The organism is Acidobacteriota bacterium (genome assembly GCA_012517875.1).
Lineage (GTDB): Bacteria > Acidobacteriota > JAAYUB01 > JAAYUB01 > JAAYUB01 > JAAYUB01.
In genome coordinates this window covers 1-200,952 of sequence record JAAYUB010000017.1, presented here as the reverse complement: position 1 = coordinate 200,952, position 200,952 = coordinate 1, and the positions used below count along the sequence as shown (strand labels likewise).

General features: G+C 64.7%; 168 protein-coding genes and 1 pseudogene. 74 read left to right on the top strand and 95 right to left on the bottom strand.

Annotated elements, in window-relative coordinates:
* Nucleotides 1–88: 88 nt before the first annotated feature.
* On the bottom strand, nt 89–1,243 hold the full coding sequence (locus GX414_02485; GenBank protein NLI45957.1) for a hypothetical protein: 1,155 nt from the start codon (nt 1,241–1,243) through the stop codon (nt 89–91).
* Between the two features lie 744 nt (nt 1,244–1,987).
* On the opposite strand from GX414_02485, the gene GX414_02480 reads away from it, so the two are divergent.
* Nucleotides 1,988–2,518: a hypothetical protein gene (locus GX414_02480; GenBank protein NLI45956.1), complete on the top strand. Its 531-nt coding sequence runs from the start codon at nt 1,988–1,990 to the stop codon at nt 2,516–2,518.
* Between the two features lie 421 nt (nt 2,519–2,939).
* Here the strand turns inward: GX414_02480 and GX414_02475 are convergent, their stop codons facing one another.
* A complete protein-coding gene (locus tag GX414_02475; GenBank protein NLI45955.1) occupies nt 2,940–4,244 on the bottom strand; it encodes an amidohydrolase in 1,305 nt (434 codons plus the stop codon).
* 152 nt (nt 4,245–4,396) lie between these two features.
* Between GX414_02475 and GX414_02470 the strand changes: the two genes are divergently transcribed.
* The 3 genes from GX414_02470 (at nt 4,397) to GX414_02460 (ending at nt 7,994) form a co-directional block, all read left to right on the top strand.
* Entirely contained in the window at nt 4,397–5,035 is a 639-nt protein-coding gene (locus GX414_02470; protein ID NLI45954.1) for a dual specificity protein phosphatase family protein, read from the top strand.
* Between the two features lie 100 nt (nt 5,036–5,135).
* Nucleotides 5,136–6,608, top strand: coding sequence for a peptidase M64 (locus GX414_02465; GenBank protein NLI45953.1), 1,473 nt, complete (start codon nt 5,136–5,138; stop codon nt 6,606–6,608).
* Between the two features lie 129 nt (nt 6,609–6,737).
* The gene (locus tag GX414_02460) at nt 6,738–7,994 is read left to right on the top strand and encodes an ATP-binding protein (protein NLI45952.1); all 1,257 of its coding nucleotides are present in this window, start codon (nt 6,738–6,740) and stop codon (nt 7,992–7,994) included.
* Between the two features lie 97 nt (nt 7,995–8,091).
* On the opposite strand, the gene GX414_02455 is transcribed toward GX414_02460, so the two are convergent.
* The 6 genes from GX414_02455 to GX414_02430 all read right to left on the bottom strand — a co-directional run bounded on the left by GX414_02455 (nt 8,092) and on the right by GX414_02430 (nt 15,516).
* Nucleotides 8,092–8,811 carry a PAS domain S-box protein gene (locus tag GX414_02455; GenBank protein NLI45951.1) on the bottom strand — a complete coding sequence of 240 codons (720 nt, stop codon included), beginning with the start codon at nt 8,809–8,811 and terminating at the stop codon, nt 8,092–8,094.
* Between the two features lie 183 nt (nt 8,812–8,994).
* Nucleotides 8,995–9,903 (bottom strand): GGDEF domain-containing protein, encoded by a 909-nt coding sequence (locus tag GX414_02450; protein ID NLI45950.1) that lies wholly within the window; start codon nt 9,901–9,903, stop codon nt 8,995–8,997.
* 71 nt (nt 9,904–9,974) lie between these two features.
* Nucleotides 9,975–11,999: a S9 family peptidase gene (locus tag GX414_02445; protein ID NLI45949.1), complete on the bottom strand. Its 2,025-nt coding sequence runs from the start codon at nt 11,997–11,999 to the stop codon at nt 9,975–9,977.
* A 56-nt stretch (nt 12,000–12,055) separates the two neighbouring features.
* Entirely contained in the window at nt 12,056–13,531 is a 1,476-nt protein-coding gene (gene pap / locus GX414_02440) for a polyphosphate:AMP phosphotransferase (GenBank protein NLI45948.1), read from the bottom strand.
* A 99-nt stretch (nt 13,532–13,630) separates the two neighbouring features.
* Entirely contained in the window at nt 13,631–14,485 is an 855-nt protein-coding gene (locus tag GX414_02435; protein NLI45947.1) for a fumarylacetoacetate hydrolase family protein, read from the bottom strand.
* A gap of 101 nt (nt 14,486–14,586) precedes the next feature.
* A complete protein-coding gene (locus tag GX414_02430) occupies nt 14,587–15,516 on the bottom strand; it encodes a DMT family transporter (GenBank protein NLI45946.1) in 930 nt (309 codons plus the stop codon).
* A gap of 119 nt (nt 15,517–15,635) precedes the next feature.
* On the opposite strand from GX414_02430, the gene GX414_02425 reads away from it, so the two are divergent.
* Nucleotides 15,636–17,819, top strand: a complete 2,184-nt coding sequence (locus tag GX414_02425) for a TonB-dependent receptor (protein ID NLI45945.1) — start codon at nt 15,636–15,638, stop codon at nt 17,817–17,819.
* Between the two features lie 51 nt (nt 17,820–17,870).
* On the opposite strand, the gene GX414_02420 is transcribed toward GX414_02425, so the two are convergent.
* Nucleotides 17,871–18,986: a serine/threonine-protein phosphatase gene (locus GX414_02420; protein NLI45944.1), complete on the bottom strand. Its 1,116-nt coding sequence runs from the start codon at nt 18,984–18,986 to the stop codon at nt 17,871–17,873.
* A gap of 178 nt (nt 18,987–19,164) precedes the next feature.
* On the opposite strand from GX414_02420, the gene GX414_02415 reads away from it, so the two are divergent.
* Nucleotides 19,165–21,624: a protein kinase gene (locus tag GX414_02415; GenBank protein NLI45943.1), complete on the top strand. Its 2,460-nt coding sequence runs from the start codon at nt 19,165–19,167 to the stop codon at nt 21,622–21,624.
* 91 nt (nt 21,625–21,715) lie between these two features.
* Nucleotides 21,716–21,946: a M15 family metallopeptidase gene (locus tag GX414_02410; GenBank protein NLI45942.1), complete on the top strand. Its 231-nt coding sequence runs from the start codon at nt 21,716–21,718 to the stop codon at nt 21,944–21,946.
* Nucleotides 21,947–22,103: 157 nt separating this feature from the next.
* Here GX414_02410 and GX414_02405 read toward each other — a convergent pair whose 3' ends face one another.
* The 4 genes from GX414_02405 to GX414_02390 all read right to left on the bottom strand — a co-directional run bounded on the left by GX414_02405 (nt 22,104) and on the right by GX414_02390 (nt 25,296).
* Nucleotides 22,104–22,241 carry a hypothetical protein gene (locus GX414_02405; GenBank protein NLI45941.1) on the bottom strand — a complete coding sequence of 46 codons (138 nt, stop codon included), beginning with the start codon at nt 22,239–22,241 and terminating at the stop codon, nt 22,104–22,106.
* A complete protein-coding gene (locus GX414_02400; GenBank protein ID NLI45940.1) occupies nt 22,238–22,534 on the bottom strand; it encodes a hypothetical protein in 297 nt (98 codons plus the stop codon). The genes GX414_02405 and GX414_02400 overlap by 4 nt, the downstream gene beginning before the upstream one ends.
* An 11-nt stretch (nt 22,535–22,545) precedes the next feature.
* Nucleotides 22,546–24,111 carry a Na+:solute symporter gene (locus GX414_02395; GenBank protein ID NLI45939.1) on the bottom strand — a complete coding sequence of 522 codons (1,566 nt, stop codon included), beginning with the start codon at nt 24,109–24,111 and terminating at the stop codon, nt 22,546–22,548.
* 159 nt (nt 24,112–24,270) lie between these two features.
* Complete coding sequence (locus tag GX414_02390) at nt 24,271–25,296, bottom strand: aspartate--ammonia ligase (GenBank protein NLI45938.1); 1,026 nt, start codon at nt 25,294–25,296, stop codon at nt 24,271–24,273.
* Nucleotides 25,297–25,439: 143 nt separating this feature from the next.
* Here GX414_02390 and GX414_02385 point away from each other — a divergent pair, with 143 nt between their 5' ends.
* A complete protein-coding gene (locus GX414_02385) occupies nt 25,440–25,913 on the top strand; it encodes an AsnC family transcriptional regulator (protein ID NLI45937.1) in 474 nt (157 codons plus the stop codon).
* A gap of 16 nt (nt 25,914–25,929) precedes the next feature.
* Here the strand turns inward: GX414_02385 and GX414_02380 are convergent, their stop codons facing one another.
* A complete protein-coding gene (locus tag GX414_02380; protein ID NLI45936.1) occupies nt 25,930–29,253 on the bottom strand; it encodes an alpha-mannosidase in 3,324 nt (1,107 codons plus the stop codon).
* Nucleotides 29,254–29,470: 217 nt separating this feature from the next.
* Here GX414_02380 and GX414_02375 point away from each other — a divergent pair, with 217 nt between their 5' ends.
* From GX414_02375 to GX414_02345, 7 genes are all read left to right on the top strand, one after another.
* On the top strand, nt 29,471–30,415 hold the full coding sequence (locus GX414_02375; protein ID NLI45935.1) for a DUF1684 domain-containing protein: 945 nt from the start codon (nt 29,471–29,473) through the stop codon (nt 30,413–30,415).
* A 340-nt stretch (nt 30,416–30,755) separates the two neighbouring features.
* Complete coding sequence (locus GX414_02370) at nt 30,756–31,280, top strand: hypothetical protein (protein ID NLI45934.1); 525 nt, start codon at nt 30,756–30,758, stop codon at nt 31,278–31,280.
* Between the two features lie 23 nt (nt 31,281–31,303).
* Complete coding sequence (locus GX414_02365; protein NLI45933.1) at nt 31,304–32,227, top strand: hypothetical protein; 924 nt, start codon at nt 31,304–31,306, stop codon at nt 32,225–32,227.
* A 172-nt stretch (nt 32,228–32,399) separates the two neighbouring features.
* Nucleotides 32,400–35,762, top strand: a complete 3,363-nt coding sequence (locus GX414_02360) for a CHAT domain-containing protein (GenBank protein NLI45932.1) — start codon at nt 32,400–32,402, stop codon at nt 35,760–35,762.
* Complete coding sequence (locus tag GX414_02355) at nt 35,753–36,622, top strand: sigma-70 family RNA polymerase sigma factor (protein NLI45931.1); 870 nt, start codon at nt 35,753–35,755, stop codon at nt 36,620–36,622. The genes GX414_02360 and GX414_02355 overlap by 10 nt, the downstream gene beginning before the upstream one ends.
* Nucleotides 36,623–36,689: 67 nt before the next feature.
* Nucleotides 36,690–37,730: a zf-HC2 domain-containing protein gene (locus tag GX414_02350; GenBank protein ID NLI45930.1), complete on the top strand. Its 1,041-nt coding sequence runs from the start codon at nt 36,690–36,692 to the stop codon at nt 37,728–37,730.
* Between the two features lie 2 nt (nt 37,731–37,732).
* Nucleotides 37,733–39,532, top strand: coding sequence for a tetratricopeptide repeat protein (locus tag GX414_02345; GenBank protein ID NLI45929.1), 1,800 nt, complete (start codon nt 37,733–37,735; stop codon nt 39,530–39,532).
* 28 nt (nt 39,533–39,560) lie between these two features.
* Here the strand turns inward: GX414_02345 and GX414_02340 are convergent, their stop codons facing one another.
* Nucleotides 39,561–40,541 carry an alpha/beta fold hydrolase gene (locus GX414_02340; GenBank protein ID NLI45928.1) on the bottom strand — a complete coding sequence of 327 codons (981 nt, stop codon included), beginning with the start codon at nt 40,539–40,541 and terminating at the stop codon, nt 39,561–39,563.
* A 130-nt stretch (nt 40,542–40,671) separates the two neighbouring features.
* Here GX414_02340 and GX414_02335 point away from each other — a divergent pair, with 130 nt between their 5' ends.
* Nucleotides 40,672–42,255, top strand: a complete 1,584-nt coding sequence (locus GX414_02335) for a glycosyltransferase family 39 protein (protein NLI45927.1) — start codon at nt 40,672–40,674, stop codon at nt 42,253–42,255.
* Nucleotides 42,256–42,317: 62 nt separating this feature from the next.
* Nucleotides 42,318–43,745 carry a DUF1565 domain-containing protein gene (locus GX414_02330; GenBank protein ID NLI45926.1) on the top strand — a complete coding sequence of 476 codons (1,428 nt, stop codon included), beginning with the start codon at nt 42,318–42,320 and terminating at the stop codon, nt 43,743–43,745.
* A gap of 49 nt (nt 43,746–43,794) precedes the next feature.
* Here GX414_02330 and cydB read toward each other — a convergent pair whose 3' ends face one another.
* The 4 genes from cydB to GX414_02310 all read right to left on the bottom strand — a co-directional run bounded on the left by cydB (nt 43,795) and on the right by GX414_02310 (nt 48,166).
* Nucleotides 43,795–44,823, bottom strand: coding sequence for a cytochrome d ubiquinol oxidase subunit II (gene cydB / locus GX414_02325; GenBank protein ID NLI45925.1), 1,029 nt, complete (start codon nt 44,821–44,823; stop codon nt 43,795–43,797).
* Complete coding sequence (locus GX414_02320; protein NLI45924.1) at nt 44,820–46,169, bottom strand: cytochrome ubiquinol oxidase subunit I; 1,350 nt, start codon at nt 46,167–46,169, stop codon at nt 44,820–44,822. The genes cydB and GX414_02320 overlap by 4 nt, the downstream gene beginning before the upstream one ends.
* A gap of 122 nt (nt 46,170–46,291) precedes the next feature.
* Entirely contained in the window at nt 46,292–47,044 is a 753-nt protein-coding gene (locus tag GX414_02315) for a YdcF family protein (protein NLI45923.1), read from the bottom strand.
* Nucleotides 47,045–47,815: 771 nt separating this feature from the next.
* Nucleotides 47,816–48,166 (bottom strand): hypothetical protein, encoded by a 351-nt coding sequence (locus GX414_02310; protein NLI45922.1) that lies wholly within the window; start codon nt 48,164–48,166, stop codon nt 47,816–47,818.
* A gap of 259 nt (nt 48,167–48,425) precedes the next feature.
* On the opposite strand from GX414_02310, the gene truA reads away from it, so the two are divergent.
* The 5 genes from truA (at nt 48,426) to GX414_02285 (ending at nt 53,943) form a co-directional block, all read left to right on the top strand.
* Entirely contained in the window at nt 48,426–49,310 is an 885-nt protein-coding gene (truA, locus tag GX414_02305; GenBank protein NLI45921.1) for a tRNA pseudouridine(38-40) synthase TruA, read from the top strand.
* Nucleotides 49,311–49,344: 34 nt separating this feature from the next.
* On the top strand, nt 49,345–50,532 hold the full coding sequence (locus tag GX414_02300) for an esterase family protein (protein ID NLI45920.1): 1,188 nt from the start codon (nt 49,345–49,347) through the stop codon (nt 50,530–50,532).
* A 68-nt stretch (nt 50,533–50,600) separates the two neighbouring features.
* Nucleotides 50,601–52,943 carry an EAL domain-containing protein gene (locus GX414_02295; GenBank protein ID NLI45919.1) on the top strand — a complete coding sequence of 781 codons (2,343 nt, stop codon included), beginning with the start codon at nt 50,601–50,603 and terminating at the stop codon, nt 52,941–52,943.
* An 80-nt stretch (nt 52,944–53,023) separates the two neighbouring features.
* Entirely contained in the window at nt 53,024–53,509 is a 486-nt protein-coding gene (locus GX414_02290) for a peptidylprolyl isomerase (GenBank protein ID NLI45918.1), read from the top strand.
* 116 nt (nt 53,510–53,625) lie between these two features.
* Nucleotides 53,626–53,943, top strand: a complete 318-nt coding sequence (locus GX414_02285; GenBank protein ID NLI45917.1) for a PilZ domain-containing protein — start codon at nt 53,626–53,628, stop codon at nt 53,941–53,943.
* A 116-nt stretch (nt 53,944–54,059) separates the two neighbouring features.
* Here GX414_02285 and GX414_02280 read toward each other — a convergent pair whose 3' ends face one another.
* The 16 genes from GX414_02280 to GX414_02205 form a co-directional block, all read right to left on the bottom strand.
* A complete protein-coding gene (locus tag GX414_02280) occupies nt 54,060–55,967 on the bottom strand; it encodes a hypothetical protein (protein NLI45916.1) in 1,908 nt (635 codons plus the stop codon).
* Entirely contained in the window at nt 55,967–56,356 is a 390-nt protein-coding gene (locus tag GX414_02275) for a BlaI/MecI/CopY family transcriptional regulator (GenBank protein NLI45915.1), read from the bottom strand. Before GX414_02275 ends, GX414_02280 begins: the two co-directional genes overlap by 1 nt.
* A 194-nt stretch (nt 56,357–56,550) precedes the next feature.
* Nucleotides 56,551–58,191 carry an efflux RND transporter permease subunit gene (locus tag GX414_02270; GenBank protein NLI45914.1) on the bottom strand — a complete coding sequence of 547 codons (1,641 nt, stop codon included), beginning with the start codon at nt 58,189–58,191 and terminating at the stop codon, nt 56,551–56,553.
* 33 nt (nt 58,192–58,224) lie between these two features.
* Nucleotides 58,225–59,637, bottom strand: a complete 1,413-nt coding sequence (locus GX414_02265) for an efflux RND transporter permease subunit (GenBank protein ID NLI45913.1) — start codon at nt 59,635–59,637, stop codon at nt 58,225–58,227.
* Nucleotides 59,638–59,646: 9 nt separating this feature from the next.
* Complete coding sequence (locus GX414_02260; protein NLI45912.1) at nt 59,647–63,006, bottom strand: efflux RND transporter permease subunit; 3,360 nt, start codon at nt 63,004–63,006, stop codon at nt 59,647–59,649.
* A gap of 134 nt (nt 63,007–63,140) precedes the next feature.
* A complete protein-coding gene (locus GX414_02255) occupies nt 63,141–64,403 on the bottom strand; it encodes an efflux RND transporter periplasmic adaptor subunit (protein NLI45911.1) in 1,263 nt (420 codons plus the stop codon).
* A 201-nt stretch (nt 64,404–64,604) separates the two neighbouring features.
* Nucleotides 64,605–66,119, bottom strand: a complete 1,515-nt coding sequence (locus tag GX414_02250) for a DUF1846 domain-containing protein (protein ID NLI45910.1) — start codon at nt 66,117–66,119, stop codon at nt 64,605–64,607.
* A 91-nt stretch (nt 66,120–66,210) separates the two neighbouring features.
* A complete protein-coding gene (locus GX414_02245) occupies nt 66,211–67,779 on the bottom strand; it encodes a hypothetical protein (GenBank protein NLI45909.1) in 1,569 nt (522 codons plus the stop codon).
* Nucleotides 67,780–67,848: 69 nt separating this feature from the next.
* On the bottom strand, nt 67,849–69,372 hold the full coding sequence (locus GX414_02240) for an aromatic amino acid lyase (protein NLI45908.1): 1,524 nt from the start codon (nt 69,370–69,372) through the stop codon (nt 67,849–67,851).
* 115 nt (nt 69,373–69,487) lie between these two features.
* Nucleotides 69,488–71,362 carry a TRAP transporter large permease subunit gene (locus tag GX414_02235; GenBank protein NLI45907.1) on the bottom strand — a complete coding sequence of 625 codons (1,875 nt, stop codon included), beginning with the start codon at nt 71,360–71,362 and terminating at the stop codon, nt 69,488–69,490.
* Nucleotides 71,359–72,411, bottom strand: a complete 1,053-nt coding sequence (gene dctP, locus GX414_02230) for a TRAP transporter substrate-binding protein DctP (protein ID NLI45906.1) — start codon at nt 72,409–72,411, stop codon at nt 71,359–71,361. Before dctP ends, GX414_02235 begins: the two co-directional genes overlap by 4 nt.
* Nucleotides 72,404–72,784, bottom strand: coding sequence for a hypothetical protein (locus tag GX414_02225; GenBank protein NLI45905.1), 381 nt, complete (start codon nt 72,782–72,784; stop codon nt 72,404–72,406). Before GX414_02225 ends, dctP begins: the two co-directional genes overlap by 8 nt.
* Nucleotides 72,785–72,790: 6 nt before the next feature.
* Nucleotides 72,791–73,411, bottom strand: a complete 621-nt coding sequence (locus GX414_02220) for a hypothetical protein (protein NLI45904.1) — start codon at nt 73,409–73,411, stop codon at nt 72,791–72,793.
* Nucleotides 73,412–73,530: 119 nt separating this feature from the next.
* Nucleotides 73,531–73,956 (bottom strand): aminoacyl-tRNA hydrolase, encoded by a 426-nt coding sequence (gene arfB / locus GX414_02215; GenBank protein ID NLI45903.1) that lies wholly within the window; start codon nt 73,954–73,956, stop codon nt 73,531–73,533.
* A gap of 50 nt (nt 73,957–74,006) precedes the next feature.
* Nucleotides 74,007–77,543, bottom strand: coding sequence for a trypsin-like serine protease (locus GX414_02210; GenBank protein NLI45902.1), 3,537 nt, complete (start codon nt 77,541–77,543; stop codon nt 74,007–74,009).
* 107 nt (nt 77,544–77,650) lie between these two features.
* A complete protein-coding gene (locus GX414_02205; GenBank protein ID NLI45901.1) occupies nt 77,651–79,489 on the bottom strand; it encodes a serine/threonine protein kinase in 1,839 nt (612 codons plus the stop codon).
* Between the two features lie 350 nt (nt 79,490–79,839).
* On the opposite strand from GX414_02205, the gene hcp reads away from it, so the two are divergent.
* The 6 genes from hcp to GX414_02175 all read left to right on the top strand — a co-directional run bounded on the left by hcp (nt 79,840) and on the right by GX414_02175 (nt 88,703).
* On the top strand, nt 79,840–81,498 hold the full coding sequence (hcp, locus tag GX414_02200) for a hydroxylamine reductase (GenBank protein ID NLI45900.1): 1,659 nt from the start codon (nt 79,840–79,842) through the stop codon (nt 81,496–81,498).
* 192 nt (nt 81,499–81,690) lie between these two features.
* Nucleotides 81,691–83,673 carry a Glu-tRNA(Gln) amidotransferase subunit GatE gene (gene gatE, locus GX414_02195; GenBank protein NLI45899.1) on the top strand — a complete coding sequence of 661 codons (1,983 nt, stop codon included), beginning with the start codon at nt 81,691–81,693 and terminating at the stop codon, nt 83,671–83,673.
* Nucleotides 83,663–85,051 (top strand): Glu-tRNA(Gln) amidotransferase subunit GatD, encoded by a 1,389-nt coding sequence (gene gatD, locus GX414_02190; protein ID NLI45898.1) that lies wholly within the window; start codon nt 83,663–83,665, stop codon nt 85,049–85,051. The genes gatE and gatD overlap by 11 nt, the downstream gene beginning before the upstream one ends.
* A gap of 148 nt (nt 85,052–85,199) precedes the next feature.
* The gene (locus GX414_02185; GenBank protein NLI45897.1) at nt 85,200–85,685 is read left to right on the top strand and encodes a superoxide dismutase; all 486 of its coding nucleotides are present in this window, start codon (nt 85,200–85,202) and stop codon (nt 85,683–85,685) included.
* A 358-nt stretch (nt 85,686–86,043) separates the two neighbouring features.
* Nucleotides 86,044–86,874: a prepilin peptidase gene (locus tag GX414_02180; protein NLI45896.1), complete on the top strand. Its 831-nt coding sequence runs from the start codon at nt 86,044–86,046 to the stop codon at nt 86,872–86,874.
* An 8-nt stretch (nt 86,875–86,882) separates the two neighbouring features.
* The gene (locus tag GX414_02175; protein ID NLI45895.1) at nt 86,883–88,703 is read left to right on the top strand and encodes a PAS domain-containing protein; all 1,821 of its coding nucleotides are present in this window, start codon (nt 86,883–86,885) and stop codon (nt 88,701–88,703) included.
* Between the two features lie 21 nt (nt 88,704–88,724).
* Here GX414_02175 and GX414_02170 read toward each other — a convergent pair whose 3' ends face one another.
* Both GX414_02170 and GX414_02165 read right to left on the bottom strand, forming a co-directional pair.
* Nucleotides 88,725–89,438 carry a hypothetical protein gene (locus GX414_02170; GenBank protein ID NLI45894.1) on the bottom strand — a complete coding sequence of 238 codons (714 nt, stop codon included), beginning with the start codon at nt 89,436–89,438 and terminating at the stop codon, nt 88,725–88,727.
* Between the two features lie 124 nt (nt 89,439–89,562).
* Nucleotides 89,563–92,022, bottom strand: a complete 2,460-nt coding sequence (locus tag GX414_02165) for an OmpA family protein (GenBank protein NLI45893.1) — start codon at nt 92,020–92,022, stop codon at nt 89,563–89,565.
* A gap of 174 nt (nt 92,023–92,196) precedes the next feature.
* Here GX414_02165 and GX414_02160 point away from each other — a divergent pair, with 174 nt between their 5' ends.
* Nucleotides 92,197–93,378 (top strand): aminopeptidase P family protein, encoded by a 1,182-nt coding sequence (locus GX414_02160; protein ID NLI45892.1) that lies wholly within the window; start codon nt 92,197–92,199, stop codon nt 93,376–93,378.
* Here the strand turns inward: GX414_02160 and GX414_02155 are convergent.
* A complete protein-coding gene (locus tag GX414_02155; protein ID NLI45891.1) occupies nt 93,368–94,114 on the bottom strand; it encodes an NAD-dependent protein deacylase in 747 nt (248 codons plus the stop codon). The genes GX414_02160 and GX414_02155 overlap by 11 nt on opposite strands.
* Nucleotides 94,115–94,261: 147 nt before the next feature.
* Here GX414_02155 and moaA point away from each other — a divergent pair, with 147 nt between their 5' ends.
* From moaA to GX414_02140, 3 genes are read left to right on the top strand one after another with little or no spacing between them, the layout of a single operon-like run.
* On the top strand, nt 94,262–95,266 hold the full coding sequence (gene moaA, locus GX414_02150) for a GTP 3',8-cyclase MoaA (GenBank protein NLI45890.1): 1,005 nt from the start codon (nt 94,262–94,264) through the stop codon (nt 95,264–95,266).
* A 36-nt stretch (nt 95,267–95,302) separates the two neighbouring features.
* Complete coding sequence (locus tag GX414_02145; GenBank protein NLI45889.1) at nt 95,303–96,001, top strand: ABC transporter permease; 699 nt, start codon at nt 95,303–95,305, stop codon at nt 95,999–96,001.
* Nucleotides 95,991–96,995, top strand: a complete 1,005-nt coding sequence (locus GX414_02140; GenBank protein NLI45888.1) for an ABC transporter ATP-binding protein — start codon at nt 95,991–95,993, stop codon at nt 96,993–96,995. Before GX414_02145 ends, GX414_02140 begins: the two co-directional genes overlap by 11 nt.
* A gap of 28 nt (nt 96,996–97,023) precedes the next feature.
* On the opposite strand, the gene GX414_02135 is transcribed toward GX414_02140, so the two are convergent.
* Entirely contained in the window at nt 97,024–98,478 is a 1,455-nt protein-coding gene (locus GX414_02135; protein NLI45887.1) for a transglycosylase SLT domain-containing protein, read from the bottom strand.
* Complete coding sequence (locus GX414_02130; protein NLI45886.1) at nt 98,478–99,479, bottom strand: hypothetical protein; 1,002 nt, start codon at nt 99,477–99,479, stop codon at nt 98,478–98,480. The genes GX414_02135 and GX414_02130 overlap by 1 nt, the downstream gene beginning before the upstream one ends.
* Before the next feature lie 127 nt (nt 99,480–99,606).
* On the opposite strand from GX414_02130, the gene GX414_02125 reads away from it, so the two are divergent.
* The 3 genes from GX414_02125 to GX414_02115 all read left to right on the top strand — a co-directional run bounded on the left by GX414_02125 (nt 99,607) and on the right by GX414_02115 (nt 103,464).
* Nucleotides 99,607–100,098, top strand: a complete 492-nt coding sequence (locus GX414_02125; protein NLI45885.1) for a BlaI/MecI/CopY family transcriptional regulator — start codon at nt 99,607–99,609, stop codon at nt 100,096–100,098.
* 69 nt (nt 100,099–100,167) lie between these two features.
* Nucleotides 100,168–101,205, top strand: a complete 1,038-nt coding sequence (locus GX414_02120; GenBank protein ID NLI45884.1) for an NDP-sugar synthase — start codon at nt 100,168–100,170, stop codon at nt 101,203–101,205.
* Nucleotides 101,206–101,247: 42 nt separating this feature from the next.
* A complete protein-coding gene (locus GX414_02115; GenBank protein NLI45883.1) occupies nt 101,248–103,464 on the top strand; it encodes a S9 family peptidase in 2,217 nt (738 codons plus the stop codon).
* Here the strand turns inward: GX414_02115 and GX414_02110 are convergent.
* Entirely contained in the window at nt 103,454–105,826 is a 2,373-nt protein-coding gene (locus GX414_02110; GenBank protein NLI45882.1) for a response regulator, read from the bottom strand. The genes GX414_02115 and GX414_02110 overlap by 11 nt on opposite strands.
* Before the next feature lie 6 nt (nt 105,827–105,832).
* Complete coding sequence (locus GX414_02105) at nt 105,833–107,401, bottom strand: ABC transporter substrate-binding protein (GenBank protein NLI45881.1); 1,569 nt, start codon at nt 107,399–107,401, stop codon at nt 105,833–105,835.
* Nucleotides 107,402–107,518: 117 nt separating this feature from the next.
* On the opposite strand from GX414_02105, the gene GX414_02100 reads away from it, so the two are divergent.
* Nucleotides 107,519–108,271, top strand: a complete 753-nt coding sequence (locus GX414_02100; protein ID NLI45880.1) for a HAMP domain-containing histidine kinase — start codon at nt 107,519–107,521, stop codon at nt 108,269–108,271.
* Here GX414_02100 and GX414_02095 read toward each other — a convergent pair.
* Nucleotides 108,219–108,569, bottom strand: a complete 351-nt coding sequence (locus GX414_02095; GenBank protein NLI45879.1) for a divalent-cation tolerance protein CutA — start codon at nt 108,567–108,569, stop codon at nt 108,219–108,221. The two genes, GX414_02100 and GX414_02095, sit on opposite strands and share 53 nt — an antisense overlap.
* Nucleotides 108,570–108,674: 105 nt before the next feature.
* On the opposite strand from GX414_02095, the gene GX414_02090 reads away from it, so the two are divergent.
* Together GX414_02090 and GX414_02085 are read left to right on the top strand one after the other, a co-directional pair.
* On the top strand, nt 108,675–108,986 hold the full coding sequence (locus GX414_02090) for a septum formation initiator family protein (GenBank protein ID NLI45878.1): 312 nt from the start codon (nt 108,675–108,677) through the stop codon (nt 108,984–108,986).
* On the top strand, nt 108,983–109,942 hold the full coding sequence (locus tag GX414_02085) for a hypothetical protein (protein NLI45877.1): 960 nt from the start codon (nt 108,983–108,985) through the stop codon (nt 109,940–109,942). Before GX414_02090 ends, GX414_02085 begins: the two co-directional genes overlap by 4 nt.
* On the opposite strand, the gene GX414_02080 is transcribed toward GX414_02085, so the two are convergent.
* Together GX414_02080 and GX414_02075 are read right to left on the bottom strand one after the other, a co-directional pair.
* Nucleotides 109,912–111,309 (bottom strand): sigma-54-dependent Fis family transcriptional regulator, encoded by a 1,398-nt coding sequence (locus GX414_02080; GenBank protein ID NLI45876.1) that lies wholly within the window; start codon nt 111,307–111,309, stop codon nt 109,912–109,914. The genes GX414_02085 and GX414_02080 overlap by 31 nt on opposite strands.
* Nucleotides 111,302–112,048, bottom strand: coding sequence for a HAMP domain-containing histidine kinase (locus GX414_02075; protein ID NLI45875.1), 747 nt, complete (start codon nt 112,046–112,048; stop codon nt 111,302–111,304). Before GX414_02075 ends, GX414_02080 begins: the two co-directional genes overlap by 8 nt.
* A 222-nt stretch (nt 112,049–112,270) precedes the next feature.
* Between GX414_02075 and dnaK the strand changes: the two genes are divergently transcribed.
* Nucleotides 112,271–114,223, top strand: a complete 1,953-nt coding sequence (dnaK, locus tag GX414_02070; protein ID NLI45874.1) for a molecular chaperone DnaK — start codon at nt 112,271–112,273, stop codon at nt 114,221–114,223.
* A 93-nt stretch (nt 114,224–114,316) separates the two neighbouring features.
* Here dnaK and buk read toward each other — a convergent pair whose 3' ends face one another.
* Genes buk through GX414_02055 form a run of 3 tightly spaced genes read right to left on the bottom strand, consistent with a single transcriptional unit; the run spans nt 114,317 to nt 118,786 of the window.
* A complete protein-coding gene (gene buk, locus GX414_02065; protein ID NLI45873.1) occupies nt 114,317–115,381 on the bottom strand; it encodes a butyrate kinase in 1,065 nt (354 codons plus the stop codon).
* Nucleotides 115,382–115,429: 48 nt separating this feature from the next.
* Nucleotides 115,430–116,326: a phosphate butyryltransferase gene (locus GX414_02060; GenBank protein NLI45872.1), complete on the bottom strand. Its 897-nt coding sequence runs from the start codon at nt 116,324–116,326 to the stop codon at nt 115,430–115,432.
* Between the two features lie 30 nt (nt 116,327–116,356).
* On the bottom strand, nt 116,357–118,786 hold the full coding sequence (locus GX414_02055) for an AAA family ATPase (protein ID NLI45871.1): 2,430 nt from the start codon (nt 118,784–118,786) through the stop codon (nt 116,357–116,359).
* 214 nt (nt 118,787–119,000) lie between these two features.
* Between GX414_02055 and GX414_02050 the strand changes: the two genes are divergently transcribed.
* Nucleotides 119,001–119,666 (top strand): polyphenol oxidase family protein, encoded by a 666-nt coding sequence (locus tag GX414_02050; protein ID NLI45870.1) that lies wholly within the window; start codon nt 119,001–119,003, stop codon nt 119,664–119,666.
* Here GX414_02050 and GX414_02045 read toward each other — a convergent pair.
* Nucleotides 119,650–120,591 carry a hypothetical protein gene (locus GX414_02045; GenBank protein NLI45869.1) on the bottom strand — a complete coding sequence of 314 codons (942 nt, stop codon included), beginning with the start codon at nt 120,589–120,591 and terminating at the stop codon, nt 119,650–119,652. The genes GX414_02050 and GX414_02045 overlap by 17 nt on opposite strands.
* A gap of 52 nt (nt 120,592–120,643) precedes the next feature.
* Here GX414_02045 and GX414_02040 point away from each other — a divergent pair, with 52 nt between their 5' ends.
* Entirely contained in the window at nt 120,644–121,831 is a 1,188-nt protein-coding gene (locus GX414_02040) for a hypothetical protein (protein ID NLI45868.1), read from the top strand.
* Nucleotides 121,832–121,862: 31 nt separating this feature from the next.
* Here the strand turns inward: GX414_02040 and GX414_02035 are convergent, their stop codons facing one another.
* The 4 genes from GX414_02035 to GX414_02020 form a co-directional block, all read right to left on the bottom strand.
* Entirely contained in the window at nt 121,863–122,531 is a 669-nt protein-coding gene (locus GX414_02035; protein ID NLI45867.1) for a nucleotide exchange factor GrpE, read from the bottom strand.
* Nucleotides 122,532–122,639: 108 nt separating this feature from the next.
* Nucleotides 122,640–124,265, bottom strand: coding sequence for a GWxTD domain-containing protein (locus GX414_02030; protein ID NLI45866.1), 1,626 nt, complete (start codon nt 124,263–124,265; stop codon nt 122,640–122,642).
* Between the two features lie 481 nt (nt 124,266–124,746).
* Nucleotides 124,747–128,037 (bottom strand): hypothetical protein, encoded by a 3,291-nt coding sequence (locus tag GX414_02025; GenBank protein NLI45865.1) that lies wholly within the window; start codon nt 128,035–128,037, stop codon nt 124,747–124,749.
* Between the two features lie 338 nt (nt 128,038–128,375).
* The gene (locus tag GX414_02020) at nt 128,376–129,347 is read right to left on the bottom strand and encodes a Stp1/IreP family PP2C-type Ser/Thr phosphatase (GenBank protein NLI45864.1); all 972 of its coding nucleotides are present in this window, start codon (nt 129,345–129,347) and stop codon (nt 128,376–128,378) included.
* 167 nt (nt 129,348–129,514) lie between these two features.
* On the opposite strand from GX414_02020, the gene GX414_02015 reads away from it, so the two are divergent.
* The gene (locus GX414_02015) at nt 129,515–130,063 is read left to right on the top strand and encodes a hypothetical protein (protein NLI45863.1); all 549 of its coding nucleotides are present in this window, start codon (nt 129,515–129,517) and stop codon (nt 130,061–130,063) included.
* A 109-nt stretch (nt 130,064–130,172) separates the two neighbouring features.
* Here the strand turns inward: GX414_02015 and GX414_02010 are convergent, their stop codons facing one another.
* The 15 genes from GX414_02010 to GX414_01940 are packed head-to-tail and all read right to left on the bottom strand — an operon-like array spanning nt 130,173 to nt 142,131.
* The gene (locus GX414_02010; protein NLI45862.1) at nt 130,173–130,487 is read right to left on the bottom strand and encodes an ATP synthase F0 subunit C; all 315 of its coding nucleotides are present in this window, start codon (nt 130,485–130,487) and stop codon (nt 130,173–130,175) included.
* A gap of 59 nt (nt 130,488–130,546) precedes the next feature.
* A complete protein-coding gene (gene atpB, locus GX414_02005; protein ID NLI45861.1) occupies nt 130,547–131,311 on the bottom strand; it encodes a F0F1 ATP synthase subunit A in 765 nt (254 codons plus the stop codon).
* A gap of 5 nt (nt 131,312–131,316) precedes the next feature.
* A complete protein-coding gene (locus GX414_02000) occupies nt 131,317–131,706 on the bottom strand; it encodes a hypothetical protein (GenBank protein ID NLI45860.1) in 390 nt (129 codons plus the stop codon).
* Nucleotides 131,687–131,908, bottom strand: coding sequence for a hypothetical protein (locus GX414_01995; GenBank protein ID NLI45859.1), 222 nt, complete (start codon nt 131,906–131,908; stop codon nt 131,687–131,689). The genes GX414_02000 and GX414_01995 overlap by 20 nt, the downstream gene beginning before the upstream one ends.
* Before the next feature lies 1 nt (nt 131,909).
* Complete coding sequence (locus GX414_01990; protein ID NLI45858.1) at nt 131,910–133,427, bottom strand: NADH-quinone oxidoreductase subunit N; 1,518 nt, start codon at nt 133,425–133,427, stop codon at nt 131,910–131,912.
* A 10-nt stretch (nt 133,428–133,437) separates the two neighbouring features.
* Nucleotides 133,438–135,048 (bottom strand): NADH-quinone oxidoreductase subunit M, encoded by a 1,611-nt coding sequence (locus GX414_01985; GenBank protein NLI45857.1) that lies wholly within the window; start codon nt 135,046–135,048, stop codon nt 133,438–133,440.
* Between the two features lie 16 nt (nt 135,049–135,064).
* A complete protein-coding gene (nuoL, locus tag GX414_01980) occupies nt 135,065–137,134 on the bottom strand; it encodes an NADH-quinone oxidoreductase subunit L (protein ID NLI45856.1) in 2,070 nt (689 codons plus the stop codon).
* Nucleotides 137,135–137,159: 25 nt separating this feature from the next.
* Nucleotides 137,160–137,462 (bottom strand): NADH-quinone oxidoreductase subunit NuoK, encoded by a 303-nt coding sequence (nuoK, locus tag GX414_01975; GenBank protein ID NLI45855.1) that lies wholly within the window; start codon nt 137,460–137,462, stop codon nt 137,160–137,162.
* Nucleotides 137,462–137,986 (bottom strand): NADH-quinone oxidoreductase subunit J, encoded by a 525-nt coding sequence (locus GX414_01970; GenBank protein NLI45854.1) that lies wholly within the window; start codon nt 137,984–137,986, stop codon nt 137,462–137,464. The genes nuoK and GX414_01970 overlap by 1 nt, the downstream gene beginning before the upstream one ends.
* A gap of 10 nt (nt 137,987–137,996) precedes the next feature.
* On the bottom strand, nt 137,997–138,455 hold the full coding sequence (locus GX414_01965; protein ID NLI45853.1) for an NADH-quinone oxidoreductase subunit I: 459 nt from the start codon (nt 138,453–138,455) through the stop codon (nt 137,997–137,999).
* Between the two features lie 17 nt (nt 138,456–138,472).
* Entirely contained in the window at nt 138,473–139,510 is a 1,038-nt protein-coding gene (gene nuoH / locus GX414_01960) for an NADH-quinone oxidoreductase subunit NuoH (GenBank protein NLI45852.1), read from the bottom strand.
* Between the two features lie 20 nt (nt 139,511–139,530).
* Nucleotides 139,531–140,628, bottom strand: coding sequence for an NADH-quinone oxidoreductase subunit D (locus GX414_01955; protein ID NLI45851.1), 1,098 nt, complete (start codon nt 140,626–140,628; stop codon nt 139,531–139,533).
* A 31-nt stretch (nt 140,629–140,659) separates the two neighbouring features.
* Nucleotides 140,660–141,262, bottom strand: a complete 603-nt coding sequence (locus GX414_01950; GenBank protein NLI45850.1) for an NADH-quinone oxidoreductase subunit C — start codon at nt 141,260–141,262, stop codon at nt 140,660–140,662.
* Between the two features lie 24 nt (nt 141,263–141,286).
* On the bottom strand, nt 141,287–141,757 hold the full coding sequence (locus tag GX414_01945) for an NADH-quinone oxidoreductase subunit B (GenBank protein ID NLI45849.1): 471 nt from the start codon (nt 141,755–141,757) through the stop codon (nt 141,287–141,289).
* A complete protein-coding gene (locus GX414_01940; GenBank protein ID NLI45848.1) occupies nt 141,748–142,131 on the bottom strand; it encodes an NADH-quinone oxidoreductase subunit A in 384 nt (127 codons plus the stop codon). Before GX414_01940 ends, GX414_01945 begins: the two co-directional genes overlap by 10 nt.
* A gap of 152 nt (nt 142,132–142,283) precedes the next feature.
* Here GX414_01940 and GX414_01935 point away from each other — a divergent pair, with 152 nt between their 5' ends.
* Nucleotides 142,284–143,774 (top strand): hypothetical protein, encoded by a 1,491-nt coding sequence (locus tag GX414_01935; GenBank protein NLI45847.1) that lies wholly within the window; start codon nt 142,284–142,286, stop codon nt 143,772–143,774.
* 6 nt (nt 143,775–143,780) lie between these two features.
* On the opposite strand, the gene GX414_01930 is transcribed toward GX414_01935, so the two are convergent.
* The 12 genes from GX414_01930 to panB form a co-directional block, all read right to left on the bottom strand.
* The gene (locus GX414_01930; protein NLI45846.1) at nt 143,781–144,890 is read right to left on the bottom strand and encodes an FHA domain-containing protein; all 1,110 of its coding nucleotides are present in this window, start codon (nt 144,888–144,890) and stop codon (nt 143,781–143,783) included.
* Nucleotides 144,891–144,904: 14 nt separating this feature from the next.
* Nucleotides 144,905–146,332 (bottom strand): tetratricopeptide repeat protein, encoded by a 1,428-nt coding sequence (locus GX414_01925; protein NLI45845.1) that lies wholly within the window; start codon nt 146,330–146,332, stop codon nt 144,905–144,907.
* Nucleotides 146,329–148,650, bottom strand: coding sequence for an FHA domain-containing protein (locus GX414_01920; GenBank protein ID NLI45844.1), 2,322 nt, complete (start codon nt 148,648–148,650; stop codon nt 146,329–146,331). The genes GX414_01925 and GX414_01920 overlap by 4 nt, the downstream gene beginning before the upstream one ends.
* A gap of 10 nt (nt 148,651–148,660) precedes the next feature.
* Nucleotides 148,661–149,314 carry a hypothetical protein gene (locus tag GX414_01915; protein NLI45843.1) on the bottom strand — a complete coding sequence of 218 codons (654 nt, stop codon included), beginning with the start codon at nt 149,312–149,314 and terminating at the stop codon, nt 148,661–148,663.
* 13 nt (nt 149,315–149,327) lie between these two features.
* Nucleotides 149,328–150,314, bottom strand: coding sequence for a hypothetical protein (locus GX414_01910; GenBank protein NLI45842.1), 987 nt, complete (start codon nt 150,312–150,314; stop codon nt 149,328–149,330).
* Nucleotides 150,315–150,326: 12 nt separating this feature from the next.
* Nucleotides 150,327–151,043: a sigma-70 family RNA polymerase sigma factor gene (locus GX414_01905; GenBank protein ID NLI45841.1), complete on the bottom strand. Its 717-nt coding sequence runs from the start codon at nt 151,041–151,043 to the stop codon at nt 150,327–150,329.
* Nucleotides 151,044–151,050: 7 nt separating this feature from the next.
* Nucleotides 151,051–151,455 carry a tetratricopeptide repeat protein gene (locus GX414_01900; protein NLI45840.1) on the bottom strand — a complete coding sequence of 135 codons (405 nt, stop codon included), beginning with the start codon at nt 151,453–151,455 and terminating at the stop codon, nt 151,051–151,053.
* 9 nt (nt 151,456–151,464) lie between these two features.
* Entirely contained in the window at nt 151,465–151,806 is a 342-nt protein-coding gene (locus GX414_01895; GenBank protein NLI45839.1) for a hypothetical protein, read from the bottom strand.
* Between the two features lie 29 nt (nt 151,807–151,835).
* A complete protein-coding gene (locus tag GX414_01890; protein NLI45838.1) occupies nt 151,836–152,588 on the bottom strand; it encodes a serine/threonine-protein phosphatase in 753 nt (250 codons plus the stop codon).
* Between the two features lie 207 nt (nt 152,589–152,795).
* Nucleotides 152,796–153,632: a DUF2520 domain-containing protein gene (locus GX414_01885; protein ID NLI45837.1), complete on the bottom strand. Its 837-nt coding sequence runs from the start codon at nt 153,630–153,632 to the stop codon at nt 152,796–152,798.
* Nucleotides 153,629–154,480 (bottom strand): pantoate--beta-alanine ligase, encoded by an 852-nt coding sequence (locus GX414_01880; GenBank protein NLI45836.1) that lies wholly within the window; start codon nt 154,478–154,480, stop codon nt 153,629–153,631. The genes GX414_01885 and GX414_01880 overlap by 4 nt, the downstream gene beginning before the upstream one ends.
* Nucleotides 154,455–155,318, bottom strand: a complete 864-nt coding sequence (panB, locus tag GX414_01875) for a 3-methyl-2-oxobutanoate hydroxymethyltransferase (GenBank protein ID NLI45835.1) — start codon at nt 155,316–155,318, stop codon at nt 154,455–154,457. Before panB ends, GX414_01880 begins: the two co-directional genes overlap by 26 nt.
* A 111-nt stretch (nt 155,319–155,429) precedes the next feature.
* On the opposite strand from panB, the gene GX414_01870 reads away from it, so the two are divergent.
* The gene (locus GX414_01870; protein ID NLI45834.1) at nt 155,430–155,963 is read left to right on the top strand and encodes a nitroreductase family protein; all 534 of its coding nucleotides are present in this window, start codon (nt 155,430–155,432) and stop codon (nt 155,961–155,963) included.
* Between the two features lie 14 nt (nt 155,964–155,977).
* On the opposite strand, the gene GX414_01865 is transcribed toward GX414_01870, so the two are convergent.
* Both GX414_01865 and GX414_01860 read right to left on the bottom strand, forming a co-directional pair.
* The gene (locus GX414_01865; GenBank protein ID NLI45833.1) at nt 155,978–156,724 is read right to left on the bottom strand and encodes a hypothetical protein; all 747 of its coding nucleotides are present in this window, start codon (nt 156,722–156,724) and stop codon (nt 155,978–155,980) included.
* Nucleotides 156,721–157,245 (bottom strand): sigma-70 family RNA polymerase sigma factor, encoded by a 525-nt coding sequence (locus tag GX414_01860; GenBank protein NLI45832.1) that lies wholly within the window; start codon nt 157,243–157,245, stop codon nt 156,721–156,723. The genes GX414_01865 and GX414_01860 overlap by 4 nt, the downstream gene beginning before the upstream one ends.
* A 229-nt stretch (nt 157,246–157,474) precedes the next feature.
* Here GX414_01860 and GX414_01855 point away from each other — a divergent pair, with 229 nt between their 5' ends.
* From GX414_01855 to cysC, 6 genes and pseudogenes are all read left to right on the top strand, one after another.
* Nucleotides 157,475–158,326, top strand: coding sequence for a class II aldolase/adducin family protein (locus GX414_01855; protein ID NLI45831.1), 852 nt, complete (start codon nt 157,475–157,477; stop codon nt 158,324–158,326).
* A 173-nt stretch (nt 158,327–158,499) separates the two neighbouring features.
* Nucleotides 158,500–159,595 (top strand): annotated as a pseudogene (gene sat / locus GX414_01850) (sulfate adenylyltransferase).
* On the top strand, nt 159,585–159,968 hold the full coding sequence (locus GX414_01845) for a hypothetical protein (GenBank protein ID NLI45830.1): 384 nt from the start codon (nt 159,585–159,587) through the stop codon (nt 159,966–159,968). Before sat ends, GX414_01845 begins: the two are co-directional and overlap by 11 nt.
* Complete coding sequence (locus tag GX414_01840; protein ID NLI45829.1) at nt 159,965–160,402, top strand: hypothetical protein; 438 nt, start codon at nt 159,965–159,967, stop codon at nt 160,400–160,402. The genes GX414_01845 and GX414_01840 overlap by 4 nt, the downstream gene beginning before the upstream one ends.
* The gene (locus GX414_01835; protein NLI45828.1) at nt 160,380–160,742 is read left to right on the top strand and encodes a hypothetical protein; all 363 of its coding nucleotides are present in this window, start codon (nt 160,380–160,382) and stop codon (nt 160,740–160,742) included. Before GX414_01840 ends, GX414_01835 begins: the two co-directional genes overlap by 23 nt.
* A 298-nt stretch (nt 160,743–161,040) precedes the next feature.
* Entirely contained in the window at nt 161,041–161,640 is a 600-nt protein-coding gene (cysC, locus tag GX414_01830) for an adenylyl-sulfate kinase (GenBank protein NLI45827.1), read from the top strand.
* Between the two features lie 189 nt (nt 161,641–161,829).
* Here the strand turns inward: cysC and GX414_01825 are convergent, their stop codons facing one another.
* A complete protein-coding gene (locus tag GX414_01825; GenBank protein ID NLI45826.1) occupies nt 161,830–162,186 on the bottom strand; it encodes a cupin domain-containing protein in 357 nt (118 codons plus the stop codon).
* 132 nt (nt 162,187–162,318) lie between these two features.
* Here GX414_01825 and GX414_01820 point away from each other — a divergent pair, with 132 nt between their 5' ends.
* From GX414_01820 to GX414_01780, 9 genes are all read left to right on the top strand, one after another.
* Nucleotides 162,319–163,569, top strand: a complete 1,251-nt coding sequence (locus GX414_01820) for a FecR domain-containing protein (protein NLI45825.1) — start codon at nt 162,319–162,321, stop codon at nt 163,567–163,569.
* A gap of 3 nt (nt 163,570–163,572) precedes the next feature.
* Nucleotides 163,573–164,976, top strand: coding sequence for a sensor domain-containing diguanylate cyclase (locus GX414_01815; GenBank protein NLI45824.1), 1,404 nt, complete (start codon nt 163,573–163,575; stop codon nt 164,974–164,976).
* A 6-nt stretch (nt 164,977–164,982) separates the two neighbouring features.
* A complete protein-coding gene (locus GX414_01810; GenBank protein ID NLI45823.1) occupies nt 164,983–166,005 on the top strand; it encodes a rod shape-determining protein in 1,023 nt (340 codons plus the stop codon).
* Nucleotides 166,006–166,043: 38 nt separating this feature from the next.
* Nucleotides 166,044–166,871, top strand: coding sequence for a rod shape-determining protein MreC (mreC, locus tag GX414_01805; GenBank protein ID NLI45822.1), 828 nt, complete (start codon nt 166,044–166,046; stop codon nt 166,869–166,871).
* A complete protein-coding gene (mreD, locus tag GX414_01800) occupies nt 166,868–167,362 on the top strand; it encodes a rod shape-determining protein MreD (GenBank protein NLI45821.1) in 495 nt (164 codons plus the stop codon). Before mreC ends, mreD begins: the two co-directional genes overlap by 4 nt.
* Nucleotides 167,362–167,586 (top strand): hypothetical protein, encoded by a 225-nt coding sequence (locus GX414_01795; protein ID NLI45820.1) that lies wholly within the window; start codon nt 167,362–167,364, stop codon nt 167,584–167,586. Before mreD ends, GX414_01795 begins: the two co-directional genes overlap by 1 nt.
* A gap of 33 nt (nt 167,587–167,619) precedes the next feature.
* Nucleotides 167,620–169,176, top strand: a complete 1,557-nt coding sequence (gene mrdA, locus GX414_01790; protein NLI45819.1) for a penicillin-binding protein 2 — start codon at nt 167,620–167,622, stop codon at nt 169,174–169,176.
* The gene (gene rodA / locus GX414_01785) at nt 169,166–170,251 is read left to right on the top strand and encodes a rod shape-determining protein RodA (GenBank protein ID NLI45818.1); all 1,086 of its coding nucleotides are present in this window, start codon (nt 169,166–169,168) and stop codon (nt 170,249–170,251) included. The genes mrdA and rodA overlap by 11 nt, the downstream gene beginning before the upstream one ends.
* A gap of 63 nt (nt 170,252–170,314) precedes the next feature.
* Nucleotides 170,315–173,041 (top strand): TIGR03960 family B12-binding radical SAM protein, encoded by a 2,727-nt coding sequence (locus GX414_01780; GenBank protein NLI45817.1) that lies wholly within the window; start codon nt 170,315–170,317, stop codon nt 173,039–173,041.
* Here GX414_01780 and GX414_01775 read toward each other — a convergent pair.
* Nucleotides 172,984–174,459, bottom strand: coding sequence for a type I 3-dehydroquinate dehydratase (locus GX414_01775; GenBank protein NLI45816.1), 1,476 nt, complete (start codon nt 174,457–174,459; stop codon nt 172,984–172,986). The genes GX414_01780 and GX414_01775 overlap by 58 nt on opposite strands.
* 198 nt (nt 174,460–174,657) lie before the next feature.
* Between GX414_01775 and GX414_01770 the strand changes: the two genes are divergently transcribed.
* The 3 genes from GX414_01770 (at nt 174,658) to nifS (ending at nt 177,260) form a co-directional block, all read left to right on the top strand.
* Complete coding sequence (locus tag GX414_01770; protein ID NLI45815.1) at nt 174,658–174,930, top strand: zinc ribbon domain-containing protein; 273 nt, start codon at nt 174,658–174,660, stop codon at nt 174,928–174,930.
* A gap of 288 nt (nt 174,931–175,218) precedes the next feature.
* The gene (gene nifU, locus GX414_01765; GenBank protein ID NLI45814.1) at nt 175,219–176,076 is read left to right on the top strand and encodes a Fe-S cluster assembly protein NifU; all 858 of its coding nucleotides are present in this window, start codon (nt 175,219–175,221) and stop codon (nt 176,074–176,076) included.
* The gene (nifS, locus tag GX414_01760) at nt 176,073–177,260 is read left to right on the top strand and encodes a cysteine desulfurase NifS (GenBank protein ID NLI45813.1); all 1,188 of its coding nucleotides are present in this window, start codon (nt 176,073–176,075) and stop codon (nt 177,258–177,260) included. The genes nifU and nifS overlap by 4 nt, the downstream gene beginning before the upstream one ends.
* 80 nt (nt 177,261–177,340) lie before the next feature.
* Here nifS and GX414_01755 read toward each other — a convergent pair whose 3' ends face one another.
* The 8 genes from GX414_01755 to mazG all read right to left on the bottom strand — a co-directional run bounded on the left by GX414_01755 (nt 177,341) and on the right by mazG (nt 184,955).
* Entirely contained in the window at nt 177,341–179,674 is a 2,334-nt protein-coding gene (locus tag GX414_01755) for a UvrD-helicase domain-containing protein (protein NLI45812.1), read from the bottom strand.
* A gap of 159 nt (nt 179,675–179,833) precedes the next feature.
* Nucleotides 179,834–180,553: a UMP kinase gene (locus GX414_01750; protein NLI45811.1), complete on the bottom strand. Its 720-nt coding sequence runs from the start codon at nt 180,551–180,553 to the stop codon at nt 179,834–179,836.
* A 23-nt stretch (nt 180,554–180,576) separates the two neighbouring features.
* A complete protein-coding gene (locus GX414_01745; GenBank protein ID NLI45810.1) occupies nt 180,577–181,488 on the bottom strand; it encodes a hypothetical protein in 912 nt (303 codons plus the stop codon).
* Between the two features lie 129 nt (nt 181,489–181,617).
* Nucleotides 181,618–182,064: a hypothetical protein gene (locus tag GX414_01740; protein NLI45809.1), complete on the bottom strand. Its 447-nt coding sequence runs from the start codon at nt 182,062–182,064 to the stop codon at nt 181,618–181,620.
* Nucleotides 182,061–182,687 carry a peptidylprolyl isomerase gene (locus GX414_01735; protein ID NLI45808.1) on the bottom strand — a complete coding sequence of 209 codons (627 nt, stop codon included), beginning with the start codon at nt 182,685–182,687 and terminating at the stop codon, nt 182,061–182,063. Before GX414_01735 ends, GX414_01740 begins: the two co-directional genes overlap by 4 nt.
* Before the next feature lie 511 nt (nt 182,688–183,198).
* Nucleotides 183,199–183,768 (bottom strand): SIS domain-containing protein, encoded by a 570-nt coding sequence (locus tag GX414_01730; GenBank protein NLI45807.1) that lies wholly within the window; start codon nt 183,766–183,768, stop codon nt 183,199–183,201.
* 135 nt (nt 183,769–183,903) lie between these two features.
* On the bottom strand, nt 183,904–184,161 hold the full coding sequence (locus GX414_01725; protein NLI45806.1) for a hypothetical protein: 258 nt from the start codon (nt 184,159–184,161) through the stop codon (nt 183,904–183,906).
* Nucleotides 184,158–184,955, bottom strand: a complete 798-nt coding sequence (gene mazG / locus GX414_01720; GenBank protein NLI45805.1) for a nucleoside triphosphate pyrophosphohydrolase — start codon at nt 184,953–184,955, stop codon at nt 184,158–184,160. The genes GX414_01725 and mazG overlap by 4 nt, the downstream gene beginning before the upstream one ends.
* Before the next feature lie 281 nt (nt 184,956–185,236).
* Here mazG and GX414_01715 point away from each other — a divergent pair, with 281 nt between their 5' ends.
* From GX414_01715 to rfbB, 4 genes are read left to right on the top strand one after another with little or no spacing between them, the layout of a single operon-like run.
* Nucleotides 185,237–185,968, top strand: a complete 732-nt coding sequence (locus GX414_01715) for an NTP transferase domain-containing protein (protein NLI45804.1) — start codon at nt 185,237–185,239, stop codon at nt 185,966–185,968.
* Complete coding sequence (locus tag GX414_01710) at nt 185,965–186,453, top strand: dTDP-4-dehydrorhamnose 3,5-epimerase (protein NLI45803.1); 489 nt, start codon at nt 185,965–185,967, stop codon at nt 186,451–186,453. The genes GX414_01715 and GX414_01710 overlap by 4 nt, the downstream gene beginning before the upstream one ends.
* The gene (gene rfbD / locus GX414_01705; protein NLI45802.1) at nt 186,450–187,316 is read left to right on the top strand and encodes a dTDP-4-dehydrorhamnose reductase; all 867 of its coding nucleotides are present in this window, start codon (nt 186,450–186,452) and stop codon (nt 187,314–187,316) included. Before GX414_01710 ends, rfbD begins: the two co-directional genes overlap by 4 nt.
* Nucleotides 187,303–188,400 carry a dTDP-glucose 4,6-dehydratase gene (rfbB, locus tag GX414_01700; GenBank protein NLI45801.1) on the top strand — a complete coding sequence of 366 codons (1,098 nt, stop codon included), beginning with the start codon at nt 187,303–187,305 and terminating at the stop codon, nt 188,398–188,400. Before rfbD ends, rfbB begins: the two co-directional genes overlap by 14 nt.
* A 60-nt stretch (nt 188,401–188,460) precedes the next feature.
* Here the strand turns inward: rfbB and GX414_01695 are convergent, their stop codons facing one another.
* Entirely contained in the window at nt 188,461–189,306 is an 846-nt protein-coding gene (locus GX414_01695; protein ID NLI45800.1) for a hypothetical protein, read from the bottom strand.
* Nucleotides 189,307–189,549: 243 nt separating this feature from the next.
* On the opposite strand from GX414_01695, the gene GX414_01690 reads away from it, so the two are divergent.
* From GX414_01690 to GX414_01680, 3 genes are read left to right on the top strand one after another with little or no spacing between them, the layout of a single operon-like run.
* Entirely contained in the window at nt 189,550–190,872 is a 1,323-nt protein-coding gene (locus GX414_01690) for an alginate export family protein (protein ID NLI45799.1), read from the top strand.
* 7 nt (nt 190,873–190,879) lie between these two features.
* Nucleotides 190,880–192,508, top strand: a complete 1,629-nt coding sequence (locus tag GX414_01685; GenBank protein ID NLI45798.1) for an AmpG family muropeptide MFS transporter — start codon at nt 190,880–190,882, stop codon at nt 192,506–192,508.
* A gap of 33 nt (nt 192,509–192,541) precedes the next feature.
* Nucleotides 192,542–192,817 carry a hypothetical protein gene (locus GX414_01680; GenBank protein NLI45797.1) on the top strand — a complete coding sequence of 92 codons (276 nt, stop codon included), beginning with the start codon at nt 192,542–192,544 and terminating at the stop codon, nt 192,815–192,817.
* 19 nt (nt 192,818–192,836) lie between these two features.
* Here the strand turns inward: GX414_01680 and GX414_01675 are convergent, their stop codons facing one another.
* Both GX414_01675 and GX414_01670 read right to left on the bottom strand, forming a co-directional pair.
* Nucleotides 192,837–194,420: a HAMP domain-containing histidine kinase gene (locus tag GX414_01675; GenBank protein NLI45796.1), complete on the bottom strand. Its 1,584-nt coding sequence runs from the start codon at nt 194,418–194,420 to the stop codon at nt 192,837–192,839.
* Nucleotides 194,421–194,444: 24 nt separating this feature from the next.
* Nucleotides 194,445–195,215 (bottom strand): hypothetical protein, encoded by a 771-nt coding sequence (locus GX414_01670; protein ID NLI45795.1) that lies wholly within the window; start codon nt 195,213–195,215, stop codon nt 194,445–194,447.
* Between the two features lie 121 nt (nt 195,216–195,336).
* Here GX414_01670 and bshC point away from each other — a divergent pair, with 121 nt between their 5' ends.
* From bshC to groL, 5 genes are all read left to right on the top strand, one after another.
* Nucleotides 195,337–196,959: a bacillithiol biosynthesis cysteine-adding enzyme BshC gene (gene bshC / locus GX414_01665; GenBank protein NLI45794.1), complete on the top strand. Its 1,623-nt coding sequence runs from the start codon at nt 195,337–195,339 to the stop codon at nt 196,957–196,959.
* Nucleotide 196,960: 1 nt separating this feature from the next.
* Nucleotides 196,961–197,713: a bacillithiol biosynthesis deacetylase BshB1 gene (gene bshB1 / locus GX414_01660; protein NLI45793.1), complete on the top strand. Its 753-nt coding sequence runs from the start codon at nt 196,961–196,963 to the stop codon at nt 197,711–197,713.
* A complete protein-coding gene (gene bshA, locus GX414_01655; GenBank protein ID NLI45792.1) occupies nt 197,710–198,876 on the top strand; it encodes an N-acetyl-alpha-D-glucosaminyl L-malate synthase BshA in 1,167 nt (388 codons plus the stop codon). The genes bshB1 and bshA overlap by 4 nt, the downstream gene beginning before the upstream one ends.
* 193 nt (nt 198,877–199,069) lie before the next feature.
* Nucleotides 199,070–199,357: a co-chaperone GroES gene (locus GX414_01650; protein ID NLI45791.1), complete on the top strand. Its 288-nt coding sequence runs from the start codon at nt 199,070–199,072 to the stop codon at nt 199,355–199,357.
* A 40-nt stretch (nt 199,358–199,397) separates the two neighbouring features.
* A partial coding sequence (gene groL / locus GX414_01645; protein ID NLI45790.1) for a chaperonin GroEL occupies nt 199,398–200,952 on the top strand: 1,555 nt, incomplete at its 3' end.

Sequence of the window (200,952 nt, the reverse complement as noted above, 5' to 3'; positions counted from 1 at the left end):
GGATACATCAGATCGTGAATGTGTGCACGATGTGATGCTATTCGGCCACCCTTAACAACTCCCCCCTCGGGGGGAGTTGTGCACGATGTTAGTGAACATCGGTCATGAGAAAAGTTGTGCACGATGTGATGCTATTCCACACGTAATTCACAAACGAGTCGGCGTAGACGTTGAGTTCGACCGAGGTTTCTTCTCCTCCATGTATTATTTCAATGTCATCGATGTTCCAGCCGTAGGAGTTGAGATCTGGTATCTCACCTACGTCCGTAGGCCCCATGACCCAGCGAATGTAAACTGTTGGTTGGTTGTCAGCGTATGCGGAGATATCGACCGTGATTTGGGTCCAAGAAGTATCGAAAATATAGTAAAACAAGGAGACCTCAGTAAAATTGATACCATCGTTCGACACTTTTATCGTGGCATTGTCCCAGTATTCGACTCCCAACCAGCGCCAGAATCGAAGACGGGTGTTCTGCAGCGAAGAACAATCGATTGCGCTTGTTGTCAGGCACATCTCGCCCATGCTGGTCGCATAGAGCCCTTCTGCGGTGTTGTCATAGCCATACACGTTGTTACCGGTATGACCGCTGTTTGGATCTCCATTGCCCCCGTCAACCGGGGTGCCGAAAGCCCATTCGTTTTCTGGTGTATCCGGATCTTTGGTCCACCCGGGATCGGTGTCCAGATTCCATGAATGCGCCACGGTACTGGTCAAGGTCCAGCCTTCCGCCTTCACGCCAAACGCATTGCAGTCGTCGCCATTTGATCCAGCCGTGTCCACGCGCAATTCCCAATGACCGGCCATTGGATCAGTAAAATCACCCCACCCAGAGAACCAACTATTGTCGTATGAAGGTTGTTCGGTGTTCAATCCATCTTTATAATTGCCGTCCGGGTCATAAATACTATAGGTGGTTGTTGTGTTCCAACCAACACCGCCCTGAATATCATGGGTGCCACCCGTATCGGGATCAAAAACAGAAATCCGTAGTCTGTTCAGTCCCTGCGGAACTTCAATCCAATACGAGTAGTATGTGTTCAGTCCGCCGTTTGCAATGGAAGCACTGATGTAATCGCCTTTGGCTGTGGAGACGATGGAGTCGAATTTGGTGGACAACTTGGTCACCGGATGTCCGCCTGCCGACAGATAGGCAGTCAGCGAGGTGATTGCCAACAGGAGTAAAACAGCCCGAATCCCATGGATCCGCCGATTGGAGATGGGTATAGATAGAGTGTGGGTCATTTGCTCACCGCCCTGAAGGGTATGGCTAAAGTCCTGAGGGCCAAAATCCCTTATTAGTATAGCAAATCGAACATTGCGCAGATCAGGAAAACTGGTTTGGCCGGGAATGAGTCGGTTGTTCGGAGGGATCCGGTCCGGGCGATTTGTCCGTCGACGCGGTTGGGACATCGGCGGTACGACGGTCCGGGGTGCAGCGGCATGAGGTCAGGAGTGCGGCGGCAAGACACCGCTCTGGATGGGCGCGGAGCGCGCGGGGCAAGCACTTGGGGCGCGAGACGTTGCAAAATGGAGGGTCCCAGCGCCCGCTCCGCGGGAAACCAAAGCGCAGACATGTCTGCGCACTCCAAACGGGAAACCACAGCGCCGACGTGTCTGTACACTTCAAACCAATGGTCCGGCACGACGGTCTGGAGTGCGGCGGCAAGACGCCGCTCTGGATGGGCGCGGGACGCGCAGGGCAAGATCATGGAGTGCGAGCTGTCGCAATCTCGAAGATCCCGGCGCCCGCTCCGCGGGAATCCAAAGCGCAGACATGTCTGCGCACTCCAAACGGGAAACCAAAGCGCAGACGTGTCTGCGCACTCCAAACGGGAAACCAGCACGCAGACATGTCTGCGCACTCCAAACCAACACTGAGATGCATGTGGGTAGGCCAAAGCAAAATATACCCAGAAAATATTCGGACGATCAGCCGCTCATCCGTTTGTATGAGTGTACCCCCCACTCGACCACAGGAGGCAGACCATGGCTGATTGGCCCCATGCGCCGATGCACCGTCTGATTGAGAAAGGCACCTACATCGTCACTGGCGGAACCTATCTCAAGGCGCACAGAATGGACGAACCCCGCAAGCTGGACTTGGTTCAAGACTGTTTGTTCGAACTGGCCGAGCATTACGGATGGCTCCTGCAGGCCTGGTCGATCCTCATCAATCACTATCATTTCGTGGCGATGTCCCCGAAAGACCCCGCTAATCTCAAGAGCTTTCTGTCGCGCTTTCATATGCAAACGGCCAAGGCGATCAACGCGGCGGACGGTTGTCCGGGCCGCCGGGTCTGGTATCAATATTTCGAAACGCTGATCACGTATCAGGAGTCCTACTTTGCGCGTCTGCGCTACGTGCACGAAAACCCGGTCCATCACGGCCTGGTGACCCGGGCGACGGAGTATCCCTGGTGCTCGGCGGCATGGTTCGAACGAAGGGCCAATCGGGCGTTCTACAAAATCGTGAGCCGGATGAAGATCGATCGGCTGTCGATTTATGATGAGTATTGATTTATGGAGTGCGGCGGCACGACGCCGCTCTGGATGGGCGCGGAGCGCGGGGGGCAAGCACTTGGGGCGCGAGACGTTGCAAAATGGAGGGTCCCAGCGCCCGCTCCGCGGGAAACCAAAGCGCAGACACGTCTGCGCACTCCAAACGGGAAACCACAGCGCCGACGTGTCTGTACACTTCAAACCAATGGTCCGGCACGACGGTCTGGAGTGCGGCGGCACGACGCCGCTCTGGATGGGCGCGGGACGCGCAGGGCAAGATCGTGGAGTGCGAGCCGTCGCAAACCGGAGTGTCTCGGCGCCCGCTCCGCGGAAAACCAAAGCGCAGACGTGTCTGCGCACTCCAAACGGGAAACCATAGTGCAGTCGAGCCAGCGCACTCCAAACTCAGGGAGTGAAGCCTGGTGGCGATCGGCGGCGCTCAGCGGTGCAGCAGCTCCAGAACCAGGGCGGTCATGGCGGTGGCGCCGGTGCGGATGCTGGGCTCCACGGCGGCGGCGAAGCGCCCGGAGTGGAGCGGCGCCGGCGCCGCGCCGGGGGCGCGGTACGGATCGCTGGTGCCCACGCGGAACATGAGGCTGGGAATGGGCGGGTGTTGCAGCCGGTAGGCGCCGAAGTCCTCGCCGATCATCTCGGCCCGCCGGCTGACCACGCGGTCGGCGCCGAGCGCCGCGCGGAAAGCGTCCGTCGCGCGGAGGCACAGCTCCGGGTCGTTGTAGACCGCCGGCGTGAACTCGTCGCGCAGCGTCACCTCCGGCAGCCGGTCCTCGGGTACCCCGGCGGCGAGCGCCACGTGGCGGCTGATCCGGTGGACGGAGGCCAGGATCCGCTCCCGCACCGCCGCGTCGTACGAGCGGATGGTGAGCTGCAGCCGCACCGCGTCGGGGATGATGTTGGGCGCGCTGCCACCGTGGATGGCCCCCACCGTCACCACCACGCCCTCGAGGGGATCCACCTCCCGGCTGTCGATGGTCTGGAGGGCCAGCACGAGCTGCGCGGCGATCACCACGGGGTCCACGGTCAGGTGGGGGGTGGCGCCGTGGCCGCCCACGCCGCGGACGGTGATGTCCGCGGTGTCCACGTTGGCGAAGGCGAACCCTTCGGCGATGCCCACGACGCCTGCGTCCAGGTCGGGAGTGACGTGCTGGGCCACGGCGAAATCCGGCCGGGGAAACCGCGTGAACAGGCCGTCCTCGATCATGCCCCGGGCGCCCGTGCCCACCTCCTCGGCAGGCTGGGCCACCAGGAGCAGCGTGCCGGACCACTGGTCTTTGAGCGCCGCCAGCGCCCGCGCGGCGCCCACGAACACCGCCATGTGCACGTCGTGGCCGCAGGCGTGCATCACCGGCACGGTGCGCCCCTCGGCGTCGCGGCCGGTGGCGGTGCTGGCCCACGGCAGCCCGGTCTCTTCCCGGACGGGCAGGGCGTCCAGATCGGTGCGGAGCATCACCACGGGACCCGGGCCGTTGCGCAGCACGCCCACCACGCCGTGGCCGCCCACGCCGGCGGTCACGGCGGCGCCCGCGGCGGCCAGCTCCCGGGCGATCCGGGCGGAGGTGTTCACCTCCTGCCGCGACAGCTCGGGCGCTGCGTGGAGCTCCCGGCAGAGCGCCGCCAGCGCGGGCAACTCCCGCTCCACCGCCGCCGCCAGCCCGTCCGGCGCCGCGGCGGACGCGGCCGCCGCCAAGGCCAGCACCAGCCCGATCCCCGCTCCCAGTCGTTTCATGAGGCGCTCCTCGACCGTGAATGTTTCGTCTTCGGACCGGATTATACCCCGGCGGCGGGCGCCGGGGATGTTGAAATCGGGGTCCGGAGCCGTTACACTGGACGGGCCGGGTCCGGTGGTCCGGCGTCCGAGTCCGACAAAAGGAGCGAGGCATGCTGCGACGGGTATGGCAATGGGCTGCTACCGGCGCCGTGATGCTCGCGGCGGCGGTGGCCGTGGGGCTGGCCGTCGCCGGAGCGCCGGTGCCGTCGAACGCAACGGCGGACGCCGCGGCCGGCCACGCGTGGGCGCAGCCGCTGGCCCGGCCGGGCCTGCCCAACCTGCACCGCGTGTCGCCGGAGCTGTACCGCGGCGCCCAGCCCACCGCCGCGGGGATGGCGCAGTTACGGGCACTGGGGGTGCGCACCGTGGTGAACTTGCGCTCCAGCCACTCGGACGACCGGCTGCTCGAGGGCGCCGGGCTCCGCTACGTGGCGATCCCCGTCACCGCCACCTCCATCGGCGATGACGACGTGGCCCGCTTCCTGCGGGTGGTCGCCGACCCGGCGGCGCAGCCGGTGTTCGTCCACTGCCAGCACGGCGCCGACCGCACCGGGCTGATGGTGGCCATGTACCGGGTGGTGGTCCAGGACTGGCCGCGCGAGGCGGCCATCGACGAGATGGTCCGCGGCGGGTTCCATTTCCACGGCATCTACGAGCCAATGCTGGCCGGATACGTCCGCACCGCGGACCTGGTCCGGCTGCGGGAGCTCGCCGGGCTGGCGCCGGCGGCCGCGGCGGCCGAGCGGTGAAGCGCTGGTCCCGGTGGCTGGTGTGTCCGTTCGACCGTAAGGCGTCTGTGAAACGATCACAACCCGGGCCGGGCCCGCCGCCCGACCGTAAGGAGACACCATGCGCGCACTGATCCTCATCGCCGCTGTCGCCGCGCTGGCCGGCGTGATCCCGGCCGCCGGCGAGGCGCCGGATTTCGACACCTATTTCGTCGACGAGACCCTGCGGGTGGACTACTACCACGTGGGCCATGCCACAGAGGAACTCGTCACCCTGGACAAGGTCTACCGGCAGGGGATCTGGGCCGGCAGCCGCAAGCACCTCATCGATCCCTTCAACACCGGGAACTACTACGTGAAGGTGTATGACGCGGCGTCGGGACTCCTGATCTACTCCAAGGGATTCGACAGCTACTTCGGCGAGTACAAGACCACCGGCCCGGCCGGCGAGGGCGTGCGCCGGACCTTCCACGAGACCGCCCTGTTCCCCTGTCCCCGGCAGAAGGTCCGCTTCACCCTCGAGGTGCGGGGGAGGGACCGGACGCTGCGGCCGCTGTTCGCCGCCGCGATCGACCCGACCGCGGTCACCGTCGACCGGACGCCGTTGGCCGCCGATGCGATCGTCGTCGAGGCGCACACCGGCGGCGATCCCCACAGCTCCGTGGACATCGTGGTGCTGGGCGACGGCTACACCGCCGCCGAGGCGGACAAGTTCCGCGCCGACCTGCGCCGCTTTGTCGACGTGTTCTTCACCCTCGAGCCGTACAAGTCGCGCCGCGACTGGTTCAACTTCCGCGGCGTGCTCCGCCCCTCGGCCGACTCGGGCTGCGACGAGCCGAGCCGCGGCGTGTGGCGCCGCAACGCGCTGGGCGCCTCATTCGACTCGCTGGGGCTGGACCGCTACATGCTCACCGAGGAGAACCGGGCGGTGCGCGACACCGCCGCCCACGTCCCCTACGACGCCATCCTGATCATGGTGAACCAGACGCGCTACGGCGGCGGCGGGATTTACAACTTCTTCTGCACCTTCACCAGCGACAACCAGTGGCACGCCTACCTGCTCCTCCACGAGTTCGGACACTCCTTCGCCGGGTTGGCCGACGAGTACTACACGTCGGCGGTGGCCTACAACGATTTCTACCCCGCCGGCGTGGAGCCCACCGAGCCCAACATCACCGCCCTGCTGGATCCGGCGCGCCTGAAGTGGGTTGACTGCGTCACGCCGGGCACCGCCGTCCCCACGCCATGGGAGAAGGCCGAATATGACGCGCTGGCCGCCGCCGGGCAGAAGACGCGCGGCGAGCTGGACGCCCGGATCGCCCAGGCCATGCGCGACGGCGCGCCGGCCGACGAGGTGGCCCGCCTCAAGGCCGAAGCGGAGCGCCAGTCCAAAGAACACTCCGACAAATTGGACGCGTTCCTGGCCGCCAGCGCCTTCGCGGGAAAGGTGGGCGCGTTCGAGGGTGCCGGCTACTCCAGCCAGGGCCTCTACCGGCCCATGCTCGACTGCCTGATGTTCTCCAAGGGCGACAAGCCGTTCTGCAAGGTCTGCGAGCGGGCTGTGCTGCGGGTGATGGAACACTACCGCGAGTGACGCCGCCGGAGGAGCGGACCGGCCGCGCGACGGGCGTCGCCCGAGCGCTCCAGGCTTGCTCGGCGCCGCCGCTGCTGGTATGCTAGCGGACAGTCACCGTGTGAATCCATTTGGTGCGGAGGGGGCGCGATGATCACCCGCCTGGAGGCCCTGAATTTTCGGTGTTTCCGGCATCTGAGCCTGCCGCTGAGCCGGTTTCAGCTGCTGTCCGGTCCTGCAGGGAGCGGCAAAAGCGCCTGCATCGACGCCATCCGCTTCATCCACGACCTGGTCGCGGAAGACCTTGAAGCGGCCGTCCTGCGGCGGGCCGGCGATCTGAACGACCTGGTCCGCGACCGGCAAGCCAGCCGATTCGAACTGGCCGTGGAGGCGGAGATCCCCCCCGAGCTGCGGGGCCAGACCTCCTTTCCCGACTACCCCGTGGTGCGCTACGAAGTGGCGGTGGGCGCCGACGACGCGGGGCGCGGCCCAGCCATCATCGAGGAGAAGGTGCTCCTCGAGGAAACGGAGCCGGACACCGGCCAACGCGACCTGTTCCCCGTGCCCGTGACGGAGCCGGAAACCATTTTACGCTCCAGCCGCCTGCGCTCCAACCGCACCGTCATGGCCAAGGTCCCCCACGGCAACGACAACTTCTACGCCGAGGTGGACCGGCCCGAGGGCAAGTTCTGGACGCCCTCCTTCAAGTTGGGCCCCCGCCGCTCGGTGTTGGGCCACATGCCCGACGACCCGGCCCGGTTCCCCGTGGCCACGTGGTTGCGGGACCTCCTCGCCCGGGGCCTGGTGCGGGTGATTCTGGACAATGCCGCCCTGGCCCGCTCGAGCCCGCCCGGCCTGGGTGTCAAACTGAGACCGGACGGCGCCAACCTGCCCTGGGCCGTGGACGACCTGCGCCGCCGGCATCCGCAGCGGTTTCAGAACTGGCTGAATCTGCTGCGCGGCATCTGTCCCGAGATTGCCGACGTCGGGGTCGAGGAACAGCTTTCCGACCGGCACTGCCACCTGACCGTGCGCTTCGCCGACGGTCAGGTCATGACCGCCTGGCAGCTGGGCAGCGGCGTGCTCCGCCTGCTGGCCCTCACGTTGATGGCGCAGGAGAGCGACGGGCCCACCGTGATCCTGCTGGACGGCGCGGTCTGCAACCTGGCGCCCCGCGCCGAGGCGGCGGCCGTGCGGGTGCTGGCCGAAAGCCCGCTGGGGCAGGTGATTCTGACCAGCCAGTCGCCGGTGGTGCTGGCGGCAGTGGATGCGGCGGCGGTGATCGCCTGTGTCCGTGCGCCGGACGGCTCCTTGCGCCTGGTGCGCGGCACGGACCACCCGGACCTGGCCGCCTGGCAGGCCGAAGCGCGGGCGTTTGATTTCTCCGCCCGCGGCCTGCTGGACTGATGGGTACCATCACGACGGTGAGCCGGTCCGGGTGATGCCCCGGCGGGATGCCCGTCAGCACCTACGCTCAGGAACGTCCTCCCACGATGCGACGTGATCAATCGGATGGCGGCTGAATATGGCCGGACATCGCCTCGCCGGGGAACTCCGGGTAAAGCCGCTCCATGCAGTCGGGGCAGATGCCGTGGCTGAACTCCACGCAGGCATGGCTCTGGAGATAGCTTTCCACCTGATGCCAGTATCCGGAGTCGTCCCGGATCTTCTTGCACGAGGCGCAGATGGGCAACAGACCGCGCAGGGCCCGGACCTGCTGGTTGACGCTGCGCACCTTGTGGATCAGCTGTTCCCGTTCGGCCGTGATGCGCTCACGGACGGTGACGTCGGTGAAGAGCAGGACCGTCTGCCCGTGGGCCAGCTTCTGGGTGTGCCACTCGATATCCTTCATGCTGCCGTTTTTACAACGGGTCAGGAAGATCCGGCCCGAAGCCCCTTGGTCTCGCCGGAATTCCCGGACCCAAGCATCGTAGACCTGCTGGCGGTAGGCCGGATCCGGGTAGAACTTGCGGTACGACTCGCCGAGCGTGGGCAGGTCGCTCGCGGCGTAGCCCAGGATATCGATGCAGGTGTCGTTGAGGTACAGGACCCGTTCTTCGGTGTCGATGAGGGCGATGCCGAACGGCAAGTGCTCCAGCAGTCCGAGCAGTTGGGCCCGTTGCCGGGTCAGTTCGTCCCGGTCTGCTTCCGCCGCCGCAAGCTGCGCGTTCAGCCGGCGGAGTTCCTGTTGGAGCTGGCTCTTCGTCACCGTCGCGCGATTCATGGCCGTACCCCACAGTTCCGATCACCGTCTGCATGACCGGAACCGGTCCGGTTGGTGACATTCCCATCCGGCTGCGCGGGCGCGAAGGGTGGCATCCGTGGGACCCCCTGAATCGGCCTATCTAACAAATGCCGCTGTAGGGCTCACAATATGGAGAAAGCCGGACGCAGTTTGTGAGCCAAGTCACAGTTTTGGATGATCGGCCGCAGCGCCATCCGGCGGGATCGCCGAAGCCCTGGCCGCCGGATCGGGCCAGACCGAATGGCGACATTGGTTCTTGCCGCTACTTTTAACTGTGTACATCAGGTTGTCAGCCTCTTGAACCATCTCTTCCAGCGTCGGGGGAATCCGGGTGAAGGTGACCGCGCCGATGCTGGCGGTTACGGCAACGGTTTTCAAGGCAGCAAACATTCCATGGAGCGACCGGCAGACCCGCTGGAGGACGGGCTGGATCCCGTCGCTGCCGATGCCGGGGAGCAACAGCGCAAACTCGTCGCCGCCCAGTCGGGCGATCACATCCTGCTGGCGCGTGGCTCGCCGCAGGGTGCGGACGACGTTCTGCAGCAGTTCATCGCCCACCGCGTGACCCAGCGTGTCATTGACCTGCTTGAAGTTGTCGAGATCGAGATAGGCCAGGGTGATGGGTTGGCCGGACTGACGGGCCCGCTGCAGCTCCAACTCGGCCGTTTCCTCGAAGTGACGCCAGTTGGCCGCCGTGGTCAACGGGTCTTGACGAGCGAGGCTGCGTTCATGCCGCAGCATGGTGGTCAGGATCGAGAGCAGGGTGGCATGGAGCAGGAAATAGATCAGCCGGACCGTGGCGTTCCAGTATGGGATCAGCGGATGGGTGTATACCGTTCCGGAGATCAGGTCGTTGACCAGCCAGACCGCCGCGCTGAGCAGGGCAATAACATATCCGCTGCCCCGGTCTTGCAGGGTGATCAGGGAAATGGGCACCAGAAAGAATACCGAAAACGAGAGCTCGACGCCGGTGATGTAGTCGGTATAGCCGATGATCCCGACGAGGGCCAGCGTGATGCCCAGGTTGAGCCACCGGGGAAGCCGGGCCAGATGATGCATTCCGATTCTCATGGCCGATTCTCCACCGTATCAAACGATTTCTGAGGGGTTGGCGCAGACAACCTTCCGGAAACCGGCGCAGATCATTTCAGGTAATCCCCCAGCCAGCGATGGATCTCCTTCCACCAGCAGACGTTGTTCTGGGGTTTCTCGATGACGTGTCCCTCGTCGGGGAAGTAGAGCAACCGGGCCGGCACGCCCTTGACCCGGAGGGTGGTGAACAGCGACAGCCCCTCGGTCACGGGGACGCGGAAATCGATCTCGCCGTGGGTCACCAGGGTGGGGGTGGCGAACGCCGCCGCCCGCATGTGGGGGGACCACCGCTCGTACAGCTCGGGCATGGTCCACGGCGTCTCGCCCATGTCCCAGGCGGGGTACCACAGCTCTTCGGTGGCGCCGTAGAAGGCGGCCAGGTTGTAGAGGCCGGCGTGGCTCACCAGGCACTTGAAGCGGGTGGTGTGCCCCATGATCCAGTTCACCGAGTAGCCGCCGAACGAGCCGCCGACGGCGGCCTGGCGGCCGGTGTCGACGAACGGGTAGCTGGCGAGCACATGGTCCAGGCCGGCCATCAGATCCTGGTAACAGCGGCCGCCGTAGTCGCGGCTGACCTCCTCGCGGAACCGGGCGCCGTACCCCTCGCTGCCGCGGGGATTGATGAACACCCCGACATAGCCGGGCGCGGTGATGAGCGAGTGGGTGAACCAGTCCATGAGGAATTCGTCGGCCCACATGCCCTGGGGACCGCCGTGAATGACCATCACCACCGGGTATTTCCGGTCGGGATCGAACCGGGGCGGCCGGAGCAGGAAGCCGTGCACCCGCGCTCCGTCGGCGCCGGTGAACCAGAAATCTTCCAGCGCGGAGAGTTCCACCTCCTGGAGCAGTTCGCGGTTGAAGGCGGTCAGCGGTCGGGCCTCTCCGCCGGCGGCGGGCATCGTGTACAACTCGCCGGGCTGGTGCGCGTGGGAGCGGACGAACACCAGACGACGGCCGTCGGGGGTCACCCGCAGTGCGGTGACGGTGCCCGCATGGGCCAGCCGCTCCACCCGGCCGGTGGCAAGGTCGACGGTACAGATGCCGGTGCGACCCTCGTCCCGCGTGGTGAAGAACAGGCGGCTGCTGTCGGGGTGCCAGGCGAATTCGACGACGGAGCGGTCCAGGGCGGCGGTGAGGACGCGGCGCTCGCCGCTCCGACGGTCCATGACGACGAGGCGTTCGGTGTCCGACTCATAGCCGGGCTGGGCCATGGCGACGTACGCCAGGTGGCGTCCGTCCGGCGAGTAGCGCGGCTGTTTGTCCAGAGCCGGGTTCGGTGTGAGGCGTTCCGGATCGCCGCCGGCCAGGGAAACGCGGTACAGGTCGAGGTTTGTGCTCAGCGCCGGCTCCGGCGCGGTGACGCGGACAAAACACAGCTCGGCGCCCTCGGGGGAGAGATCGAAGTCGTGCCGGCTGGCCAGGGAGACGGGCGGTGTGTCGAAGTCGCCGGGGGTGAGGTCGCGCATCGTGCCGCCGGCCAGCTCCACATGGAAGACGTGGCTGCGGGCATCGCCGAGCCAGGTGTCCCACTGCCGGTACAGCAGCCGGTCGATGGTGCGGGCGGTGCACTGGGGCAGTTCCGCCCCGAAAGGATTCTCCGTCCCCGCCTGCCCCTCCGGCACTTTGCGCACCGTGCACACCAGCCCGCGGCCGTCGGGAAGCCAGAGCGGCGACCGGATGTCGGCCTTGGAATGGGTCAACCGGCGGGCCTCGCCGCCGTCGGCGGCAATGAGCCAGAGGTCCGCGACGCCGTCCCGGTCCGAGACGAAGGCGATGACCCGGCCGTCGGGAGACCAGCGGGGGGAGTGATCCGCCTTCGGCCCGGTGGTCAGCCGGCGCGGCTCGCCGCCGTCGATGGGCACAAGCCAGATGTCGCTGTCGGCGGTGTTCTCGGCCAGCGTCACGCGGGTGACGGTGACGGCCACGTGGCGGCCGTCGGGCGACACTTGCGGATCGGTCACCTCGAGAACGCGGTACAGGTCTTCGGGCTGAACGCTCCGTCGCTCGGCCGGCAGCCAGCCGGCGGCGGCCAGGACAGTCAGGAAAACGGGCCATCGAATCCACGTGCGCATGGTGTCCTCCCGATACATGTCGGCAACAAAACGTCGACCGGGCCGGTTCGGCCGGCTCAGCGGTCCAGCTCGCGCCGGATATGCCGGATCGCGGCTTTGAGAACCTTGAGCCGGGCACAGCGCTTGTCTTCGGCTTCGACCAGCACCCACGGTGCGCGGGTGGTGCTGGTCCGCTCGATCATGTCCACCGCGGCCGCCTCGTAGGCGTTCCACTTGGCCCGGTTGCGCCAGTCCTCCTCGGTGATCTTGTACTGCTTGTAGGGGGTGACCTGGCGGTCCTCGAAGCGCCGCAGCTGCTCTTCGGGGCTGATGGCCAGCCAGAATTTGACGACGATGATACCGAAGTCCGTGAGTTCCTCTTCGAAGGCGTTGATTTCGCCGTAGGCCCGCTGCCAGTCGGCGCGGGAGCAGAAACCTTCGAGGCGCTCCACCAGCACCCGGCCGTACCAGGAGCGGTCGTAGATCGTCACCCGCCCCTGTCGCGGCAGGTGGCGCCAGAAGCGCCACAGGTAGGGACGGGCGCGCTCCTCGTCGGTGGGCGCGGCGATGCTGATCACCTGGTAGTTGCGGGCGTCCATGGCTTGGGTGAGGCGCCGGATGGTGCCGCCCTTGCCGGCGGCATCCGGGCCTTCAAACACCAGGATGAGCTGGCGACCTTCCTCGTGGAGCCGGCGGGTGAGCCGGTTGAACTGGCCCTGGCAGCGCAGCAGCCGTTCGTCGTACCCCTTGCCGTCGGCGTGGCGGGACAGATCCAGCGCCCGGATGATGCTGGCCGCCGGGGGCTTCGGCCGATCGGGTTGCGGCTTCGGGGCGGCGTGGCCGGCGGCGGCCAGACCGTCGGTCAAGGCCTGCAGCAGAACCTTGGCCACGGACAGGTTGCGGAAGTTCTCGTCGGCGGCGGCGATGATGTGCCACGGCGCGGCGCCGGTGCTCGTCCGCCGGATGGCGACTTCGGACACTTCGCGGAAGCGGTCGTATCGCTTGAAGTACTTCCAGTCGATGGGCCGGACCCGCCACTTCTGGAGCGGATCGCGCTCCAGCGCCTCAAGACGCCGCTTCTGCGCCTTGCGCGACAGATGCAGCCAGAACTTGACCACCAGGTAGCCCTCCCGCCCCAGCAGCTCTTCGAAGGCGACCATGCGGTCCAGCCGCGCCTGGAAACTGGCGCCGCCCATCCGGCCGAAGACGCGCTCGATGACGGGCTGGGTGTACCAGGACCCGAGAAAGATGGCCATCCGGCCGCGGGGCGGCAGCACCCGCCAGAACCGCCACATGGGCGGCCGCATCCGCTCCTCGTCGGAGGGCTCGCCCATGGCGTGGGTCTCGATGCCGCGCGCATCCAGCCATTCGTGCAGCAGATTCACGGTGCTCGTCTTGCCGGCGCCCTCGACGCCGCCCACCAGCACGATCACGCCCAGGTTCGACGCGGCCAGCTCCCGCTGCGCCGCGAGCAGCGCCGCCCGGAGCGCCGGCACCTGTTCCTCGTACGCGGCCTTGCCGATCTTCTGAATCACTTCGGCGGTTTCAAACATGGCACCCCTCCGGGAGAATCTTCCGGCGTATGGCGGTGTGACGCGCCAGCTTCCCGCGGCTCCGGATGGCCAGACGCCTGCGGGCGATCCGGTCCGAAGTCAGGCGGACACGATCCGGTTGCGGATGCCGCCGATCCCCTCAACGGCGCATTCCACCACGTCACCCGGCTGGAGGAACTCGGGTGGGGTGCGGGCGAAGCCCACGCCACTGGGCGTACCGGTGGCGATCACGTCGCCCGGCAGCAGCGTCAGGCCCAGCGACAGCCACTCGATCAGGGTGGGGATATCGAAGATGAACTCGACGGTGGAGGCATCCTGCTTGACGGCGCCGTTGACCCGGCTGGTGAGGCGGAGGCGATGCGGATCGGTCAGCTCATCGGCGGTGACGATCCAGGGTCCCATGGGGCAGGCGCCGTCCAGGCTCTTGCCCTTGAAGAATTGCCCGCCGTGGCCCGACTGGACGTCCCGGGCGGAGATATCGTTGAGCACCGTGTAGCCGAAGACATGGTCCATGGCGGCGGCCTTCGGGATGTTTTTGCCCCTCCGGCCGATCACCACCGCCAGCTCCACTTCCCAGTCCAGCTGCGCGGTGACCCGTGGGTCGAGGGGAATGTCGCCGTACGGCCCGTTGACCGCCGTGGTCGCCTTGGTGAAGAACTGGGGGCGCTCCGGCAGCCGCAACTCGCGGCCGCGGGCCCGCGCCCCTTCGCGGGCGTGCTCGAGGTAGTTGAGGCCCACGCAGAAGATGTTGCGCCGCGGCGCCGGGATGGGCGCCAGCAGCATCAGCCCGGCCAGCGGCAGCGGCGGGCCGTCGGCTTGACGGGCGCGGGCCAGGCCGGACGGACCCGCCGCAATCAGGGCGAGCATGTCCGTGCCGGGCACGGGGATCACGGCGTCGCCGCGGACCACACCGACGGCCGGGCCGTGGGAAGCGGCGTAAGAGACGAGTCGCATGGTCGCCTCCAGGGGGGATGGAACGGGAACATGGTACCAGAACCGCCAGTGTGGGTAAATCCCGCGGTTGCGATACGTGACGACGGACTGGGGCCGGACCGTCAGGCGGATCGACCGGCGGCCGCCTCGGGCGGGGCCGGCGACTGGTCGTCGCCGGACAGGCGCTGCGGTGCCGCGCCAAGATAGATCCCGGCGAGTGCCACGCCCAGGCCCAGCCACTCCAGCGGACCGGTGAGGCGGCTGAAGAAGAGGACGTCCCACAAAAACGACAGGAGAGGCTGCAACAGCAGGATCAGGCCGGCGAGCGTCGCGGTCACCTTGGGCAGCGCGCGCGCGATGACCACCCAGGCCAGCACCTGGCCCAGCAGCGCATAGACCAGCAGGCCGGACCACGTGGTTCCGTCGGCGATCGTGAAGTGCTCGCCCTGCAGCCAGCCGCCGGCGCCGCAAAATGCCGCCGACGACAGGGACACCACGCTCAGGCTGGCCAGCGGCGTCAGCGCCCGGGGGTGCGCCTGGGCCGCGCGCAGGATCACCAGGTAGGCGGCGTAGCAACCCGCGGTGATCAGTCCCAGGATGACGCCCCAGCGGTAGTCGGGGCCGAGGGTCTGCCAGCGCGGTCCCACGATGAGACCGATGCCGCCTAGACCCATGGCGATGGCCGCGCGGTGGCGCGGCCCCAGGCGCTCCTTCAGGACCAGCATGCCGTAGGCGGCGACGAGGAACACCTGGAAGTTGCCGAGCAGTGTGGCCAGGCCGGGTCCCACGAGGCGGATGCTCCGATGCCATACGGCCAGGTCCACAGCGAACGCCAGGCCGGCGGCGACCGCCAGCAGCGCCGGCGCGGGCCCGTGCCAGATGCGCTGCCGCGCCGCGGCTGCAGCGGCCAGGAGCATGACGCCGCCGAACAACATGCGGTAGAAGGCGGTCACCGTCGGGCCGGTGTGTACCAGCTTCACGCAGATGGGCGCGAAACTCAGGATGAGCGCACCGGCCATGAGTTCCAGCGTGGGACGGCGGTGGTCGGTCATCGGCTCCTCGTGGGAAGGGTGCCCGTCATGGCGCCATGATTGGTCCGCCGGGCGGGTTTGTCAAGATCCGGCACGGTGCGGTTGCGATCCGGCGCGCCTGCGGCTACAATCTGCTTATCATGGGAAGACATCTACAGACGGTTCTGGTGTGGATGGTGCTGGGCGTATGGCCGCTGGCGCTCGACGGCCGGTTACTGGGCCCGGATGGACAGCCGCTCGGCGGCGCCCGGGTGGTCGTGGTGGGCCAGACCGGGACGGCGCTGGCCGATGCCGACGGTCGCTTCCGGCTGGAGCCGACGCCGGCGTTTCCCTTCGAACTTGTGGTGATGCGCCCCGACGGTGTGGCGCTCCGTCCCGTGACGGTGCGGGCGGTTCCGGCGGACGGTCCGCTGGAGATCCGACTGGAGTCGGCGGCCAGCGACACCGTCACCGTGGTGGCGGGCATCGTGCCCGACCTGGAGCTGCCCCCGGCGGCCGCCGCGGCGGTGATCGGGCGGGGCGATTTGGAGCAACGGGCGCCGGTACGGGTGCCGGATGTGTTGGAGAGCATCCCGGGCGCCGGCGTCACCGGGGAGGGGCAGTCGGCGGTGCCCGCCCTGCGCGGGCTATCCAAGGGTCGGACGCTGCTCCTCGTGGACGACGGACGGGTGACAGCCGAACGGCGCGCCGGCCCGTCGGCCCCTTTCCTGGATCCCGAGACGGTGGGAGAAATCGAGGTGATCCGGGGCCCCGGATCGGTGGCGTACGGGTCCGACGCGTTCGGGGGGATCATCCGGGCGCGAACCCGCCTGGCGTCGCCGGGTGAGCCCGCGGGCGGCCGGCTGTTCGTGTTCGGCGCCGCCGGCGTCGCCGGCGGCGGCGGGAGCGCCGAAGGCAACGCGCCGCTGGCGGGCGGCTCGGTCACGGCGGGGGCGCACTGGCGCCGGTCTGCCGACTACCGCAGCCCGGCGGGGACGGTCGCCGATTCGAGCGCCACGCTGGGCGGCGCGCGTATCGGCTACCAAAGTCTGCTCGGCGGGGGCGTGCTTCGGCTGGGCTGGCGGAGCGACCTGGCTCGGGACGTGGGCAAGCCGGCGACGGATTCTCAGACGACCGGCACCGTCTACCCGGTCGAGGACTCGCACCGCTTCAGTGCGGCATTCGAACGGCCGGGCCCGGGGGCCTGGTCCCGGATCGGGGCCAGCTTCGCGTGGGACGCGTACCGGCTGGTGCTGGACCGGGACCGCTATCCCACTGCCGCTGCGTCGGGGCAGTTGAGCCGGTCGGACACGGATGCCCGCGACTATGAAGCCCGGCTCGAAGCGGAGCGGAGCTGGGGCGAGTCGACCCGGCTGGTCCTGGGCGCCGCCGCCGCCGGCAGGTACGGCCTGCGAGCGGTCAACACCACCTTCGCCTACGGTCCGAGCGGCGTCCCGTCAACGATCACAACCGAGGTGTCGGTGGCGGATGCCCGGCGCGACGACCTGGCGGCGTTCGCCGCCCTGGACGGCCGAGCGGGCCGATGGTCGTGGGGCGGCGGGATCCGGGCCGACCGGGTGAGCAGTCGGAACCGCGGCGGCTATTTCGGCGACTGCGACAGCGTCCGCGGGGCCGTATCCGGCTTTCTGGCAGGCGGTGTGAATGTCCGGTCGGATCTGGCGATCACCCTGCAGGCGGCCCGCGGGTTTCGGGATGCGACACTCTCCGACCGGTACTACCGCGGGGTGACGGGGCGCGGCTTCGTCACCGGCAACCCGGACCTCGAGCCCGAGACCAGCCTCCAGTTCGACGGAAGCGCAGTCTGGACGTCCGGTCCGCTGCGGCTGGCGGCGTACGGGTACTGGTACCGGATCCACGACCTAATCGAGCGGTACAAGAACGGCAGCGACTACTTTTTCCGCAACCGGGGCGAAGCGACCATTCGGGGCGCGGAGGTCGAAGCCCAGGTGGCGGTCACCGACGGTCTGCTCCTGGAGACAGGCGCGCACTATCTGCGGGGGGAGGCCGACGACACCGGGGAACCCACCGACGACGTGCCGCCGCCGGGCGTGTTCGTGATGCTGCGTCGGACTCCGGGCAGGGCTTGGTGGTGGCTGGTGCGCGCGGCGGCCTATGCCCGCGACGAACGGCCCGGGCCCACGGAGGGGGTGGTGCCGGGCTACGGTGTCTGCGACGCCGGGGCCGGCTGCCGGCTGGGGGACCGCCTGGAGCTGGATGTGCTGGTGCGCAATCTGTTCGACGTTTGCTACCCCGGTTCGGCCGATGAAAAAGCCGCGCTGGCGCCGGGTATCTCCCTCCAGGTGGGACTTCGGGCGACGTTTTAAATTGACCGGATATCATCCACCGGCGGCTGGTCGGCCAGTGGTGTCGCCGGCTCACCTCCGGCGGATGAGGATCAGCGACAGGTCATCTCGGGCACGGGCTTCGCCGGCGAAGCGGTCGACGTCGGCCAGTAGACGCCGGCCGGCCGCCTCGGCCGACAACCCGTGGAGTTCGGGAGCCAGCCTCAGCAACCGAGCGTCATCGTAGAGCTCGTTGTGGATATTGTGTGCTTCGGTCAGTCCGTCGGAATAGACCAAGAGCAGGTCACCCGAGGCCAGATCGATGGTCTGTTCGGTGAACGTCTCGTCGATGAGCACGCCCAGGGGCGCGGCGACGGGCGCCAGAGTATCCACGCCGGTCGCGCGGACAGCAAGCGGCGGCAGGTGCCCGGCATTCAGCAGACGGACCGATCCGCCACCGGAGGTCAGCTCCAGGTACAACAGCGTGGCGAAGCGGTTGGGCAGGCCGTCGCGGCAGAAGATGCGGTTCACCTGGCCGCCCAAACAGGCCAGATCGCGGGCACCCGGCGCCAACGCCCGCAGGGTGGCCTGCAGCTTGGACATGAGCAGCGCCGCCCCCAGCCCCTTGCCGGCCACGTCGCCGAGCGCCAGTCCGGTCCGCCCGCCGCCCACGTCGAGATAGTCCACGAGGTCTCCGCCCACGTCGTTGGCCGGGCGGGTGTAGAGCCAGACATCCCAGCCCGGAATCTCCGGCGCGCGATCGGGCAGCAGTGCCATCTGAACGGCGCGGCCCACCGCCAGCTCGTCCTTGGCCAGCAGCTTGTCCTTGAGCTCCAGCATCAGCACGAGCAGGATGATAAAAAAGCCGAGCAGACGCGCTTCCACGTTGAAGTGGAAGTTGCCCTGATCCCAGGAGATCTGGGGGGTGAAGAAAAAAAACACGGACAGAATGAACAGGAGTTGCCGCGCCGGGGTCAGCTTCAGGAACATGCTCTTGAGGAGCCAGGCCGACAGCCAGATGCCGCGCCGCAGCCAGCCCATCGCCGCCAGTTTCTCCCGTCGCTCCCGGTCCAGATAGAAGGCGTACAGGTCGTAAAAATCCCGACGAAACGTGCGGACCAGATCATTCTGGAATAGGTCTTCCAGTGTCAGTTTCCAGCCGGCCTTCGGGGTGCCGGGCGGAACGTTCGAGGAATTCGGTTCGCCCATGGGCCGCTTCTGTGTCGGGTGGCGGTTCAAGCCGTGGTCTGTTCTCGATTGTACCTTACCCTTTCCGGACAGGCAAGCCGGGGTCCGTCCGGCGGACAGACACCAGCCAGCCGGATCCCCGCCACATCGTTCGGTCCCTGTGTTAGAATACGCCCACGTCCTGAAAGGACTTGGGACCATGAACGGGAACCAAACCGATCCGCTTGCCGACACCCATCCAGTGCCTCCGGCGCCCGACCCGGGTGATCCCGGACTGATCCGCCAGCCCGACGGCATCCCGCCGCGCTACGAGGTCCGCCGCCGGCTGGGCAGCGGCAGCTTCGGTGAGGTTTTTTACGCATGGGACCGCCGGCTGGAGCGGGCGGTATGCGTTAAAGTGCTGCGCAAGGACGTACTCGGCGACGGCAAAGGCGACGAAGCGAAGCAGCGTTTCCTACGCGAGGCCCAGGCCGCGGCGCGGCTTCAGCACCGCCACATCGTCACGGTGCATGACGTCGTGGAGCAAGACGGCCGCCTGGCCATCATCATGGAGTACGTCGAGGGCGAGACGCTGCGCGACCTGATGCAGCGGCGGGGACCGCTGGATGTTCCCACTGCGGTCCGGATCATCGGCCAGATCGGATCGGCGCTGGCCTTCGCCCACGCCGGCGGCGTCATTCATCGGGATCTTAAACCGGCCAACGTGTTTCTGGCCCAGGACGGCACGGTGAAACTGGGCGATTTCGGCACCGCCCGGGTCATGGACAAGGCGACGCTGACCCACAGCGACTCACTCATCGGCACGCCTGCCTACATGGCGCCCGAAATGATCCGCGGCGAGTCCGTCGACGGCCGAACCGATATCTACGCCCTCGGCTGCATGGCCTACGAGATGATCGCCGGCCAGCGGCCCTTCACCGATCCCAACCTGGTGACCGTGCTGTTCCAGGTGATGCACGAGCCGCCGCCCTCGCTGCGCCAGCGGGTGCCGGATGTGCCGGCATGGCTCGATGCCGCCGTCGCCAAAGCCATGGCCAAGTCGCCGGCAGACCGGCAGCAGCGCGTTGAGGCGCTGCTGGCCGACCTCGGGGCGGAGGTCCCCACAGCCGGGACGGACATCCGACCAGCGGTCCCGACGCGCGCCCGATGGAAATGGGCGGCCGTGGCGGCGGTGGCAGCGGCGGCGGCAACTGCCTGTTGGTGGGTCTTCTGGTCCGGATCGCCCCGGCCGGTCGCGGTCGCTATCATGCCGTTCGTCAATGAAACGGGACAATCCGAATTCAACTTCGTCACCCAGGGACTGGCGGCCGAATTGAGCCGGCTCTATCCGGTGAGCGGCGCTGTGAGCGTGGTGCCCATCGGAGATCTGGCGCAAGGCCCGGTCCGGCCGGAGGAGGTGCTGAAGGCCAGCCGAGCTCGTGGGGCGGATTTCATCCAGTCGGGACGGCTGCTGACGCGCGCCGGCACGATCGAATTGGAGTATCGGCTGATGAGCACGGCGGGGAGCCGGCTGTGGACGGACCGCATCCCGCTGTCGGCCGGGAACCTCCAAACCATGGTGCGACAGGTGTACCGCCAGAACATGACCTGGCTGGATCTGCCCCCGGCGAATCCGGAGATGGAGATCAACCCGACGGCATATGAACTCTACCTCAAGGGCATCGGCAAGATTCAGGACATGAGCCACGGCGAAGCGGGTGCGTTTGAAGAAGCCAAGGCATTTTTGGAGCGGGGCCTGCAGATCGAGCCGTCGGTGACCTTGTATGCCGGCCTGGCGGAACTGCACTTCCAGGCGGTCAACACCTGGAATTCGCTGGAACCCGACAGCCTGTCGTATAGTCGCTATTACCTGGAGAAAGGCCGGTCGCTTCAGCCGGATTACGGCCCCCTGCTCCGGTTGAGTGTCCTGCTGGATATCCAGCAGGGCCGGATGGAAGAGGCGATGCAGACGCTGGTGGAACAGTTCCGGGCCGACCGGCTGGAGCTGATGCAGTTCAACCAGGCGGCGACCATCTTCCGCCTCAACGGCGACCACGAAGCGGCATCCGCCCTGATCCAGTACGCACTGAGCCTGTATCCCGACCACGATTTCATTCGGCTCAGTCTGGTCCGGAATCTTACCCAAACGGGACGGACGACCGAAGCGCGGAAGATGCTCGAAAAGCTGCTGCGGGACTCGCCCCAGTACTACTTTGTGCGGTTGGATTACATCCGCCTGGCCATGATGTCGGGCGACATCGGTACGGCGGACCGTCTCGTCAAGAACATGCCGGAGTTGCTGCCGAGTCGGGCCATCCGCCATCAGGTCGCGTGCCTCCAGGGGGACTGCGCCCCGTTCGACCCGAGCGAGCGTTTTCGTCGTGTCGCCAAACTCGATTACGACTTGTCGCTGGTCATGGCCGAGTGTTTTTCGATGAGCGGCCAGACCGATGAAGCCATGAAGTTCATGCAGCAGACCGTCGATATCGGCTTCACCGACTGGAGCTATTTTGACCGGAATCCCCTGTTGGCCAACGTCCGCCGGACGCCGGAATACCAGACGCTCCGAAAACAGGGTTTGGTCAACCAGAGGTCGCGCCGTCTCCGGGAACGGGCGCTGATCCAGCCAGTACTGGACCAGTACCAGATCGTCCTTCCCCCGGCAACCGCCCTCAACTGATGGTTCATTGTCCGGTGAACACCGCCGACCGCTTATCCCAGAAGGCGCGGACGTGACCCTGATCCGGCCGGCCTCGGGCGACGCGGTGGCCATGCCCAGCGGCAATGACGAGATGACCCCGCGAGCCCATGTCGATTATCGGGGCAGTCCGGCGCCGCCGCGGCAGATGCGCGAAGTGCTCCGGCAGGCCATGGCCGCCGAGGGCTTCGAAGTCTACCCCTACGAATGGTGGCATTTCGACTACCGCGACTGGCGGCGTTATGCCATCGCCAACATCCCGTTCAACCGGATCGCGCCGGCCGGTCCGCCCGTTCAGCCTTGACGGAGCGCCGGCTCGCCAACCCGGCGATAGCGCGTGTTCGGTGGCTACTACTCGCGGTTGCCGGTTTGACGAGCAAAATGGCGGTATAGCAGCCACGTGATCAGGAACGAAAACGTGAGCACCGCCCCGGGCACCACGATGCCGAACCAGAAATCAGTCATCGGTCGCCCTCCTTCGTGTCGCCGGAGCCGCCGCGGTTGCGCTTGCGATACGCATACCAGGCCAGGATCAAACCGGCGAACGAGGTGACATACGCCAGCGACATCCCCATGAGCATCTTCAACCCTTCGTTCATGGCACGTCCTCCCACTTGACCTTCCGCTCGAGCTCCTCGATGTAGGCCTGCTGCTTTTTTTCGTATGCGTCCGATATGGTGGACAGCTTGGGGTTGATGATCCAGTACACCCCCACCGTCAGCACCACCCCGGCGGCGAGGATGATGTAGCCCAGCGGCATCAGCATCACGCTGAGCGCCGTGCCCACCATCAACGCCGCGTAGGCGAGCGGCGACAGGACGATGGCGATCCAGTCCTCACGGGTCCACTCGTCCGCCGCTTTGGGATCCCAGTGTCTGCGGATGAAAGCCATGGCGTACCTCCTTAGAGCAGGCCGAGCTTTTCGGCTTCGCGCCGGACGGGGCCCCACCAACCGATGGGGCGCGACATCGCATAATATTTGACCAGGTGTTTCATGTCCTCGGGCTTGGTCAGGAACGTCACCGGCACATAGATCAGCGCCCCCAGCACCATGAGCAGCCAGAACTGTTGATAGTCCTGGAGCGCGGGGATGACTCCGAAGGCCGGCAGCACCCAGACCACGAGCCACGACAGGACCAGGTTGGCGATCCAGGACGCCAGGTAGGCCCAGCCATTGAACCGCCACCAGACCACCTGGAGAATGTTGGGCAGCCACACGCCGGCCGCCATGATCCACAGGGCGAAGATCAGCCACGCGGTGATGTTTTCCATGATGGAGCCGAAGACAAATGAGCCCAGGAGCAGCAGCAGCGTGGAAATCCGGCCCACCCATACAAGCTGGTACTCGTTCGCCTCGGGCCGCAGGTAATGGTGATACAGATCGCGGGTCATGTACACCGCACCCAGGTTCAGGTGGGTGGAGATGGTGGAGATGTGGATGGCCACAATGGCGGCGAAGAAGAAACCCAGCATCCCGGCCGGCAGGGTGTCGAAGCCCAGCCGGAACCAGGCCATCTCATAGTCCTTGACCTCGGTCAGGTTGGGGTACAGCACGAAAAAGCCCAGCACCGCCGCGCCCCAGATGGCGTTGCGGGTGAGAACCAGCGCGGTGCCGCTCCAGATGCACCAGGCGGCGTCCTTGACCGATCGGGCCGATTGGATGCGCTGGGCTTCGGCGTACCAGTCGATGCTGGTGCCCATGCCGAAACCGCCGATCACCGCGATGACCACCATGGTCAGGAACCAGGCGATGGGGAAATCGCCTCCGAACCAGCCGGTGAAGGCGAACGGGTTGAGCCGGTGCGCCTGGCCCAGCGCCTCGAGTTTGGCCACGATCGCCGCCGGGCCGCCGGCCTGGGCGATGCCCCAGAACGAGACGATCAGGATGGCGATGAAGGCGATGATTCCCTGCTGAAAGTCGGCCATCACCACGCCCCAGTAGCCGGCGGCCAGCACATAGACGGCGCATGCCGCCGAGAAGGCGGTCAGGCCGATGAACGGGTGCCAGCCGAACAGGTAATGGCAGACCTTGCCCATGGCGATGCCCACCCAGCCCAGGATGAACATGTTCATGAACACCTGCCAGCCGGCGGTCCAGCCCCGGAGCAGGTGGGAGGGGAGGCCGCCGAACCGGAGGGTCTGCCACTCGGCCTGGGTGTACGCCAGCGACCGGCGGAAGATCCGCGCCGAAACGAAGGCGCTGATGGCGCACCAGGCCGAGAAAAAGGTGTACCAGAGACCGGCCAGGCCGTGCTTGTAGATCACGCCGGACACCCACATGGGCGTGTCGGTGGCGGTGTGGGTGGCGTACACCGAGGACGCCGGCAGCCACCACGGCAGGCCGCGGCCGGCGAGGAAGAAGTCCGCCTCGGAGCGCTTGCCCAGGCGGTAGAACAGAACGCCGCTGCCCACCATCAGCACCATGAAGGCGATGATCCAGAACCAGTCCAGAAAGCTCAACTCAACCATGGACACCTCGTCAGGCAGCCGGTTTGGGGACGCGATCCGCCGGGTGCGGCGGATCGTGCCCGGCTGTCGAATTCAGCGGTCAGTAGATCGTGCCTAGTTTAAACAGGATCCACAGAAAAGTAGACGATTATTTTTGGTCGGGAGAAAAACCGCCGCCGGTCACAGCAGGTGGATCTGCTCCCGCCGGCAGCGCTCGAGCACGTGGTCCGGCCAGAGACTGGCCTGGACTTCGCCGATATGCCGGCGCCGCAGCAGGAACATGCACAGGCGAGACTGGCCGATTCCGCCACCGATGCTGTCCGGCAGCCGCCCGTCCAGCAGCAGCCGGTGCCAGGGCAGATTCAAACGGTCGCGACATCCGCGAACGGTGCACTGGCGGACCAGCGCCTCGGCGTCCACCCGGACACCCATGGAAGACAGCTCAAGCGCCCGGTGCAGCACCGGACTCCATACGAGAATGTCGCCGTTCAAACCCTGTCGGCCGTCACCGGTGGGAGTGGACCAGTCGTCGTAATCTGGGGCTCGTCCGTCATGGCTGCCGCCGTCAGGCAGGGGGCCGCCGATCCCAACCAGGAAGACCGCCTGGTGCCGGCGGCAGACCAGGTCCTCACGTTGGCGCGGAGTCAGATGCGGGTACTGGCGACACAAATCCTCGCTGTGGACGAAGGTGATCCGGTGCGGCAGCAGCGGCGTCATGCCGAGCCGGCGGCACACGGCCCGTTCCGTGCGGCGCAGGGCGGCGAAGATGCGCGCCACCGTGTGCTGCAAGGTCGCCAAGGTGCGGTCTTCGTGGCGGATGGCCAATTCCCAGTCCCACTGGTCCACATGGACCGAATGGATGGCGCTGGCCAAGTCGCTTTCGTCGGGCCGCAGGGCGTTCATGTCGCAATAGATGCCGCGGCCCGCCGGCACGCCATACCGGAACAGGGCGTATCGCTTCCACTTGGCCAGCGATTGCACCACCTCGAGATGCCGGTCACCCAGCTGCGTCGCATGGAACCGCACCGGAGTTTCGACGCCGTTCAGGTTGTCCTGCAGCCCGGAGTTCCGATCCACAAACAAAGGGCAGGTGACGCGGGTCAACCGCAGCGCCCGCGCCAGCGACCGCTGAAAATGATCTTTGATGAAAAAGATGGCCTGTTCCAGTTTCACCAGCTCGGGAGCGGGGGCAAAGAGTGAGTGCATGAGACCCTTCCAAAAACAAATTATTGTTATTGTAGAAATCCAAATATTTTAGTAAAGTAAAATTTATAAATAGGCATAATTATTATATTTTTACTATAAAAATAGACGTAATTTTGTAGATTTAGAATTTTCAGAGGTGAGAAATGGTTCCGAATTTCGAGATCGACAAATTAGATGGAGACATTCTGCGCGCCCTCCAGCGGGACGCCCGCCGGCCGTTCCAAGAGCTGGCGCGAGACCTGTTGGTCTCGGGCGGGACGATTCACGTGCGGGTCAACAAGCTGAGGGAACAAGGCGTGATCCGCGGGACGCGGGTGGTGATCGATCCGGTCCGGATCGGCTATGACGTCTGCGCGTTCGTGGGCATCAACCTGCACAACGCGCGGGACTACAAGAAGGTGTTAAAGCAGCTTCAGGATGTGCCGGAAATCCTGGAAGCCCACTACACCACCGGCAAATACAACATTTTCCTAAAGGTGGTGGCCCGCAGCACCCGGGGATTGCACGACCTGCTCATCGACCGCCTACAGTCGATCCCCGAGATCCAGTCGACCGAGACGCTCATCTCGCTGGAGGCGCCGATCCTCCGGGAGGTCCCGGTGCCACGCGTCCGGTAGGCGGCGGCCGGATTCGTCAGCGCGGCGGGAGGACGACCCGCAGCGTCTTGATTTCAAATTTTCCGAAGTCGAGGGTGACCGTGGGGCCGGCGGGCGCCAGCTCCTGGATCGGATTTTCCATCAGATCGGTTTCGGATACCTTCGCCGGGGTGACGGGCAACTGGAGCACGGCCCGGTCGGGCCGGCCCAGCGACTCATAGAACCGGAAAATCAGGGCGTCGCCGTCCTCGGCCAGCTTGACCGTCTCGAGGACGACGCCGACAGTGTCCACGGCGGCAAAGCTGTGCGCGGTGGGCAGCTTGCCGGGGTGCCGCGTCTCCGCCCACGCCCGGAGCGGCGTGTTGAGCTCGGCACCGCGGCGCACCGTTGCGCCGTCGGCCCAGCTCCCGGCATGGGTGTAGAGGGAGTAGGTGAACGCGTGCCGGCCGCGGTCCGCCATGGGATCGGGCCAGATGGGGGCGCGGAGCAGCGACAGTTCGATCTCGCTGCCGTGAATGTCGTAGCCGTGCTTGCTGTCGTTGAGTACGGAGATGCCGCCGGCGGCATCCGCCAGGTCGGCCCAGCGCAGGGCCGGCACCTCGAAGCGGGCTTTCTCGGCCAGCGTCTCGCGGCGGGTGCTCCGGGCGATGGCGGCGAACGGGATTTCGTAGGTGGCCTGGTTGCTGGTGACGGCGACGGGGAAGGCGGCCTTGAGCATCAGATGCGATTCCCACCAGTCGGCCTCGGTGGCGATGTCCACGCGGTCGAGGGCGCGGTACACGGTGATGGTCTGGGTGAAGGTCGATGACGGGAAGTCCTCGGTGGGCGCGTAGCGGGCCTTGTCGGGGCCCAGGAAGTTGTGGCGCACCCGGAGCATGGCGCGCACCGGCGTGGCGTGGATCAGCTCCACGGCGGCCGCCCGGTTCAACGGCCATACCCGGCCGGTGAAGCCCAGGTTCCAGGCATCCCAGTTTTCCGGTATGTCCTCATAGATTCGCAGTGCGTTGATCGCCTGGCCGGGGGCGACAAACTCGCGGTCCAGCTTCTTGTCGCGGAAGCTGCGGATTTGGCCGCTCTCGGGATCTACCTCCAGACGGTGCCACCGGTTCTCGAGGAAGGTCTGGTCGGCCTTGACCTCAATCATCGCCGGTCCGGGCGACCCGGGCCGCGCCACAAAGACCCGGTAACCTAGCGACGGCACGTTCTCGGCCACGAAGGCGACGCGGAGCGTGCCGGTCTCCGCATCCCGGCTGAATTCGGCGGGCACGGGCTTGCCGTCCACCGTCCACAGCGCCAGTTCGCCGGACGCCGCCGGCAACTCCGCGGAGACGAAATCGGACCGTTCCCAGGCCAACGGATTGAACACCACCACGGGAATGCCCTCGATCCGCGACGTATCCACGGCGGCGCCCACGCGGCGCAGCGCCTGATCTTCGATCCGCCCCAGCTTCCGCCGGACGGTGGTATAGGTCTCCAGAGCGTCCCGGTAGACCGGGGTGATGGAGGAGCCGGGCAGGATGTCGTGAAACTGGTTGGTGAGCACGTCCTGCCAGAGCGCGGCCAAGTCGGCCTTGGGATAGGCCGCGCCCAGCAGCCGGGCCCAGGTGGCCGCCTTTTCCGCCGCGCCCAGGTCCGCCTCGCACCGCCGGTTGTTCTGCTTGATCTGGGCCTGGGAGGTGAAGGTGCCGCGATGGTACTCGAGATAGAGTTCATCGCGCCAGACGGGGATCCGCTCGCCCAGGGCGCCGGGAATCTGCTTCAGGAAATCGCCTGCCTTGGCATGCACGTACTGGGGCGCCACCGGCAGCCGGCCGTAGCGGCGGACGCGGTCGAGGATCTCGCGATTGGGTCCGCCGCCGTGGTCACCCAGCCCGAAAAGGATCAGGCTGTTCTGCCACCCCGTGGTGGCCTGGTACTTGGTGATAGCGTCGGCGTTCTCGGCCAGGTCCACCCGGCTGGTGTAGCCCTCGGGCGGGAAATAGGTCAGCAGGCGGGTGCCGTCGGGGCCCTCCCACCAGAACACGAAATGGGGGAACACCGTCGTGTCGTTCCACCAGATCTTCTGAGTGATGAACACGTCGAGGCCGCTCTTGCGGTACAGTTGCGGCATGTTCCAGTTGTAGCCGAAGGAATCGGGGTTCCAGCCGATCGTGACGTCCACCCCGAATTTTTCCTTGAAGTACCGCTTGCCGAACAGGAGCTGGCGCACCCAGCTTTCGCCCGAGATCAGGTTGCAGTCGGGTTCCACCCAGGTGCCACCCACCACTTCCCAGCGCCCGTCGGCGATACGCTGGGCGATCTGCCGGAAGAGTTGCGGGTCGCGCTCTTCCATCCAGCGGTACGTCAGCGCCTGGCTCTGGGCGTACACCAGCTCGGGGTATTCGTCCATGTTTTTCAGGACGGTGGCGAAGGTGTTGCGGGCCACCTCCCGGGTTTCGGCCATCCGCCACAGCCAGGCTATGTCGATGTGGGCGTTGCCGATGAGATGGACCTTGAACTCCTGGGCGTAGCGGCGCAGCTCGACGGTTTCCGCCAGCGACTGCTTCAGGGAGGCGTCGAGGCGGTCGCGGCTCCCGCGCTTGACGGCGTCCAAATCGAGGGCCTGCACCGCCCGCGCGTACGCGGCGCCCAACTGGGCCAGGCGCTCGGCGGACACGCCGCGGCGGTCCTCGATGGGGTAGGGCCGGCGGGTGAAGGTGTAGCGGACGAGCTCCGGCCAGATCAGCCGTTCGGCGGTCTGCAGGCTGTCCACCCAGTCGCGGAGCGCCGCGACCATGGGGCGGGCCTCCAGATAGTCCATCTCGGCGCCCCGGATGGCAAAGACAAGTCCCGTCTCGGGCAGCGGGTTGCGCCGGGGCGGCCAGAACTCGCCGCGGGGGGGCCGCCGGCCGGCGTTGACCGCTTCGAGGTCGATCGTGGAACCGGTGATCGGCGGCGGGTCGTTGAGGAACACTTCCTTGACGACTTCGACGCCCTGGTCGCCGCCGCCGTCGATCCGGATAACTTGGACGACGCGGTCGTCCTGGCGCACGGTCACGTCGACAAGGCCGCGGGCGTACAGCTTCAGCTTGAGAACGGTGGGTGTGCCCAGCACGGGCACCCCCGCCACGACTTCGCGGCAGGGAATCCGGGCGCGCACACCCACCCGGGAGGCATCCAAGCCCCGTCCCAGTTTGTAATCGTCCCACGCCTGGCCGTCGAGCGTCCAGGCCCAGCCATCCACCGTCAGGTTCACGGCGGCGGCGATCTCCTGGAGTCTGGCCTTGGCGGCCGCCATGTCGGCGGCTGGATCCTGGGCCGGCAGGACGGCGCCGGCGGCGGCAAGAGTCGCAATCAGCAGAAGCCGGAGCACGATTGGCATCCATCCTCCTTCATATGCTCAGGCTGCCGGCCGGGCCCGTCAGACGGCCGCACCGGCGCCGGACGCGTGGGGTCATGCTTGAAGAACCATTCTAATCGAGGGGCGGAACGAACCCAATCCCTTTTTTCAGCGGCGCCTGGAGCGCAGCGAGCGGATTGCCTGGGCGGTGCCCCCGTGGTACCATCCGGAACACGGAATCACTGCGGGGGCGCACCACATGAACACAATCCGGATGCGGGGGAATATCGGTTGCGGGATCCGCCGGCTGGCGCTGCTGGTCGCCACGGCCGTGATCGGAGCCGGCTGCGGCCGGGATTCCAGCGGCATTCCCGCGGAGCAGGCGGCCGCCTGGCGGAAGGCCCTCGAAGCGGACCGCACCGCGAAGGACCGGGAGTTCGCAACCGACGCGCTGTCGCCCATGGCCGGCGCGGCGCGGTTGACGCTTGCGGCACCGGGCGGCGGGTTGCGGGTGGCGGCCGGCTCGGTCGCGTCGACGGCGCCGCCCGGACCGGACGATCCGCTGGTGTTCAGCCTGGCGGACGGCCAGTGGCGGTGGGAATCCCGGGCGCCCGGCGGCTGGGCCGAGGTGGCGCGTAGTCCGATTCCGCCCGGTCCGCTGAGCGACGGGATCCGCTTCCGACTGGAGCGATTCACCCTCGCGGCGTACCCCGGCGCCGACGGACTGACCCTGATCGTGTTCGATCCCGCCCGGCGCGAGCGCCGCGAGTTCCGCCGGCTCCTGTACTTCCCGCCGGACCGCGCATTCGCCGTGCCGGCGCGCCTGGAGCGGCTGCCCGATCCCGAAACGGTGGTCATGCTGACCAGCCGCAACATGGAGAAGCGGTTCGTCCGCTACGCCCGGCTCCACTTCACCTTGGATGGCGCGGCCTGTGTGCTGGCGGCGTTCAAGTCCGCCACGGGTGCGTCGGACGACCGCACCCTCTTTGTGCCGTTCACCGATGCCACGACGGGGAACGAGACTTATCCCGCCGGACGTTTTCTCGATCTGGACGAGCCCGCCGGCGAGACCCTGGTGCTGGATTTCAACCGGGCCTACAATCCGCTGTGCAACTATTCGCCGGCCTACAACTGCCCCATCCCACCGGCGGAGAACCGCTTGCCGGTGGCCATCCGGGCCGGCGAGCAAACCTATCCGCACTGACGTTGAAACCGGCGCTCGCCGGAAGAGCTGTCACGCCTCCTACCGCCGCGAGAGGCGATGAAGAGTGAAACGCAAAACTCAGGAGATGCGGGTGGCGGTCAACGGCCGGTTGGCCGAACGGTTCCGCCTCAGAGCTTGGCAGGTGTCACCGACTCCCGGGTCCACCGGCACGAGCGCAATCCGGCCCGGAATTCCATCAAAAAATAGTGATAATCCCGAACCTACGGCCCGTCTATTGGCCAATGAATGACCCGACGTGGCGGTGACTTCCGACGCAACGGATCCGTGTGCCGGGCTGTTCAAATCGTGGGGCTCGCCCCATCTGACGCAAGGAGGATTCATGAATCGAAAAATGTGCCTCACCCTGATGACCCTGGTCTTGGCAGCGGTGGTGATGATCGGCTGTGGAGGGCCACCCGCCACCAAGACGGCGGCGAACGATGCGTCCGCGTTGGACCAGCCCCGGTCGCCGGCTGACCTGGGCAACGCGGCCGCCGATCTATACGGCCAGGCGATGAGCGAGTTGGTGGCGCTGCTCAAGGACAAGCCGGCACCGGCGGCGGTCAAGGACAAGGTGGTGCAACTCAAGGAGGCGTATGTGCAGAAGCTGGTGAGCCTGGGACGCCAGCGGGAGGCGCTGGGGGCAGCGGACCGCGCCACCGCCGACATGCGGGTAAGTCTCGGCCTCGAACGGGCGGCGGGCCCGTCTTTCCAGGCGTACTCCGACATCCAGCAGCATTACATGAGCCTGGACAACGAGTTGGCCAACCAGATCGCCAGCTTCAACATTCTCACGCAATATTTCAACTTTGATTTGTTGAAGAAGCAGAGCGCGGCGGAAGCCCAGCGTCTCGGCATTCAGTGAGCGGTTCCAGAGAGGCAATTAGCGTGAACAAGTTAACGATATGTAAACGACTCGGCGCCGTCGTGGTGCTGGTATCCGTGCTGGCAGTGTATCCGGCGGCCTCGGCCACGCTGCCGGGCGCCGGCGTCTATTTCTCCAAGACGCCCATCGACCCGAACAACCCAGCCAACCTGACGAAGAGTTTTCAGGCCGGTGATCCCATCTACGGCCTGATGGTGGTGGACAAAACGTGGCGGGAATTGTACTCGGGCAAGACGGAAATCCCGGTGATGGTGGTCATGGCCATCGACGACCAGGACATGCTGGAGTATCAGTACATCACCCTCAAGGGCCCGCTGGTCAACAACCGGTTCATGGTCCTCGACATTGCCCCGGAACCGGCCCGGATGACCGCTTACAAGGACCCGAATATGGTCTTCGGCGAGGGGAAGGGCAACCGCAAGATCGGCCCCATCGGTTTCACCTTCCGCCTGGGTGAGCTCGCGACCGGGTCCCACACCGTGCAGATTTACGTGCGCGACTTCGGCACCAAGCACGCCGAAGGATCATTCACCATTCAAGGGAACAACTACGCCTACTACACCGGCCTGAACCAGAAGTACCTCAATGCCGACGCCCAGGCCGCCACTCTGCCGCCGGCCAAGATGACCGACAAGCAGCTGGAGGCCGCCATGCGAAAGCTCCTGCTCAACGGCGGCTGGCCGGGCGTGCATCGGATCCACATCGTGGACAAGGACTGGTGGTACGACCGGGCATCGGGCGGCGACAGCCCCATCGTCGGGCGCCACATCGCCGCAGCGGCGCTGTACAAGGACACGGATGGCAAGTACTACTATCGGCTCTGCACATTCGAACAGCGCAAGCTCATCACCGGCGGGTTCGGGACGCTGGAGCTGACCGACCAGGGTCGCAAGATTTCCATCCCCGCGGAGAACATCGACAAATAGCCCCGTCCCGTGTCGGGCGGCAGGCGCACAGATGCCAGTGTACGGCAGGCGACGGCGGCCATGGGCTGCCGCCGCCCGCGGCTGTTTTGCCGGTGTTCTCTTGCGGCGGCATTTGCTATAGTGAAGAAGCGGCAAGGATGCAACGTCGACGGCGCGAAAGGAGCGTGGGGCCGTGAACAGAGTGATCGGGACGGCGATTGGTCTGGGATTATTCTGGTTGATGTGGACCGCGGGAGTCCGGGCGGGCGATTCGCCGCCGGCGGCTGCGGGGTTGACCGTCGTGAAGGCCGAGGCGGGCTTCGCCATGGCCAAGGCCGGCGTCCAGCCCGCCGACGTGCTGCTGCGCTGGCGGCGTGTGGCGGGCGTGGCGGGCAGGGATGAGTCGCTGACCTCATACTTCCATCTCCGCGAGGTGGAGATCCTGCACGCACCCCGCGGCGGCGTTGACATCCTGGTGCGTCGCGGCGAAACCGAGCGTTGGGTGGCGATTCCGGCATACGAGTGGCGGCTCTCGGTTCGCCCTGCGCTATCCGGCGAGGCCGGTGTGGCGCAGGAGGAGGGGGAACGATTGCTTGAAGCCAGGGACGTGGACGGTGCCGTGGCGCGGTGGAGCACCGGGGCTGCTGAAGCGGCCACGCGGGGCGACCAGGTGACGGCGGCCTGGTTGCATTTCCGGTCCGGGCAGGCTCTGGCTGAGGCCAAACGGTGGACGGCCGCCGTCGGTGCCCTGGGGCGGTGCGCCGACGCGCTGGCCGCCGTGGCCGCCGGGCGGTTCCAACCCATCATCTGGGACATGCAGGGCGAACTCCTGCGCCAGGACAAACGGCCGGAATTGTCCATGGAGGTCCATCGGAAGGCGCTGGCCGCGTGGGCGCACGACGGCGGGGAGCTGGGCCGCGCCAACAGCATGACCGGCCTGGGCCACTGCGCTTGGCAAATGGTCCGCTGGCCTGAAGCCGTCCAATATTACGAGAACGCCTTGGCGATCCGCCGGGAAGTAGCGTCCGATTCCATGATCGTTTCCGTCTCCCTGACGACATTGGCCACGGCATATTCCAATACCGGCGACCTGGCCGCCGCCGACCGCTGCCTCCTGGAAGCGCTGGCGATCCACCGGCGCCACCTGCCGGGTCATGCCGCGGAAGCGAACATCCTGAACACGCTGGGCGTCAACGCGTCCAAGGCCGGCCATCAGATCAAGGCCCAGCAGTATTTTGAGGAATCCCTCCGACTCAAGCAGTCGCAGAATCCGGATTCGATGGCGGTGGCGTACACCCTGAACAACTTGGCCGCCGTGGCCCGCTTGCGGGGCGATCTGGCGCTGGCGGAGGATTACCACCGGCAGGCTCTGAAAATCAAGCTGGCGTTGGAGCCGGACAGCATCAGCCTGGCCCGTTCCTACTACAACATCGGTCAGATCTACATGGCACGCCGGGATCTCCCGGCCGCGGCGGAATACCTCAACCACGCCCTGCAAATTCTGGAGCGGAAGGCTCCGCGCTCACGGGAATACGCGGACTGCCAAGAACAACTCGGCAATCTGGCCCGCCTGGAAAACAAGTTTGACCTGGCCGAATCGCGCCACCAGGAAGCGACGGCGATCCGAAAACAGGTATCGAACGATCCGTTGGATCAACTCCGCACACTGATCACTCTGGGCGCCATTCGCCTGGAGAGCGGCGACCCGGTCCAGGCGGAAACCCACTACCAGGCCGCGCTGAACATGGCGCGGCAAGTTGCCCCGGCCAGCCTCTATGAGGCCCGCTGCCTCCGGGGACTGGGCGACGCCTGCCTGCGGCGGGGCGACCTGGTGGCCGCCGAGCCGGCGCTGGAGCCGGCGTTGAAAATCTTCGCCGCCATCGCGCCTCTGACCATCGACGAGGCCGCGGCCCAACACCTGCTGGGAGACCTTCGCCGCCGCCAGGATCGGCTGCCAGACGCTCTGGCCTGCTACGAGCGCGCCGTGGCCGCGCTCGAGGGACAGCTGGAGAAGCTCGGCGGCAGCCGGGAGATTGCCGAAGCCTTCGCCGCCGAGTATGCCGGCTTTTACAAAGATGTGCTGGAATTGAAACTGCTGTTGAACGACCCCCGGGGCGCGTTCGACGTCCTGGAGCGCTTCCGCGCGCGCAGCCTGCTGGCCATGATGGCCGAGCGCGATCTGGACTTTTCCCGCGATGTGCCGGGCGAACTGCTGGAGCGCCTGGAGACCGCGCGCACCCGCTGCCGCGAGGCGCAGGATGAGCTGATGCAGCTCAGCCCCGACAGGGAGCCGGAACGCATCGCGGAGCGCCGGCGCCTGGTGGCGGAGCGTCGCCGCGAGCAGGCCCTGGTCTGGGAGGCCATTCGCAAAGCGTCTCCCCGCCTGGCGGCGTTGCGGGCGCCGGAGACGCTGACGGCGGAGCAGGTCGCCGCGGTGATGGGACGGGACACCCTGTTTCTGTCCTACGCGGTGAGCGAGCGAGCCACCCACCTGTTCGCCCTTCTGAACGGCCAGCTGCGGGTGGAGTCCGTTCCGCTCGGCCGGCAGCAGGTGCAGGAAGCGGTGGAATACTATCTCGCCATGCTCAGCAATCCCGCCAGCCGAAAAGTTCGGCTGATGGGCCGGGCTCACGCCCTGTACCGGCAATTCGTGGCGCCCGTCGATGATCTGGTGCGACGCTCGCAGCGCATCGTGGTGTGCCCCGACGGACCACTGCACATGCTGCCGTTCGCCGCGCTGGGTCTGGCCACGAACCGCTACCTGATCGAAGAGAAACCGGTTTCATACGTGATCTCCGCGACCGTATTCGCCGATGGCTTGCAGGACGAGCCGCCGCGCACTGCGCGGCCGGTGGTGCTGTTCGGCGATCCGGACTATCCGGGCCAGGCCGCCGGCGGGCCGGCCGGGCGACTGCTCCGATGGGTGCTCCGCGATGACCCGGTGCCGCCTCTGCCCGCGTCGCGCGACGAGGTGCAGGGGATTGCCGCCTTGTATCCCGGCGCCCACGTGGCGTATTTGGGCGCCGAGGCCCGCGAGGAACGGGTGAAGTCGCTGGATCGGCTACCCGGCTACCTCCACTTTGCCTGCCACGGTTTTTACAATCCGGTGAGCCCTATGGACAGTGGGCTCCTCCTGACCATCCCGGCGGAAGGAGGTGACGACCGCGACAACGGCTTCCTCCAGGCCTGGGAGGTTTTTGAGAACGTGCGGATCGATGCCGAGCAGGTGAGTCTGTCCGCCTGCGATACCGCCCGGGGCCGGGAGCTTGGCGGCGAAGGACTGGTGGGGTTGAACCGGTCCTTCCTGTACGCCGGGGCGCGCACGGTGATGTCTACGCTCTGGAGCGTCGCCGACGCATCGACGGCGGAATTCCAGAAACTCTACTACCGCCAGCTCAAGTCTGGCCGAGCCAAAACCGAAGCCGCCCGGCTCGCCCAGCGGGAGTTCATCGACGGCAAGGTCCGCATCGCGGCGACGGTACCAACCGGAGAACCGCCGGACCTCAGCCACCCCTATTTCTGGGCGGGCTTCGTGTTGAACGGACAATGGCGCTAGACCCTCCCATCCATGATCCCGAGGATTTCCTCACCCGCAACCTGCCGCAGGTGGAGCGGGTGATCCGGTGGGTGGGCCGCCGCCGGGGGCTGCCGGCGGACGAGCTCGAGGAATTCCGTTCGCGCGTGCTGGTCCGGCTCGTGGAGAATGACTACGACGTCCTGCGGAAATTCAGGGGGTTGAGCAGTGTCCAGACCTTCCTGGTGACGGTGATCCAGCGCCTGCTCCTCGACTACATCGCCCAGGAGCAGGGCCGCTGGCGGCCGTCGGCCGCCGCGCTCAAGCGTGGCGCGCTGGCGGTGGAGCTGGAAAAGCTCATGGTGCGGGGCCGGCGCACGTTCGAAGAGGCATTCGCGGCCCTGCGCGCGCGCCACGGGGAGTCCCTCGACCGGGACGAGCTGTTCCGGCTGGCGGCGGAGTTGCCGCTGCGCCGGATGACGACGCTGGTGCCCCTGGAGTTGGTGGAGAACTTGGCGGCGCGGAGCCAGTCGGCGGAGAAGGAGCTGGGCCGGATCCGGCACGTGGAACAGTCCGCCCGGCTCAGCGCCGCCCTGCGCGACGCGCTGGCGGACCTGCCGGCCGAGGATCGTCTGCTCATCCGGCTGCGCTACGTCGACGGGTTGACCGTGGCCCAGCTCGCCCGGTCGTTCGGCGGCAACCAGGTCGCCCTCTACCGGCGGTTCGAGAAGATCCAGGAGCAGCTGCGCAGGCTCCTGGTGCGCCGGCGCATGGTGCGGGAGTCCGTAGACGAGATGCTGGGCTGCGCGGACGCCCGTAAATCGCTGAACTTCTTCGACGACGCCGTCGCCGACCGCGGAGACGCGGGCGGCGGGGAGGATCCGGGGGAAAAACCCGGTTAAACAGTCGGGCGCGGCCGTCTAATGCGATGAGCGCCACACCGGCTGTCGCCGGGGGAGGATCAGAGAAATGCGGGAACACACAAACTGTCCAGATTTGGAAGAGATCGCCGCCTGGGCCGACGGCCGCCTGGCCGAGGACCGGCAGCGAATGATCGTGGATCATCTGGACCAGTGCCCCGACTGCTACGACCTGGCAGCGGGGGCCATCGCGTTCAACCAGGAGGTCGTTTCCGCCTGGCAGACGCCGGCGGCGGCCCCGGTCCGCGACTTCCGGGCCGCGCCCCGCTGGGCCGTACCGGCCGCGGCTGCGGCCGCGCTGTTGCTGGCCGCCGTCCTCATCGCGATCGCGCCCATCCGGATGGCGGGTCCGACGCCGACAGCGGTCGTCCCGGTTGTCCCGGCGACGCCCGTCGCCGCACCGGACCAGGCAGTGCCGGCGCCATCCGGTCGTGACACTGTCGGCGAGGATCGTCTGGCGGAAGTCCAGCACCCGGCAACTGTCCTGTCTTCTGTCCGGGCGGCAATGGCTGGACCGGCTACGGTTCCCTCTGCCTGGGCGGCGGAGATCCGGCTGCCGGACGGTGCGGCGTACGGATTCGGCGCTCCGCCGGCGGACGGCTGGTTTGCGCTCGGCCTGCGCTGGGTGGAGGCTGAGCTGCACCTGCGGGCGGGCGACCCGGTGGCGGCCGCCGAAACGCTGGCCCACATCCGCCGTGATCTGGATCGACTGGGTGGAACGGCCGAACTGCGGTCCGGGTACGACCGCGCCGAAGTCGGCCTGCGCCAAAACGAGATGACGGAACTGCCTGAGGCACTCTTCGACCGGACCCTCACCGCCGGCGGCGCCCGCGGCGCGGCCCGGATGGAACTCGGCGCCTGGGTCGGCGGCGGCCGAATCGCCGTGCGAACCGGCTGCGGCGCATATTTCAAGCACGCCGAGATCGATCGCCTCGTGGCCGATGTGAGTGCCGCAGGCGGACCGCCGGGCGTCGCCGCCGCATTCGAAGAAATCCGCCGCCAGATCGATGCCGGGCTGCCGAACACCGCGTCGTTCCGCCGGATCGATCGCGCCCTGGTGGATATCGGACTGCTGGTGCGCGGGGAATGACCATGCGCCGACTTCTGCTCGCGAGCGTCATCCTGACCGGCTGGGCGATGACACTTTCCGCCCAGGACGCCAACCCCGCCGATTCGGCGGGTTGGTGGATCCGGAACTTCGGCTTGCTGACCATCCAGGAGGAACCGCTGGTGGGCCGGGCGGAACAGGTGTTCGGGCGGGTGGCAGCCGCCGCCGACAAGAAAGGGAACCGCCTGCCCGGTCTGGTGGTGATTCGAGGTGACGGCGACCCCCATGCCGTCGCTCTACCCGACGGCAGCATCGTCATGTCTGCCGGCGGCCTGCGCCTGTGCTACCGGGATGTCCCACCCGCCGACGGCGACGCGCGGCTGGCCTTCCTCCTCGGGCACGAACTGGCCCACCTGGCTAAGGACGATTTCTGGCATCGTTCCGCATTCATGGCGCTTCAGAAGTATCCGGGCGCCGAAGACCGGCGCCAGCTGTTGGAGGAGCTGCTGGGCCAGGCCGGCGGCGCAGCCGACTCGGGCGAGTCTATCCGTAGCGTCGTCCGGGTCAAGGAGCTCCAAGCGGACAGCTATGGTCTCGTCTACATGACCATCGCCGGCTACGATCCGGCGGTCATCCTGGGCGGGGGCCAGTCGTTCTTCGAACAATGGGTCCGTCAACTGCCGCACGCCGCCGCCGAAGGCGGCGAGCATCCCTCCCCGGCGGACCGGGCCGTTTTTCTGAGGAGCCAGATGGTTCAGGTGGTTGAAGAGTTGGATTTGTTCCACTTCGGCGTCCGGCTCGCCCAACTGGGCCGCTACGAGGACGCTGTACGGCTGCTGGAACGCTTCAGCCACCGTTTTCCGGGACGCGAGGTGTTCAACAATTTGGGCTTCTGCTACTACGAGCTGGCGAGGCAGACGCCGGCGTTCCAGAGCCATGCCGACAGTCTGCGCTTCAAGCTGCCGGCACTGCTGGACCCGTACACGCCGGCGGGCCGCTACGAGCTCCGGCGCCAGGAGGGACCGGAGTACCGGCAGGACCCCCTCTTCAGCGGCCGGCTCGACCAGGCGATCCGGTGCCTGCGCGAAGCGGCCGACCGGGACCCGTTCTACGTGCCGGCGCGGGTGAACCTGGCGTCGGCGTTCATCCTGAAGGGGGAGTACGCCCGGGCCCTGGCCGCCGCCGAAGACGCATCGAAACTGGACCCGGCGGACGCCGCCGTCGGCGTGGCCAAGGCCGTGGCGCTTTACCTGCTGGGCGACAACAGCGGGTTGAGCACCTCCGGCGCCGCCATTGAGCTGCTCAAGGGGATCATCGAACGTCGTCCCGACAGCGCGGCGGCCGTGTACAACCTGGCGGCCATCCTCGCCGAGCGGGGACGGGCTGCCTCGGCTCGCGAGGCCCGGCAGGCGTTCCTCCGGATCGAGACGACGGGACCGCACGCTGACGAAGTGCGCCGTGTCCTGGGCCTGCCGCATCCGGAACGGGCCGCCCGCCAGAGTCCCGGTTTGCAGGTGTTTTACACCGAGCGGGTGCCCGTGGGCGAGGTGACAGACGAGATCGAGCGGCGGCTCAAGCCGATGCGGAGGATCCCGTTCGACGTGGGGGATTTCGCCGGCAACGTTTACCGCGGGGACGGCTTGCGGATCCTGGAGCTGGACTATTTCGTCGAACTGGTCGAGGACGGCGCCGTGGGCGTGTCCGACCGCCAGGCCTGGCTGGACCGTTTCGGGCCGCCCGACCGGTTGATCCGTGTGGGCGGCGGGGAGTTGGCGGTGTACCGCACCTTCGCCCTGGATATCGCGGAAAACCGAGTCCGTGCCGTGGTCCGTTTCGCGGAGTGACTCTTTCGCTCCGGATCCACCGACATCGTCAGCTGGTCCCTTTAATGACGGGGAGCATCTGTTCGAAAAATTCGCCCACCCGGGTTTCGTGGTAATACTCCCCGGCCGGACGGATGAATCCCACATGGCCACCCCAGCGAGGGGTTTCCAGGAACAGGTTGGCATTGGTTGCGGCGGCGGCGACCGGGTGGCACTCGGGGGTCAGAAAAGGGTCGTCCCGCGCGTTGAGCACCAGCGTGGGCACCCGGATCGCCGGGAGAAACGGCAGGCTGGACGCACGCGCCCAGTAGTCGGCGGCGCAGGCGAAGCCGTGGACGGGCGCCGTGTAACGATCATCGAATTCCTCGAAGTTGATGATGCCTTTGTAATCCGCCAATCGCACCTGGTCGGGGAACCGGACGGCCTTGGCGGCGATTTTCCCAATGAGCCGGCGGATGAACCGGCGCATGTAGAGCCGGTTGGTCGGCCGGGCCAGGCGGCGGGCCGATGCCGCCAGGTCGCACGGGACCGACACGGCCGCCGCCATCCGCAGACGGTCGGGCAAGGCGGAGGAGGCTTCGCCAAGGTACTTGAGTGTCACGTTGCCGCCCAGGCTGAAACCCACCAGGGCGAGATCCCGGTAGTCTGCTGCGGCCATCCGCGCCAGGACCGCCGCCGCGTCGTCGGTGTCACCGCTGTGGTAGGAGCGGAGCAGGCGGTTCGGCTCGGCGCTGCAGCCGCGGAAGTTCAGCGCCGCCACGTCCCAGCCCCGTCGGCCCAGGGCGCGCACCATGCCCAGCACGTAGTGGGACCGGCTGCTGGATTCCAGCCCGTGCAGAATCAGCGCCGCCCGGGGAGCGCCGGTGCGGCGCCAGTCCACGTCCACGAAGTCGCCGTCGGGGAGCTCCACCCGTTCGCGCCGATACACCACGCCGTCCACGCGCCGGCACAGGGCGGGGTAGATCGTCTGGAGGTGGCCGCTGCGCAGCCACACGGGGGGGCGGTAGGAGCTGGCGCTCAGATGGGGCATGTTCCGTCTACCATCTCCGATTCCAACATCTGATGATAGGCCGGTTTGGCGGTGCCGTCATGGAAAATGTGGGCTGGGTCGCGCCGGATCGGCCCGTTGACATCCGCTGGCGGGGCGGTATCATGGATGCATGGACCCCCATCCTGCTGAACCGGCTGTTCCGACGGGCCAAGCCGTCTTGCCGTCCCGGCTTGCCTGGTCGTCCCCGCTGGCCATCGCCGGTTGGCTGGCACTGACCAAGCTGCTGATCCATTTCTTTACCAACGGCCAATATGGCTATTTCCGGGACGAGTTGTACTTTCTCGCCTGCGGTGAACACGTGGACTGGGGATACGTGGACCACGCCCCCATGGTCGCGTGGATGGCCTGGCTGAGCCGCGCGCTGCTGGGCGACTCCCTGTTCGCCATCCGGTTCTTCCCGGCGGTGGCCGGCGCGGCCAAGGTCTTCTTCACCGGCGCCATGGCGCACGAGCTGGGGGGCGGGCGGCTGGCGGTGTTTCTGGCCGGGCTGGGCGCTCTGGCGGCGACCATCTACTTCGGCATCGACACGCTCCTGTCCATGAACGCCCTGGAGCCGCTGTTCTGGGTGGGCGCCGTCTGGTGCGCGCTGCGGGCGGTCCGGCTGAGCGAGCCGCGCTACTGGGCGGGATTCGGCGTGCTGCTCGGTCTCGGTTTCATGAACAAGCACTCGACCATCTTCTTTGCCGCGGCTCTGGTGGCGGGATTGCTTCTGACCCGCGCGCGGCGGGCACTCGCCAGCCGATGGTTTTGGATTGGCGCGGCGCTGGCGGTCGTCATCATCCTACCCAACGTGATCTGGGAATGGCGCCATGGCTGGGCGACCCTCGAGCTGCTGAAGAACGTTCGCGCCACGGGGAAGAACGTGATCCACCCCCCGCTCGAGTTTCTGATCCAGCAGGTGCTGATCCTCAACCCAGTCACCCTGCCGCTCTGGCTCGCCGGGATCTGGTTCTACCTCGCCGACCGGGAGGGCCGGCGCCACCGTCACCTCGGTCTGGCGTTCCTTATATTCTTGGGATTGATGATCGTCATGCACGCCAAGCACTATTACCTGGCCCCCGCCTACCCGATGCTGCTGGCCGCCGGAGGTGTCTGGTGGGCCGTCCGGCTGGAACGCGTCCGCGGGTTGCGTTGGCTGCGGGCGGCGTACCCCGCGCTGCTCGCGGCCACGGGGGCGGCGTTAGCCCCGCTGGTTCTGCCCGTCCTGCCTGTGGCGGCGATCCCGCCCTACATGGCGGCCCTGGGCCTGCAGCGACTCAAGACCGAGGTGGCCCATGAAGGCCCCTTGCCCCAGCACTTCGGGGACATGTTCGGCTGGCCGGAGATGGTGGCGACGGTGGCCCGGGTGTACCACGGCCTGCCGGCGGCGGAACGAGCGCGAACCTGCATCTTCGCCGGCAACTACGGCGAGGCCGGGGCGATCGATTTCTTCGGCGGCCGTCACGGCCTGCCCAAAGCCATTTCCGCCCACCAGAACTACTTTATCTGGGGTCCGCGCGACTGCACCGGCGCGGTGGTCATCCTGCTTCAGGTGAGCCGCGAGGACGCCCTGGAAGTGTTCAGCCGGGTGGAGGAGGCCGAGCGGGTGGGGCATCCGTGGGCCATGGCCGAGGAGCACTTCACCATCCGGGTGGGCCGCGATCCGAAGATCCCGCTCGGTGAACTCTGGCCCCGGATCAGGCACTGGAACTGAGCGCCGGCGCAACCGTAGCGGACGCGGGAACCGGGCCAGGAATTGAACGGAGGAAGCGATCCATGTGTTGCCGCCGTTGGTTGATTCTGATCATGCTGGTAGTGGCGGGAGCATTCTGCTTGCCGGCGACGTACTATGTCTCGCCCGCCGGAAGCGACGGCGGTCCCGGGTCGTCCGCCCAGCCGTGGCGTACCCTGCAGCGCGCCGCCGACCAAGTCCAGGCGGGGGATGTCGTGCTCGTCCGCAGCGGGGCCTATGCCGGTTTCCGTTCCAAATCCTCCGGCGCGGCGGGGCAGCCCGTGCAATTCAGGGCCGAAGCCGGCGCGTCCGTGGTGATCAACACGGCGGGGCCGGACAACTGGCACGGCAGCGTCATCAACATCGAAAACCACGACTGGTGGCTGGTCGACGGATTCGAGGTCACGGGCGCCACGGGATCGGCCGGCATCGACATCCGCGAGGCGGACCACGTGGTCATCCGCAACTGCCACTGCCACCACAACCAGAAGTGGGGCATCTTCACCGGTTTCGCCGAGGCGTTCACCGCCGAGTTCAACGAGTGCGCCTACTCCAGCCAGGAGCACGGCATCTACCACAGCAACAGTGGCGACGACGCGGTCATCCGCCACAACTACTGCCATCATAATCGCGGCTGCGGGATCCAGATCAACGCCGACCCGTCCATGGGCGGCGACGGGATCTGCTCGGAGGCCCGCGTGGAGTACAACGTGGTCACCGCCAACGGCGCGGGCGGCGGGGCCGGGATTAACCTCGCGTCGGTGCGGACGTCCCGCATCACCAACAACCTGATCTATGGGAATCAGGCCGGCGGGATCGCCCTGTGGGACGACGGCCAGGGCACCCAATGGGGCTGCCGGAACAACCTGATCGCCCACAACACGGTGCACATGCCGTCGTCGGCGCGATGGGCGCTCAACATGATCAACGGCTCCACCGGCAATCAGATCCTCAACAACATCCTCATTCACGACGGTTCCCGCGGCGGTTTGGAAACGGACACGGGCAGCCTGAGCGGCCTGGTGAGCGACTACAACATCATGACCCGCATCAGCCTGGACGACGCCTTCCTGACGCTGGCGGCGTGGCAGTCGGGCTCCGGCCAGGATGTCCACTCGGCGTCGCACACGGCAGCGGAGCTTTTCATCGATCCCGGCGGCGACCACCACCTGCCGGAACCGGCCTGGGCGGTGGATCACGGGCTGACGCTTGTTGGGGTCGCGGACGACCTCGACGGCGTGGCCCGGCCCCAGGGAGCCGCCTCGGATATCGGCTGTTACGAGCGGCCCGCCGGCGCGCTCGTCGGCGACTTGAACGGGGACGGCGCCGTGGACAATGCGGATGCCATCCTGCTGGCTGACTACCTGGCGGGAAATCTCCGGTCAGACGACCTGGCCGCCGCCGCCGCGGACCTGGATCAGGACGGCGCCATCGATGCGGTCGATCTGACGATCCTCAAGCGATTGCTGTAGCCGCAACACCGCTGGACCGGGCAAGGGCGCATCGGCGCAGCGGTGCCGCTCAGTAGCTGGTAGCGGTCAGTTTCACCTTGCCGCGGAAGATCCAGTAGATGCTGATCGTGTAGGCGATCACCAGCGGCATCCCCAGCAGCGCGATGACCAGCATGATCCCCAGCGTCTGGGGCGAGGAGGCGGCGTTGTACACCGTGAGACTGTGTGCCGCGGCCGGGTTGGAGAAGATCAGGTTAGGATACATGCCGATGCCGAACAGGGTCAGCAGGGCGAGTACGGCGGCGCACGACGACAGAAAGGCGTGGAACTCGCGGCCGTGATGGATCTCGCGGGGGATGTTGGCGATGGCCAGCATGTTCAGCAGCGCCACGAGAAAGAGAACCGGGTAGCGCTTGATGGTGTCGGTCATGTTGGGTACGTACAGCAGGGTGGCCATGGTGGTGGTCGCGTAACAGATGATGAAGCCGATGATGGTGTGGTTCACCCAGCCGCGGACCTTGGCTTGCAGCTCGCCGTCGGTCTTCATCACCGTGTAGATGGCGCCGTGCATCATGAACAGCGCCACAGTGGTGACGCCCACCAGCAACGCATACGGGTGCAGCAGGGCGAGAAACGAGCCGGCGAACTCGTACCGTTCGGTCAGCGGGATGCCCCAGGCGATGTTGCCCAGCGCGATCCCGATGAGCAGGCTGGAGACGACGCTGCTCACCGCGAAGCTGATGTCCCACATCTGCCGCCACCGCCGCCCGGGCTGCTTGGAGCGAAACTCGATGGCCACCGCCCGGAAGATCAGCGCCACTAGCAGCAGCATGAACGCGAGATAGAATCCGGAAAAGGCCGTGGCGTACACCTCCGGAAACGCCGCGAACAGCGCGCCGCCCCCGGTGACCAGCCAGACCTCGTTGCCGTCCCAGACCGGGCCGATGGCGTTGATCATGATCCGGCGCTCGGTGTCGGTTCGGGTGAACAGATGCAGGGCCCCGACGCCCAGGTCGAACCCGTCCAGGACGGCGTAGCCGGCGAACAGGACGCCCACGAGGATGAACCAGATCGTGTTCAGGTCAAGCAGCGTGCTCATGCCCGTTGTCCCTCCCCCGCGGTGTCGTCTTCGACGGGCCCGTGCTGGATCTTCTCGTTGAGCAGGTAGATAAAGAGTATGAAGAGCAGCAGGTAGACCAGGCCGAACAGGATGATCGACGTCAGCACCTCGCCGGCGCCGACCACCGGCGACAGGGCGTCGGTGGTGCGCAGCAGACCGTGGACGATGTACGGCTGGCGGCCCACTTCGGCCGACGCCCAGCCGGCCTGATTGGCCAGTTGGGGACCCAGCACAGCGAAGACCAGAATCCACTGCAGCCAGCGCGTCTCGAACAACCGGCCCCGCCACCACATGAACAGGCCGAACCAGGACAGCGCCAACAGCGCCATGCCCAGCGCCACCATGAGGTGGTACGTCTGGAACACCAGGTTGACCGGCGGCCGCTCACCGGGCGGCACCGCCCGCAGCCCCGCCACCGGCGCAGCCGGGTCGCCGTGGATCATCCAGCTGAGCAAGCCGGGCACGCGGACGCCGAAGCGAACAGTCTCCGCGTTCTCGTCCACCCAGCCGAACAGGTAGAGAGGTGCCGGGGCGGACGCCTCAAAGTGCCCTTCGTACGCCGCCAGCTTCACCGGCTGGTTCCGGCTCACTCCCATGGCGCTGGAATGGCCCGTCGCCAGCTGCATCAGCGAGGCGAACGCCGCCACCACCAGTCCCACCTTCATCGAGATTTTCGCAAACTCCGTATGGCGCCGGTGCAGCAGGTACCACGCGCTCACGCTGAGCACGAAGAACGCCGCCGCCTGCCAGCCGCCCAGCACCGCGTGGCTCAGCCGGTCCAGGGTGGACGGATTGAAAACGACTTGCCAGAAAGCGACGATCTCGGCCGGGGGGCCGTTGGGGCCCATGACGACGTGATGCCCGGCAGGGGTCTGCTGCCACGAGTTGGCCACGATGATCCAGACGGCGCTGAAATGGGCGCCGGCAGCGACCAAAATCGTCGAGATGAAATGCATGCGCGGGCTGACCTTGTCCCAGCCGAACAGGAGGATGGCCAGGAACCCGGATTCGAGGAAAAACGCAAACACACCCTCGGCGGCCAGGGCGCTGCCGAACACGTCGCCCACGAAGCGGGAATAGGCCGACCAGTTGGTCCCGAACTGGAACTCCATGACGATGCCCGACGCGACGCCCAGGGCGAAAATCAAACCGAAGATGCGCACCCAGAAGCGGGTCATCTGGTGAAACAGTGGATTTTTGGTCTTCAGATACATCCCCTCCATGGCCACGAGGATGACACCGAGGCCGATGCTCAGGGGCGGAAACAGATAGTGGAAAGCGATGGTCAGGGCGAACTGCAGTCGGGACAGGAACAGTACGTCCATCGTGCGCTCCATGCGTCCGGATTGCGGACGGCCGGTGAAACTCGGATACCGTTGGGTCGAATAACAGATTATCGTTTTTCAGTCCGGGAATCAAGCGCGGCGGCGATATGCGGCGCGACGGCTCAAGCGAGCCAGCGGTAGAACGCCATCCCTAGCAGTTCGGTCATGGCGGTTACGCTCTTGCGGAAATTGTCGGCGCTGGGGAAAAAATCCAGGTAGTTCAGCCGCCGCTTGCGCTCGGCCTGGAGGTTGGCCGGGTAGCCGGTGCAGTCGACGCCGACCCGGCGGAACAGATACAGCGCGCGCGGCAAGTGGTAGCCCGATGTGACCAGCACGGCCCGGCGGAAACCGTGCGCATCCATCAGGCGGCGGACGTTCACGGCGTTTTCGGCGGTGTCGCGGCTTTCGGATTCCAGGATGATATCTGAGGCGGGTACGCCCAGATCCATGAGCAGTCGCCGGACCACCGGCGCTTCCGGCTCGCAGCCGGCCACTGCGCCGCCGGAGAAGATGATGGGCCGGGGTTGCTGCTGGTGGATGCGCACGGCGTCCACCACGCGGCCCATGGCGTCGGGCGCAGGCGTGCCGGTGCCGGAAAAATCGGGCACGCCCTCCACGAGTCCCCCGCCCAGCAGGACGATCACGTCGGCCGCGACGACCGCGGCCGCATCCCATCCCTGCATCTCGACGAGGTCCAGGAACCGGTTGGCGGTGGCGCCGATGGACAGCAGATAGAGCAGCAGCGCCCCGCCCAGCAACCACCAGCCCGAGCGGCGGCGGTGGGCGAGCCGCCAGATGCCCCAGGCGGCGAACACCGCCACCAACAGCCCGGGCGGCAGGATCACGGCTCTGAGCAGTTTTTTCAGGAAAAACACCGGCGCTGTCTCCGGCCCGCGATTGCCGCCGTCGGCGCGGGTGCGGCTATTGTAGGAATTCCCGGAGGCAAATGCAACTTCGGGTGGGCCCGAAGCACCTCGCGGCCTGGCGGCCGCGAGTTCGCGCTGCACGACCGCGGTGATCTGGCGCCGGCCTGGAGTGCGTCGATACGTCTGCGCTCTGGTTTTCTGCGGAGCGAGCGCCGGGATCTGGCTTTCCGCGACTAACCGTACGCCGCGTCCGCCGGACGCGGTTCGCTGAATCTGCACGATCCGTGGGATCGGATCGCTCGCTCCCGCGGCCCGGCCGCGCCGGGGCGGTGGAAATGGGGCAGAGCCAAGGACACGAGACGAAGCCAAGGACACGTGACAGAGCCAATGACCCTTGGGAGAATATGGCTGTTCCCCTGTGCCGTTCGGCACAACCCGGAATGGGGCCATACATGGGGCCCCCCATCGTCAGCCTTTCCCCGTTGCTCCTGCAGAGCTCGGCCGCACGGACCCGCGGCGGACCCGGACCTGTCGGTCCTGGCTACACGCCGCCGCTGGTGCGGCGGGATCGTACCGCGGGCCGCGTTCGGCGAACGCGGCATAGGGCAGTGGCGCGAGTACTGCACGTTCGTGCCGTGGCTGAACTCGCGGCCGCCAGGCGGCGCGGTACATCGGGCCGCGTGCGTCAAACGCGGCATACGCCCGTACATCACAAAGCGGGGTATCGGAGCCAGAGCACCCCGGCGAAAGGCACGCCGAGGCGGATGTATCATCACCGCCTCAGAACGCCTGCTGTCGCAACTCCTCGCGGATGCGCCGGATCTCCTCGATCTTCTGATCGATCTTGTCGAACAGGTCGCGCCGGGCCTTGATCCCCTCGCGGGTGAGAAAGGCGACGGCTTCGGACCGGGTGTGGCAGACGCCGGCTTCCAGCAGTTGCTCCAGACGATGCACCGACTCGTCGTCCAGCCGGACCGACACGATGAGCTGTCGGTGCACGGCCTTCGCCTCATCTATGATTTTCTCGGCCTGGCGCCCCAGCTGTTCGCTGATTTCGGTGGCCGCCTGTTTGGCCGAGCCCACGAACTCCTTGAAATCCGATTTGACCTTCTGACGGGTTTCATCCTTCATGATGGTTTCTCCTTGCGACGTCGCGCGGCGGTTGTCGTCACCAGATCGAAATCAGTCAATCGATGCGTCTAAGCGTGCCGTACACGAGCCGTGTTTGACGAACTGTTGAAATATAGCATACATGTAATAATAATACATTAAATATTATTACCATTCTTTTCGTTTTGGGCCGGGCGCCGCGGCGCGCTAAGATCATGCATTGCATATCATCGGAGTCCCTGCCCGGCGGTTCGCGGCGGGGCGCACAAGGAGGCCGGGCATGGCCAGGTACAAGCTGCTGCTGGAGTACGACGGCACCCGTTACGGTGGCTGGCAGTTGCAGCGGAACACACGCACCGTCCAGGGTGAAATGCTGGCCGCGGCCCGGTCAGTATTCGGCGTTGAGGAACTGGAACTCCTCGGGGCGGGCCGGACGGATGCGGGTGTCCACGCCCTGGGCCAGGTGGCGCACATCGAGGTATCCAAATCCCGCCCGCCGGACGAGATCATCCGAGCGTTCAACGACATTCTCCCACCGGACATCACCGTGCTGCAGGTGTGGCCGGTGCCGCCCCGCTTCCACGCTCGCTACCATGCCCGGTCACGGAGCTACTTGTACCAGGTGTCGCGTCGGAAAACGGCGTTCGGCAAGCGGTACGTCTGGTGGGTCAAGGATCCGCTGGACCTGCCGCGCATGCGGGCCGTGGCCGCCCGAATCGTCGGCCGGCACGACTTCCGCTCGTTCGTCGACAAGCGACTGGAGGACAAATCCACCAAGATCGAGCTGAGCGAATTCGAGCTCCGCGAGTGCGGCGACCTGATCCTGTTTCGGGTGAGTGGCACCCATTTCCTGTGGAAACTGGTCCGGCGCCTGGTGGGCACGGTGGTGGCGGTGGGCGCCGGCCGGCTCACCCGGGAACAGGTTGATGCGTACTTCGACGGCCCGTCGCCTGAGCCCGCCCGCTGGACCGCACCGCCCTCGGGGCTCTTCCTGGAGTGCGTGCGGTTCGCGGATGATCCGCCGCCCGGCGAACTCCGCCCGGTGCTCCGGCTCGAGCGGGTGGTGCGCGGGGCCGGGCTGCCGGACGAGCCATGCAAATCCCCGACGGCGCCGTGTGCATCCAATCCGGCAACGCGCCGCCCGACCCGGCCAGAAGCTGGGTGACGGCGGTGAGCGACTTTGACCGAATGGCCCCGCGATGATCAATCGTTGGATCCGGTTTATCGACGAGCTGACCCGGCAGCCCGGCGCCGATCGCCAGCAGTATCTCGACCGGCGTTTCCCCGGCCTGCAGGAACGGCTCGGTTTCCCGGTAGTGGGCGAGGACCGGGCGGTCTTTGTCTTTCGTGGATCCGCCCGGCGGGTCGCCGTCACCGGTGACATGACAGGCTGGCGGCGGCGGCTGCCGCTGTCCCGAATTCCCGGCACCGACCTGTTCACACTGGAGATGGCATTCGAGCCGGCGGCGCGTCTGGACTACAAGTTCGTCGTTGACGGGGAGTGGCGGATGGATCCGCTCAACCCCCGAGTGATCTCCGAGGGAGGCGGTGAGAACTCGGAACTGCGCATGCCCCGGTACCGGTCCGCACCCGAAGCGGACCTGGACGCATCGGCGCCATTGGGGCCGCGCGAGTCGTTCCGGGTGCGCAGCCGACAACTGGCCGGCTCGCGCCGCGTCACGGTCTGCCTGCCGGCGGCCTACACGCCCCGGCGCCGCTGGCCGGTGGTGTGCTTCCACGACGGCGCGGAGTATCTGGCGCTGGGCCTGGCCGACCGGATCCTCGGTTACATGGAGCAAGTCGGCGAACTGGCGGCGGTAGGGGTCTTCATCCACCACGGCGACCGCACCCGGGACTACACGGTGAACGCCGCCTATGCCGATTTTCTCGCCGAGGAGCTGCTGCCGGAGCTGGCCGGACGCTACAGCCTGACGCGCGAGCCGGCCCGGCGGGTGATGGCCGGCGACTCACTGGGCGCGCTGGCCGCTGGCTATGCCGCCTATCGCCACCCGGGCGTGTTCGGCGGCTGCGTCTGCCAGTCCGGCGCCTTCAACCTGGCCTATCCGCCGGCAAGGCGCTCGCGCTTCCTGAAGCAGGAGCGGGAGCCGTTCGGGCTGAAGGTGGCCGAGGCGCTCCTCCCCACGCGCTTCTACCTCGTTTGGGGCAGTTACGAGCGTGCCATCTGTGGACTGGATTTCGTTGCGGCCAACGAGCGCTTCGCCGCCGATCTGCGGCGCAATCCCACGGTCCGCGGCGTGATGGAGCGCGTGCTGCCCCAGGGGCACAGCTGGGGATTGTGGCGGGACACCCTGCGTGACGGGCTCCGCTGGAGTTTCGGCGGACGGAGTGCCGGCCGAAACGCCGACCGCGGCCCCGCCGCTGAGTGACGAGGAAAACGCCCATGGCGCGCAGGGCAGCCCCTATCCGGAATCCGGCAGACGCAACGGAGCGCCGCGTGCGCGACCCGCGGCATTCCGTAAAGCTGCTGCTGGCCGTGGCGGTGGCCCTGTCGGTGTCGGCCCACCTGCTGTCCCGCCTGCTGGAGGTGTGGATTCCGGTTCTCCGGCAGTCCCTCAGTCTCAGCCTGATCGTGGAGCTGGCCATCCTGACGGCGCTGCTCGGGCCGGTGATCGCCCTGTTCCGGCCGGCCATCCGGCACGTGATCCGCTGGTTTGACGCCGAACGCGAGCTCGAGGACTCCAAACTCCGCTTCGAGACGCTGTTCGCCCGTTCCGGCATCGGCGTGTTCATGGTGGGTCTCGATGGGCGGATCCTCCGGGCCAATGACGATTTTCAGACCATGACCGGCTATTCCGAGCGCGAGTTGCGCGACATGGGACACGCCGAACTGCTCCATCCGGACGATCGAACCCGGCACGAGCGCTACTACCAGGATTTTCTGAAGGGGCGCATCGACCGGTTCACGCTGGAGGCGCGCTATGTCCTGAAGTCCGGCCGAACGCTATGGTCCCGGATGCACGCCGCCATGCACCGGGACGCCGCCGGGCGGCCGCAGTTCGCTGTGTGCATCACGGAGGACGTGACGGAGCGCCGGAAGGCGGAGCAGCATCTCCGCCAGACCGCCAAGATCATCGAGAACACCGAGGAAGGCGTGGTGGTGACGGACGCCGACGGACGGATTCAGTTCGTCAACCCCGCTTTCACGGCCATCACCGGTTATGCGGGGGACGAGGTTCTCGGCCAGACCCCGCGCATCCTCAAGTCCGATCACCACCCGCCCGAGTTCTACCGCAGCCTCTGGCAGCAGTTGATCGCCACCGGGCGATGGGAGGGCGAGATCTGGAACCGCCGCAAAAGCGGCGAAGTGTACCCGCAATGGCTGACGATCTCCTCGATCCTCGACGACCAGGGCGGGGTGGCCCAGTATGTGTCGGTATTCCATGACATCTCGGAACAGAAACAGCGCGAGGCGCTGATCACGCACCAGGCCTTCCACGACGCTCTGACCGGCCTGCCCAACCGGGTTCTGTTCACCGACCGGCTGACCTTGGCGCTCGCCCACAGCCAGCGGCTGGGCCGATCCATGGCGGTGCTGTTCGTGGACATCGACCGATTCAAGGTGGTCAACGACACGCTGGGCCACCTGGTGGGCGACCGGTTGCTGCAGGAAGCCGCCCGGCGCCTCCAGCGGTGCGTCCGCGGCGAAGACACGGTCGCGCGCATGGGGGGCGACGAATTCACCGTCATCCTGCAGGAGGTGGACGAATCCGGTGCGCGGCGGATCGCCAGCCGGATCCTCGAGGAACTCGCGACGCCAATCAGTATCGACGGTCAGGAGCTGCACACGGCCGCGAGCATCGGAATCAGCATGGCACCGGCGGACGGTCAGAGCGCCGAGACCCTGATGAAGCATGCCGACATCGCTCTGTACAAGGCCAAGGACGGCGGTCGCAACCAGTTCTTTTTTTTCAGTTCCGAGCACAACGGCCGCTACGTCAGCGATCTGAACCTGGAGCGCGACCTGCGGCGGGCGGTGGAGCGGGGGGAATTCGAGATTCACTTTCAGCCCCGCGTCAACCTGGCCTCGGGACGCATCGGGAGCGCCGAGGTGCTCGTGCGGTGGCGCCACCCGGAGCGGGGCCTGATCGGCCCGGGGGATTTCATTCCGCTGGCCGAGGAGACTCGGTTGATCCTGCCCATCAGCCAGTGGGTGTTGCGGGCGGCCTGCACCCAGGCCGTGGCGTGGCGAACGGCCGGGTATCCCGCCCTCCGCCTGGCCGTCAACATCTGTGCCTGCCATTTCCATAAGCCGGGCTTGCCGGAACAGCTCGCGGCGCTGCTGCAGGAGACCGGGCTGCCGCCGGACCAGCTGGAACTGGAGATCACCGAGACGGTGGCCATGTGCGACCTGGAAGCCAGCGTCAAATTGCTCGAAGCGCTGCAGGCCCAGGGTATCCATCTGTCGATGGACGATTTCGGCACCGGCTATTCGTCCCTCGGCTCGCTCTCCCGTCTGCCGGTGCAGTCTCTGAAGCTGCACCGCTCATTTGTCGAAAACGTCGAGTGGGACCCGGAGCGGGCGCGAATCCTGCGGCTGGTGATCGTGCTGGCGCACACCTTGGGTGTGAAAGTGGTGGCCGAGGGGGTGGAAACCATCCGCCAGGTGGACCTGCTGCGGGATTACCGCTGCGACGAAGTGCAGGGTTTCCTGTTCAGCCGGGCGCTTCCCGCGGACGATTTCCGCGAGGCGTTCCTGACGCACCCGGACCGCCTGGTCGCCTGGCCCGTGGTTGAGCTGTCGACCAGGCCGTCGGACGACGTTCCGCCTGTCGCCTGAGGGTGACATTTCCGCCGGGCCGCGACCGTTCGATGGTATGATTCGAGCGTCAGCGCAAATTGCGCCAAGGAGGACAGACGATGGCGCTCAAACAATGGGCAACGCCTCCCCCGATGCAGATCGATCCCGCGAAAAGCTACCGGGTGTCGCTCGAGACGGACAAAGGAATCGTCGAACTGGAGCTCCACGCCCGGCATGCGCCCAAGACGGTGAACAACTTCGTGTTTTTAGCCCGGGAGGGCTTCTACGACGGCATCACGTTCCATCGCGTGATCGCCGACTTCATGGTCCAGGGCGGCGATCCAACGGGGACAGGACGCGGCGGTCCCGGCTACCGCTTTGAAGACGAGTTCAAGGACAATCCGCTCCGGCATGACAAGGGCGTGATCTCGATGGCCAACGCCGGGCCCAACACAAACGGCAGCCAGTTTTTCATCACCCATTCGCCCCAGCCGCACCTGGACGGCCGCCACACGGTTTTCGGCAAGGTCACCGCCGGCCAGACGGTGGTGGACGCCATCCGGCAGGGAGACCGCATCATCCGGGTGACCGTCCGGGAATCCTAACGCGCCGCCGGAGCCGGCCCAATCGGCATTGTCAGCGAAAGAAACACGTCCGGGTCGAACGCGCGGCCGCCTCATCCGTTTGTATGGGTAGACACCATACGAAGGGGAGGTGGATCGTGCGCGACGAAACGTATTGGCCGCGGGAGGAACTGCGGGTGGCCGTGCGTGTGCCGGTCATGATGGAGGTCACCGGGGACCGGGGAGAGGTGTTCTTTCTAGACTCCGTCACCGCCGATGTTTCCCGGAGCGGCTGCCGACTGGATCTGGGCGGACCCGCTTTGTTTCCCAACTGGCTCGAACTGGGCAGACCGTTCCGCGCCTCGCTCAATTTCGGCAGGCAAACCCTGAATGCCTGGGTGGCCGTCATCTGGCAGCACGGCGTCCAGTGCGGGATCCAGTTCGTGGACCGGGACAAACACTGGGTCATGAATTGAAAAACCCGGGGCCGGTGGCCCCGGGTCAATGAGTGTCGGACATCAGGCTGACTCGTCGGGGCCAACGGGTGGGTCCGGCAGCCGACCAGGGTGTCATGCCCGCGGGTCGGACCGACTCACACGCTTGCGGCGACCTGCCGGCTGGGCGATTCCGGCGGCGGGGGCGGCGCCGGAGCTTTGTCCGGCTTGGCAGGCGGCGCCGGCGGTGCCGGAGCGTCGGGCGGCGCCGGTGGAGCAGTTGCGGCCGCCTTTTTCGGGGGTGCCGGCGGTTTGGGCGGCGCCGGCGGTTCGGGCGGTTCGGTGTCCCGGCCGAGGTCCAGATCGATATCGATATCGAGATCATCGAGGCCGCTCAGCAACTCATCCATATCTCCAACCAGGTCGTCCATGTCGCGGGTCCAGTGGTCCGTATGTCGGCGGTAAGCTTCCACTTCGAGCCGGGCCAGCTCCTGGGCCGTTTTCCGGATCTCCTCGATCAGGGGCTGCAGCTTGGCCGTGAAATCGGCTTTCACCGTTCGGGCGGCGGCGCGCAGCTCCTCGCGGGACTGGCGGACGCGCTCCGCGACGGCCCGTCGGGCTTCCGTGGAATTGCCCGCTTCGCGCAGCTCCGTTTCCAACCGGGCTTGCAGATGCTCCATCTTGGCCTGGAGCGCCCCGTTGATCTGTTGGCCGACCGCATCGATCTTCTGCTCCAGAAATTGCAGCTTCTTTTCAAGCTGCTCCCGGTGCGCCTCGAGCTCCTGGCACTTCTTCTCGGCGGCAGCCTGCTCTGCTTTCAGGCGAGCCTCATCCTTGGCGGCCGGCGCCGATTGCGGCTGGTCGGTTGGCGTTGCCTCGGCGGGCTGGGCATCAGGTGGAGGCGCTCCGATGTCGGTGCATGCTGCTGTAGGAGGGGGGAGGATGTCCGGTTCCGTGATCTGCAGGAAACTCAACTCACGGGCGAACAACAAGGCCGTCAGCCCCAGCAGCACGATGGCGCCCAAGAGCAGCCATCGGCTGGGGCGGGGATTATGATTGCGCTGTTTATCGAGTAACATTTCAATTCTCCTCCTGAGGATTTGGCGGGTGTGCACCGCGCCGGGCGAGGGCATGGCGGCGCCGACACCGGCGGCCAGTTCCAGAACCCGGGACAGGCACAAGATATACGAACGGCGGCGGCCGGTGGCGGAGACCACCCAGTCGTCACAGGCGATCTCGCGCTCTTCGGAGAGACGACGACCGATCCAGCGCACCGCCGGTTGGCAGAAAAAGAGGGCCGTGACCACCTGCTGCAGCAGGTTGGCCCAGTCGTCCCATCGACGCAGGTGGGCGGCCTCGTGCAGCACCACCTGGCGGAACTCTTCGGGTGTGAGGCGGTTGACCATGGCTTCGGGGAAGAGGATGAGGGGACGCAGGAAGCCGGCGACGGTGGGGATGGTGATCCCGGGCGCCACCGCCAGGCGAAAATTCCGTTGAAACGCGCCCCGGCGCAGTGCCAGCTCGTCCGCCAGCCGAGGCTCCGGCTCAATGAGTCGGGCCCGGCGGCGAAAGCGCTGCAGCCGCAGCCAATGAAATCCGAGGCGCAACATGCCCCCGGCGGCGCCGACGACCCAAACCAGCATCAGGGTCAGAGACCAACTGCCACCGGGGACCACCAGCGGCGCCCAGCGCCCGGAATCCGGTGCCGTTTCAGCGACAGGCGGCCGAGCCCGCGGCGGTCGTGTCGGAGCCGGGAGCTGACCGGGCATCAGGGCGGTGGCGGACATCGTGTCCGGGAGGTCCACCGTGGGTTCACCCCGTGCCGGTGCGGGTGGGTTCCGGAAGGCGGGGGGCTTCGAGGAAAGGGCCATGAAGCCGAGAGTCAATCCCACGATCGCCGCCAGCGCCACCCACCACACCCCATAGCGGGTGCCGGCGTTCAGTCGTCGCCCGAACCGAAGAATCACGGCCACCCCCAGGGTCAGGAGCAAGCCGGCGATCAGGCCGTTGATCAAGCCGGCGGCCGCAGGGCGAGCCAGCGAATCCATGACGAAGACGGGATCCATCAGGATTCCTCCCCCTCAGTCTGGTCGATCAGCTCGCGGATCCGGGTCAGCTCGTCGCTGGTCAGCGATTCGTGCTCCAGCAGGTTCTGTACCAGCAGCTCCGGTGAGCCATCGAAAAACCGGCTGACCATGTGGTGCAGGGCGTGGCGGCGCGCGTCGGTCCGCTCGGTGGCCGGATGATACAGGTGCGCGCGCCCCTGTTTGGTGTGTTGGACGTACCCCTTTTCCTCCAAGATCCGCAGGAAGGTCAGGACGGTGTTGTACGCCCAGCCCCGCTCGGCGCTCAGGGCGGCCACCACGTCGCCCACGGTCGCCGCGCGGCGCTCCCAGAGCACTTCCATGATCTTCAGTTCGGCGTCGGTGAGGGTTGGAGATTTCTTGCGGGCCATGGGATTTGTGTCCTTATAACTAATTCTTTAATATTTCGATTTCTATTCTCTGTCGGCTGGTTTGGATTGTCAACTAATTTCTTAATACTAATACGCAGTCTGAATTGTCCAGGTTGCAAAAATTTTGATGCCGAGGAAAAGAGCCGCGCGCCTTGCGGCGCGCGGGATCAATCGGTCATGCCAGAGTCGAAAAATCAGACCGCCCGTTCGGAGGCTGGCGCGGCCGGCGGCACAGCCGGCGCTGCGGCGGTGGGACGGGTCCGAATCCACATGCGGCGCGCGCTCAGGGCGAAGTCGTCGATGAGCGAGTAGACGGTGGGCAGCACAAGCAGGGTCAGGATGGTGGACGCGATGAGCCCGCCCATCACCGTCCGGGCCATGGGAAAGTACCGGTCGTTGAAGATGCTGGTGGTGCCGAATGCCAGCGGCAGCAGGCCCACCACGGTGGTGCCGGCGGTCATCAGGATGGGGCGGAGCCGCTCCAGGCATCCCTCCCGGATCGCCTGGGCGCGGGGCAAGCCGGCGCGCCGATAGTTGTTCACGTGGTCGATGAGGACGATGCCGTTGTTCACCACAACGCCGATGAGAATGAGCAGGCCGATCTGGGCCATGAAGTTGAAGGGGGTGTGGGTGATCCACAGGAAGACCGCCACGCCGACGAACGCGAACGGCAGCGAGAACATGATGGCGAACGGATGGGCCAGGCTCTCGAACAACGAGGCCATGACGAAGTAGACCATGAACAGGGCCAGCAGCATGTTGAAGATGAATTCCTGGTTGCCCTCATCCTGCTCCGCCACCCAGCGGTCGAAGCTCCAGGTGTAACCCATGGGCAGCGGCATGCTGTTCATGATGTCGGTGACCAGCCGGCGGCTCTCGTCGCGGTTTTCCAGGCCGCAGACCACCCCGATGTAGGCGCGGGTGCGGCGGTCCTCCCGCTCGATGGACTGGGCGGTCTTGACGATCTCGAAATCGGCCACGTGCGACAGGAGAATGTCTCCGCCGTCGGCACCGCCGCCCACGATCACGCTCTTGAGGTCCTCGATGTTCTCGCGGTCCTCCTCCTGCAGCTTGACCCAGATCTCCACCTCGCCATCGCTGGAGTGGAAGCCCCGGATCTCGCGCCCGCGGAGCACGATGCCCAGCACCTGACCGACGGCCTGGGCGCTGATCCCATACTTGCCCGCGCGCTCGCGGTCAAGCCGGATCTGCACTTCCTCCAGACCGCGCTCTTGGGCGGTGTGCACTTCCTTGACTGTCGGATTGGCGCGGAACCGGCGTTTGGCCTCCAGAACCAGCTCGTTGAGCGTCTGGGTGTCGTCGCCGTAGAGATTCACGCCCACCCAGTTGGCGGTGTCCACGCCGCGCATCCGCCCCAGGCTGATCCGGGCGCCCGGGATGACCGGCAGTTTCTCACCGATCTGATCGCGGATCTTGGAGGCTTCGCCGGCCACCAGGCGGGCCTGGTCGAAGTAAACCTGGGTGGAGGCGCTGCCGTTGTTGTAGAAGCTGTACACGTCCTTGATCTTCCAGCGTGCCTTGTTGTGAAACAGGTAGGCCTCGACCGGATTGACGTAGGTCTGCTCGATGACGGCATAGTGGTAGTTTTCGGTGAACTCGTACTGGATCCGCAGGTCACGCATCTCCTTGGCTTCGGGCGTGTTGTCCGGCAGCATCTGGAAGGGAACGGTCGCCAGCACGATGATCGCCAGAATGCTCAGGGTCGTGAGGACGCGGTGGCGCATGGTCCAGTCGAGGGCGCGGCCGTAACCCCATGCCAGCGCGGTCCGGGTGGATTCAACCTTGGGCGGACGGATCCTGATGAAGCGGGCCATGGCGAGCGGGATGAAAGCCAGCGAGACGAACAGCTAACAGCACAGGGCGATGATGATGGAGATGCCCACCTCCGACAAACAGGTGGAGAACTCGCTCTTCCGGCCGAAAATGAGGGGGACGAAGATGATGATCGAGGTCAGCGTCGAGGCCACGACCGCCATGACCACTTCCCGGGTGCCCATCCGGGCCGCCTCCAGCCGGGTCTTGCTTTTCTCGATGTGGCGGAAGATCGATTCCAGGGCCACGACGGCGTTGTCCACCAGCATGCCGGCGGAAAGCATCAGCCCCATCATGGACAGCACGTTGAGCGTCCCACCCGACAGGTAGAGGATGCCCACGGCGGAGATGATGGAGAACGGGATGGCGAAGCCCACCACCAGGGTGGCGCCGATCCGGCGCAGGAACAGGAACAGGATGCCGACAGCGAGGAGCGAGCCGTAGAAGCCCGACTCCAACAGGCCGTTGAGCGCCTTGGTGATCTCTTCGGCAGAGTCGTGCCAGATCAGGAGCTGGATCCCCTCAAGGGCGGGATCCTGGTTGATCTCGTCGATCTTCGCGCGGATCGCCCGGACGGTCTCGACGATGTTGGCGTCGGACGCCTTGAGAATCGTGACGGCGATGGCGTAGTCGCCGTTGAGGTGGCGGCCGTAGTCGAGCAGGGGCTCGGAATAATCGATGTCGGCGACATCGCGGAGCAGCAGGCCGCGGTCATCGACCGGGAAGTTGCGGATGGTCTCGAGGTCAGCCAGGGCGTTCTGGGCCAGCACGCCGAAGCGGTGGACCCCGTCGCGCACCCGGCCCAGGGAGACATTGAGGTTGGCGCTGTCCAGCCGGCGGAACAGCCGGCCCACGTCGACGCGGTACTTCTTGATGTCGGCCATGCGGAGATAGATCGAAATCTCCCGCTTGGACACTCCGCCGATCTCGACATCGGCGACGCCCTGGATCCGCTCCAGGGGTTTCTTGATCTTGTGTTTGAGAAAGTCGTAGCTGCCGCGCAGATCGCGCCCCGACGAGATGCGCCCCTCGATGATGGGAATGTCGCTGGAGCGGAAGTTGCGGACGAAGATGTCGTCCACATCGTCGGGCAGGTCGACGCGGGCCTGCTCCACTTTCTCGCGGATCTCGGCACGAATCACGTCGATGTCCAGGCCCCAGTCGAACTCAAGGTTGATGTAGCTGCCATCGGACTGGGAGGTGGCGTTCATCGTCTTGAGGTGCGCCACCGTGGCCAGGGCTTCCTCAAGGGGCTTGGTGATGCTCCGCTCCACCTGTTCCGGTGACGCGTTGGGATAGGGGACGAAGACCTCCACCTGGGGGAAATCGATCTCGGGGAGCAGGATCATGGGTATCTTGATGACGGAGATGCCGCCGAGCACGAGGAAGCAGAGCATGAACATGCAGACCGTCACAGGCGACTTGATGGAGAAGTCGGACAGGTTCATGGCTGCACCTCACTCGCAGGCGGATGGCCGGAGCCCGGTCAGCGGTTCGGGCTTCGCCGCGGCGGTCGCCTGGTCGGCGGCGGTGACCCGCCGATCCACGGCCTCGTAGACCACCGGGATCACGATCAGGGTGAGCAGCGTCGAAAACATCAGGCCGCTCATGACGGTGATGGCCATGGGGGCCCGGATCTCGGCGCCCTCACCGAGGCCGAGTGACATGGGGAGCAGCCCCAGCATCGTGGTCAGCGTCGTCATCAAAATGGGCCGGAGGCGGACCTGCCCCGCAGCCACCAGCGCTTCCCGCTTTGACAAACCCTCGGCGCGGAGCTGGTTCGCGTAATCCACCAGTACGATGGCATTGTTTACGACGATGCCCACCAGGATGATGATCCCGATGAACACCATCACGCTGACCGGGGTGGCGGTGAAGGCCAAACCCAGAACGGCGCCCACTGCGCCGAGCGGCACAGTGAACATGATGATGAACGGATGGACCAGCGACTCGAACTGGGCGGCCATGACCAGGTAGACCAGGAACGCGGCCAGCCCTAGGGCGAACAGCAGGCTGCGATAGGCGGTCTGGAGCTCCTCGTTCTGACCGCTCAGGGCGACCGTCGCGTTGGCGGGGAGCTCCGGCGCCAGGCGGCGCAGTTCCCGGTTGATTTCTGCCGAAACGCTCCCGAGGTCACGGCCCGACAAATTGGCCGAAAGCACCGCGGCCCGGGACGACTTGATGTGGTGGATCTCGTTTGGTCCGCGGGCCATGACGACCTCGGCCACTGCGCCCAGCTTCACCGGAACACCGAGCCCCGCCGGAGCTGGAGCATCGGCTGCAGCGGCGGAGTTGATGACGAGCTCCTTCACCTGGGCCACGGTGGTGCGGTCGGACTCGTTCGCGCGCACCATGATGTCGATCTGCTTGTCCTGCTCCTTGAAACGAGTGGCCACGTCGCCGCGGATCTTGTTCCGGATGACGCGGGCCACCTGGTTCTCGTCCAGGCCGAGCCGAGCCAGTCGCTCCCGGTCGAAGATCACGTGAATTTCCGGATTGCCCATCTCGGCGGTGGTCTTGATGTCGTCGAGTCCGTTGATTCTCGCCAGGATGCCCTCGGTGCGCTGGGAAAGCGTCTTCAATTGCTCCAGGTCGTAGGTCACGACCTCCACCTCGATCGGCCGCTTGAAGGTGAAATGGGCCGGTCGGCTGAACTTGTAGGAGACCTCGGGCAGGGTGTCCAACTCGCCGCGAACCCGGTCGATGCACCGCGCTTCGGCGGCCTTGTCCAAGCGGTCTTTCATCACGAGGTAGACGGCGGCGGTGTTTTCTTTGCGGACCTGGCGGGCGAACTGGTTTTCGTTGGAGCCGCCGATGCTGGAAAAAACGGTGGCCACTTCCGGATATTGTTTGATCCGGCCCTCGACATCCTGCATGAGCCGGTCCGTGTGTTCGATGGATGTTCCTTCCGGCAGCTGGATTTCAAAGGTGAACTCGCCCTGGGTCAGGGGTGGAATCAGCTCGGTGCCGAGCGTGGTGTAGAGCCCGGCGGCGGCCAGCGTGACGACGAGCGTCAGCCCGATCACCACGACCTTGTGGTCCAACGCCAGCCGCAGCCAGTTCGGGTAGGCTCGCTGCAGCGAGAGGAACACCCGGTCAAAGGACCCCAGCACGGGCCGGATGGCCCGGCCGAGCAGCCGGCCGATCCAGCCGATGATGCGGCGTATGTCGGCCAGGACCACCTGGAAGATGGCACCGAAGATGAAGCGGAACAAAGCCCGTATCCCGCGGACGATCCAACGTTCCAGCTGCTGGAAAGGACGGAGCCAGCGCCGCTTGCTTAGCAGCCGCTCCGCAGTGGCGGTCACTGTCTCCGTCGTGGGGTCGGCGCCGTACAGCTCTTCTGCCCGGCGGAAGCGCACCGCCATGAGCATGGGCAGCACAGTCAGGGCCACCACAAGCGACGCCAGCAACGAATAGGTGATGGTCAGCGCCTGGTCCGTGAAGAGCTGGCCGGCGATTCCTTCCACGAAGACCAGCGGCAGGAACACCGCCACCGTGGTCAGCGTAGACGCCGTGACGGCCATGCTGACCTCTGTCGTGCCCCGGTACACTGCTTCGGCCAGTTCCAGCCCTGACCGCTTGTGCCGGTCGATGGCTTCGAGCACGACGATGGAGTTGTCCACCAGCATACCGATCCCCAGGGCGATACCGCCCAGTGACATGATGTTCAGCGTCAGATCGGTTTGGTACATCAGGGCGAACGTGGCCATGATGGAAATGGGGATGGACAGCCCGATCATCAACGTGCTGCGCACGTCCTTGAGGAACAGGAACAGGATGATGGTCGCCAGCAGCCCGCCCATCCAGGCGTTGCTGCGCACTTCGCCGATGGCCTGCTCGATGAAGTCCGCCTGATCGGCGACGATGGCATAGCTCACGTCGGCCGGGATGATCTTGGCTTCCTGCAACGAGGCCAGCCGGCGGGTCACGGCACGGGAGACGGTGACGGTGTTGGCGTCGCCTTCCTTGTAGATCGCCACCTCGACGCTCTCGCGCCCGTTGAGCCGGGCGATCACCTCGCGGTCCTTGGCGCCGCGGACCACCTGAGCGATGTCTTCCAAGCGCACCTGCCGTCCCCCCTCGTCGCGGATGATGATCCGGCGCATTTCTTCGAGCGACTTGAATTCGTTCAGGGTGCGGACCATGTAGCTCGATTCCTGGTCGTACAGGGAGCCGGAGGCCATGTTCAGGTTCTCGCGCTGGAGGATGTCCGTGACCTGGGTGATGGGGATGTCCAGTTCGGCAAGCTTCTTCTCGTCGATATTGATCTGGACCTCTTCCTCGAGGCCGCCCACCACCTTGATCGCGGCCACGCCGTCCATCGCTTCCAGGTTCTTCTTCAACTCCTTTTCAGCGAAAAACCGGAGCATACGCAGGTCGGACAGCCCCTGCAGCCGGACGCGCATGACGGGATCACGGGACGGATCGAAGCGGAGGATCACGGATTTTTCTGCGTCACGGGGCAGTTCCACGAAGTCGAGCTTCTCCCGCACGTCCAGCACCGCCAGGTCCATATCGGTGTCCCAGTTGAATTCCAGCACCACCTCGGACTGCCCCGGTCGTGAGACCGAACTGATCCGGGTGAGGCCGGAGACCACGCCGACGGCCTCCTCGACCGGCTGCGTGATCAGGCTCTCGATCTCCTCCGGCGCTGCGTCGGTGTAGGCGGTGTCGATGGTCAGGGACGGGTAGGAGATGTCGGGCAACAGATTGAGCGCCAAACGGTCGAGCGAGACGATCCCGAACAGGATCACCGCCACCACGAACATGGACACGGTGACGGGTCGGGAGATCGCGCCGCGGATATAGTTCATGAGAGCCTCCTGTTCGTGGGGTCAGGCTGCGCCGGGGATCGCCGGTTCGGAGACGGACTCCGGGCGGGTTCGGTGCGGGCCGTTGCCCAAACGGTCGCCGAGGGGGCAGCGGCGCCCGCCTCGGCCGGATCCGCCTAGCTGTGGAGTCGAGCCAGCTGGTTCTGGCCGTTCTTCCCCTTGACCTGGACGATCTTGATCTTGCCGCCGTCCTTGAGGCCGCCTTGGCCGGCCACGACGACCTGCTGGTTCTCCTGCAGGCCCTGACGGATCTCCACCTGGCCGCCGGTTTCGGTGCCGAGCCGGACGGGCGTGCGATGGGCGATAAGGTTCTGCACGGTGTACACGTACGTCTCGCCGTCTTCGTCGAGTACGGCGCGCTTCGGGATCAGCAGGGCGTCGGCGCGGCGGGCGGTTTCAATCCGCACCGTGACGAACGCCCCGGGCCGGAAGCCCTGCTCAGGTTGCCGCTGTTCCACAGTCACCTTGACCGTGCCGGAGGACTGGTCCACCACCGGGCTGATCCGGGCCACCGTTCCCGAGGCATGGGCGCTGGTGTCGGCACCCAGGCGAATCGTGGCCGCCTGCCCGCTCAGGACCGACCGGCATTCGGATTCGGAGAGAAAGACGTCGGCGTACAGAGGGGAGAAGGCGCTGAGCTTGAACAATGCATCCATTGGACGTACGGTTCGACCCAGTTCCACCTGGCGCTGGACGATGTAGCCGCTGAACGGCGCCTTGATGTGGCAGCGGGCGATTTCGAGGGACACCTGGGCCAGTTCGGCTTCCAGCTCAGCCACACGGTGGGTCAGCTCCCGGCTCTGGGATGCGGACACCCGGGCGTCGTGTTCCAGCTCATTCAGGCGATAGCGGATCAGGGCGACCTCGTGCTCGCTGACCAACTGGTTCTGGTAGAGTTCCTGATAGCGGGCCAGCTCTTCCTTCTGGTTGGCGATCTGGACGGCGGTTTTCTCCTGCTGGATGCCGGCTTTCTCCGACTGGAGTTTGGCCTGGGCCAGTTTCTGCTGGGCGGACTGAAACCGGATCTGAAGCTCCGCATCGTCCAGCACACAGAGCACGGCGCCCGACTGGACGTAGTCGCCCTCCTCGGCCGACAACCGGTGAACGATTCCGGCAGTTTGACTGACCACGTCGACCTCGCGCAAGGCGCGCAGGTTGGTGCTGGCGGTGATGATCGACGAGATCTCGCCCCGCTGGACCGCGGCCAGTTCCACCGGCACCGCCTCCTTGTCGCCGTCCGGGCTCTGGCCGGCTTTCGGCTTCGAAGCGGCTGCGGCGGTTTTGGAAGTGCTGTTCAGAGCGACTGCGCCGATCACCAGGATGGCGCAGAAGCCCAGAAACATGTAAACCTTGACTCGTGTGGATAGTTTCTTCAGCATGACCGTTTCTCCCGCTGTCATGAATTACTGTGAACCAATACGCGCGAGAAACGGGGATAGTTCAGTTCCCGCGGGCCGAGTGGTGCGATGACGGGACGAAGCGGATCCGGCGAGGGACAACAGGGATTGTGGGCGGGATGAGCTGTGGCGTGCAGGCGGACCACCGACGTGTTTGGGTGAATCGGTGGACGGTCCCGGGGATCAGCGGACGAACAGCCGGTGACTGGAAAACTGCGGATCGGAGGTCAGATTGATGCCGAGATCGCGCAAACCGGATTCGTCGCCGGGAGCGGGGATGTGGGTGATATGGGCCTCGCATCCCCGCAGGGCGCGCAGCTTGTCGATGGCCACCTGTGCGGCTGGATTGGTGGTGGCGCTGATGGCCAGCGCGTTGAGGGTCTCGTTGAGGTCGAGGCTGACATCCTTCCCGAACACCTGCCGTTTCAGGCTGGCGATGGAATCGATGATGGTGGGGGAGAGCAGGTGGATCTGGTCCGGGATCCCCGCCAGCCGCTTGACGGCGTTGAGCACCAGACTCGAGGCCGCGTGCATGAGGGGTGAATTCTTCCCGTCCACCACAAAGCCGTCGGGCAGCTCCACCGCCGCGCCGCAGAAGATGCCGTCGTGCCCCTTGCCGCCCTCTTCGGCGGCGCGGGCGGCGACGCGGGCGGGATTCACCACCGGCCGGTCTTCGGGAGTGAGCCCGTTGTCCCGCATCAGCAGCTCCACGCGCTGGGCGGTCTCGCGGTCCACCAGACCCAGCATGTACTCGCAGGCATAGCGAAAGTAGCGGCGGATGATCTCCTGACGGGAGGCGGCCTGGACCGCGGCGTCGTCGACGATGCCGAACCCGCAGCGGTTGACGCCCATGTCGGTGGGGGAGTTGTAGGGCGAGGCCGCGCCGGTGATCTTCTCCATGATCCGCTTCAGGGCGGGAAAGATCTCGACGTCGCGGTTGTAGTTGACGGTGGTCTGGCCATAGATCTCGAGATGGTGCGGGTCGATGACGTTGACATCCCGCAGTTCGGCGGTGGCGGCCTCGTAGGCGACGTTGACCGGATGCTTCAGGGGCAGATTCCAGATGGGAAACGTCTCGAACTTGGCGTAGCCCGCCGAGCGGCCGCGGCGGTAGTCGTGGTAAAGCTGGGCCAAGCAGGTGGCCAGCTTGCCGCTGCCGGGGCCGGGCCCCGTCACGACGACCAGCGGCTTGGTGGTTTCGATGTAGGGGTTGGCGCCGTAACCCGCGTCGCTCACGATCCGGTCGATGTCGGTGGGGTAGCCGGGGGTGGCGCGGTGGGTGTAGACGCGCACCTGGCGCCGCTCCAGCTTGTTCTTGAAAATCCGGGCGGCCGGCTGGTCGTCATAGCGGGTGATGACCACGGCCGTGATCTCGATGCCCCAGTCGGCCAGGTCGTCGATGAGCTTGAGGGCGTCGGCGTCGTAGCTGATGCCGAAGTCGGCGCGCACCTTGCGCTTTTCGATGTCGCCGGCGAAGATGCAGAGGATGATGTCGGCCTGGTCGCGAAGCTGGTGCAGCAGCCGCATCTTGACGTTGGGATCGTACCCGGGCAGCACCCGGGCGGCATGGAGGTCGAAGAGCAGCTTGCCGCCGAATTCGAGGTACAGCTTGTCGTTGAACCGGTGCACCCGCTCCAGGATGGCGGCGGTCTGTTCGCGCAAATACCTGTCGTTGTCGAAACCTGAGTGAGTCGGCACGGTTCCTCCCGTCGGGCGCGGCGATGAATAAAAGGATACAATGCCACCAAGCGCGCCGGGCGTCAAGTGACTTGGTGTGCGGGGCCGACGATCAGGGTCGGACCTCCACCTCGAACGCCAGGATGTAGCGGTCGAGGCGGGGCCGCCAGATCAGCTCCCGCCGGAGGGCGTAGCTGTCTTTCTGGAAGTACAGGGGAATCCAAATATTATCCGCTTGAGCTCGAATCAGGATCCGCTGCAGCAGTTCCAGACGTTGCTGCCGGTCAGCCGTCCGGGTGCTGGCGGCGATCATCCGGTCGAGCTCCGGGTTGCGGTAGCCGACGATGTTGTACCAGCCGAAGTTGGGATCCCGGCCGCGGGAATGAAAACAGGCCTCGAAGATGTCGGAAGCGTCGCCGGTCAGGGGAATCCAGCTCGCCAGAAACATGTCGGACCGGGATGTCTCCACAGGCTGGAGATAGGACAGCTTGTCGATCCCGACCGGGGTGGCCGAGATGCCGACGCCCGCCAACTGCCGAACGCACTCCTCGGCCACCTCACGCACGCGGAAGTACTTGGCACGGGGGTAGCGCAGTTCGACGGCGCTCCCCCGGGGACGCCAGGCTTGGCGCAAGAGCGCGCGGGCCTGTTCCGGGTCATGGCCGGGATGCGCGGCGTCGGGAGTATACCCAAACACCGACCGGGAGACGACCTGGACGGCGGGCTCCCCCATGTGTTCCAGCGGCCCGGTGGTCAGCCGAGTCCGGTCCAATGCCATGGATACCGCGCGGCGCACCGCGGCCTCGCGGAAGGGGTTGGGCCGGCCGTCGGCGAGCTGTGCGCGGAACGTGAGCCCCAGATAAACCAGGCGCAGCCCCGGCGAGACCGGGGCGGTGAAGCGGCCGTCGGCCCGCAGGGCCGGGATCTGACCGGGCGCCGGCGCCGAGATCAGGTCCACCCGGCCCTGCACCAGCAGCTCGGCTCGGGCCGCGTCGTCGGGCTCCACCCGGATGCGCACGCGACGGAACAACCGCTGGAAATGCCAGTGGTTCGGCACCGCCTCAAGGAGATACTCTCGATCACCATGGCGGGCGGCCAGCCGATACGGGCCGGAGCCGAACGGGTTGCGCTTGGTGTCGTGGAGAGGCCGGTTGCGATAGCGGTCGGCCGGCACGACCATGATCTGCGAGAGCTTGCCGAGTAGCGGCGCGTATGGCTCATGGGTCGTGATTTCGACAGTGCCGCGAGACACCGCCCGGACGGATCGCACGGACGAGAGCAACGTCTGCTTGGGCGACTGCCCGAGCTGCCGGATGCGCTCCAGGCTGTAGGCCACATCGGCGGCCGTGACGGGGCGCCCGTCGTGGAAGACGGCGTCGGTGCGCAGGTTGAAGAGCCATGTGCGCGGGTTAGGGTTGCTCCAGGAACATGCCAGCCACGGTCGGCACGTCAGGTTCTCGTCTAGGAAGACGAGCGGATCGAACAGGTGGTGGTAGAAGATGTTGCTGATCTCTTCCGCGTCCAGGTGGGGGTCCAGATGGAGCGGTCCGGTGGGGAGGGCGATGCGCAGCTCGGACCGGCCGTCAAGTCGAAGCCAGTTGTCCGGCCGGTGACAGCCGGCGGACAGGGCCGCCAGCAGCAGCAGGAGCGACACAACCGCTCGAAGAATGGTGCGTCTCATGGCGGTGGCCAGCCGACGAATCGGCGGCCACCGGGCGGAAAACCGCCCGGCGGCCGGTGGGAGAATCCGCTATTCGAGACTGCCGACGGCCTGCTCCACCACATCCAGGATCTCGCAGGAGCGCACCAGCTCCTTCATCCGGGTGTGGTCGGGATAGAGCGGCCGATCCTCGCCGAGATGGGCGACGTATTTGCGAACCACGCCGTGCGCCGCCCGGACGCCCTTGCCCGGCGTGAAGGTCCGGAAGTCCAGTCCCTGGGCGGCGGCCATGAACTCGATGCCCAGCACGCCGCAGGCGTTGTCGAAGATCTGGTGGTTCTTGATCGCCGTATTCATGCCCATGGACACGAAGTCCTCCTGGTCAGCGGCGGCCGGGATGGACTGGGTGCTGGCCGGCATCGACAGGATGCGCTGTTCCACGATGAGGCTGTCGGCGGTGTACTGGCTGAGCATCATGCCGGAGAACATGCCGGCGCCCTTGGTCAGGAACGGCGGGAGCCCCACGCTGAGCGCGGGGTTGGTCAGGCGGTTGAGCCGGCGTTCCGACATCACGCAGACCGTGGTGATGGCAGCGCCCACCATGTCCATGGGCAGGCACACCGGGGTGCCTTGGAAATTGGCGCCGGTCAGGGTGAGCCGATGCTCGGGCAAGAAGATGGGATTGTCGCCGACGCCGTTGAGCTCGATCTCCACCTGCTGGCGGGCGAAGGCCAGGGCGTCGTGGGCGGCGCCGATCACCTGCGGGCTGGAGCGCATGGAGTAGGCGTCCTGGACTTTCATCTTCAGCTTGCCGGTCTGCAGGTCGCTCCCCTCGATGCACTTCATGATCGCCTGGGCGCTCCGCACGGCGCCCGGGAATCCCCGGACCTGGTGCAGGCGCACGTCGTACGGCTTCAGGTTGGCATAGAGGGCTTCGAGGGACATGGCGCAGGCGATCTCGGCCTGCTTGAGCCACCGGTTCATGTCGTAGAGCTGGATGGCGCTCATCGCGGTGATCAAGTTGGAGCCGTTGATGGCGGCCAGGCCGTCGCGCGCCATCAGGCCCGGGACCGGGATGCCGGCGCGGCGCATGGCCTCGGCGCCGGGCAGCCGCTCGCCCTGGTACCAGGCTTCGCCCTCGCCCATGAGCAGGAGGGCGATCTGGGACATGGGCGCCAAGTCGCCGCAGGCGCCCACCGAGCCTTTCTGGCAGACGACGGGGGTGACGCCCCTGTTGAGCATCTCCACGAACGTCTGGGTGATCTCGGGCCGGCAGCCGGACTTCCCGTGGGCGTGCACGTTGATGCGTCCGGCCATGGCGCCGCGGACGTATTCGATGGGGGCGGGGTCGCCGATGCCGGCTGCGTGATTGTAGATCAAGTACTTCTGGAACTGCATGACCTGCTCGTCGTTGAGCACCACCTCGGAAAATTCGCCGATGCCGGTGTTCACGCCGTACATGATCTCATGGGCCTGGATCTTTTCCTCCAGCATGCCGCGGCAGGCGCGGATCCGCTCCAGGGCGTCGGTGCTGAGCGCCACCTTCTCGCCGTGGCGGGCGATCTGGACCAGCCGATCGATGGTCAGGGATTTACCGTCCAATACGATGGCCATACATCCTCCTGGATATGAATGTGGAATGGTTATCCATGAATTGGTGACACCAACGCCCGCTATCTTAGCAGAATCAGGGAGCCTTGGGAACGATGAAGGTCGTGGGCGGTGGCTGTCAGCCCAGCCAGCGGGGCAGCCAGGTGGTGAGCGGGGGCACATAGGTGATGAGGAGCACGCCCAGCAGCAGAACGATCAGAATCGGGATGATGGCCCGAATGACTTCGGGCATGGGTTTGCCGAATCGGTAGGAGGACAGGAACAGGTTCATGCCCACCGGCGGCGTCAGATATCCGAGCTCCAGATTGGCCAGGAAGACGATGCCCAGGTGGACGGGATCGATGCCAAAGGCGGTGCCGAGCGGCACCAGCAGCGGGACCACCACCACGATGGCGGAGAAAATGTCCATCAGGCATCCCACCACGAGGAGCAACACGTTGACCGCAAGCAGAAACACCCAGCGGGAGTGGATGGCGCCGGTGACCCACTCCACCGCCTGGTCCGGTACCTGGGCATCGATGAGGAAATGGGTGAAGCCCAGCGCGACGCCGAGGATCAGCAACACGCCGCCCACCAGCAGACCGCACTCGGTCATGACCCGGGGGACGTCGCGAACGATGCGCAGGTCCCGGTGGATGACGCTCTCGCACAGAAAGGCGTATAGGGCGGTCACCGCCGCCGCCTCCACGGGCGTGGCGTAGCCGGAAAACAGCGCCGCCAGCGCCACCACCGGGATGAGCAGTTCCCACTTGGCGGCCCAGACCGCTGATCCGGCCTCGCGCCAGTCGATGAGGCGGCCGCCCGATTTGATCCTCGGCCCCTGGCGCATCCCCCACCAGGCCGTCAGGATCACCAGCAGGACGCCCGGTCCCATACCGCCGAGAAAGATCTGCTGGATGGTGATGTTGGCCTGAGCACTGGTGTTGGCCACGATGACATAAAGGATCGGCGGCAGGCACGGCGGAAACAGGAGCCCCAGCGAACCGGCGCCGGTGAGCAGACCCAGCGCGGGACGCTCGCGGTAGCCGGCGGCGAGCAGCACGGGCATAAGCAGGCCGCCCAGGGCCAGGATCGTCACGCCTGAGGCGCCGGTGAACGAGGTGAAGAAAGCGCAGACCAGCACGGCCACCAACGCCGGTCCGCCGCGAAATGCGCCCACCAGGGTCTGGAACACGCGGACCAGCCGTCGCGACGCGCCCCCTTCGGCGAGGAAATACCCGGCCAGCGTGAACAGCGGAATGCTGGGCAGGGTGGGATTGGTCACCAGCCCGTAATGCTTCAGCGGGATGGAGAGGGTGGGTTCGCCCTGTCCCCAGAACAGGATGAGGGCGGCGCCGCCCAGGGCTGTGAACACGGGGGCGCCCAGCAGGATGGCGAAGCCCAGCACCACCAGCGCCGGCACCATGAGCAGCTCGGGCTCGAACGGCAGCCCGACGGCCAGCACCGCCAGGCCGGCAGCCAGCGCGCAGGCGATGACGCGCTCTCGCCACCCGGAACCGGCGTGCCAGATCAGGCGGAGCACCACCAGGGCGAAGCCCACCGGCAGCACGAGCTGGACGACCCATACCGGGATTCCGTACACCAGCACCTTGGCGAGCGGGCGCATCGCCTGGATGTATTCGAAGCTGGCGACGCACAGGAACAGGGTGACCGCCGCCGCGACGCTGCTACTGATAAGCCGGGCCGTGGATTTGGCGCGGCCGCTCAAAAAGGTGGTGACGGTGGACAGTGACAGCAGCCGGTTTTCGCGGGCGGCGATGGCGCCGCCGAACATGCCCACGAACAGGCACATGTGCTGCACGATGGTGCTGGAGCCGGAAATGCCGGTGCGGAACAGAGCCCGAAGAACGATTTCAGCCAGTGGCAACACCACCAGCGCGGCCAACGGCAGCACCACCAGCAGGTTCTCCCCGCTGACCAGGGCGCGCTGCCAAGCGGGGCGCGCATGGCCCGGCTCCCGTTGCGGGAGCTCGACGGGGGGGTCGACACTCATCGGCCGGCCGCCCCGGCTTGGGACCGGTACTCTTTTAGAAACCGGGCGACTTCATCGAAGAGATCGGCGGGAACCAGCCGACCGCGGATCTTGTCCCGGTAGGGGTCCACGGCTTTGCGCCACTCGGCTTCGATCTCGGGCGTGGGCACGGTGACCTTCACCCCGCGCTTTTTGAGCGCCTCCACGGAGCGCTCGTTCTCCGCCCGTCCGGCGGCCTTGATCTCCCGGCCCGCATCGGCAGCCATCTTGAGCAGGGCGGGACGCAGTTCGGCCGGGATTTTCTCCCAGGTTTTCCGCGTGACGACGGTGCCGCCCACCAGTGGTCCCCAGTTGAGCAGCAGCATGTTGGATGCCTGGGCGTCCAGTTGGCTGGCCAGGGCAAAGAATGGGGGCATGGCTACCGTGTCGATCAGGCCGGTCTGGAGGCTGGGCATGATGTTCACCGTCTCGAGGGCGACGGGATGATAGCCGGCGGACTTCCACAGATCGAACTCCTCGGCGTTGCCCGCCCAGCAGAAAAACTTGGCCCGGCGAAGATCATCGGGATGGACCAGTGGCTGTTTGGAGAAGAAGCGGACGAAACCCGAATCGCCCCAGAACAACACCACGAACCCCTTCTCCAGCATGCGCTTTTCCAGCGTGGGGCGCAGCTTCTCGATCACGTATTCCAGTTCGTCCAGATTGCGGTAGTTCATGGGCGTGCCGCCCAGGGCCGCCACGCCCTTCTCGATCTCGGACAGACCGACGCCCGTGAGCATCCCGGCGTCCAGGCTGCCCGTCTGCATGAGCCCCACCATGTCGGCCTCACCGCCCTGCGTGCCATCGGGGAAGACCACCAGCTTGACCACACCGCCTGAGGTGGTGCGCCACTTCTCGCCCAAGGCCATCAGGGTCTTGTGGTACGAGGTGCCGCGGGGCGCCAGCGTGCCGAGTTTGATGGTGACTTTGCCGGCTGCCGCCGCGAAGGTGCCCGCACCCAGCAGCAGCAGGGCGGCGGGGAACAGCCGCCGGGCGATCGTCCCCACCAGCGTGCCAACGGGTCTACTCATGCTCCGTCTCCTCGTCGGAATCTGCCGTCAGGAACAGGTCGTCGGCGCGGGCCAGCAGCCAGCGGGCACGGCGTTGCGCGACCAGGTTGGCCAGCCGCCACTCGGGCCGGGCGTCGACATCAACCGCCAGCGCCTGCTCCAGCAGGGACCGGAATTCGGTCAGGTTCTGCGTCTGCACACTGACCGCTTCGGCCAGCGAGACAAACGGTCCGGCCTGTTGGCCGTCGGACAGCCGCCGTGCGCGCTCAAAGTGCTGCCGGGCTTCGGCCTCAGGATTCCGCCCGCTGGCGGCGCGGCCCATGGCGAAGGTGATCATGAACGCTTGCAAACTGCCTCCCCCGAAATCTGGATCCAATGCCAGCGCCCGGTCCATCATCGCCTAGACGATGGGCAGGTCGGCCACCAGGTCCGGGTCGTCCTTGCCCAGCGATATGGCGGCGGCCCAAGCGGCGCCGGTCCAATACAGCAGGGGCACGTCGGCGGCGCGGGCCTGCTGGATCGCGGCTTTCGGGTCGCGCCGAAGGGCATCGGAGAAGCCGGGATGGGCTGCGTCGAATCCGCGTAGACCGTAAGTGCGCGCCCGCAGGTAGAGTTTCCTCGCCCGCAGACGCATGGCGGTGGCGGCGGCGAAGTCGGCATCCTCGAGTTCATCGGCATCCTGCTGGACAAACGCATAGGCATATTGGGTGAATCCACTAGCGGCCGCCAGGAGCAGGCCTTTGTGACGGGGGCTTTCAGCCAGCAGGCTTTCGATGAGCTTCAGGCTGAAGGGCACCGCCGCTTTCACCAGTTCAGGATCCTCGTCGGCGGCGAATGTTTCACCGCCGCCGGCCAGCGCGTCACCGAGGCGGTTCACTGCCATTTTTTTCACGGAACAGGCCGGTCCGAGTCCCGCGGCGATGAGCACGATCAGCAGCACGGCCGCCAGTGGCGGGCAGACGGCAGAAGGCGAGTCATCGCACGCGACGACACGACTGACGGTGGTTTGTTTGGATGACACGATCGACTCCTTCGGCGCCGGGGCGCGGGCGGAAGACCGGCCCAACAGGCCATGCTATCTTGAGATGGATGTTTTTTCAACTTCTATCCAATGCGGATGACGCGGGATGCGGCTTCGGCCTATTCCAAATCCGGCGGCGGTTTGCGGCGGACAGCCTTGACGGCGGACCGGCGGCGCTTGTCAGCCTGACGGCGGCGTCGGGCCGCCGGAGGGATCGGTGTGGGAATGCGCGGGGGATCCTCGCGCAGGGCCGCCCGCAGAAGGCGGACCAGGCGGGCCAGCGCCCGGTCGCGATTGGTCTTCTGGCTGCGGGTATCTTGCGCCGAGACGAACAGGACGCCGTCGCGGCTCATTCGGCTGGCCAGCCGCTCCTGAATCCGCCGCCGGGCCGCCTCCGACAGACTGGCGGAGGCGGCAACATCCAGGCGGACGGTCACGCGGGTGCTGGCCTTGTTCACGTGCTGGCCGCCCGGCCCGCTGCTCGGCGTGGCCGTGAACGTCAGTTCGGCTTCGTCCAGGAACACGTCGTCGGAAAGCTGGATCATGGCGCGTACCGGTTCAGAGCGTGTCCGTCATCATTCCGTGGCGCGCGGGGCTATTCGGTGGCGATCCCCGCATAACCGCCCAACCGGTTGAAGCCAGGGGACACGAACAGCAGTTGGCCGATGACGGGCTGATCGGCGCTGACCCGCAGCCAGGCGGACGCGGACGGAGCGTCGGGGAACAAATCGTCCACGGCCAGCAGGAACTGGCTGCCGGCCGCCAGGGGCGCCGACCGGACACCCATCAGCGCGCCGCCCCGGTCGTAACCGCTCACGGTGAACGTGCCGTCCTGTCCGGCCAGACTGGTTAAGCGGAGCACACCGGTCCACGCGGCTTCGTCCGGGACCATGGGAAAGATCAGACCGTAACTCCCCCACGGGCAGGCGGGCGCCCCGTCGAACAGGTACGGCTCCGCTAGGCCCGGACGGGTCATGTAGAGCGAGAATCCTGTCAGAGGGACGTCGGCGCCGACGCGCAAACAGGCGGCCCCGGGAATCTCCGCCTGCCCGAAGAGGGCCGGAAGCTCACGCGTGATCTGTTCACCGGGCGCCGTCGGCCAGGCGGCTTCGGCCAGCACCCGGCCGTCGGCATCCTGGATGAACGCGTGTGCGGTGACCGGATCCGTGCCCGAAATGGAGAACGTGACCCCGGTGTAGTACCGCGCGGGATCGGGCACCGCGCCATAGAACAGGCGGTGCGGCCAATCCATCTGGCCGGACGGCAGCGGCGCGACCCGGATCTGCCGGCTGTACGCGGAGAAGGTGCCCGCGCCGTCGACGGCTTTCATGAGAAACGTGTAGGTGCGGCCGGTCTCCAGTCCCGTGACCGTGAAGGCAGTCGATTCGGTCTGGCCGACCTCGGTGGTGTACATCCCGTTCTTCCGGTAGATCACATAATGAACGCCGGGCTCGACATTGGCGTCCCACCGCAGGCGCACGGCGGTGTCGGAGATGCCCCAGCCCTGGAATCCCGCGGGCCGGGCCACCGAATCAGCGGCCGGCGGGATGTCCCGAAGCACCGGCGGACCGGTCAGCGGTGTCATCAGGACAGCCGGCAGACCGGCCAATCCCTGGTCCACGAACGAACCGAACAATTCGAAGCCCATCAGCTCCCGCTCGGCGGACACGGCCACGAATCGGATGAGGATCGGCTCGACGCCCGGGAAGATGCCGTCCAACAGCCGGACATATTTGCCTCGGGCTGGGATGACCACATCGATCGCCGCCAGCTCGTCGCCCGATTCCGCCAACGCGGTCAACCGGGCGGCCACCGCCGCCTGGCCTGGATTGACGAGCGTCAGGCCGGTGTAATAGATATCGGAAATGTACACGAACGGAAAGACCAGCGCGATATCCCCTCCGCGGAGGAGGGGCATGGTGACGAGGCTCTGGTCGTCATCGGTGCCGAACACGGTGACGCCTTCGATCCGGGATGCGTCGGCGACGAGCACCCAGAAATCGGTGGCCGCGGGTACCCCGGGGAACAGGGCATCGGGTGTCAGATTGGTGTGAGCGCGAGCCGGCAGTTCGTGGAGGGTGGCAGTGGCCAGGTGGGTGCCGTCGGCGGCCAGCGCGTACAGCCGGGGCGCGACCGGCGTGTCGCCGGTGTTGGTCAGCACGATCTGGCTGGCCCAGCCGGGCAGCCGGGTGACGTGGGCGGCAATGACCTGGTCGGCGGCGTCGGCGGGCGGCAGCGAAACCGGCACGTCGCCTTCGCAGCGTGTCCGTTCGCCCAGCGCGTCCTGCGCCGTGAAGCCCCAGTGATACGTGCCGGCACGCTCATAGGTGTGGACGGTTCCCAGCGTGGTGGCGGGATCGCTGCCGTCGCCGAAATCCCACACCACCTGGTACGGTCCTGCACCGCCGGAAACAGTGGCACTGAACGTCACGTCCAGCGGGGCCACCCCGGCAGCAGGCGTCGTTTGGGCGGTGCAGGCCAAGATGTGGTTGGCCAGGGTGACCGCAATCCAATCGCTGCCTCGCAACCCGTCGGTGTCGGTGGCCGTGGCGCGGATTGTGTGGGGCCCGTCGGCCCAGGCGGTGGTGTCCCAGTCGACGGCGTAGGGGGCGGCGGTGTCGGCGCCGATGGATACGTCGTCGATGAAAAACTCCACCTGGGTCACGACCACATCGTCGGTGGCGGTGGCCGCGACAGTCACTAGCCCGACGAGCAGGGCGTGCGGGGCGGGCGCGGTGATCTCCGCCACCGGCGAGTGGCCGTCGGCTGCATCGATGCCGTCCAACGTGGTGGCGCCGGTGTTGTCGGGATCCAACCAATCGCGGAGACGCTGGGCGGCGGTGGCGCCGTTGTCCCAGGAGCGGGCGAACTTGCCGTAATAATCCGGCTGGTCGTTCGGCTCCGCCCCGTCGCACGCGGCGGTGCCGCCATGGAGCTGGCCGATGATGCGGTGGAGATCGTCAAACAGCGGTGAACCCGAAGAGCCGGGTTCGGTGGTCCCCAATTCGTACCGGATCGTCTTCCAGTGCGAATTGGCTGGGGTGCCGCCATAGGTGGCGGATACGGGCGGATCGTTATCGAACGTGATCTTTTTGATGTCGCCGCTGGGATGATGAATGCACACCGTATGCGGCGGCGCGGTGTCCACGGCCGACCAGCCGGCGAAATGCACGTTGTATTCCGGCGGCGGATCTTCGCTGAGTCGAAGCAGGGCGACGTCGGAATCCCAGTTGTTGGCCAGCAGGGTTGTACCGGACACCGTGTCCGTCGTCGGCCCGTCGAAGTTGGCGCAGCTGGAGCTCTGATAGTTGAACATGATCACCCATGTTTCCTCGCCGCCGAGGCAGTGGTTGGCGGTGAGAAAGTAGGGCGTATAGTCGTTGCGGACGTTGTTGACCAGCGCGCCGGAGCAGAGTCGCCAGCCGCCGCTGGTCAAAATCATGGCCACCGAGCGGATCTGGGCCTCCCAGGCGGCGCCTTCGGGACACTGCACATTCACGTTGCAGGCGCCCGAGTCGCCGAATGATTTATCCAGCTTGTCGAACACATTCCGGTACCCGTGGATGATCCGGGCGATGGTGATGCAGCCGGACCGATCGACGCCCGGCGGTTCGTAATACTCCAGGGTACACGCGTCGCCCCGGGTGGGCCCGGTGGCGAATCTCCCGTGCGGTTTGTTGTTGCGATGGGTGAAAGCGCCGAGAACCGAACTCTCATCGTCGTTGTACAGGAAGAAGCGGGCGCCGCGGGGCAGCCAGAACGCGTCGTAGACCAGGTTGATGGAGTGGGCGCCGGGGCACACCAGGCGCAACCGCCAGAGGCGGCCGCCATCCGGGAGAGACGACCACGTGCCGGCGGAGTTCATATCCAGGCGCCGCTCAATGGGGTATCCGAATCGGAACGGCAGACCCAGTGCCGCCTCCCGGCGGTCTTCCGCCAGCAGGCTGGGAACATCCACTGGCGGCAGCACGATGGAGTGGATCGCCGGCTGGGTGGACTTCTGAAAACTGTAGGGGAGCCCGCCTTCACTGACCTGGGCCGCAAGCGTGGTGGCGATCATGAGCAGGCCGGCCGCCACGAGCAAGGCACAGGCGGACCGGGCGGCGACGGGGAGAGCTTCACGGCTGATCATGCAACGGCTCCTGAACAGGTGGTCGGTGCGGGCACGGTATTATAGCACGGTCGGGCCGACGCGGCCGGGCATGCGGCGGACCGCATGCCTATGGCCCGCGAGCGGGATCAGCGGCGCGGGAGGGGTCTGGTTCCGTCCGGAACATCCTTTTCGGGGGGCGGGAAGGGGATATGGACGACTCCGATGACCGGAACCGCGCTGCCGTCCGGCGCGTGGGTGGGGTCGAACCGCCAGTGGCGCGCCGCTTCGGCATAGATCATCGCCACGTTGGGGGGGCATGGCGACGGCTGGGGTGTGGCCCGGACGACTGCGCCGGTCTCATCCACCAGCAACTCGATCGGGACGAGACAACTGGTCTTGACAAACCGGGTGAGCGAACGGATGCGCTGCCGCACGTGGGGCGGCGGCATGTATTCGCGCAACCGGGTCCGCAATTCAGGTTCGCTGAGGCGCAGGGGTTCGCGCCGCGCGGAAGCTTCCTTTGGTGCCGGGGCGGTGTCGGTCGCGGGGGTGATGGGCGGTGGTGCAGCCGGCTGGGTGGTGCGCACGGCCGGAGCGGTGACCGGCGCCGGCGGCGTTGCCGCCGCGTCCGATGCATCGCCGGCTGCAGGCGCCGCCGGGCGGATCGGATCGGCCGCCGCGGCGGCGACTGGCGGCGGCGGAACAGGTTTGGCGTCGTCGTCGGCCGACGTCACCGCCGGCTGCGATTCGGCTGCGGGCGACGCGACAACGGGATTGTCGGTACGCCTGGAGTCATCGGTCGCCGGTTGGAACATCCAGTAGCCGACCACCGCGGCGGCGGCCAGAAGCACCGCTGCGGCGCTGCCGACCGCGAGCGGCACCCATGACCGGCGGGTCGCTGTCGGTGGCGGCGGTGCGATGGCCAGGGTGGCGGACGCACCCGTGTCGGTGATGCGTTCGGGCACCTTCACGGGAGCCGGGATGGCCAGAGTGGGATCGGATTCGGCTGCCGGCGCGACGGACAATCCCCGCAGCTGCAACTGAAATTCGGCAATGGATCGGGGGCGGGACGCCGGTTCGGTGGCCAGCGCCCGCAGGATGGCCCGGCAGAAATGGGGCGACAGGCCGGGCTGGGTCGAGTCTGGCGGTGTCAGCGTATCGCCTTTTTCCCGCTCCAAAGCGTCGGGCGGGACCTGGCGGGTGACCATGTAATAGAGCGTGGCCGCGCAGGCGTAGATGTCGGTCCACGGTCCCTGCTCGCCACGCCGATGGTACTGTTCGTAGGGGGCGAATCCAGGCGTCAGGATGACCGATAGGCTCCGGCTCTTTTCCCCCATTGCCAGACGAGCGGCGCCGAAATCGAGCAGGATCGGTTGCCGGGCGGCGGTCAGGTAGATGTTCTGGGGTTTGATGTCGCGGTGCAAAAACCCTTGGCTGTGGACGACGCCGACGCCGTCGAGAATGGGCATCATGACGTCCAGCGCCTGCTGCTCGGTGAGCGGCCGATCCAGCCGTTCGAGGAATTCGGCGAGCGAGATCCCCTCGATGTAATCCATGACCAGGTAGGCGGTGGCGTTTTCCTGGAAGAACGTGCGCACCCGGACCACGCGCGGGTGGTTGAACTTGGCCAGGGTGCGGGCTTCCTTGAGGAACTGCTCCAGCCCGTAGGTGAAGCTCTCGGTGTCGTCCTGGCTGTGCAGGACCACGGTCCGGTGGTCGTCGTCGCGGCCGGCCAAGTCGCGGGGCAGGTACTCCTTGATCGCAACGCGGGTCTCGAGACTGAGGTCATACCCGAGGTAAGTGATGCCGAATCCCCCGGGGCGGCCCAGGACGCGGCCGACGAGGTAATTGTCCCGCAGCAGGGAGCGCGGCGGCAAGGCGATGGGGCTGGTCCGGGAGCGTTCATCGTAACCGCAGGTCGGGCAGATCGGCGCCGTACCCTTTTCGTGAAAGCAGCCGGGGCAGTAGCTCTCGATCGTGCCCATAGACCTCTCCCGGACCGGCGGATCCGGCCCGGGCCGCCGCATCGCCGGGGTCGATCATGCGCCGGAATCGACGGCCGGCGTTGACATTTCCGCCCGGCGCGATCAACGCAACCACGGGTTGATCTCAAGACGGCGGCACGGGCCGCAAGCCAGAAATCATCTTAGCACAGAGCCTGCGATCCGCATAGATGCAACCCCGGCGAGCCCGTTCGGTGAAAGGCTGCCGGAGCGGTCGTGTGCATGATCAAGGATCGGGTCCGGGTTTGACCTAAGTCAAAGTCAATGCGCCATGGAGCATCTAAAATGTGTCCAGGAAGCGAGACATTACCAGAGCGGAGGCAAATATGAGTATGTTTTGTTATCAGTGTGAACAGACGGCCCAGGGCAGCGGTTGCACCAAGGCCGGCGTCTGCGGCAAGGATGCGGAGACCGCCTCCCTGCAGGACTTGCTGTTTTGCTTCAGTAAAGGACTGGCCATGTACGCTCACCGGCTCCGGCTGCTTGGAGTTCGTGACCGCCAGTACGATTTGGCGGTCATCGAGGCGTTGTTCACCACCGTGACCAACGTCAACTTCGATCCGGCCAGGCTGGAGGCCATGATCCGGAAAGTCGCCGGATTGCGGGATCAGGCCCGCGACGCGTACATGGCCGCCAGCCGGCGGGCCGGCCGGACCCCCGAGAGTCTGGGCGATCCGTCCAGCCTGGTCCCCGCCGCCAGCCGCGGCGACATGCTTCAGCAGGGGGAACAGATCGGCATCCAGCGTCGATTGAACGCCCGCAGCCGGGACCTGGTGGGGCTGGAAGAGCTCATCACCTACGGGCTGAAAGGCATGGCGGCTTACGCCGATCATGCCCAGATCTTGGGCCAGGAAGACGAGGCGGTGTATGCCTTCTTCCACGAGGCGCTCGACACGCTGACCAGGCCGGACCTGAAGGCCGATGAGCTGTTGGCGCTCGCGCTGCGGGTCGGTGAAGTCAACATTCGGGTCATGGAGCTGCTGGACGCCGCCAACACCGGCGCGTACGGGCATCCTGAACCCACCCGGGTGCGCATCCACCCGCTCAAGGGCAAGGCCATTCTGGTGTCGGGCCACGACCTCAAGGATCTGGATGCTCTGCTGCAGCAAACCGCGGGGACGGGGATCCGCGTGTACACCCACGGGGAGATGCTGCCGGCGCTGGCCTACCCCGGTTTGAAAAAGTACCCGCACCTGGCCGGCAATTACGGCGGCGCCTGGCAGGACCAGCGGCAGGAATTCGACGCCTTTCCGGGCGCCATCCTGATGACCACCAACTGCATCCAAAAACCGAAGGAAACCTACTTCAACCGGATGTTCACCACGGGCCTGGTGGCCTGGCCGGGGGTGACTCATATCGCCGACCGGAACTTCGCGCCGGTGATCGCGGCGGCCCAGGCGGCGCCCGGTTTTGCGGCGGACGGTCCCGCTGACACCATTTGGGTGGGCTTCGGCCACAACGCCGTGCTCGGCGTGGCGGACAAGGTGATCGAAGCCGTCCAGAAGGGCGCCATCCGGCACTTCTTCCTCATCGGCGGGTGCGACGGCGCCAAATCCGGGCGGAACTACTACACCCAGTTCGCCCAGGCGGTGCCCAAGGATTGCATGATCCTAACCCTGGCCTGCGGCAAGTACCGCTTCAACAAGCTGGCGTTCGGGGACATCGGCGGCATCCCGCGCCTGCTCGACGTGGGCCAGTGCAACGACGCGTTCTCCGCGGTCAAGATCGCCGGTGCACTGGCGGCGGCTTTCAAGACCGACGTGAACGGGTTGCCGCTGTCCCTGATCCTGTCCTGGTACGAGCAGAAAGCCGTGGTGATCCTGCTGTCGCTGCTGTACCTGGGCATCCGCAACATCCGCCTGGGGCCGACTCTGCCCGCCTTCGTGACGCCGGCCGTCCTCCAGGTGCTGGTGGACAAATTCGCCATCCGTCCCATCGGGTCGGTGGAAGAAGACCTGGCTGCGATTTTGGGCACGGCGCCGACGGCCTGACGCTCAAACACAGGTACAAGCGGTCCCGGCCCGTCTGAGCGGGTACGGGCGTCCGGATGTTACCGCCGGGGTTGTCCCCGGCGGTTTTTTTGAAAATTATTGCCTCATCCTATCATCATCGCTATCATGGCGGAGTATGCACGGCTCGGCCTGCCCCATACGTTTCCGGATTCCAACCAGGGAGATACGGTCATGAGTATGACCCCCGCTGATCCGCCTTCCGCCGCACCCGATCTCCAGGCACTCCTCGATTTCGAATTCAAGCCGTTTGCCGAAATGACCGACGCGGACTACCACCGCATCGGATTCCGGTCCGGTCTCGAGATCCACCAGCAGCTCCTCACGGACAAGAAACTTTTTTGTCGGTGCCCCGCGGGCAGATACAGCGACCACTACCACGCCGAAGTCCTCCGGCACATGCGTCCGACGCTGTCCGAGCTCGGTGAGTACGACGGCACCGCCCTGATGGAGTTCAAGACCCACAAGGAGATCATCTATCGGATCAACCGCGACACGGTCTGCACTTACGAGATCGACGACACGCCGCCCTTCGAGCTCAACGAGGACGCGCTCGATATCGCCCTGGGCATCGCTATGCTGTACCGGTGTTCCATGGTGGACGAGATCCACATCGCCCGCAAGCAGTACCTTGACGGCAGCATCCCCACCGGATTCCAGCGGACGACCATCGTCGGCGTCAACGGCCGGATCCCGTTCAAGGACCGGGAGGTGCGGATCGTCCAGCTCGGACTCGAAGAGGACGCCTGTCGGGAGGTGAGCGACATCGGCCACCGACGGGTGTACCTGACCGACCGGCTGGGCATGCCCCTCATCGAGACGGTCACCGGTCCGGACATGCGCACGCCCCACGAAGTGGCCCAGGTGGGCGAGATCTGCCGCCGGCTGGTGCGCAGCACCGGCTGGGTGCGCACGGGGATCGGCGCCGCCCGGCAGGATGTAAACGTCAGCGTCACCGGCGGCACGCGGATCGAGATCAAGGGCGTGCCGCGCATTCCCAACATCCCGCTGCTGACCTATCACGAAGCCATGCGCCAGTGGAGCCTGTTGCGGCTGCGGGCCGAGCTGCGGCGGCGGGGCGTGACCCCGGCCTCCTTCGCTTCTCGGACAACGGAGGTGACCCGCAGCCTCCGCAAAACGCGCTTCCAGCCCATCCGGACAGCCATCGCCGAAGGGAAGGTGGTGTTCGGTGTGAACCTGGTGGGTTTCCGCGACCTGCTGCGCTGGCCCACCCAGACCGACACCGCGTTCTCCCGGGAGATCTCCGACCGCGTGCGGGTGATCGCATGCCTGACCACGCTGCCCAACATCGTGCACAGCGACAGCCAGAGCGAGACCCTGGCGGCCGCCGAATGGCATGAGATCAAGAAGGCCACTGGCGCCGGTGACAACGACGCCGTCGTCGTGGTGTGGGGCCCGCCCACCGATGTCGAGACGGGCGCCCGGGAGATCGCCATCCGGGCGCGCGAGGCCACGGTAGGCATCCCGTCGGAAACCCGGCAAGCCCTCCGGGACGGGACCAACGGTTTCGAGCGGATCCTGCCTGGCCCCGACCGCATGTACCCGGACACTGACCTGCCCCCCAAGCGCATCGCCGGCGAGCGGCTGGAGCGGATTCGCCGGAACCTGCCGGCATACTACTGGACGCGCGAAGCGTGGTGCCGGACGCAGGGGGTGCCTGAAGACGTAGTGCGGCCCCTGGTCATCTCGCCCCAGTGGGAGCTGTTCGAAAAGGTTGTCCGGGAGTGGGGGCTGCCGCCGGTCCTGGTTGCCGTGGCCCTCGTCCAACTGCCCAAGCGGCTCAAACGAAAACGCCTCTCGACGGCGCAGCTGACGACCGCCGATTTCGAAGGAATCCTGGCGGCGCACCGCGGCGGTCGGCTGGCCCGCGAAGGGATTCTGCCCGCCCTCGCCCGAGCGGCCGAAGCCGGACGATTTGAACCCGAGCAGTTGCCGCCGCCGCTGCCAGCGGACGGCGTGGAGACGGCGATCACCCGCGGCCTGGCCCGCGTCAAGGAACTGGCCGTCCCCACCCCGGGGCAGCGGTTCCGGACGGCCATGGCACTGGTGATGCGGGAGCTGGACGGACGTGTGCCTGGCGCCGGGGTGGCCGTGCGCCTCGCGACCCGGCTGCAGGAGGACATCCATGAGCGCTGACGACAGCTACAAGGGTTACCGCGGCGAAGCCCTGGCCGCGCTGAAGAATTTCAACGCCATGGTTTGGAGCGACGTCGAGGTCCACACCCCGCAGGGCGTCTTCACCGGCATCATCTTGCCCCGTTCGGAGACCGCGGACTCTTACCATGTTGTGCTCAAGCTCCGCAACGGGTACAACGTGGGCATCGCCGCCGCCGGCATTTCGAACATCGTCATCGCCGGCCGCAAGGAAGCCCACTACAAGATTCCCGAGAAAGATTTCCCCTTCGATCCGAAGAAACCCCGGGTCAAGCTCCTGGGCACCGGCGGCACCATCGCCAGCCGGCTGGACTACCGCACCGGCGCCGTCATCCCGGCGTTTTCACCCGGCGAGCTCTACGGATCGGTACCCGAGCTGGCCGACATCTGCAACCTGGAAACCGAAAAACTCTACGGCGTGTTCAGCGAGAACATGGGGCCGGAGCAGTGGCGGGGCACCGCTGAGGCAATCGGCCGCGAGATCGCCAAGGGGGTCCAGGGCATCGTCATCGGCCACGGTACCGACACGATGCACCATACCGCCGCCATCCTCTCGTTCATGGTCCAGGACTCGCCAGTGCCCATCGTCATGGTGGGGTCGCAACGCTCCAGCGACCGGCCGTCGTCCGATGCGGCGTTGAACCTGATGCACAGCGTCAAGGCCGCCGCCGAAGGCGACCTGGCGGAAGTGATGGTCTGCATGTTCGGGCCCACCTCCGACGAGTACGGCCTGCTCCATCGGGGGACGCGCGTGCGCAAGATGCACTCCAGCTACCGGTCCACGTTCCGCACCATCGGCGACATCCCGCTGGCCATGGTCAGCAGGGAGACGATCACTCCGCTACGCCCCGACTACAAGCCGCGCCGGCGAGACCGGAACGTGACCATCAACACGGCGTTCGAAGAGATGGTGTCCATCGTCTACTACTATCCCAACATGCGGCCGGACATCATCGACTCTCTCATCGACAACGGCTACCGGGGCATCATCATCGCCGGCACCGGGCTCGGCCACGTCAACAAACCGCTCTACCCGGCCCTGAAGCGGGCAAAGGAGAAGCAGATCGCCGTCTATATGACCGTGCAGACGCTGTGGGGCTATGTCCAGATGTACGTCTACGACACGGGGCGCGACATGATGGAGCTGGGCGTCGTGCCCATGGCCAACATGCTCCCCGAGGTGGCCTACGTGAAACTGGGCTGGGCGCTGGGGCAGACGAGCGACCTGGCGGAAGTTCGGCGGATCATGTACACGCCCATCGCCGGCGAGATCACCGAACGCGAGCCCTGCAACGGCTACCTCGTCTTCCAGGGCGGGATCCCCGAGGTGGAGGAGTTCATCTCCCGCTATCACCGGTGACTGAATCGCCCGCCGCACCGCATGCTTACCCGCCGGACGTTGTGAACCGAATGGCCGGGTGCGGCGGTAGTCTGAATCCATCCGAACCGGACTGAATCTGTTGTCCGTGAACCGGGCGCCAATGCGTCCCGGCAAGGAGGATCAGATGATGAAAAAAGCCACACTCCTGCTCGCCATGTTGGCTGCGCTGTCGGTGTTGTCACCGGCGCTCCGCGCCCACTGCGAAATCCCGTGCGGCATCTACGGCGATGAGCTGCGCGTCCAGGCGATTGCCGAGGACATTGACACCGTGGAGAAATCCATGCAGCAGATCGTCCAGCTTTCGGTGCAGGGAGAGAAGAACTACAACCAGCTGGTGCGGTGGGTCACGAACAAGGAGACGCACGCCAGCTACATCCAGGAAACCGTCGCCCAGTATTTCCTCACCCAGCGGATCAAGCCGGCGGATGCGACAAATGCCGAGGCGCATGCCCGGTACCTCCGGCAGTTGACCCTGCTGCACGAAATGCTCATCGTGGCGATGCAGGCCAAGCAGACCACGGACCTGAGCCGCGTGGCCCGACTGCGCGAACTGCTGGCAGAGTTCCGCAAGGCCTACTTTGGCGAGGCAGGTACCCGCGGCCACAATCACTGATGAGTTGCCCGTCATAACGATATATTCGAATCGAGATCCAGGCTCGGGATCCGCTTTAAACAGTGATGTATCTGCATGTTCGGTGGGAGGCCGCCGGGTGATGTTTCAACTTGACCTGTATCGGGAAAACAGTATAATTAAAACTGTTTGAAACATTCTCCATACCCTCCCCAATCCACCTTATGGTGACGGCTGCCCTGGTACCCACAGGGCAGTTTTTTGTTGATTCGCAGGGCTATTTCGGCTAACGTGGCCTCGCCTGAAGGTGTCGGATCCGCCCCGCACCAGTCCGGATCCGGCTTGGCGGTATGCGACGACCCGGTCGATACCTGCGAATATCGAAGGGCATCCAACGGTCATGATCTATCTAATGATTTTCGCCTTCGGCATTGTGGTGGGCAGCTTCCTGAATGTCTGCATCTACCGGGTGCCTCGCGAACGCTCCATCGTCACACCCCGCTCAGCCTGCCCAGGCTGCGGCCAGCCCATCGCCTTCTATGACAACATTCCCATCCTGAGTTTCCTCATCCTGCGCGGGCGATGCCGCCGGTGCAGCACCGCCATCTCTTGGCAGTACCCCGTGGTCGAAGCACTCAACGGCCTGCTGTGGGTTGCCGCCTATCTGGGGTGGGCCTTGACCCCATCGGCGCTGCTCTACGCCGCCTTCGGCAGCGCGATGCTCGTTTTGGTCTTCATCGACGCCCAGCACCGCATCCTACCCCACGGCATCACCGTGGGCGGCTGGATCGTCGGGCTGGCCACCGCCCCCTGGCAGGTGATCCATCAGTATGAGGCGCCGAACGTCGGCCGGCTGCTGGGTTTGCTGGGCGTGATGACGGCGGACGAGCGAATTCTCGCCTGGATCGGATCGCTGGTCGGCTCGCTGCTGGGGGCGGGGATGCTGCTCGTGGTGGCCGTCGGCTACTATCTCGTCCGCCGGGAAGAAGGCATGGGGCATGGAGACATCATCCTCATGGGTCTGGTGGGCGCGGTGCTGGGTTGGGGGCGCACCCTGCTCACGGTTTTCCTGGGATCGTTGCTCGGGGCGGTGGTGGGTCTGGTGCTCATCCGCCGGGCCGGCGGCGATCGGAAATATGAAATTCCATTTGGGACCTTCCTGGGCATCGCCGCAGTCAGCGCCCTGTTCTTCGGGGAGATTCTGCTCGACTGGTACTGGAGTCTGCTGTGAGCGGCTGTATGCCTCCGCGGCACACGATCTACATTTTGGGCGGAATCGTCACGCTGGCCATTGTGTCGGCGGTGGCGATGAACGCATTCCTCACTCTCCATGTGCACAAGGTTCAGACCGAGCGCAACGACGCGCTCCGGGCGGCGAAGGTGGGCCGGGTGATCGCCCAACTGCAGCTGGTCATGCATTCCCCGCTGACCCGTCAGCAGCGCCTGATCCGGCTGCAGGGGATCTACGAGCGGGAAGGTCTCTACCTGCTGCAGATCCGGGACCCGGCGGGAGTCACGCATTTCGGCCGATCCTCGATCAGCATTGCGCCGGCAATCGCCGCCAAACTGTCTCTCGAAAAGTTGCAGTCCGCGCGCCCGGCCCCGGATCAAGTGCTGCTGGAAGCGCTCACCATCGCGCACAACGGCCGGATCCCGGCGATTCTGGCGCGAACGATGCTGTACGCCGACGGCCTGAAACCATCCTATCTGGTGTTCCTGCTGCTTCAGGATCCGGAACCGCCGCTCATGGGGACGTTTGAGCAGTTCGCCGTGCTCTTCCAAACGATCGCCATCTTGGCGCTGCTGGCGCTGGGCTGGTACCTGCTGCGCCGTGCCGTCCGGCCCTACGAATCGCTGGTCCGTGAAATCCAGCATTCGTCCACCGGGCTGCGGTCCGTGTCGGAGCCGTATGCCGACGAGGTCTCGGTCCTGGTGGGTTCGTTCAAGGACGTGATCCGCCAACTTCGCGACAAGGAGCGGGAGCTGCAGGCCCTGCACCAGCAGGCCACCCAGCGGGCGGATCTGTCCGAACGGCGCGTGCGGGATGTGTTCCACTGTCTGCCGCTGGCGATCCTGTCGTTGGACGCGCGCGGCATCTTCCAGGAGTGCAATCCCGCCCTCGAGGAGCTGCTGGGCCGTCGCCGGGTGGCCTTCACGAACCAGTCGTATCGGGAGATCTTTCAGGATCAGCCGGAGATTTGCGCGGCGATCGATGCCGCATGGGGCGCCCAGCAGAGCCTCACCCGCCGTCTGCTGAAGATGTCGGCGCCCGGCAGCGAGGAGCCGGAGCGGACGGTCAGCCTGTCGCTGTTCCCGCTGGGGGACGCCGAGGGAGTGGTCGGCGTGATCGAGGACGTCACCGGGCCGATGCAGCTGCAGGAGCGCCTGCGCCTGCAGGAGAACCTGGCCGCCCAGGGCGAGATGGCGGCGGGCATCGCGCACGAGCTCAAGAACGCACTGTCCACCATCAGCGGTTATGCCCAGATGCTGTTGGGCAACGCCCGGCCGGGCGCGGAACAGAAACGAGCCGCCGCGCTGGTTCAGGAGGTGGAGGAGATGGCCCGGGTGATCACCGACTTTCTGGAATATGCCCGGCCGATGCCTCTGGAGCACCGGCCGGTTGCGCTGGATGGGGTGATCGCCGAGCAGATGGACTTGTTCGCCGAGCGCCATCCCGACATCGAATTCCGCCGCCAGCTGATTCCCTGCTTGGTTTCGGGCGAAGAGCATCTGCTGAAGAAAGCGATGCACAACCTGCTGCTCAATGCGGTCCAGGCGATGGAGAAGTCGGCTGTGAAACGGGTGGAGGTTCGGTTGGAGGCTCTGTCGGGCCAGCTGGTCCGGGTGTGGATCGAGGATACCGGGCCGGGCATCGACGCCAAGGCGTTGGGACGCATCTTTACGCCGTTTTTCACGACGCGACCTGGCGGCACCGGGATGGGGTTGGCCGTGGTCCACAAGATCGTGGCCCTGCACGGGGGGGCGATCCGCGTCCAGTCGGAACCCGGCCGCGGCACCGGCGTGGAGCTGGATCTGCCCGTATCGTTGCCGGCCGAATGATCAGTCGGTCGGCCGGCGGGTTTACTGCTGGAAGCTGTACGGTTTCTTCTGCTTGCCCACCTGGTCGTAGTAGGGCACTGCGTTCCGCCACCAATTGTGGCGGGTTCGGAAATCACCCATGAACCGCCGTGGGAAAAACATCACGTTGTCGAGGCCGGTGTTGAGCCCGCAGGTGGACAGGATCGGCCCGGAGACCAGGAAAAAATCCAGACAGCCGTCGCCGGTATAGGCCCAGTAGGGTGGGGTATAACGGCCGTCCAGCACGCGGGGGTTATAGCCGTAGTAGTAGTAGTAGGGGGAGGGATAGAATCCGGCGGACTCCGACTCCAGAAAGGCGTAGTCCTTCCGGCCGGCGGCGTCGGCGCTGACGCCGGCGGCGTCGGTCAGCTCGAAATGGTTGCCCTGGACGCTGATGCCGGAGCTGAGGGTCAGCCGCACCGGGCCGGAATTGGCATGGTCCGGAACGATCACCACGGCCATATTGTCCTGCCAGAGCAGGAGCCGGGCGCGGGCGCCGTTGAACTCCACGAATCCGGGCGCCGACACATTTTTCATGTTCTCGGCCCACACCCGATTGGCGTCGCCGAGCGTGAACCCGCGTCCCTTGACAATCACCGTGGTGCCGGGAGGGCCGGAGTCCGGAAATATCCCTTCGATGGCGATGCGGGCGTCGGCGGCTGCCGCCGCTGTCACCAGCAGGGTCATCAGACCGAAGAAGAGAAAGCTCTGTTTCATCAAATCCTCCGCAAAATCAAATTCCACTGTATTATCGCACCGGACGGCGAAAAGTTGCGTGTAAAAAAGCCCGGCCCGGCCAGTCCGGGCCGGGCATGCATACAGTCGGTGCTCGGTCGATGGATCAGTAGACCGTCACCCGGACCGTGTCGCTGGCGACACCGCCCTTGCCGTCAAAAACCTGGAGATTGAAAACATACGTTCCAGTGACGGTGACTTCGAAGGTGGTGACGGCGCTGGTCGGGGCCGACAGAGTGACGACCGGCCCATCCAGCTGCTGCCACAGGAAGGTCAGCGGGTCGCCGTCGGGATCGTACGATGTGGAGCCATCCAGAGTGTAGGTGCCGAACTGGCGACTGATCTGATCGGAGCCGGCGTAGGCGACGGGCGGCGAGTTGGGCGTGATCACCTGAACGACCGCATAGGCCAGAATCTCCGCGCCGCTGCTGCTGGTGGCGATCAGCGTGTAGGTGGTGCTGGCCGTGGGCGCGACCATCAGGCTGCCCTCGGCCTGGACCGCCCCGATGCCTTCGATGCGGACCGCGGCGGCGTTGCTCACCTTCCAGCTCAACCGGGACTGTTGGCCGGGACTGATCTGGGTGGGTTCAGCGATGAAGAACAGAATCTGCGCGTCGGCGACGGTGACGACCACAGTAGCCCGGACCTCCTGCCCCGGAGCGCGGGCGATCAGCACGTATTCCTGCGTAGCCGCCGGCGCCACATAGGTGGACCCTTCGATGGACACGGGGCCGATGCCTTCAATCTCCACCGACTCGGCGTGCAGGACCTTCCAGCTCAGACGGGACTGCTGGCCGGGGCTGATCACCGCCGGGTCGGCCAAAAAGTACAGGATCTCGACGTTTTCGATCTTCCGGGTGGTGACCACGACGTCATCCACTGCATAGGCGGCGCCGGTGTCGGTCACACGCAGCCGGAAGACGTACACATGTCCGGCCTCGGCGGTGAATGACGGCGTGGCGGTATTCGCGCCGCCGAGCGAGACGGCGGGCCCCTGAACCTGGGTCCAGTGGAAGGCGATGGCGTCGCCGTCGGGATCGTAGGATGCGGTCCCGTCTAACGCGATCAGGCCGGCCTCCACGTCGATCTGGTCGGGGCCGGCGTTGGCGATGGGCACGTCGTTGCCGGAGCGGGCCATCCGGGTTCGGACATCGTACTTGAGCCGGGGCACATCCACCGGCACCACCTCGGCCACCTCGCCGCGGATCGGCTGCTTCCAGGCGCCGTAGCGGATGCCGGCGGCGTAACGGCCGGTGGTTTCGTCGCCGAGCATGGATTCGTTCCAGCTGCCTTCGACGAACCAGCTCCAGTTGTCTCCCAACGGCCGCACCAGGCGCACCAGCCCGCCTGCCCGGCTGGCCAGCTCGCCGCGGTCGATGTAGCCCACGTTCCCCTCAAGCATGAACCGGGCCGGCAGGTCCACCTGGGCGGTGACGCCGTACTGGTTCAGCGTGTTCAGGTAGGTTTCGCGGAACACGTGGTTCGAGATGTAGTCGCGGTCGATCACGCTCTCACCAAGCAGGCCCTGGGTGGCGAACCCGCCGACGGAGCCCCAGTTGAACAGGTACTCGGCGATCACGCTGCCTTGGGCCAGGGTGCCGCCGTCGGCATAATCATCCAGCTCCACGCGCTTGAGCGAGGCGAACGCGCCCGCCTGGAACCGCTTATACCGCGTAACCAGGCCCAGGTCGAACTGGAACTCCTGCCGCTCGGGATACAGCAGGTACTCGCCCTGGCCTTGCAGCGCCAGGCTCGGGGTGAAGCGGTGGAAATAGCGGGCGCTCACACTGCCGGTGAGGTCGCCGTCTTCGGTGGCGCCCAGATCAAAGCCCAGCAATCCCAAGTCGCCCCACGCCATCTTCAGTGGCGCGGCGGGCGCCTCGGCCAGGGCCGGCGTCGCCGCCGGGACCGGCGGCGGGAGCGGCGGCGGAAGCGGTTTGGCCTGCTCCCGCAACCGGGCGAGCTCGTCCTCGAGCCGGGCCTGACGATCCCTGAGCTGCTGGAGCTCGCCCAGGATCTTGTCGAGGTCCGCCAGTTTGTTCAGGATAGCGTCCTGCTTCTGGCCCAGCTCGGCCAGCTTGTCCTTGCAGGTGTCCTGCTGCAGCTGCTGGATCACGCCGCTGATGGGCACGTCGCGCTTGAGGATTTCCTTCACGCCGTCCTTTATCCGGTACAACGTGAACACCACGCGCCGGTTGATGAACCGGCCTTCAGGCGTTTCGTTCTCGGCCTTGGGTTCGCGTTTCCCTTTGCCGGCGACTTCCACCTGGTCGGGGCGGGCGCCGTATTTGACCAGGAAGTCGCGGACCGCGGTCGCCCGCTTGATGGCCAGCTGGTCATTGTAGCGGTCGGACCCCACGACATCGCAATGCCCTTCGACCAGCAGATGGAGATCGGGGCTTTTGCTGAGAAGGTCGGCCACCTCGAGCATGGACGGGAACCCGTCCACGAGGACGGACGAATTGAAAACGAAATTGACTTCCTCCCAGTCGTTCTTGTCCACGGGCAGCACCCAGGCGCCCAGAACCAGCAGAACGATCAGGCAGGACCAGATTGAACGTTTCACAGCTCCTCCTTATACCAATCAAAGATGATGCGGTTTCAGCCCAAACAAAGGGGGTTCGTGTCGTATACTAAGGATGCAACAAACGAGTCGATGTCGTAGAAACCTGCTGTTGTCCCCAAACGAACATGCGCACAGCATTTGCGATATTTTAGTCAAAGGAGGCCGAGTTTGTAAATGATTCGTGAAAAAATCCAACAAGCAATCGGCATCATGCAGGAGTTGAACATTGACGCCTGGCTGATCTTCGGCCGCGAGTCCCACACGTCGATGGATCCATGCGGGCCGCTGGTCGTGGGCGCCGGCTATACCTGGGCCTCCGCGTTCATCATCACCCGAACCGGCCGGACCATCGCCATCGTCGGCAGTTTGGACGCAGCCGAGATTCAGAAGCGAGGCGACTACGCCACGGTGATCACCTACGTGGGCGGGGTGCGCGATGCACTTCGGCAGACGCTGGCCGAGCTGGATCCGGCCACCATCGCCATCAATTACTCCTCTGACGACGTCATGGCCGACGGTCTGTCCCACGGCATGTACCTGCTGTTGCTGCGATACCTGGAAGGGACGCCGTATCCGAACCGACTGGTGCCCTCGGAGCGCCTGATTGCGGCCCTGCGGGGCCGCAAATCGCCCGAGGAGGTCCGCCGTATCCAGCGCGCCGTGACCGAGGCCGAAAAGATCTTTCAGGCGGTGACCGGCTTCATCCGGCCGGGCCGGACGGAACGACAGATCCACGAGTTCGTCCTTCAGCGGGTACGGGAAGCGGGCTTCGAGCTGGCCTGGGACGAGGTGCACTGCCCCGCCGTGTTCACGGGCGTGCCGGACCATGGCGAGGCGCACACCGGGCCCACCGACAAGGCGGTGGAGCGGGGGCACGTGATCAACATGGATTTCGGGTTGCGCATCGACGACTATGTGTCCGACCTTCAGCGGACCTGGTACGTCCTGCGCGAAGGCGAGCACGAACCGCCGGAGAGCGTCCGGCGGGGATTCGCCGCCGTGGTGGACGCGATCACTCGTGCCGCCGAGGCCCTGAAGCCGGGAGTGGAAGGTTGGCGCATTGATGAGATCGCCCGCAATCACATCATGGCCTGTGGTTTCGACGAATTCAAGCACGCGCTGGGGCACCAGGTGGGTCGCTCGGCCCACGATGGCGCCGGTCTGCTCTGTCCGCGTTGGGAGCGCTACGGACAGCTCCCGTACCTGAAAATCGAGGCGGGGCAGGTCTACACCCTGGAGCCGCGGGTGCACATCGCTGGTCACGGCGTGGCCACGGTGGAGGAGATCGCGGTGGTGACGCCCGAGGGCGGCCGGTTCCTGTCGTCGTTCCAGCGGGAGATTTGGATTATCCAGTGATCCGTCGAGCGAGCGCGACCATGGTGTGTGCGAATGGACCGGCGATGAAGTGATCGGTCAGACCGTCGGTGAGCGCCGTGGGCCGGACGTTGAGCTCCACAATCGTGGCGCCGGCCGCCTTGGCCTCATATGGAATGAGGCTGGCGGGCGCCACCTCGGCCGACGTGCCCGCCACCAGCAGAACCCCGCATGAACGGGCCAAGGCGAAGGCGTCCGTCAGCGCCGCGGCGGGAATCGCCTCGCCGAAAAACACGAAATCCGGCTTGAAAACGCGGCCGCAGGCGCAGCGCGGCACGGGGAGGGCGCGCACGGACGGATCGTCGGTTGGGCACATTCGCCCGCATCCGAGACAGACCAGCCGCCGCAGACTGCCGTGAAACTCCACCACGCGGCGGGAGCCGGCGGCCTGGTGCAGACCGTCGATGTTCTGGGTAACCACGGCATGGAGCGCGCCGGCTGCCTCCAGCGCCGCCATGGCCCGGTGCCCGGCGTTGGGCTGGACGCCGCCGTAGCCGTCCAGGAGCTCGTGGATGAATGTCCAGACCTTTTCGGGATGCCGCTGGAACGCGGTCAGCGTGGCGTATTCCGCCACGTCATACCGATCCCACAATCCGCCGGGGGAACGGAAGTCGGGCAGACCCGATTCCACCGACACACCGGCGCCGGTGAACGCCAGATTGAATCGGGACTTTTGGAACACGCTCGCGGCGTGGTCCAGGGTGTCTCCGTTGTTCATGCCGCCTCCGCGGTTGCAGACGCCGACTATCATGATATTGGAAACAGACCCACGGTGCCAACGGGGATCCGCTGTCGGTATGAGCCGTCAACCTGGCCACGTTGCAACAGGTGGGGCTTTCCAGTATACTGCCCGGGGACACGGACGATGACACATGCACCCACGCCACTAGCCGACCATCACAACCGGCTCATCAATTACCTTCGCATTTCGATCACCGACCGGTGCAATTTCCGCTGCCAATACTGCATGCCGACGGAAGGCATCCCGTTGCTGAACCATGCGGACATCCTGACCTACGAGGACATTCTGCGCTGCGCGCGGATCGCCATTTCACTGGGCCTACGGAAAATCCGGGTCACCGGGGGGGAGCCCCTTGTCCGCCGGGGCGTGGTGTCCCTGCTGGCTGAGCTGTCCCGGCTGCCCGACCTCGCCGACCTCAGCCTGACGACCAACGGCGCATTGCTGGGGCACTATGCGGCGGCGCTTCGGGCCGCCGGACTCCACCGGGTCAATGTCAGCCTGGACACGTTGCGGCCGGAGCGGTTTGCGACCATCACCCGCCAGCCCGTCCTGACGAACGTGCTTGAGGGCATCCGGGCGGCCGAGGCGGCCGGCCTGCATCCCGTCAAGCTCAACGTGGTCACCATGCGGAGCGTCAACCTGGATGAGATCGCGGATTTTGCGGCCATGACGCTGCACCACGCTTACGAGGTCCGCTTCATCGAATTGATGCCCGTGGGGGGGCACGCCTATTGGGACTCCGCCCAACTGGTGCCGGGCGAGGAGGTGCTCCAGATCCTCAGTAAGCGCTACGAACTGGCGCCGCTGGATGATCCGGCGGGCGCACCGGTATCCGGCCGCCTCTTCCAGATTCGGGGCGCGGCCGGACGGATCGGACTGATCAGCCCCATGACCGACCATTTCTGCCGGCACTGCAACCGGCTCCGCCTGACCCCGGATGGCAAGCTCCGCACCTGCCTGTTTCACGAGGCGGAGGTGGACCTGCGCCGGCTGCTGCGAGGGGGCGTCGACGACGAGGCGCTCGCCGGAGTGTTCCGGTCGGCAGTGGCCCAGAAGCCGGCCGGACCGGCGGGGGGCATCGGTGGTGGGTGGAAATGCACGTCGGCCATGTCCCGCATCGGCGGCTGACCGGCTGATGGAAATTCCGCGGCAGAGGAAGGGCGTGTGGATTTTTTGAGCGAGGCGCTGGCCAAGGCGTTCCGGCTGATCGTCACGGGTGACGCCGACCTCTACAGCGCGCTCTGGATTTCGCTGACGGTCAGTTTGGCGGCCATCACGGCGGCCACGCTGATCGCCGCGCCCGCCGGATTTGTGCTCGGCACCTGTCGATTTCCCGGCCGCCGGCTCATCCTGACGATCTGCCAGACCCTCATGGCGGTGCCCACCGTAGTAGTGGGCCTGTTGCTGTATGCGACACTCTTCCGTCAGGGACCTCTCGGCCCGCTGGGCCTGCTGTTTACGCCGACCGCCATGGCCATCGGTCAAACGGTGCTGATTCTCCCCCTGCTGGTGTCCTTGGTCAGCGCGGCGCTGGAGCAAGCGGATCCCCGGCTGCGCGAGGAAGCCTGGTCGCTGGGCGCGGGTCACCGCCAACAGTTCTGGCTGCTGTTGCACCACTGCCGGATCCCGCTGGCCGTAGCGGTGTTCTCCGCCCTGAGCCGGGCGATTTCGGAGGTGGGCAGCGCGATGATGATCGGCGGCAACATCCGCGGCTACACCCGGAACATCACCACAGCCATCGCCCTGGAAACCAGCAAGGGTGAGTTCGCTCTCGGGATCGGACTCGGGTTCATCCTGCTGGCGGTGGCGCTGGCGTTGAACGCCTTGATCGTCGTCCTGCGCCGGAGGTTCCGTGCTGTCTAGGATCACGCTCGCTGACGTCGGCGTCCGCCGCAACGGAACGGAGCTGTTCCGCGTGCCGCAACTGGCCGTCACCGGCGGACGCATCCTGGCCATCCTCGGAGAGAACGGCAGCGGGAAAACCACGTTTCTCCGGCTGCTGGCCGGGCTGGAGCGCGATTTCAGCGGGGTCATTCGTTACGATGAGGCGCCGCCGGCCGCCTTTTTCCAGGGGCGCAACCAGCCGCGTGACCTGCTGCTGCTGGCGCAGGAGCCGGTTCTGTTCGACTTCTCGGTGGAGCGCAACCTGGCGTACGGATTGCGCCTCGCCGGCTTGTCCCAGCGGGCGGCGCACGCGCGTGTCGCCGGCGTCCTCGGGCGGCTGAATCTGGAGGCGCTGGCGAAGCGACGTGCCACCCGGCTGTCGGGCGGAGAAAAGCGTCGGGTGGCCCTGGCCCGGGTGCTGGCGATGGAGCCGCAATTCCTGTTGCTCGACGAGCCCTTCGCCGACGTGGACCCCGTCAACCGGGAGCTGCTGGAAAACGTGCTGCTGGAGCAGGCCCGGGAACGGGGCGCGGCGGTGGCGTTCACGACCCACCAGGAGGAGATTGCGATCCGTTTGACGGACGAGATCGTCCAGATCGTCGGGCGCCGGCTGGTGCCGCATCATCCCCGCAACGTGCTGCGCGGCACGGCCAGCATGGAGAACCGGCAGTTCTTCTTCCGAACGGGGAACGTGACCCTGGAAATTCTGCCGTTCACCCGGCCGCCCAGACTGGTGCACATCCCTCCCACCGAGATTGTCGTCAGCCGGGAGGCCCTTCACGGTACCGCCCGCAACCAGTTGCGGGGAACGATCCGCGCCACGCGCCAGCAGGACGAGGCGGCGGATATCACGGTGGATTGCGGGATCAGTCTGGAGGCCCGGATCACCCTGCGGTCACTGCAGGAGCACCGGTTGGTGGTCGGGGACCAGGTCTACCTGAGCTTCAAGACCTCGGCGGTCCGCTGGTTGTAGTCGCCAAGTTACCTCGGAAAATCCGGCCTCAGGGCTGAACCACCAGGCGCTGACCCACCCGGATGGTGTTGCCCGGCAGCTTGTTCCACTGGCGGAGTTGGGCCACCGTCACCTTGTGGTTCATCGCGATGCGATACAGCGTTTCACCGGCCTGGACGCGGTGGACTTTCGGCCCGGGTCCGGCGGGCGTGGCGGGAGCCGGCGCAGCCGGCGCGGCGGTGGCGACAATCGGTGCGGCATCGTCCGACACGGTCGTTCCCGGAATTTCGACGGGCGGCAGCTTCAGGCGAAAACCGGCGGGAAATGACAGCTTGGCGGTGGCCCGGGACCGGATCACGGCCGGATTGAAATCCAGCATGACGCCGGCGGGGACGCGGTACTGTTTTTGCAGCTGGGCGAAGGTGGCGCTGCGGGAGAGATGGATCTCGCGGAACTCCCAGGGCGACGCCTGGACAAGGTTGGGGAAGTAGCGTTCCGGTTGCCGCAGGATCCGCAACGAAGCCAGGAATTCAGAGTAATAGTTGCGCGAGGCGAACCCGAACTGGTTCGAGGAGTAGTAGCGGATAATGGTGAGCGGATCTGAACCCAGCCGCTGCCGGGCCTGGAAAATGCCGTTGGTGCCGTGGTTGTAGGCCATCACCGCCAGCGGCCAGCTGCCCAGCTTGCCGTGGGCGTCCCGCAGAAACTTGACAGCGCCGTAGGTGGCGAGCAAGGGATCGAGTCGTTCATCGAGATGCCGGTTGACGCGGAGGAACGTGCGGCCGGTGGAGCGGATGAACTGCCATACGCCCGTGGCGCCCTTGCGGGAACGGGAATCCTCCCGGAACGACGACTCGAAGAAGGGGATCGCCAGAATCTCCTCGGGGATCCCGTTGGCGCGGAAGATCGTCTGCATGTGCGGATAGTAGCGCCCGGCGCGCCGCCAGCCGGCCGCAAACTCTTCGCGGATGCCGCGCTGCGACCGCAGCCGGCCGGCCAGCTCGCGCAACTCCGCGGCGGCGGGCGGGCGACCCAGCCTGCCGCCGACAACGGACAGGATGCGTGCCGTCGCCGGATCCGGTGGGGCGCCGGACTCGATGCGACCGGCAGCATGGCGCAACAGCCCCTCCCAATGCTCCAGGCGCGAGCGGACGGCCTGCTGCTGAGCCTTGGCGGCAGCCGGATCATGGAGATAGTCGCCGTCGAGCTGCATGATCTCGTAAACCAGGCGCAGATCCTGGCGGTCGTGGATCAGCACCTGATTCTGGCCCCAGCGCGTGAACACCTGCTCCCAGAAGTCCACCTGGTCACCCAGCCCGTTTTCGGAGAACAAGGCGCTCGCGGACGCAGCTGGTATCACGGGCGGGAGGAACAGCAGGTAAAGTGCCGCCAGGATGGAGACACCGATACGAAACCGGGGGCGGGATTGTCCGCCCCCGGTTGGATGAGAGATCGTGAAGCCGTGAATGACCGTGGCGGTCAGACCGACGGATCGAACCGGCATTATTTCTTGACGGGCGGCTGCTCAGCCGGCACCACTGTCCGCGGACGCTGGCCGATGGGCACCGGCGTGGGCGTCGAACCCGGCCGGCCGGGGGCCGCGACGCCGCTGCCCACCTTGATGTCGTTGACCTTGTCCCAGTTGACCGTCACGTCGTATTTGGTGCCCAGTTGGTTCCGGATCTCCTGGAGCTTGGCTTCACGTTTCTGGGTCATCAGCTTGCTGGTCACGGCTTTTTCCGCCTGGGCGAAATCCTGCGTCTGGGCCGCCTGTTTTTCCTCCAGCTTGATGATGTGGAATCCGAACTGCGTCTTGATCGGTCCTTTGATCTCGCCCGGATTCATGGTGAACGCCGCTTCCTCGAACTCCTTGACCATGCGGCCGCGGGAGAAGAATCCGAGATCGCCGCCGCGCTCGGCGTTGCTCTTGTCCACGGAATATTTCTTTGCCAGTTCGTTCCAGTCGGCACCCTTGTCGAGTTCGGCTTTGACGGTACCGGCTTCCTCCTCCGACTTCACCAGGATATGCCGGGCGTGGATGCGTTCAGGTGTCACGAACTCGTTCGGATTGGCCTCGTAATATGCGCGCGCTTCGGCGCTGGTCACCTGAAGCCCGTCGGTGGCCGTCTTCAGATATTCGGTGTATAGGATCCGCTCGGCGTAAGAGTTGATCTTTTCCTTGATGTCCTCACGCTCCATCAGCCCCTGGACCTTGGCCTCCTCGGCGAACACCATGCGGTCCACGATGTTCTGCACATAATCCTTCTTCCGCTGGGGATCATTGAAATGGCTGACGAATTGGGGCGGAATGCGGGCGAACTCCGCCTCGATCTGGCCGACGGTCACGACGCGGGTCCCCATCTTGACCAGGATCTCCTTGCTGTGATCGGCGGCGGGTGCCGGTTCGGTCTTCGGCGCGGGCGGCTGTTCGGACTGCGCCCACACCCCGGCCGTGAGCACCAGCAGCGCCAGCAGGGTCATCCATCCAGCAGTCGTCTTCCTCATGGCAACCTCCTGAAAGAAAAAAGCGAAGCGTTAATCTAGCGGATTTGGATCCCGGGTACAAGTGAAAACATACGCACCCGCCGACGGCGCGTTGCAAACCGGTTCGGGCGTTGTTAGAATCATTGTGATGCCGCCGCGACGTAAAAAGACGAGTCGGTCATCTGATGCAGGCTTCCGGCTGCCGGGTCCACGGGAGTTCGGCATTCTGGAAATCTTGTGGCGGGACGGTCCGCTCTCTGTCGCCGAGATCCGGGCGCGGCTGCCTGATTCCCCTCCACTGGCCTACACCACGGTGATGACCATGCTGGATCAGCTCCACCGGAAAAACCTGGTGCTACGGCGAAAAAGCGGTCGGGCGTTCCAGTACACCGCCGGCATGCCGCCCGAGCGGGTGCGCCAGTCGCTGGCAGCGGCGTTTTTGGCTGATTTCTTCGACTCCGATCCCGTGCGACTGGCCGCCGCCCTGCCGGGGCCGACCGGACCGCCTGACTTGCGACGCGCCGGCCGGCCTCGTCCGCCGCGACCGGCGCCGGAGGACGGCTGGTCGCGGAACACGCAGTCTCCGCCCGCGCCGCCGCCCGTGGAACCGGACGATGAAGACGACAGCTACCTGTTGTAAATTTCCGCTGCTCCCCGACGCCGGACAGGGTATAATCGGCCGCTGTTTGGCTGGAGGAATCACCACACCATGAAAGCACTGATCCTGGCGGGCGGCAAAGGCTCGGAACTGCTGCCCCTGACCGCGAACACCCCGAAGCCCATCGTGCCCGTGGGCAACATCCCGTTCATTTTTTACCAGCTGGAGCGGCTGAAGAAGGCCGGCATCAAGGAAGTGATCCTGTCCCTGTCATACCAGCCTCGCCATATTCAGGAGTTGCTAGGCGACGGTTCCGACTTCGGACTGGTCATCCATTACACGGTGGAAGCCGTGCCCCAGGGCACCGCCGGTGCGCTGCGCACAGCCGCCCCGCTGATCACCGGCCCTACGCTGGTGCTGAACGGTGACATCCTGACCGGGGTGGACCTGAGCCGGGTCATCGCGCACCACCGCGAGCGCCGCGCCCTGGTCACGCTGGTAGAGGGCCGGTCAACCCGGCCGGAACGGCTCGGCGTCATCCTCAAGAATCGGACCGGCCGCGTGACCGGCTTCATTGAAAAACCGCGCGACCACGAACTTCAGGACGATTGGGTGAACATGGGGGTCTACGTCATGGAGCGGGAGATCCTGGACGCCATTCCGGCCGACACCTACTACACTCTGGAGCGCGAGCTGTTCCCGGGGCTGATCGGGCAGGGTGCCAAAATAATCGCCCAGAAAACCGACGAGTACTGGTGCCACATCGACAATCCCTGCTGCTATTTGCAGGCCAACTTCGACGTGCTGTCCGGACGCGTGCCGCTGCCCAAATTTTTCGGCCTGTTCGAACCGAAACCGCTCAGCCTGCCGGCGTCGAGCCGGATGGACGCGAAATCCTTTGTTCACGAGTCGTGCGTGATCAAGGACAACGTCGTCATCGAGAACGCCGTGATCGGCGAAAAATGCCGGATCGAGGAAGGGGTGCAGATCCGCGATTCGGTGATCATGAGCGGCAGCCGCTTCAAGAGCGGCGCCTACCTGCGCTACAGCGCAGTGGGGCGCAATTGTGTGCTGGGTGAGGCGGTGACCATCGGCAAGGGAGCGTTTCTGGGCGACAAGACCACCGTGGCCGATTTCAGCCGCATTTGAGGGGGGCACCCCACCCCCAAGCCAGCATGGGGAGGCGACAGGATGGCGCACCGTCGACATCGGGCGATTTACGTGGTGGTCGTCGCGGGGGTGATGACCGTCGGTCTGGCGACCTGGACCCGGGTCGCCGGATTCCGGCCCATCACCGTCCGGGAGATCTACGACAATCCAGCCTTTCTGTCCCGCGTGGTTGAACAGCCGGCCTGGCGGGCCGACAGCCGTGAACTAGTCTGCCGGGTCAAAGACCCGGCGACCGGCCGCAGCGTGTATCAAGCGGTGGATCCGCTCACAGGCGAGAGCCGGCTGGCGCTGGACCCGGAGCGGCTGATCCAGAAACTGTCGGGTCTGGCGGACCTCGCCCACAAGGCGCCGCCGGAAGCCGCGGTGGCGGGGGTGATCTTCTCACCCAGTGGAGACCGGGCGCTCTTCCTGTATCGCGGGGACATCTATGAGACCGAGTTGTTGAGCGGCGCGATCCGCCGGTGGACGACCACCCCGGAGGCGGAGTCCGAAGTGCGCTACAGCCCGGACGGCGCGAAGATATCGTTTGTCCGGGACGGCAACTTCTGGATCCTCTTTCGCGAGACGGGTCGGGAAGTGGCCGCGACAACCGACGGCAGTCGCGTGGCGGCTTACGGGGTTGTGGATTGGGTCTACCAGGAGGAGTTTGCGCTTGGGCAAGGCTACTGGTGGTCGCCCGATTCGCGCGCTGTGGCGATCCTGCGTCTCGATCAATCCAACGTGGCGGAGTATCCGCTTGTGGACTGGTTGCCCCAACATCCTGTCATCACGCTCCAGAAGTACCCCAAGGCAGGCGGCACCAATCCCGTGGCGGCGCTCTTCCACTATCGCCTCGACACCGGCGAGCTCCGACAACTGGCGGTGGGGGGCGTGCCGGACGTGTATCTGCCGCGGGTGGCCTGGACGCCTGATTCGTTGCACCTGCTCGTGCAGCAACTCAACCGGCGGCAAAACCGCCTGGAGCTGGTCCGGATGCTACCGGCGGCGGCGACCTGGCAGGTCATCCTGACCGAGCAGGATGCCTGCTGGGTCAATGTGCATGACGTGTTGTACCCGCTCCGCCAGCGGCAAGAGTTCATCTGGGGATCGGAACGCGACGGTTTCCGGCATCTGTACCGGTACGACCTGGATGGCCGCCTGATCGGGCGACTCACCCGGGGGGCCTGGATGGTGACCGAGCTGAACGGTCTGGATGAGTCCCAGGGAATTGTCTATTTCACGGCGACGGAACACAGTGTTCGGGAACGCCATCTCTATCGGGTGGGACTGGAGGGCGGACCGCCGCGACGGTTGACTACGGAGCCGGGCACCCATGACGTCGTGATCTCGCCCGACGCGACCCGCTACCTGGACGCATATTCCACGGATGCATCGCCACCGGAATTCCGCATCGGCCGGCTGGCGTGGCCGCTGTCAGGAAAAGCGTTCCGGCGTCCCGACCCCGGGCTGCTGACGCCGTACGGGTTTTCGCGCTGGGAATATTTGATACTCCGGGCCCCCGACGGCGCCGAGCTCCACGCCCGGATCCTGAAGCCGCCGAATTTCGACGCCGCCCGGCGGTATCCGGTCCTGGTTTATGTTTATGGCGGACCCCATGCCCAGGTGGTGACCGACAGCTGGGCGGGCGCCTACTATCTGTGGCATCAGCTCATGGCCCAACGCGGTTTCGTGGTGTTCAGCCTGGACAACCGGGGCTCCGCCGGGAGAGGCAAGGCGTGGGAGAACGCGATCTATCGGCGGTTGGGTGAGCAGGAACTCCATGACCAGCTCATCGGGGTGGAGTACCTCAAAACGCTGCCGTTTGTGGATGCGCAGCGAATCGGCATCTGGGGTTGGAGCTATGGCGGTTACATGACCTGTCTGGCGATGACCCGGGCATCAGGCGTCTTCCGGGCGGGTGTCGCTGTTGCGCCGGTCACCGACTGGCTCAATTACGACACCATCTACACCGAACGTTATATGGATTTGCCGCAACACAACCCGGACGGCTACCGCCAGTCTTCACCCGTCCACTTCGCCGCGACGCTGTCCGGACGATTTTTCCTCGTGCACGGCACGGCCGATGACAATGTGCATCTGCAGAACACGGTTCAACTCTCCCGACGGCTGATCGAGGCAGGCAAGCCGTTCCAACTCATGCTCTACCCGCTCATGGAGCACAGTATCCGGAGCCCGGAGTCGCGGGTTCACCTGTTCGAGGCCATGACCGCCTTTTGGGAAACCTGGCTCACGGATTAGACGGCGGCGGCTTTTCGGATTGGAGGATCCGCCGAACCAGGGTGGCCAGATCGTTGATCTTGTATGGTTTTTGCATGAATTCCACGTATCCCGACTGCAGCGCGCGACGGATCTTCTCGTCGGAGTCATAGCCGCTGACGAGGATCACCCGCAAGTCCGGCCGAATGCGCCGGAGACAGCTGATGGTCTCCAGCCCGTCCATTCCGGGCATGACCATGTCCAGAATGATCAGGTCAAAACGCTCCGGGGCGGCCTCGATCATCCGCACCGCTTCCTGACCCGAGGACACGGAATCCACATTGTAACCGAGCTCGGCCAACAAATCCCGCGCGACTTCTCGGACCATGTCTTCGTCATCGACCACCAGCACCCGCTCATGTCCGCGCGGCATGGTTGGGGCAACCTCAAGCAGGCCCTTGGCGTTCGCGGAGAACGGCACGTCCGGCGTCAGTGCGGGAAGCAGGATCTGGATGGTGGTGCCACGGTCCGGCTGGGCGTTCCAGAATATGTAGCCGTTGTGTTTTTTGATCGCACCGTAAACCAGCGAGTCGCTGATGGACGCGTCGGCCGTGCCGCCGGTCGCGGTGAAGAACGGATCATAGAGCTGGTGGAAGTATTGCTCCTCAACGCCGGTGACCGTGTCCATGATGCGAAGCTGCACGTAATCGCCGACCGGGACTTCGGGATGCAGCCGGAGAAATCCGTCGTCGGGCTGGAAGCGGTCTGTGATCAGGAGGATTTCACCGCCGTGCGGCTGTTGCGCCTGCGACCGGAGCAGCACCTCGGACAGGAACTGCTCCAGCATGCTCCGGTTGCCTTGGATCTGGACCGGCTCGTTGTCCAGCCGGACCTGGAGGCGGAGATCGGGGGCCAGCACTGAAGCGAGAGTGGCCAGAACGGACTCGACGATCTCGTTCAGGTCCAGCGGCATCAGCGGCAACTCACGTTGCCGGGAGACAGACAGCAACTGGGCGATGAGGTCGGCGGCCCGGTGCGCCGAGTGCTCCACGATCTCGATCCGCCGGCGGTCTTCCGGCCCGTGCAGGTCCTGTTTCAGCAGCTCCACGGCGGGAAGGATGGCCCCCAGCAGGTTGTTGAAGTCGTGAGCGATGCTGCCCGCCAGTCCGCCGATAATTTCCATTTTGCGCGCGTGGTGGAGCTGCTGCTCGATCTCGCGTTGCCGGGTGATGTCGCGGCCGATGACCAACAGCCCCAGCGGCGGTCCGGTGAGGCTGTGCAGGGGGCTGACGGCCAGCTCCAGCAGCAGCTCGCGGCGATTGAAAAGCATCGCCTGTTCCCAGCGGATGGTTTCGCCGCGGCGGCAGCGGACGAATGTCCGGAACGCCTTGATCTTGGGCAGGCCGCGATTGAGGAACAGACGGGAAAACGGTTTGCCCAGGTCGTCCCGCGTGAAGCCGGAGATCTCAAAAAAGCGGGCGTTGGCGTAGGTGAGTATCCCCTTCCGATCAATGGTGATGATGCACTCGGCGAGCGAGTTGAAGACGTTCTCCAGGAACTGTCGCGTCTCCTGAAGCGCGGCGGTGCGTTCGGCCACCCGCTGCTCCAGCTCCCGATTCCATTCTTCCAAGCGATTCTGGAGCAACTGGACCTCGGCCACCATTTGGTTGAAGGACTGGGCCAGCGTCCCGAATTCGTTGGCGCCCGCCAGATCGAAATGATGGTTCAGGTCGCCCGTGGCCAGTCTGCGGGCACCGGCCAGCAGGGTGTCCATGGGCCGCCGGATCATCCGGGCCACCTGCTGCAGCCCGAGGTAGGTGACAACCAGGGCGACGAGGAACGACAACAGGATGAAGATGTGAATCTCGTGCAGGTGGGCGTACATGTTGTCCAGCGACAGGCCGGCGTGGAGGATGCCCCAGCGGACCGTCGAAGGCTTGATGAACACGGGCGCCTGAATGTCCAACACGTAATTTTTCCGGCCGCCAGGCAGAACGATCAGGCCCTCGGTGAACGCGGTCTGCCGCAGGTACTTCAGGTCTGTGCCTCGGATTCGGAGGATCGCGTCCTGGTTCTCGCGATAGTAGTTGTTGCAGGCCGCCAGCGTCAGCTCTTTGTCGTAAACGGCCAGATAGAGAATGTTCTGCTGCTCGACCATGGTTTCCAGATAGCTGTAAATGGAAGCGTAGTTATAGGTCACCAGCAGCGGGGTGAAGGTGGCCCTGAGATTCCTCTCAAATTCCTCGCCGCGCTCATGGGTTTCCGTCAGCAGGATGTCGCGGAACTGGTAGCGGATGAACACGGCCAGCAGGAACATGGCAATGAAGAGGATCAGGAAGGACAAGAACAAGTAGCGGTTGTGAACGCGGGTGAAACGGCGGCGCAGCGAATCGAGGATCTGCATATCGGCCTACCGGGGCGCGGGATCGAACCAGATCTCTTCCAGGTTGAGTGAACAGATGCCGAACGGATTCAGCCGGGCGCCCCGGACGTGGGGCTGCAGCAGATAAGTCATCACGTAACTCTCCAGCGGGATCAGGGGGACGGTTTCCTGCAGGCGGGTCTCGATGGATTGGATGATCCGGAGCTTGGCATGGAGGTTGGACTCCCGGTAGAGCCGGTCGATGAGGTCGTCCACGACCGGATCGCGATAACCGGCGACGTTCTGTTGCGAATCGGAATGGAGCAGACTCTCGAGGTACTGCTCGGCGATGGGGGTGTCGGCCGTCCAGGCCATGATGGTGATGTTGAAGTCGCCACGTCGAATTTCCTCCTGAAAACCGGCCCACGGGATCTCCCGGCAGGCGAGCGAAAATCCGAGCCGGCGAGCCGTGTCCGTCAACAGATTGAAAAACTGCGGCTCACGCTGGAAGTCCAGGTAGATCAGCGTCGGCGTTTCCCCGCCGGAATGGCGGGATCGTTCCAAATGCATGGCGGCGGCCGACGGGTCGAAAGCAAATCGTCCGGAGGGCGGACTGAATCCGAACATGCGCGCCGGCAGGAAGGATTCGGTGGGCTTGAGCGTCGGATGACTGTGCGTGAGATATTCCGTCCGATCGAATGCAAGCGACACCGCTTTGCGAAAGGATGGATCATCCGTGGGGGGGCGCCGGCAGTTCAAAACCAGCATTGAAGTGGTCAGTTGAGCCTGGATGAGTCGTTGCGCCTGTGGCATGAACCCGTCGTTTGGGGTGCCTGAATACGCGTCCATGACGTCCAGTTGGCCCGCCTCGAAGAGGCGGCGGTTGTGACGGCTGGAATATTCGGATGTCACGGTGAAGCGCACCCGGTCGAGGTGAGGCGGCGATCGGTGAAAATGGTCGTTACGCTTCAATTCGATCCGATCGGTCTGAAACACATCGAGCATGAACGCACCGGTGCCGATGAAGGGCGGCTGCTCGACTTTGCGGTCCGGTGGGAAATACCGCCGGGGGACGATGCGGAGTTGGTCCATGGCCAGGATTTTGAGAAATTCCGGATAGGCGTGCCGCAGGACGATTTCCAGTGTGCGGGCATCGCGGGCGCTGATGCGAAAGGTGGGCCGGCCGTCGATGTACTCCTGGTCGACGAGGCGCTCCAGGATCACGCCGCTGCTGGCAGGCTGGCCGCCGGCGGTCAGGCAGCGCCGGAAGGTGTGCAGAACATCGTCGATTTCCAGCGGGGAACCGTCGTGGAATCGAACTCCCGAGCGGAGGGTGAATGTGTAGGTGCGTCCGTCGGACGACACTCGCCACTCCTCCGCGAGGTCGGGTAGAACGTTCAGTGCGTCATCGTATCGCACCAGTCCGTTGAACAGGCAGGCGATGATCGTCGCTTCGTACACGTCGGTGACGTACAGCGGATCCAGTGTGGCGACAACGGGTGTGACCAGCCGGCATATCCCTCCCCGCAGCGGCACGCTCTTGGGCGCCGGCGGCCCGGGCGCCGCCTGCCGGCAGGCGATGCCCAGCAGGATCAACCCGCCACAAGCCACGGCCATCCGGACGCGCCACACGCCCCGTCGGGAGAGCCGGGACCGGTGAAATCTGCTGTGTTCCATCTGTCTTGTATTATATACTGATTATGCCGAGTCCGATATCGAAGCCGCGGTCAGCGCATGCACACTCAACGCATCGAGGCAGTCCCGATCGACTATTTTTCCGGTTCGCCGCTCCTCAGACTGTACCACCAGCTCTGCCTCAGCCAGCTCACCCAGATGCTGATCCACGAATTCAACAATGCGCTGACCTCCTTGAGCGGTTATGCGCAGATGGCCCTGGCGATCCAACGTGAGGACATCCTGCTGAAGGCCGCCCACAATTTCAACGACGTGACGAGCCGGTTGCATCAACTGGTCCAGAACATCCACAGCCTGACCCGGACCGATCTGGATGTGTTCGAGCCCATGGATCTCAAGCAAAGCGCCGTGCAAGTGTACAAGGTGCTGGACCATCATCTGAGCAAGCGCAGCATCCGGCTGCACGTGACGGGAGAAGTCGAGCACGTGGTGTCCGGCCATCCCGTCCTGCTGACTCTGGCTGTGCTCACGTTCGTGCTCGATGCCCGGGATCGATTGCTGGCGGAGGGAAGCGGCGGGGAAATCCGGATCGAACTGGCCAGTGCGGGCTCGTGCGCGGTTGTCGTATTTTCCGACTCGGCGGTCAAGGGGTCGGGGTTGGGCACCTCGGAGGCGTTGCCGCCGCTGGACGCATCCCGGCTGGTGGATCCGCGCCGTGAATTTGCCGCCCGGGCGCTACATGCCATCGCGGCGGCCCATGGCGGGTGCGTGCGTCCTCACGACGAGCGGGACCGCCGGATCATCCGGATGGAGATTCCGTACCAGCAACCGGCACCGCCACCGACCGGCTGATCCAATCCAGGTAGGCGCCCCAGCCATCATCCACGTGTAACCGCAGGATCTCCGGCACCTCGTACGGATGGATCTGCCGGATTGTTCGCTCGAGCGCCGGATAGGCGGCGGCTGTTGTCTTGATAACCAGCAGGCATTCGATGTCGCGACACCGCGCACCCTGCCAGGTGTAGATCGAAACCACTCCGGGCAGCACGTTGATGCAAGCGGCCAGCCGGTCCGCCACCAGACGGTCGGCGATGGTTTCCGCGACGGCGGGATCCGGGGCGGTGCAGAGCACCACACAGGCATCGGTCATGGGCTTCCTCGCGCTAATAGCCGGCCCGTCGGTTGCCGCCCAGGCTTGCAAACCGCGGGTCGACGCAGTATGATTATAGCAAAGGGATCCGCGGGTGTAAGAGCCATGCCCGTCAAGAAGCGCGCCGTCATCCGCGAGTTGCTGTACATCGCCATCATTCTGTGTTGCCTCGGCTTCATTGTGGCGTCGCTGTTCGGGCGGCGGGGATGGCTGAGTTTGCGCGAAAAAGAGGCCCGCTTTGAGGCGCTCCAGCAGGATGTTGACCGGCTGAAGCGGGAGAACCAGCAGCTGAAAGAACGGGTGGACAAGCTGCAGAAAGATCCCGCAACGGTCGAAGACGAGATCCGACGGAAAATGATGTACGCGAAACCGGGTGAGACCATCTACCAGGTGACGCCGCCCAAGGAGTCCCCATGAACGACGCGCCTAGCCAGGACCACGTGCGCGGGGTCTTTCTTGGCGCCGCCATCGGCGACGCCATGGGGATGCCGTTCCAGTTCCTGCATCCGCAGGTCGTGCGGGAGCTGTTCCCAAAGCGCCCGGAAGCGTACCTCGTCGCGCCGGAGGGGCATGTCAACGCCGCCCTGGGCCGGGGGCACTACACCGATGAAACCCAACTCCTGATCCTGACCGCGGAGTCGCTGCTCGAGTGCGGCGACGTGGACGTGGACAGCGTGGCGGCCGGCATGCTCCAGTTGTACGAAACGGACAGCTGGATCACTCCCGGGCGATCGATCCTGGCCGCGTGCCGCCAGCTGCAGCGGGGCCGACCCTGGTTCGAAGCCGGCGGATACCGCGACGGGAGCAAGCCGTTGGCATTCGTGCCGCCGCTGGTCATCCGCCACTTCGCCGACAACGACGCCATCGTGCACCACAGCACCGCCCTGGCCCGGGGCATCCTGGTGGAACCGAAGGTGTTGGCGGGCTGCGCCTGCTTCGGATTGCTGCTCAAAAACATCTGCCTGTGCCGCGACAGCCGGGAGCTCCTCGGTGCCGTCCGGGCCACGGCGGACTGCATCGCCGGCCACCACCCCGCGTTCCGGGACATGCTCCTGTGGGTGCTGTCGCTGCTGGACACCGGCATCGAGGAGGGGCTGGAGGAACTGGGCACCGGCTACAGCGTGCTGGAGACACTGTTTGCGGCGCTGTTCGCGTTTCTGAAGTATCCGGATGACTTTCTCATGACCGTGTCCAGCGTGATCTACGCCGGAGACAATGCAGACACAACCGGATTTCTGGCTGGCGCCTTGTCCGGTGCCTTCAACACCTTTGAACGGATCCCCGAGAACCTGGTGGCCGGTTTGCGCGATCACGAACTCCTGCTCGACCTGGCCGACCGGTTCTACTCTTTCTCATCCTCGCTCCCGTCGTAGCCATACTGCTTCAATTTGAGTCGGAGCGTCTTCCGGTCGAGCCCCAGCAACCTCGCCGCCATGGACTTGTTGCCGTTGACCTGGCGGAGCACCCGCAGGATGTAAAGCCGCTCCACTTCGGCCAGCGGGATGATCTGGCCGGATGCGGCGGCCGGGACCTGCCGTTCGATGAAAGAGTCTTCAAAGCCGGCCGTCCGGACCTTAAGCGGCAGGCTGTCCGGTCCGATGACACTGGTGGGTGAGAGCGTCGCCGCCGACTCGACGACGTTCTCCAGCTCGCGCACGTTGCCGGGCCAGTGATACGTCTCCAGTGCCTGCCGGGCGTCGTGGCTGAACGAGAGCCCTTTGCGGCGGTTGCGGATCATGTAGCGGTTCAGAAAATGGTCCGTCAGCAGCGGAATGTCGCCGCTGCGATCGCGCAGGGGCGGCAGCTCGAGCCGGACGACGTTGAGCCGGTAAAACAGATCCTCGCGGAACAGGCCCTTGGCCGCCAGCGTGTCCAACTGGCGGTTGGTGGCGGCCAGGATCCGGACGTCCACCTGGATTTCGCGGGTCGAACCCACCCGTCGGATCTCGCCGTCCTGCAGGACCCGCAGCAGTTTGGGCTGGACGGCCAGAGGCATCTCCCCGATCTCGTCCAGCAGGCAGGTCCCGCCGTGGACCGCCTCGAAGATGCCGATGTGTGTCTTGTCGGCGCCGGTGAACGCGCCGCGCTCATAGCCGAACAGCTCGCTCTCCAGCAGCGTTTCGGGCAGCGCGCCGCAGTTGATAGCCAGAAAGGGTTTTTCGCGGCGGAAGGAGTTTTCATGGATGGCCCGGGCGACGAGCTCCTTGCCGGTGCCGCTCTCGCCGCAGATCAGGACGGTGCTCTCGGTGTTGGCCACGCGGCCGATGAGCTTGAATACATCGATCATGCGGCCGGATTGTCCGATGAGTTGGTTGGCGTGGCTCTTGAGTGTATCCACCGGTTCCAGGGTTTCCGCCTCGCGGAGAAGCCCCCGCTTCTCGACGGCATTGGCGACCACCTGCCGCAGCCGGTCAGGGTGAAACGGCTTGGAGATGAAATCAAACGCCCCGGAGCGGATGGCATCGATGGTGACGGCGCTGTTGCCGAAGGCGGTCACGACGATCACGAGGATTTCCGGATAGCGTTCGGTGATCTTCCGGACCAGTTCGATCCCGCTCATGCCGCCCATGCGCACGTCGGTGACGACCAGGTCCACCGGAGCGCGCGCCAGCAGGGCCAGCGCCGCTTCGGCACTGTCGGCGCCGCGGAGCTGGTAGCCGGAGCGACGCAAGGCCTCGATCATCATGACGCGGGAGGCCTCATCATCATCAACCACCAGGATGGCGAACGTGTTACTCATCGTGCGGCGGAGCTCCTTTGAAGATCAGGGTCACGGTCCAATCGGCCGGCGGCCGGCGCAGCAGGCGCAGGCGGCCTTGGAACCGGTCAATCAGGGCGGCCATGATCAGCCACGGTGTTGGAAACGATTGCAGCAGGATGTCGCGACAGCGCGGTGACTTGGCGATCAGCATCCGGAATTCGTCGGGGATCCGCACCTTGCGGGTGTGAAACCGGAGGTGGCCGCCGCCGGCGGTGTCGGTCCAGCATATCCGGACCTCCGGCCGGGGCCGCGCGTCGGTGGAGTCGGCCCAGGCGGTGCACTCCGACACGAACTTCCAGACCAGTTCCATGAACAGCTCGGGGCGTCCCACGAGAACCGCCCGCCGACCGAGCCGGCCCAGAGTCAGTTGCACACCCTGCGCGTGCAGATAAGGCTGCGTTGCCTGCACCAGCGATGCCAGCACATCGGCAGGGCGAAAACGCGTCGGTGCCGCATCGAGGCCGCGCAGAAATTCCAACAGCCGCACGATGGCGCGCTCCAGCCGCTGGCTTTCCCGACGCACACCCACGACCAGCAATCGCTGGTCTCCCGCCGGATTCTCCTCCAGCAGGCTGGCGGTACCGGCGAGCGCGTGCAGGATGCTGCCGGTGTCGTGGGCCAGGCGGTCCGCCACGAGCTGGAAGATCAGGCTGGTCTCTTCCGCCTGAAGGGTCCGCAGAAGATTCACGAGATTCGAGGGATCGTATTGATCGGACATGGCAACCGCTTTCCGTCACGGATTGACGCTTCCGATTATAGAGGATCTGCCATAGAATGAGAAGCGACCGGTGAAAAATTCTCCACTTGAGACATTTTGTCCTAGAACGGCCTGTGGGGCCAAGCGGTAACCTGTTGTAAAAAATACAGTTCGGCTAAGTACCGGTTTGGCAGGTTATTTGCACAAAGGAACCTGACATTTTGATGAGGGAGAGAAGTCGACATGGGAAAAATCATCGGCATAGATTTAGGCACAACCAATTCGGTGGTCAGCGTGATGGAAGGCGGCAATCCCGTGGTCATTCAAAACTCGGAAGGCAGCCGCCTGACGCCCTCGGTCATCGCATTCACCAAGGACAATGAACGCCTGGTAGGGCAGATCGCCAAGCGCCAGGCCATCACCAATCCGGCTAACACGGTCTTTTCCATCAAGCGGTTCATGGGCCGCAAATTCAGCGAGGTGGGCCAAGAGACCAAGCTGGTGCCGTACGCGGTGACGGCGGGTCAGAACGGCGATGCCCGGGTGGACATCAACGGCAAGTTGTACTCGCCGCCGGAGATCTCCGCCATGATCCTGCAGAAGCTGCGCCAGGCCGCGGAGGATTATTTGGGTGAAAAAATAACCGACGCGGTGATCACCGTGCCGGCGTACTTCAACGATTCTCAGCGTCAGGCCACCAAGGAGGCCGGCCAGATCGCGGGACTCAACGTCCGCCGGATCATCAATGAGCCGACGGCCGCCGCCCTGGCTTATGGACTCGACAAGAAGAAGGACCAGACCATCGCTGTCTTCGACTTCGGTGGCGGCACGTTCGACATCAGCATTCTCGAGGTGGGCGAGGGCGTGGTCGAGGTCAAGTCGACCAACGGCGACACCCATCTGGGCGGGGACAACATCGACCAGCGGATCATGGAGTGGCTCATCACCGAGTTCAAGCGCGACCAGGGCATCGACCTGTCCAGTGACAAGATGGCGCTGCAGCGGCTTAAGGAGGCCGCCGAGAAAGCGAAGATCGAACTCTCCTCGATGCAGGAGACGGACATCAACCTGCCGTTCATCACCGCCGACGCGGCGGGCCCCAAGCACCTCAACCTGAAGCTGAGCCGCTCGAAGCTGGAGCAGATGATCGCCGACATTCTGGAGCGCACCCTGGCCCCCTGCCGTCAGGCGCTGGCCGACGCCGGGATGAAGCCGTCCGACATTCACGAAGTGGTGTTGGTGGGCGGATCCATCCGGATCCCCAAGGTGCAGCAGATGGTCCAGGAGTTCTTCGGCAAGGAACCGTGCAAGGGCGTCAATCCCGACGAGGTCGTCGCGGTGGGCGCGGCCATCCAGGGCGGCGTGCTGGGCGGCGAAGTCAAGGACGTGCTCCTGCTCGACGTGACCCCGCTGTCGCTGGGCATCGAGACTTTGGGCAGCGTGTTCACCCGGCTGATCGAGCGCAACACCACCATCCCCACCCGGAAATCCGAGATCTTCACCACCGCCGCTGACGGTCAGGATTCGGTGGAGATCCACATCCTGCAAGGCGAGCGGGCCATGGCTACGGACAACAAGAGCCTGGGCAAGTTCCACCTGGTGGGCATCCCGCCGGCGCCCCGCGGCATCCCCCAGATCGAGGTCACGTTTGATATCGACGCCAACGGGATCCTCAACGTATCCGCCCGTGACAAAGCCACGGGCAAGGAGCAGAAGATCACCATCACCTCGTCCAGTGGGCTGGCCAAGGATGAGATCGAGCAGATGGTCCGCAACGCCCAGTCTTTCGAGGCGGACGACAAGCGCCGCCGGGAGCAGGCCGAACTCCGCAACCAGGTGGACAGTCTGACCTACAGCCTCGACAAGCTGGTCCGGGAAAACAGCGCCAAGATCGACGGCACCCTGGTCAGCCAGGCTCAGGAGCTGGTGAAGGAGTCCCGCGACAAACTGGGTAGCCAGGATCCGGCGGGTCTGGAGCCGCTGCGCGACCGGCTCAACAGCCTGACGCAGCAAATCGCCACGCAACTCTATCAACAGGCCTCGGCGGGCGCGGGACCCGCGGGCAGTCCCGGCTCCGGCGCTGGCCCCGGAGCCGGTCCCGGCGGGGGTCCGTCGGCCGGGCCGCAGGCGGGCCCTACCGACGGCAAGAACGGCCGCGATGATGTGGTCGATGCCGAGTATTCGGAAATCAACTGACCAGCCGCAGCGGCACCGCGGATTAGCGATCCGCAAAAACCAAACCGGCCGGAGCCACGCTCCGGCCGGTTGCTGTTTCGGCGGACTGAGGCTTTAGTAAACGGACGGCTGCTCCTGACCGCTCAACACCCGCCAGGCGCCCATGGCCAGCGATTCCAGTTCGTTCTCGCCGGCGAACACCTCCACCGGGGCGATCCATTCCAGGCGCCGCTGCAGCTCGCCCGACAGGCGCTTGGAATGAGCCAGGCCGCCGGTGACCAGAATGGCATCCACGTGGCCGTCCAGCGCCGCGCTCATGGCGCCCACTTCCTTCACGATTTGATAAGTCATGGCTCTCAGCACCCGCTCGGCGGTTGCGTCGCCGGCGTCGATCCGGCGCTCCACTTCGCGCAGGTCATGGGTGCCCAGGTGGGCCAGCAGGCCGCTCTTCTTGGTCAGGGCGTCGTTCAGAGCCTTGGCCGTGGGGTACTTGCCGGAGTAGGCCAGCTCCACCAGTTGAGTCACCGGCAGCGTGCCGGTGCGCTGTGGCGAGAACGGACCACCGTCGTTGGCATTGTTCACGTCGATGATCCGCCCGGCGCGGATGGGGCAGATGCTGAAGCCCGAGCCGAGATGGGCGACCACGAGGTTCAGATCAGCCAGCCGGCGGCCCAGCTTCTCGGCGGCCTTAAAGGCGGTGGCGCGCACGTTCAGGGCATGGACGAGGGAGCGCCGTTCCAGACCGGGCAGACCCGTCAGCCGCGCTTCGTGGTCGAACTCGTCCACCGACACGGGATCGACGATGAACGCCGGAATCCCCGACGGCGAGGCGATCGCCTCGGCCAGCAGCGCGCCCAGGTTCGACGGATGATCGGCCTTCGTGCGCCCTTGCCGAATGTCATCAAGCATGGCGGCGTCAACGCGGTAGGTGCCGGCGTGCAGCGGCTTGAACAGTCCGCCGCGGCCGACGCACGCCGCCAGCTGGCCCGGTTCGACGCCTTTCTCCGCCAGTTTGGCCCGGACCACGCCGAGCCGGAACTCGAACTGGCCGAGCACGGAGGTAAAACCCTTCAGCTCCGCCTCGGCGTGCTGGATGTCTTCCGTCCAGAGCAGGGTGCGCCCCTCATAGAGGGCGACCTTGGTGGATACGCCACCGGGATTGATGGTCAGAATTTTCATCGGTGATCCTCTCGATTCGGATAATCGGGTACGCGCGGTGGCCGTGCGTCAGCCCCAGATCGCCCCGAGCGCGATGGAGCGGAGCTTGGTTCCGGCGTCGTCGCTGCGGCTCAGCAGCACGATGGGCACGCGGGCGCCCACCACCAGGCCGGCGGCCTGGGCGCCGGCCAGGTAGATCAGCGCCTTGACGGCGATGTTGCAGGCGGAGATCTCTGGCGTCACGAAGATGTCGGCGACGCCGGCGATGCGGCTGTCGATCTCCTTGATGCGAGCCGACTCGGCGCTCAGCGCCACGTCCATGGCAATGGGCCCCTCGATGGTCGCCGGCGCCACGGGGGTGTCCTGGTGCAGCTTCAGGATCCGCTCGTAATCCAGAGTCTCCTCCATCTTGGGATTGATCTTCTCCATCGCCGAGAGCAGGGCGACGTTGGGAACGGCCACGCCGAGTTTGCCGGCGAACTCGGCGGCGTTGCGGATCATGTCCAGCCGCACGTCCAGGGTGGGCCGGATGTTGATGCCGCCGTCGGTCCACAGCATCAGGCGGGGGTACGCCGGCATCGCCACCACCGCCACATGGCTAAGCACCCGACCGGTGCGCAGGCCCGTGTCGGCGTCGAGGACCGCCTTGAGCAGCGTCGGGGTGTCGGTCTTCCCCTTCATGAGCAGGTTGGCTTCGCCCGCTCGAATCAGGGTCAGTGCGCGGGCCACCGCCCGGTCCGGATCGGGCTCGGCCTCGACGCGCAGGCCGTCGCAGTCCCGGGCGTGGGCTTGCCGCAGCGCGTCGAGCTTGGCCGGATCGCCGATGAGAATCGTGTCGCAGATGCCCGCCCGGTAAGCTTCGGCGCAGGCGGCCACGATGGAGCCGCCTTCGGCGGACGGAACCGCCAGCGTGCGCCGGGGCCGGTTCCGGACGGCCTCGAAGAGTTGGTCGAACGTGCAGATCATGGATGTCCTCCAGATGGAATGGCGATCGGATCACTGCTTGTACTGCTTCAGCGTGTCGGCGAACTCCTGCAGTCGGCGGTTGACGCGGTCGTTGACCGAGCCGGCGGTCCAGTTACCCTGCGCGTCCGCCTCGCCGGCCACCACGCCGGTGAGCAGCTCGATGCCTTCGTCAACGGTGGCGACGGCATAGATGTGGAATTTGGCCTCGCGGACCGCGTTGACGATGGGTTCCCGAAGCATGAGATCCTCGACGTTCTGGACCGGGATGAGCACGCCCTGGGTGCCGGTCAGCCCACGCGCGGCGCAGATGTCGAAGAACCCCTCGATCTTCTCGTTGATGCCCCCCACCGGCTGGATCATTCCCTTCTGATTCACGGAACCGGTCACCGCCAGGTCCTGGCGGAGAGGCAGGTTGCTCAGGGCGGAGAGCAGCGCGTACACTTCAGTGGAGGACGCGCTGTCGCCGTCGACGCCGCCGTACGACTGCTCGAAGCAGATGGAGGCGTTCATGCTCAGCGGCTTGTCGGTGGTGTAGCGGGAACGGAGCAGGTGGCTGATGATGAACACGCCCTTGTCGTGGGTCATGCCGGATAGGCCCACCTCGCGCTCGATGTTGATCACCCCGTCATCGCCCACCGACACCTCGGCGGTGATCCGGCTGGGCTTGCCGAACGAGTAATAGCCCAACTGGTAGACGGACAGCCCGTTCACCTGGCCCACTCGGCGGCCGTCGGAATCGATGAGGATGATCCCGTCCTCGATCAGCTCCTGCAGTTTCTCCTCGGGGAGGTTGCTACGGAAGACGCGCTCCTGGTAGGCCTTCTCCACATGCTTCCGGCTGACTTGCGGCTGGTGGTCGCGACCGGCCCAGTGGCTGGCCTCGCGCATGAGATCGGCCACGTCGGAAAAGCGGGTGGTCAGCTTGGTGCGGCGGCCGGCCATGCGGACCGCCTGCTCCAGAACGGCCAGGATGCCCTCGCGGTCGAAGTGGAGCAGGTCTTCCTCGTCGATGATCTTGCTCATCAGCGAAATGAAACAGTTGATGTTGGCGGTGGTGTTGTTCATCACCGAGTCGAAATCCGCCAGGATCTTGAAAATCTTCCGGAAGTCCTCGTCCAGCTGATACAGCATGTGGTAGAGCTCGCGATCCCCGATCATGACGATCTTGACGTCGATGTCGATGGGCTCGGGCGTGAGGTAGAATGACGCCAGCAGCGGATACGGGTCGAAGCTCTGAATGGACATTTTGTTGTACTTGAGGGCCCGCTTCAGGTTCTTGTATACCTCGGGCTCCATCAGGGCGTCGCGCGCGTTGAGCACAAGATAACCGCCGTTGGCCCGCAGCAGGGAGCCAGCCCGGATCTGCATGAAATCCGTCCGGATGGCGCCGGAGCGCTCAACGCTTTTCTCGATGGTGCCGAAGATGTTGCGGTAGCTGGGCACGGTCTCGATGATGATGGGGGCGCCGGTGAGGTCGGAGTTGTCAATGATCACATTGATCATGTAGGGCAGGTAGGGGTTGCCGGATTCCTTCGGCGCGGAGAGGAAGCTCAGGATGTTCGACTTGTCCTCCTGCTTCTCCTTGAAGATCTCGATCCGGTCGAGGATGTCGGCTTGCACGTCGGCCAGGAATTCCTTCACCTCCTCCCAGGGGAAACGGGTGCGGATTTCGCCGATGATCTCATCGATGAATGGCTGGACCGTACCGCGGACCAGGCTGCTTTGGGTCTCGAGGACCTCCTTCTGCAACGCTTTGAGCTGCTTGCTCAGCTCGCCCATCTCCTGGGCCAGTTCCTTGTGCACCGCCTTGATCCGCTCGAATTCGGCGGCGGGGTACTCCTCCTGGTCGGCTTGCTGCTCCAGCTGGGCCATGGCCACGGGCTTGTCGTCGATGACCGGCATCAGTTCGGGGCGCTGGATGGTGCCGTACTGGACCTGGACCAACGCGAAGCTGCGCTCGTTCACCTTTTTCTCGAAGCCGCGGATCAGCTCTTTCTCGCGGGCATGGGCGCGCTCCAGCAGTCCGTCCAGCTCCTTCTTGAACTGATCGCTCTCGAGGATCTCCGGCACGTGCTCCAGGCAGTATTCCACCAGCCGGCTCATCTCCTTCTCCAGCAGCTTGCCGTGGCCGGCCGGCAGGTGGAGGCAGCGCGGGGAATCGGGATGGCGGAAGTTGTGGACGTAGCACAGGTCGTCCGGGATCCGGCCGGAGCGGTCGATCTCGGCCAGCAGCGACTGAATGGTGGTCATCTTGCCGGTGCCCGACAGACCGGTGACGAACACGTTGTAGCCGATGCTCTTCATCTCCAGGCCCAGCCGGATGGCCCGGAGCGCCCGCTCCTGGCCGATGATGGTGGTGCAGGGGGGCTGTTCCTGGGTGGAGTTCCACGGGAACTGGTGGCCGTCGAACCGGAAACGGAGAGCGTCGGGACTGACCCGCAACTGATCTTCAATGGACATGCGGAACTCCTTGGCGAGTGTTGGCGCCGGGACTCATCGCCGCGCGGCAACCCGGCGCGCTGCCGTCCCTGTTGAGGCAAAAGCAGAATGGCGGCTATAATGACTCATGTGACATCAAGGTTCACCGGGTCAATCACCACAGGCAATGCCATATTACTTCGACTATACTAACAGCAGCCTCTTTTTGAAATCAACACTCTTTCGGGATCTGCCCGTGCGACACGGCTTCGGCACCCGGCGGGGCGGCGCCGCGGGCTGGGCGGCGGCGGGCGGCGATTGGGCGGCCCTGCAGCAGGTGCACTCCGCCCGGGTGGTCCGGGTGTCGCGTCCGGCGGCGGGGACGGTGCTGGATGAACACGGGGCGCCGCTCCACGACGACGCGCTCCCGGTGGGTGACGCCCTCGTCACCGCCGCCGCCGGACTCACGCTGGTTGTCCAGACCGCCGATTGTCTGCCGGTGCTCCTGGTCGATCCCGTCCGCCGGGTGGCGGCGGCGATCCATTCCGGCTGGCGGGGAACCGCCGCGGATATCTGCGGGGCCGCCGTGCGGCGGATGGTCTGCGACTGGAAGTGCAATCCGGCGGACATCCGCGCAGCCATCGGACCGGGCATCCAGGCGTGCTGCTACGCCGTGGGGGACGACCTGGCCGACCGGTTCGCCGCGCAGTTCACCGGCGCGGTCATCCGGCGGGTGAACGGCCGGGTCCACCTGAACTTGAGCGCCTGTGTGGCGACGGCGCTGCGGCGGGCCGGCGTGCCGTCTCAACACACGGACATCGCCGTCCTGTGCACCTGCTGTTGGGGCGCGTTGTTTTACTCGTACCGCCGGCAGGGGGATGATGCCGGACGGTTGTTCCACTGGATCAGGTTCGACGGTTGAAGATCAACCGGCGGACGCCGTCGGCGAACAGCACCTCCATCTTGCCGATGCCGGTGATCGTGACCACTTTCCCCTTGCCGAATACGGGGTGGCTGATCAGGTCGTCCTCATTGAAGACGCCGTTGATGATGTACGGTTTGTAATCGTCTTCGGGGACTTCGGCGGTGGCGTTTCGCCACTCCGTCATGATGGCCTGGCTCTTCTTCTCGGCATCGGTGAGCCGGGGCGGTTTGGGGGTCTTGGCGGCGGGAGTTTTTTTCGGTTTTTCCACTTGTTCCATAAACTGGCTCTTCTTGTGTTTTTCCGTCTTGCCGGCTGTGACCGCGGCCGGCTTCTTAGTTCCCGCCGTTTTCGGCGACGGGTCCGGTCGAGGCGGCGGGCTCTTCTTGGGAGGCGCGGTCTTCTTGACGACCGGAGCGGCCTTTTTCACGATTGCCGCCGGTTTTGCCGGCTGGCTCTGTTTGGGCGGAGCGGCCTTGCTGGCGGCCGAAGCGACCTTCTTGCTGATCGCCGCCGGCTTCAGCGGCTGAACCTTTTTGGCTGCCGCCGCCGGTTTCACCGGCGGGCTTTTCTTAGGCGGCGCCGCCTTCTTGACGGCCGGAACGGCCTTCTTCACGATCGACGCCGATTTAACCGACTGGCTCTTTTGGGGCGGTGCCGCCTTCTTGGCAGGCGGCGCGTCCTTTTTCACGGTCACCGCCGGTTTGGCCGGCTGGGACTTTTGAACGGCCACCGGCTGTTTCGCCGGCGGAAGCTTCTTGGGTTTCTCCTGTTTTTGGGCAGGACGAGCAGCTTTCACTTGCTTCTGGCCCGCTTGTTTCACCGGTCTGGCCTTCGGATGTGTTGCCATAGCCGATCTCCTGCCGGAATTCGGGCATATTGTAACACGATTTTGTGCGGGATGTTGCGAATAGCTGGAACGCATGGAAAATCGACGGCGCTTCCAATCACGAGGCGCTGTCGGTATACTCTGTCCCATGGATCGGAAAGACAGGCTGCGACACCTGTTGGCCGGCCGGCCGGGTTCGCTTCCACCCGCTGCGCCGGAGTCGGCGGCGAATGAGGCGGGCCCGCCGGATCTGGCGCCCCGGATCACGCGCTACCCGCTGGCGTATCGCCACGGTGACGTGCCGCTGGCGGCCGGCTGGCCCATCAGCGGCAATCTGCTCCGGCTGGCCGGGCTCGACGGACCCGAGACCGGCTACGCCGGCCGCCCGCTCCTGCTGGACACGGAGACCACCGGTCTGGCGGGCGGCACGGGCACCCTGATTTTTCTCATGGGCCTGGCCGACTGGCAGAACGGAGAGCTGGAGGTGCGCCAGTACTTCCTGCCGGACCCGCGGTGGGAGCAGCCGTTCCTGGAGCGGATCGCGGCGGAGCTGGCGGCGCACGACCTCGTCGTCTGTTTCAACGGCAAGACGTACGACATGCCGCTCCTCCAGACGCGGCTGGTCCTCAACGGCATGCGGCTGCGGGAGTTGCCGGTGCTGGACCTCCTCCACCCGTCCCGACGGTACTGGCGGCCCATCATCGGAAGCTGCACCCTGCAGAATCTGGAACAGGCGGCGCTGCGCTTCCATCGGGAGGGCGACCTGCCCGGCTGGGAGATTCCGGACCTGTACTTCCGGTACTTGCGCCAGCGCGATCCGGTGCCGCTGGAGGGGGTGATGCACCACAACCGGCTGGACCTCGTGGGTATGGCCGCGCTGGTGGGCGCGCTCAACATCCGCCTGTCGGCGGAATTGCCCCGCGATCCACGGGCACTGGAGTGCCTCCTGCGGGCCCAGCTCCAGCGCGGTCGGTTGGAGGAGTTCCGCCGCCTGCGGGAAGTCCATGGCGAAGCGCTCGAGGTGGCGGGACGGCGTCACGTCGGCTTGGGAATCACCCTGGCCCGGCTCTGCAAGCGGGCCGGCGATCTGGAGGCCGCCTACCGGCTGGCGCTGCATCTGAGCGAACACCGGCCGGACCAGGCGGCGGATTGCTTTGAGCTCGTGCTCATCCATGAGGAGCACGAACTTCGGGATTATGCGCGGGCCGCCGCCCACTGCGAACGGTATCTGGAACAGGCCGGGCGCCGGCCGGATGCCGACGGACTGCGGGAACGGCTAACCGGCCGCCTGGAGCGGCTGACGGCCAAGCTCCGTCGGCATCAGCCGCCGGAATGATCGGGGGGAGGCGCCGGCGCAGAACCGGGCGTCAGACGGCCGGCGTGTCGCCGGAGTATCGTCCCACTTCCACCCGGGCGGGCCGCACGAGCCGGTCACCCAGGCGATACCCTGCCTGGTGGACGGCCACGACGGTGTCATCGGCGGCGGCGTCCGCCACCGTCCGCACCCCGATCGCCTCATGGATGTTCGGATCGAATCTTTCACCCGGCGCGCCCACGGGATCGAGGCCGAGGCGCTCCAGCTTGCGCCGGAGACCGTCCCGAACCAGCTCGATCCCCTGGCGGATGGCCTCGGCGCCGGCCTGGCCCTGGGCGTGGCCGGCCGCTAGGTCCAGCGAGTCCAGCACGTCGACGAACTCCAGCAGGATTTTCCCCTTCTCCTCTTCGAGGCGCCGCTCCATCTCGCGGCTGAGCCGCTCCTGGATGCGCCGAGTCTCCGCGCGGAACTCCTCGACGCTTTCGGCGTGCCGGGCCTTGACCTCGGCCAGCCGGGTCTCGAGCTCCTGGACGTAGGTGGGCTTGAGATCGAGTTCCGGCAGCGGCCCGTCGCCGGCCGTCCCGTCCGGATGCTGCGCCCAGAAGCGGCGGTCCACCACCTTCACTTCGGGTACCTCGCCGGACACCGGCTTCAGGTCGACGGGCGTCGCCACCGTCGGGGCGGCCGGATCGGGCCGCAGCTGTTTCTTTCGGGCGCTCATGGCTCGCGTTACCTCTTGAAATGTTGGTTCGACCGACCGCCGGATGGGCCGACGGCCGGTGGCCGGCAACCCGTCACGAAGGGAAATGTCGCCGGGTGCCTTTGGCGGTCAGGACGTGACCTCGAACCGCTCGGTCCGTTCCATGTCCTGTCCGGAGATCCGGTCGTGGACCCGGATCCGGAGCGTGTACTGTCCGGGGATGAACCGCTGGAGCGGCAGGCGTCCGGTGATGACGATGCGGTCGCCGGAGACGAACTTGAAGGTTTCGCCGGCCAGGTCCTGGAACCGGACGAATTCCGCGCCGTTGCGCTCCACCACGTATTCCAGCTCGATGTCGGGTTGGAGGCGGTTCTGGTCGATGCCCATGCTGTACACCTGCATATACACCCACATGGGGTCACGCACCTGGAACCGCTTCTCGAACTCGGGGACGATCTTCACGTCACCCAGCACGAACTGCCCGATATCGGAATCGGGATCGGTGATCTTCTGTACCTGCCGGGCGATGATCATCGAGGAGCTGTTCAACTGGGCCGGCTGGTAGCTGGGCACGTTGAGGCGCAGCTCCTGCATGCCGATGCGCCCGCTCTCCAGGTCCTTCACCACGAGGCCCAGCTTGTAGAGCCCGGGGGCCAGCAGGACCAACTTCTGATACGAGGAGTAATCCTGCTGAATGGCTTTCAGCTCGTCGGTCTTGGCGTCGCGGACAATGTCGTCCTCGAACTCCTGGACGAAGTTGCCGCTCACCGTGGTCACGATGCCGTAGATGTTCACCGTGCCGCGGGACACGCCGAACGAACGCTCCTTGAAGCTGATGTCGCCGTTGAGGATGCGCAGCGTCACCGGCACCAGGACCTGCTGTTCGGAAATCTTGACGTAGTCCACTCGGGCCTGGAACGGGACTAGATTATACATGATCCGCGTGTCCACGATGGAGCGGAGGTCCTTGTACTTGATCTCGGGCGGCTTGCTCATGTTGGCCAGCAGTTCGTACTTGGCGAAGGGGCGGTCCTTCTCGCGCAGTTTGTAGTACGGATTGGTCGAGTCGCCGGCGTCCGTGCGGCCGGACACCCGGTCCGCCACGTTGGCCTCGCCGCGCAATTCGGCCATGGTGCGCCCGCCCGAGCTGGCATGAAGGAGGATGTCCTTCTTGTTGACGTCCATCTCGAGGGTGTACAGGTTGCTGCCGGTGGAGTCGACGAACTCCAGTTCGATGTCGCTACCGATCCCCTCAATGTTCCGGTATTCCCAGTACTGGGTGGGGAACACCTTTGTCTGGCCGCCGCCCTCCCAGGCCGGCCGGTCGTAGCCGGCGCCGTACACGTAGTCGTCGATGCGGTCGGGGGGGCCGTACTTGATGTAGACCATGCCGCGGTCGGTCTTCCAGCCGGGGATGCCGCAGGTGAAGTGCTCGTTGGCGTACGCGATGCGGCGGTAGTGCTCTTCCTTGAATTCGTTGTATGGCGTTTTTGGATCCGGGTCGCGCCGCTTCCAGAACTGCTCGATGAACTGGTCCCGCTCCTCGTCGGTGGTGAGTTTCTGAAAGACGCTCTTCTCTTCCTCAGAAACGATGTGATAGACGTCCTCGGCCAGCCATTTTCGGTAGTGCTCCTGCAACTCCTCCTGCTGATTCTGCTTTTTCGGTTTCTTCTCCTGGCCGAACACCGGACAACCGGCAAGAACCGTCAGTCCGGCGGCCACAAGCGTCAGGGCTAGAATTGCGTTGCGTCGCATGGCGTGCGCTCCTGGTTCAAAGTGACACTGTATATAAGATGCGTGGCAGCGGAAAAATTTCACTCCGCGACCGCTAATTATAGCGTATTTCAGTGGCACGGGCCAGTCCGGTGTGCCGGGGGGCGGATATCGGGCCTAGGACCTGAGTTCTGGGATCCGGGTGCTGGAACTTGGGGGCTGGGGTCTGTGATGTGTGTGGGGGGGCTCGTCACGGATCGTTTTCAGTGTTCATTTTTCATTGAACATCTGTCATTGGGCATTGCGGATGGTGAATCGGTGAATCGGTACATCGGTGAGTCGGTGAGTTGATGGATTATTACTGGATCCTGTGATCCAGGTCCCAGCACCCAGGTCTCAGGTCCGATATCCGCGTTACGGGAACGAGTCTCGAGTCTCGAGCCTCGAGCACGATTCCGAATTACGATCATAAAAAAAAGGGCCCTCCCGAAGGAAGGCCCTTGGAGATGACGAACGGGTCCGACTAGAAGATGAACTTCAGGCCGAACTGGATCTGCCGGTTGGCGCCGGCGGCAAAGGACTTGCCCAGGTTGACGCTGGTCAGCGTGGTGCTGGGGTTGCCGTAGTTGGTGTGGTTGAACAGGTTGAACGCTTCGGCGCGGAGCTGGAGCTTGGAGCCTTCCGCGGTGAACCACGGCAGCTTCACGTCCTTGAACAGGGAGAAGTCCACGTTCCAGTAGCCGGGGCCACGGAACTTGCCGCGGTAGTAGTCGCCCTGGGGGTTGCGCAGGTTGATCACGCTGGAGGCGAAACTGAAGTTGGCCGCGGTGGGACCCACGATGTTGTTCTCGGGATCGGTGCTGAACTCGTAGGTCACGACGTTCGGACGGGCCGGACCACGAGCGTTGGTGTAGCCGGTGCCGAGGGTGTCGCGGGCGACCTTGTAGTCCAGAGGATAACCGCTGTTGGCGGTCATGATGCCGTTGATCTGCCAGCCGCCGATCAGCTGGGCCAGCCAGCCTTCGGCGTCACCGCCGAGCCATTTGCCGGGGCCGAAGGGCAGCTCGTAGATGAAGTTGCCGCTGAACACGTGGCGCACGTCGAACGCCGCGTAGCCGCGGTCATAGCTCAGGTTGTAGTAATCGGACGCGAACGGGCTGGAGTTACCCAGGGTGTACACCGACTCGGAGTTGTTGTCAAACGCCGTGGACCAGGTGTAGTTGACCTGGAACTGCAGGCCGTCCTGGAACCGGTGGCTGAAGGAGCCCTGGAAGGCGTGGTAGTTGGAGTGGCAATAGGTGTCGATGTGGTGAATGCGGTACCACTGGCTGTTCTGGACGCTGTAGTCGACCACGTACCACGGCACGGACGCGGTGACGCCCAGGTTGTCCGCCAGGCCCTGGATGGTGGCCTCGGAGGGATGGAACATCTGGTTCGGGTTGTTCCGGGCCAGCATGTTGACGCCCGCGGAACCGGCGTAGGTCAGGTTCAGAATGTTGCCGGGCCAGATCTCGCGCTGCGCCGACAGGTTCCACGTCTGGATGTACGGGGTGCTCCAGTTGTAGTTGTAGAGCACCATCTCGTACCAGGTCTCGGCAGGCAGGTGGAGTTCCACTTCGGGCAGGTCATAGCCATTGCCATACCAGCCGACGTTGTTGGGATAGGTGCCGTCGTAGCCGCCGCCGGGCCGCGCATCCAGCCAGTTGGCCACACCGAACGGCAGCTGGGAGGTGTTCCAGGTGAGCAGGTTGCCGAAGATGCGGTCGAAGCTGATGCCGTAGCCGCCGCGGATGGCGGTCTTGCCGTCACCGAACGGATCCCAGGAGAAGCCGAGACGCGGCGCCCAGTTGGTCATGGGCGCATCGTACAGGTCCATTCCGGTGTCGGGGCCGGCGATGAAGATGTCGGAACCCGTGCCCACCCACTGGGACGGAATCAGGTTCCACCATTCGCCGTTTTCCCAGTTTTCAGGAGCAAACCAGTTGTTCTGGTTGACGATGTGGTAGCCGTTGGCGACGGGGTCCAGCACGTTGGACGCCATGTTGTTGACGTCGAACGGAGCCGGCTTGTATTCCCAGCGCAGACCCATGTTCAGGGTCAGGTTGGACAGGATCTTCCAATCGTCCTGGACGAAGAAGTCCCATTCCTTCTGCCGCCAGCCGCGCCAGTCGGAAATGGCGGTGGAGAAGGTGGTGCCGTCGCTGTACACGCCGTGGTTGACGTAGTCAGCCGTGCCGGCCGCGATGTTGGCCAGGGTGTCGCCACCGTGGCGCCAGCCATCAAAGAAGACGGCCGGGATCGTGTTGAAGCCGGTACCGCCGTTGTTCTGGTTCCAGCGCAGGTCCATGCCGAACTTGAGGGCGTGGGTGCCCAGCGTCCAGGTGACGGTGTCCTTCACCTGGTACATGTTCAGCGTGGAATACTCGCTGCCGTAACCCCACAGGCCGGTGTAGGAGGTGAAGTAGGTCTGGGGATCTACGGCGTAGCCGCCAAACACCAGGTCGGCGTCGATCGTTTCGCGGACCCAGGAGTTGTTGCCACGGGAGTAGCCGAGCTTGAACGAATTGACGATGGTGGGGGACACGATCCAGGTCCAGTCAGCGCCCCACTGCTGCTGCTTGCCGTTCCAGGGCCGGTCGTCCTGGAAGGTGGGCAGGGAGTTGATGGCCGGGTCCACGCCGTGGTTGTAGATCCAGCGGAACGAGAACGAGTGGGCCTCATTGAAGTTGTAGTCCACCTTTGCGGTGTACTGCTCGGTGTCGAGAACGTCGGGCTGACCCCAGTAGTAGTAGGCGCTGACACCGGGGATCACTTCGTCGCCGTTCGGCGCCGGGTACAAGGAGAAGATCTGGGCGATGGCGGGGTTGGTGACGTTATCGGCCACCCAGGAGGGATAAGGCACTGCGCCGGAAGAGGTCGCGCTGGCCCGGTAGTCCAGGATTTCGGTGTTGAAGAAGAAGAACACCTTGTCCTTGACGATGGGGCCGCCGATGGAGGCGCCGTACTGGTGGCGCTTGAAGTCGCCCTTTTCCAGGTCGTTCCGGTTCTGGGCCCAGGTCTTGGCGTCGAAGTTCTCGGAGCGCAGGAAGTAGAAGGCTGCGCCGTGGAACTCGTTGGTGCCGCTCTTGGTCACCACGTCGATGATGGCGCCGCCCGCGCGGCCGTACTCGGCCGACGGGTTGGACGTCACGACGCGAAACTCGGAGGTGGCATCCACATTGATGTCCACGGTGTTGCCGATGGTCTGCGTGTAGTTGTTGTCGATGCCGTCGATCTGGTAGTTGTTGCCGCGCTCGCGGCCGCCGTTGGCGGACGCATAGCCGGTCTGGCCCTGGACCACGCCGGGGGTCAGATAGATCAGGCTCAGCGGGTTGCGGCCGTTGAGCGGCAGGTCGGTGATGCGCTTCTCGTCAATGACGGTGTCGAGCTGGGAGGTGGTGGTTTCCACCTGCTCGACTTCGGCGCGGACCTCGACTTCGGTGGTCACTTCGGAGACGGTCATGACCACGGGGAAGTTCAGGTTTTCACCGACGGACAGCTTGATGCCGGTAATCTTGACCGGCTGGAAGCCCTCGAGTTCGGCCTTGATTTCGTAATTGCCGATTCTGAGGTTTGTGAAAATGTAGAATCCGTTGTCGTCCGACAACGCCTGGCGGGTGGCGCCAGTGTCCGTGCTGGTCAGGATCACGGTGACGCCGGGGATGACGCCGCCCGTGTTGTCCTTGACCACACCTTCGATCCCCTCGGCCATCGCGCTCACGGCCAAAAAGGCCAAGAGCAGCGAGAGGACCAGGAGCCTGGATAGGTGGTTCATACAACCTCCTCTGCGATAATGATGGATACGCGATGCGTATTCGGGATAAAAGGGAGCAAAATGCATGCCAGAAGAGCAAACCAGGGACGAATGCGTAAAACAATGAAAACAAAAGAAATAATAATACATGTTTCTGTCAGTGCTGAGCTGTATCCAATATTTTGAAAGAACGGAACCAAATATTTGAATTAATCGGATGAATGACTCCAGACAAGTCCTTACAGAGAAACGACCGAATCGACTAACCGTCACTATAACAGGGGATTGAACGAAGGCGTTTGAACGGGCGACGATAAACCGACAGCGTCGGTTGAAGATCGCGAGAAAGCGAAGAGCGGCTACTTGTTGAAGTAGAAATAGAAATACAGAATCATGAAGGCCAGATAGGCCGCATAGAACAGCACGGCCCAGTACGTCTCGGATTCCTCGCGCTCTTCCTGCGCGTCCGTCGGCACCGGCAGCGCCGCCGGTGTGGGGCTGCCCAGCAGCCGCTCGGTGTGGCTAATGAGCGGTTCGGTTTTCTCGGCGGCCTCCGACGGCGCTTCGCCCGGCGTCTTGATGTGGACCAGCTCGACGGTGACGTTGTCCCGTCCGCCCCGCTCGTTGGCCGTTTCGACAAGGGTCTCACACGCTTTTTCCGGCGTGTTCCCGCTGACCACCTGGAGAATTTCCTGGTCGTCCAGGTAGACCGTCAGGCCGTCGGAGCACATGAGCAGGGAATCGCCCGGCTGGATGCGCAGCGGGGGCTCAAGGATGTCGATCTCCACGGCCTGGAGGATCCCCAGACTGCGGGTGAGAATATGGCTGTCAGGGTGGCTGCGGGCTTCGTCATGGTTGATGATGCCGCTGTTGACCATCTCCTCCACGAGGGTGTGGTCGGTGGTGAGCTGCTTGATCATGCCGTTGCGGACAAGATAAGCCCGGCTGTCACCCACGTGGGCCATGTACAGGTACGGCGGCAGCAGCACCAGGGCGGTGCAGGTGGTGGCCATGCCCTGCAGCTCTTCGTGCTTGCTGCTGGACTCGAAGATGGAGCGGTTGGCCACGTCAAGGGCATGGAGCAGGGCCGGGTAGATGGGATCCTTGTCGGAGGTGTAGTAGAGTTTGCCGACGATATCCACGGCCATCTTGCTGGCGACCCGGCCGCCCCGGTGGCCGCCGAGACCGTCGGCCACGATGAAGAGGCGGCCCCGCCGCTTCAGCAGCTCCTCGGCTTCCGGTTCGATGAAACCATAGCTGTCCTGATTGTCCTTCCGAATCATGCCCTGGTGGGAAAGCCCGGCAACGACAATCTCATCCCGCTCGACCATAACGCTCTCTGTTTCCGTGCCTACTCTAGATGTTGGGGACAATCTAGCATACATCCGCAAACTTGTCATCTGAGTTTAATTACACCCTTTCAGAGAAAAAATCAAAAAATTTTCGGAAATCTTGGCACCGATCCGTTTGTATGAATAGCACGTTTGAGGAGGGTCGCATGGTCACCATCGTGGGGCGGGGAGGGTATTCCGTTCTGGAGCTGCTTGTCGGCGTGCTGATGATTGCGCTCATCGCCGCCGTCGGCGTGCCGCAGTTGCTGCGCCATATTCAGCGGGTGCAGCTCGAGGGGGCGGCGCACAGCCTGGCCTCCGACATGATGCGGGCCCGGTACGTGGGGGTCGTCCAGAATTGCCGGTGCCGGTTCCGGATCGACGCCGGGCGCGGGTGCTATTGGTGGGAGGAGGACCGCAACCTGAACCGGGTGCTTGATCCGGGGGAGGTGCTGGCGCCGGAGCGGACGCTGCCGGGCGGCATCCGCTTCGACTGCACCGGGGTGATGGGGCCGCCATACGCCCCCACCCAGCCGCCGCCGGGGCCGGTGACGTTCCCGGGCAGCCAGCTCAACGCGGGTCCCGACGGCCGCTGGGCCAGCCCCGGCGCCGTGTACCTGGCCAATGACTGGGGCGACCACGCTGCGGTGAGCGTGGCCATGTCGGGGCGCGTCCGCGTCTGGTCGTGGAACGAGGACCTGCGGCGGTGGGAGTGAAAAAATGCCGGCTCCCCGTGCGGGGCGCCGGCGGCGGTGAGGCACAGTCAAGCAGCCGGAAGCGCGGGGACGCGCATTTCCGGAAGGCGGACGCAGGCGGCGCAGCCGCCTACTTGGCGAAGATGATCAGCAGCGTGTACAGGGCCAGCGACTCGATCAGCACCAGGCCGAGGATCAGGAAGAAGCGGATGGAGTCGGCGGCGCCGGGGTTGCGCGACACCGAGTCGCACGCCGCGCTGATCGCCTTGCTCTGGCTGATGGCGCAGACCGAGGTGGCGATGGCCATGGCGAAATAGGACAGGTACACATACCAGTTTCCGCCGGCGCCTCCCGCCTCGGCCGACCCTTCGGCAGCCAGGGCGGGCGCGGTGAACAGGATCGCCAGCAGGCCCAGCAGCCCGATCAGAATGACATTGCGCTTCAAGGTGTCCTCCTTAGTCTTGAATCTTGCGATGACGGTGTTCCGCTTGACGGCTCCAAGAGTCAGTGCGCGGGCGCCGGCTCGTGGCCGTGCGGCTCCTCGTGTTCCACGGCGCCCGAGGTATAGACGATGGACAAAATGACGAAGACGAACGCCTGCACCAGGCTGGTGAAGATCGACAGCATCAGGATGGGCATGGGGAGGATGAACGGCAGCAGCGCGGTGAACACCGCCAGGATCATGTGCTCGCCGAAGATGTTGGCGAACAGCCGGACCGACAGCGAGAACGGCCGGGCCAGGTGGGACAGGATCTCCACGACGAGCATCAGCGGGGCGATGAAGATGACGGGGCCGAGGAAGTGCTTCAGGTAACGCAGGAAACCGTGGGCGCGGATACCCATGATGTTGTAGTGGAGAAAAACGACGATGGCGCAGCCGGCGGTCACGTTGATGTTGCTGGTGGGCGAGTCGAAACCGGGGACCATGCCGATGATGTTGCAGCAAAAAATAAAGAGGCCCAAAGAAATGTGGAACGGGAGATACTTGCGACCCTGGGGGCCGATGACGGAGTCGATGAGGCCCCGCACGCCGATGGCGAGGAGTTCCACGGCGTGCTGGAAGCCGTTCGGGTTATCGACGCTGAGGTGGCGCCGCAGCCAGAGGGAGGCGGCGATCAGCAGGCTGAACACGAGCAGGAGGTAGGCGACGTAGTCGGGGATCGGCGCCTCCGGGTGGGCGAAGGGGAGGCCGACAGCGTTGCCGGCCCAGACGAGTGCGGGGCCCAGCGCCTGGTTCAGCAGTTTGGTCAGCCAGTACTCGCTCGCCATGGGACTCAATCACCCCGGAGATGCCGGATCACGTACACGCAACCTTCCATCAGCACGGCCGCTGCGGGCGCAGCCAGTCCGATCAGGAAGCCCGCGGCGTTGAACAATGAGAAGCGGATCATAGCATAAAGCAGCAGGAGGATCAAACCATAACGCAGGAGGACCTTGAGCCAGATGTGACGCACCCGCCGCCGGGCGACGGCGTGGTCCGCCAGCTGACGGTGGGTGTGATACCCCAGCCAGGCCGCGGCACCGCCCAAGAGCATCGCCCACGCGAAATCGGCCTGCCCCAGGAGAAACGCCGCCGCGGCGCCGCCTGCGGTGAGCGCCGGGACCCAGCCGCCGATCCGGCGGAGCATCGACTCGAAATCCGGGTCAGGCGGGTGGGGGGCCATGCCGGCCGATCATCCGGAAGAAATTGTAGAAACCCGTGCCGATGCCGAAGAGGATGAACCAGACTTCCCACCGCGGGCCGAGCCAGCCGTTGGACGCACACCATTTCCAGATCAGCCAGGCGACGAAGGTGCAAGCCGGGATCATGGTGCCGGCGCTGAGCAGATCGAGGAATTGGGGCGTTGGCCGGCGGGGGTCGTCCATGTCAGTAGAAGCCGATGAAGGTCATATGGATCCAGCCGGCGAAGCGGATTGCCGGATCGGGATACAGCCCCAGGATCAGCGTGCCAGCCAGGGTCAGGCCGAGCGCGATCCGGGCGGGGAGGCCGAGGGCCAGGGGCGGCCGCGTCACGGCGTCGCCCATGAACATCCGCTTGACGATCCGAAAATAGTAGAACAGGGCGACCACCGCGTTCAGGGCGCCGGCCACCGCCACATAGAGGAACAACCGGTCCATCGTGGCGACGTACGCCTTGATCACGGCGCCGAACACCCAATATTTGGCGATGAACCCGACGGTGGGCGGGATGCCCGCCAGCGACAGCAGGAACACGGCCATGGCCGCGGCGACGACCGGGTGAGCGTGGATCAATCCGGAGAAATCCTCGATGTCCTCGCCCCCGATCCGCTCGCGCCGCATGAAGGTGATCACCGCGAAGGCGCCGAGGTTCATGAAGAGATAGCCCACCAGGTAGACGCCGATGGCCTGCAGCCCGATAAACTCGCGGACCATCAGCCCCATGAGCAGGAAGCCCGCGTGGCTGATGCTGGAGTAGGCGAGCAGCCGCTTGACGTTGGTTTGGCGCACGGCCAGCACGTTGCCGATGGTCATGGTGACGATGCTCAGCAGTCCGACGAGCGAGATGTACTCCGCCGTCAGCGGCTGAAACAGGAACATGAACAGGCGGATGAAGATGGCGAAGCCGGCGGCCTTGGGGGCGACGGAAATGAACGCGGTGATGGGCGTGGGTGCGCCCTCGTAGGCGTCGGGGCACCACATGTGGAACGGCACGGCTGCAATCTTGAACCCGAGCCCGGCGAGGAACAGGATCAGGGCCAGGACCAGCAGCGGCTGGCCGCCGTCGCCGACGCTCTTCAGGGCGCCGTGGATGGACTCCAAGTTCGTGGTGCCGGTCAGCGCAAACACCAGCGACATGCCGAACAGGATCAGCGCGGACGAAAACGCACCCAGGATGAAATATTTCAGCGAGGCCTCGGTCGCCCGGGACTGGGCCTTGAGGTAGCCCACCAGGATGTACACGGAAATGGCCATGAACTCGAGACAGATGTACAGGGTGATCAGGTCGGCGGCGCCGGCCAGCAGCATCATGCCCGCGACGCTGAGGAGAACCAGGGCGTAGTATTCGGGCGAGGTGGCGTTCTCCTCGTCCAGGAAGCGCTGGGAGATGAGCACGGTGAGAAAGCCGGCGGCCAGGAAGACGCCCTGGAAGAAGAGGGTGAGCCCGTCCAGGGAGTACATCTGGTTGAAGGTGTAATGGACGCCCTCCGGATGAGGCAGGCTGGCAAAGATACCGGCCAGTTGGAAGTAGGCGACTCCCGCCAGGACCAGGCCGATCAGGGCGAAGTAAAACGGGGCGGTCCGGTGCAGCCGGCCGCTCTGGACGAACACCAGGCCGATGAGGATGGCGGTGCTCCACACCAGCAGGATGATGGCCGGGGCGACGGTGACCAGGTCCCTGAGGGGAACGATGAACGACTCCATCGATCGACTCCTACTCCACCGGTGCGGCCGGTCCGGCGGCCACCGCCGGTGCGGACGGCGCCGGCGGCACGGCCGGAGTGACGACCTGGGCGGAGATGGTGCGCCCGGTCAGCTGCATCCGCTCGACCACCGCCTTGGCCGGGGCGTCCAGGTAGCGCAACCAGAACGACGGGAAGATGCCGATCCAGACCGCCAGGATGATCAGCGGCACGAAGGTGCACACTTCGCGGAGGTTCAGATCCTTCATCCGACGGTTTTCTTCCTTCTCGCACTTGCCGAACATCACCCGTTGGAAGAGCCACAGCATGTAAGCGGCGCCCAGTACGATGCCGCTGGCGGCCAGAATCGCCCAGACCCGCAGCTCCGGCACCTGGAATGTGCCCTGCAGGATCATGAACTCGCCGATGAAGCCGTTGAGGCCCGGCAGGCCGATGGACGACAGGGTCATGATGAGGAAGATCGTCGCGTAGATCGGCATGTGGTGGCTCAGCCCGCCGTACTCGGCGATGAGCCGGGTGTGGCGCCGTTCGTACACGATGCCGACGATCAAGAACAGCGCGCCCGTGGAGATGCCGTGGTTGATCATCTGGATCACGCCCCCCTGGATGCCGATCTGGGTGGCGGCGAAAACGCCCAGCATGGTGAAGCCCAGGTGGCTCACCGAGGAGTATGCCACGAGCTTCTTCATGTCTTTCTGCATCATCGCCACCAGGGCGCCGTAGATCACGCCGATGATGCAGAGCACCATCAGCCAGGGGGTGAACTCGCGGGTGGCCTGTGGGAACAGCGGCATGGAGAAGCGGACAAAACCGTAGGTGCCCATCTTCAGGAGGACGCCGGCCAGGATCACCGAACCGGCGGTGGGCGCTTCGACGTGGGCGTCGGGCAGCCACGTGTGGAAGGGGAACATGGGCACCTTGATGGCGAACGCCAGGAAGAAGGCGAGGAAGGCCCAGAACTGGAACGACGGATCCAGGCCCATCTCGAGGAACCGGAAGTAGCTGAAGGTCCGGTTCTCCCAGCCGTAGACCGCGATGTACTTGAAGTAGAGCGCCAGGATCGCCAGCAGCATCACCACCGATCCCAGCAGTGTGTAGAGGAAGAATTTGATGGCGGCGTACAGCTTCCGTTCGCCGCCCCATACGCCGATGAGAAAATACATCGGCACGAGCATCACTTCCCAGAAAACATAGAAGAGGAAGAAATCCGTGGCCATGAACACGCCCAACATGCCCGTCTGCAGCAGCAGCATGTACGCGTAGTATTCCTTCACCCGGACCGTGATGGCGCTCCAGGACGACAGGATCGCCACGAAGCCCAGCAGGGTGGTCAGGAGAACCAGCAGCAGGCTGATGCCGTCGATGCCGAACATGTACCGGGCGCCGATGGATTGGATCCAGGGGACGTCGATCCCATAGCGCATGCCATGCTTCATCTGGGCCGTCACTACGGGGCTGTCCCAGTTCAGGATCAGGGGGACGGAGATCAGAAAGCCGAGGAAGCCGGTGATGTTGGCGATCCACTTGATGAGGGTGTCTCGGCCGCGCGGGACGAGCAGGATGACGACCAGGCCGATCAGGGGGAGGTAGGTCACCGCGTTCAGGATGGGTATTCCCAGAATCTCCATGAGCCGTCTCCTAGCGGAAAATGTAAAGGCAGGACAGGATCACGATCCCCAGCACGATGGCCAGGGCGTAATTGGGCGCAACACCCGTCTGCAGCCGGCGCAGGATGTTGCTGATGTTCTGGACAATCCACGCCTGCAGGTTCACCAGTCCGTCCACGACGTATTTGTCGAACCACCCGGAAACAGTGGCCGAGCCGCGGGTCGCGGCGGCTGTGCCGTTGACGAAGCCGTCGATGACCGACAGGTCGAACGCGGCCAGCAGGTTGCCCAGTCCCTTGCAGGGTTTGATGATGAGTGCGTCGTACAGCTCGTCGACGTAGAACTTGTGGTACAGCGCCCGCCACAGCCGGCCCCAGGTCATCTCCTGGTCGGGCACCACCCCGTGCTTCTGGTACACCAGATACGCCAGGCCGATGCCGATGACGGCCACCGCCACCGAACCCATGGCCATGGCGAATTCGAAGCCGTGGGAGAAGTGGGGCGTCTCCGGCCGGATGGCATGACGGAAGACCGGTTCCAGCCAGTGTTCGAAGGTGTTGGCGCCGAGCCAGGCCGGTAAACCCATCCAGCCGCCGGCGACCGACAGCACCGCCAACGCCATGAGGGGCAGGGTCATGACCGCCGGGGATTCGTGCAGATGGTGCTTGGCCTCGGGGGTGATCCGTTCGGTCGAAAAAAACGTCAGCACCATCAAGCGGGTCATGTAGAACGCAGTCAGGCCGGCCGCAGCCAGCCCAAGGCCGTAGAAGATGTAATGGCCGCTGGCGAACGACCGCCAGAGAATTTCGTCCTTGGAGAAGAATCCCGAGAAGGGAAAGATGCCGCAGATGGCCAGGTAGGCCATCATCATCGTGGCGAACGTCATCGGCATGTGCCGCCGCAGGTTGCCCATGCGCTGCATGTCCTGTTCGTGGTGCAGGGCGTGGATAATGCTGCCGGCGCCGAGAAAGAGCAGTGCCTTGAAGAAGGCGTGAGTCATCAGGTGCATGATCCCGGCGGCGAAGGCGGCTACGCCCAGCGCGGCGAACATGTAGCCGAGCTGGGAGATGGTCGAGTAGGCGAGCACCCGCTTGATGTCGCGCTGGAACAGGGCCATCAGGGCGGCGGCCAACGCGGTGGTCACGCCGACAAAGCCCACCATCTCCAGCGACACCGGTGCGCGCGTGAACAGGAAGTTGCTTCGGGTCACCATGTACACGCCCGCCGTGACCATGGTGGCGGCGTGGATCAGGGCGGAGACCGGCGTGGGACCCTCCATGGCGTCGGGCAACCAGACGTAGAGCGGGATCTGGGCGCTCTTGCCGCAGGCGCCGATGAAGAACAGCAGGGTGATGGCCGAGAGGACGCCGAAGTGGGCTTCGGCGGGGAGATCCTTGACCAGGCCGGTCAGTCGGCCGTAGTTGAAGGTGCCGAAGGTGGCAAACAGCAGCAGGACGCCCACCATGAAGCCGTAGTCACCGACCCGGTTGACCACGAATGCCTTCTTGCCGGCATCGCCGGCGCTTTTCTTGTGAAAGTAGAAGCCGATGAGGGCGTAGGAGCAGAACCCGACGCCTTCCCAGCCGAGGAACATCATCAGGTAGTTGTTGCCCAGCACGAGGACGAGCATGGCAAACATGAACAGGTTCATGTAGCTGAAAAAGCGGTAGAACCCGGTGTCCGCCCACATGTAGCCGACCGCGAACACGTGAATGAGGAATCCCACGCCGGTGACCACCAGCAGCATGACCGCCGACAGGGGATCCAGCAGGATCGCCCACTCGACCTGGAACGGAAACGTGCCGGACGCCACGGCGCCGGCACCGTAACCGGTGGTGGTGACGTCGCCGCCGTGAATCCAGTGGAAGACGAGCTGCTCCACCGACCGCTCCTCCGCCGGGAGCCGGGCCAGCTCGTAGCAGGCGGCAAGGCCGAGCAGGAATGTCGCCAGCACCAGCCCGCAGGCCAGGGTGGCGACGAGGTAACGGTTCGGCTTGCGCCCCCAGACCCGCTGGGTGATCAGCCCGTACAGCCCGTTCACCGCAAAGCCGGCCAGGGGCAGCAGGGGAATGAGCCACAAGTAGGGAATGGGACCATTCATGTGGGTAGCTCCGCCTCCAGGGTGATCACCATTTCAGCAGGTTCATGTCGTCGATGTTGATGGACTCGCGGTGCCGGTAAACGGCGATGACGATGGCCAGGCCCACTGCGGCCTCGGCCGCCGCCACCGTGATCACGAAGATGACGAAGACGTGGCCCACCACGCCGCCCCACAGCCGCGAGAACGCCACCAGGTTGAGGTTGACCGCGTTGAGCATCAGCTCCAGCGACATGAGAATGATCATGATGTTGCGCCGCACCAGCACGCCGATCAGGCCGATGGTGAACACGATGGTGCTGACGGCAAGAAAATTGTAGATCTCCATGATTATGACTCCGGGGTCTGATCGCGCTCCGGCTTCCGACTCATGAGCACGGCGCCGATGATGGCCAGCAGCAGCAACACGGTGGCGATCTCGAAGGGGAAGACGTAAGGCCCGTAGAGGGCCCGGCCGATAGCCGCCGTTTCGCCGGTGCCGTAGATCATTTTTTTCTTCTCGAACACCTGGAAGAACAGGTCGCCCTTCAGGAGGAAGAACGCCACTTCCACCATCACCGCGAGGCCGGCGATGACCGCCGCCGGCCACTGCCGGTTCAAGGTGCTTTCCAGCGGGATGCGCTTGAGGACGATGAGCGAGATCACGAACAGGTACAGCACGGTAATTCCGCCCACGTAGACAATGACCTGCACGCCGACGATGAACTCCGCGTCGAGGAGGATGTAGAGCCCGGCCATGAACAACAGGGTGCCCACCAGGAAGATGGCGCTGTGGACCGGATTCTTGGCGCTGATCACCAGCAGGGCGAACAGCACGATCAGTCCGCTCAGGCTCCAGAAAATTAGCGTTTCCATGGCGCTCCCTTCACTTCCGATAGTGGGTCTTGTCCATGCCCCGCTCCAGTGCCGGCAGCTCCAGGACGAAGTCCCGGACATCGTATCGGGCCAACTCGTAAGCGGGGGTCAACTGAATGCAGTTGGTGGGGCAGATCTCCTCGCAGAAGCCGCAGAACATGCACCGCCGCATGTCGAACACGTAACCGGTCAGCTCGAATTTTTTCGTCTCCGGATTCTTCTCCCGCTTCACCGTGATGCAGTTCTCCGGGCAGACCTGGGCACAGAGGTTGCAGGCGATGCACAGCGTCTTGCCATCGGCGTCCACGCCCATGCGCGGTTCACCCCGAAACCGCTCGTACACGTGGGAGCGCCGCCGCGGATACTGCTCGGTGATCGCGGGGGTGAACATCTCCCGGATGGTGATGGCCAGCCCCTGGAACAGGTCGACAAAGAGGATCTTCTTGACCAGCTGGGCGACAGGAGTCATGGCGCGCGTCCTCCCGGTCATCGGTTGAGATACAGCATCACCCCGGCGGTGACCAGGATGTTGGCGATGGCGACCGGCAGCAGGATCTTCCACATGATCCCCATCAGCTGATCGAAGCGGTACCGGGGAAACGTGCCCCGGAACCACAGATACAGGAAGAGGAAGACGAACACTTTGAGCGAGAACCACACGATGCCCGGCACCCAGGACAGGTAGGGCGCGAGCAACGAGGGGAACGGCATCAGCCAGCCGCCCAGGAACAGGGTGGCGGCCACCGCCGAGATGGTGATCATGTTGGCGTACTCGGCCAGGAAGAAGAGGGCGAAGCGGAAGCCGCTGTACTCGGTGTGGTACCCGCCCACCAGTTCGGCCTCGGCTTCGGGCAGGTCGAAGGGGTTGCGGTTGGTTTCGGCCACGCCGCAGATGAAATAGATCACGAAGCCCACGAGCTGCGGCAGGAAGAACCACCAGCCGAGCCGTTCCTGAGCCTGTACGATCTGCACGAGGCTCAGGGAGCCGGCCATCAGCACAACGCCCATGACGGACAGACCCATGGGGATCTCGTAACTGACCAGCTGGGCCACCGACCGGAGCGCGCCGAGCAGCGGGTATTTGCTGTTCGAGGCCCAGCCGCCCACGATCAGGCCCAGCACGCAGATGGAGGTGATGGCCATGACGAACAGCAGCGCGATGTCGACGTCGGCCACGTAGCCGCTGTAGGTCCGGCCGCCGACGGTGAAAGCCTGCGGGCCGTCGAAGGGGATCAGGGCGAAGACGATGAACGCCGGGATGAAGGCCAGCAGGGGCGCCAGGATGAAGCCGAACCGGTCGGCCTTGGCCGGGATGATGTCTTCCTTGATGATGAACTTGATCCCGTCGGCGATGGGTTGGAGCAGGCCGTGCCAGCCGACCCGCATGGGGCCGAGTCGCGACTGGATGTGCCCGATGACCTTTCGCTCCAGCCAGGTCAGGTAGGCGATGGCCAGCGAGACCAGAGCCAGCAGGATGACGATCTTGACCAGTTCTTCGGTGTAGGGCTTAAACAGTTCCAGCATGGGCCAGTTTCCCCGTGAGGTTAACGGTCGATTTCGCCGAGGACGATGTCCAGCGTGCCGATGATGGCCACCACGTCGGCGACGAAGTGGCCGACGCACAGTCGGCGCATCGCCTGCAGGTTGAAGAACGACGGCCCCTTGATGCGGACACGGTAGGGGTTCGCCGAACCGTCACTGACGAGATAGAAGCCCAGCTCGCCCTTGGGCGCCTCGATGGAGTGGTACACCTCGCCGGCGGGCGGCTTGAGGACCCGCGGCACCTTCGCGCGGAAGTCCCCCTCGGGAATGCCGTCGAGGGCCTGCCGGATGATCCGCTGCGACTGGCGCATCTCCTCGAGGCGCACCTTGTAACGGTCGTAGGTGTCGCCGTTCGCGCCCGTGGGGATGTCGAAATCGAACTTGGGGTAGGCTTCGTAGGGCTTGGCCTTGCGCAGGTCCCATTGCACCCCGGAACCCCGCAGCGACGGCCCCGACAAGCCGATGGCGATGGCATCGCCGGCGGTGATGACGCCGATTCCCCGGGTACGGGAGAGCCAGATCCGGTTGGCCGACAGGAGGCCCTCATACTCGTCGATCCGGCCGCCGATCAGGTCGCAGAACGCGCGGGTCTTCTCGACGAAGCCATCGGGGATATCGGCGGCCAGCCCGCCGACCCGGAAAGCGTTGGTGGTCAGCCGGGCGCCGGTGGTCATCTCAAGGATGTTCAGGACATTTTCACGTTCGCGGAAACAATAGAGGAAGACGGTGAGGGCGCCGATGTCCATTGCGTGGGTCCCCAGCCAGAGCAGGTGCGAGGCGATGCGGGTCAGTTCGGTCAGGATGACCCGGACGTACTGCGCCTTGGGCGGCACCTGGATGCCGGCGAGCTTTTCCACGGCCCCGATGTAAGCCAGGTTGTTGGATACGGCGGCGATGTAATCCAGCCGGTCCATGTACGGTGCGGCGCCGGTGTAGGAGCGGTGTTCGGCGATCTTCTCGATGCCCCGGTGCAGGAAGCCGATGTCGCAGTCCAGGTCTACGATTTTTTCGCCGTCCAGCTTCAGGATCACCCGGAGCACCCCGTGTGTGGACGGGTGCTGGGGACCCATGTTCAGGACCATCACATCTTCTTTCAGGATGGGGCCGGTCGCGGCGGCGGCTGGCACGGTGTCACTCATGGGGAGCCTCTTCCTTGGGCGCGGCATCGGGCACACGCAGTTCCAGGTGGCGGGCGATCCATTGCGGATCCTGCGCCCGGATGTCATAGTCCTTCCGCAGTGGATGACCGGTCCAGTCCTCGGGCAGGAGAATCCGCCGCAGGTCCGGGTGGCCGCTGAAGCGGATGCCAAACATGTCGAACACTTCCCGTTCCGGCCAGGCGGCCGAGGGCCACACAGCGGCGACGCTGGGAACGGACTCGTCGGCGGCGAGCTCCGCGCGGAGCAGAATCCGCCGGTTGTCGGCGAATGCGTACAGGTTGTAAATCACCGTGAAGGGCTTGGGGCGGTCGGGGTAGTGGACGGCGGTGACGTCGGCGCACATGTCGAACCGCATCTCGTCGCGCAGCCACCGGCCGATTTCCACCACGTGGTCTTTGGCGATGTCGAAGAACCACTGGTCCAGAAAACTCCAGGCGCCGGTACACCCGCCCGGCCAGCGCCGATTGATCCCGTCCGCAACCGGGTGCTGCCCGAGCGGCTCGTAGCGGGGACCCGCCGGCGGCACGTCGCCGGCAGCGGCCTTGGGTTGAATGGAGGGTTCTTGATCGTTCATGCCTTGTCCGCCGTCGGTCGGGTTTTAACGGGCGATGGTCATCTGGCCGATTTTGTCCTGGAGCTTCATGAGGCCGTAAATCAGGGCTTCCGGGCGCGGGGCACATCCGGGGACATACACATCCACCGGGATCAGCTTGTCCACACCCTGGAGGACCGAATACGTGTCAAAGGGACCGCCGACGTTGGCGCAGGCGCCCATGGCGATCACCCACTTCGGATCCGGCATCTGGTCATAGATGCGCTTGACCGCCGGGGCCATCTTCAGCGTGACGGTGCCGGCGACCACCATGAGGTCGGATTGGCGGGGTGACGGCCGGTACAGGATGCCGAAGCGGTCCAGATCCCACCGCGAGGCCCCCGCGGCCATCATCTCGATGGCGCAGCAAGCCAGGCCGAAGGTGACCGGCCAGATCGAAGACTTGCGGGCCCAGTTATAGAAAAAATCAACCGTGGTCGTGATGACGCTGTGGGAGAGTTTGCCTTCTAAACCCATTTCAACGCGCCCTTCTTCCAGATGTATACATACCCGATGATCACGATGGCGAAGAAAACTGCCATCTCGAGAAGCAGGAACAGAGTCACCGCAGGACTGTTACCCTGGTAAATCACCGCCCAGGGGAAGATGAAAATCGTCTCGACATCGAAAATCAGAAACAGCAGGGCAATGACGTAATAGCGGACCGGATAGCGTTCTCGGGCGTCGCCCACCGGATCCATGCCGCACTCAAACGGAGACAGCTTGGCGGGATCGGGCCGGTGCGGACGCAGCAGCTGTCCGACCAACAGCGCGATCACCGGGAAGAGCAGTGCGATCGCGATGAACAGGAAGATGGCGAAATACTGGGTATATGTGGGCTCGTGATGCATATAAACCCCTGAATTCAGAGGTCGGATTTACCCGAATGGCCGGATTCGGTTGTAATTTTACTTGAATGTGCATAGTTGTCTACTGATTTTTTCCGCGTTGCAAAATCATCTCCCTTCCGATATTATGGCGGCTGTTTCCAGTGAGCCAAGCCATGGACCATCTGAAGCGTCTAGAAGACTTTATTGTCAACACCGATGACGTGATCAGCCTGATGGAGTTGTACGCGACCCGGATCAAAGCATATCCGGACAACCGCGCGTACTATCACGCCCTGGCGCTCCAGTGCGGGGAGTTCCTCCTGGCTGCCCAACAGCTGGGTGCCGGTCTGGGGGGGGTCAGCGAAGCGGCTCACGATCTGCATCAACTCAGCAAACTGCTGGATGAAAAAGGTTTGGCCGCCACCAACCGCCAGATGGAGGTCTTCATCGAGGAGATCCAGGACCTGGCGCTGAACCTGAAGCGACACTACGCCGTGCAACAGGGGCTCCCGCCAGGCGAGCCGGCACCGGCTTTCAAGTTTGCCTCCCAGAATTCCGCGCTGTTGAAAAACTTCATCCGGAAATTGGCCCAGGAAAAAACGAAGGCACCCGCTCCGCCGTCGGCGACCGACGCGGCGACGGCCATTGTCGATGACCCTTTTGACGAGATGGAGGGCTTCGGCGATTTTGTCGATTCGCTGCTGGACGATCTGGATGATGCCTTTGACGCCATCACCCAGCCGCGGCCGTCGCAGCAGGCGGCGGTGCAGACCGATGAGGGGAAGTTGGCCTTGTCTTCCACCGAAGAGGGCGAGATCCAGAAACTGTTCCTGTCCATTTCCAGCGCCTACCTGCAGCCGGTCAAGGAGTTCGTCGCCGAACTCCAGTCCGGAGCCGCCAGCAAGCAGTGGGTGGATATCTGCCTCAGCTCCCTGAAAATAATTGAAGATGCCGGCACCAAGATGAGTTATGAGAAAATCAACCGCATCCTGGACCGGTTCAAGAAGCTGATGATGGACGCCAAGTACTCCGAGAGCGCGAATATATCCCGCGACATCCGGATCCAGCTGCTGAAGGAGTACGCCAACCTCACCGCGCTGCTGCCGGAAGCCTTCGCCACGTCGGATTCCCACGCCACCCGCGGATCGGTTCGGGACACCATCATCATCAATACCATCCTGCGCAAGACACCGGGCATCGGGCCGGTCAGCCGTAACAAGCTCATCGCAGCGGGCATGAATTCGCTGGACAAGTACTTCATGGCCACATCGAGAGACCTGGCTGCGGTGAGCGGCATCACCGACGGCCAGGCGCGCGCCATTTGCGAGGCGTTCGGGCAGTACCGTCAGAGTATCAGCGCCGGCGAGGACGCGGCCACCCGGATCCAGGGCGCGCTGACCCGTCTGTTCAAACACGTCAAGGAACTGAAGGCCGAGCACGAGGCGTACAAGGATCTCACGCGGCGGGTTCTCCGCTCGCCCGAATTGGAAGGGAACCGTAACGATATCCGTGTCCAGCGTCAGCGGACCATGTGGGAGATCAACATCATCCTGGCTGAACTGGACGCCATCCGGCTGGTCGAGGATTTCCGGAAGATGGTGTTCGACCGACGCATTCAACGTCTGGACGAATTCCTCCAGAGCGAAGCCCGCAAATATTTTTAGGAAACGTCACACCAGATAGATCACCAGAACCGCGACAACGGCGATGACGGCCAGCACGCCGACGCCGATGATGATCCATTCCAGCGCGCCCATGCCGGTCTTCACCTCTTCAGGCGGAGACGCCTTCGGGGCGGACGGCATGGATCCGACAGCCGCCCTGGGTTCGGGCTCGGCGCCTTTGATAGTGGGGGGAGGCGGCGCGGGCGGCGAGGGCTCCGGCGCGGGTGGCGGTTCGGGTGCCGTCGATGGGGCGGCGGCGGGCATGTCGGGCTTGGCGGTCTCCGGAGGAGGCGGGGGGGCGACAGATGCCGCCATTTTTGGATCCATCACCGTGGATGGCGCTTCCGCACCGGCCTCGGACTTTGGCGGTGCACCAGGCGGCGCCTCCGGCGGCACTACAGGTTCCTTATCGGTCAGTGGGACGGGGATCGACAGCACGATCTTGATGGGGTCGGTGACGCCCTGCTGTCCCAGGACAATCTCGTCGCGATCCTGGATCGGCTGAATTCCCTGGACCGGCTGGCCGTTCACGCGGGTGCCGTTGGAGCTGCCCAGATCCTCGACCTCAATGATGGCCCCGCGCCGGATGATCCGGGCATGATGCTTGGAGACGGTCGGCGAGGGAATCTGGACCGGACAGTCCGGAGTGCGCCCCATGAGGATTTCGCCCGTCTCGTCCAGCAGCTCCACGCGGGTGCCGTTGGTGGGGCCGCCCACGACCAGCAGGTACGGGATGCGGGGTTCGGCCTTGGGTTGGACCAGCAGCTCTGCGAACTTGGCCTGGAGAAAATCGGTGGTCTTCTCGAACTCCTCGTGCGCATCCTTGATCACGAAACGGATCAGAAAATCCCCGATTTCGATGCGGTCGCCGTGCCGCAGAGGCAGCCGGCGGTTGCGCCCCACGATCTCGCCGTTGAGGACGGTGCCGTTGGAACTGGAGTCTGAAATGTAATACTCGCCGTTTTCGAACGTGATGATGCAGTGGACACGCGACACGTTGGCCGCCGGCAGGGGCAGATCGTTCTCCTTCAGCCGTCCGATCTTGACGATGTTCTGGTCGAAGGAGAGTTCCCGCTCCTCTTCGATGCCCTTGGCGCCCACTACCAGGTGAATCATGGTCGGCGGACCCTCTATTCCAGAATCGGCGAAGGTTTAATTATCCCTTGATCCTTATAGGATTGCAACAGCTTTCGCGATTGCGCATGGTAGCCGAAGAGGTTGTCCGAATCCACCTCCAGCACCTTCATGAAACAGACAGCCGCCTGCTCCCGCATGCGCTCGGCGTCCAGCGCCTTGCCCAGGAAGAACCAGTATTCGGCGTTGGACGGCTGGATCCTGATCGCCTCCTTGTAGGCATATAACGCCTCGCCCCGCCGGTCCAGTTCTTCGAGCACCTGGCCGCGGAAGAAATGCAGCTGGGGATAGGACGGGTAGATGGATTCGGCTTCATCGAATAGCCGTAACGCTTCGGGGAAACGGCCGTCCTTGAACCGAGCGACCCCGGCCTGAAAGGTGTTGAACGAACGATACTGAGCATCCACCAGGGGATTGGCCAGCTCTTCGTTGGCGCACCACGTGCGGAGTTCATCGTAATCGGGGCATCCGCGGCAGATCTCGGTGTATTTCCGAAAATAGAAGTAGGCCTGGATCCGGTTATCCTCCTGCTGGAACAACCGGCCCAGTTCGGCGTAGCTGGCGCCGTGGTCCGGCGCCAGGGCGATTTTCTGCTCCAGGTAACGGACGAGGGTTTCGCGCAACTCGCAGCGCCGGGCCGGCTCCAGGACCTGGTTGATGAGGGCCAGTCTGTCCGCGCTGAGGCGCAGCAACCCCTCCAGAGCCACGATCTCGCACCTGCAATCCTTCAGTGAGCGACACACCGCCAGCAGTTCCTCCCACGCGTCCCGGGCGCCCGGCTGCATCTGCACCGCGACGGCGAACTGGTTTTTTGCGTCTTCGAGATCGCCATGCAGCTTGTAGACCCGCCCGAGAATCATGCGGCTGTCGACGTTGCCCGGATCCTGCAGCACCTTCAACTTCAAAATCTTGAACAGCAGGGGGTACGCGTCTTCGATGGCCGAGTTCAGCAGGATGGTTTTATAGAGATGTTGCAGGGCTTCCTCGTTCCGCATCATCCGGTCGTACGTCTTGCCCAGCAGGTAATGATAACGCGCGCTCTCGGAATTGATCCGAACCAGGTTTTCATAGGCCCTGACCGCCTTGTCCATCTCGCCTTTCGTGTAGAAGAAATCACCGATGTACTGGTATGCGCCGTCGTGGTCCGGGTCGATGTTGGTGGTGCGGATGAATTCGGCCATCGCCTCGCCGACTTCGCCTTTCTTGAAATAAGCCTGGGCAAGCTTGTAGTGGAGGCCGGCTTGATTGGGGAACTGCCCGACGGCCTTTTTGAACTCCTTGACGGCCTTTTTATAGTCGCCGGCGGCAAACGCCGCGTCCCCTTTGGTTTCATGCTCACCGGCGGCCATGACCGATGGAGTGGCCGCGGCCAGCAGGGCGGCGAGGAACAGGATCCAGATGGAGATCGGCACCCTGCGGTTCATGGCACCTCCTGAAGTCCGCTCAGTTTTTCCTGCGCGCGCGCGTACCAGGGACTGGCCGGCGTCACCGTCCGGCCCACTTTTTCCCAGTACTGGCGCGCGCCGGCGCGATCACCCTGCTGATAGTGTCGGAAGCCTTCCTGGTAGAGCTGCTGGGCGGTGTCGTCGATCTGGCGGAGAATGCCCTGTGCCTGGGCGTGTGCCGGCTGCCAGGCCACAGCCTGGCTGGCGAGATCGTAGGCCCGGTCCGGCTGGTTTCCCTGCAGATCGGCCAGCGCCCGCGCGGCGAAGAAATCCGCTGCCACCGCCGCCACGTCGTTCAGGAAGCGGCTCCGCTGACCGGGGAAAGCTGCGGTTTCCACCCGGCGCATCTCCTCCCAGCGGCTGATCGCGGCGGGCAGATCGCTGGCGCGCAACGCGTCGCCTTCGCGGTAGAGGGTTTCAATGCGGGTGATGGCGTCCAGCAACGCGGTCCAGTGCGTGACGTCGGGCGCCTGCGGCATTCGGCGGATTTTTTCTTCCAGCTGCCGCTTGGCGGTTTCCGCGTCGCCCTGCAGGAACAGCTGGCGTATGGCGGTGTCTTCCCGCTCCACGGTTGCAGCCGCGCGGCGCCGGCGCAGAAGGTCCTCATATTGGCGGGCATCCGCACCTCCGGGGGCGGCGGGCGGCGCCTGGCCCGACAACTTGGCGAAGAGCGTCCTGGCTGCGGTGTTGTTCGGGTCCAGCTCGAGCACCTTGGCCAGATCCAGTCGCGCGTCGGTGAGGCGCTGCAGCAGAATGGATAGCTTGGCGCGCAGCAGCAGCATCTCGATGTTGTCGGGTTGTCGCCGCAGCGCTTCGGACACACTGTCCATGGCACCCGTGTACTCGCCGCCACGATACAGCGCCAGGGCTTGGAACAGGTACCCCTCGCCCTGTTCGGGATGGGCGGCGATGAGGCGTTCGGCGGCGGCGGCGGCCGACGGGAGCTCGCCCTGGCCGAGCCGCGCCAGGCAGATGTAGGCGAGTGCGGAAGCCGATCGCGGGTCCAGCTGCAGCATCTTCTCCGATAGGGTGATGATCGCGGTGTAATCGCTGAATTCGAGAGCGGGTTTCGAGAGGGTTCGGTCAATGTCGGCGTCAATGCGCTGGAGCACTGCCGCCCGAGCCTCCGGACGGTACACGCTGGCGGCGGGAATCTTGAAATAGTACGCCAGGGCGCTTTCCATGTCTCCGCCGGCGAGCGCCTGGCGGAGCGCCTTCGCCTGCTGGGAGGCCTCGATCTCCATCTGGGCGTTCTCAAGCAGCACCTGTTTTTCCGTCAGCGGCAGTGGGAAGTCCTTGTCGCCCAGCAGGTCGGCCAGCGGTTGCCACTGGTGCTGCCGCACCAGCTCCTGCACCTGACGCCGGGAATCCTCCTCCCGACCGGCTGAGCGCAACTGCTTGAAGCCCCAGATGCCGCCGACGACGATGACCCCCACGACGACCAGACCAATCACGCCGGCCGCCACCCAGGTGAGCACCCGGCTGCTGCGGATCGGTGGCGCATTCGCCGGGGCGGCCGGCATCGTCGGACGGGCGGCGGCTTCCGCCGGAGGCGGCGGCACCAGGGGAAGACGATAGGTGAACTGGATGTCGCCCAGGCGGATGACGTCGCCATCCTTCAGCGTTTCGCGGACGATGCGCCGGTCATTGAGAAACACGCCGGCGGGACTCTCGAGATCCACGATGACCACGTGGTGCTCCCGTTGGATGATCTTGGCATGGCGGGGCGCGACGCCGTTTCCGTGCAGCCGGATGCCGGCGTCGGACGCGCTGCCTAGCGTAACTTCCTTCTCCTTGAGCAGCACCGCCGGTTGTCCGTCCGCGGCATTGGCGACGATCAGATGATGGAATGTCTGAAGGTCCTTGTCGGTGATCGGGGGTTGGGGATCCACCGATGGCACCGACGGTGACGCGGGGGCGGGAACCGGCTCCGGGGTCGGGCCGATCGTGGCCTCGGCTCGCTTCTGGCAGAGCGAAATCTCCAGCATCTCCCGCGTGGATTCCAAATCCACGTCGTAGAAGATGCACCGAGTGCTGCCCAGAATCAGCTGGTCACCGGGACGGAGCGGCTGATCCGCCCGGACGGGCGTCGCGTTCAGGTAGATCGGCTTGTCCGGCACCAGATTGCGGATGGTGAATGCACCGGGTTCTGTGCGAATCAGCGCCTGGAGCGGGGCCAGCATCGGGTCCTGGATCCGGATGCCGGCCTGGTCGCCCGAACCCAGGATGTTGTCGCCCTCCCGGAGTGCAAACTTGTGAGCCTGGCCGCCGGCCAGGCGCAGTTCCAGAAACGCCATGGTTGTTGCCTCACTGCTTGCGGGCGAATAGCTTCTCGATGACCCGGAGCTGGGTTTCCAGCCGGGCGTCAATGGTGCCGATCTCGGTATCAATGATGCAGCCGCCCCGTCCCACAAGGGCGTCCTCGACGATCTCGATTTCCTTGCTCTCCCCCAGCATGGTATACAGCTGCATCTTGTTGTCTTTGAGGAAACCCAGATCATCGGGGTTGACCCGGATGCGGATCTCTTTCTGGTATTTCAGCGACTCGATGGCCTTGTGGATGATCTCCAGCATGACCTGAGGCGTCACCTCGACGCAGTGGCCGATTATCCGCTCGGCGATCTTGAGGCTGAGCTTGAGCATCTCCGGTTCAGAGTCGTGCAGCATCCGGCCGTATTGTGTCTTGGCTTCGTGGATGATCCGGTTGAGCTGGGTCAGGCCCTCTTCGTATCCGGTGCGCTGGGCTTCCGCCCGGATGGCCGCCGCTTCCGCCTTGGCTTGGTCCAGCAACTCGCGGGCTTTGTCCCGGGCTTCGGCGATGATTTTATCAGCCGATCCCATGGCCTGAACCACGTCGCTCTTGAGAACCACGCCCTCACCGGACCCGGCCGGCCGGCCGGTCCTGTCAGTGCCAGAGACGGATTCGTCGCCGGGGGTTCCCTTGATGATCTTCGAGGACATCTCCGCTACCTCGTCAATAGTATTTCCACATGGATCGGATGCGATCGATCTCCGCCAGATAGGTGATTTTCTGGAGTATCTCCAGACGGACGGCTTGGCGCTGGGACGGCTCAAACTGGGCACTCAGCCGCTGCACCAGCCGCAGCAGCACGTCACTTGCGGCCGGAGGCAGCTTGTAGGCGAGGAAGGTCACCCGGTCGGCTTCGCTGCCCACCATGGCGCGGGCCAGCAGATGCAAGCCGGTGAACTCGATGAGCTGCCCTTTCCGGTACAGCTCGTCCTGCAGGTGGAGAAAAGACTGCCGGGCTTGGATGACGCGCTCCTCGACCGTGTCCTGGTATTGCGCCAACTTGATTCGGACCTTGTCACGCATCTTTTCGGGCAGCTTTTTGCAGATGACGTCGGCGTCGGCGTCCGACAGCCGCTGGCAGGCCATGGCCAGTTCGGCGGTGCCGATCTCCTCCAGCACGATGGCCAGCTCGTCGCAATTGAGGAACACGATGATTTCGAAATGGTCAGCGCCGATGCCCGACATGCGGTTGGGCAGGCGGAAGCGCCTGGCCAGCAGGGTTTGAAACAACTCCGCCAGGCGGGGGGAAGGGCGGGCGTTCCGCATTTCGGCGGTCAGTCGTTTCGCCGGACCGGGCTTCATCTCGTTCAGGACGAGCTGGGCGTAGCGCGGAGGGAGCGCATGCAGCACCAACCCCGCCAGGCGGGCCGGTTCCGGCTCGAGCACGCGGGCCAGCCAGGCCGGGTGGATTTCGTCCAGGGTCTCCCGATATGCGGGATCCATCAGGACCTTCAGCCGGTCCAGCGCCAGGGTGATCCGCTTTTTGGCGGGCATTTCCAGCAGCCGGGCCAACTCGGTCCGAAGCTCCTCCCTGCGTTCGGTCGGCAAGAACGCCAGCAGACTGGCGGTTTGATCGCGTTCCAGCAGCAGGCTGGCGAACACCAGAGCTTGGTCACGGGTCTTGAGCATGAGAGGCTGAAGATCGGGCACCGGTGCTCCTCGTTATGCCCGGATGGCTGTCTTGCCGGGCTTGCCGACGCCCTGGAACATTTTCTGCATTTTTTTCATCGTCCGGGCATGCATCCGACAGACCCACGACTTGGAGAGGTTCAGCAGCGATCCGATCTCGTCCAACGTCCGGTTTTCGAAGTAATACATGCGGATGATCTGCTGCTCCTGTTCGCTGAGCCGGCTGATGAACCGCTGGAGCAAGGCGGCCAGTTCGTGGCGCTCCATCTCTTCGTGCGGGCTGCGGGTGCCGCGGGCTTCGATCTCGGCGTGCTCCAGCGTGGTGTCCAGCGACAACACGTACACCGAGGTCATGACAAAAATCAGGTCTTTCATATCCCCAAGGCTGAGGGCACGGCTCCTGCCTTTGAAGGATCCGGCCGTTTCTGTTTCCTGTTGCAGATAGAGTTCCAAGGCGGAGCGGAATTTCAGCTTGGCGGCCTCGGCCCGTGACGCGGGAGCCATTGCACGGAGTCCGTCAAAAATGGAGCCGCGGATGCGGTAGTAGGCGTAGGTTTTGAACGAGACCTTTCGGTTGGGATCGAAGCGTTGGGCAGCGTCCACCAGCCCAAGGCGGGCCAGGGCGAGCAGTTCGTCGGAGTCGACGTGGCCGGGCAGGCTGGAGCGCATGGACCGCGCGAGCGCCTCCGCATAGGGAAGGTACTCCTCCACCAGCTGTTCCACTTGATTCCGGTTTGGTTCGCTGGTCATCTCGAAGCTACTTCTTGTTCGCCTCCGCGATAAACGCAAGGAACGACTTGGCCATCACACCACCGGGTCCCTGCGGATCTTTGGCCAGGACCTTTTCAAAGATGTCCTTGGCTCTGGCGGTTTCCTTCTTGCAGAGGAACGCCTCGCCGAGATGGGCCATGGTGAACGGGTCATTCGGGGAAGACTTGAGGGCGTTCTCGAGCTGGCGGATCGCTTCATCCACCTGGCCGGACGCCAGCAGCACGCTGCCGATGGCGGCCTGGGGAGTCGGATCACCCGGCAAGAGCGCCGCCACGCCGTTGAAGATGTCCACCGCCTGCTGGTGCCGGCCGATGTCCCGGCACAGATAACCGCTCTCCATCAAAAACTGGATTTCATCCTGGGTGACGCGGATATTCAGTTTGTCGGCCATGGCTCCCTCCTACTTCTTCTCCGCCTGCTGGCGGAGTTGTTCGTATTTGATCTCCAGCAGTTCGGCCAACAGCTTCAGGCTGTGACCGTAGGCCGACAGGGCTGCCTGGCCCGTCGCGGTGTATGCGGGATCGCTCTGCCGGCCGACGGTGGTATCCAAGTTTCGGCAGGTGTTTTGGCAAACGGTCTGGAACTGCTCAATGGCCGATTCGTCCGATTCCAGAAGCTTCTCCAGAAACGGATAATGGCGGAGATCGGCGGCATCACGACCGGGTCCGGAATCCCGGGCCGGCTTGCCCCGGCGCATATCGCCGGCGCGGAAGGCGGAAAGTTTCGGATCGCTCTTGTCCATGGTCCCTCCTTTGGGATGATCGAATGCGTTCAGAGGATTTGGATCACCATCGCCGTCACGTTGTCCTTGGCTCCGGCGTCGTTCGTGCGGACGACGAGCTCCTGAACCAGTTCTTTCGGATGCTTCGGTTGGGCCATCACGGCCTGAATGCTGTCGTCGGACAGCATGGTGTGCAGTCCGTCGGTGCAGAGCAGGATCTTGCAGCCGCTGCTGATGACGGAGACATAGGTGTCCACCTCCACAACATCGCTGCTGCCCAAGGCGCGGGCCAGCACGTTGCGCTGGGGGTGGGCCTTTCCCTCCTCCGGAGAGATGATTCCCTGTTTGACCAACTCATTGACCATGCTGTGGTCGCGGGTGAGCTGGCGGAAATTGTTGTCGTAGTGCAGATAACAGCGGCAGTCGCCGACATGCCCGATGGTCAACAGGTCGTCGGAGACCACCCCGACGGTTATGGTCGCGCCGATGTTGATCCGGTTGCCGCCGCGTTTGACGTGGCAGATCCGCCGGTTTGCTTCCTGGATCGATTCCACCAGAAACTGGGCCGGTGAAACGACGACCTCCCCGGTGGATTCCGCGGACAAGCTGCCGTAATTGACGACTTCGACCACGCGCAGAAGCGACGGCCGGATAAAACTGTTCAGAAAAACCTCGCCGATTGTCTTGACGGCGATCTTGCTAGCCAGCTCGCCACGCTCCTTGCCGCCCATGCCATCGGAAACGACGAATAGACCGAGGAACGATTGGTCGCGATGAGTGTCCAGGTTCAGCGCCAGGGCCATGGCCGCATCCTCGTTTGAGGTGCGCTTCACCCCGGTATCTGTCAGATAGGCCCAGGAAAACTGAGTGGACTGACTATCCTCCATGATTAACCGCTGAAACGAGTGGAGCATTTACGAGCAAATGATGGTTCAATACTACCACAAGATCATGAAATTGGGAACTGTCCGTGACGCTTGTAATAGGAGGTTGCAGACAGGCGGGTCGGATCAGTCGTGACGGGTCTGCCGGCGAAGGAAATCGTCCAGCTGCTGGTAGACGGAGACCCACTCCGGAAAGTATTCGCGCAGCACCGTCAGGTGATGCGCCACCGTCAGGCGATCGCCGCGGGCGGCGGGACCGGTGATGCCGGCTGCGGGATTCTCGGCAGGGAAACCGGCCACCGTCGCCGCCGACAAGGCACGCAGACTGTGCGCCAGCGGCTTTCGGACTGCGGGGGGAAAAGCCCTCAGCGCATCGTGGCAGAACAGCATCTGGGCGGCCACATGGGAGCAACTGATCGTCGCCAGGCAGTGATATAACGCTTTCAAAGCGGGTGGCAACTTGATGGGTCGAGCACCCAGCCGGCGGGCCAACCGGCTGCCGGCAGAGACGGCGGCCGGATCGCCTTCCACAGAGACGACGATGCCGGAGAAGCGGGCCGGGTCTGGTTGTGGAAATGTCTGGAGGGGATGCCAGGAGGCCGTCGGCCAGCCGTGGTGCTGGAGCGGCTCCAACACCCGGGCGGCGTGGACGCCGGATGTGTGCAGGGCGATACCGGTACAATCGGCCGGCAGCTGTGCGGCCCATTCGGATGCCACCGCAGACAGATCGTCGTCCGGCACCGCCAGCACCAGGAGCACCGGCCGGAGGCACGCGAATCGAATGCCGGCGGCATGAACAGTCAGGCGCCGGCCCCGAACCGTGACCGTGCGGCGGCGGCTCCCCGGGCCGACGACTTCGGCCGGCATGCCGGCCCGGCGGGCCGCGGCAGCCAGACTCAAACCGACGCGGCCGGCTCCGACAATCAGCAGCGGGACGTCCGGGGAGCGGGCGGATCCGGTCATGACGGAGCCGATACCAGGATGTTGTCGATGAGTCGGGTGTCCCCGATATGAACAGCCAGAGCGATCAGGGTGTTTTCGCTGACCATGGAAACCGGGTCCAGTCGGTTGGTGTCGACGATCGCCACGTACTGCGGCTTGGCCAGAGGCTCGGTCGCGAGCATCTCCTCGATCGCGCGCCGGATCACCTCAGCCCGCCGTTCGCCGGCAAGAACAAGGGCGGCGGCCCGCCTCAGGCTCCGGTAAAGGATGGGGGCGGCGCGCCGTTGGTCCGGCTTCAGGTAAACGTTCCGGGAGCTCATGGCCAGGCCGTCCGGTTCGCGCACAATGGGGCAGATGCTCACCTCGACAGGAAATTTCAGATCGGCGACCATCCGCCGGATGATGATGGCCTGCTGGGCATCCTTCTGGCCGAAGAACGCGAACTGTGGTTCCACGAGGGTGAACAGCTTGGCCACCACGGTGGTCACCCCGGTGAAGTGGCCGGGTCGATACTGGCCGCACAGCTTGCCGGACAAGTCGTCCACCTCGATCCGTGTTTCGAAATCCTTGGCGTAGAACTCGTCGGAAGAGGGGGCAAAGACGAAATCCACCTTGTACCGGGTCAGCAGTTCGACGTCGTGGGACAGGTTCCGGGGATATTTGGTGAAATCCTCGGTCGGACTGAACTGGAGCGGGTTTACGAAGATCGATACCACGACGACATCGGCGCACTCGCGGGCCTTTTTGACCAGCGACAGGTGGCCCTCGTGCAGGGCGCCCATGGTGGGAACGAAACCGATCCGGCTGCCGGCCGCGCGGGCCTTGCGGACGACCGCCTTCAGTTTATTGATCTTGGTGATGAGCTCCATATCGGCCTTCCATTTCGCGCTGAACCTCGGGATCGAGCGTAAAGCTCTCGTCGAGCGACGGGAAAGAACCGCTGGCAACGTCGGCGCCGTATCGTTGCACGGCGCGGATCATTTCCTCCGCCAACCGGGCATAGCTGCGGACGAACTTGAAGGGCGGCGTGTCACCCAGACCAAGCATGTCGTGGAGGACGAGGATCTGGCCGTCGCAGGCCGGGCCTGATCCGATGCCGATGGTAGGAATTTCCAGCTGGCGGGTGATGATCGCGGCCACCGGATGCGGGATGCCTTCGAGCACCACCGCGAAGCAGCCGGCAGCCTGCAGAGCCAGCGCGTCCTCGATCATGTTCTCGATCTCGGCCACTGTTCGTCCCTGAATCCGGTAGCCGCCCAACCGGTGGAACGACTGGGGCGTCAGACCCAGATGGCCCATCACCGGGATCTCGGCGTCCAGGATGGCGGTGACGGCCGGCAGGCGCCGTCGCCCGCCCTCGAGCTTGACCCCCTCGGCGCCGCTTTCCTTCACCAGGCGGATCGCGTTGTGGACGGCTTGGATGGGCGATTCCTGGTAGGCGCCGAACGGCAGATCCGCCACGAGCAGGGCGGACCGGATCGCCCGCCGGACAATCCGCGTGTGATAGAGCATGGCCGCCATGTCCACCGGCAGGGTGGACGACTCGCCCTGCACGACCATGCCCAGCGAATCACCCACCAGCACGATGTCCATCCCGGCATCGTCGACGATCCGGGCAGTGGGAAAATCGTAGGCGGTCAGCGCGATGATCTTTTCGCCGCGGGATTTCTTCTGACGGATTGTGCAGACGCTGTGCTTCTTTGCCAAAACCCTCTCCGGATGGGAAAAACGGTTGTATTATAGGGCCAGCCCCGGGAAAAAGCAAACGGCACCCGTCCGGGCGTCGGCGGCGGGGCGGACACGCCGGGAGGATATCCGATGGATTGTTATGACGCCATCCTGACGCGCCGGAGCATTCGCCGCTTTACGGCGGAGCCGGTCGAGGAGGAACTGCTCGAGCGCTTGCTGCGGGCTGCAATGGCGGCGCCCTCAGCCCGGAACATGCAGCCGTGGGAACTGGTGGTGGTCACCGCGGCGGTCCGGCGGCGCCAGTTGGCGGAGATCATCCCGAACGGGAAGATGCTGTCTGAAGCGCCGCTGGCCCTGCTGCTCTGCGGCAACCTGGAACGAAGCGTCGATGACACGCGACCACCCTACTGGGTTGTGGATTGCGCCGCTGCCGCCCAGAACGTGCTGCTGGCGGCCCACAGCCTGGGGCTGGGGGGCGTGTGGCTGGGCGTGTTTCCACGCGAGGATCGCATGCAGGGCGTCGCAGCGGTGCTGGACCTGCCGGACACCATCGTCCCCCACAGCCTGCTGGCCCTGGGGCATCCCGCGGAAGCCGGCGTGATCAAGGACAAGTTCGACCCGCACAAAGTGCACCGGGAGTCTTGGCGGGGCGTGTCGAGGTAACGGCGACGAGGCGCTCAGCGTACCTTCTGGAGCAAGTCGGCGGACGCCGCCTGGTTGATTCCCGGATGACGGGCCAGCTCCTCCAGATCGGCGATGGCGGCATCATGCCGGCCGCGGCGCAGGGAGGCCACGGCGCGGATCCACAGGTAATCCCGGTACCGGGCGTGGCCTGGCGGAACCGGATGCTGCGCCAGCAGGCGTTGAGCGGCTTCCGGCCGGTCCAGCGCCAGGTGGCATCGGGCGGCCAGGTGTACGGCCGGTGAGGTCTGACCGACGGGCGGCAGCGTGGGCATCACGGCAGCCAGTGCGTCGCGGGTCCGATTTTGCCGGAACAATCCCAGCGCGGTGAGGAACCGGGAGTCGCTCGGCGCCAGGCCGGCATAGTCGTCCATGCCCAACTGTTCGAGATGCTGCAAGGAACGCGCCAGATCGGCGGCCGGCGGGTGGGGCGGCGTAGACAGCCAACCGGGCAGCAGCAGCCAGGCGGACGTGCAGACCACCACCAGCAAAGCCGCCGCAGTGGCCACGCTGGCCCAGCGCAGCGAGACAAACCGCACCAGGAAGCCGGGCTCCTCGACCGAATCCACCGGATTTTCCATTCCCCGGATGGCGGTGATCACCGGTTGCATGGCAAACATCTCTTCGGCACAGCCGGGGCAGGACAGCAGGTGCGTCTCCACCTCACCGGCCTCCTGGAGATTCAGCAGACCGGCTTCGTAGAGAGGCAGCAGCCGCTTGATCCGGCTGTCACGACAGGTCATAGCGAATACCCCTCTTGGCGGAGCAGCCGGCGCAGATAATTCCGGCAGCGGAAGATCTTCGTGTTGACCACCTTGAAATGATACTGGGGAAATTCGGCGAAAATCTCTTCACGCGAATACCCGGAGTACAGCATCCACAACAGCCGCCGGCACTGGCTGCCGAGCTGCCGCCAGGATCGCTGGATCTTGCTGCGGAGTTCAGCTTCGGTGGACATCGACAGCGGATCCGGCAAACCGGACTGAAGCGTACGCTCAGTATCCTCAGTCATCTCTTCGGTCGTGCGATGACGCCGCTCGCGTTGCTGGTAATAGTTGCCGATCTTGTTGCGCAGAACGCCGAATGCCCACTGGAGGAAGCTCTTTTCGAAGGTTTGCAAAGCGGATTTTTCAACAACAGTCATCAGCGCATCCTGCACGATTTCTTCCGCATCCTGCTCATCGCGGACCCTTCGTTTAGCCAGCGCGAGAAATATTTCGCGCAATTTTGTAAGGTCGATGTGTGAGGGCAGATTGGCCGACATGATCCTGAACCCGGGTGTTGTGTAAGATGGTGCATTATACCAGCACCCCGGGGCTCGTGTCATGGATTTGCATGTCGGCGGCGATCCCGGCTCTCGCCGCCCCGGCCGAGGCGAGGCAAAGGCATTGCGGCGCGTGACCGGCGTCTCGGGGGGCGCGCCGGCGGACTTGCCGCATGAAGGCGCTTGTATTGACGGATGCCCCAGCTTAGAATAACCGTGGTCCCAACGCATGAACATCTACGATGTGAAGAAAGACATCATCGAGGTGGGGCGCCGTTGCTGGCTGCGCGGCTGGGTGGCCGCCAACGACGGCAACATCAGCGTCAGAATTTCTGACACGGAGATTTTGGCCACCGCCACCGGGCAGAGCAAGGGATTTCTGACACCGGACATGATTGTCCGCGTGGATCGTCAAGGTCGCCTCCTGGAAGGCGACATCCGGCCTTCGTCGGAAATCCAGATGCACCTGTTGGTCTACGACCAGCGCCCGGAGATCCGCGCCGTCTTCCATGCACACCCGCCGTACAGCACGGCGCATGCAGTGGCCGGATTGCCGCTGTCGCATTGCGTGCTGCCCGAAATCGTGGTGAGCCTGGGAGCGGTGCCGCTGGCGCCCTACGGCACGCCCAGCACGCTGGAGGTGCCGGAATCCCTGCGACCCTTTCTCAGCGGCTACGACGCATTTCTGCTCCAGAATCATGGCGCGCTGACACTGGGTCGCAGCATCTACGAAGCGTACTACCGGATGGAGTCCATCGAGCATTTCGCGCATATTCTCTACCTGGCCAGGGGGCTGGGCGCCGTGAACGTCCTGAGCCGCGACCAGGTGGACAAGCTCCGTCAGATCCGGACCGGTTACGGGTTGACCGGGGAAGTGCCCGAGTGCTGTGTCCGCGAATCGCTGCCCGCCGAAGACCCTTTCCGGCTGGACCGCCTGATGAACGGGCTGGCGCAACCGACCCCTGCTCCGGGCGGTGGAGCGGCAACACCCGCCCCCAAGTCTGAACCAGCCGAAGAACCCGATTGGACCAATGAGATCGTCCGCCGCGTCCTGGAACGCCTGCATCTTCACGGCCGGTGATGGAGCGCACGCCCCCGCTTCCCGCAACAGAATCCATTTTGCGCCTGGGGAAGCCTTTTCAGAGAATGACCGATTTCAGCCTGCTGTTTCGGTGAGGATCGAATTTGTCGATTCTGCCGCGTGGTGGTCTGCTGGTCAACCGGATTGCCGAAGACAAGGAGCAGGAGTCGCTGATGCAGGCGGTGCCCGACATGCCATCGATCACATTGAACCCGCGGGAGCAATTCGACTTGCTGATGCGGCCACGGGGCGATGTCCCCGCTGGATGGTTTCATGGGTCGGGACGACTATCTGTCGGTGCTGGATCTGAAGCGCTTGGCGAATGGGTTGCCTTGGACGTTACCCGTCACCTTGGCCGTGGCGGGGGCAGAGGCGGATCGACTGGCTGAGGACTCGGATGTGGCGCTGCACTCTGCAGCGGGCGCCCTGCTCGGCGTGCTGCATTTACGGGAGTTGTACCCGGTGGACAAGGAGGCGGAAGCCGAGAAGGTGCTGCTGACCACCGACGAACGCCAGCCGGGGATGCAGTATCTGAAGGGGACCGGAAACTACTGTCTCGGCGGGCCAATCATCCTGCTGCAGCGCCCACCGAACAGCCCGTTCGCCAACTTCCTGCTGGACCCCCGGGAGACGCGGCTCCTGTTCAAATAGCGCGGCTGGCATACGGTGGTGGCTTTCCAGACACGCAATCCGATCCATCGGGCGCACGAATACATCTTGAAGTGTGCCCTGGAATCGGTCGATGGTCTGCTCGTTCATCCGCTCGTCGGCGAGACCAAAGCGGACGACATCCCGGCGGACGTCCGCATGCGTTGCTACGACGCACTGCTTCAGAACTACTTCCCGAAAACCCGGACGGTGATTTCGGTGTTCCCTGCGGCGATGCGCTACGCCGGACCGCGCGAAGCGGTCTTTCACGCCCTGGTCCGCAAGAACTACGACTGCACGCACCTCATCGTGGGACGCGATCACGCTGGGGTGGGCAGCTTCTACGGGCCGTTCGATGCTCATCTGATCTTCCGGGAATTCGAGCCGGAGGAAATCGGCATCCAGCCGATGTTCTTTGACAACACGTTCTTCTGTCGCGCCTGCCAGCAGATGGCTTCAGCCAAGACAAGCCCCCACGACTCCGAGCACCATCTGGCACTCAGCGGCACCCGGCTGCGGGAATTGCTGGCCAGGGGCGAATATCCGCCGTCCGAGTTGAGTCGCCCGGAAGTCGCTGCCATTCTCATCGAACACACGCGGGGGCGCGTCAATGGGTCCTAAACCGATCATCATCGGGCTGGACTGCGCCACACCCCGGCTGGTTTTCGGTGAGTTTGCGTCAGAGATGCCCCGGCTTGACGCCCTGGCCCGGCGCGGCCGGTACGGGCACCTGGAAAGCACCACTCCTCCGATCACTGTGCCCGCATGGACCGCCTTGGTGACCGGCAAGGATCCCGGCCAGTTGGGATGCTACGGATTTCGTAACCGCAGCACGCACGGGTATGATGACCTGTTTTTCGCCAACGCCTCAACAGTCAGGGAGCCAACGCTCTGGAACGTGCTCAGCCGCCTTCGCAAGCGCTGCATCATTTTAAATGTCCCTCAGACATACCCCCCAAGCCGCTCAACGGAATCATGGACGGCTGCTTTTTGACGCCTGACAAATCCGTTCCTTACACTTATCCCCCGGAAATAGCCGCCGAATTGGACGCCTTGGCCGACGGGGATTACATCATCGACGTGAGCGATTTCAGGACCGACGAAAAGGCCAGGTTGTTGGAACAAATTTATACCATGAGCCGGCGAGGCATCCAGGTGGTCCGCCATTGGCTGACCCACCGGGAGTGGGACTTCTTCATGTTCGTCGAGATGGGACCGGACCGGATCCACCACGGCTTCTGGCGCTACTGCGACCCAACCCACCGACTGTATGAGCCGGGCAACCACTTCCGGAACACGCTGCGCGACTACTACCGCTGGCTCGACGAGCGGATCGGTGAAGTTCTGGATTTGGCCGGCCCCGAGACCGCCGTTTTGGTGGTCAGTGACCATGGCGCCCCGGGGGATGCAGGGCGGCGTTTGCATTAATGAATGGCTGTGTCGCCAAGGCTATCTGGTGCTCAAAGAACCGCCTGCCACACCGATTTCTCTTAAAATGAACATGGTGGACTGGTCCCGGACGCGCGTTTGGGGCGAGGGCGGATACTACGCGCGTGTGTTTATCAATGTGCAAGGCCGGGAACCGCAAGGGGTGATTCCTCAGGCGGAATTCCCCGCATTTCGCGATCGCGTTCAGGCCGAGATCGAGGCGATCGGTGATGAACAGGGTCACCCCATCGGTACGGTCGTTTACCGCCCTGAGCTCATCGATCGAGAGTGCCGGAATATTCCGCCGGATCTGATTGTTTATTTCGGCAACCTATTGTAGCGGTCCGCGGGTGTGGTTGGGGGCGGCAATGTGCACATTTTCGAGAACGACGCCGGCCCTGACGACGCCAACCATGACCGGTTCGGAATTTATGTCTATCACGATCCCCGACGGCCGGCGGGCGGATAAACCGGCGACGCCAGCATCTACGCCATCACCCCGACGGTGCTGGATTACTCCCGCCTGCCGGTCCCTGATGACATGATCGGGCGGCCGTTGCAAGGATTGCGGATGCGGGTCGGGCCACCCCGAACGCGTCGACCATCCGGGAAGTTGGAGTAATTGAAAGAAGTCGGAAATGAAAGGTTTCACCATCTGGTTCACCGGCTTGCCCAGCGCCGGCAAGAGCACGCTGGCCCGCCTCATCGAGGGTTGCCTGCTCGAGCGGGGCCTGCCGGTGGAAGTATTGGACGGAGACGAAGTGAGAACCCACCTGGGCAAGGGATTGGGCTTCAGCAAGGAGGATCGGGACGAGAACATCCGACGGATCGGCTATGTCTGCCACCTCTGGTCGCGGCACGGCGTAGTGGCCATCGCCGCGGCGATTTCGCCCTATCGGGCGATCCGTGACGAGAACAGGGCCCGAATCGGTGATTTTGTCGAGGTGTTCGTCAAGTGCCCGCTGGATGTTCTTGTCACGCGAGATCCCAAGGGGAATTACAAACGGGCGCTGGCCGGGGAGTTGGAACACTTTACCGGCGTCTCCGATCCGTATGAAGAACCGGAACACCCCGAGGTGATCGTGGAAACCGACCGCGAATCGCCGGAACAATCTGCCGCCCGCATCCTCCAGACGCTGGAGATGATGCACCTGATTCCTGTGGCTGAGGCGGTCAGCTACACGCCCGAAGAAGAAGAGACAATCAAGAAACGACTCCGCGCCTTGGGGTATATCTGAGCGTAGCCGGCATTCATCCGCGAACTCGTGGCGTTCTCCCTTGGCAGAGAAATTTCGGAGGGGGCGGCTCGAATTCGTCTGCAGCAGGGTGAGCAATGCTGGTGGCTGCAAACGGTCCCACGGAAATGCGCAGGACGTGAACAGCCAACGGGCGATCAGGCAACTGGCTGAACCCCGGCGATCAATTGATCACGTTCGGTTGAAATCGTCTTCGTGTCGGGTGATATCGTCCTCGCCCAGGTAGTCGCCGGTCTGGACCTCGATGAACACCAGCGGCTCCGGGCCGGCGCTGGCCACCCGGTGGCGGGCTTGCCGTGGGATGCCGATGCTGCCACCGGGGACCAGCCGATGGTCCACGCCGTCTAGGCTCACCACGGCCTCGCCCTGCACGACCGTCCACTGTTCGCGGCGGTGCCGGTGCGACTGGAGACTGAGCCTCTTGCCGGCTGCCACCTCGATCCGTTTCACCTTAAAGCCCGGCCCTTCGTCCAGCACGATGAACCGGCCCCACGGCCGCACATCTTCGTTGAGTCCGCCACGGGTCATGTCTGCCTCGACTGCGTCATGGAGTTGTTGCACCGACGTGATTGAAAAATCATATTGAAATCAACTATTTCATTCTATATGATCTTTCACGGCAGATAAAGACTTTGCGGGGGGCTTACCAGCACTCTTCCCATGCCCAAAGAGCGGCGGGTCATCGAGTATATTGAGTGGACCACGATCCCTTACCGGACGCTACGGTTCTGGGTCATCGTCATCTTGGCGGTAGTGTTCGGCGTTGGCCTCTGGTTCATCAACAAGTACGGCATCGCCGTCGGCGGCAGGTCTACCGACGCCCAGCCGGAGGTGCTTGAGAAACGCGCCGCCCAATTCACGTATCTGGACGGCGATGTCAAAGTCAAACCTCTGGATTCGCTGGAGTGGGTCGCCGCCGACAAGGTGGAGCGTTTGTATCCCGGCGACCTTGTCCGGACGGGCGCCAACAGCAGCTGCCGGGTGGTCTTCTTCGACGGGACGATATACGAAGTCAAGTCCAATTCGCTTGTCTCGATTCTCGAGAGCTACGAAAACCCCTCCAATCTGACCCGCAGCGTCAACGTGGAGTTGGCCACCGGCGCACTGGATTTGTCCACTTACCAGAAGAACACGCCGCAATCCAAGACAAAAGTGGAAACAGCCAACACGGTTGCGGACGTCGGTTCCAACACGCGAGCCAGCGCAACGTACGACGATCGCCTCAAGGACACCGGGCTGAAGGTTTCACAGGGGCAAGCAGCCGTCACCTCAAAAGAGACCCGCGATTCCGTGGTGGTGCGCGGCAACGAGTCCGTTAACGTCCAGGACGGCGCGATGCAGAAGCGAGCGCTTCCGCCGGGGCCGGTTCTCCTGGCGCCTCTCACCTCGGAAATCTTTTCTGCAAAGGATCCCGAGCGGGTCAACATCCGGTTCCAGTGGCAGGTCGTGAACGCCACCTACAGCTATCGGGTGGCCATTTCCAACCATCCCCAGTTTTACCAGAAGCTTTTCGAGCGGGTGGTCACCGGCAAAGATTCGCTGACAGTCTCCGGATTGGCGTACGGCAACTACTACTGGCGGGTGACGGCGATCGACAGCAACAACGTAGAAGGTTACCCCAGCGCCACAAGCATGTTCGGTATCCGGCCGCAGAAGCTCAATCCCAGCGAATCCATCCGGTTTGATCTGACCGAAATCGTGGTGATCGGCAACATCCTGGAAGTCATCGGCCGCACCGATCCGGACAACCTCCTGACCATCAACGGCCGGATGGTCATCCTGGAGAAGGACGGCACGTTCAAGCACTTCACCGATCCCTTCGCCAAGGGGGCGGAGGCGCGATTGGAGATCGTGATCAAAGATTACAGCGGCGCGGTGCGCCGGATCAACAAAACGATCAAGATGGACTGATCCATGCGATCCGTCAACAAGCCAGCCGGTGAAATCTGTTTCGTCTACGAGCAGGAAGTGCCCGACCTGGGAGCCGGCGGCGATCTGCAGGGTCGAATGTCATTCGTTTCGCTGGAACGGTTGCGCAAGAACCTGCTCAAGGAAGATCCCTACTGCAAGCTGGTGTTCTTTCCGCTGAAACGGGGCAAGAATGTTTTTTACAAGGAGATCCGCACCATCTTTCCGCTGGCGGAATTCGTTTCGTACTCCACCGAACATCACCCGGACTACAACGCGATCTCGCGGGAGCTCAATTTTTCCCTGCACGTGTTTCTCCCCATCACGGCTTCCCTGGTGGAGTACATCTACAACCACAACTCGTCGCTGCTCCGGGAAATCGAGAAAAAACTGGCCTTGCAGCAGATCGACGACACCAAGATCATCACGCTGTTTCAGGAAGTCCTCGACATCCTCAATCTGAACCAGGACAAAGACACGATCTTCAAGGAATTTGCCCTGTTGATGTGCCGCATTCTGGATGCGGAGAACTTCCTGATCTACATTTACAACGAGGAGCGCAAACTCCTCGAATTGATCTACGCCATCCGGAACATCTTTGAGGAGAACAAACTGTTGGACTTCAAGTTCAACAACGTGATCCTTGAGGACATCTTCCAGAAGGGCGATCCCGTGCTCAATAACGCCTTCGATTATGAGATCGAATCGTACGGCAACCAGCCAACCTGCGTGATCCGGTCGGTGCTGGCATATCCGTTCAAGAGCCTGAACCACTCCAACGGCTTGTTTCTGGCGGTCAACAAGAAGAGCCCGGATGGTTTCACCGAATTCGACCGGCAGTACATGCAGATTCTCAGCCATCCGTTCAACCTGATCTATGATAGCCTGGTATATCATGAGCGTGTCCAGCGCCTGACCATCACCGACGATCTCACCAGCCTGTATAATTTCCGCTACCTGAGGCAGTTTTTGGGATTTGAGATCCAGCGCAGCCTCCGGTACGAGAAGAACCTGTCCATCCTGTTCATCGATATTGACAACTTCAAGAACGTCAACGATACTTATGGCCACCTCGTGGGCAGCGCCACGCTCTGCGAGGTCGGTCAGATTTTCGGGAAACAGGTGCGTGATTCGGATGTCATCGTCCGATACGGCGGTGACGAGTTCGTGATCATCCTGCCGGAAACTCCCCTCGAGGGCGCCCAGGTCATTGCCGAGCGCTTGCGCCAGCGGGTGGAACATTTCTTGTTCAGCGGCGGCCGGGACCTCAAGCTTCGGCTCACCGTCAGCATCGGCATTGCATCTTTCCCCGAACATTCCATGACGGCGGAAGGATTGCTCCAGAAGGCCGACGCGGCGATGTATGCGGCGAAAGAAGAATCGAAAAACAAAATCATGATAGCAGGTTGATCCTCTATGAACTGGCGTTCTCTATTCAGTGTCTTTTCCACCGACTTGGCGATCGACTTAGGTACGGCGAATACCGTGGTTTACGCCAAGAACAAGGGCATTGTGCTCAACGAGCCGTCCATTGTCGCCATCAACAAGCTGACCAACCGCATCGAAGCGGTGGGCCGCGAGGCCAAAGAGATGCTGGGCCGAACACCCGGCAACATCGTGGCCATCCGGCCCATGAAGGACGGGGTCATTGCCGACTTCGACACCACCGAGCAGATGCTCAAGTACTTCATCAAAAAAGCCCACAACCGAGAATATCTGATCAGCCCCCGCGTCGTAATCGGCGTGCCGTCGGAAATCACCCAGGTGGAGAAGCGGGCGGTGAAGGAATCCGCCCTCCGGGCCAAGGTGAGCGAGGTTTACCTGGTCGAGGAAGCGATGGCCGCCGCCATCGGCGCCGGGCTGCCGATCACCGAGCCGTCCGGGAATATGATTGTGGACATCGGCGGCGGCACCACTGACATCGCCGTCATCAGCCTGTCCGGCATCGTCTACAGCCGGACGGTCAAGGTGGCCGGGGATGAAATGGACGAGGCCATCATCCAGTACATCAAGCGCAAGCACAATCTTCTCATCGGCGAACGAACCGCCGAACAGATCAAGATCGAGATCGGCTCCGCCTTCCCCTTGGAAAAGGAACTGAACATGGAGATCAAGGGACGCAACCTGATCGACGGCATTCCCAAGAACCTGGTGATCACCGACTCGGAAATCCGCGAGGCGCTGTCGGACTGCAATACGACCATCATCAATGCCCTGCGCGTCGCCCTGGAGCGGACGCCGCCCGAACTGTCCGCTGACATCGTGGATCGGGGCATTGTCCTGACCGGCGGCGGCGCCCTCCTCAAGAACCTGGACAAGCGCATCATGGACGAAACCAAGCTCCCGGTGTTCATCGCGGAGAATCCGCTCTTCGGCGTGGCTCTCGGGGTCGGCAAGATGCTCAGCAACTTCGATCTGTTGCGGAAGGTGGCCATTTAGCGCTCCGGCTTGATCTGTCCGGCTCTGTTTGAGAGTTCATGATCCACCTGTTGAGGTCCCTGAAATCATATCAGCTCGTGTCCGCGCTGCTGGTCCTGAATCTGGTGGCGGTGTCACTCCAGTTCAAGACCAACCGCGGGGAGACGGTATTGAAGTCGATCTGTGCCAACCTGTTTTTACCGCTGGCCTCGACGGCTGGCGGCGCCATGGCGGCCTTGGGCGATTGGTTATCGGCGTTCCGCACCGTCAGGGAGCTCAAGGACGAAAACCTGGCGCTCAAGCGTCGGCTGGCTGAAGCCCGCATCCAGCAGCAGCTCATGGAAGAGCGGCTGGACCGGTCGGCCAGCCTGGAGCGCATGGTGCGGGTGCTGCCGGAATTCGGACAAGATGCCGTGCTGGCGATGGTCACCATGCGCGGCTTCCAGGTGTGGGACCGGACCCTCACCATCCGGGGCGGCTACCAGGACGGGGTCGTCCCGGATCTCCCGGTGCTGGACACGCGAGGCGTGGTGGGCCGGATCCAGCTTGCCGGACCCGCCCACAGCCAGGTTGCCCTGGTGACCAATGCCGGATTTGCCCTGGCCGGGATCATCCAGTCCCGGGGCATTCGCGGGATCATTCACGGTGCCGGGCGGTATCATCTGAAGTTCGACTATGTCCACATCGCCGCGCCCGTGAAGACCGGCGATTGGATCCACACTTCCGGTGACGATGGCATCTTCCCGCCCGGTCTGATCGTTGGACGGATCATCGAAGCAGACCAGTCGGGCCAATATTTCCAGGAGATCAAGGTCCAACCGGCGGTGGACGCAAGCCGCTGCCGATACGTGTTCGTGTTGAAGCGCACGGCTGGGGCGGCGCCATGAAAACTTGGGTGTTCCTCCTGTTGCTGATCGTGGCGACCGGCATGCAATATGTGCTGCCGCAGGTGTGGGCGCCTTTGCGTTTCATGGATTTCATCCTGATCCTGACCTTCCATGCCGCAACCCGCTCGACCCCCCTGCAGTCGGTATGGCGGGGTTGGCTGGCTGGCCTGGCTCACGATCTCACCTTGTCGCCATTCTATCCGCTGGGTATTCAGGCGACCACCAAGATGGCGGCCGGCTTCCTGTCCCGCCTCGCGTGCCGGCGCATCAATATGGACCACCCGGCCCTCCAGTCGCTGTTTGTCTTCGTGCTCGCCTGCGCCAACAACCTGGCTGTTGTGGGGCTTTTCATCATCTTCGGACAGACCTGTCCCGCCCAGTCGCCCATCCCGCTCCTGCTGGGAGCGGCCGCCACGGCGTGCGGGAACGTGGTCGTACGCATGCTGATCGTTCGGCCGCCCGCCGATCTGTTTGAGGTGGAGCAGCCATAATGTTCGGCCCGAGCGGCAGCCTCTTCCAAAAGCGCCTGATTCTGTTTGAACTGGCTCTGGGCGGTTTGCTGCTGGTTCTGTTCGGCCGGCTCTGGTATCTGCAAATCACACGGGCGGACTACTACCGGGAAAAGGCCGAGCAGAACCGCCTCCGGATCATCGAACTTCCCGCGCCCCGTGGCCTCATTCTGGACCGGCAGGGCCGGCTGCTGGTGGACAACTAGATCTCGTTTTCGCTGGTGCTCCGCCGGGAGTACATGAAGGATCGCCAGATACTGCTCCGTGTGCTGCGCGAGCGCTTCGGCCTGGACCCGGCGTTTGTGAACCGGAAGCTGGAAGAGTACCGGCGAGTGCCGACCGTGTTCCCCATCGTGCTTAAAAACCGGCTCAGCTTTGCCGAGATTGCGTTCGCCGAGGCTCACTTCGAGCGTTTTCCCGAACTGACTCTCGAGTGGGTACCCACCCGCCGCTACTTGCTGGGTTCCATGGCGTCGCATCTGAACGGCTACGTGGGCGAGGTCACTCCCGAGGAACTTAAACAGACGGCTTTCGCCAGCCGGAGGCCGGGCGACATCGTCGGCAAGACCGGTCTGGAACGATTCTACGACTCGATGTTGGGCGGCGATAAGGGGCAGCAAAAGGTGTTCATCAACAGCATCGGGCAAATCACACAGGTGGTGGAGCGGATTCCGTCGAGCAAGGGCCGCGACCTCAATTTATCCATCGACACGGAGTTGCAGCGCAGGGCCGAGGAACTGATGGAAGGGCAGAAAGGCGCGTTGGTGGCCATGGACGTCCGAACCGGCGAATTGTATTGTCTGGTCAGTAAACCGGAGTTCGATCCCAATCTGTTCGTCAACCAGTTGTCGCCGGCCCAGTGGCGACAACTGGTCGAAGACCCCGACAAGCCGCTGCAGAACAAGGTGATCCAGGGCGCCTTTGCCCCGGGCTCCATTTTCAAGATTTTGGTGGCAACGGCGGCCCTGGCTGAGGGCGTCATCACTGAAGACACCCAGTTCAGCTGCACCGGCGAGACCATGATGCTGGGCCGGCTGGTCCATTGCTGGAATGCGTCAGGCCACGGCGCGGTCAGCCTGTTGGACGCCATCGCCAACAGTTGCAACATCTATTTCTACAATGTCGGCATCCGTTTGGGCGTCGATCGGATTCATCACTGGGCGGTGCGCATGGGGTTGGGCGTGAAGAGCGGGGTTGACCTGCCCTCGGAACGGGCTGGTCTGATGCCCTCCAGCCAATGGAAGCAACGAGTCTTTGGTCAGAAATGGTATTCGGGTGAAACAATTTCGGTGGCCATCGGCCAGGGGGCGGTCTCCGTCACCCCCATCCAGGTGGCCCGGTTTATGTGCGCCGTCGCGCTCAACGCCGAGCCGCCGGTGCCCCGGCTCCGGTTGGAGCCGGACAACCGGTCCCGACCGGACCGGGAGTCGTTGCTGCCCGCTGCGCTGCACCACCGGATCGTTCAAGGCATGCAGATGGTGGTGGATTCCGGGACCGGCACTCGGGCGCGCCTGGAAGGCATTACCGTCGCCGGTAAAACCGGGACTGCTCAGCTGATCAACACTGAGACGGCCGAGCGGCTGAAGAACTACGAGACCCGGTTCAAGGAAAATTCCTGGTTCGCCTGTTTCGCACCGGTGGACGATCCCCGCATCGCTGTGGCCGTGATCATTGAGCACGGCGGCCACGGGGGGACGGTCGCCGCGCCCATCGCCGGTGAAGTGATGCGCAAGTACTTCGAACTCTACCCCCCGCCGGGAGCTGATCGATTGGTCGAGGCGCGCCGTGGGCAATAAAGATTGGCGGCAGTTCGACAAGATTTTGGTCGGGGCCTTCCTGATCCTCTGCCTGATTGGGAGTGTGGAGATCTACTACTCCACGCAGGTGGCGGGGGATTCGCCATACCTGGAGAAGCATCTGGTGCGCCTCGGATTGGGGATGCTGCTCTTCCTGGCGGTGCTGTGGGTGGACTACCGAATCGTCCTGAACCACGTTTGGATCCTGTACGCGCTGTCGGTGTTGGTACTGGCCGTAGTGCTCTTGATCGGCGCGGAGATCCACGGGTCCAAGAGCTGGTTACGGCTCGGCGGGGTGACCTTTCAGCCTTCGGAGCTGGTCAAACTGGTCATCATCCTGGCCTTGGCCAAATTTCTGGCGGACTATCCCGAGCGGTATCTGCGCCCGGTCACCCTGCTGGTCGCCGGGTTGATCGTGCTGGTGCCAACGGGCATGATCATCCTCCAGCGCGATCTCGGGACTGCCCTGACGATCATGCCGGTGTTCATCGTGTTGATCCTGCTGGCGGGAATTCGCAAGCGGGTGGTGGCACTGGCGGGTGTCATTCTGATCCTGCTCCTGGCCGGCTCGTGGTTCGTCCTCCGAGACTACCAGAAGGAGCGGATTCTTGTCCTTGCCGATCCGGGCCGCGACCCGAAGGGCACCGGATACCAGACCATTCAGTCGGTCATCGCCATCGGGTCCGGCGGATTCACCGGACGCGGGCTGGGCGAGGGCAGTCAGGGGGCGCTGGGTTTTCTGCCCGAGCGCCACACCGACTTTATCTATGCGGTGATCGGCGAGGAAACGGGTTTCCTGGGTGCCGTGCTGGTTCTGTTGCTGTATGGAGCGATCTTTCAGCGCGGCTTGGCGATCGCGATGGAAACCTCGGATCGGATGGCCATGTATGCAAGCGCGGGCATCGTCGCGCTCTACGCCGTGCACCTGGCCATCAACGTCGGCATGACCCTCGGCTTGATGCCGGTGATCGGAATCCCCCTGCCGCCGCTGAGCTGGGGCGGCTCGTCGGTGGTCACCGCGTTCATGGCCATGGGGCTGCTGATCAACTTCCGAATCCACCGATACACGGTTTGAGGCGGATTCCACCGGCCGGAGATCTCATCCAATGGTTTGGTTGAAAGCGGCGGAGCCACGGCGATGAATCTGTTGTATCCACCGACCCTGCTGCGGAACGTGCAGAAACCGGTCCGGTATCTCGGGCGCGAATTCAACGCGATCCGCCGGGATGCGGCCGCGGCGCGCAGCCGGGTGGCGCTGGTGTTTCCCGATACGTATGAAATCGGCATGTCGCACTGGGGTTCCCGGTTGCTGTACCACCGGCTGAACCGCGAAGACGGGGTGGCCGTGGAACGGTTCCACTGCCCGTGGCCGGATATGGAAGCGGAATTGCGCCGTCAGGGACTGCCTCTGCGGTCGTTGGATAGCGGCCTGACGCTGGGCGAGTGCGATGTGATCGGCTTCTCCCTGCTCTACGAGATGACCTTCACCAATGTGATCACCCTTCTCGACCTGGCCGGCATCCCGTTCCAGACGCGGGATCGGGACACGCAAGCACCGCTGATCATCGGTGGGGGCCCCGTGGCGTCCAATCCCGAGCCGATGGCCGACTGCTTTGACCTGTTCCTCATCGGTGAGGGGGAGGAGGCATTCGGTGAGATCATCCGCCTGGAGGCGGCGCTGCGTCCGCGGAAGCGGTCGCTCGCCCGGCGGTCTGACTGGCTGCGCGCTTTTGCCGAGATCCCGGGCGTATACGTGCCCGCTCTGTATGCCCTGCGGGCGGCGGGTCCCTGGCTGGTCGTGGATGCAGTGCAGGCCCGGCGGGACGGACTCCCGATGCCAGTCCGACGGCGCTGGCAGCCCGAGCTGGCCGACACGTCACTGCCGGTGGATCTTGTGGTACCCAACACCGAGATCATCCATGATCGGATTTCGGCCGAAATCAGCCGCGGCTGCCTTCAGGGATGCCGCTTCTGCCATGCCTCGTTCTTCTACCGGCCGCAGCGCGAGCGGGACGCGGCCGGTCTGGTGGCCTGGATCCAGGCGGCAGTGGCGCGGACCGGCTACGAAGAGGTCTCACTCGCTTCGCTGTCTTCGGCCGATTTCGGCGGCATCGAAATGCTGGCGGAAGTCTTGGCCGGCCGGCTGGCGGAAGATCGGGTCGCGCTTTCCTTCCCCTCGCTTCGAGTATCCGGACTCAGCGCCCGGCTGGCGGCGGCTGTTTCTGAGACGCGCAAGACCGGTTTCACGGTGGCGCCGGAGGCGGGCACCCAGGTCATGCGGGACCGCATCAACAAGAACCTAACCGAGGCCGAAATTCTCGAAGGAATCCTGGCGGCCTACCGCGCCGGCTGGGATCTGATCAAACTATATTTCATGATCGGTCTGCCGTTCGAGTCGGACGCAGACGTGGTCGGAATCGCCGAGCTGACCGACCGGATCGTGGCCGCGGTCCGCGCCGAGCCGGATTACCGCGGCCGCAGACGAAAATTTCAGGTCAATCTGAGCGTAGCGTCTTTCAACCCCAAGGCCCACACGCCGTTCCAGTGGGCAGGCATGGAAACCCCGGAGACGCTGACCCGCAAGGTGCGGATGCTGCGGCAGCACCTTCGCGCCCGCGAGGTGCGCCTGAAGTGGCACGATCCTCGACTCAGCCGGCTGGAGGCAATCTTGTCCCGCGGTGATCGCCGCCTGACCCCGGTCATCCTGGATGCCTGGCGGTCGGGCGCACGCTTCGATGGGTGGGACGAGTGTTTTCGGCCGGACCGATGGGACGCCGCGTTCGCGCGATGTCGGGTGGATCCGTCAGTTTATCTAGCCCCTGTGACACCCGGCCACGAGTTGCCGTGGGGGCACATCGACCTGGGTGCATCGGACGCCTTTCTTCGCCGGGAGTGGACGGCGGCGAGTGAATGTCGGAGCACGCCGGCATGCGGCGTGCGGCCGGCCGCGACGCCCGACAAGCCGGTGATCGCACATTGCCTGGCCTGCGGGGCGGGATGCGACATCCCGGCGATGCGTAAGCGTCGGGAGCGGAACGTGGCGGTGCTGGCCGAGATGAGTCGCCGGGCGGCGGAAATCGCTGCGTCGGCGACGGCCGGCGCCACGGAGGTTGCTGCCACCCAACGGTATCGCATCACCTTCACGAAACTGGGCCCGGCGGCCTGGCTTTCCCATCTGGATCTGGTCCGGACCATGCAGCGGATTCTGCGGCGGTCCGGCCTGCCCCTGAGCTACACCCAGGGCTTTCATCCCCGACCGCAGGTGAGTTTCGGGCCGGCGCTCGGTGTGGGGGTGGGCGGAGAGCGAGAACTCGCGGATGTGTGGCTGGGCGCGGCCTGCGGCGGCGAAACCGCTCTGGCGGCGCTGAATGCGGTCAGCATCGAAGGTGTCGCGTTCGTCGGGATGGAGGCGCTGCCGGAGGATGCGCCGTCGATCGATCGCTGGGCCGGGATCGCCCATTTCCGCATCGACGTGCCCGCGGCTGAGCTTGTCGATGGACCATCTGCCGTGACGAGTATGCGGGGAGGAGGGCCGGATGCGTTGCGGGCTCGAACCCGGCAGCTGCTGGCGCAGGAGTCGCTATCCGTATGCGACCGCCGACCGGGCAAGAAGGGCCGTGTGCGCGAAGTACGCCCGCTCCTGCTGGCAGCCGATGCGTCCGAATCGGGGCAGACCATCGAGCTGAGCTTTACCACCTACGTCGGTCCCGCCGGAGCGGTCCGACCCGAGGAATGGCTGGAACTTTGCCTGCCTGGGTATGCGGGGTCGTACACGGCTGTTCGAATCGGTCTGGAGCCACGCCCGCCTCAATCAGCTTCGCCGGTAAACGACTCGCCGCCCGACGATCGCTCACTCAACGCCTGAAGGAGCAGCTGGCGGGCCTGGTCCCAACTCACGGGAGGGTCGCTGCCGATCCAGCGGCGGTGTTGAGCGCGGGCCTGATGGTACAGCATGGACAAGCCATCCCGAACGGGCCAGCGCCGGGCGGTGCCATCGCTGAGAATGCGGGAGGCGGGGGACCCGTAATTCAAGTCGAAGACCGGCACGGGTGGATGTCCGCCCAACCCCACTTCGTCCAGTCCGACCATGGCGTCGTGCGGCAGAGTATTGATCACCGCCTGGACGGTCACAGCGTGGGATGCGTTCCACGGTTGGACAGCCGGGTAGTCCGTGAGCAGGCGCTCCAGGCGTTCCCGCCCTCGGTTCCAGACGAACGGTTTGATCCCCGCCAGCTCGAGCGCGTACATCACCGCCCGGGCCGATCCGCCCGCTCCCAGGACGAGTACAGGGCCGGCGGCCGGAAGGAATCCGGCCGCTCCGTCGCGGAAACCGGTCCAGTCGGTGTTGTCACCGTGCCAACCGCCAGCGCCGTGCGTCAAGGTGTTCACGGCGCGGATGCGTGTGGCCTCGACGCTGCAGGATACGCACAGGCTCCGTAAGTGTTCCTTGAGCGGGACGGTCACGCTCAGGCCGGTGATGTCCAGGTCGGGCAGGGCCGTCAGGAAATCATCCGGATCGGGTACGGGCAGGGGCACGTAAAGGTCGGGACTGTTCCGGAGTTCGAACATCCAGTTGTGCAAGCGGGGAGAGAGGGACCGTTCCACCGGATATCCCGCCACGCCATAGAGCCGGCTCCCGACGGTCACCCGCTGGGCGCGGTACACCTTGAGAAATTCTTCTGCGGTGAGCATGCCTGACACCAACGGTGTGCCGGCGGCCAGATAGAGCCGCCGAGTGCCCCAAGCCAGGGCCAGCAGGCGGCTGACGGGACCCAGGGGGCCGGAACAATACGCCGTCAGGAAGAAGACGCGCCGCCGGGCATCGGCCAGGAGCCGTTTGATGGCCACAATATCCTGCCATGTTCGAGCGGCGGTAATGATCTTGTATTCGCGGGCAGGTTCTGCCGTCATCCGGGTGAGAATATTGTCCAGATCCGGCGGAGTGGCCGACAAATTATGGTATGACATGATGAAACCGATGTCGGAATAGCGACGGGGCCAGTCGCGGAAATCACTGTCCCACTCGATGTCGATACAGTCATCCGGCCGGCAGGCGGTCAACGCGCGCTGCAGAGCGGCCGCCCGCTCGACCTCTGAGCCCGTAAACCGACCGCCGTCTTGCGGCCGGCGGCACGTGTAGACGGTGGGCAAGTCGCCGGCGGGCGGGAGTGCGGCGTCGGGATGCAGGTCCAGACGCAGTTCAAATGCCGAAAACGGGGCCGGTGGCCGTGCCCCACCGTCCGTTTTCAGGGAAGCTGAACCGCTGAGAGTTAGCTTGGTCATGGATTTGGCACACTGTCGAATTCGAGTTCCGCCACGCCGGGATCCTGGGTTTCGGCAGGATAGTGGATCACAGCCGCCGAGGAGTCAAGAAATTTGCGACAGCAGGGATTGGCAGAATCATGCGGTAAAAAAAGTGTTGACACGGGCTATCAAATTTCGTATAAAGATGGGTCAGCCAGCAAGTCGGAGGTTTCACAGATGCCCATTTACGAGTACGTGTGCACCGTGTGCAACCACCGTTTTGAGAAGATCCAGAAATTTTCGGATCCCCCGGTCACGGACTGTCCGGACTGCGGCCAGCGGGTGGAGCTTGCGCCTTCGGCCCCGGCCATCCAGTTCAAGGGGAGCGGTTGGTACATCACCGATTACGCCCACAAGTCCAGCCCCGCCAGCGGCGGCGACCGGAAGGAGACAACCGACAAGAAGTCTGATACCCCATCCACATCAAACACACCTGAAAAAACTGCCTAGCAGTCCCATCTAAATCGACCACCAACTTTTTGACCCTACCAACCACACGGAGCTCCCGGCCAAGGCCGGGAAGCTCCCAGCCCGCCTTTTGGATCCGCGACAGCCGCACGCAGACCTGCGGCAATTGACAAATCCCGCCGGCTGAGCTAAACAGAACAAGCGGTCGAACGCAGAGCCCCAACCGGCTGATGATGCGCCGCTGAAACCGAACGCTTGGGATTGCTTCTAAGCAGATGGGGTGTGATCACACCCCGGCCTGATTTTGGCAGCGGTCTGGAGGAGCCATTCATGTGGGAATACACCGACAAGGTCAAGGACCACTTTTTTAATCCGCGCAACGTGGGGGATCTTCCCGGCGCCGATGCAGTCGGCGAGGTGGGCTCCATCGCCTGTGGGGACGCTCTGCGGATCTATCTGAAGGTGGACGATCAAAAGCGTATCGTGGATGTCCGTTTCAAGACCTTCGGCTGCGGCTCGGCGATCGCGGCGGCGTCCGCCCTGACCGAGATGGTGAAGGGTAAAACCCTGGACGAAGCCATGCAGATCACCAATCAGCAGATCGCCGAATTCCTAGGCGGATTGCCGCCCGAGAAGATGCATTGCTCCGTCATGGGCCGAGAGGCGCTCGAAGCGGCAGTGGCCAACTACTACGGTCTGGAACGCAAGCACCTGGAGGAAGAAGACGAGGGACGCATCGTCTGCCACTGCTTCGGCGTGACCGAGGGGTTGATCCGCAAGGTGGTCCGCGAGAACAACTTGAGCTCCATCGAGGAAGTGACCAATTACTGCAAAGCCGGCGGCGGCTGCCAGAGCTGCCACATGGATATCGAGGAGATTATCCGCGATGTGCGCAAAGAGCGCTTGGAAACACCGGCGAAGCAGCCGGCCCGGGAACAGCGGAAGCTCACCAACGTGGAACGCATCCTCAGGATCAAAGAAATTCTGGAAGAGGAGATCCGGCCCTCGTTGCAGCAGGACGGCGGCGACATCGAGCTCGTGGACGTGGAGGGATCCAAAGTTCTCGTGGCCATGCGGGGCACCTGCGCGTCCTGCCCCAGCTCCGAGATGACCATTCGCTGGGCCGTGGAAGCCAAGCTGCGCGAGTTCGTCGCCGAGGACCTCCAGGTCGTGGAGGTCAAATCATGAACCGCGTCGTCTACCTCGACAACAACGCCACGACGCGCGTGGCCGACGAAGTGGTCGAGGCGATGTTGCCGTTTTTCAGTGAACTCTACGGCAACCCGTCGAGCATGCACGCCTTTGGGGGCCAGGTGGCCCGCCACGTCGCCCGGGCCCGCGAACAGGTGGCCGCCATCCTCGGCGCCGATCCAACTGAAATCCTGTTTGTCAGCTGCGGCTCCGAAAGCGACAACATGGCCGTCCGCGGCGTGCTCGAGGCCAGTCCGGACAAACGCCATGTCGTCAGCACCCGCGTGGAACACCCCGCAGTGCTCAGCCTCTGCAACCACCTGCGGAAACGCGGGTACGAGGTGACGCTCCTCGGTGTGGACGGCGAAGGCCGGCTTGACCTCACCGAGCTGCGCAATGCGCTGCGTCCCGACACCGCCGTGGTGTCGGTGATGTATGCCAACAACGAGACGGGCGTCGTGTTCCCCGTCGAGGAGGTTGGGCAGATCGTCAAGGCCCACGGGGCGGCGTTTCATGTGGATGCCGTCCAAGCGGTTGGTAAAATACCGCTGGACATGTCGCGGAGCACCATCGACCTGCTCAGCTTGTCGGGCCACAAGCTCCATGCTCCGAAGGGCGTGGGCGTACTCTACATACGGAAGGGCGTCCGGCTGGTCCCGCTCATCATCGGCGGGCACCAGGAACGGAACCGCCGCGGCGGCACCGAGAACGTCGCCTCCATCGTCGGTTTGGGGCGCGCCTGCGAGCTGGCCCAGGCGGCGCTGGGGGAGGAAAACGAGCGGGTCTGCCACCTCCGGGACAAGCTCGAAAACGGGATCCTTTGTTCCATCCCCAACGTGCGGGTCAACGGCAACCGGGAGCACCGGCTGCCCAACACCACCAGCATCAGTTTCGAATACATCGAAGGGGAGGCCATTTTGCTCCTGCTGGACCAGTTGGGCATATGCGCTTCGTCCGGTTCGGCCTGTACGTCTGGTTCGCTGGAACCGTCTCATGTCCTGCGGGCGATGGGGGTGCCGTTCACGGCGGCCCATGGTTCGATCCGGTTCAGTCTGAGCCGGTACAATACGGAAGCAGAGATCGACTACGTACTGGAGCACCTGCCGCCGCTCATCGAGCGCTTGCGCAACATCTCACCTTTTTGGAAAGACTACCGGGAGCAACTGGCCAGGCAGTCTTGAACCGTGCGAGCCCCCGTCGCTCATCCCCTGAAGGTCGGTTTGTATGACCGGCTGGGCCACGCCAGCGGGGGACCGGCCCGTCAGCCTCGCTCGAGATCAGCCAGGTGGTCCATGAGACGCCGCAGGCCGAAGCGCTCGAAATAAATTGTCAGCTTGCGCCCGTTGGCGGTGTTGTCGATGCGCTGGATGGTGCCGCGTCCAAAAGTGGGGTGGACAACCCGTTCGCCCAGTTTCCAACCGGCGGCCGCCCGTGCGCCGGGTTTGACGGCGGGCTTGGATTTGCCGGTGGACGCTGCCGCGCTATCCGCGCGAGGGGTCACCCGGTGGACGATCCGGGGTCCGGCCTGTTGGTCAGCGGTGCGCCTGCCGCCGGACTTGCCGAAGAACGCCTGGATTTCGGCAGCGGTGTCCAGAGTGCGGAAACCCTGGTCCCTGAGCTTGGTGCGGAGGCGCACCGGTCGGGCAGCGGCGGCCGTTAGCGGGAACGGTGTGTAGCGGGGTAACTCCAACAGCGTGTCTGCCGGAATCTCGTCCAGAAACATGGATGGTCGGACCGGATCGGTTCGCGATCCATCGGGGGTGGGGCGCGACCAGGAGTGGCTCAGCGCCAGGCGCTTGCGGGCCCGGGTCATGCCCACATAACACAGCCGACGCTCTTCCTCGATATCTTCGTCCGTCTCCTGACTGCGGTGATGCGGCAGGAGGCCCTGTTCCACTCCGACCAGAAACACGTGGTCGAACTCCAGGCCTTTCGCGCCGTGCAGGGTCATCAAGGTCACCCGACCCGATCCCGCGACGGTGTCCGAGTCGCTGACCAGGGCGGCCCGATCCAGGAACGATTGCACAGTTCCCCCTTCCTGCTGATGCTCCCGGGCGGCGGTGACGAACTCCTGGATGTTCTCCAGCCGGGATTGCGATTCCGGATCGGATTGTTGGGACAAGTACCGCTGGTAACCGGATTGGCTGACCAGTTGCTCGATGAACTCGCCCAGTGGCTTCTCCGCGGCGTTGCGCGCAAGCAGCTGAACGAGGTCGTGGAATTGCCGGAACGCCGTCCGCAGGCGGGTGGGCACGTTCTCGTCGATCAGGATGTCCTCCAGGGCGCCCCAGAGGTCGTTGCCGCGCGCCACGGCCTGGCGCCGGAGCAGCTCCAACGCCCGGTCGCCCAGGCCGCGGGGCGGGGCGTTCACCACCCGCAGAAACGCAGCGTCGTCACGCCGGTTGAACGCCAGCTTGAGATAGGCGACCAGGTCCTTGATTTCCTTGCGGGAGTAAAACGCCTGGCCGCCCACCACCCGGTAGTCGACGGCCATGCCCTTAAGGCCGTCCTCCACCCGGCGGGACTGAAAATTGGCCCGGTACAGGATGCCCACGCTGCCGGTGAAATCGTTGAGCAGCACATCCTTGACGGCCCGCGCCACCCAGTTGGCCTCCTCCTTGGGATCGCCGGCCCGGTACAGCACCACCGGGTCGCCTTCGACGTTATCGGTCCAGAGCGATTTCTCGCGGCGCTGCCGGTTGTGGGCCACCAGCCCGGACGCCGCCCGCAGGATGGCTCGGGTGGAGCGGTAGTTTTGTTCCAGCTTGAACAGCTTCGCGCCGGGGAAGTCCCGCTCGAAGTTCAGGATGTTGGCCAGGATGGCCCCGCGGAAACCATAGATCGACTGGTCCTCGTCACCGACCACACATAGGTTGCGGTGTTCGCCGCCCAGCAATTGGACCAGCTTGTACTGAGGCGGGTTGGTGTCTTGAAATTCGTCCACCAGCAGGTAGCGGTAGCGATGCGCCAGCCGGGTCCGGATGTCCGGACAGCGTTCAAGAATCTCGTTGGACTTGAGGATCAGATCCTCGAAGTCCAGCGCTCCGCTGGCCGTCAGCCGGCGTTCGTACCGGCCGAAGATCTCGCCCAGCAGATCGGCGTCCGCATCACGGAAGCGGGTGGCGTATTGGGCGGGAGTGATCGCGTGGATCTTGGCGCGGCCGATCCGACCCACGATCATGTCGACGGAGACCGGCGGTTCGGCGATATGTAGCTCTTTCAGGATATCCTTGACCAGGCGGGCCTGATCGTCGGCGTCGCAGATGGTGTAGTTGGGCGAAAAGCCGAGCACGCCGATTTCCTGGCGAAGGAACCGGGCGCAAAATGAGTGAAAGGTGCATACGGTGGGCGTTGCCGAACGGCCCGGGCCCAGCAGGGCATGGATGCGCTCCCGCATCTCATCAGCCGCCTTGTTGGTGAACGTGACCGCGAGGATGTGTTCGGCGGCAAAGCGTCCGGTGGCGATCAGGTGGACGACCTTGTAGGTGATCACGCGGGTCTTGCCGCTACCGGCACCGGCTACCACCAATTGCGGGCCGTCGGTATACTCCACAGCCGCCCGCTGGGCCGAGTTGAGATCGTCCAACAGGTTCACGGAGTGCTCCTCGCTGGGTTGAACCGGTCCGGGGGCCCGCCGGCATGCCGGATGGCGGGGACGGATCCACGGGCGGAAAACGCCATGATAGCACAGATGGTCACGGTCGCCAAACAGCGGCGGGTGCCGGGCGAAAGGCGTCGGCGGAATGCGTCGGGACTACCGGGCGCCGTCGCGGTCGATGAGGGAACCCACGGCCTCGCCCCGCACGGCCTTCAGCACATTGCCCGGCTGGGTGATGTCGAAAACGATGATGGGCAGGTCGTGTTCCAGGCACAGGGAGAACGCCGCGAGATCCATGACGCCCAACCGCTGCTCCACCGCCTCCCGGTAGCTGAGGCGCGGAAGAAACTGGGCGGAAGGATCCTTGTGCGGATCGCGGTCATAGACGCCGTTCACCTTGGTGGCCTTCAACACAGCCTGACAGCCCGATTCCAGAGCGCGGAGGACGGCGGCCGAGTCGGTGGTGAAGAAGGGATTGCCGGTACCGCCGGCGAACAGGACGACCCGTCCTTCGGCCATGGCCCGGCGGGCGTTTTCGGCCGACGCCGGCACGGTTGCCTGCGGCAGGGCGAACGGCGACAGGATCCGGCAGGGGCAGCCGCGCTGGTCCAGCCGGTCCGCCAAAGCCAGACAGTTGATCAGGGTGGCCAGCATGCCCATGTAGTCTCCGGTGACCCGGTCGATGCCCCGGCCGGCGCCGGTGGCGCCCCGGAAGATATTGCCGCCGCCCACCACCACGCCGAGCTGTACGCCCGCCCGGATCACGGCGTGGATCTCATCGGCCAGATAATCCAGCACGTCCGCCGACATCGGTTCCGAACCGCCCCCCGTCAGGGCTTCGCCGCTCAGCTTCAAAAGGACCCGCTGGTATTTCATATTCGCTCCGCCCTGGCCGGCGGTCATTTCTTGCCAGTGACCGACTGGACCATGTTCTTCATCACGTAAGCGGCCATCATCGGATTGGCCGCCAGACGCCGTTTGCAGTAACTGACCGCGTACTTCCACTGTTCGGCAAACGGCACATAAAGCCGCACGGTCACGCCGTTGCGGATCAGTTCATCCTGGAGCGCCTGGCGCGGCACACCCATGAGCATCTGGACCTCATAGCGGTCCCGGCCCATGTTCATCCGCTCTGCAATGTTGATCGCCTCGTGGATGACCCACTCCTCGTGGGTGGCGATCTCGGGGTGATGCCCCTCGCTGAACAGCAACTCCACGTCCTTGAGCAGCTGTTTCTTCATCTCGTTTTTATCGGTCAGCGCGATGCCGGCCGGTTCGTTATAGATTCCGATGCAGATGCGGATCCGGGCCTGGAGCCCCTTCAGCGACAGGATGTCAGCCCGATTCCGGAACAGCCGGGATTGCAACACCGTGCCGAGGCTGGCGTAGCGGGGCTTCAGGTTGCGGTACATCTCCAACGTCATGTCGGTGACGGTATGATCCTCCATGTCGATGGTGACTCCGATGTCGTGGGCCGCGGCCGCCTGAACAATCCCCTCGATGATCTGTTCCGCGTGCTTGCCGCCGCGATGGCTGCCTAGCTGGGTGGGTTTGAGCGACACGGTGGCAAAAGACTGCCGTCCCAAGGCCGCAATTAGACGCAGATAGACATCAACGGTGTATTGCACCTCCGCATCCGACTCCAGCTCCTCGCCCAGCAGGTCGATGGTGGAGCAGACCCGCCGTTCGTCCCAGAAGCTGCGGGCGCAGGCGACAGCGGCCTCGATGCTGTCGCCGGCCACGTAGGGACGGGCGAAGATCTTGACCAGAGGTCCGGGGGCCAGGTCGACAACGAACCGTTTGAATCCCATCCGAGTTCTCCTAATGGTTGATACATCCGCGGTGCTCGATCAAGCGATGAACAGGTGAATGTAATCACTCCGGCGGAAAGGATCAAGAGAATTTTATCGACCGGGCCGTAAACAGGCGCAGCCGGCGTCTCAGGGGGCGGGCGGCGGCAGCACCGACCGGATGGCGTCCTGTATGGCGTCCTGGTGCGGGTGAGCGGATTTGGCGCGGAGGACGGTGGCGGTCAATACGTAGTCCTGAGACCAGAACAGCATCGGCCGCCGGTAGCGGACGGTAGCTTCCAGCACATCCTTCTTGACCGGGTACGCCTCCTCGATCATGCCGACGGGGCTGCCGGCGGGGACGTGCCCGGAGCGCAGAAACGAAATCTCGATTCCCGCCGGATCGATGCCGTAGGGGCCGGCCAGCTTGATGATCTCCTGCTTCATCGCCTCAGTGCGCTCCCAGGCCATGCCATGAAGCCGCCGCTGGATGTCCGTCTGGTACGACTCGTTGGCCTGATGAAACGAAACGCCTTGAACCACCAGATACACGCCGGTCGCGGCGGCGATCAGGATGAGAATGACCAAAAGTTTCATGGTTGCTTCTCCTCGCTGACCCGAATCTCCCGAATGGCCACGCGCTGGAGGGGACGTTCCTGGTCGTCGCACGGCATGGCCGCGATTCGATCCACCACATCAAGGCCGCGGGTGACTGTGCCGAACACCGTGTACTTGCCGTCCAACGAGGTCTGGCGGGCCAGACAGATGAAGAACGAATCCATCGCGGAATCGGGATCGGTTGCCCGAGCCATGGACAGGATCCCGCGATCATGCGGCCGGTCGCTGAATTCCGCCCGCAGCGGTTGCAGCCAGCTGCTGTATGTTTCTTCCACGGGCGGTTGACGACCGCTCAGGAATCCGCCTTGGATCACGAAACCGGGAACCACCCGGTGAAAATCGGTGCCGTTGTAAAGGCCGGCGGCCGCCAGGCTCAGGAACTGCCGCACGTGCTCAGGAGCTGTGTCCGGGTGAAATGACAATTCGATCTCGCCAACATCGGTGACGATGACAGCCCGGCAGCGCTGGAGGCGCTCCACCGGCGCGCCGCGATACGCGGGCTCGGGGATGGGCCGGATGGACACCCGGCGGATGGCGACCCGCTCCGTCGCCAATTGCCGGGTATCGGCCGGAAGCGTGGAAATTTTTTCCACAACCGCCATGCCGCCGACGACCTGTCCGAAGACCGTGTACTGACCATTGAGCTGCAGCTGGTCGGTGACGCAGATGAAGAACTGGCTGCCGGCGCTGTCGGGGTTGCCGGGGATCAGGACGGCGGCCAGCGCGCCCCGCCGGCAGGGATTGCTGTTGAACTCGGCCTTGAGCTGATGCAAGCCCTCGGTTCCGTAACGGTCCCGGGCGGCGGGGTTGCGGGTCAGCGGATCGCCGGCCTGGATGATGCCGTAGGGGACGACCCGGAAGAACGTCAGTCCGTCAAAAAAACCCTCGCCGGCCAGTTTCAGAAAGTGGGCCACATGCTTGGGCGCGGCATCCGGGAAGAAGCGGATGATGACGGACCCCAGATCCGTTTCCAGCACCGCTTCGATCCGGGCCGGGTCTGTCGGCGCCGGCTGCGGAGCGGGGGTTTGTGCGGTGAGCGTCGGCGCGTTGAGAGTCACAATCAAGGCGAGGACTCCAACCAGGTTGCGGTTCAGACGGCGCATGGCGGCCTCCTTACGTTGGGTTGGTGCGACCCGCCTTGGGCCCGTAAAGGTCGGCCTCCACCAGCTCACAGAGCAAGTGGCCCAGCAGGGCATGCATTTCCTGAATCCGCGGAGTGGAAGGCGAGGGTACCGAGAACAGGACGTCCACCAGGGGGCCCATCTCACGATCATCCGCACCGGTGAAGCCGAGCCGGAAGCAGCCCCGGCCGCGCACGCAGCGGAGCGCGTTGAGCACGTTGGGCGACCGGCCGCTGGTGCTGATCGCCATGACCACGTCGGCCGGCCGGGCCAGTGCATCGAGCTGGCGGGCGAAAACCTGGTCGAATTCATAATCATTGGCCACGGCGGTGATGATCGAGGGGTTGACCGCCAGGGCGATGGCGGGGATGCCCGGACGGTCCAGGTTGAAGCGGCCCATGAGCTCGCCGCTCCAGTGGATGGCGTCCGCAGCGGACCCACCGTTCCCGAAGATGTAGACGCGTCCGCCCTGTCGGATCCGGGCCGTGGTCTCCCGCGCCGCCCGCGCCACATCTTCAGTGTATCGGTCGGCGGCCGTCTCGTGCAGCCGGCGGGCTTGCATAAAAACGTCCCGAATTCGATCGCGCACTATGGCCATCCTACCGAGGAATGGGTTTCAATGTGACATATCGGGAATGCCGTGTCAAGCCGGAGAGCCGCGGGAGGACTGGCGCCCGCGGAGCGATCGGTGGGTGCCTCAAGACAGCTTCTTCTTGATCCGATTCCGGATGCGGCGCTCCAGCCGCAGTTCGCTCCGCTTGCGTTTCTTGTCTTCCATGATGCAGATAATGGTGCGAAAGCAGTCGGGGCAATGGGTGGGCACGATGTACGCCTCATGTCCCAGGAAGGAGGTGTCGAACTTGACCCATTTGGTGATGAGTTTGACCCGACCGCACCCGCTGCACACGTGCAGAGCGCTGTACACCGGATGCTGCATCACGTTGAGCTTGGTCATGGTGCCGTTTCCCGCCACAGACCGGCCAGTTCGTCCGGCGGGCAGTCCTGGAGCGTCCGTCCGGATGCCCTGAGCCGTAGCTCGAGAGCCCGGAAGCGGTCCCGGAAGGTAAGATTCGTCCGCTTGAGTCCGGTTTCAGGATCGATCCCGAGATGGCGGCAGAGATTCACGACGGCGAACAGGATTTCACCAGCGGCGGCCTTGAGGGCGGCCGGATCCCCGTCCGGCAGCCGGCTCTCAAGCGCGTCCAGCGCCGCGCGCGCCGCGCCGGTGGCGGTGTTGGCTCCGTTCCAGTCGAGCCCGGCCCGGCTGGCGCGCACGCCCAGCTGGTAGGCCTCGTGGAGTGCGGGCAGGGCCGGGCTGATGCCGTCGAGAAGCGATTGCCGCGGCTTGTTCTTATGCGCCTGTTCCTCGCTTTTGATCTTGTCCCAGTTGGCGAGGACTTCCTCGCTCGTCTCCGCCCGGACGCCGCCGAAGACATGGGGATGGCGACGGACGATCTTGTCGTGGATGGCGTCGATGACGTCCTGCATCCGGAACTCGTCCCGCTCGTCGGCGATCTGGGCGTGAAAGACGACCTGGAGCAGCAAGTCGCCCAGCTCGTCCCGCAGCTCGGCCGGGTCGTCGTCATCAAGGGCGGCCAGAACCTCGTAGGTTTCCTCCACCAGCATCGGTTTGAGGCTTTCCCGGGTCTGCTCACGGTCCCACGGGCAGCCGCCAGGCGCCCGCAGCTTTCGAACGACGGCCACCAGCTGGTCGAGATCGGTTTCGGGTTTTAACTGCTGCTTCGCCATAAACAGTTTTATTTAACACATAATCGATGAGGGACAAAGTTAAAATTCCTGGTGCCGTGTCTCCCTGCGGTTGGCCATCCGGATTTCGTCTGGTGGCTGCATGCCGTCAAAACCGGATTTGCGGATTCAGCCACCAACGGCACTGAAGCCACTTCTGTACTAGGTGCCGCCGTTCATTCGGGGCTTGTGACCCAACGGGACTCATGATAAGGTGTATCCCGCGTAAATCCCCGACAGCGCCCGCCTTTCGGGGGCGCCTGCCGGTCGCTCGGGAGCCCCTCATGGAGACACTCAAAGGAATCGTCCTGGCCGGCGGAACCGGCAGCCGGCTGTTCCCCCTGACCAAGGTCACCAACAAGCACCTCCTGCCGGTGGGGCGCGAGCCGATGATCTACCACCCCATCCACAAGATGACCGAGGCGGGGATCGCGGAGATCCTGGTGGTCACCGGCACCGAACACATGGGCGACGTCGTCAACCTGTTGGGAAGCGGACGCGAGTTCGGCTGCCGATTCACCTACAAGGTGCAGGATGAGGCGGGCGGCATCGCCCAGGCGCTGGCGCTGGCCGAGAACTTTGCGGCTGGCAGCCGACTCCTGGTGATTCTGGGTGACAACATCTTTGAAGACGACCTGAGTGAATACACTCGCGCCTACATGGCCAAGCCCGGCGGGGCGATGATCATCCTGAAGGAGGTGTCCGACCCGGAACGGTTCGGCGTGGCCGAGCTCAGCGGCGACCGGGTGACCGGCATCGAGGAGAAGCCCACCCGGCCTAAAAGCCCCTATGCCGTGACCGGCGTCTACTATTACGACAATCGGGTGTTCGAAATCATCCGTACGCTGAAGCCGTCGGCACGGGGCGAATACGAGATCACCGACGTCAACAATGCATACATCCAGCGCGGCCAGCTGTTCGCTACATTCTTCCATGGCTGGTGGACCGATGCCGGAACGTTCGAGAGCCTGGACCGGGCCAGCCAGCTGGTGCAGAGCCGGGAGGCCGGTGCATGACGGTTTGGCGGGACGGCGCCATCGACGGGGTCGATGTCCGGCCGCTCCGGCGGTTTGAGGATCCGCGTGGCTGGTTGGCCGAGATATTTCGCTGCGACACGGAGGCGCCGGAACGCCTGCCCGTAATGGGCTACGTCTCGATCACTCACACCGGCGTGGCGCGGGGACCTCACGAACACCGCGCCCAGACCGACTTTTTCTGTTTTCCCGGCCCCGGCACGTTTCGCATTCACCTGTGGGACGCGCGATCGGAATCCCCCACCCGTGGCTGTCGTCAGATCGTCGTCGCCGGAGCGGACACCCCGGCTGTGGTGATCGTGCCGCCCGGGGTTGTGCACGCATACCAGAATGTGGGCCCGGTCGACGGACTGGTCATCAACCTGCCCAACGCGCTGTTCAAGGGACCCGAGCGCCGGGAGCCGGTGGACGAGATCCGGCACGAAGAGGATCTCCACAGCCCGTACCGCCTGGAGGAGGCACCATGACGAAGGTGTTGCTCACCGGTGCCGAGGGCCGCTTCGGGCGCGATTTCATCACCTGGCTCGGTCAGCACTACGAGCTTTTCCCGCTGACCTGGGAGACATGCGACATCCGCGATCTGGGCGCCGTGCGCGACGCTGTGCGCAAGATCAAACCGCAAGTGGTGGTCCATGCCGCCGCGTTCACCGATGTGGATGGCGCTGAGCAGAACGTCGACTCGGCCTTCGCCGTGAACGCCATCGGCAGCCGCAACGTGGCCATGGCCGCGGAGGAGGCGGAGGCATGGCTGATCGCGTTGTCGACCGACTACGTGTTCTCCGGCCGTCTGGGCCGGGCTTACCATGAGTTTGACCCCCCGTCACCCATCAACGTCTACGGACAGTCCAAGCTGGCCGGTGAGCGGGCCGTGGCCGCCTGCTGCCGGCGGCACACCATTGTCCGGACGGCGTGGTTGTACGCCAACACCGGCCCGTGCTTCCCCCGGACGATCATCCGCCACCTGCTTCAGTCGGTGGGCAGTGGGCAGCCCGTCCGGGTGGTCGCCGACCAGCGGGGGAATCCCACATCCACCCGGGTGCTGGCCGATCTGGTCCACCGCCTGATCCGGGAGCCGATTCCCGGCATCGTCCACGGTGCGTGCGAAGGGGCGGTGTCATGGTACGAGTTCGCCTGTGAAATTCAGTTTGGCCTTCACCTGCCGGGCGAGATCGTGGCCTGCGCCACCGAGGATGTCGCCCGACCCGCCAATCGGCCGAGAAATTCCGCCCTGGACAACATGGTCCTCCGTCTGGAAGGGTATGCGCCCCTGCCCACCTGGCAGGAGGCTTTGAAGCTCTGGATCCGGGAGAACCGCGATGAGTTCGTTTGAGCCCCGCCGCGTGCTGGTGACGGGGGGCGCCGGTTTCATCGGCGGCAACTTCGTACGCCACCTGCTGGAGTCAGACCCGGCGATCCGGATCTGGAACCTGGACGCTCTGACATACGCCGGCAATCTCGCCAGCCTGTCCGATGTGGAGGCCCGCTTCGGGCCGGACGGCGACGGTCGTTACCAGTTCATCCGCGGCGACATCGGCGATTTTGATCTTGTGGCGGGGCTGCTCGCCGACGTGCCGATCGACAGCGTCGTCCACTTCGCCGCCGAGAGCCATGTGGACCGCTCCATCCTGGGTCCGGAAGTCTTCCTGACCACGAACGTGCTGGGCACCTTCCGGTTGCTGGAAGCGTGCCGGAAGGCGTGGTCGGGGCGGCGCGACGTCCGCTTCCACCACGTGTCCACCGACGAGGTGGTCGGCAGCATCGGCCCCGACGGCCGCTTCACCGAGACGACACCCTACGACCCGTCCAGCCCCTACTCGGCGTCGAAGGCGGCCAGTGACCACCTGGTGCGCGCCTGGCACCGGACGTACGGCCTGCCGGTCACGCTCAGCAACTGTTCCAATAATTATGGTCCATGGCAGTTTCCGGAAAAACTCATCCCGCTGGTGATCCTCAACTGCCTGGAGGGGCGGGCCATCCCGGTGTACGGCCGGGGCGAAAATGTCCGGGACTGGCTGCATGTCCGGGACCATTGCGTTGCAGTGGACCGAATCCTCAGGTACGGGCAAGTCGGTGCGACCTACAACGTGGGTGGCGACGGGGAGCGCCGGAACATCGAGGTTGTCGGCGTGCTGTGCGACCTGGTGGATGAACTGAACCTGCGAGCGTCCGGTGTCATCCGTTGTCGAGACCTGATCACCTTCGTGACGGATCGGCCGGGGCATGACCTGCGCTACGCCATCGACTGGCGCCGTATCGGCGACGAACTGGGCTGGCGGCCGGCGGTACCCCTCGCCGACGGCCTGCGGGAGACGGTCCGCTGGTACGCCGAGCACCGCGAATGGTGCCACCAGGTCACATCCGGCGAATACCGATCGTACTACGACCGGCAGTACAGCCGACGTCTTCAAACCTGATTCTTTGACGTTCCGCCTGGATTATCCCGCTGGTCGTGAAACAGCGACAGCGGCGGGCCGTCAGGCGGCGTGGAAATCGCGTCGAATTTCCCGGTACTCCAGAGCCGTAGCGGCGCCGAGTTCCAGAAGCAATCCGTACAGCGGTTCCCCGGCTGGCAGGTACGGCAGATGGAGGGGGCGGCCGTGGGGACCGCCTGCTGCGGCGAGCAGGGCACGGCCGGCCGCCGGCTCCCTGAACCGGAGCGCCTGCACGACGGTCAGAAACAGCTCCGCACGCCAGATTCCCCAACCCACCACTTTCGTCCCCCGCCAGGCCAGGGCCATCCGCCAGGCCGGCAGCGGACCGCAGCGGGCGATTTGACGCCATCGCTGGATCCAGGGTGCCGGCTCCGCCGGCGGATCGGCGCGGTAGTGCGGTTCCAGCTCCGCTAGGGTGCACGACCTGACCTCAATTCCCGGATCGGCCGCGGGCGGAGGAGCCGGCAGGTCCAGGCAATACAGCGGACGGGTCTCCCGGAAGCGCACCGCCCGGTAGCGATGGGCTCTGCGGAAGTGGGCCACGAACGCCCAGCTGGTCCGCACCCCCAATTCCAGGTGCTGCCGAGTGTAACACTTCTCGAGTTCGAAACCCACCCGCAGGCGGTGAAACCGGGGCGGCACATTCCAGCCGAAGACGAATGACTGGCGGGCGTCGTCGTCGATCGCCAGCAGCAGCACTCCGGCGATCTCGCCATCCACCTCGGCGACGAAGCTGCGCGGCAGGTCCAGACCGTACTGCGGGACGAGGGTATGGCTCAATCCCCAGGCGCTGAACGTAGTCCGAGTAGGGAAATTTTCATACGACTCGTTGATGATTCGTGCTGCGGCGGGGAGATCCGCCTCATTCACGGTGCGGCAAGCGATCACGGCGCCGTCTGGCTCCTCGGGTCAAGATATTGTGTCCATTATGCCATAGCTCGGATGCATGCGGCCAGAAGGAGCCGCCCCAAGCCTCGCAAATTCGGCTGGACAATGATGGTCGACGGGCCGGCGCAGGAGTGCCTTCCATTTTGCGCCGGCTTTGGGTATGATGCCGATTTCATCGGCATCGCCCGCCGTCCGGTGGCGGCGTACGGTGTGTTCCCGATCCGCCCATCCAAGGAGATTGTGTTGATCCGATCATTGTGCTGTCTGTTATGTATCGTCTTTCTGGTCGGGACGGCCAGCGCCGCGGATCCCGCGCCTGACGCCGACGCCACACGGCTGGAAATCGGCTTCGAGGAACGGGTACGCTCGGAAAACATGGAGAACCTGTCCGATTGGGACGACACCCACTCGGACACGCGCCAGTGGTGGCGCTTCCGCTCCCGGTTCTGGACCAAGCTCAACGTCGGGCAGCGCGCGGAGTTCTACCTTGGGCTCAACAACGAGAACCGCAAGGTGACCGAGCCCGACACAGAGTTCCGGTTCGACGAGGTCATCGTCGAGAACCTGTACGTGAACCTGGCGCTCACTCCGCAGTTGTCGGTCAAGGTGGGCCGGCAGAACCTGGTGCGGGGCGAGGGATTCATGTTCATCGAGGGGAACCCGCTGGACGGTTCCCGAACCGCTTACTTCAATGCGGTCGACGTGGCCTGGTCGCCGGTCAAAGACCTGAAACTGGAACTGATCGGGATTTCCAATCCGGACCACGACATTTACCTGCCGCGGATCAACGACAAGCACAAGACGCTCATCGATTGGGACGAGGAGGCGGTCGGTGTGTACGCGACTGACCGAACCCGCCGCAGCCAGAGCTTCGATGCGTACTACTTCTACAAGAGGGAGTCCGGCGATTTGCGCGATCCGGCCAATCCCCAGTATCAGCCCGAGCGCCGGGTGCACACCCTCGGCGGCCGGCTGGAGCAGGCGCTGGGAGGCGGCTGGTCGGCGGCCGGCGAGCTGGCCGGGCAATGGGGCGGCCAGCATCCCGACACCCCGATCCGGGCGATGGGCGGGTACGCCTGGGTGAAGAAAACGTTCTCGCTGGCCTGGAAGCCCACCGCCCAAGGCGGTTACTGGCGGTTTTCAGGCGACGATCCGGACACGCCGGCCAATGAGAACTGGGACCCGCTGTTCAACCGGTGGCCCGCCTGGAGCGAGTTGTACATCTATAGCCAATGGCCGGAAAAGGGTTTGGCTTACTGGACGAACACCGGCATGTGGCAGGCGGAGGCGACCGTGACTCCTTGGCGAACGGTCAAGGCGCGGGCCACTTACTATCACCTGAGTGCGTCCCACCCGTATCCGGGCGATCCGGGTCTGTTCGCCGGCGGCACGCACCGGGGCGACATGTTCCAGGTGCGCGTCGACGTTACGCCCAGCAGCAGCTGGCGGGGTCATGTGGTGTTCGAGCGGTTCTGGCCCGGCAGTTTCTACGCCGGCGACTCCCCGTGGTATTTCTTCCGGTTTGAAGTCATCTACACGATCAAGGGCGCGTTCGCCTGGAACTAGGAGGAGGATGCAACCACCCGCGTCCGCACCGCCGCCCGCCGGTCCGCCCGCCCCGACGCTTCCTTGGTGGCGACGGTTCTGGGTGGCCACCCTCTATTTCGCCGAAGGCTTTCCCTATAGCATGGTCCGGCAGATCTCCACAGTGTTCTTCAAGGACAGCGGAGCGAGCCTGCAGGCAATCGGTCTGACCTCGCTCTACGGCCTGCCATGGACCCTCAAATTTCTCTGGTCGCCGTTTGTCGACCAGTTCGCCACTAAGCGGCGCTGGTTACTGGCCGCCGAGCTGGCCCTGTCGGCCACCATGGTCCTCATGGCTCTGGGCGCCGCCATGCCCCAGGCGCTCGATGTCGTCGCCGGACTGTTCCTGCTGACGGCCATGCTGTCGGCCACCCACGACATCGCCATTGACGGCTTCTACCTCGAAGCGCTGAACCGGCAAGAGCAGGCGCGGCTTGTCGGATTCCAAGCCATGAGCTACCGGCTGGCCATGATCGCCGGCGGCGGCGGAATCGTCACCCTTTCCGGTTACACGAACTGGAGCACGGCGTTCGGTGCGGCCGCGGCGATTCTGGTGATGCTGTGGCTCGTGCACTCGAGCTGCCTTCCCCGGGTGGAGAAAACCCAGCGGCCGCTGGCCGAGCTGGGGCGGCTGCTCCGCCGGCCCGCCGTACGGCGGGCAGCTGCGGGGGTGCTGATCGCCGGCGCAGCCGTGGCCGGGGCGGGCCGGCTGGGCTGGCTCAACACGCCGGCGGCCGCTTTCACCATGATCCTGGACAGGCTGGGATCGGCCGGCCTGGTGAGCGCGGCGCTGCTCCTGGCCATGCTCGGACTGGCTCTCAATCTCAGGCGGCTCAAACGAAGGCTGTACGCCTCCGATTCCTTTTACGCCCTAGCGTTCGTCGACTACCTCGACCAGCCCAAGGTGGGCGTGATCCTGGCTGCGGTGGTTTGCTGGCGGGCCGGCGAATCGTTCCTCCTGAACATGGCCTATCCGTTTTTAAACGATGCGGGCGTCAGCCGGGCCCAGTACGGGGTGATCTACGGCACCTTCGGCATCGTCGCCTCAATCACTGGTGGTCTGCTGGCGGGTTGGCTGATTGCCCGGTTCGGGCTGCGCCGCATGATCTGGCCCTGCGCCCTGAGCCAGAACATGCTCAACCTGCTGTATATGTTCCTGGCGTGGCAATACGTCCCCCTGAGTACGCGGCGCTGGAGCCTGTCGCTGGAACTGGCCCGGGATGTGTACCAGGCTCCGTTCGTGTGGGTGCAGCGGGCGGCGGAGATGATGCGGGCGCCGGCGGCGTGGTTCCCCGATCTGAACCTGGTGGGGACTCTGATCGTCCTGGAATCCTTCGGGGCCGGCATGGGCACCGCCGCCTTCATGGTGTTCATCATGCGAACCTGCAAGCCGGGCTACAAGGCCGCTCACATGGCCATTGCCACCAGTATCATGACAGTGGGCGCCACGTTCGCCGGAGTGTTCTCAGGCATCCTGGCCGGCTGGCTCGGCTACCCGCTGTTCTTCGGCTTCACCTTCCTGGCCACGGTGCCCAGCATGGTGCTGCTGTTCTTCCTGCCCTATTTGGACGGCACGTCGGCGGCCGATCTCGCCGCCAACCGCCCGGAAAAGCGTTGAAACGCAGGGAACCGCTCTCTATAATGAGGGGCCATGAGCGATGATGTGCGCGTCCTGCCAACATCCTACAACGAGCTGGAAGAATTATTGGGCGAGAAGATCGCGCCATTCAATGTGCTGTTTCAAGATTCCATCCGCTACTATGACTCGCTCCTGGGTCGGGACGCCCGCTCCAGTCCGGTTATGGAGCAGCAGTTCCTGGACCGCTTCCGCTTCCTCTTGGAGCAGGAGCATTTCGCCTCGCCTCGCAGTCTCCGCGAGACATTGATCAAGCTGAGCTACGGCTTTTATATGAAGCAGCGGAACTGAGGGAGGAATCCGTCTCCCCTCACAACCGATTGGTAGCGGACTCGTCCGTTTCGTCGACGGGCGGTGGTGTTTCGACGCGGGCGGGGAAGCGGATGACGAAGACCGAACCTTCACCGACGGCGCTGTCCACCTGGATCTGGCCGCCGTGGGCTTCCACCAGATACTTGACCAGGCTCAAGCCGATGCCGCTACCGCGGACCCGGCGGACCGCGATGTTGTCGCTGCGGTAGAACTTGTTGAAGATGCTGGGCAAATCCTCCGGGGCGATGCCGATCCCCTCGTCCCGCACCTCCAGGCACACGTGAGGCGGTTCGTGAAAGATCCGGATCCGGACGCGCCGGGACTTGTTGGCGGAATACTTGATGGCGTTATCCAGCAGGTTGAGCAGGATCAGGGCCAGCGCGTTGGCGTCGCCGCGGATCATGGGGAGGTCGGGCTCCGCGTCGACCCGGAGTTCCACTTTCTCCTTCTTCATCCGGTAATCGAACGCCTCCAGATGGCGCGACACGACCTGGTCAAGGCGGAGATCCTCGAAGCTGAACTTTTGCAATCCGTTCTCCAGGTTGGCCAGGTCCAGCACGTTGTTGATCAGGTGGGTCATCCGCTCGGTTTCGGCGAAGATCACCGACAGGTATTCCTGGCGGGTGCGTTCGTCGCGGCCCCGGCCCATGAGCAGGATCTCGCTGAACATCTTGATCAGAGCCAGCGGCGTCTTCAGCTCATGGGAGACGTTGCGGATGAACGCCTCCTTCTGCTGGGTGAGCTTCTGTTCCTCGCGGCGGCTCACGTAGACCAGGAACCAGGCCGACAGGATCAGCACCAGGTTGATGGCCAGCAGGAGCATGTTCTGGCTCCGAATGCTGAGGGCCTCCTGCTCGAGCTGGTCGGCGTTGCGGGGCGCGAGCTGGAACAACCATTTGTAGAAGGTCATCGGGAACCGCTGCTCGACGAAATATTTTCGCGATACCTGAAACGGCGTGCCGAAAATGAGATTGTTTTCGTAATCCCGGATGCAGACCACATGATTGCGCTCGAGGTCGCGGACGGAGGCACCGAAGAACACATCCAGATCGTCCCCGCGATACTCCTGGACAAGCAGAAAGCGGCGGTCGTCGCCGGCGAGGGTGAACGGCAGCAGGGAGAACAGGTAGTATCGACCGTCGATGGCGGTGTGGAGGTGCTGGATGCTGAGCGGGGGCAGCTGACCCGGATCGATGGTGCTCAGAACCCGCCGCCGGAACCAGCGGGCGTTCTCCCGTTGCCGGGCAGCCGGGAAATACACGTTCCATTGGTCGTCAAGCAGATAGATCTGGCGGATCAGCGGGACAGGATCCGCCGGGGCGTTGGCCAGCCGCAACTGCAATTCCTCCAGCGTGGTCGACGTCAGGAATGTGTATAGCTTCTGGTCCTGCGCGGAGATGTTCAGTTCGATCCGGTTGAGAGTCTGACGGACCATGCCGAGGTTGCTCTGCAAGAGGGTGATTTCCAGCAGACTTTCCTTTTCGGCGACATACCGGAAGGTGAGGATGCCAATGGTGATCGTGGAAAACAGCACGATGCCGCTGGCGATGGGGAACATCCGGCTGCGGAAAAACTGGCGCACGCAACACTCCGGAACAGGGGGTCGTCAGGGGGCCGATTCGGCTTGCCGAATGCGTTTCTGCAGCAGGTCGCGGGCGGCTTCCTGAATCTCCGGCAGCAGACTGGCGTCACCCGCCGCTTCCCGCAAATCCTGGGTACGCAGATTCGGGAGCAGGCGCAGGCTGATGGGCGGCGGAGTGTACGGATTGCGGACCAGCGCCACCTTGATGTCATAGTGCACGATCCAGCGGGGCGAATGGAAAACTTCGGCCAGCACCGCGGGGTAGTTGGGGCGGCGGGCGACGATCCGGACGACGAAGGGCAGGGTGATCCGCGGATTGCTGAGGAGGCGCTGGATCACGCTGGGATCCGGGTCGAACATCAGTTGTTCCATCGTGTGCCGGTCCGGACTCATGGCCACCGCTTTGCGCTGGCCCAGGGTGAGCTCGTTGGCGAGCTGATCCGGATCGGGCAGCGTGGCGGTTTTCAGCCCGCGCTTGGGGCGAGGCTGGCGGAGGAAATGCACCACATCGTCGAAGTGCTTCGCGCGGGCGTAGGTGTACACCTCGCTGAAGAACGGCCGTCCCAGCCGCGCGATCATGGGCTCCAGATCGCTCACGGCGTCCATAACCTCCTTGAACGCCGGCCGGCCCATCTGGGCCTGACGCAGAATGTAATAGAGCGCCTCGGCGAAGGCGTCCGGCCCAAGCTCCTGGAACCGGTCCAGGAGTTGATGCTTGCGGATGCCCAAATCTTCGATCCGGCTGCAGGCATCCACCCACTGCTGCACCTTGAGGTACAATTCCTTCATGTCCAAGGGACGACTCCGACGAGCGCGGGCGGTTGATCCCAGAATATCCGAAGAGTGTGCTAGAATCAAGCCGGTTTTCCCATCCGGCGGCATCTGGCCGTCGGGATCCGGACCTACGGAGCGTCTGATGGCGGACATCCTGCGACTTGATCCGACCGAACTGCCGGGCTGTAGTCCGTTTTTCCGGGACATCATCCGGCGACCCGATGTGCGTCAGGCGTTCCTGGGTCTGGCCCGCTGGGATGGTGCCGCCTTGCGCGAAGCGGCTGCGCCGGCGCGGTTGTTCCGCGGCCTGGACGAACTGATCCGCCAGAACCAGCCGACGCACCCCGCCGTGGCCGAAGCGCTGGCGCACGCCAGCCGGCCGGGCGCGGTGTGCATCCTCACCGGCCAGCAGGCCGGCGCGCTGGGCGGCCCCCCTTACACACTGTACAAGGCGCTGACCGTCGCGGCGATGGTCGGCGAGTTGCGCCGGTCGGGCGTGCCGGCAGTCGGCGTTTTCTGGATCGCCTCGGAGGACCACGACCTCCGCGAAGTGTCTGCCATCACCTGGATGGTGCCCGGCCGGGGCCTGCAACGGCTGACCCTGCCGACCGCGCCAGCCGCCGATCTCCGCCCCGTGGCGGACGTGGTTCTTGATGCGGCGGCGGCTTCGTTCTGGCAGGAGGTGCTGGAACTGCTGCCCCGGAGCACGCACCGCGACTGGGCGTCGGGGCTGGTGGCCGAGTGCTACCGGCCGGGCCGCGGGTTGGCCGAAGCGTTCCGCGATTTCATGGCCCGGCTGCTCGCGCCGCTGGGCCTGTGCCTGTTCGATCCCATGGCCATGGAGCGGCAGGGGGCCCTGGCCGGTTTTCTGGCCCGATATCCCGAGCTTCGAGCTGAGGCCGTTCGCCGCGTGACGGACCGCCAGACCGCGCTCGAAGCGGCCGGACACGAACCGCAGATCCGCATCCAGCCCCAGCGCGCGTTCCTGTTCTACCTGCACCCCGAGGCCGGCCGGCGGCGCGTGATGGAAGCGCCCGGAGGCGGATTCACCGTGGACGGAACATCGGTGGGTTGTGACGTTGCGGGGTGGTCTGGCTGGCTCCGGCAGGACGCCGCCCGCTTCTCGCCCGATGCTCTGCTGCGGCCGCTTTTCCAGGACTGGCTGTTCCCCACCGCGGTCTATGTGGGCGGTCCGGCGGAGCTGGCCTACCACGCCCAGATCCGGTCGCTCTATCCCCTGTGGGATCTGACGCCGCCGCAGCTGTGGCCGCGCTTCTCGGCCACGCTGATCCCGCCCGGCGCGTCCCGGCGGGCCCGGCAACTGGGTCTGGAACCGCGTGCGCTGTTCAACCCCCGCGAGGAGACGCTCACGCGGCTGCTGGCGGCGCATGGGCGCGTCGACCGCCTCGAGGCGTTCCTGGCGCGCCGCGGCGAACTGACGGGGGCGCTGGACCGGCTGGCCGGCTCGCTGCTGGATTATCCGGAGGATGTCACCCGCTCCACTGCCTCGACACTGGGCAAGATCAACGGCCTTGTCGACAAACTGGAGGAGCGGGTCCGCCGCCAGGCCAAAGCGGACAACGAGGAACTGATCCGACGATTCGACACCCTTCATCAGGAGCTCGTTCCAAACGGGAATCTCCAGGAGCGCACCCTGAATCTATTGCCCCTGCTCAGCGTGTTCGGCCCCGGACTGGTGGACCGGTTGATGCAGGCAGTGGATCCCTTCGATCCGCGTCATGTGATGCTCTGGCTGGAGGAGTGACATGATCGTGTACGGCGCGCGGGGTGTGATCCCGGTGGACATGCTGGCCGTAGGGGCCCATCCGGACGACCTCGAGATCTGTATGGGCGGCACCATTGCACGGCTTGCCGCGGCCGGGCGCCGGATCGGTCTGGTGGATCTCACCCGGGGCGAATCCGGGAGCAGGGGCGAGCCGGAAACCCGCGTGGCGGAAAGCCGGGCCGCCGCCGAAGCGCTGCGCGTGGCGTTTCGGACGAACCTGGAGCTGCCCGATGGCGACCTGACCCCAACGGCCGCAGCCCGCGCCGCGCTGGTCCGCGTGATCCGGCAGGCGATGCCCGCCATCGTGTTCTCGCACCACACCCTGGATCCGCATCCCGACCACGCCGGTGCCTACGTCCTCGTCCGTTCGGCGTGCCACCACGCCGGTCTGGCCAAACTGGAGCCCGACCTGCCGCCGCATCGGCCGAAGTACTTCTTCACCTTCGCCCAGCCCCACCGGTTACGGCCCACTTTCCTGGTGGATGTCAGCGAATTCTGGGAAGCCAAGCTCGCGGCCATCCGCTGCCACCACAGCCAGGTGTCGCCCCGGCAGCCGGATGAGCCGGCCACCTACCTGGGCCAGCCCGATTTCCTCGATGTCGTGGGCGCGCACTGCCGGAGCATGGGCGCCATGGTTGGGGCGCGGTTCGCCGAGGGCTTCCACAGCGAAGGGTATTTGCTGGTGGACGATCCGTTGGCGGCGTTCGGCCGGAAGCTGGGGCGGCTGCTATGAACATCGGCATGGTCTGTTACCCCACCCACGGCGGCAGTGGCATCGTGGCCACCGAGCTCGCCAAAGAGCTGGGCAAGCTGGGCCATCAGGTCCACATCATCAGCTTCGCCCTGCCGATCCGGGTGACGCCGGGTTTGCCCAATGTCTTTTTCCACAAGGTGGAGGTGTCGGCCTATCCGCTGTTCAAATATCCGCCGTACTCCCTCGAGGTCACGGCGATGATCGCAGACGTGGCCCGAAACCACAGCCTGGATGTGGTCCACGTGCACTACGCCATTCCCCACGGCATGAGCGCCTGGTCCGCCCGGGAGATGCTCGCCGAGGACGGCATCCGGTTGCCGTTCATCACCACACTGCATGGCACCGATATCACCGTCGTGGGCAGCGAGCCGTCCATGGCCCGGGTGACCCAGTTCATCCTCAGCCATTCCGACGCGGTGACGGCGGTGAGCGACTGGCTGCGGCTTGAAACCGAGCGCTTTTTCAATATGCGCTGCCCCATCTTCGTGATCCCCAACTTCATCGATCCGTATGCGTTCCGGCGTCAGCGCCACGCGGTGCGGGACCGCTTCGCCGCACCGGACGAAAAACTCCTGCTTCACGTGTCGAACTTCCGACCGGTCAAAAACGTGCCCGACATCATCCGGGTGCTGGACATCGCCCGCCGGCGAACCCGTTGCCGGCTCGTCGTGGTGGGCGACGGGCCCGACCGCCCCCACGCCGAACGACTGGCACGCGATCTGGAGGTGGACCATCTAGTCACCTTCGTGGGGATGCAGAGCAATGTGCTGGAATATCTCTCGCTGGCCGACGTGTACCTGATGTCCAGCAGCAGTGAAAGCTTCGGCCTGTCGGCGCTGGAAGCGATGTCATGCGGCGTGCCGGTGGTGGCCTATCGGGTCGGCGGGATGCCCGAAGTTATCCGCCACGGGTGGACCGGTTACCTGGTCGACCCGGGCGACGTTTCCGCCCTGGGCGAAGCCGCAGCCGATCTGCTGACCGACGAGCGCCGCCGCCGGAAATTTGGACGGGCAGCGCGGCAGCGGGTCCTAGCGGAATTCACCGCTGACCGGATCGTGCGGCAGTATGAGGCACTCTACGATGCGGTCATCCGGCGGCGCCCGTGTCTGGAGATGGTGAAGCCGGAGCAGACCGGGGTATAATTCTCCACCAGAAGACTAATTCTCCAGCGTGTTCCCGCGTCGCGTATATCGCCAAAATCCTTACAGAGCGGGCGTTTTCAATTCAATCTGTCTTCACGTTGCCTGTTCGGGTATTGGCATCCACGTTGCAATCAATACCATGAATTTTTTTTGTTTGAACGACCCTCAACACCCAATATTAAGGAGAGAGCCTATGAAAATCAGACCGCTGCACGATCGCGTGATCGTCAAGAGACTGGAAGAAAAGGAGCAGATCAAGGGTGGCATCATCATCCCCGACACTGCCAAAGAGAAGCCCCAGCAGGGCGAAGTCATCGCCGTAGGCAACGGCAAGATCCTGGACAACGGCCAGCGGGTGACGCCCGAGGTGAAGGTGGGCAACCGGGTGCTGTTCGGCAAGTACTCCGGCAACGAAGTGAAAATTGAAGACCAGGAATACCTGATCATGCGCGAGGACGAGATCCTCGGCATCGTCGAGTAGATTCGCGAACGCAGAAACTTAGTCATAAGGAGAAACGCACATGGCCAAAGATATCGTGTATGGAGAAAATTGCCGTCACCAGATTCTCAAGGGTGTCAACAAGCTGGCGGACACCGTCAAGATCACCCTCGGCCCGAAAGGCCGTAACGTGGTCCTGGAAAAGAAATTCGGCTCTCCCACCATCACCAAGGACGGCGTGACGGTGGCCAAGGAAATCGAGCTGAAAGACAAGGTGGAAAACCTGGGCGCCCAGATGGTTCGGGAAGTCGCTTCCAAGACCAGCGACGTGGCGGGTGATGGCACGACCACCGCGACCGTCCTGGCCCAGAGCATCTACCGCGAGGGCGTGCGCAACGTGGCGTCCGGCGCCAATCCGATGGCTCTGAAGCGCGGCATCGAGAAGGCCGTCGAGGTGGTGGTCAAGCACATCAACGAGATGTCCGTGCCCGTCAAGGGTGACATGATCGCCCAGGTGGGCGCGATCTCCGCCAACAACGACATTTCCATCGGCTCCATCATCGCCGAGGCGATGAAGAAGGTGGGAAAAGACGGCGTCATCACCGTCGAAGAAGCCAAGACGCTGGAGACCACCCTGGAAGTGGTGGAAGGGATGCAATTCGACCGCGGCTACCTGTCCCCGTATTTCGTGACCGATCCCGAGCGGATGGAAGTGGTTCTGGAGGACGCCTACATTCTCATCCATGAGAAGAAGATCAGCTCCATGAAGGATCTGCTGCCGGTGCTCGAGCAGATCGCCCGCTCCGGCAAGCCCCTCCTGGTCATCGCCGAGGACATCGAGGGCGAAGCTCTGGCCACGCTGGTGGTCAACAAGCTGCGCGGCACCCTGCAGGTGGCCGCGGTGAAGGCGCCCGGCTTCGGCGACCGCCGGAAGGCCATGCTGGAAGACATCGCCATCCTGACCGGCGGCAAGGCCATCACCGAAGACCTGGGCATCAAGCTGGAGAACACCCGCCTGGAGGACATGGGCCGAGCCAAGCGCATTACCATCGACAAGGACAACACGACCATCGTTGAAGGGTATGGCACCTCCGACAAGATCCAGGCCCGCGTGAAGCAGATCAGGGTCCAGATCGAGGAGACCACTTCCGATTACGACCGCGAGAAGCTGCAGGAGCGTCTGGCCAAGCTGGTGGGCGGCGTGGCCGTGATCAAGGTGGGCGCTGCCACCGAGACCGAGCTCAAGGAGAAAAAGGCGCGGGTGGAAGACGCCATGCACGCCACCAAGGCGGCCGTCGAGGAGGGCATCGTGCCCGGCGGCGGAGTCGCGTTCCTGCGCGCGATTTCGGCGTTGAAGAACCTCAAGCTGACTGGCGACGAGAAGGTGGGCCTGGAAATCATCCGCCGCGCCCTCGAGGAGCCCATCCGGCAGATCGCAGCCAACGCCGGCTGCGAAGGCGCCATCGTCTGCGAGAAGGTCAAGGCGAGCAAGGAACCCAACTACGGATATAACGCCGACACCGACACATACGAGGACCTGGTGGCCGCCGGTGTCATTGACCCGGCCAAGGTTGCCCGGACCGCCCTGCAGAACGCATCGTCCATCGCCAGCCTGCTGCTGACCACCGAGGCCACGG

What these genes read in the sequence shown, in the direction of transcription:
- GX414_02485 (NLI45957.1), bottom strand. Translation starts at nt 1,243, where the DNA reads ATGACCCACACTCTATCTATACCCATCTCCAATCGGCGGATCCATGGG.
- GX414_02480 (NLI45956.1), top strand. Translation starts at nt 1,988, where the DNA reads ATGGCTGATTGGCCCCATGCGCCGATGCACCGTCTGATTGAGAAAGGC.
- GX414_02475 (NLI45955.1), bottom strand. Translation starts at nt 4,244, where the DNA reads ATGAAACGACTGGGAGCGGGGATCGGGCTGGTGCTGGCCTTGGCGGCG.
- GX414_02470 (NLI45954.1), top strand. Translation starts at nt 4,397, where the DNA reads ATGCTGCGACGGGTATGGCAATGGGCTGCTACCGGCGCCGTGATGCTC.
- GX414_02465 (NLI45953.1), top strand. Translation starts at nt 5,136, where the DNA reads ATGCGCGCACTGATCCTCATCGCCGCTGTCGCCGCGCTGGCCGGCGTG.
- GX414_02460 (NLI45952.1), top strand. Translation starts at nt 6,738, where the DNA reads ATGATCACCCGCCTGGAGGCCCTGAATTTTCGGTGTTTCCGGCATCTG.
- GX414_02455 (NLI45951.1), bottom strand. Translation starts at nt 8,811, where the DNA reads ATGAATCGCGCGACGGTGACGAAGAGCCAGCTCCAACAGGAACTCCGC.
- GX414_02450 (NLI45950.1), bottom strand. Translation starts at nt 9,903, where the DNA reads ATGAGAATCGGAATGCATCATCTGGCCCGGCTTCCCCGGTGGCTCAAC.
- GX414_02445 (NLI45949.1), bottom strand. Translation starts at nt 11,999, where the DNA reads ATGCGCACGTGGATTCGATGGCCCGTTTTCCTGACTGTCCTGGCCGCC.
- pap (NLI45948.1), bottom strand. Translation starts at nt 13,531, where the DNA reads ATGTTTGAAACCGCCGAAGTGATTCAGAAGATCGGCAAGGCCGCGTAC.
- GX414_02435 (NLI45947.1), bottom strand. Translation starts at nt 14,485, where the DNA reads ATGCGACTCGTCTCTTACGCCGCTTCCCACGGCCCGGCCGTCGGTGTG.
- GX414_02430 (NLI45946.1), bottom strand. Translation starts at nt 15,516, where the DNA reads ATGACCGACCACCGCCGTCCCACGCTGGAACTCATGGCCGGTGCGCTC.
- GX414_02425 (NLI45945.1), top strand. Translation starts at nt 15,636, where the DNA reads ATGGGAAGACATCTACAGACGGTTCTGGTGTGGATGGTGCTGGGCGTA.
- GX414_02420 (NLI45944.1), bottom strand. Translation starts at nt 18,986, where the DNA reads ATGGGCGAACCGAATTCCTCGAACGTTCCGCCCGGCACCCCGAAGGCC.
- GX414_02415 (NLI45943.1), top strand. Translation starts at nt 19,165, where the DNA reads ATGAACGGGAACCAAACCGATCCGCTTGCCGACACCCATCCAGTGCCT.
- GX414_02410 (NLI45942.1), top strand. Translation starts at nt 21,716, where the DNA reads ATGCCCAGCGGCAATGACGAGATGACCCCGCGAGCCCATGTCGATTAT.
- GX414_02405 (NLI45941.1), bottom strand. Translation starts at nt 22,241, where the DNA reads ATGAACGAAGGGTTGAAGATGCTCATGGGGATGTCGCTGGCGTATGTC.
- GX414_02400 (NLI45940.1), bottom strand. Translation starts at nt 22,534, where the DNA reads ATGGCTTTCATCCGCAGACACTGGGATCCCAAAGCGGCGGACGAGTGG.
- GX414_02395 (NLI45939.1), bottom strand. Translation starts at nt 24,111, where the DNA reads ATGGTTGAGTTGAGCTTTCTGGACTGGTTCTGGATCATCGCCTTCATG.
- GX414_02390 (NLI45938.1), bottom strand. Translation starts at nt 25,296, where the DNA reads ATGCACTCACTCTTTGCCCCCGCTCCCGAGCTGGTGAAACTGGAACAG.
- GX414_02385 (NLI45937.1), top strand. Translation starts at nt 25,440, where the DNA reads ATGGTTCCGAATTTCGAGATCGACAAATTAGATGGAGACATTCTGCGC.
- GX414_02380 (NLI45936.1), bottom strand. Translation starts at nt 29,253, where the DNA reads ATGCCAATCGTGCTCCGGCTTCTGCTGATTGCGACTCTTGCCGCCGCC.
- GX414_02375 (NLI45935.1), top strand. Translation starts at nt 29,471, where the DNA reads ATGAACACAATCCGGATGCGGGGGAATATCGGTTGCGGGATCCGCCGG.
- GX414_02370 (NLI45934.1), top strand. Translation starts at nt 30,756, where the DNA reads ATGAATCGAAAAATGTGCCTCACCCTGATGACCCTGGTCTTGGCAGCG.
- GX414_02355 (NLI45931.1), top strand. Translation starts at nt 35,753, where the DNA reads ATGGCGCTAGACCCTCCCATCCATGATCCCGAGGATTTCCTCACCCGC.
- GX414_02350 (NLI45930.1), top strand. Translation starts at nt 36,690, where the DNA reads ATGCGGGAACACACAAACTGTCCAGATTTGGAAGAGATCGCCGCCTGG.
- GX414_02345 (NLI45929.1), top strand. Translation starts at nt 37,733, where the DNA reads ATGCGCCGACTTCTGCTCGCGAGCGTCATCCTGACCGGCTGGGCGATG.
- GX414_02340 (NLI45928.1), bottom strand. Translation starts at nt 40,541, where the DNA reads ATGCCCCATCTGAGCGCCAGCTCCTACCGCCCCCCCGTGTGGCTGCGC.
- GX414_02335 (NLI45927.1), top strand. Translation starts at nt 40,672, where the DNA reads ATGGACCCCCATCCTGCTGAACCGGCTGTTCCGACGGGCCAAGCCGTC.
- GX414_02330 (NLI45926.1), top strand. Translation starts at nt 42,318, where the DNA reads ATGTGTTGCCGCCGTTGGTTGATTCTGATCATGCTGGTAGTGGCGGGA.
- cydB (NLI45925.1), bottom strand. Translation starts at nt 44,823, where the DNA reads ATGAGCACGCTGCTTGACCTGAACACGATCTGGTTCATCCTCGTGGGC.
- GX414_02320 (NLI45924.1), bottom strand. Translation starts at nt 46,169, where the DNA reads ATGGACGTACTGTTCCTGTCCCGACTGCAGTTCGCCCTGACCATCGCT.
- GX414_02310 (NLI45922.1), bottom strand. Translation starts at nt 48,166, where the DNA reads ATGAAGGATGAAACCCGTCAGAAGGTCAAATCGGATTTCAAGGAGTTC.
- truA (NLI45921.1), top strand. Translation starts at nt 48,426, where the DNA reads ATGGCCAGGTACAAGCTGCTGCTGGAGTACGACGGCACCCGTTACGGT.
- GX414_02300 (NLI45920.1), top strand. Translation starts at nt 49,345, where the DNA reads ATGATCAATCGTTGGATCCGGTTTATCGACGAGCTGACCCGGCAGCCC.
- GX414_02290 (NLI45918.1), top strand. Translation starts at nt 53,024, where the DNA reads ATGGCGCTCAAACAATGGGCAACGCCTCCCCCGATGCAGATCGATCCC.
- GX414_02280 (NLI45916.1), bottom strand. Translation starts at nt 55,967, where the DNA reads ATGGATCCCGTCTTCGTCATGGATTCGCTGGCTCGCCCTGCGGCCGCC.
- GX414_02275 (NLI45915.1), bottom strand. Translation starts at nt 56,356, where the DNA reads ATGGCCCGCAAGAAATCTCCAACCCTCACCGACGCCGAACTGAAGATC.
- GX414_02270 (NLI45914.1), bottom strand. Translation starts at nt 58,191, where the DNA reads ATGGCCCGCTTCATCAGGATCCGTCCGCCCAAGGTTGAATCCACCCGG.
- GX414_02265 (NLI45913.1), bottom strand. Translation starts at nt 59,637, where the DNA reads ATGAACCTGTCCGACTTCTCCATCAAGTCGCCTGTGACGGTCTGCATG.
- GX414_02260 (NLI45912.1), bottom strand. Translation starts at nt 63,006, where the DNA reads ATGAACTATATCCGCGGCGCGATCTCCCGACCCGTCACCGTGTCCATG.
- GX414_02255 (NLI45911.1), bottom strand. Translation starts at nt 64,403, where the DNA reads ATGCTGAAGAAACTATCCACACGAGTCAAGGTTTACATGTTTCTGGGC.
- GX414_02245 (NLI45909.1), bottom strand. Translation starts at nt 67,779, where the DNA reads ATGAGACGCACCATTCTTCGAGCGGTTGTGTCGCTCCTGCTGCTGCTG.
- GX414_02240 (NLI45908.1), bottom strand. Translation starts at nt 69,372, where the DNA reads ATGGCCATCGTATTGGACGGTAAATCCCTGACCATCGATCGGCTGGTC.
- GX414_02235 (NLI45907.1), bottom strand. Translation starts at nt 71,362, where the DNA reads ATGAGTGTCGACCCCCCCGTCGAGCTCCCGCAACGGGAGCCGGGCCAT.
- dctP (NLI45906.1), bottom strand. Translation starts at nt 72,411, where the DNA reads ATGAGTAGACCCGTTGGCACGCTGGTGGGGACGATCGCCCGGCGGCTG.
- GX414_02225 (NLI45905.1), bottom strand. Translation starts at nt 72,784, where the DNA reads ATGGACCGGGCGCTGGCATTGGATCCAGATTTCGGGGGAGGCAGTTTG.
- arfB (NLI45903.1), bottom strand. Translation starts at nt 73,956, where the DNA reads ATGATCCAGCTTTCCGACGACGTGTTCCTGGACGAAGCCGAACTGACG.
- GX414_02210 (NLI45902.1), bottom strand. Translation starts at nt 77,543, where the DNA reads ATGATCAGCCGTGAAGCTCTCCCCGTCGCCGCCCGGTCCGCCTGTGCC.
- GX414_02205 (NLI45901.1), bottom strand. Translation starts at nt 79,489, where the DNA reads ATGGGCACGATCGAGAGCTACTGCCCCGGCTGCTTTCACGAAAAGGGT.
- hcp (NLI45900.1), top strand. Translation starts at nt 79,840, where the DNA reads ATGTTTTGTTATCAGTGTGAACAGACGGCCCAGGGCAGCGGTTGCACC.
- gatE (NLI45899.1), top strand. Translation starts at nt 81,691, where the DNA reads ATGAGTATGACCCCCGCTGATCCGCCTTCCGCCGCACCCGATCTCCAG.
- gatD (NLI45898.1), top strand. Translation starts at nt 83,663, where the DNA reads ATGAGCGCTGACGACAGCTACAAGGGTTACCGCGGCGAAGCCCTGGCC.
- GX414_02185 (NLI45897.1), top strand. Translation starts at nt 85,200, where the DNA reads ATGAAAAAAGCCACACTCCTGCTCGCCATGTTGGCTGCGCTGTCGGTG.
- GX414_02180 (NLI45896.1), top strand. Translation starts at nt 86,044, where the DNA reads ATGATCTATCTAATGATTTTCGCCTTCGGCATTGTGGTGGGCAGCTTC.
- GX414_02175 (NLI45895.1), top strand. Translation starts at nt 86,883, where the DNA reads ATGCCTCCGCGGCACACGATCTACATTTTGGGCGGAATCGTCACGCTG.
- GX414_02170 (NLI45894.1), bottom strand. Translation starts at nt 89,438, where the DNA reads ATGAAACAGAGCTTTCTCTTCTTCGGTCTGATGACCCTGCTGGTGACA.
- GX414_02160 (NLI45892.1), top strand. Translation starts at nt 92,197, where the DNA reads ATGATTCGTGAAAAAATCCAACAAGCAATCGGCATCATGCAGGAGTTG.
- GX414_02155 (NLI45891.1), bottom strand. Translation starts at nt 94,114, where the DNA reads ATGAACAACGGAGACACCCTGGACCACGCCGCGAGCGTGTTCCAAAAG.
- moaA (NLI45890.1), top strand. Translation starts at nt 94,262, where the DNA reads ATGACACATGCACCCACGCCACTAGCCGACCATCACAACCGGCTCATC.
- GX414_02135 (NLI45887.1), bottom strand. Translation starts at nt 98,478, where the DNA reads ATGCCGGTTCGATCCGTCGGTCTGACCGCCACGGTCATTCACGGCTTC.
- GX414_02130 (NLI45886.1), bottom strand. Translation starts at nt 99,479, where the DNA reads ATGAGGAAGACGACTGCTGGATGGATGACCCTGCTGGCGCTGCTGGTG.
- GX414_02125 (NLI45885.1), top strand. Translation starts at nt 99,607, where the DNA reads ATGCCGCCGCGACGTAAAAAGACGAGTCGGTCATCTGATGCAGGCTTC.
- GX414_02120 (NLI45884.1), top strand. Translation starts at nt 100,168, where the DNA reads ATGAAAGCACTGATCCTGGCGGGCGGCAAAGGCTCGGAACTGCTGCCC.
- GX414_02115 (NLI45883.1), top strand. Translation starts at nt 101,248, where the DNA reads ATGGCGCACCGTCGACATCGGGCGATTTACGTGGTGGTCGTCGCGGGG.
- GX414_02110 (NLI45882.1), bottom strand. Translation starts at nt 105,826, where the DNA reads ATGCAGATCCTCGATTCGCTGCGCCGCCGTTTCACCCGCGTTCACAAC.
- GX414_02105 (NLI45881.1), bottom strand. Translation starts at nt 107,401, where the DNA reads ATGGCCGTGGCTTGTGGCGGGTTGATCCTGCTGGGCATCGCCTGCCGG.
- GX414_02100 (NLI45880.1), top strand. Translation starts at nt 107,519, where the DNA reads ATGCACACTCAACGCATCGAGGCAGTCCCGATCGACTATTTTTCCGGT.
- GX414_02095 (NLI45879.1), bottom strand. Translation starts at nt 108,569, where the DNA reads ATGACCGATGCCTGTGTGGTGCTCTGCACCGCCCCGGATCCCGCCGTC.
- GX414_02090 (NLI45878.1), top strand. Translation starts at nt 108,675, where the DNA reads ATGCCCGTCAAGAAGCGCGCCGTCATCCGCGAGTTGCTGTACATCGCC.
- GX414_02085 (NLI45877.1), top strand. Translation starts at nt 108,983, where the DNA reads ATGAACGACGCGCCTAGCCAGGACCACGTGCGCGGGGTCTTTCTTGGC.
- GX414_02080 (NLI45876.1), bottom strand. Translation starts at nt 111,309, where the DNA reads ATGAGTAACACGTTCGCCATCCTGGTGGTTGATGATGATGAGGCCTCC.
- GX414_02075 (NLI45875.1), bottom strand. Translation starts at nt 112,048, where the DNA reads ATGTCCGATCAATACGATCCCTCGAATCTCGTGAATCTTCTGCGGACC.
- dnaK (NLI45874.1), top strand. Translation starts at nt 112,271, where the DNA reads ATGGGAAAAATCATCGGCATAGATTTAGGCACAACCAATTCGGTGGTC.
- buk (NLI45873.1), bottom strand. Translation starts at nt 115,381, where the DNA reads ATGAAAATTCTGACCATCAATCCCGGTGGCGTATCCACCAAGGTCGCC.
- GX414_02060 (NLI45872.1), bottom strand. Translation starts at nt 116,326, where the DNA reads ATGATCTGCACGTTCGACCAACTCTTCGAGGCCGTCCGGAACCGGCCC.
- GX414_02055 (NLI45871.1), bottom strand. Translation starts at nt 118,786, where the DNA reads ATGTCCATTGAAGATCAGTTGCGGGTCAGTCCCGACGCTCTCCGTTTC.
- GX414_02045 (NLI45869.1), bottom strand. Translation starts at nt 120,591, where the DNA reads ATGCGTTCCAGCTATTCGCAACATCCCGCACAAAATCGTGTTACAATA.
- GX414_02040 (NLI45868.1), top strand. Translation starts at nt 120,644, where the DNA reads ATGGATCGGAAAGACAGGCTGCGACACCTGTTGGCCGGCCGGCCGGGT.
- GX414_02035 (NLI45867.1), bottom strand. Translation starts at nt 122,531, where the DNA reads ATGAGCGCCCGAAAGAAACAGCTGCGGCCCGATCCGGCCGCCCCGACG.
- GX414_02030 (NLI45866.1), bottom strand. Translation starts at nt 124,265, where the DNA reads ATGCGACGCAACGCAATTCTAGCCCTGACGCTTGTGGCCGCCGGACTG.
- GX414_02025 (NLI45865.1), bottom strand. Translation starts at nt 128,037, where the DNA reads ATGAACCACCTATCCAGGCTCCTGGTCCTCTCGCTGCTCTTGGCCTTT.
- GX414_02020 (NLI45864.1), bottom strand. Translation starts at nt 129,347, where the DNA reads ATGGTCGAGCGGGATGAGATTGTCGTTGCCGGGCTTTCCCACCAGGGC.
- GX414_02015 (NLI45863.1), top strand. Translation starts at nt 129,515, where the DNA reads ATGGTCACCATCGTGGGGCGGGGAGGGTATTCCGTTCTGGAGCTGCTT.
- atpB (NLI45861.1), bottom strand. Translation starts at nt 131,311, where the DNA reads ATGGCGAGCGAGTACTGGCTGACCAAACTGCTGAACCAGGCGCTGGGC.
- GX414_02000 (NLI45860.1), bottom strand. Translation starts at nt 131,706, where the DNA reads ATGGCCCCCCACCCGCCTGACCCGGATTTCGAGTCGATGCTCCGCCGG.
- GX414_01995 (NLI45859.1), bottom strand. Translation starts at nt 131,908, where the DNA reads ATGGACGACCCCCGCCGGCCAACGCCCCAATTCCTCGATCTGCTCAGC.
- GX414_01990 (NLI45858.1), bottom strand. Translation starts at nt 133,427, where the DNA reads ATGGAGTCGTTCATCGTTCCCCTCAGGGACCTGGTCACCGTCGCCCCG.
- nuoL (NLI45856.1), bottom strand. Translation starts at nt 137,134, where the DNA reads ATGAATGGTCCCATTCCCTACTTGTGGCTCATTCCCCTGCTGCCCCTG.
- GX414_01970 (NLI45854.1), bottom strand. Translation starts at nt 137,986, where the DNA reads ATGGAAACGCTAATTTTCTGGAGCCTGAGCGGACTGATCGTGCTGTTC.
- GX414_01965 (NLI45853.1), bottom strand. Translation starts at nt 138,455, where the DNA reads ATGACTCCTGTCGCCCAGCTGGTCAAGAAGATCCTCTTTGTCGACCTG.
- nuoH (NLI45852.1), bottom strand. Translation starts at nt 139,510, where the DNA reads ATGCTGGAACTGTTTAAGCCCTACACCGAAGAACTGGTCAAGATCGTC.
- GX414_01950 (NLI45850.1), bottom strand. Translation starts at nt 141,262, where the DNA reads ATGAACGATCAAGAACCCTCCATTCAACCCAAGGCCGCTGCCGGCGAC.
- GX414_01945 (NLI45849.1), bottom strand. Translation starts at nt 141,757, where the DNA reads ATGGGTTTAGAAGGCAAACTCTCCCACAGCGTCATCACGACCACGGTT.
- GX414_01940 (NLI45848.1), bottom strand. Translation starts at nt 142,131, where the DNA reads ATGCATCACGAGCCCACATATACCCAGTATTTCGCCATCTTCCTGTTC.
- GX414_01935 (NLI45847.1), top strand. Translation starts at nt 142,284, where the DNA reads ATGGACCATCTGAAGCGTCTAGAAGACTTTATTGTCAACACCGATGAC.
- GX414_01930 (NLI45846.1), bottom strand. Translation starts at nt 144,890, where the DNA reads ATGATTCACCTGGTAGTGGGCGCCAAGGGCATCGAAGAGGAGCGGGAA.
- GX414_01925 (NLI45845.1), bottom strand. Translation starts at nt 146,332, where the DNA reads ATGAACCGCAGGGTGCCGATCTCCATCTGGATCCTGTTCCTCGCCGCC.
- GX414_01920 (NLI45844.1), bottom strand. Translation starts at nt 148,650, where the DNA reads ATGGCGTTTCTGGAACTGCGCCTGGCCGGCGGCCAGGCTCACAAGTTT.
- GX414_01915 (NLI45843.1), bottom strand. Translation starts at nt 149,314, where the DNA reads ATGTCCTCGAAGATCATCAAGGGAACCCCCGGCGACGAATCCGTCTCT.
- GX414_01905 (NLI45841.1), bottom strand. Translation starts at nt 151,043, where the DNA reads ATGACCAGCGAACCAAACCGGAATCAAGTGGAACAGCTGGTGGAGGAG.
- GX414_01900 (NLI45840.1), bottom strand. Translation starts at nt 151,455, where the DNA reads ATGGCCGACAAACTGAATATCCGCGTCACCCAGGATGAAATCCAGTTT.
- GX414_01895 (NLI45839.1), bottom strand. Translation starts at nt 151,806, where the DNA reads ATGGACAAGAGCGATCCGAAACTTTCCGCCTTCCGCGCCGGCGATATG.
- GX414_01890 (NLI45838.1), bottom strand. Translation starts at nt 152,588, where the DNA reads ATGGCCCTGGCGCTGAACCTGGACACTCATCGCGACCAATCGTTCCTC.
- GX414_01885 (NLI45837.1), bottom strand. Translation starts at nt 153,632, where the DNA reads ATGACCGGATCCGCCCGCTCCCCGGACGTCCCGCTGCTGATTGTCGGA.
- GX414_01880 (NLI45836.1), bottom strand. Translation starts at nt 154,480, where the DNA reads ATGGAGCTCATCACCAAGATCAATAAACTGAAGGCGGTCGTCCGCAAG.
- GX414_01870 (NLI45834.1), top strand. Translation starts at nt 155,430, where the DNA reads ATGGATTGTTATGACGCCATCCTGACGCGCCGGAGCATTCGCCGCTTT.
- GX414_01865 (NLI45833.1), bottom strand. Translation starts at nt 156,724, where the DNA reads ATGACCTGTCGTGACAGCCGGATCAAGCGGCTGCTGCCTCTCTACGAA.
- GX414_01860 (NLI45832.1), bottom strand. Translation starts at nt 157,245, where the DNA reads ATGTCGGCCAATCTGCCCTCACACATCGACCTTACAAAATTGCGCGAA.
- GX414_01855 (NLI45831.1), top strand. Translation starts at nt 157,475, where the DNA reads ATGAACATCTACGATGTGAAGAAAGACATCATCGAGGTGGGGCGCCGT.
- GX414_01845 (NLI45830.1), top strand. Translation starts at nt 159,585, where the DNA reads ATGGGTCCTAAACCGATCATCATCGGGCTGGACTGCGCCACACCCCGG.
- GX414_01835 (NLI45828.1), top strand. Translation starts at nt 160,380, where the DNA reads ATGCAGGGCGGCGTTTGCATTAATGAATGGCTGTGTCGCCAAGGCTAT.
- cysC (NLI45827.1), top strand. Translation starts at nt 161,041, where the DNA reads ATGAAAGGTTTCACCATCTGGTTCACCGGCTTGCCCAGCGCCGGCAAG.
- GX414_01825 (NLI45826.1), bottom strand. Translation starts at nt 162,186, where the DNA reads ATGACCCGTGGCGGACTCAACGAAGATGTGCGGCCGTGGGGCCGGTTC.
- GX414_01820 (NLI45825.1), top strand. Translation starts at nt 162,319, where the DNA reads ATGCCCAAAGAGCGGCGGGTCATCGAGTATATTGAGTGGACCACGATC.
- GX414_01815 (NLI45824.1), top strand. Translation starts at nt 163,573, where the DNA reads ATGCGATCCGTCAACAAGCCAGCCGGTGAAATCTGTTTCGTCTACGAG.
- GX414_01810 (NLI45823.1), top strand. Translation starts at nt 164,983, where the DNA reads ATGAACTGGCGTTCTCTATTCAGTGTCTTTTCCACCGACTTGGCGATC.
- mreC (NLI45822.1), top strand. Translation starts at nt 166,044, where the DNA reads ATGATCCACCTGTTGAGGTCCCTGAAATCATATCAGCTCGTGTCCGCG.
- mreD (NLI45821.1), top strand. Translation starts at nt 166,868, where the DNA reads ATGAAAACTTGGGTGTTCCTCCTGTTGCTGATCGTGGCGACCGGCATG.
- GX414_01795 (NLI45820.1), top strand. Translation starts at nt 167,362, where the DNA reads ATGTTCGGCCCGAGCGGCAGCCTCTTCCAAAAGCGCCTGATTCTGTTT.
- mrdA (NLI45819.1), top strand. Translation starts at nt 167,620, where the DNA reads ATGAAGGATCGCCAGATACTGCTCCGTGTGCTGCGCGAGCGCTTCGGC.
- GX414_01780 (NLI45817.1), top strand. Translation starts at nt 170,315, where the DNA reads ATGAATCTGTTGTATCCACCGACCCTGCTGCGGAACGTGCAGAAACCG.
- GX414_01775 (NLI45816.1), bottom strand. Translation starts at nt 174,459, where the DNA reads ATGACCAAGCTAACTCTCAGCGGTTCAGCTTCCCTGAAAACGGACGGT.
- GX414_01770 (NLI45815.1), top strand. Translation starts at nt 174,658, where the DNA reads ATGCCCATTTACGAGTACGTGTGCACCGTGTGCAACCACCGTTTTGAG.
- nifU (NLI45814.1), top strand. Translation starts at nt 175,219, where the DNA reads ATGTGGGAATACACCGACAAGGTCAAGGACCACTTTTTTAATCCGCGC.
- nifS (NLI45813.1), top strand. Translation starts at nt 176,073, where the DNA reads ATGAACCGCGTCGTCTACCTCGACAACAACGCCACGACGCGCGTGGCC.
- GX414_01750 (NLI45811.1), bottom strand. Translation starts at nt 180,553, where the DNA reads ATGAAATACCAGCGGGTCCTTTTGAAGCTGAGCGGCGAAGCCCTGACG.
- GX414_01745 (NLI45810.1), bottom strand. Translation starts at nt 181,488, where the DNA reads ATGGGATTCAAACGGTTCGTTGTCGACCTGGCCCCCGGACCTCTGGTC.
- GX414_01740 (NLI45809.1), bottom strand. Translation starts at nt 182,064, where the DNA reads ATGAAACTTTTGGTCATTCTCATCCTGATCGCCGCCGCGACCGGCGTG.
- GX414_01735 (NLI45808.1), bottom strand. Translation starts at nt 182,687, where the DNA reads ATGGCGGTTGTGGAAAAAATTTCCACGCTTCCGGCCGATACCCGGCAA.
- GX414_01730 (NLI45807.1), bottom strand. Translation starts at nt 183,768, where the DNA reads ATGCAAGCCCGCCGGCTGCACGAGACGGCCGCCGACCGATACACTGAA.
- GX414_01725 (NLI45806.1), bottom strand. Translation starts at nt 184,161, where the DNA reads ATGACCAAGCTCAACGTGATGCAGCATCCGGTGTACAGCGCTCTGCAC.
- mazG (NLI45805.1), bottom strand. Translation starts at nt 184,955, where the DNA reads ATGGCGAAGCAGCAGTTAAAACCCGAAACCGATCTCGACCAGCTGGTG.
- GX414_01715 (NLI45804.1), top strand. Translation starts at nt 185,237, where the DNA reads ATGGAGACACTCAAAGGAATCGTCCTGGCCGGCGGAACCGGCAGCCGG.
- GX414_01710 (NLI45803.1), top strand. Translation starts at nt 185,965, where the DNA reads ATGACGGTTTGGCGGGACGGCGCCATCGACGGGGTCGATGTCCGGCCG.
- rfbD (NLI45802.1), top strand. Translation starts at nt 186,450, where the DNA reads ATGACGAAGGTGTTGCTCACCGGTGCCGAGGGCCGCTTCGGGCGCGAT.
- rfbB (NLI45801.1), top strand. Translation starts at nt 187,303, where the DNA reads ATGAGTTCGTTTGAGCCCCGCCGCGTGCTGGTGACGGGGGGCGCCGGT.
- GX414_01685 (NLI45798.1), top strand. Translation starts at nt 190,880, where the DNA reads ATGCAACCACCCGCGTCCGCACCGCCGCCCGCCGGTCCGCCCGCCCCG.
- GX414_01680 (NLI45797.1), top strand. Translation starts at nt 192,542, where the DNA reads ATGAGCGATGATGTGCGCGTCCTGCCAACATCCTACAACGAGCTGGAA.
- bshC (NLI45794.1), top strand. Translation starts at nt 195,337, where the DNA reads ATGGCGGACATCCTGCGACTTGATCCGACCGAACTGCCGGGCTGTAGT.
- bshB1 (NLI45793.1), top strand. Translation starts at nt 196,961, where the DNA reads ATGATCGTGTACGGCGCGCGGGGTGTGATCCCGGTGGACATGCTGGCC.
- bshA (NLI45792.1), top strand. Translation starts at nt 197,710, where the DNA reads ATGAACATCGGCATGGTCTGTTACCCCACCCACGGCGGCAGTGGCATC.
- GX414_01650 (NLI45791.1), top strand. Translation starts at nt 199,070, where the DNA reads ATGAAAATCAGACCGCTGCACGATCGCGTGATCGTCAAGAGACTGGAA.